Annotated in this window: 176 protein-coding genes, 4 tRNA genes and 1 pseudogene; 78 read left to right on the top strand and 103 right to left on the bottom strand. The window is 72.0% G+C overall.

Annotated features, from left to right (window positions below; translation table 11 throughout):
• Window positions 1–11 precede the first annotated feature (11 nt).
• Complete coding sequence (locus ACIQJT_RS06185; RefSeq protein WP_365450561.1) at window positions 12–1,457, bottom strand: MFS transporter; 1,446 nt, start codon at window positions 1,455–1,457, stop codon at window positions 12–14.
• Window positions 1,458–1,553: 96 nt separating this feature from the next.
• Here ACIQJT_RS06185 and dusB point away from each other — a divergent pair, with 96 nt between their 5' ends.
• Complete coding sequence (dusB, locus tag ACIQJT_RS06180; protein WP_402640315.1) at window positions 1,554–2,708, top strand: tRNA dihydrouridine synthase DusB; 1,155 nt, start codon at window positions 1,554–1,556, stop codon at window positions 2,706–2,708.
• 473 nt (window positions 2,709–3,181) lie between these two features.
• Here the strand turns inward: dusB and ACIQJT_RS06175 are convergent, their stop codons facing one another.
• From ACIQJT_RS06175 to ACIQJT_RS06165, 3 genes are all read right to left on the bottom strand, one after another.
• Window positions 3,182–4,912 carry a CDP-alcohol phosphatidyltransferase gene (locus tag ACIQJT_RS06175; protein WP_402640313.1) on the bottom strand — a complete coding sequence of 577 codons (1,731 nt, stop codon included), beginning with the start codon at window positions 4,910–4,912 and terminating at the stop codon, window positions 3,182–3,184.
• A 149-nt stretch (window positions 4,913–5,061) separates the two neighbouring features.
• Entirely contained in the window at window positions 5,062–6,999 is a 1,938-nt protein-coding gene (locus ACIQJT_RS06170) for a glycogen debranching N-terminal domain-containing protein (RefSeq protein WP_402640311.1), read from the bottom strand.
• Complete coding sequence (locus ACIQJT_RS06165; protein ID WP_402640309.1) at window positions 6,996–8,492, bottom strand: MGH1-like glycoside hydrolase domain-containing protein; 1,497 nt, start codon at window positions 8,490–8,492, stop codon at window positions 6,996–6,998. The genes ACIQJT_RS06170 and ACIQJT_RS06165 overlap by 4 nt, the downstream gene beginning before the upstream one ends.
• A gap of 120 nt (window positions 8,493–8,612) precedes the next feature.
• On the opposite strand from ACIQJT_RS06165, the gene ACIQJT_RS06160 reads away from it, so the two are divergent.
• Window positions 8,613–9,812 carry an ROK family protein gene (locus tag ACIQJT_RS06160; protein WP_402640307.1) on the top strand — a complete coding sequence of 400 codons (1,200 nt, stop codon included), beginning with the start codon at window positions 8,613–8,615 and terminating at the stop codon, window positions 9,810–9,812.
• 407 nt (window positions 9,813–10,219) lie between these two features.
• Window positions 10,220–12,940, top strand: a complete 2,721-nt coding sequence (gene ppdK / locus ACIQJT_RS06155; RefSeq protein WP_365450576.1) for a pyruvate, phosphate dikinase — start codon at window positions 10,220–10,222, stop codon at window positions 12,938–12,940.
• Between the two features lie 135 nt (window positions 12,941–13,075).
• On the opposite strand, the gene ACIQJT_RS06150 is transcribed toward ppdK, so the two are convergent.
• Together ACIQJT_RS06150 and ACIQJT_RS06145 are read right to left on the bottom strand one after the other, a co-directional pair.
• Window positions 13,076–13,477, bottom strand: a complete 402-nt coding sequence (locus tag ACIQJT_RS06150; RefSeq protein ID WP_365450579.1) for an excalibur calcium-binding domain-containing protein — start codon at window positions 13,475–13,477, stop codon at window positions 13,076–13,078.
• 176 nt (window positions 13,478–13,653) lie between these two features.
• Window positions 13,654–14,139, bottom strand: a complete 486-nt coding sequence (locus tag ACIQJT_RS06145) for an excalibur calcium-binding domain-containing protein (RefSeq protein ID WP_402640305.1) — start codon at window positions 14,137–14,139, stop codon at window positions 13,654–13,656.
• 153 nt (window positions 14,140–14,292) lie between these two features.
• Here ACIQJT_RS06145 and ACIQJT_RS06140 point away from each other — a divergent pair, with 153 nt between their 5' ends.
• Window positions 14,293–15,219, top strand: a complete 927-nt coding sequence (locus ACIQJT_RS06140; RefSeq protein ID WP_402640303.1) for an oxidoreductase — start codon at window positions 14,293–14,295, stop codon at window positions 15,217–15,219.
• Window positions 15,220–15,234: 15 nt separating this feature from the next.
• Here the strand turns inward: ACIQJT_RS06140 and ACIQJT_RS06135 are convergent, their stop codons facing one another.
• The 6 genes from ACIQJT_RS06135 to ACIQJT_RS06110 form a co-directional block, all read right to left on the bottom strand.
• A complete protein-coding gene (locus ACIQJT_RS06135) occupies window positions 15,235–15,885 on the bottom strand; it encodes a LysE family translocator (RefSeq protein ID WP_365450586.1) in 651 nt (216 codons plus the stop codon).
• 54 nt (window positions 15,886–15,939) lie between these two features.
• Entirely contained in the window at window positions 15,940–16,701 is a 762-nt protein-coding gene (locus ACIQJT_RS06130) for a glucose 1-dehydrogenase (protein WP_365450589.1), read from the bottom strand.
• 72 nt (window positions 16,702–16,773) lie between these two features.
• Window positions 16,774–17,358 carry a TetR/AcrR family transcriptional regulator gene (locus ACIQJT_RS06125; protein WP_402640300.1) on the bottom strand — a complete coding sequence of 195 codons (585 nt, stop codon included), beginning with the start codon at window positions 17,356–17,358 and terminating at the stop codon, window positions 16,774–16,776.
• Between the two features lie 66 nt (window positions 17,359–17,424).
• Window positions 17,425–17,775 carry a nitrite reductase small subunit NirD gene (gene nirD / locus ACIQJT_RS06120; protein ID WP_402640298.1) on the bottom strand — a complete coding sequence of 117 codons (351 nt, stop codon included), beginning with the start codon at window positions 17,773–17,775 and terminating at the stop codon, window positions 17,425–17,427.
• Window positions 17,772–20,375 carry a nitrite reductase large subunit NirB gene (gene nirB / locus ACIQJT_RS06115; RefSeq protein ID WP_402640296.1) on the bottom strand — a complete coding sequence of 868 codons (2,604 nt, stop codon included), beginning with the start codon at window positions 20,373–20,375 and terminating at the stop codon, window positions 17,772–17,774. The genes nirD and nirB overlap by 4 nt, the downstream gene beginning before the upstream one ends.
• Window positions 20,375–21,598, bottom strand: a complete 1,224-nt coding sequence (locus ACIQJT_RS06110) for an NAD(P)/FAD-dependent oxidoreductase (RefSeq protein WP_402640294.1) — start codon at window positions 21,596–21,598, stop codon at window positions 20,375–20,377. The genes nirB and ACIQJT_RS06110 overlap by 1 nt, the downstream gene beginning before the upstream one ends.
• Before the next feature lie 172 nt (window positions 21,599–21,770).
• Here ACIQJT_RS06110 and cpt point away from each other — a divergent pair, with 172 nt between their 5' ends.
• On the top strand, window positions 21,771–22,325 hold the full coding sequence (gene cpt / locus ACIQJT_RS06105) for a chloramphenicol phosphotransferase CPT (RefSeq protein WP_402640292.1): 555 nt from the start codon (window positions 21,771–21,773) through the stop codon (window positions 22,323–22,325).
• A gap of 156 nt (window positions 22,326–22,481) precedes the next feature.
• Here the strand turns inward: cpt and ACIQJT_RS06100 are convergent, their stop codons facing one another.
• Both ACIQJT_RS06100 and ACIQJT_RS06095 read right to left on the bottom strand, forming a co-directional pair.
• Window positions 22,482–23,108 (bottom strand): class F sortase, encoded by a 627-nt coding sequence (locus tag ACIQJT_RS06100; RefSeq protein ID WP_402640290.1) that lies wholly within the window; start codon window positions 23,106–23,108, stop codon window positions 22,482–22,484.
• A 112-nt stretch (window positions 23,109–23,220) separates the two neighbouring features.
• The gene (locus ACIQJT_RS06095) at window positions 23,221–23,745 is read right to left on the bottom strand and encodes a hypothetical protein (protein ID WP_365450605.1); all 525 of its coding nucleotides are present in this window, start codon (window positions 23,743–23,745) and stop codon (window positions 23,221–23,223) included.
• A 276-nt stretch (window positions 23,746–24,021) separates the two neighbouring features.
• On the opposite strand from ACIQJT_RS06095, the gene ACIQJT_RS06090 reads away from it, so the two are divergent.
• Both ACIQJT_RS06090 and ACIQJT_RS06085 read left to right on the top strand, forming a co-directional pair.
• Window positions 24,022–24,621, top strand: a complete 600-nt coding sequence (locus tag ACIQJT_RS06090) for an NAD(P)H-dependent oxidoreductase (RefSeq protein WP_365450608.1) — start codon at window positions 24,022–24,024, stop codon at window positions 24,619–24,621.
• Between the two features lie 93 nt (window positions 24,622–24,714).
• A complete protein-coding gene (locus tag ACIQJT_RS06085) occupies window positions 24,715–25,146 on the top strand; it encodes a VOC family protein (protein WP_365450687.1) in 432 nt (143 codons plus the stop codon).
• 20 nt (window positions 25,147–25,166) lie between these two features.
• Here the strand turns inward: ACIQJT_RS06085 and ACIQJT_RS06080 are convergent, their stop codons facing one another.
• Both ACIQJT_RS06080 and ACIQJT_RS06075 read right to left on the bottom strand, forming a co-directional pair.
• The gene (locus ACIQJT_RS06080) at window positions 25,167–25,514 is read right to left on the bottom strand and encodes a hypothetical protein (protein WP_365450610.1); all 348 of its coding nucleotides are present in this window, start codon (window positions 25,512–25,514) and stop codon (window positions 25,167–25,169) included.
• 79 nt (window positions 25,515–25,593) lie between these two features.
• Complete coding sequence (locus ACIQJT_RS06075; protein WP_402640287.1) at window positions 25,594–27,249, bottom strand: M4 family metallopeptidase; 1,656 nt, start codon at window positions 27,247–27,249, stop codon at window positions 25,594–25,596.
• Window positions 27,250–27,380: 131 nt separating this feature from the next.
• On the opposite strand from ACIQJT_RS06075, the gene ACIQJT_RS06070 reads away from it, so the two are divergent.
• A complete protein-coding gene (locus tag ACIQJT_RS06070; protein WP_402640285.1) occupies window positions 27,381–27,842 on the top strand; it encodes a gamma-glutamylcyclotransferase family protein in 462 nt (153 codons plus the stop codon).
• Here the strand turns inward: ACIQJT_RS06070 and ACIQJT_RS06065 are convergent.
• Entirely contained in the window at window positions 27,802–29,904 is a 2,103-nt protein-coding gene (locus ACIQJT_RS06065) for a molybdopterin oxidoreductase family protein (RefSeq protein ID WP_402640283.1), read from the bottom strand. The genes ACIQJT_RS06070 and ACIQJT_RS06065 overlap by 41 nt on opposite strands.
• A gap of 214 nt (window positions 29,905–30,118) precedes the next feature.
• Window positions 30,119–30,805: a vancomycin high temperature exclusion protein gene (locus ACIQJT_RS06060; RefSeq protein WP_402640281.1), complete on the bottom strand. Its 687-nt coding sequence runs from the start codon at window positions 30,803–30,805 to the stop codon at window positions 30,119–30,121.
• 211 nt (window positions 30,806–31,016) lie between these two features.
• On the opposite strand from ACIQJT_RS06060, the gene ACIQJT_RS06055 reads away from it, so the two are divergent.
• The 5 genes from ACIQJT_RS06055 (at window position 31,017) to ACIQJT_RS06035 (ending at window position 37,885) form a co-directional block, all read left to right on the top strand.
• Window positions 31,017–31,793 (top strand): sirohydrochlorin chelatase, encoded by a 777-nt coding sequence (locus ACIQJT_RS06055; RefSeq protein WP_365450620.1) that lies wholly within the window; start codon window positions 31,017–31,019, stop codon window positions 31,791–31,793.
• A gap of 110 nt (window positions 31,794–31,903) precedes the next feature.
• Window positions 31,904–33,157, top strand: coding sequence for a deoxyguanosinetriphosphate triphosphohydrolase (locus ACIQJT_RS06050; protein WP_402640279.1), 1,254 nt, complete (start codon window positions 31,904–31,906; stop codon window positions 33,155–33,157).
• A 134-nt stretch (window positions 33,158–33,291) separates the two neighbouring features.
• Window positions 33,292–34,557 (top strand): FAD-dependent oxidoreductase, encoded by a 1,266-nt coding sequence (locus tag ACIQJT_RS06045; RefSeq protein ID WP_365450624.1) that lies wholly within the window; start codon window positions 33,292–33,294, stop codon window positions 34,555–34,557.
• A 29-nt stretch (window positions 34,558–34,586) separates the two neighbouring features.
• The gene (dnaG, locus tag ACIQJT_RS06040) at window positions 34,587–36,494 is read left to right on the top strand and encodes a DNA primase (protein WP_402640277.1); all 1,908 of its coding nucleotides are present in this window, start codon (window positions 34,587–34,589) and stop codon (window positions 36,492–36,494) included.
• A 101-nt stretch (window positions 36,495–36,595) separates the two neighbouring features.
• A complete protein-coding gene (locus ACIQJT_RS06035) occupies window positions 36,596–37,885 on the top strand; it encodes an RNA polymerase sigma factor (RefSeq protein ID WP_402640275.1) in 1,290 nt (429 codons plus the stop codon).
• Between the two features lie 74 nt (window positions 37,886–37,959).
• Here ACIQJT_RS06035 and ACIQJT_RS06030 read toward each other — a convergent pair whose 3' ends face one another.
• From ACIQJT_RS06030 to ACIQJT_RS06015, 4 genes are all read right to left on the bottom strand, one after another.
• A complete protein-coding gene (locus tag ACIQJT_RS06030; protein WP_402640273.1) occupies window positions 37,960–39,888 on the bottom strand; it encodes an ABC transporter ATP-binding protein in 1,929 nt (642 codons plus the stop codon).
• Window positions 39,888–41,621 (bottom strand): ABC transporter ATP-binding protein, encoded by a 1,734-nt coding sequence (locus tag ACIQJT_RS06025; protein ID WP_402640271.1) that lies wholly within the window; start codon window positions 41,619–41,621, stop codon window positions 39,888–39,890. Before ACIQJT_RS06025 ends, ACIQJT_RS06030 begins: the two co-directional genes overlap by 1 nt.
• Before the next feature lie 164 nt (window positions 41,622–41,785).
• On the bottom strand, window positions 41,786–43,222 hold the full coding sequence (locus ACIQJT_RS06020) for an FGGY family carbohydrate kinase (protein WP_402640269.1): 1,437 nt from the start codon (window positions 43,220–43,222) through the stop codon (window positions 41,786–41,788).
• A 107-nt stretch (window positions 43,223–43,329) separates the two neighbouring features.
• Entirely contained in the window at window positions 43,330–43,635 is a 306-nt protein-coding gene (locus tag ACIQJT_RS06015) for a hypothetical protein (protein ID WP_053847735.1), read from the bottom strand.
• Between the two features lie 180 nt (window positions 43,636–43,815).
• Between ACIQJT_RS06015 and ACIQJT_RS06010 the strand changes: the two genes are divergently transcribed.
• From ACIQJT_RS06010 to ACIQJT_RS06000, 3 genes are all read left to right on the top strand, one after another.
• Window positions 43,816–43,888 (top strand) — tRNA-Asn (locus ACIQJT_RS06010).
• A gap of 6 nt (window positions 43,889–43,894) precedes the next feature.
• Window positions 43,895–43,967: transfer RNA gene (locus ACIQJT_RS06005), tRNA-Asn, on the top strand.
• A 169-nt stretch (window positions 43,968–44,136) separates the two neighbouring features.
• A tRNA-Ile gene (locus ACIQJT_RS06000) sits at window positions 44,137–44,210 on the top strand.
• 259 nt (window positions 44,211–44,469) lie between these two features.
• Here ACIQJT_RS06000 and ACIQJT_RS05995 read toward each other — a convergent pair.
• The 3 genes from ACIQJT_RS05995 to ACIQJT_RS05985 form a co-directional block, all read right to left on the bottom strand.
• Entirely contained in the window at window positions 44,470–45,105 is a 636-nt protein-coding gene (locus ACIQJT_RS05995) for a DUF6461 domain-containing protein (protein ID WP_365450642.1), read from the bottom strand.
• 116 nt (window positions 45,106–45,221) lie between these two features.
• Window positions 45,222–46,610: a hypothetical protein gene (locus ACIQJT_RS05990; protein ID WP_402640266.1), complete on the bottom strand. Its 1,389-nt coding sequence runs from the start codon at window positions 46,608–46,610 to the stop codon at window positions 45,222–45,224.
• A gap of 89 nt (window positions 46,611–46,699) precedes the next feature.
• Entirely contained in the window at window positions 46,700–50,068 is a 3,369-nt protein-coding gene (locus tag ACIQJT_RS05985; RefSeq protein WP_402640264.1) for an ALF repeat-containing protein, read from the bottom strand.
• 550 nt (window positions 50,069–50,618) lie between these two features.
• Here ACIQJT_RS05985 and ACIQJT_RS05980 point away from each other — a divergent pair.
• The 4 genes from ACIQJT_RS05980 to ACIQJT_RS05965 all read left to right on the top strand — a co-directional run bounded on the left by ACIQJT_RS05980 (window position 50,619) and on the right by ACIQJT_RS05965 (window position 54,179).
• The gene (locus ACIQJT_RS05980; protein ID WP_402640262.1) at window positions 50,619–51,146 is read left to right on the top strand and encodes a hypothetical protein; all 528 of its coding nucleotides are present in this window, start codon (window positions 50,619–50,621) and stop codon (window positions 51,144–51,146) included.
• Window positions 51,147–51,226: 80 nt separating this feature from the next.
• On the top strand, window positions 51,227–52,768 hold the full coding sequence (locus ACIQJT_RS05975; RefSeq protein WP_402640260.1) for an FG-GAP-like repeat-containing protein: 1,542 nt from the start codon (window positions 51,227–51,229) through the stop codon (window positions 52,766–52,768).
• Window positions 52,769–52,947: 179 nt separating this feature from the next.
• Window positions 52,948–53,493, top strand: a complete 546-nt coding sequence (locus ACIQJT_RS05970) for a SigE family RNA polymerase sigma factor (protein WP_365450697.1) — start codon at window positions 52,948–52,950, stop codon at window positions 53,491–53,493.
• Complete coding sequence (locus ACIQJT_RS05965) at window positions 53,490–54,179, top strand: SecDF P1 head subdomain-containing protein (protein ID WP_402640258.1); 690 nt, start codon at window positions 53,490–53,492, stop codon at window positions 54,177–54,179. Before ACIQJT_RS05970 ends, ACIQJT_RS05965 begins: the two co-directional genes overlap by 4 nt.
• Window positions 54,180–54,243: 64 nt before the next feature.
• On the opposite strand, the gene ACIQJT_RS05960 is transcribed toward ACIQJT_RS05965, so the two are convergent.
• A complete protein-coding gene (locus ACIQJT_RS05960) occupies window positions 54,244–54,780 on the bottom strand; it encodes a hypothetical protein (protein WP_402640256.1) in 537 nt (178 codons plus the stop codon).
• 443 nt (window positions 54,781–55,223) lie between these two features.
• Window positions 55,224–55,895 carry an ANTAR domain-containing response regulator gene (locus ACIQJT_RS05955; protein WP_402640254.1) on the bottom strand — a complete coding sequence of 224 codons (672 nt, stop codon included), beginning with the start codon at window positions 55,893–55,895 and terminating at the stop codon, window positions 55,224–55,226.
• 320 nt (window positions 55,896–56,215) lie between these two features.
• On the opposite strand from ACIQJT_RS05955, the gene ACIQJT_RS05950 reads away from it, so the two are divergent.
• Window positions 56,216–57,157 carry an anti-sigma factor RsbA family regulatory protein gene (locus tag ACIQJT_RS05950; RefSeq protein WP_402640252.1) on the top strand — a complete coding sequence of 314 codons (942 nt, stop codon included), beginning with the start codon at window positions 56,216–56,218 and terminating at the stop codon, window positions 57,155–57,157.
• Window positions 57,158–57,343: 186 nt separating this feature from the next.
• Complete coding sequence (locus ACIQJT_RS05945; RefSeq protein WP_402640250.1) at window positions 57,344–58,222, top strand: alpha/beta fold hydrolase; 879 nt, start codon at window positions 57,344–57,346, stop codon at window positions 58,220–58,222.
• 87 nt (window positions 58,223–58,309) lie between these two features.
• Here the strand turns inward: ACIQJT_RS05945 and fxsT are convergent, their stop codons facing one another.
• The 5 genes from fxsT to ACIQJT_RS05920 form a co-directional block, all read right to left on the bottom strand.
• Window positions 58,310–62,230 (bottom strand): FxSxx-COOH system tetratricopeptide repeat protein, encoded by a 3,921-nt coding sequence (gene fxsT / locus ACIQJT_RS05940; RefSeq protein ID WP_402640248.1) that lies wholly within the window; start codon window positions 62,228–62,230, stop codon window positions 58,310–58,312.
• On the bottom strand, window positions 62,227–63,552 hold the full coding sequence (locus ACIQJT_RS05935; protein ID WP_402640246.1) for a TIR-like protein FxsC: 1,326 nt from the start codon (window positions 63,550–63,552) through the stop codon (window positions 62,227–62,229). The genes fxsT and ACIQJT_RS05935 overlap by 4 nt, the downstream gene beginning before the upstream one ends.
• An 86-nt stretch (window positions 63,553–63,638) precedes the next feature.
• The gene (locus ACIQJT_RS05930; RefSeq protein ID WP_402640244.1) at window positions 63,639–64,352 is read right to left on the bottom strand and encodes an AAC(3) family N-acetyltransferase; all 714 of its coding nucleotides are present in this window, start codon (window positions 64,350–64,352) and stop codon (window positions 63,639–63,641) included.
• Between the two features lie 299 nt (window positions 64,353–64,651).
• A complete protein-coding gene (gene fxsBH / locus ACIQJT_RS05925) occupies window positions 64,652–66,841 on the bottom strand; it encodes a radical SAM/SPASM protein FxsBH, inactivated beta-hydroxylase extension form (RefSeq protein WP_402640242.1) in 2,190 nt (729 codons plus the stop codon).
• A 153-nt stretch (window positions 66,842–66,994) separates the two neighbouring features.
• Entirely contained in the window at window positions 66,995–67,159 is a 165-nt protein-coding gene (locus ACIQJT_RS05920) for a hypothetical protein (protein ID WP_159044409.1), read from the bottom strand.
• A 203-nt stretch (window positions 67,160–67,362) separates the two neighbouring features.
• On the opposite strand from ACIQJT_RS05920, the gene ACIQJT_RS05915 reads away from it, so the two are divergent.
• Window positions 67,363–68,277 (top strand): DUF4231 domain-containing protein, encoded by a 915-nt coding sequence (locus tag ACIQJT_RS05915; RefSeq protein ID WP_402640239.1) that lies wholly within the window; start codon window positions 67,363–67,365, stop codon window positions 68,275–68,277.
• A 165-nt stretch (window positions 68,278–68,442) separates the two neighbouring features.
• Here ACIQJT_RS05915 and ACIQJT_RS05910 read toward each other — a convergent pair whose 3' ends face one another.
• On the bottom strand, window positions 68,443–68,940 hold the full coding sequence (locus tag ACIQJT_RS05910) for a hypothetical protein (RefSeq protein WP_402640237.1): 498 nt from the start codon (window positions 68,938–68,940) through the stop codon (window positions 68,443–68,445).
• 401 nt (window positions 68,941–69,341) lie between these two features.
• Between ACIQJT_RS05910 and ACIQJT_RS05905 the strand changes: the two genes are divergently transcribed.
• Window positions 69,342–69,971, top strand: a complete 630-nt coding sequence (locus ACIQJT_RS05905) for a ScbR family autoregulator-binding transcription factor (RefSeq protein ID WP_365450720.1) — start codon at window positions 69,342–69,344, stop codon at window positions 69,969–69,971.
• A gap of 43 nt (window positions 69,972–70,014) precedes the next feature.
• Here ACIQJT_RS05905 and ACIQJT_RS05900 read toward each other — a convergent pair whose 3' ends face one another.
• From ACIQJT_RS05900 to ACIQJT_RS05885, 4 genes are all read right to left on the bottom strand, one after another.
• A complete protein-coding gene (locus ACIQJT_RS05900) occupies window positions 70,015–71,052 on the bottom strand; it encodes a rod shape-determining protein (RefSeq protein WP_365450722.1) in 1,038 nt (345 codons plus the stop codon).
• Window positions 71,053–71,229: 177 nt separating this feature from the next.
• Window positions 71,230–72,612 carry a carboxyl transferase domain-containing protein gene (locus ACIQJT_RS05895; RefSeq protein WP_402640234.1) on the bottom strand — a complete coding sequence of 461 codons (1,383 nt, stop codon included), beginning with the start codon at window positions 72,610–72,612 and terminating at the stop codon, window positions 71,230–71,232.
• Window positions 72,605–74,050, bottom strand: coding sequence for an acyl-CoA synthetase (locus tag ACIQJT_RS05890; protein ID WP_402640232.1), 1,446 nt, complete (start codon window positions 74,048–74,050; stop codon window positions 72,605–72,607). Before ACIQJT_RS05890 ends, ACIQJT_RS05895 begins: the two co-directional genes overlap by 8 nt.
• A gap of 71 nt (window positions 74,051–74,121) precedes the next feature.
• Window positions 74,122–74,991: a RimK family alpha-L-glutamate ligase gene (locus ACIQJT_RS05885; protein ID WP_402640230.1), complete on the bottom strand. Its 870-nt coding sequence runs from the start codon at window positions 74,989–74,991 to the stop codon at window positions 74,122–74,124.
• 139 nt (window positions 74,992–75,130) lie between these two features.
• Here ACIQJT_RS05885 and ACIQJT_RS05880 point away from each other — a divergent pair, with 139 nt between their 5' ends.
• Window positions 75,131–76,183: a MerR family transcriptional regulator gene (locus ACIQJT_RS05880; RefSeq protein ID WP_402640228.1), complete on the top strand. Its 1,053-nt coding sequence runs from the start codon at window positions 75,131–75,133 to the stop codon at window positions 76,181–76,183.
• 37 nt (window positions 76,184–76,220) lie between these two features.
• Here the strand turns inward: ACIQJT_RS05880 and ACIQJT_RS05875 are convergent, their stop codons facing one another.
• The 10 genes from ACIQJT_RS05875 to ACIQJT_RS05830 all read right to left on the bottom strand — a co-directional run bounded on the left by ACIQJT_RS05875 (window position 76,221) and on the right by ACIQJT_RS05830 (window position 88,236).
• Window positions 76,221–76,808: a hypothetical protein gene (locus ACIQJT_RS05875; protein ID WP_402640226.1), complete on the bottom strand. Its 588-nt coding sequence runs from the start codon at window positions 76,806–76,808 to the stop codon at window positions 76,221–76,223.
• Complete coding sequence (locus ACIQJT_RS05870) at window positions 76,765–77,616, bottom strand: FkbM family methyltransferase (RefSeq protein ID WP_365450732.1); 852 nt, start codon at window positions 77,614–77,616, stop codon at window positions 76,765–76,767. Before ACIQJT_RS05870 ends, ACIQJT_RS05875 begins: the two co-directional genes overlap by 44 nt.
• Entirely contained in the window at window positions 77,613–77,852 is a 240-nt protein-coding gene (locus ACIQJT_RS05865) for a Trm112 family protein (RefSeq protein ID WP_402640223.1), read from the bottom strand. The genes ACIQJT_RS05870 and ACIQJT_RS05865 overlap by 4 nt, the downstream gene beginning before the upstream one ends.
• Window positions 77,849–78,754, bottom strand: coding sequence for a hypothetical protein (locus ACIQJT_RS05860; protein ID WP_402641311.1), 906 nt, complete (start codon window positions 78,752–78,754; stop codon window positions 77,849–77,851). Before ACIQJT_RS05860 ends, ACIQJT_RS05865 begins: the two co-directional genes overlap by 4 nt.
• A 24-nt stretch (window positions 78,755–78,778) precedes the next feature.
• A complete protein-coding gene (locus tag ACIQJT_RS05855; protein WP_365450736.1) occupies window positions 78,779–79,516 on the bottom strand; it encodes a class I SAM-dependent methyltransferase in 738 nt (245 codons plus the stop codon).
• A complete protein-coding gene (locus tag ACIQJT_RS05850) occupies window positions 79,513–80,880 on the bottom strand; it encodes a condensation protein (RefSeq protein WP_402640221.1) in 1,368 nt (455 codons plus the stop codon). Before ACIQJT_RS05850 ends, ACIQJT_RS05855 begins: the two co-directional genes overlap by 4 nt.
• Entirely contained in the window at window positions 80,877–85,070 is a 4,194-nt protein-coding gene (locus tag ACIQJT_RS05845) for an alpha-(1->3)-arabinofuranosyltransferase family protein (protein WP_402641308.1), read from the bottom strand. Before ACIQJT_RS05845 ends, ACIQJT_RS05850 begins: the two co-directional genes overlap by 4 nt.
• Complete coding sequence (locus ACIQJT_RS05840) at window positions 85,067–85,822, bottom strand: class I SAM-dependent methyltransferase (RefSeq protein WP_402641305.1); 756 nt, start codon at window positions 85,820–85,822, stop codon at window positions 85,067–85,069. Before ACIQJT_RS05840 ends, ACIQJT_RS05845 begins: the two co-directional genes overlap by 4 nt.
• Window positions 85,823–85,872: 50 nt before the next feature.
• A complete protein-coding gene (locus ACIQJT_RS05835; protein ID WP_402640219.1) occupies window positions 85,873–87,054 on the bottom strand; it encodes a glycosyltransferase family 4 protein in 1,182 nt (393 codons plus the stop codon).
• 192 nt (window positions 87,055–87,246) lie between these two features.
• On the bottom strand, window positions 87,247–88,236 hold the full coding sequence (locus ACIQJT_RS05830; RefSeq protein WP_402640217.1) for a DUF3068 domain-containing protein: 990 nt from the start codon (window positions 88,234–88,236) through the stop codon (window positions 87,247–87,249).
• A gap of 200 nt (window positions 88,237–88,436) precedes the next feature.
• Here ACIQJT_RS05830 and ACIQJT_RS05825 point away from each other — a divergent pair, with 200 nt between their 5' ends.
• The 4 genes from ACIQJT_RS05825 to ACIQJT_RS05810 all read left to right on the top strand — a co-directional run bounded on the left by ACIQJT_RS05825 (window position 88,437) and on the right by ACIQJT_RS05810 (window position 91,590).
• Window positions 88,437–88,589: a hypothetical protein gene (locus ACIQJT_RS05825; protein WP_179200301.1), complete on the top strand. Its 153-nt coding sequence runs from the start codon at window positions 88,437–88,439 to the stop codon at window positions 88,587–88,589.
• 3 nt (window positions 88,590–88,592) lie between these two features.
• Complete coding sequence (locus ACIQJT_RS05820) at window positions 88,593–89,816, top strand: helix-turn-helix domain-containing protein (protein ID WP_365450744.1); 1,224 nt, start codon at window positions 88,593–88,595, stop codon at window positions 89,814–89,816.
• A 155-nt stretch (window positions 89,817–89,971) separates the two neighbouring features.
• Complete coding sequence (locus tag ACIQJT_RS05815) at window positions 89,972–90,745, top strand: IclR family transcriptional regulator (RefSeq protein WP_053846047.1); 774 nt, start codon at window positions 89,972–89,974, stop codon at window positions 90,743–90,745.
• The gene (locus ACIQJT_RS05810) at window positions 90,742–91,590 is read left to right on the top strand and encodes an SMP-30/gluconolactonase/LRE family protein (protein WP_402640214.1); all 849 of its coding nucleotides are present in this window, start codon (window positions 90,742–90,744) and stop codon (window positions 91,588–91,590) included. The genes ACIQJT_RS05815 and ACIQJT_RS05810 overlap by 4 nt, the downstream gene beginning before the upstream one ends.
• Here the strand turns inward: ACIQJT_RS05810 and ACIQJT_RS05805 are convergent, their stop codons facing one another.
• Genes ACIQJT_RS05805 through ACIQJT_RS05795 form a run of 3 tightly spaced genes read right to left on the bottom strand, consistent with a single transcriptional unit; the run spans window position 91,591 to window position 94,809 of the window.
• Window positions 91,591–92,991, bottom strand: coding sequence for an FAD-dependent oxidoreductase (locus ACIQJT_RS05805; RefSeq protein WP_365450748.1), 1,401 nt, complete (start codon window positions 92,989–92,991; stop codon window positions 91,591–91,593).
• Window positions 92,984–94,216: an MAB_1171c family putative transporter gene (locus ACIQJT_RS05800; protein WP_402640212.1), complete on the bottom strand. Its 1,233-nt coding sequence runs from the start codon at window positions 94,214–94,216 to the stop codon at window positions 92,984–92,986. Before ACIQJT_RS05800 ends, ACIQJT_RS05805 begins: the two co-directional genes overlap by 8 nt.
• A complete protein-coding gene (locus tag ACIQJT_RS05795) occupies window positions 94,213–94,809 on the bottom strand; it encodes a toxin-antitoxin system, toxin component family protein (protein WP_402640210.1) in 597 nt (198 codons plus the stop codon). Before ACIQJT_RS05795 ends, ACIQJT_RS05800 begins: the two co-directional genes overlap by 4 nt.
• 225 nt (window positions 94,810–95,034) lie before the next feature.
• Between ACIQJT_RS05795 and ACIQJT_RS05790 the strand changes: the two genes are divergently transcribed.
• From ACIQJT_RS05790 to ACIQJT_RS05770, 5 genes are all read left to right on the top strand, one after another.
• Window positions 95,035–96,384: an extracellular solute-binding protein gene (locus tag ACIQJT_RS05790; protein ID WP_365450754.1), complete on the top strand. Its 1,350-nt coding sequence runs from the start codon at window positions 95,035–95,037 to the stop codon at window positions 96,382–96,384.
• A gap of 32 nt (window positions 96,385–96,416) precedes the next feature.
• Complete coding sequence (locus tag ACIQJT_RS05785; RefSeq protein ID WP_402641302.1) at window positions 96,417–97,349, top strand: carbohydrate ABC transporter permease; 933 nt, start codon at window positions 96,417–96,419, stop codon at window positions 97,347–97,349.
• Window positions 97,346–98,206 (top strand): carbohydrate ABC transporter permease, encoded by an 861-nt coding sequence (locus ACIQJT_RS05780; protein WP_402640207.1) that lies wholly within the window; start codon window positions 97,346–97,348, stop codon window positions 98,204–98,206. The genes ACIQJT_RS05785 and ACIQJT_RS05780 overlap by 4 nt, the downstream gene beginning before the upstream one ends.
• Window positions 98,207–98,692: 486 nt before the next feature.
• Window positions 98,693–99,667 (top strand): arabinan endo-1,5-alpha-L-arabinosidase, encoded by a 975-nt coding sequence (locus ACIQJT_RS05775; RefSeq protein ID WP_365450758.1) that lies wholly within the window; start codon window positions 98,693–98,695, stop codon window positions 99,665–99,667.
• 9 nt (window positions 99,668–99,676) lie between these two features.
• A complete protein-coding gene (locus ACIQJT_RS05770) occupies window positions 99,677–101,194 on the top strand; it encodes an alpha-N-arabinofuranosidase (protein ID WP_402640205.1) in 1,518 nt (505 codons plus the stop codon).
• A gap of 5 nt (window positions 101,195–101,199) precedes the next feature.
• On the opposite strand, the gene ACIQJT_RS05765 is transcribed toward ACIQJT_RS05770, so the two are convergent.
• Window positions 101,200–104,187, bottom strand: coding sequence for a beta-galactosidase (locus ACIQJT_RS05765; protein WP_402640203.1), 2,988 nt, complete (start codon window positions 104,185–104,187; stop codon window positions 101,200–101,202).
• Between the two features lie 108 nt (window positions 104,188–104,295).
• Between ACIQJT_RS05765 and ACIQJT_RS05760 the strand changes: the two genes are divergently transcribed.
• The gene (locus ACIQJT_RS05760) at window positions 104,296–104,754 is read left to right on the top strand and encodes an Rrf2 family transcriptional regulator (protein ID WP_356586851.1); all 459 of its coding nucleotides are present in this window, start codon (window positions 104,296–104,298) and stop codon (window positions 104,752–104,754) included.
• Between the two features lie 169 nt (window positions 104,755–104,923).
• Window positions 104,924–105,574, top strand: a complete 651-nt coding sequence (locus ACIQJT_RS05755) for a DUF4360 domain-containing protein (RefSeq protein WP_402640201.1) — start codon at window positions 104,924–104,926, stop codon at window positions 105,572–105,574.
• A 61-nt stretch (window positions 105,575–105,635) separates the two neighbouring features.
• On the opposite strand, the gene ACIQJT_RS05750 is transcribed toward ACIQJT_RS05755, so the two are convergent.
• Complete coding sequence (locus ACIQJT_RS05750; RefSeq protein WP_402640199.1) at window positions 105,636–105,980, bottom strand: hypothetical protein; 345 nt, start codon at window positions 105,978–105,980, stop codon at window positions 105,636–105,638.
• A gap of 216 nt (window positions 105,981–106,196) precedes the next feature.
• Between ACIQJT_RS05750 and ACIQJT_RS05745 the strand changes: the two genes are divergently transcribed.
• The 7 genes from ACIQJT_RS05745 (at window position 106,197) to ACIQJT_RS05715 (ending at window position 110,769) form a co-directional block, all read left to right on the top strand.
• Window positions 106,197–106,502 carry a hypothetical protein gene (locus ACIQJT_RS05745; RefSeq protein WP_365450766.1) on the top strand — a complete coding sequence of 102 codons (306 nt, stop codon included), beginning with the start codon at window positions 106,197–106,199 and terminating at the stop codon, window positions 106,500–106,502.
• Window positions 106,503–106,770: 268 nt separating this feature from the next.
• On the top strand, window positions 106,771–107,115 hold the full coding sequence (locus ACIQJT_RS05740; RefSeq protein ID WP_365450768.1) for a DUF1330 domain-containing protein: 345 nt from the start codon (window positions 106,771–106,773) through the stop codon (window positions 107,113–107,115).
• An 83-nt stretch (window positions 107,116–107,198) separates the two neighbouring features.
• On the top strand, window positions 107,199–107,672 hold the full coding sequence (locus ACIQJT_RS05735) for a hypothetical protein (RefSeq protein WP_402640196.1): 474 nt from the start codon (window positions 107,199–107,201) through the stop codon (window positions 107,670–107,672).
• A gap of 491 nt (window positions 107,673–108,163) precedes the next feature.
• The gene (locus ACIQJT_RS05730; protein WP_365450772.1) at window positions 108,164–108,856 is read left to right on the top strand and encodes a hypothetical protein; all 693 of its coding nucleotides are present in this window, start codon (window positions 108,164–108,166) and stop codon (window positions 108,854–108,856) included.
• A complete protein-coding gene (locus ACIQJT_RS05725) occupies window positions 108,853–109,662 on the top strand; it encodes a hypothetical protein (protein WP_365450774.1) in 810 nt (269 codons plus the stop codon). Before ACIQJT_RS05730 ends, ACIQJT_RS05725 begins: the two co-directional genes overlap by 4 nt.
• On the top strand, window positions 109,655–110,206 hold the full coding sequence (locus tag ACIQJT_RS05720; protein ID WP_365450776.1) for a hypothetical protein: 552 nt from the start codon (window positions 109,655–109,657) through the stop codon (window positions 110,204–110,206). Before ACIQJT_RS05725 ends, ACIQJT_RS05720 begins: the two co-directional genes overlap by 8 nt.
• 32 nt (window positions 110,207–110,238) lie before the next feature.
• Window positions 110,239–110,769: an SUKH-4 family immunity protein gene (locus ACIQJT_RS05715; protein WP_365450778.1), complete on the top strand. Its 531-nt coding sequence runs from the start codon at window positions 110,239–110,241 to the stop codon at window positions 110,767–110,769.
• A gap of 276 nt (window positions 110,770–111,045) precedes the next feature.
• Here the strand turns inward: ACIQJT_RS05715 and ACIQJT_RS05710 are convergent, their stop codons facing one another.
• Window positions 111,046–111,414, bottom strand: a complete 369-nt coding sequence (locus ACIQJT_RS05710; protein ID WP_402640192.1) for an alpha/beta fold hydrolase — start codon at window positions 111,412–111,414, stop codon at window positions 111,046–111,048.
• A 148-nt stretch (window positions 111,415–111,562) separates the two neighbouring features.
• Here ACIQJT_RS05710 and ACIQJT_RS05705 point away from each other — a divergent pair, with 148 nt between their 5' ends.
• The gene (locus ACIQJT_RS05705) at window positions 111,563–112,519 is read left to right on the top strand and encodes an arabinan endo-1,5-alpha-L-arabinosidase (RefSeq protein ID WP_402640190.1); all 957 of its coding nucleotides are present in this window, start codon (window positions 111,563–111,565) and stop codon (window positions 112,517–112,519) included.
• A gap of 39 nt (window positions 112,520–112,558) precedes the next feature.
• Here ACIQJT_RS05705 and ACIQJT_RS05700 read toward each other — a convergent pair whose 3' ends face one another.
• The 8 genes from ACIQJT_RS05700 to ACIQJT_RS05665 form a co-directional block, all read right to left on the bottom strand.
• Window positions 112,559–114,277 (bottom strand): aminotransferase class I/II-fold pyridoxal phosphate-dependent enzyme, encoded by a 1,719-nt coding sequence (locus ACIQJT_RS05700; protein WP_402640188.1) that lies wholly within the window; start codon window positions 114,275–114,277, stop codon window positions 112,559–112,561.
• 175 nt (window positions 114,278–114,452) lie between these two features.
• The gene (locus tag ACIQJT_RS05695) at window positions 114,453–115,604 is read right to left on the bottom strand and encodes an aldose epimerase family protein (protein WP_365450786.1); all 1,152 of its coding nucleotides are present in this window, start codon (window positions 115,602–115,604) and stop codon (window positions 114,453–114,455) included.
• Window positions 115,605–115,665: 61 nt separating this feature from the next.
• Window positions 115,666–116,913 carry a multiple monosaccharide ABC transporter permease gene (mmsB, locus tag ACIQJT_RS05690; RefSeq protein WP_365450787.1) on the bottom strand — a complete coding sequence of 416 codons (1,248 nt, stop codon included), beginning with the start codon at window positions 116,911–116,913 and terminating at the stop codon, window positions 115,666–115,668.
• Window positions 116,910–118,460, bottom strand: coding sequence for a multiple monosaccharide ABC transporter ATP-binding protein (gene mmsA, locus ACIQJT_RS05685; protein WP_365450789.1), 1,551 nt, complete (start codon window positions 118,458–118,460; stop codon window positions 116,910–116,912). Before mmsA ends, mmsB begins: the two co-directional genes overlap by 4 nt.
• Before the next feature lie 32 nt (window positions 118,461–118,492).
• Window positions 118,493–119,599, bottom strand: coding sequence for a multiple monosaccharide ABC transporter substrate-binding protein (gene chvE, locus ACIQJT_RS05680; protein ID WP_365450791.1), 1,107 nt, complete (start codon window positions 119,597–119,599; stop codon window positions 118,493–118,495).
• Window positions 119,600–119,746: 147 nt separating this feature from the next.
• On the bottom strand, window positions 119,747–120,718 hold the full coding sequence (locus ACIQJT_RS05675) for a hypothetical protein (protein WP_365450793.1): 972 nt from the start codon (window positions 120,716–120,718) through the stop codon (window positions 119,747–119,749).
• 108 nt (window positions 120,719–120,826) lie between these two features.
• Window positions 120,827–121,831 (bottom strand): alcohol dehydrogenase catalytic domain-containing protein, encoded by a 1,005-nt coding sequence (locus ACIQJT_RS05670; RefSeq protein ID WP_365450795.1) that lies wholly within the window; start codon window positions 121,829–121,831, stop codon window positions 120,827–120,829.
• Window positions 121,828–122,985: a mandelate racemase/muconate lactonizing enzyme family protein gene (locus ACIQJT_RS05665; RefSeq protein ID WP_402640184.1), complete on the bottom strand. Its 1,158-nt coding sequence runs from the start codon at window positions 122,983–122,985 to the stop codon at window positions 121,828–121,830. The genes ACIQJT_RS05670 and ACIQJT_RS05665 overlap by 4 nt, the downstream gene beginning before the upstream one ends.
• A 302-nt stretch (window positions 122,986–123,287) precedes the next feature.
• On the opposite strand from ACIQJT_RS05665, the gene ACIQJT_RS05660 reads away from it, so the two are divergent.
• Entirely contained in the window at window positions 123,288–124,457 is a 1,170-nt protein-coding gene (locus ACIQJT_RS05660) for a hypothetical protein (RefSeq protein WP_402640182.1), read from the top strand.
• A 57-nt stretch (window positions 124,458–124,514) separates the two neighbouring features.
• On the opposite strand, the gene ACIQJT_RS05655 is transcribed toward ACIQJT_RS05660, so the two are convergent.
• Entirely contained in the window at window positions 124,515–128,504 is a 3,990-nt protein-coding gene (locus ACIQJT_RS05655) for a CHAT domain-containing protein (protein ID WP_402640180.1), read from the bottom strand.
• Between the two features lie 43 nt (window positions 128,505–128,547).
• Between ACIQJT_RS05655 and ACIQJT_RS05650 the strand changes: the two genes are divergently transcribed.
• Together ACIQJT_RS05650 and ACIQJT_RS05645 are read left to right on the top strand one after the other, a co-directional pair.
• Window positions 128,548–128,892, top strand: a complete 345-nt coding sequence (locus ACIQJT_RS05650; RefSeq protein WP_365450801.1) for a hypothetical protein — start codon at window positions 128,548–128,550, stop codon at window positions 128,890–128,892.
• A gap of 5 nt (window positions 128,893–128,897) precedes the next feature.
• Window positions 128,898–129,803 (top strand): hypothetical protein, encoded by a 906-nt coding sequence (locus tag ACIQJT_RS05645; protein ID WP_402640178.1) that lies wholly within the window; start codon window positions 128,898–128,900, stop codon window positions 129,801–129,803.
• Window positions 129,804–129,853: 50 nt separating this feature from the next.
• Here ACIQJT_RS05645 and ACIQJT_RS05640 read toward each other — a convergent pair whose 3' ends face one another.
• Window positions 129,854–130,288: a MarR family winged helix-turn-helix transcriptional regulator gene (locus ACIQJT_RS05640; protein WP_402640176.1), complete on the bottom strand. Its 435-nt coding sequence runs from the start codon at window positions 130,286–130,288 to the stop codon at window positions 129,854–129,856.
• Between the two features lie 92 nt (window positions 130,289–130,380).
• Between ACIQJT_RS05640 and ACIQJT_RS05635 the strand changes: the two genes are divergently transcribed.
• The gene (locus tag ACIQJT_RS05635; RefSeq protein ID WP_402640174.1) at window positions 130,381–131,379 is read left to right on the top strand and encodes an NADP-dependent oxidoreductase; all 999 of its coding nucleotides are present in this window, start codon (window positions 130,381–130,383) and stop codon (window positions 131,377–131,379) included.
• A 97-nt stretch (window positions 131,380–131,476) separates the two neighbouring features.
• Window positions 131,477–131,896: an organic hydroperoxide resistance protein gene (locus ACIQJT_RS05630; RefSeq protein ID WP_402640172.1), complete on the top strand. Its 420-nt coding sequence runs from the start codon at window positions 131,477–131,479 to the stop codon at window positions 131,894–131,896.
• Between the two features lie 66 nt (window positions 131,897–131,962).
• Here the strand turns inward: ACIQJT_RS05630 and ACIQJT_RS05625 are convergent, their stop codons facing one another.
• Both ACIQJT_RS05625 and ACIQJT_RS05620 read right to left on the bottom strand, forming a co-directional pair.
• The gene (locus tag ACIQJT_RS05625; protein WP_402640170.1) at window positions 131,963–133,114 is read right to left on the bottom strand and encodes a serine hydrolase domain-containing protein; all 1,152 of its coding nucleotides are present in this window, start codon (window positions 133,112–133,114) and stop codon (window positions 131,963–131,965) included.
• 15 nt (window positions 133,115–133,129) lie between these two features.
• Window positions 133,130–133,328: pseudogene (locus tag ACIQJT_RS05620) on the bottom strand (hypothetical protein); the annotation flags it as partial.
• A gap of 266 nt (window positions 133,329–133,594) precedes the next feature.
• On the opposite strand from ACIQJT_RS05620, the gene ACIQJT_RS05615 reads away from it, so the two are divergent.
• Together ACIQJT_RS05615 and ACIQJT_RS05610 are read left to right on the top strand one after the other, a co-directional pair.
• On the top strand, window positions 133,595–134,407 hold the full coding sequence (locus ACIQJT_RS05615; protein WP_365450813.1) for an EI24 domain-containing protein: 813 nt from the start codon (window positions 133,595–133,597) through the stop codon (window positions 134,405–134,407).
• Window positions 134,391–134,873 carry a GNAT family N-acetyltransferase gene (locus tag ACIQJT_RS05610; protein ID WP_365450815.1) on the top strand — a complete coding sequence of 161 codons (483 nt, stop codon included), beginning with the start codon at window positions 134,391–134,393 and terminating at the stop codon, window positions 134,871–134,873. The genes ACIQJT_RS05615 and ACIQJT_RS05610 overlap by 17 nt, the downstream gene beginning before the upstream one ends.
• Here the strand turns inward: ACIQJT_RS05610 and ACIQJT_RS05605 are convergent.
• Both ACIQJT_RS05605 and ACIQJT_RS05600 read right to left on the bottom strand, forming a co-directional pair.
• On the bottom strand, window positions 134,821–136,041 hold the full coding sequence (locus ACIQJT_RS05605; RefSeq protein ID WP_402640167.1) for a pyroglutamyl peptidase: 1,221 nt from the start codon (window positions 136,039–136,041) through the stop codon (window positions 134,821–134,823). The two genes, ACIQJT_RS05610 and ACIQJT_RS05605, sit on opposite strands and share 53 nt — an antisense overlap.
• Window positions 136,042–136,143: 102 nt before the next feature.
• Window positions 136,144–137,100 carry a LysR substrate-binding domain-containing protein gene (locus tag ACIQJT_RS05600; RefSeq protein WP_365450819.1) on the bottom strand — a complete coding sequence of 319 codons (957 nt, stop codon included), beginning with the start codon at window positions 137,098–137,100 and terminating at the stop codon, window positions 136,144–136,146.
• A gap of 58 nt (window positions 137,101–137,158) precedes the next feature.
• Here ACIQJT_RS05600 and ACIQJT_RS05595 point away from each other — a divergent pair, with 58 nt between their 5' ends.
• Entirely contained in the window at window positions 137,159–137,548 is a 390-nt protein-coding gene (locus ACIQJT_RS05595) for a RidA family protein (protein WP_365450821.1), read from the top strand.
• Window positions 137,549–137,711: 163 nt separating this feature from the next.
• On the opposite strand, the gene ACIQJT_RS05590 is transcribed toward ACIQJT_RS05595, so the two are convergent.
• Complete coding sequence (locus tag ACIQJT_RS05590; protein WP_365450822.1) at window positions 137,712–138,293, bottom strand: TetR/AcrR family transcriptional regulator; 582 nt, start codon at window positions 138,291–138,293, stop codon at window positions 137,712–137,714.
• Between the two features lie 103 nt (window positions 138,294–138,396).
• Between ACIQJT_RS05590 and ACIQJT_RS05585 the strand changes: the two genes are divergently transcribed.
• On the top strand, window positions 138,397–140,844 hold the full coding sequence (locus tag ACIQJT_RS05585) for a glycoside hydrolase family 3 protein (RefSeq protein WP_402640164.1): 2,448 nt from the start codon (window positions 138,397–138,399) through the stop codon (window positions 140,842–140,844).
• 73 nt (window positions 140,845–140,917) lie between these two features.
• Here the strand turns inward: ACIQJT_RS05585 and ACIQJT_RS05580 are convergent, their stop codons facing one another.
• Window positions 140,918–141,889: an aldose epimerase family protein gene (locus ACIQJT_RS05580; RefSeq protein ID WP_402640162.1), complete on the bottom strand. Its 972-nt coding sequence runs from the start codon at window positions 141,887–141,889 to the stop codon at window positions 140,918–140,920.
• Between the two features lie 10 nt (window positions 141,890–141,899).
• Window positions 141,900–142,784, bottom strand: a complete 885-nt coding sequence (locus ACIQJT_RS05575; protein WP_402640160.1) for an SGNH/GDSL hydrolase family protein — start codon at window positions 142,782–142,784, stop codon at window positions 141,900–141,902.
• A gap of 251 nt (window positions 142,785–143,035) precedes the next feature.
• Here ACIQJT_RS05575 and ACIQJT_RS05570 point away from each other — a divergent pair, with 251 nt between their 5' ends.
• A complete protein-coding gene (locus ACIQJT_RS05570; RefSeq protein WP_037721013.1) occupies window positions 143,036–143,530 on the top strand; it encodes a DUF3145 domain-containing protein in 495 nt (164 codons plus the stop codon).
• Window positions 143,531–143,610: 80 nt separating this feature from the next.
• Here the strand turns inward: ACIQJT_RS05570 and fabF are convergent, their stop codons facing one another.
• The 5 genes from fabF to ACIQJT_RS05545 all read right to left on the bottom strand — a co-directional run bounded on the left by fabF (window position 143,611) and on the right by ACIQJT_RS05545 (window position 148,552).
• Complete coding sequence (gene fabF / locus ACIQJT_RS05565) at window positions 143,611–144,891, bottom strand: beta-ketoacyl-ACP synthase II (protein WP_365450830.1); 1,281 nt, start codon at window positions 144,889–144,891, stop codon at window positions 143,611–143,613.
• Window positions 144,892–144,991: 100 nt separating this feature from the next.
• A complete protein-coding gene (locus ACIQJT_RS05560) occupies window positions 144,992–145,240 on the bottom strand; it encodes an acyl carrier protein (protein ID WP_007381745.1) in 249 nt (82 codons plus the stop codon).
• 78 nt (window positions 145,241–145,318) lie between these two features.
• Entirely contained in the window at window positions 145,319–146,317 is a 999-nt protein-coding gene (locus ACIQJT_RS05555; protein WP_053850710.1) for a ketoacyl-ACP synthase III, read from the bottom strand.
• 16 nt (window positions 146,318–146,333) lie between these two features.
• Window positions 146,334–147,257, bottom strand: coding sequence for an ACP S-malonyltransferase (locus tag ACIQJT_RS05550; RefSeq protein WP_365450832.1), 924 nt, complete (start codon window positions 147,255–147,257; stop codon window positions 146,334–146,336).
• Between the two features lie 89 nt (window positions 147,258–147,346).
• The gene (locus ACIQJT_RS05545; protein ID WP_365450834.1) at window positions 147,347–148,552 is read right to left on the bottom strand and encodes a helix-turn-helix domain-containing protein; all 1,206 of its coding nucleotides are present in this window, start codon (window positions 148,550–148,552) and stop codon (window positions 147,347–147,349) included.
• Between the two features lie 93 nt (window positions 148,553–148,645).
• Between ACIQJT_RS05545 and ACIQJT_RS05540 the strand changes: the two genes are divergently transcribed.
• Window positions 148,646–149,299, top strand: coding sequence for a pirin family protein (locus tag ACIQJT_RS05540; RefSeq protein ID WP_365450836.1), 654 nt, complete (start codon window positions 148,646–148,648; stop codon window positions 149,297–149,299).
• Here the strand turns inward: ACIQJT_RS05540 and ACIQJT_RS05535 are convergent.
• Entirely contained in the window at window positions 149,296–150,111 is an 816-nt protein-coding gene (locus tag ACIQJT_RS05535; protein WP_402640157.1) for a serine hydrolase domain-containing protein, read from the bottom strand. The two genes, ACIQJT_RS05540 and ACIQJT_RS05535, sit on opposite strands and share 4 nt — an antisense overlap.
• Before the next feature lie 19 nt (window positions 150,112–150,130).
• Window positions 150,131–150,601 carry a GNAT family N-acetyltransferase gene (locus tag ACIQJT_RS05530; protein ID WP_365450840.1) on the bottom strand — a complete coding sequence of 157 codons (471 nt, stop codon included), beginning with the start codon at window positions 150,599–150,601 and terminating at the stop codon, window positions 150,131–150,133.
• 97 nt (window positions 150,602–150,698) lie between these two features.
• Between ACIQJT_RS05530 and ACIQJT_RS05525 the strand changes: the two genes are divergently transcribed.
• Window positions 150,699–151,163: a MerR family transcriptional regulator gene (locus ACIQJT_RS05525; RefSeq protein ID WP_053850716.1), complete on the top strand. Its 465-nt coding sequence runs from the start codon at window positions 150,699–150,701 to the stop codon at window positions 151,161–151,163.
• On the top strand, window positions 151,160–152,176 hold the full coding sequence (locus tag ACIQJT_RS05520) for an aldo/keto reductase (RefSeq protein WP_365450842.1): 1,017 nt from the start codon (window positions 151,160–151,162) through the stop codon (window positions 152,174–152,176). Before ACIQJT_RS05525 ends, ACIQJT_RS05520 begins: the two co-directional genes overlap by 4 nt.
• Before the next feature lies 1 nt (window position 152,177).
• On the opposite strand, the gene ACIQJT_RS05515 is transcribed toward ACIQJT_RS05520, so the two are convergent.
• From ACIQJT_RS05515 to ACIQJT_RS05505, 3 genes are read right to left on the bottom strand one after another with little or no spacing between them, the layout of a single operon-like run.
• Window positions 152,178–153,041, bottom strand: a complete 864-nt coding sequence (locus ACIQJT_RS05515) for a DUF4429 domain-containing protein (RefSeq protein ID WP_365451653.1) — start codon at window positions 153,039–153,041, stop codon at window positions 152,178–152,180.
• A 58-nt stretch (window positions 153,042–153,099) separates the two neighbouring features.
• On the bottom strand, window positions 153,100–154,317 hold the full coding sequence (locus ACIQJT_RS05510; protein ID WP_365450844.1) for an alpha/beta hydrolase: 1,218 nt from the start codon (window positions 154,315–154,317) through the stop codon (window positions 153,100–153,102).
• A 54-nt stretch (window positions 154,318–154,371) separates the two neighbouring features.
• Window positions 154,372–155,007, bottom strand: a complete 636-nt coding sequence (locus ACIQJT_RS05505) for a TetR family transcriptional regulator (protein ID WP_402640153.1) — start codon at window positions 155,005–155,007, stop codon at window positions 154,372–154,374.
• Window positions 155,008–155,073: 66 nt separating this feature from the next.
• Here ACIQJT_RS05505 and ACIQJT_RS05500 point away from each other — a divergent pair, with 66 nt between their 5' ends.
• On the top strand, window positions 155,074–156,693 hold the full coding sequence (locus ACIQJT_RS05500) for an MFS transporter (protein WP_402640151.1): 1,620 nt from the start codon (window positions 155,074–155,076) through the stop codon (window positions 156,691–156,693).
• 259 nt (window positions 156,694–156,952) lie between these two features.
• Complete coding sequence (locus tag ACIQJT_RS05495) at window positions 156,953–157,267, top strand: small hydrophobic protein (protein ID WP_365450850.1); 315 nt, start codon at window positions 156,953–156,955, stop codon at window positions 157,265–157,267.
• Window positions 157,268–157,344: 77 nt separating this feature from the next.
• Here the strand turns inward: ACIQJT_RS05495 and ACIQJT_RS05490 are convergent, their stop codons facing one another.
• Together ACIQJT_RS05490 and aceE are read right to left on the bottom strand one after the other, a co-directional pair.
• On the bottom strand, window positions 157,345–158,082 hold the full coding sequence (locus ACIQJT_RS05490; RefSeq protein WP_365450852.1) for an ion channel: 738 nt from the start codon (window positions 158,080–158,082) through the stop codon (window positions 157,345–157,347).
• An 85-nt stretch (window positions 158,083–158,167) separates the two neighbouring features.
• Window positions 158,168–160,915 (bottom strand): pyruvate dehydrogenase (acetyl-transferring), homodimeric type, encoded by a 2,748-nt coding sequence (aceE, locus tag ACIQJT_RS05485; RefSeq protein WP_402640148.1) that lies wholly within the window; start codon window positions 160,913–160,915, stop codon window positions 158,168–158,170.
• Window positions 160,916–161,285: 370 nt separating this feature from the next.
• On the opposite strand from aceE, the gene ACIQJT_RS05480 reads away from it, so the two are divergent.
• From ACIQJT_RS05480 to ACIQJT_RS05455, 6 genes are all read left to right on the top strand, one after another.
• Complete coding sequence (locus tag ACIQJT_RS05480) at window positions 161,286–161,717, top strand: DUF3052 domain-containing protein (RefSeq protein WP_020116104.1); 432 nt, start codon at window positions 161,286–161,288, stop codon at window positions 161,715–161,717.
• A gap of 109 nt (window positions 161,718–161,826) precedes the next feature.
• A complete protein-coding gene (locus ACIQJT_RS05475) occupies window positions 161,827–162,285 on the top strand; it encodes a peroxiredoxin (protein ID WP_402640146.1) in 459 nt (152 codons plus the stop codon).
• 121 nt (window positions 162,286–162,406) lie between these two features.
• The gene (locus ACIQJT_RS05470) at window positions 162,407–162,982 is read left to right on the top strand and encodes a TerD family protein (RefSeq protein ID WP_053850726.1); all 576 of its coding nucleotides are present in this window, start codon (window positions 162,407–162,409) and stop codon (window positions 162,980–162,982) included.
• A gap of 98 nt (window positions 162,983–163,080) precedes the next feature.
• Window positions 163,081–163,656 carry a TerD family protein gene (locus ACIQJT_RS05465; protein WP_007381725.1) on the top strand — a complete coding sequence of 192 codons (576 nt, stop codon included), beginning with the start codon at window positions 163,081–163,083 and terminating at the stop codon, window positions 163,654–163,656.
• A 125-nt stretch (window positions 163,657–163,781) separates the two neighbouring features.
• The gene (locus tag ACIQJT_RS05460; RefSeq protein ID WP_365450858.1) at window positions 163,782–164,930 is read left to right on the top strand and encodes a DUF475 domain-containing protein; all 1,149 of its coding nucleotides are present in this window, start codon (window positions 163,782–163,784) and stop codon (window positions 164,928–164,930) included.
• 88 nt (window positions 164,931–165,018) lie between these two features.
• Window positions 165,019–165,756: a Tellurium resistance gene (locus ACIQJT_RS05455; RefSeq protein WP_280851750.1), complete on the top strand. Its 738-nt coding sequence runs from the start codon at window positions 165,019–165,021 to the stop codon at window positions 165,754–165,756.
• 6 nt (window positions 165,757–165,762) lie between these two features.
• Here the strand turns inward: ACIQJT_RS05455 and ACIQJT_RS05450 are convergent, their stop codons facing one another.
• Window positions 165,763–166,566: a TerD family protein gene (locus ACIQJT_RS05450; RefSeq protein ID WP_402640143.1), complete on the bottom strand. Its 804-nt coding sequence runs from the start codon at window positions 166,564–166,566 to the stop codon at window positions 165,763–165,765.
• A 206-nt stretch (window positions 166,567–166,772) separates the two neighbouring features.
• Between ACIQJT_RS05450 and ACIQJT_RS05445 the strand changes: the two genes are divergently transcribed.
• Genes ACIQJT_RS05445 through ACIQJT_RS05435 form a run of 3 tightly spaced genes read left to right on the top strand, consistent with a single transcriptional unit; the run spans window position 166,773 to window position 171,241 of the window.
• The gene (locus tag ACIQJT_RS05445; RefSeq protein WP_402640141.1) at window positions 166,773–167,936 is read left to right on the top strand and encodes an HpcH/HpaI aldolase/citrate lyase family protein; all 1,164 of its coding nucleotides are present in this window, start codon (window positions 166,773–166,775) and stop codon (window positions 167,934–167,936) included.
• A gap of 24 nt (window positions 167,937–167,960) precedes the next feature.
• The gene (locus tag ACIQJT_RS05440) at window positions 167,961–170,417 is read left to right on the top strand and encodes a phosphoribosyltransferase domain-containing protein (protein WP_402640139.1); all 2,457 of its coding nucleotides are present in this window, start codon (window positions 167,961–167,963) and stop codon (window positions 170,415–170,417) included.
• The gene (locus ACIQJT_RS05435) at window positions 170,417–171,241 is read left to right on the top strand and encodes an HAD family hydrolase (protein WP_365450866.1); all 825 of its coding nucleotides are present in this window, start codon (window positions 170,417–170,419) and stop codon (window positions 171,239–171,241) included. The genes ACIQJT_RS05440 and ACIQJT_RS05435 overlap by 1 nt, the downstream gene beginning before the upstream one ends.
• On the opposite strand, the gene ACIQJT_RS05430 is transcribed toward ACIQJT_RS05435, so the two are convergent.
• Together ACIQJT_RS05430 and ACIQJT_RS05425 are read right to left on the bottom strand one after the other, a co-directional pair.
• Window positions 171,216–171,842 carry a DedA family protein gene (locus tag ACIQJT_RS05430; RefSeq protein ID WP_402640137.1) on the bottom strand — a complete coding sequence of 209 codons (627 nt, stop codon included), beginning with the start codon at window positions 171,840–171,842 and terminating at the stop codon, window positions 171,216–171,218. The genes ACIQJT_RS05435 and ACIQJT_RS05430 overlap by 26 nt on opposite strands.
• Window positions 171,843–171,900: 58 nt before the next feature.
• The gene (locus tag ACIQJT_RS05425) at window positions 171,901–172,125 is read right to left on the bottom strand and encodes a zinc ribbon domain-containing protein (RefSeq protein ID WP_053850450.1); all 225 of its coding nucleotides are present in this window, start codon (window positions 172,123–172,125) and stop codon (window positions 171,901–171,903) included.
• A gap of 105 nt (window positions 172,126–172,230) precedes the next feature.
• Between ACIQJT_RS05425 and ACIQJT_RS05420 the strand changes: the two genes are divergently transcribed.
• A complete protein-coding gene (locus ACIQJT_RS05420; RefSeq protein ID WP_402640135.1) occupies window positions 172,231–173,856 on the top strand; it encodes an alkaline phosphatase D family protein in 1,626 nt (541 codons plus the stop codon).
• Window positions 173,857–174,025: 169 nt separating this feature from the next.
• Complete coding sequence (locus ACIQJT_RS05415) at window positions 174,026–175,387, top strand: carbohydrate-binding protein (RefSeq protein WP_402640133.1); 1,362 nt, start codon at window positions 174,026–174,028, stop codon at window positions 175,385–175,387.
• Window positions 175,388–175,454: 67 nt separating this feature from the next.
• On the opposite strand, the gene ACIQJT_RS05410 is transcribed toward ACIQJT_RS05415, so the two are convergent.
• The 7 genes from ACIQJT_RS05410 to ACIQJT_RS05380 form a co-directional block, all read right to left on the bottom strand.
• On the bottom strand, window positions 175,455–176,555 hold the full coding sequence (locus ACIQJT_RS05410; RefSeq protein ID WP_402640131.1) for a serine hydrolase domain-containing protein: 1,101 nt from the start codon (window positions 176,553–176,555) through the stop codon (window positions 175,455–175,457).
• Window positions 176,552–177,472 carry a DUF6895 family protein gene (locus tag ACIQJT_RS05405; protein ID WP_365450876.1) on the bottom strand — a complete coding sequence of 307 codons (921 nt, stop codon included), beginning with the start codon at window positions 177,470–177,472 and terminating at the stop codon, window positions 176,552–176,554. The genes ACIQJT_RS05410 and ACIQJT_RS05405 overlap by 4 nt, the downstream gene beginning before the upstream one ends.
• A complete protein-coding gene (locus ACIQJT_RS05400; protein WP_402641297.1) occupies window positions 177,469–178,428 on the bottom strand; it encodes a DUF6895 family protein in 960 nt (319 codons plus the stop codon). Before ACIQJT_RS05400 ends, ACIQJT_RS05405 begins: the two co-directional genes overlap by 4 nt.
• A 47-nt stretch (window positions 178,429–178,475) precedes the next feature.
• Window positions 178,476–179,189, bottom strand: a complete 714-nt coding sequence (locus ACIQJT_RS05395) for a hypothetical protein (RefSeq protein ID WP_402640129.1) — start codon at window positions 179,187–179,189, stop codon at window positions 178,476–178,478.
• 13 nt (window positions 179,190–179,202) lie between these two features.
• Window positions 179,203–179,391, bottom strand: coding sequence for a hypothetical protein (locus ACIQJT_RS05390; RefSeq protein ID WP_007381710.1), 189 nt, complete (start codon window positions 179,389–179,391; stop codon window positions 179,203–179,205).
• A 146-nt stretch (window positions 179,392–179,537) separates the two neighbouring features.
• A complete protein-coding gene (locus ACIQJT_RS05385) occupies window positions 179,538–180,914 on the bottom strand; it encodes a hypothetical protein (RefSeq protein WP_365450880.1) in 1,377 nt (458 codons plus the stop codon).
• Window positions 180,915–180,994: 80 nt separating this feature from the next.
• Window positions 180,995–181,765, bottom strand: a complete 771-nt coding sequence (locus ACIQJT_RS05380; protein WP_402640126.1) for a DUF4097 family beta strand repeat-containing protein — start codon at window positions 181,763–181,765, stop codon at window positions 180,995–180,997.
• A 211-nt stretch (window positions 181,766–181,976) separates the two neighbouring features.
• On the opposite strand from ACIQJT_RS05380, the gene ACIQJT_RS05375 reads away from it, so the two are divergent.
• Window positions 181,977–182,048 (top strand) — tRNA-Val (locus tag ACIQJT_RS05375).
• 45 nt (window positions 182,049–182,093) lie between these two features.
• On the opposite strand, the gene ACIQJT_RS05370 is transcribed toward ACIQJT_RS05375, so the two are convergent.
• On the bottom strand, window positions 182,094–182,432 hold the full coding sequence (locus ACIQJT_RS05370; RefSeq protein ID WP_365450884.1) for a hypothetical protein: 339 nt from the start codon (window positions 182,430–182,432) through the stop codon (window positions 182,094–182,096).
• 264 nt (window positions 182,433–182,696) lie between these two features.
• A complete protein-coding gene (locus ACIQJT_RS05365; protein WP_402641294.1) occupies window positions 182,697–183,932 on the bottom strand; it encodes an MFS transporter in 1,236 nt (411 codons plus the stop codon).
• A gap of 258 nt (window positions 183,933–184,190) precedes the next feature.
• On the opposite strand from ACIQJT_RS05365, the gene ACIQJT_RS05360 reads away from it, so the two are divergent.
• On the top strand, window positions 184,191–184,616 hold the full coding sequence (locus ACIQJT_RS05360; RefSeq protein WP_365450886.1) for a DUF6003 family protein: 426 nt from the start codon (window positions 184,191–184,193) through the stop codon (window positions 184,614–184,616).
• Between the two features lie 21 nt (window positions 184,617–184,637).
• Here ACIQJT_RS05360 and ACIQJT_RS05355 read toward each other — a convergent pair whose 3' ends face one another.
• A complete protein-coding gene (locus ACIQJT_RS05355) occupies window positions 184,638–185,603 on the bottom strand; it encodes a YihY/virulence factor BrkB family protein (RefSeq protein ID WP_053852775.1) in 966 nt (321 codons plus the stop codon).
• 61 nt (window positions 185,604–185,664) lie between these two features.
• The gene (locus ACIQJT_RS05350) at window positions 185,665–186,213 is read right to left on the bottom strand and encodes a YciI family protein (protein ID WP_402641291.1); all 549 of its coding nucleotides are present in this window, start codon (window positions 186,211–186,213) and stop codon (window positions 185,665–185,667) included.
• 184 nt (window positions 186,214–186,397) lie between these two features.
• Between ACIQJT_RS05350 and ACIQJT_RS05345 the strand changes: the two genes are divergently transcribed.
• A complete protein-coding gene (locus ACIQJT_RS05345) occupies window positions 186,398–187,003 on the top strand; it encodes a dihydrofolate reductase family protein (RefSeq protein ID WP_402640123.1) in 606 nt (201 codons plus the stop codon).
• Here ACIQJT_RS05345 and ACIQJT_RS05340 read toward each other — a convergent pair.
• Window positions 186,961–187,947: an alpha/beta fold hydrolase gene (locus tag ACIQJT_RS05340; RefSeq protein WP_402640121.1), complete on the bottom strand. Its 987-nt coding sequence runs from the start codon at window positions 187,945–187,947 to the stop codon at window positions 186,961–186,963. The genes ACIQJT_RS05345 and ACIQJT_RS05340 overlap by 43 nt on opposite strands.
• Window positions 187,948–188,082: 135 nt before the next feature.
• Between ACIQJT_RS05340 and ACIQJT_RS05335 the strand changes: the two genes are divergently transcribed.
• Window positions 188,083–188,613: a GNAT family N-acetyltransferase gene (locus ACIQJT_RS05335; protein ID WP_365450892.1), complete on the top strand. Its 531-nt coding sequence runs from the start codon at window positions 188,083–188,085 to the stop codon at window positions 188,611–188,613.
• A 55-nt stretch (window positions 188,614–188,668) separates the two neighbouring features.
• Here ACIQJT_RS05335 and ACIQJT_RS05330 read toward each other — a convergent pair whose 3' ends face one another.
• Complete coding sequence (locus tag ACIQJT_RS05330) at window positions 188,669–189,583, bottom strand: ketopantoate reductase family protein (RefSeq protein ID WP_402640118.1); 915 nt, start codon at window positions 189,581–189,583, stop codon at window positions 188,669–188,671.
• A gap of 117 nt (window positions 189,584–189,700) precedes the next feature.
• On the opposite strand from ACIQJT_RS05330, the gene ACIQJT_RS05325 reads away from it, so the two are divergent.
• Window positions 189,701–189,931, top strand: coding sequence for a DUF2277 domain-containing protein (locus tag ACIQJT_RS05325; RefSeq protein ID WP_365450896.1), 231 nt, complete (start codon window positions 189,701–189,703; stop codon window positions 189,929–189,931).
• Between the two features lie 855 nt (window positions 189,932–190,786).
• Here ACIQJT_RS05325 and ACIQJT_RS05320 read toward each other — a convergent pair.
• The 4 genes from ACIQJT_RS05320 to ACIQJT_RS05305 form a co-directional block, all read right to left on the bottom strand.
• Window positions 190,787–191,350, bottom strand: coding sequence for a DedA family protein (locus tag ACIQJT_RS05320; RefSeq protein ID WP_402641288.1), 564 nt, complete (start codon window positions 191,348–191,350; stop codon window positions 190,787–190,789).
• Window positions 191,351–191,561: 211 nt separating this feature from the next.
• Window positions 191,562–192,011 carry a DoxX family protein gene (locus ACIQJT_RS05315; protein ID WP_402640116.1) on the bottom strand — a complete coding sequence of 150 codons (450 nt, stop codon included), beginning with the start codon at window positions 192,009–192,011 and terminating at the stop codon, window positions 191,562–191,564.
• Window positions 192,012–192,297: 286 nt separating this feature from the next.
• Window positions 192,298–193,977 carry an alkaline phosphatase D family protein gene (locus tag ACIQJT_RS05310; protein WP_365450902.1) on the bottom strand — a complete coding sequence of 560 codons (1,680 nt, stop codon included), beginning with the start codon at window positions 193,975–193,977 and terminating at the stop codon, window positions 192,298–192,300.
• Between the two features lie 71 nt (window positions 193,978–194,048).
• On the bottom strand, window positions 194,049–194,693 hold the full coding sequence (locus ACIQJT_RS05305; RefSeq protein WP_402640114.1) for an HNH endonuclease family protein: 645 nt from the start codon (window positions 194,691–194,693) through the stop codon (window positions 194,049–194,051).
• 345 nt (window positions 194,694–195,038) lie between these two features.
• Here ACIQJT_RS05305 and ACIQJT_RS05300 point away from each other — a divergent pair, with 345 nt between their 5' ends.
• Together ACIQJT_RS05300 and ACIQJT_RS05295 are read left to right on the top strand one after the other, a co-directional pair.
• Complete coding sequence (locus tag ACIQJT_RS05300; RefSeq protein WP_365450906.1) at window positions 195,039–195,620, top strand: TMEM165/GDT1 family protein; 582 nt, start codon at window positions 195,039–195,041, stop codon at window positions 195,618–195,620.
• 192 nt (window positions 195,621–195,812) lie between these two features.
• Window positions 195,813–196,481 (top strand): HAD-IA family hydrolase, encoded by a 669-nt coding sequence (locus tag ACIQJT_RS05295; RefSeq protein WP_365450908.1) that lies wholly within the window; start codon window positions 195,813–195,815, stop codon window positions 196,479–196,481.
• Between the two features lie 268 nt (window positions 196,482–196,749).
• Here ACIQJT_RS05295 and ACIQJT_RS05290 read toward each other — a convergent pair whose 3' ends face one another.
• Window positions 196,750–197,721 (bottom strand): peptidoglycan-binding domain-containing protein, encoded by a 972-nt coding sequence (locus ACIQJT_RS05290; RefSeq protein ID WP_365450910.1) that lies wholly within the window; start codon window positions 197,719–197,721, stop codon window positions 196,750–196,752.
• 160 nt (window positions 197,722–197,881) lie between these two features.
• Between ACIQJT_RS05290 and ACIQJT_RS05285 the strand changes: the two genes are divergently transcribed.
• On the top strand, window positions 197,882–199,927 hold the full coding sequence (locus tag ACIQJT_RS05285; RefSeq protein ID WP_402640111.1) for a DHA2 family efflux MFS transporter permease subunit: 2,046 nt from the start codon (window positions 197,882–197,884) through the stop codon (window positions 199,925–199,927).
• Window positions 199,928–200,167 lie beyond the last annotated feature (240 nt).

The following is a 200,167-nucleotide window of genomic DNA, read 5'->3' as shown; positions in this document are numbered from 1 at the left end:
CGGCCGGTGGACTACGCGATGACCCCCGCCGCCTCGCGGACCTCCGCCGACTCCAACCGCTCAGCCGTACGCTCCGCGGTCCGCCGGGCCCACGACCCACTGGTCACCGCCCCGAGCACCAGCACCACGAACCCGCACCCGGCCACGATCCACCACCCCGGCACCGCGGCGGACACGAACTCCTCCCGGTACGACGACGAACCCACCCCCGAGGCCAGCACCGCCCCGATCACCGCGACCCCGAGCGTCTGCCCGAGCTGACGGCTGGTGGAGGCGACGGCCGCCGCCACCCCGGCCTGGGCGCGCGGCATCCCCGACACCGCCGTGTTCGTGATCGGCGCGTTCACCAGCCCGAACCCGATCCCGAACAGCACGTATCCGAGGAACAGGGTCACGTTCGAGGTCTCCGCGTCGAACGCGGCGAACAGCACCCCGCTCGCCGTCGTCATCACTCCCGCGATCACCAGCGGCAGCCGCGGCCCCCGGCTCCCGACCAGCCGCCCGGCGAGCGGCGCGAACAGGAACATCGGCACCGCCATCGGCAGCATCCACAGCCCGGCGTGCAGCGCGTCCAGCCCTCGGACGTTCTGGAGGTACAGCGTCGACAGGAACAGGAACCCGCCCAGCCCCGCGAACGCGCTGATCGCGATCACCGTGGCGCCGCTGAACGGCGCGGACCGGAAGAAACGCAGGTCGATGAGGGGTTCGTCGCGCCGGGGCTCGTACCACAGGAGCCCCGCCAGCGCGACGACGGCCACGGCGGCGAAGGGCAGGACGTACGAGAAGCCCGACTCCGGCGCCTCGATGATCGCGTACGTCAGCGAACCGAACAGCGCGATCACCAGGAGCTGTCCGACCGGGTCGGGGCGGCGGGCCCTGGGCGCCCGGGACTCCGGGACGTACCGCAGGGTGAGCAGCAGCGCCGCGAGTCCGACCGGCAGGTTGACCCAGAAGATCGAGCGCCAGCCGACCGAGTCCACGAGCACCCCGCCGACCAGCGGCCCGGCGGCCATGGAGATGCCGACGACCGCGCCCCACACGCCGATCGCCCGCGCCCGCTCGCGCGGGTCCGTGAAGGTGTTGGTGATGATCGACATCGCGACCGGGTTGAGCATCGAACCGCCGACCGCCTGCACCATGCGGAAGACGATCAGCGCCTCCAGGTTCGGCGCGGCGGAGCACAGCGCGGAGCCGATCGTGAAGACGATCAGGCCCGCCATGAAGACGCGCTTGCGGCCGATCCGGTCGGCCGTGGAGCCGGCCAGCATCAGCAGGGACGCGAGGACCAGCGTGTACGCGTCGATCGTCCACTGGAGGCCCGCCGTGCCGGCGTCCAGGCCCCGCTGCATGGAGGGCAGGGCGACGTTGAGGGCGGTGGTGTCGAGACTCACGATCAGGAGGCTCATGCAGCAGATCGCGAGGACCAGCATGCGTCGACGGTGACTGAGCTCGGGCATGCGTTTCATCGTACGCCGATTTCAATAGTGCGTCTAACTAATGGTCGGTACATGATCGATGCACGGGTACCCCGGGGCGTGCGTGACAATGGGGGAATGTCCACGATCGCGCTCACCGACACCACGCCCCTGCGGATCGGCCCGCACACCGTCCAACCGCCCGTGGTCCTCGCCCCCATGGCCGGGATCACCAACGCGCCCTTCCGCACCCTGTGCCGGGAGTTCAGCGGGGGCAAGGGGCTGTTCGTCAGCGAGATGATCACCACCCGGGCGCTGGTCGAGCGCAACGAGAAGACCATGCAGCTCATCCACTTCGACGAGAGCGAGAAGCCTCGTTCGATCCAGCTCTACGGCGTCGACCCCGCCACCGTCGGCAAGGCCGTCCGCATGATCGCGGAGGAGGGCCTCGCCGACCACATCGACCTCAACTTCGGGTGCCCGGTGCCCAAGGTGACCCGGAAGGGCGGCGGGTCCGCACTGCCGTACAAGCGTCCGCTGCTCCGGGCGATCCTGCGGGAGGCCGTGAGCGGGGCGGGGGACCTGCCGGTCACGATGAAGATGCGCAAGGGGATCGACGACGACCACCTCACGTATCTGGACGCGGGCCGGATCGCGGTCGAGGAGGGCGTGACGGCGATCGCCCTGCACGGACGGACCGCCTCGCAGCACTACGGCGGTACGGCCGACTGGGAGGCGATCGCCCGACTCAAGGAACACGTGCCGGAGATTCCCGTGCTCGGCAACGGCGACATCTGGTCGGCGGCGGACGCGCTGCGGATGGTGCGGGAGACCGGGTGCGACGGGGTGGTCGTCGGCCGGGGGTGCCTGGGCCGGCCGTGGCTGTTCGCGGATCTGGTGGCGGCGTTCGAGGGCCGTACCGAGGATGTCGCGCGCCCGAAGCTCCGTGAGGTGGCCGACGTGATGGTCCGTCACGCCACCCTCCTCGGCGAGTGGATCGGCGACGAGTCCCGCGGCGTCATCGACTTCCGCAAGCACGTGGCCTGGTACCTCAAGGGCTTCTCGGTCGGCTCCGAGATGCGCAAGCGCCTCGCGATCACGTCGTCGCTGGCGGAGCTGCGGGCGGGCCTCGACGAGCTGGACCTCGACCAGGCCTGGCCGACCGGCGCGGACGGGCCCCGCGGTCGTACGTCCGGCAACAACCGGGTGGTTCTGCCGGACGGTTGGCTGAAGGACCCGTACGACTGTGCGGGCGTCGGGGAGGACGCGGAGCTGGACACGTCTGGGGGGTGATTGCGGGTGCGGGTTCGGTGGGGGCGGGCGTTTTTGCGCAGTTCCCCGCGCCCCTGATGCCTGCGGCGGCCCGTCGCTGCCCGGTGGGGGTTCGTGTAGCGCGTGCGGTGTGGTGGGTGGGTCGGTGCCGGGGTGGGGGGTATCCGTCCTCGGTCCGGCGGCTCGGTCCATCGAGCAGTTCCCTGTAACGGACGCCGGCCGCTGCGGGCGGACACCCCCCACCCCGTCCCCTCACCGCCGTACGCGGCCAACGGCCCGCTGGGGCGCGCGGTGCGGCGAACGGTCCGTCGTGGCGCGGGTGACTGCAACTCCCCAGGGGCGCGGGGAACTGCGCGACCGGCCACGACGGGCCCGCACTCGTCAGACAACCCACGCCGACACCCCCCTAGGCGCCCGGCCTAAGCCCAGCGCAGCGGCCCCGCGGGGAACTGCGCGACCGGCCACGGCGGGCCCGCAACCCCCTGAGGCGACCGTTATCCCTCGGACGGATGTGGGGTCGAGCCGTAGGCCGTGAGGAAGCGGTCTCGGAAGGAGCTCATCTTCCAGACCGGGGCGTCGTGGGCGGGCTTGAGGCCGTCCGTCCAGTTCCAGGAGGCGATCTTGGCCAGGACTTTCGGGTCCTTGGCGACGATCGAGATCGGGACGTCACGGCTGGCGTTCTCCCCGCTGACCCGGGCGATCGGCTGGTGGTCGCCGAGGAAGACGAGGACCGTGTCGTCGGTGCCGTAGCGCTCCAGCCACTGGGTGAGTGCGGTGACCGAGTAGGAGATGGACTTGCCGTACTCCTGCTTGGAGCGGGTGGGGTCGGCGATGATGTCGGAGGCCTTGTTGCCGGCCTTCTGGATGGGCTTGAAGACCGAGCCGTCGCCCAGGTCGTCCCAGTCGACCATCTTGGGGATGGGGGCCCAGGGCTGGTGGCTGGAGGTCAGGATGATCTCGGACATCAGCGGCTTGTCGCGCTTCCTGCCGTGGACCTGGCGCTGGTAGGCCTCCAGGGCGTACTGGTCGGGCATCGTCGACCAGCTGAACTTGGGTCCCCGGTAGCCGAGTTGGAAGGCGTTGTAGACCTTGTCGAGGCCGTAGTACTCCTGTTCCGGCCAGCCCTTCTGGACGCCCGGCATCACCCCGACCGTGTCCCAGTCGCCGGTCTTCCTGAACGCCTTGGTGAGGCTGAGGTGGTCGCTGGCCATGACCGTGCGGTAGCGCTGCTGGTTGTCGATCCACAGGCCGGAGAGGGTCGTCGAGTGGCCGAGCCAGCTGCTGCCGCCGTACGTCGCCGAGGTCAGCCAGCCGCTCTTCGCGTGGAAGCCGGCCTTCGCGAGGGCCGCGGTGCTCGTGTCGAGGGTCCTGTCGACGCCGGGCGCGATGCCCGGGTCCTCGACGGCGCTGCGGCCGTAGCTCTCGATGAAGGTGAAGATCATGTCCTTGCCGCGCAGGTCGGGCACCAGCTGGGAGCCCGGCGTGTTCCCGAAGGCGTCGACCCTGGCCACCTTCTGGAACTCGGCCTCGTCCCGCACGGTGTACAGCACCCGCTTGGCCTGGAGCGCGGTGAGCCCGGCGGTGTGCTCGGAGGCCAGCGGGGTGCCGAGGACCTGGAGGCCGAGTGCGGAACAGGTGACCCAGACGGTGGCGGCGAGGAGCGTGCCGCGCGTGGCGGTCCGCCGGTGCAGGACCAGCAGGCCGCTCAGCCTGACCGTCGCCAGCGTCATGAGCGCCAGCAGCACGAGCACGAGGACGATCACGCCGATCACGGCTCCGACCGCCACGGCCCGGCCCATCGAGTCCGCGACGTAGGACTGCGCGTCGTCGAGCAGCTCCCAGTCCAGGACGAGGTTGAAGGGCCGCCCGAGGTAGTCGTTGAAGCCCATGTCGAGCAGGTTCAGGACCGTCATCACCCCGAGCCCCACGCCGGCCGCCACGGCCACCGCCAGCCGCGGCCGACGCGGCAGCGCGAGCGTCACGGCCGCCCCGAGGATCGCCTCGGCCGGTATCCGCACGAACTCCCGCGGATGCAGGTAGGTGACCTTGTTGGGCAGGAGCAGGGCCCCGAGGACGAGCAGGGCGGCGAGGACGTTCAGCGCCCACCGCGTGTTGCGTACGGCGGTGGGATGCGCGTCCCGCCAGGGCGGCTTCCGGGCCGGCGGACTGTCCCCGCCCGTCGCCTCGGCCTCGGGGGGCGTGCTCTCTGCAAGGGTCTCGGACACCCGAGGGTCCTTCCATACGGTCCTGGTGGAAGGCGGACCCGCCCTGGGGTCCCGGATCCGCCACCGTCCCGTACGGCCCGCCCCCGGCCACAGTTCACGTCCTGGGGCAAACACCGCCCCAACGCTTGGTCAACGGCGAGATTGTGCGGTCAGGCGCCCCCGACCGCCGTCAGCAGGGCAAGAGGCGCCGCCGCCGACCGGGACTCCCGCACACACGCGTGCGGATACGGCACCGGCTCGCCGTGGGACTCCCGTCCGTACCCCGCCAGCACCTCCGGCAGCCGGTGCCCGGTCGCCGTCGCCGCGTCCACCAGCCCGTGCGCCACCTCCCGCGCCTCGTCGTGCAGCCCGTAGCGGGCGAGCCCCAGCGCGATCAGCGCGTTGTCGTGCGGCCAGACCGAGCCCCGGTGGTAGGAGAGCGGGTGGTAGGCCGGCTGGCCGGACGCCAGCGTGCGCACGCCCCAGCCCGAGAAGAAGTCCGGTTCCAGGAGGCGTCGGCCCACCAGCTCGCCGTACTCCTTGTCGAGCAGCCCCGACCAGAGCAGATGCCCGGCGTCCGAGGCCAGCGCGTCGACCTGCCGGCCCTCGCCGTCCAGCGCGAGGGCCGGGAAGGAGCGGTCCGGCATCCAGAAGTCCCGCTGGAAGCGGTCCCGCAGGTCCGCCGCGGCCTGTTCGAGGAGCGCCGCGTACGTCCCGTCCTGCCACACCGTGCGCGAGAGCCACGCGGTCCTGCGCAACGCGTCGTACGCGTAGCCCTGGGCGCCCGCCGCCGTCACCGGGCCGCTCGGGCGACTCCCGTCGGCGCCGCAGATCGACCCCGGGGAGTCCTTCCAGTTCTGGTTGGCGAGGCCGCCCTGGTCGGCGCGGTAGACGAGGTAGCCGCGCGAGGTGAGGCCGCCGTGGTCGAGCATCCAGCCGACCGCGGCCCTGGCGTGGGACTCCAGGCGCCGGGCGAGGGCGGCGTCCCCGGTCTGCTCCACGTACGCGCCGAGCAGCACGAGGAACAGCGGGGTCGCGTCGACCGAGCCGTAGTAGCGGCCGTACGGCACCTGCCCGAAGTGCGCGAGCTCCCCGTGCCGTACCTCGTGCACGATCTTGCCGGGCTGGGCCACGGAGGCCGCGCCGGTCTCGGTGGCCTGGGTGGCGGCGAGCGCGGGAAGGGTCGCGGCGGCCAGCCGGGGCCGGTAGGGGAGGGCGAAGAGCGAGGTGAGGAGGGCGTCGCGGCCGAGCAGGGTCAGGAACCAGGGGGCGCCCGCCGCCGGGACGCGCAGATCCTCGCCGTCCGGGCCGATGGCCGGTACCTGGAGCGAGGCCAGGTCGGCCAGACCGCGGGCGCAGGCCGCCGCCAGCTCCGGCCAGCCGGTCGGGAAGGCCACGCCCTCCACGAACTCGCCCTCCAGCTCCAGGAGGTGACGGTTCACGGCGGCGGGGGAGCTCGGTACCCGCCGGGCCCGCTTGTCGCCGTGCGGGCGGGCCATCACGCGCAGGACCAGCTCGGCCGTGCCGTGCGGCTCCAGGTCGAGCGTCCAGACCAGGCGCCTGGCCCCGGTGCCGGTCTCCTCCACGCCGTCCGGGGCGGGATCGGCCGTCACCGTCGTACAGGACCGCCACTCGTGGCGCTGGTAGCCGAACTCCACGCCGTCGTCGCGGACTTCACGGGTGCGGGTGGCGCCCGTCTTCGTGTAGGTGCGGTGGTCGGAGCGGAGTTCGAACTGGTCGGTGAAGTCGGCGTCCGCGGTGATCGCGAGCCGTACCGTCGTCGGTACCGGGCGGTTGCTGGTGACCCGGAGCGATTCGACGAACGAGCCGTCCCCCACCGCCTGTTCGCGGAAGAGGGTGTGCGCCGGGGGTTCCTGGCGGCCACCCCGCGGCACCAGGACACAGCGCGCGGTGTCACCGTCGGCGACCGGCGACAGGGCCTCCGGGACCGCGCCGTCGACCGTGAGCTGCCAGCGGCTCAGATGCCGGGCGTCCCGGACGAACAGGCCGTCCGGCGACGTGCCGTTCCGGACGCCGCTGATGTCCCCGCTGTCGCCCACGGCAGCGAACGTCCCGCCGTGCACGAGCAGATGATGCCGGTCCGTCATGGCCGGTCCCCTCCCTTGAGTCCCATGTCCGCCGTGACTGTGGTGTCGCTGTGCAGCAGGTCGAGCGCGAGCGCGGCGGTCCAGCCGAAGCCGGTCGCCCCGCAGGGCTCGCCGGTGTACGGGTCGACGTACTCCGCGAAGTCGCCGGCCGCGGCCAGTTCGAGGACCGACTCCCGCAGCGCGTCGGCCCGTCGGTGCTCGGCGTGGACGCGCAGGCCCCGCTCCAGCAGCCACGCCGTGTTGAACCAGGCCGGGCCGCGCCAGTAGCGGTGCGGGTCGAAGGCCTCGCCGAGCAGGTCGTAGCTGGGCGGGAGGCGGGTGCTGGTGCCCAGCCCGAAGTGGGGGCCCGTGGCGGTGCGCACGAGCGTGGGGGCGAGGTCCCGCGGGAGGCCGGGCAGCAGCAGGGGGACCAGGCCGGAGACGCTCCGCTCGGGGATCAGGGCACCGCGCCCGTCCGGGGACGGGGCCCCGAGATCCCGGCACAGGAACATGCCGCTCGCCGGGTCCCACAGCCTCTCCACCAGTGCGGCCGTCAGCCGCTCCGCGCGCGCGTGCCGGGCGGTGCCGGGCGCGCCCAGCTCGGCGGCGATCCGGGCGAGGGCGTGCTCGGAGGCGATGAGCAGGGCGTTGAAGGCGGGGTCCTCGACGGCGAACCCGGCGGTACCGACACCCCGGCTCCCACCCGTCCCGTCCCCCCGGCTCCCACCCGTCCCGTCCCCCCGGCTCCCACCCGTCCCGTCCCTGTACCCGCCGTCCCGGTAGTCGGCCGCCAGTCGTACGTACCGGCCGTAGTCCAGGTCCGTCGGCCGGTCCTCGGCCGCCCCGTGGTCGAGGTCGGCGCGGCGGAAGGAGCGGGCCGGGGCCGGTGTGACACGGGACAGCGGGAGGTCCCAGGCCGGGCTGTTGTCCATACCCTGTTCCCAGGGGTGCACGACGGACGCGAGACCGCCGCCGCCCAGGTCCCGGCGGTGCAGCAGATAGCGGTGCCAGGCGGCCAGGCGCGGGTACACCCGGGCGAGGAAGCCACGCGCCCGGGACAGGCCGGGGTCGGCGCGGTGCACCAGCCACGCGGCCAGGGCGTGGACCGGTGGCTGCACGATGCCGGACGTCTGTACGGTGCGCGGGGCGCCCGCGGCCCGCCCCGCGGTGGCGGAGCGCCAGAAGTCGGGGCTCGGGAAGTACGCGTCGAGCGGTACGGAGGGGTTGAACACGATGTGCGGGACACGCCCGTCGCCCCACTGGGCCGCCAGCAGGGTCTCCAGCTCGGTCTGGGCCCGCAGCGGCGACAGGTGGCGCAGGCCGATTGCGATGAACGCGGAGTCCCAGGACCACTGGTGCGGGTACAGGTGGCGCGAGGGCACCGTGGAGGTGCCGGTCCAGTTGGCCTCCAGCACCCGCGCGGCCGCGGTGTGCAGGGAATGTGACGAACCCGGCGGATCGTATGCGATCGAGTGCGGTGCGGCAGGGGTGACGAGCTGGGCGGTGCGATCCACTCGGGGCTCCCCGAAAGACGTGTGGCTGACCGGTTCGGTCAGGGCTACCGTAGGGTTACGTCTATTTAACACGCAAAACCCAATATGTAATGCAGAGTTGGGAAACACAAGGGGGTGAGCATGGCTGGACGTCAGACCGGTGCCGGAGACCTGCTCGAACTGGTCCGCAGCGGACGGGCCGTCACGCGCGGCGCGCTCCAGCAGGCGACCGGGTTGTCCCGGGCGACCGTCGGCCAGCGCCTCGACCGCCTCTTCCGCGCGGGCTGGCTCCGCGAGGGCGCCGGGGGCCCCGTGGACTCCCCGCTGGGCGGCCGCCCCTCCATCACCCTGGAGTTCGACGACGCCCACGCCGTCGTCCTCGCCGCCGACCTGGACACCCGGCACGCGCGCGCGGCCGTGCTCTCCCTGACCGGCGAGATCCTCGCCGAACACAGCGGCACCCTGGTCGTCGAGGACGGCCCGGACGCCGTGCTCGGCGAGCTGGGCCGCTGGTTCGCCGAGCTGCTGGAGAAGGCCGGGCACCGGGCGTCCGAGGTGTGCGGCATCGGGCTGGCCGTGCCGGGGCCGGTCGACCTGGAGAGCGGCCGGGTCGTCCAGCCGCCGATCATGCCCGGCTGGGACGGCTACGACATAAGGGGCCGCCTCTCCGGATCGTTCACCGAGCACACCGGTGCCGGTCCGGTGCCCGTGCTCGTCGACAACGACGCCAACCTCATGGCGTACGGCGAACAGCGCACGGCCTATCCCGACTGCGCGGCGTTCGTGCTGGTCAAGGTCTCCACCGGCATCGGCGCCGGAGTCGTGGTGCACGGCTCGGTCTACCGGGGCATCGACGGCGGCGCCGGCGACCTGGGGCACATCCGGGTGCCGGCGGGCGCGGAGGCGCTGTGCCGGTGCGGGTCCTACGGCTGTCTCGCCGCCGTCGCCAGTGGCGGTGCCGTGGCCCGCCGGCTGGCGGCGACCGGCGTGCCCGCGGCCTCGGGGGCGGACGTGCGGGACCTGCTCGCGTCCGGGCACCCCGGGGCGGCGGCCCTCGCGCGCGAGGCGGGGCGGCACGTCGGGGACGTCCTGGCGACGGTCGTGACCCTGCTGAACCCGGGGGTTCTGATGATCGCCGGAGATCTGGCCGGAACCCCCTTCCTCACGGGGGTGCGGGAGCTGCTGTACCAGCGGGCGCTGCCGCGTTCCACCGCCCGCCTGGAGGTCGTGACCTCACGGCTGGGGGAGCGGGCCGGGCTGGTCGGCGCGGGCGCGCTGGTGGTGGAGCACCTGTACGCGCCCGAGCGGGTCGAGGAGCGGTTGCTGGCGATGGGCGTGTGACGTCCGTGTTTCGGCCCGGATGCCCGTCCGCATGGTGAAATCCGGCGCGCTGTGGCAGCGTGATTCTCGCCACGCTTGATAAGGGCAGGGCTCAGATGAGCGGATCTTGGGCGACTGCACTTCTCCAAGGGGTGGCACTCAGTGCCACCCCTTGATCGTTCATCGATCGAAATCAGATGTGGGCATAGGGTGCTCATGTGAGCGGTCGAAGGGGTGTGGGAGCCCTCCTGTGTTCAAGAAGTGAAAACATCCGGCGGCTGTCGCTTGCCAAGCTTTGACTTTCGATCCGCTGGCAGACGGCTGGTTACGGGCGTATGACGCCCGAGCAGACGTACCCAGAAGCCTTCGATCTGGGTATGTTCCTCGCCGTCAGGGCAGCCACCGCGTCCTCGAGGGAGTCGAGACCCGTGTCGGAAAACAAAGAACCCCACGTAGCGAAGTTCGTCTACGACTTCACCGAGGGAAACAAGGACCTCAAGGACCTCCTGGGTGGCAAGGGCGCGAACCTCGCCGAGATGACCAACCTGGGGCTCCCCGTTCCCCCCGGCTTCACCATCACGACCGAGGCGTGCAAGGTCTACCTCGACAGCGGCGAGGAGCCGGCGGCACTGCGTGACGAGGTGAGTGCGCACCTCGACGCGCTGGAGCAGCGCATGGGCAAGAAGCTCGGCCAGGCCGACGACCCGCTGCTCGTCTCGGTCCGCTCCGGCGCGAAGTTCTCCATGCCCGGCATGATGGACACCGTCCTGAACATCGGTCTCTCCGACAAGTCGGTCCAGGGTCTCGCCCAGCAGGCCGGCGACGACCGCTTCGCCTGGGACTCCTACCGGCGCCTCATCCAGATGTTCGGCAAGACCGTCCTCGGCGTCGACGGCGACCTCTTCGAGGAGGCCCTCGACAAGGCCAAGGAGGCCAAGAAGGTCACGGTCGACACCGACCTGGAGGCCGCCGACCTCAAGAAGCTGGTCACCGCCTTCAAGAAGATCGTCAAGAAGGAGGCCGGCCGGGACTTCCCGCAGGACCCGCGCGAGCAGATGGACCTCGCCATCCACGCGGTCTTCGACTCCTGGAACACCGACCGTGCCAAGCTCTACCGCCGCCAGGAGCGCATCCCGCACGACCTGGGCACGGCCGTCAACGTCTGTTCGATGGTCTTCGGCAACCTCGGCCCCGACTCCGGGACCGGTGTCGCCTTCACCCGCGACCCCGCCTCCGGCCACCAGGGCGTCTACGGCGACTACCTCCAGAACGCGCAGGGCGAGGACGTCGTCGCGGGCATCCGCAACACCGTCCCGCTCGCGGAGCTGGAGCAGATCGACAAGAAGTCGTACGACCAGCTCATGCAGATCATGGAGACGCTGGAGAACCACTACAAGGACCTCTGCGACATCGAGTTCACCATCGAGCGCGGCCAGTTGTGGATGCTCCAGACCCGGGTCGGCAAGCGCACGGCGGGCGCGGCCTTCCGGATCGCCACCCAGCTCGTCGACCAGGGCCTGATCGACGAGGCCGAGGCGCTCCAGCGCGTCACCGGCGCCCAGCTCGCCCAGCTGATGTTCCCGCGCTTCGACGAGAACACCAAGGTCGCGCAGGTCGGCCGGGGCATCGCGGCCTCGCCGGGCGCGGCCGTAGGCAAGGCCGTCTTCGACTCGTACACCGCCGTCAAGTGGTCGCGTTCCGGCGAGAAGGTCATCCTGGTCCGCCGGGAGACCAACCCCGACGACCTCGACGGCATGATCGCCGCCGAGGGCATCCTGACCTCCCGCGGCGGCAAGACCTCCCACGCGGCCGTCGTCGCGCGCGGCATGGGCAAGACCTGTGTCTGCGGCGCCGAGGAGCTGGAGGTCGACACCAAGCGGCGCCGGATGACGGTTCCGGGCGGGCATGTCGTGGAGGAGGGCGACCTGATCTCCATCGACGGGTCGTCCGGCAAGGTGTACCTCGGTGAGGTCCCGGTCGTGCCGTCCCCCGTCGTCGAGTACTTCGAGGGCCGGATGCACGCGGGCGCCGCCGACGCCGACGAGCTGGTCGAGGCCGTGCACCGGATCATGGCGTTCGCCGACCGCAAGCGGAGCCTGCGGGTGCGCGCCAACGCGGACAACGCCGAGGACGCGCTGCGCGCCCGCCGGTTCGGCGCCCAGGGCATCGGGCTGTGCCGTACCGAGCACATGTTCCTCGGGGACCGCCGTGAGCTGGTCGAGCGGCTCATCCTGGCCGACACGGAGGCCGAGCGCGAGGAGTCCCTGAAGGAGCTGCTCCCGCTCCAGAGGCAGGACTTCGTCGAGCTGTTCTCGGCGATGGACGGGCTGCCGGTGACGATCCGGCTCCTGGACCCGCCGCTGCACGAGTTCCTCCCCGACATCACCGAGCTGTCGGTCCGCGTGGCGCTCGCGGAGTCCCGCCAGGAGCCGCACGAGAACGAACTGCGCCTGCTCCAGGCCGTGCACCGGCTGCACGAGCAGAACCCGATGCTGGGCCTGCGGGGCGTGCGCCTGGGCCTGGTGATCCCGGGCCTGTTCACCATGCAGGTGCGGGCGATCGCCGAGGCGGCGGCCGAGCGCAAGAACGCCAAGGGCGACCCGCGCGCCGAGATCATGATCCCGCTCGTCGGCACGGTCCAGGAGCTGGAGATCGTCCGCGAGGAGGCGGACCAGGTCGTCGCGGACGTCGAGGCGGCGACCGGTGTGGAGCTGAAGCTGTCGATCGGCACGATGATCGAGCTCCCGCGGGCCGCGCTGACCGCCGGTCAGATCGCGGAGGCGGCGGAGTTCTTCTCCTTCGGCACGAACGACCTCACCCAGACGGTGTGGGGCTTCAGCCGGGACGACGTGGAGGCCTCCTTCTTCACGGCCTACCTGGAGAAGGGCATCTTCGGGGTCTCCCCGTTCGAGACCATCGACAAGGACGGCGTCGGCTCGCTGGTGAAGCTGGCGGCGGAGGCGGGCCGCAGGACCCGGCCCGACCTGAAGCTCGGCGTCTGCGGTGAGCACGGCGGTGACCCGGAGTCGGTGCACTTCTTCCACGAGGTGGGGCTGGACTACGTCTCCTGCTCCCCGTTCCGCATCCCGGTGGCCCGCCTGGAGGCGGGACGCGCGGCGATCACGGCGAACGGGAGCGACCACCGGTAGGCCCCGAGGGCCACTGGAGCCCCGGAACCGCCGTCCGTCCCCGACCCTCATCCGATGGGCGGCGGTTCCGGATCACGAGGAGAGGGGGCGGCACCCTTGTGCGGGGGTGCCGCCCCCTCTCCGCGTGTCCGGGGGTCAGCGCTCGGCGCGACGCCTGCGGGTCGACGCCACGAGCGCGCCGCCGGTGAGCAGGACGGCCGAGCCCGCGGCGGCGAGGTACACGGTGGTGTCGCCCCCGCCGCCGGTCTCGGCGAGGTCCGGGCCCTTCTCGCCGCCGCCCTCGGCCGGTGCCGCCGCCTCGTCGTCGTGTGCCACGAAGTCCGCGGGCGGCCGGTCGCAGCCGATGCCGTCGCCGTCCCGGTCGAGGTGGCTGCCGTAGTGCTCGTCGCCCTCGGGGATGTTCGCGTAACCGGCGGCGTACGCCTCGGTGCAGTTCTCGAACGGGTGGTCACCGTCGTGTGCCGAGGCGGCGCCCGGCAGCACGGCCAGCGCCAGCGCGGCGACGACGACGGCGCCGGGCTTGCGGAGCAGGTTCACAGCAGGTCCTTCCAGGTTCATGGTGATATCCGCGCACATGATCGAGAAGAGCCGATCGGCCGGATATGAGGTGACGAACCTAGTGAGACGCGGAACCCCTGTCGGCGACATGGGAAACCCGTGATACGAACGTGACGTGACCGGAGGGTAGCTCTCCGCCACCGAGCGCCGCCGGATCAACTGTCGCAGGCCACCCCGTCGTTGTCCCGGTCCAGGTGGGAGGCGTACCCCGGCTCGCCGCGATGGATCGGCGCGGCGCCGGCGGCGCGGGCCTCGGAGCAGTTGCCGTAGTAGACGCTGTCGGCGCCCGAGTCGGACCCGGAGCCGGTGTCCGCCTCGGCCTGTGCCGTGACCGTCCTCGTGACCTTGACCGTCTTCGTGGCGGTCACCGTGGCCGCGGGTTCCGGCTCCGGGCTCGCGGTGGCCGTCGCTGTAGCGGTGGCCGTCACGGTGACGGTGGGCTGCGGTTTCGCGGCGGCCGGCTTCGCGTCGTCCGTCGACTTGTCCTGGTCGCCGGCGCCTATGCCGACGCCGAGGAAGAGCGCGAGCGCGAGGGGGGGCAGGACATAGCGCTTCCGTGCCCACTTGGGGGCGGGCCGGGAAGCGGCCGGAGGCGCCGGCTGCCACTGCGGCGCGGGCTGGTTGTTGTACGGGTTGGCCATGTCGTCCCCCTGAAGGTATTACGTGAGGGGATGACCGTATTGCCGATGATGCGGTCGTGAAGGTGAAGTGTTCATTCCGTGACCATTACATGTCATGCGCGTCGCCGCTTAGTGTGGACCCCACCCCACCCCATCCCTGGAGGGAGCCCGGTCATGTCAGGCTGGAGTGCCCAGGACGTCCCCGGTCAGAGCGGGCGCGTGGCCGTGGTCACCGGGGCCAACAGCGGCATCGGGTACGCCACCGCGCGGGAACTCGCCCGCCGGGGCGCCCGCGTGCTGCTCGCCTGCCGCAGCGAGGCGCGGGGGGTCGCGGCCCGGGACCAGCTGGTCGGCGAAGTGCCGGGCGCGGACGCGGAGTTCGCCCACCTGGACCTCGGGGACCTGGCCTCCGTACGGGAGTTCGCGACCGCCTACCCCCACGACCGCCTCGACCTGCTGGTCAACAACGCGGGCGTGATGGCGCTGCCGTACGGCACGACCGCCGACGGCTTCGAGACCCAGTTCGGCACCAACCACCTCGGCCACTTCGCGCTGACCGGCCTGCTGCTGCCGGCGCTCCTCGTGACACCCGGCGCCCGCGTCGTGACGGTCTCCAGCCCGATGCACGCCCTGGCCAACATCGACATCACCGACCTCAACAGCGAGCGCCGCTACCGGCGTTGGATCGCCTACGCCCGCTCCAAGACCGCCAACCTGCTCTTCGTCCACGAACTGGCCCGCAGACTGGCCGGCCACGGTTCGGACGTGATCGCCGCGGCGGCCCACCCCGGGTACGCGGCCACCAACCTCCAGGCCGCGGGACCGAGGATGGCCGGCCGCAGGACGGCGGAACGCCTCATGGGCGTCGGCAACCGCTTCTTCGCCCAGTCCGCCGACGCCGGAGCCCTGCCCACCCTCTACGCCGCCACCGCCCCCGACGTACCGCCCGACTCCTTCACCGGACCCTCCCTGGCCGGGTGGCGCGGCTCCCCGGCCCCCACCTGGCGGGCCCCCTGGACCCGCGACGACCGGGTGTCGCAACGCCTGTGGACCGCGTCGGAGGAGCTCACGGGGGTGACGTACGACGCCCTGAAGGGCTGATCCCCCTCGGTCCCGTCAGTCCTTGCGGCCGGTCACCGCCACCGTGACACCGAGCCCGATCATGGTCAGTCCTCCCACCCCGCCCACCAGGGAGAGGCGGCGCGGCGAGCGGGCGAACCAGCCTCGCGCGGTCGCCGCGACCAGACCCCACACGGCGTCGGAGACCAGCGCGATGACGTTGAACACCAGCCCGAGCAGCAGCATCTGCGCGGCCACATGACCCTGGCCGCGGTCCACGAACTGCGGCAGCACGGCGGCGAAGAACACGATCGTCTTGGGGTTGGTCACACCGACCGCGAACCCCTCCCAGAACGTGCGCAGACCGCCGTGCCCCGCCGCGGCCGCCGCCACGTCCTCGGCGAACGCCGCGCGCAGCGAGCCGCGTCCGCGCCACGCCTTGACGCCCAGGTACACCAGGTAGGCGGCGCCGGCGAGCTTGAGCGCGGTGAACACCAGCACCGAGCGCTCCACGACCGAGCCGACCCCGAACGCCACGGCGAGGACCAGGACGTAGGCACCGGCCGTGTTCCCGGCCACCGTGGTCAGGGCGGCACGCCTGCCCTGCGCGAGCGCCCGCCCGATCACGAAGAGCACGCTGGGGCCGGGGACCACGATCAGCAGGAACGACATGGCCGCGAAGGCGAGGAGACGGTCGGTGGGCACCATGCACCCATGCAAGCACGGGGCACTTTCGCTCTCCAGCGGATATTTCCGAGCGGGTCAGGCCGTCGCCCCGCTGTCCACCACCAGGTCCGTGCCCACCACCGACGAGGCGTCGTCCGAGGCCAGGTACAGCACGGCGGCGGCGATCTCGGACGTGGACGAGACCCGGCCCAGCGGAAGGGTCGCCCGCGCGCGCTCGGCGCGGTCCGCCTCCGTCTCGCCGGCGCGCAGGGACATCGGGGTGTCCACCGCGCCCGGGCTGACCGCGTTGATGCGGACCCCTTCGCGGATGTGGTCCAGGGCCGCACCCCGGGTGAGGGCGGAGACGGCCGCCTTGGTGGCGGCGTACGCGGCGGCGCCGGGGGAGCGGGTGTGGGCGCCGAAGGTGGAGGCGATGTTCACGATCGCGCCGCCGGAGGGCTGGAGGCGCATCCGGCGGATCTCGGCCCGGAGCGCCAGGAACACCCCGGTCAGGTTGACGTCGAGCTGCTCCCGCCAGTCCGCGGACGACAGCTCGGCCAAGGGCCGCCCGCCCCGGAACACCCCGGCGTTGTTGACGGCCACGTCGAGCGAGCCGAAGCGGTCCACGGCCGCCTCGACGACGGCCTCGACCTCGGCGGCCCGCGTGACGTCCCCGGTCACCGGGAGTGCCTTGCCGCCCGCCTCCTCGATCAGCCGGACCGTCTCCGCCAGCGGCTCCCGCCTGCGTCCGGCCACGACCACCTGCGCGCCCTCCGCGGCGAACGCGACGGCGACGGCCCGGCCGATGCCGGAGCCCGCGCCGGTGACGAGAGCGGTCCTGCCGGTGAAGCGCGTCATGATCTCCCCTTGTTCTTGACCGATCGGTTCAGTATGGCGGCGGCAAAAGGGCGCCGCCCGCCCTCGAAGGGTTCAGTCGAGCAGCGCCAGCGCCTGTTCCGCCGCGTCCCGCACCCGGGCCGGGTCCGTCGAGGCCTTGCCGACGACCCGCAGCCCCTGGAGCAGTACCAGCAGCATCCTGGCGAGGGTCAACGGATCGCGCTCCGCGGGCAGTTCGCCCTGCGCCTGCGCGCGGACCAGTGCCGAGTGCAGCACGGTCTCCAGCTGGTCCCAGTTGCGCTCGACGTGCCGCGCGGCCGCCGGGTCGTGCGGGGCCAGCTCGGCCGCCGCGTTGGTGACCATGCAGCCGTTGCGGCGCAGTCGCTCGTCGGCGGCCTCCGTCGCGTACCGCCGTACGACCGACCGCACGGCCGGCAGCGCGGGCCCCGGCTGGGACAGCTCCCGCACGATCGGCGGGAGCCCGGCCCGGTCGTAGCGCTCCAGTGCCCGCAGGTACAGCTCGTGCTTGCTGCCGAAGGTCGCGTAGAGGCTGGCCCGCCCGATGCCGAGGTGCGCCACCAGGTCGGACATCGACGTCGCCTCGTAGCCGCGCCGCCAGAACAGCTCCAGGGCTGCCTGCAGCGCGGCCTCGGGGTCGAACTCCTTGGTCCTGGCCATGGGGAGGAGCCTAGGACCGTCTGGAACGGTCGGTCAAGAAACCCTGTTACGCCCGTCCGCCCGAGGTCACCGCGCCCGCACCTCGTACGTCGTGATCCGCACCGACTCGTCGTCCAGGCACTGCCCGGTCTCCAGGTCGAACCGCTGCTTGAGCAGGGGCGAGGCCACGAACGGCCGGCCCTGGGCGCTGCCGGTCAGACCGCGGGAGAGGACCGCCGCGCCGCTGAAGGGGTCGCGGTTGTCGACGGCGTACAGGTTGCCCGCGCGGTCGCGGAACAGGGCCGCCTGCCGGCCGTCGGGCAGCAGGGCCGCCACGCCCCGGCCGGGGAACAGCCGGGTCAGCTCGCAGACCGCGAACCAGTCGCCGTCCAGGTGGAGTTCGACCTTCAGGTCGGTGGTCTCGGGTGCCAGGGTCATCGCTGGGCGCTTCCTTCCAGGGGACGGTGGCCGATGGTCAGCAGCGGCAGGTCGGGCTTGATCTGCTCGCGCTCGGGGACGAAGCCGACGACCGGGTCGGGGGTGTCGGGGGCGTTCACGAAGGACACGAACCGGGCGAGCTTCTCGGGGTCGTTGATGGTGGTCGCCCACTCGTCGGCGTAGTGCGCCACGTGGGCCGCCATCAGGGACTCCAGCTCCTCGCAGATGCCGAGGGAGTCCTCCACGACCACGTCACGGACGTGGTCCAGGCCGCCGGGGATGCGCTCCAGCCAGGTCGAGGTGCGCTCCAGGCGGTCCGCGGTGCGGATGTAGAACATCAGGAACCGGTCGATGAGCCGGATCAGTTCGGCGTCGGTGAGGTCCTGGGCGAGCAGGTCCGCGTGGCGCGGCGTGGCGCCGCCGTTGCCGCCGACGTAGAGGTTCCAGCCGTTGGAGGTGGCGATCACACCGAAGTCCTTCGACTGGGCCTCCGCGCACTCGCGGGCGCAGCCCGACACCGCCGACTTCAGCTTGTGCGGGGAGCGCAGGCCCCGGTAGCGCAGCTCCAGGTCGATCGCCATGCGGACCGAGTCCTGGACGCCGTAGCGGCACCAGGTCTGGCCGACACAGGACTTCACCGTGCGCAGGGACTTGCCGTAGGCGTGGCCCGACTCGAAGCCGGCGTCCACCAACCGGGTCCAGATCAGCGGGAGTTGCTCCACCCGGGCGCCGAACATGTCGATCCGCTGGCCGCCGGTGATCTTCGTGTAGAGGCCGAAGTCGCGGGCGATCTCGCCGATCGTGATGAGGCCCTCGGGGGTGATCTCACCGCCGGGGATGCGCGGGACGACCGAGTAGGAGCCGTTCTTCTGGATGTTGGCGAGGAAATGGTCGTTGGAGTCCTGGAGGGCCGCCTGCTCGCCGTCCAGGACGTAGCCGCTCGCGCCGATCGTGGGGGCGAGGGAGGCGATGATGGAGCCGACGGCCGGCTTGCAGATCTCGCAGCCGTCGCCGCCCCGGGCGCCGTCGCGGCCGTAGCGGTCGAGGAGGTCCTGGTAGCTGTTGATGCGCAGGGCGAGGACGATCTCGTAGAGCTCCTCGCGGGTCTGCGCGAAGCAGCCGCACAGGCCCTTGTCGACCTCGACGCCGGACGCCTCCAGTTCCGCGGTGACCAGCTGGCCGAGCACCTTGACGCAACTGCCGCACGTGGTACCGGCCTTGGTGCACTTCTTCACCTCGGGCACGGTGGTGCACCTGTGCTCCGTGACGGCCTCGCGGATGGTGCCCTTGCGGACGTTGTTGCAGGAGCAGATGATCGCGTCGTCCGGCAGCGCGGTCGGGCCGAGCTGCACCGACTCGCCCGCGCCGGCCGGCAGCACCAGCGACTCGGGGGAGACCGGCGGGACGGAACCGGTGAACGCCTTCAGCGTGCCGTACGCCTCCGCGTCACCGACCAGGATGCCGCCGAGCAGCGTGCCGTCCCGGCCGATGACCAGCTTCTTGTACAGGCCCGCGCGGGAGTCGGAGTAGACGACGTCCAGGCAGTCCTCGGTCGCCCCGTGCGCGTCGCCGAAGGAGGCGACGTCCACGCCGAGCAGCTTCAGCTTGGTGGAGAGGTCGGCGCCCAGGAAGGCGGCCTCGTCGGAGGCGATGGTCGCCGCCGCCGTCTCGGCCTGCTCGTAGCCGGGGGCGACCAGGCCGTACACCCGGCCGTCGGCGGCCAGCGCGCACTCGCCGATCGCGAAGACGTGCGGGTCGGAGACAGTGCGGCACTGCTCGTCGACGGTGATGCCGCCGCGCTCGCCGACGGTCAGGCCGCAGTCGCGGGCCAGCTGGTCGCGGGGGCGGACACCGGCGCTGAACACCACCAGGTCGGTGGCGAGTTCGGAGCCGTCGGACAGCTTCATGCCGGTGACGGCACCCTCGGCGTCGACCACGATCTCCTGCGTGCCCACCCCGGTGTGGACGGTCAGGCCCATCTCCTCGATGGTCCGCAGCAGCGCCGCGCCACCGCCCTCGTCGACCTGCACCGGCATCAGCCGCGGTGCGAACTCCACGATGTGGGAGGTGAGTCCGAGCCCCTTCAGGGCACCGGCCGCCTCGAGTCCGAGCAGACCGCCGCCGACCACGGCACCCGTGGTACGGGTCTTCGCGTACTCCTCGATGGCGAGGAGGTCCTCGATCGTGCGGTAGACGAAGCAGCCCTCAGCGTCCTTGTTCGGGACCGGCGGCACGAAGGGGTAGGAGCCGGTGGCGAGGACGAGGGTCTCGTACGCGAAGACCTGACCGGACTTGGCGGTGACCTTCCTCGCCTCGCGGTCGACGGCGACGGCCGGGTCGCCGACGTACAGCTCGATGCCGTGCGTCTCGATGAACTCCATGTCCGTCATGGACAGTTCCTCGGGCGTCTTCCCCGAGAAGTACGAGGTGAGCGCGACCCGGTCGTACGCGGGACGCGGCTCCTCGCAGAGCACGACCACGCGGTGGGTGGCGGTCAGGCCCCGCGCGGCGAGCGCCTCCAGGAAGCGCTGGCCGACCATGCCGTGGCCGACGAGGACGATCGTGGGGGTGGCCTCCGTGGCCTCCGGGGTGGCGGTCATCAGGAGCCTCCATCGTTGGTGAGCAGGTGGAGCAGCGGTCCGCCGTCGGAGGGGAGCGGCTCTGCTCCCTCCCAGGCGCGGGCGAGCGCGCCGACGGTGCCGAGTTCGCCGACGAGGACCCCGCCGACCAGGCGGTCGTCGCGGACGACGACCTTGCGGTAGGTCCCGCGGGTGGCGTCCGTGAGCTGGACGACGTCGTCGCCCGGCAGCGCCTCGGTCTCGCCGAACGCGGCCAGGTCGAAGGCGGTCTGCCCGGGCAGCGTGAGCCGGGTCAGCGAACGGGTGCCGGTGTAGCGGGTGCCTCGGTCTCCGGAGCCGGCCGCCAGCAACTCGGCCAGCGCGTCGGCCTGTTCGAGGGCCGGGGTGGCGAGGCCGTAGACCGTGCCGTCGTGCTGGGCGCAGTCGCCGATGGCGTGGATGTGCGGGTCGGAGGTGCGCAGTTCGTCGTCCACGACGATGCCCTTGCGCACGTCCAGTCCCGCGGTCTGCGCCAGACCGACGCGGGGGTGGACCCCGCAGGCCAGGACCACGATCTCGGCGTCCAGCGCGTATCCGTCGGCCATCTCGACCGAGCGGACCGCCCCGCCGACACAGCGCACGTCCCGCACGCGCAGGTCGGTGTGGACCTCGACGCCGAGGTCCACGAGGTGGCGGCGGACGAGCTTGGACGCGCTCGGGTCGAGCTGGCGTTCCATCAGCCGCTCGGACTGCTGGGCGAGGATCACCTGGGCGCCGCGCTGGGCGAGCGCGCGGGCCGCGGACACCCCGAGGAGCCCGCCGCCGATGACGACGGCCTTCACGCCCGGCCGCACGGCCTTGGACAGTCCCAGGCAGTCGTCCATTGTCCGGAACGCGTGCACGCCCTCGGGCAGCACGTGGTCGGGGGTGAACAGGCCGCGCAGCGGCGGGAGCACGGGGTTGGAGCCGGTGGCCAGGACCAGCGTGTCGTACGCGATCCGCGCACCGTCGGCGCACTCGACGGTCCGTGCCTCGCGGTCGATACCGGTGACCCGGGCACGGGTCAGCGCGGCCGGCGCCGGGAGCGCGATCACGTCGGGGGTGTACCGCCCGGCCAGCACCTCGGCGAGGAGCACCCGGTTGTACGGGCGGTGCTCCTCCTCGCCGATCAGTGTCACGGGCGTGCCGAGCTCTCCGAGCCGCCGGGCGAGCCGGACGCCCGCGAGCCCGGCGCCGATCACCACCACACGCGTATTCGAGGTCATGTCCAGGAGCGTGCGCGGTGGGTGTTACCCGACCGCATCACCTCTGTTTCCCGTGAGGAACGCTGCCCTCAGCAGGGACCGGGGGCGGGTGTGAGGGTTCGGGACGGGCGGCGCGGGAGCACTGTGAGGACACCCGTACGACCAGTGGCCGGCCTGACGCTACCGTGACGCCGTGACGACTCAGGTGATCGTGCTCAACGGCGGGTCCAGTTCCGGCAAGACGGCGCTCGCGCGTGCCCTCCAGACCGTGCTGCCCGAGCCGTGGCTGGCGTTCGGCATCGACGACTTCGTCGACTCGATGCCCCCGGCGCTCCAGGAGTCGGACGCGGGCCTGGAGGTCACGGCGGACGGCACGGTGAGTGTGGGAGCGGACTTCACACGGCTGGAGGCGGCCTGGAGGGCGGGCCTCGCCGCGACCGTCCGCGCGGGCGCCCGGGTCGTCGTGGACGACGTCTTCCTCGGCGGCCCGCACTCCCAGGAACGCTGGCGGGACGCCCTGGCCGGCCTCGACGTCCTGTGGGTCGGCGTGCGCTGCGTGGCCGCCGTCGCCGCGGCCCGCGAGTCCGCCCGGGGCGACCGGGTCCACGGGATGGCGGAGAAGCAGGCCGAGCTCGTCCACCGGGGCGTGGTCTACGACATCGAGGTCGACACCACCCGCACCGGCTCGCTGGACTGCGCGCGCACCATCGCCGCGGCGGTGTGCACCGGCTCCGGGCGAGGTGTGTGAACCCGCCGATGCCGGTGTGGGGGACGGTCCGTCGGTGGTGGGGTCGTCCGGGCGGGGGTCGCGGTGGTCGGTGTGCGCTGCGGGGGGGGCGTCGGCGGTGGGTTCGGGCGTGGGGGCATGGCGGCCGACACCAGCCGCGCGATCACCGCGGCCTTGTCAGCGGCTCCCCGTGAGGTGCGCGAACACCACCACGTTGCCCCGGTAACCGGTCGAGCGCGAGTAGCCCCCGCCGCAGGTGATCACCCGCAGCTCCGGCCGCCGGGCGGCGCCGTACACCTTCTCGTCGGGGAAGTCCTTCGCGTCGTACACCTCGACCGCGTCCACCGTGAACACCGCGACGCTTCCGTCGCGCCGGTCCACCTCGATCGTGCCGCCCCGGGGGAGGGCGCCGAGGTCGTAGAAGACGGCGGGTCCCTCGGCGTTGTCGACGTGCCCGGCGAGGACCGCGGTGCCCGTCTCGCCGGGGGTGGTGCCGGCCTCGTACCAGCCGGCGAGGTTCTTCCTGGAGGCCGGCGGCACATCGAGGCTGCCGCTCGCCGTGAGGGCCAGACCCGTCAGCGGCGCGTCCACGTGGATCGCGGGGATCCGCACGCGGTCGGGCGGTGACGGCGGCAGGGCGGGCGCCGCGGCCCGTCCGCTGTCCCCGCCGGCGTGCGCCTGGGCGGCGGACGGCTGCGGCGGGGCGTGCGTCTCGGCGCCGCTGCGCAGCAGCCACGCGCCGCTGCACAGGGCCACCACGGTGACCCCCGCTATGGCGGTGTTGCCGATCCTGCGGTTGCGCACAGGAGCCTCCTCTACGGCTGGCCTGCCCGTCCCCCTCCGGGCCGCGAGGGGCGTCGGACCCGGAGGGGGAGGGGACATGCGGTACCGGCGGACGGACAGCGGAGGGTGTCCGTCAGATCCCGTCGCCTCTCGCCCGGCGATGCAGGAGCCAGGTACCGCCCGCGGCGGCGACGGCGAGAGCCGCCACACCGGCCGCGGTCTGCACGGGGTCGGGGCCCAGAGCGCCACCGACCCCCGTCTTCACACTTCCTCTGGGGTGCACCGGCTGACGCTGGGAGGTCAGCGTGACCACCAGGTCACCGGTCACTCGCCGGCCGCCCTCCGCACAGGTCGCGGCGATCTCGTACGTCCCCGGCTGCGCGCTCGGCGGCACCCGGAACCGCCCGGTCGCGTCGCCCTCGTGCGTGCCGGGCGCCAGCGTGAAGGCGCCCGCGCCCACCGCGCTGGCGTCCCCGGCGGCGGCCGTACCGCCGTCCCCGCACGCCGCCGTGGTCACGGTGACCCGTCCGCCCGGCACCACGGACGACGGGAACACCTCGAGCCCGTCCGTGCCGCCGGCGGACGCGGGCGCACAGACGAGACCCGCGGCGGCGACGGCGAGCGCGCTGCCGGTCAGCAGGCGGGTGGTGGGGCGCATGGTGCTCCTTCGAGCTCTCGGGTGGGTCCCTGTGCCTTCGAGGTAAGTGGCACCGGGCCGGGACCGCTTCCTGAGAGTGCGTCAGAAATGCGCTGAACGGGTGTCAGATCACCGTGCACCGGGCCGCGTCGGCCGAGATTTCAGCAGGTCAACGGCGTGCGCCGGCCGGGTCGCCGAAGAGAACCCGAAGGGCGCGGACGCGCGTGTGAACGGGTGACCCCCCGCTCACGATCCGCGCTTGACCTCAACTTTGGTCGAGGTATCAGGCTGTCCTCCATGCAGACAGACACCTTCGTGCAGACAGACACCGCACCCCTCAACGTCACGCTGGTCATCGGCAGCAACCGCCACGGCCGCTTCGGCCCCGTGGTCGCCGACTGGCTCCTCGACCGGCTGCGCGACCGCGACGACCTGGTCCCGGACGTCGTGGACGTGGCCGAGGCCGATCTGCCCATGTCCATGGCCCCGACCCCCGAGACGACCGCCGCTCTCGCCTCGGTCACCCCCAAGCTCGCCTCGGCGGACGCCTTCGTCGTCCTCACCCCCGAGTACAACCACTCCTACCCGGCCGGCCTGAAGAACCTGGTCGACTGGCACTTCACGGAGTGGCAGGCCAAGCCGGTGGCCCTCGTCTCCTACGGCGGCATCTCGGGCGGCCTGCGCGCCGTGGAGCACCTGCGCCAGGTCTTCGCCGAGCTCCACGCGGTGACGGTCCGGGACACCGTGAGCTTCCACAACGCGGGCGGCTCCTTCGCCGACGGCCGCCTGAAGGACCCCTCGGGCCCGGACGCGGCGGCGAAGACGATGCTGGACCAGCTGGTGTGGTGGGGGAGGGTGCTCAGGGAGGGCAGGGCCGCCCGGCCGTACGGCGGGTGATCCGGCGGGTGGACCGTCCGCGGCCGCGCATCCCGCAGATGCGCCAGTGCGGGGGGCGAGCGTCCCTGCCGGCGCTACGGTGAGGCGATGGGCATGGAACAGCGCATCACCCTGATCACGCTGGGCGTCACGGACCTCGCCCGCTCCAAGGCCTTCTACGAGGCCCTGGGCTGGCGCGGCCAGGAGGTCGAGGAGACCGTCTTCTTCCAGGCGGGCGGTCTCGGCCTGGTCCTGTGGAGCCGGGACAGACTGGCGGTGGACTGCGGTCTGGAACCGGGTCCCGCGAGCGGCTTCGGCGGCATCGCACTGGCCCACAACGTCCGCTCGGAGGCCGAGGTCGACGCCCTCCTCGCCCAGGTCGTGGAGGCGGGCGGCACGCTCACCAAGCCGGCCGCGGTGAACGAGATCGGCTTCTACTCCAGCGCCTTCACCGACCCGGACGGCCACCCCTGGGAGGTCGCGTACAACCCGGGCTTCCCGCTGGCGGCGGACGGCACGCTCACCCTCCCGGACTTCGGTGGGTAGCCGGGGGCTTCCGTTCCTCCTCAGCTCCGGGTGCCGCCCGAGAACCGCTCCGCGAGCGCGCGATGCCGCTCGGCGACCCGCCGGGCGTCGGCCGGGGTGACGGGCGACCCGGGCAGCCCGCCCATGCGTTCGATCTCGTCGGCGAACCGCAGGTGTTCGGCGTGTGCGTGCTCCCGGCAGGCCAGGCACGTCACCCGGTCCGGCCGCGGCGAGGTCATGGCGTACGGCACCCGCAGCCCGCACCCGGTGGCCACGGTGCCCGGCAGGTCGCCCGCCAGGTTGAACGTGGCCGCGAGCAGGGTGCGCACGGCGGCCTCGCCGCGGACCACCTTCACCTCGACATGGATGTGCGGGTCGCCCTCACCCATCTCACCCCTCCTGCCGTCACGGGTACGGCCGCCCCTGAATCCGGGGCGGCCGTGTCACACGTCGGAGGACCGGTGCACGTCAGTTCACGTTCACCGCGCTCCAGGCCGCCGCCACCGCGTTGTACTCCGCGCTGCCCGCGCCGTACAGGTCCTTCGCCGCGTTCAGGGTGGCCGCGCGCGCCCCGGCGTAGTTGGTCGAGGACGTCATGTAGACCGTCAGCGCCCGGTACCAGATGGCGCCCAGCTTGGCCCGGCCGATGCCGGTGACCGTGGAGCCGTTGGAGGTGGGGGAGTTGTAGCTGACACCGTTGACGGTCTTGGCGCCGCTGCCCTCCGCCAGCAGGTACGCGAAGTGGTTCGCGACCCCGGAGGAGTAGTGGACGTCGAGGTTGCCGACCGAGCTGCTCCAGGAGTCGGCCGACTTGCCGTCCTTGGAGGGCTTGTCCATGTAGCGCAGGGCGTCCCGTCCGAAGCCCGAGCGGACGATCTTCTCACCGATCAGATAGTCGCCGGTGTCCGAGGAGTTGCCCGCGTAGAACTCCACCAGCGTGCCGAAGATGTCGGAGGTCGCCTCGTTGAGCCCGCCCGACTCGCCCGAGTACGTCAGCGCCGCCGTCTTGGACGTCACACCGTGCGACATCTCGTGCCCGGCCACGTCCAGCGACACCAGCGGGCCCATCTGCGTCCCGTCACCGTCGCCGTACGTCATGCAGAAGCAACTGTCGTCCCAGAAGGCGTTGTTGTAGTTGCTGCCGTAGTGGACGCGGTTGTAGGAGCCCTTGCCGTCCCCGCCGATCCCGTTCCGCCCGTGGACGTTCTTGTAGTAGTCCCAGGTGACGTCGGTCCCGTACTGCGCGTCCACCGCCGCCGTGGCCCGGTCCGAAGTCGCCCCCGTGCCCCAGTGGTTGTCGGCGTCGGTGAACAGGGTGGCGGGCGCCCGGCTCAAGCAGATGGTCAGGAAGCACAGGTCGGTCTTGTTCGCCGCGTCACCGGTGTAGGTGTTGCCGCGCGTCGCGTCCTTGAGCTGGTACGCCGACCCAGACTGGGTGGTCTCCAGCGAAACCGTGCCGCTGTACAGCGACTTGCCGTCGCCGGACGCCTGCTCGATGCTGTCCCAGGCGTCGATCTGCGCCCCCGTGCGGGCGTCCGTGAGGACCGTGCGGGCGACCGGGTTGCCGAGGGAGTCCTGCGCGGCGGCGTCGGTCTGCCAGGCCAGCCTGGGCGCCCCGTGCAGGGCGTCGACGACCAGCCGCGGCTTGGCGGTCAGCTTCTTCAGCGTCTCGCCCAGGTTGGCCGCCTTGAGTGCGTTGGCCGCGAGGTCGGCGGCCTTCGGGGCGGACAGGGCCGGGGTGACGCTCGACAGGGAGATCGCGCTCCGGGTGGCGCGCGAGGAGCTCTTGTAGGCCCCGTCCGGCTTCAGGTGGACCACGAAGTCACCTCCCAGCACGGGCAGTTGGCGGTAGGTGCGGTCGTAGCGGACGTGCTGGGTGCCGTCGGGGTCGACGATCACGTCCCGGACCTCGGTGCGCTGCGCGGAGCCGAGCCCCAGCGCGGAGGCGTGGTCGGCCAGGGCGGCGGCGGCGTTCTCGACCGCGGTGGCCCGGGTCGGTCTGTCCGCCGCACCGGCGGCGGGGGAGAGTGCGGCGGCGAGCAGGGTGGCGGCGGTGGCGGCCACTCCGGCGGTGGCGAGACGACGGGAACGGGCACCTCGGACGTACGGCCGTATCCGACTCATCGGTCTCCTCAGAAAGGCGCCAATGGGGCGCGTGGGGGGTGGCGCGGACGTTGACGAAGATTTAAGAGGCCATGACAAGCCATGTCCAGAGCGCGGCACGTGCAGGTGTGTGAGGGGAGAGAATCGTTCCTGTGACCTCTGTGCGACTCCCGTTCTTCGTCTACGGCACCCTCCGCCCCGGCGAGGTCAACCACGACCTCTTCCTGCGCGGCCGCGTCCGCTGCGAGGAGCCGGGCCGACTGGCGGGCGCGCTGCTGTACGACGGCCCCGGCTACCCGTACGCCGTCGAGGAGGCACGGGGAACGGTCGCGGGGGAGCTCGTCACCCCGCGGGCCGATGCCTACGCCGAACTGCTCGCTCTGCTCGACGAGTTGGAGGAGTACACGCCGGGGGACCCGCACAACCTGTACGAACGGGTCGCCCGCGAGGTGACCCGCACGGCCGACGGCACCCCCGTGCGCGCCTGGGTCTATGTGGCGGCCCCACCCGTCGCCGCCCGCCTGCGTGCCCGCGGCAAGCTCATCGAGAGCGGCGACTGGCGGCTCGGGCGGACTACCCCCGCACCGTCTCCACCCGCACCGCGCACGCCTTGAACTCCGGCATCCGCGAGGTCGGGTCGAGCGCCGGGTTGGTGAGGGTGTTGGCGCGGCCCTCGCCGTACCAGTGGAAGGGCATGAAGATCGTGTCGGGGCGGATGCCGGGCGTGATACGGGCCGGGGCCACGGCCCGCCCCCGCCGCGAGACCACGGCCACCGGGTCGCCCTCGGCCGCCCCGAGCCGCTCCGCGAGCCGCGGGTGCAGCTCCACGAACGGGCCCGGCGCCGCGGCGTTCAGTTCGTCCACGCGCCGGGTCTGCGCACCGGACTGGTACTGCGCCACGACCCGCCCGGTCGTCAGCAGCACCGGGTACTCCTCGTCGGGCTCCTCCGCGATGCCCCGATGCGAGACGGCGACGAAACGGGCCCGCCCGTCGGGGTGGGCGAAGCGGTCCAGGAAGAGGCGCGGGGTGCCGGGGTGCACGTCGTCGTCGCCGGCGGGTGCGTCCCCGGCGGGCGTCGGGCACGGCCAGAACACCCCGTTCTCCTCGGCCAGTCGGCGGTACGTGATCCCGGAGTAGTCGGCCGGGCCGCCCGCGCTCGCCCGGCGCAGCTCCTCGAAGACCTCCTCGGGGTCGGTCGGGAAGCCCTTCTCCACGCCGAGCCGGTCGGCGAGTTCGTGCATGACCTCCAGGTCGCTGCGGATGCCGTCCGGCGGGGTGACCGCCTGCCGGCGCAGCAGCACCCGCCCCTCCAGGTTGGTCGTCGTGCCGTTCTCCTCGGCCCACTGGGTGACCGGCAGGACCACGTCCGCGAGGGCGGCCGTCTCCGACAGGACGACATCGCACACGGCAAGGAAGTCCAGGGACCTGATGCGCTCCTCGATGTGCGCGGCACGCGGCGCCGACACCACCGGGTTGGACCCCATCAGCAGCAGCGATTTGATGTCCGTGCCGAGGGCGTCCAGCAACTCGTAGGCGCTGCGCCCCGGTCCGGGCAGCGAGTCGGGGTCCACGCCCCACACCTCGGCGACATGCGCCCGCGCCGCCGGGTCGTCCAGCTTGCGGTAGCCGGGCAACTGGTCGGCCTTCTGGCCGTGTTCGCGCCCGCCCTGTCCGTTGCCCTGCCCGGTCAGACAGCCGTATCCGCTGTACGGCCGCCCCGCGCGCCCGGTCGCCAGGCACAGGTTGATCCACGCGCTCACCGTGTCGGTGCCCTTGGACTGCTGCTCGGGCCCGCGCGCGGTGAGCACCATCGCGGACTCCGGCTCGCAGAACAGCCGTACGGTCTCCCGGAGTTGCGGCACCGGCACACCGGTGATCCGCTCCACGTACTCCGGCCAGTGGGCCATCGCGGCGGCCCGCGCGTCCTCCCAGCCGACCGTGCGCTCACGGACGTACTCCTCGTCGACCCGGCCCTCGGCCACCACCAGGTGCAGCAGTCCGAGCGCGAGGGCGAGGTCGGTGCCGGGCCGGGGCATGAGGTGCAGGTCGGCCTGCTCGGCGGTCTTGGTGCGGCGCGGGTCGACGACGATCAGCGTGCCGCCGTTCTCCTTGAGCTCGGTGAAGAAGCGCAGGGAGGGCGGCATGGTCTCGGCGAGGTTGGAGCCGACGAGGATCACACAGCCCGACTTCGGGATGTCCTCCAACGGGAACGGCAGCCCGCGGTCCAGGCCGAAGGCCTTCATGCCGCCGGCCGCGGCGGACGACATGCAGAAGCGCCCGTTGTAGTCGATCTGCGAGGTGCCGAGGACGACCCGGGCGAACTTGCCGAGCGTGTACGCCTTCTCGTTGGTCAGACCGCCCCCGCCGAAGACCCCGCACGCGTCCGGGCCATGCTCCGTACGCGTGCGGGACAGCCCCTCGGCGATCCGGTCCAGCGCCTCGTCCCAGGTCGCGGGCACCAGCGTGCCTCCGGAGCGCACCAACGGGGAGGTCAGACGCACCCGGGACGAGAGCACCGCGGGCGCGGTACGGCCCTTGCCGCACAGCGCCCCCCGGTTCACCGGGAAGTCCGCGCGCTCACTCACCTCGACGGTCCCGTCCGGCGCGGGGGTCAGGTTCATGCCGCATTGCAGGGCGCAGTACGGGCAGTGCGTGGGTGTCGCGGAGTTCTGCATGCTCCTCAGCGTGCGTCGGCCGTGTTACGCCGGTGGCGGCTCCGTGTTACGCCACCGAGACGGCGACCTCCCGCGTGACACCCCGGAGCGGTGAGAAAGAGCGTGTGTTCCCCCGGTCGGCAGTCGGACCCGTGGCCCGTCATGCGCGGCCCTCGCCCGCTGCCGTGGACCGTGCACCACAGCACCCCGTGCGGACGCCGGGCACCGGCTTGGCTCAGCGAGCCGCGGCCAGCGCGTCCGGCACGCCGGTCTCCTTCGGGCCGAGGAACCGCGGGTCGGGCCGGAACACCACGTCCAGGGCCGCCTTTCCCGCCGCGAGGATCTCCCGGGTGCCGCCGTAGTACCACGTGGCGTCGTGCCTGGCGTCGACGCCGATCCCGTACGAGGTGACCCCGGCCGCCTGGCACAGGGCGACCGCGCGCCGGATGTGGAACCCCTGACTGATCAGCACCGCCCTGTCCACACCGAAGATCTTCCGGGCGCGCACGCAGGAGTCCCAGGTGTCGAAGCCGGCGTAGTCGCTGACGATCCGCCTGTCCGGGACGCCGTGCCGGGTCAGGTAGGCGCGCATGGCGTCGGGCTCGTCGTAGTCCTGGCGGCTGTTGTCGCCGGTGACGAGGACGACCTCGATCCGGTTCTCCCGGTACAGCTTCGCCGCCGCGTCGAGCCGGTGGGCGAGATACGGCGACGGCTCGCCGTCCCACAGTCCGGCGCCGAAGACGACGGCCACCTCGGCGCGCGGCACGTCGGCCGTCGTGCGCAGCCGGTCGCCCGTCACCAGGTACATCCAGGTCGACGGCAGCAGCGCCAGCACACAGCCCGCCATCACCGCCTGCACGAACCTGCGCCGCCCGGCACGCGTGCGTGGCAGGCGCAGTCTGCGTGGCCTCGGCAGTCGCATCGGACGGTCCCTCCCCGGTCGCCTTCCGACCGGGAAAGACGTGCCGCCGGGGCGATCGGTTCGGCCGCCGGCGCGTGAGCAGGCTCACCCTCCGGCACGAAACCGCAGGTCACGCCTCCTCACAGCCCGCCGCACCGCACGGTGATCCGCCGGAAAGCACACGTCACTGCGGTGAAACGGGAAGGCAACCTCCGGCGGACACCATCGACGCATGAACCGGATCAGCAGCCGACCCCGCCTCGTCTCCCTCGACGACCGGCGCCGCCCCGAGCCGCCCGCGCTCGTCCTGGTGGCCCACGGCAGCCGCGACCCGCGCACCCTCGCCACGGTCCACGAGCTCCTGGACCAGGTCCGCGCCCAGCGCCCCGACCTGCCGGTGCACCTGGGTCACATCGAACTCAACGAGCCCCTGCTGCCGGACACCCTGGCCGCCCTGGGCCCGGCCGAAGCGGTCCTGGTCCCCCTGCTGCTGTCCCGCGGCTACCACGTCAAGCGGGACATCCCCGAGATGGCGGCGGCCTCCCCGGTACGCGCGCGCGTGGCCGCCCCGCTCGGCCCGCACCCCCTCCTGGTGGACACCCTCCACGCCCGCCTCGTGGAGGCGGGCTGGCCCCCCGTGACGGACGAGGCGAGCCGCCGCGAGAGCGCGGTGGTCCTGGCCGCCGCGGGTTCCCGTGACCCGGACTCCGCGGTGGACACCCGCCGTACCGCGCAGCTGCTGTCGGACCGCCTGGGGGTCCCGGTGGTCCCCGCCTACGCCTCGGCGGCGACTCCCACCGTCGAGACGGCGGTCCGGGCGCTGGCGGCACGGGGGCGGCACCGGGTGGCGGTGGCGTCGTACTTCACGGCACCGGGCCTGTTCGCGACCCAGTGCGCGCAGAAGGCACCGTGGATCGCGTCAGCGCCCCTGGGCACCCACCCGGCGATGGCAGACCTGATCGTCCACCGCTACGACCAGGCACGGGCAGCGCAGGCCACGGCGGCCTAGTCAGCGGCGCGGGGAACCGCGCGACAAGCCCCGACAGCTCCGCACCGGCCATGAGACGGATCCCCCGGGCGCACCGGTGAATTGTCAGTCCCTGCCCGTACTGTCAAGACATGCCGTACGACCCGCAGTCAACCGAACGCTGGGCCCCAGAACCCGACAAGCGCCCCGGCCGCACCGCCTTCCAGCGCGACCGCGCCCGCATCCTCCACTCCGCCGCGCTCAGAAGGCTCGCCGGCAAAACGCAGGTCGTCACACCGGGCACCAGGAACCAGATGTGGGACGCCAGCCCCCGCACCCGCCTGACCCACTCCCTGGAGTGCGCCCAGGTGGGCCGGGAGCTCGGCGCGGCCCTCGGCTGCGACCCCGACCTCGTGGAAGCCGCCTGTCTCTCCCACGACCTCGGCCACCCCCCGTTCGGGCACAACGGCGAACACGCCCTGAACGAATTCGCGCAGGACTGCGGCGGCTTCGAGGGCAACGCCCAGTCCCTGCGGCTGCTCACCCGCATCGAACCCAAGCGGTTCACCGAGGAGGGCTCGGTGGGCCTCAACCTCACCAGGGCCACCCTGGACGCCGCCACCAAGTACCCCTGGCCCCGCGGAGCGCACCCCACCGACCCCGGCTCCCGGAAGTTCGGCGTCTACGACGACGACCGTCCAGTCTTCGACTGGATCCGCAAGGGCGCCCCCGGCACCCGCACCACCTTCGAGGCCCAGGTCATGGACTGGGCCGACGACGTGGCGTACTCGGTCCACGACGTCGAGGACGGCCTGCACGCGGGCCACATCGACCCCAACTGCCTGCACGCCGAACCGGAACGCCGGGCGGTCTTCGAGGTCGCCCTCGGCAGGTACGTCCCCGCGGACACCGACCCCGCCGAACTCGCCGCCGCCCTCGACCGGCTCCAGGACCAGGAATGGTGGCCGCACGGCTACGACGGCTCGGCCGTGGCGCAGGCCCGCCTCAAGGACGCCACCAGTCAGCTCATCGGCCGCTTCTGCCTGTCCGCCGAGGCCGCCACCCGCGGGCGGTACGGCACCGGCAGGCTCACGAGGTACGACGCCGAACTCGTCGTACCGCACGGGACCCGCCTGGAGTGCGCGGTGCTCAAGGCGGTCGCCGACCGGTACGTCATGCAGCGCGCCGAGCAGGAGCGGCTGCGGGCCGACCAGCGGATCGTCGTCGCCGAACTCGCCGAGGCGCTCACCGCCCGCGCGCCCGACGGCCTCGACCCGCAGTTCCGCGCGCTGTTCGACCGGGCGCCCGACGACCGCGCGCGCAAGCGGGTGATCGTGGACCAGATCGCCTCGCTCACCGACGCGTCCGCCCGTTCGCTTCACGCCCGTCTCATGGGGCACGTGTAGAACACATATGCAGGAGTGACGGGAAAGGTGCCCGAATGTGACCCTCCGTGGCCTGATCGGGCCACTCCCCCTTCCCCCATCACGCTCCGTGCGGGACGCTCCCTTGTGGCGGCACCCTTACGAGGAGGAACCAAGTGGTCGACGCGGATCAGACTTTTGTCATCGTGGGAGGAGGTCTCGCCGGCGCCAAGGCGGCCGAGACGCTCCGGACGGAGGGCTTCACCGGCCGCGTGATACTGATCTGCGACGAACGCGACCACCCCTACGAGCGCCCGCCGCTCTCCAAGGGCTACCTCCTCGGCAAGGAGGAGCGCGACAGCGTCTTCGTGCACGAGCCTGCCTGGTACGCGCGCAACGACATCGAGCTGCACCTCGGCGAGACCGTGGACGCCATCGACCGCGCGGCCAAGACGGTCCGCTTCGGCGAGGACGGCACCGCCGTCCGCTACGACAAGCTGCTGCTGGCCACGGGCGCCGAGCCGCGCCGGCTGGACATCCCCGGGACCGACCTCGCGGGCGTCCACCACCTGCGCCGCCTCGCCCACGCCGAACGCCTCAAGGGCGTCCTGGCCGCCCTGGGCAGGGACAACGGCCACCTCGTGATCGCCGGCGCCGGCTGGATCGGTCTGGAGGTCGCGGCGGCGGCCCGGGAGTACGGCGCCGAGGTCACCGTCGTCGAGCCCGCGCAGACCCCGCTGCACGGTGTCCTCGGCCCCGAGCTCGGCAACCTCTTCGCCGAGCTGCACCGCGAGCACGGCGTCCGCTTCCACTTCGGGGCCCGGCTGACGGAGATCGTCGGACAGGACGGCATGGTCCTCGCGGCCCGCACCGACGACGGCGAGGAACACCCCGCGCACGACGTCCTCGCGGCGGTCGGCGCGGCGCCCCGCGTGGCCCTCGCGGAGGCGGCCGGGCTCGAACTGGCGGACCGGGCGCACGGCGGCGGGATCGCCGTGGACGGACAACTGCGCACCTCCGACCCGGACATCCACGCGGCGGGCGACGTGGCCTCCTTCCACCACGCCCTCTTCGGCAACAGGCTGCGCGTCGAGCACTGGGCCAACGCGCTCAACGGCGGCCCGGCGGCGGCGCGCGCGATGCTGGGCCGCCAGGTGACGTACGACCGTGTGCCCTACTTCTTCTCCGACCAGTACGACCTGGGGATGGAGTACAGCGGCTGGGCGCCCCCCGGCTCCTACGACGAAGTGGTGATCCGGGGAGACGCCGGCAAGCGCGAGTTCATCGCCTTCTGGGTGAAGCAGGGCCGTGTGCTGGCCGGGATGAACGTCAACGTGTGGGACGTCACGGAGCCGATCCAGGCACTGGTCCGGTCCGGGGCTCAGGTGGACACGGAGGCGCTGGCGGACCCGCACGTTCCACTCGTCAGCCTCGTCCCGTAGGTGTCAGTACCTCCCCGTAGACTTCACGCGTGGCAGGACGGATCAACGACGAGGACGTGAAGGCGGTACGGGACGCGGTCCCGATCGACGCCGTGGTGTCCGAGTACCTCCAGCTGCGCAACGCGGGCGGGGGCAACCTCAAGGGCCTGTGTCCCTTCCACGACGAGAAGTCGCCGTCCTTCCAGGTCAGCCCGAGCAAGGGGCTCTTCCACTGCTTCGGCTGCCAGGAGGGCGGCGACACCATCACGTTCGTGATGAAGGTCGACCACCTCTCCTTCTCCGAGGCGGTCGAGCGCCTCGCCGCCCAGGCCGGCATCACCCTGCGCTACGAGGAGGGCGGCTACAACCCCTCCCACCAGCGCGGCGAGCGCATCCGCCTGGTCGAGGCCCACAAGATCGCCGCCGACTGGTACATGGAGCAGCTCGCCACCAGCCCGGAGGCCGACACCGGCCGCCAGTTCCTCGCCGAGCGCGGCTTCGACCAGGCCGCGGCCGCGCACTTCTCCGTCGGCTACAGCCCCCAGGGCTGGGACCACCTCACCCGCTTCCTGCGCGGCAAGGGCTTCAGCGACAAGGAGATCCTGCTCTCCGGCCTCGCCCAGGAAGGCCGCCGCGGGCCCATCGACCGCTTCCGCGGCCGTCTGATGTGGCCCATCCGCGACATCGGCGGGGACGTCGTCGGCTTCGGCGCGAGAAAGCTCTACGAGGCGGACAACGGCCCGAAGTACCTCAACACCCCCGACACCGCGATCTACCGCAAGTCCCAGGTCCTCTACGGCATCGACCTCGCCAAGAAGGACATCGCCAAGGCGTCCCGCGCGGTCGTCGTCGAGGGCTACACCGACGTCATGGCCTGCCACCTCGCCGGCGTCACCACCGCCATCGCGACCTGCGGCACCGCCTTCGGCAGCGACCACATCAAGATCCTGCGCCGGCTGCTGATGGACAACGGCTCGGCGCGCGTGATCTTCACCTTCGACGGCGACGCGGCCGGCCAGAAGGCGGCCCTGCGCGCCTTCGAGGACGACCAGAAGTTCGCCGCCGAGACCTACATCGCCATCGCCCCCGACGGCATGGACCCCTGCGACCTGCGCCTCGCCAAGGGCGACGACGCGGTGGCCGACCTGGTCGAACCCCGCACCCCGCTCTTCGAGTTCGCGCTGCGCCAGATCGTCGTCCGCTACGACCTCGACACCCCCGCCGGCCGGGCCGCCGCCCTGGACGAGGCCGCCCCGATCGTCGCCCGCATCAAGAACAGCGGCGCCCAGCACGAGGTGGCCGTCCAGCTCGCCGGCATGCTCGGCATCCTCGACACCCAGTTCGTGGTCAAGCGGGTCGCCCAGCTGGCCCGGTGGGCCCGCGACCGCGGCGGCAAGGGCCCCGCCCCCTCCGGACGCGGTCCGCAGCCGCCGTCGTACGACGGGGCCCACCGCCCTGCCGTCTCCGGCCCCGCCCTCACCCTGCGCAACCCCGTCTACGCCACCGAGCGGGAGCTCCTCAAGCTCGCCCTCCAGCGCCCCGACCTGGTCTCCCCGGCCTTCGACGCCTACGGCATCGACGAGTTCACCGCCCCGCCCTACGCCGCCGTGCGCCAGGCCATCATGGACGCGGGCGGCGCCGAGCTCGGCGTGCAGGACTCCCAGGACTACCTCGTCCGGGTCCGCGAGGCCGCCCCCGACGACGCGGTCCGCGCGATGGTCACGGAGCTGGCCGTCGAGGCGATCATGCGGCGCACGGTCGACGAGGTGTACGCGGGCACGGTCCTGGTCCAGGTCCGCCGACGCGCCGTCGAACGCCGCATCCAGGAGATCCAGGGCACCCTCATCCGCCTCGGCACCGGCGGCGACCCGGCCCACCTGGCCGCCGTGCAGAACGAGATGTGGGTGCTCCAGCAGTACGACCAGGCACTGCGCGAGCACGGGGCCGCCGCCCTCTAGCGACGCGCACGGCGGAGTCACTGCGCGGTCACGGCCCGATTGCAAAAAGTCACCGCACGCCCCTCGTGGCGGCGATGTGTCGTACTCCACACTGGGTTCCGGTGCCTGAGTCCTCGGAGCGCGGCCGATCCGTCCCCGACGGGTCCCAGACCCCCGCGGTTCCGCTCATCGCGTACGGGACGGACAGCGGCGAGGCCGCCGACTCCGCCCCCAAAGTACCGCTGCCGCCCTCCTTGGCAGCGATCATCCTGGAGGTCGCCCCCGTGCAGACCCAGACCCTCACCCAGACCGAGAACAGTACGGACGACACGACCGAGCAGGACGCCGATCCCGACGTCCTCGTCGCGGTGCCCCCGCAGAACCGTGTCGCGCACCACCCCGAGGCGGAGCAGGACGCCCCGCCCGCGGAAGTGATCGAGAACGTGGAGACCGAGCCGGTCGAACCGCCCGAGCCGCCCCGCGGCCGCGTCGACACCGGCGGCCCGTCCTCGGACCTGTTCCGCCAGTACCTGCGGGAGATCGGCCGCATCCCGCTGCTCACCGCGGCCGAGGAGGTCGAACTCGCCCGCCGGGTCGAGGCCGGCCTGTTCGCCGAGGAGAAACTGAGCAACACCCCCGACCTGGACAGCCAGTTGGCGCTCGACCTGGACCGTCTGGTCGTGCTCGGCCGGATGGCCAAGCGCCGCCTCATCGAGGCGAACCTGCGGCTCGTCGTGTCCGTCGCGAAACGCTACGTCGGCCGCGGTCTGACCATGCTGGACCTCGTCCAGGAAGGCAACCTGGGCCTCATCCGGGCGGTCGAGAAGTTCGACTACGCCCGTGGCTACAAGTTCTCCACCTACGCCACCTGGTGGATCCGCCAGGCCATGTCCCGGGCCCTCGCCGACCAGGCCCGCACGATCCGGGTCCCGGTCCACGTCGTCGAGCTGATCAACCGGGTCGTCCGCGTCCAGCGCCGGATGCTCCAGGAACGCGGGTACGAGCCGACTCCGGAGGAAGTGGCCGCGCATTTGGATCTCGCCCCGGAAAGGGTCAGTGAGGTCCTCCGACTCGCCCAGGAACCGGTGTCGTTGCACGCTCCGGTCGGCGAGGAGGACGACGTGGCCCTCGGTGACCTGATCGAGGACGGCGACGCGGCGAGCCCCGTGGAGTCGGCGGCGTTCCTGCTGCTCAGGGAGCACCTGGAGGCCGTGCTGTCGACGCTGGGGGAGCGGGAGCGGAAGGTCGTACAGCTTCGGTACGGGTTGGCTGACGGCCGTCCTCGTACGTTGGAGGAGATCGGGCGGATCTTCGGAGTGACGCGGGAGCGGATACGGCAGATCGAGTCCAAGACGCTCAACAAGCTGCGGGATCACGCTTTCGCGGATCAGTTGCGGGGTTATCTGGACTGATGCCGTCTGCGGGCCGGTGGGGGCTGGTCGCGCAGTTCCCCGCGCCCCTGCGTGGGTCCAGCCCCCCGCGCTGTTTAGTCCACCTCCGCCACCGCCTGTGCGAACTGCGCCTTGTACAGGCGGGCGTAGGCGCCCCCCGCCTCCAACAGGTCGGTGTGCGTGCCCTGTTCGACGATCGAGCCGTTCTCCATCACCAGGATGGTGTCGGCGTCGCGGATCGTCGACAGGCGGTGCGCGATCACGAACGACGTGCGGCCGTGGGCCAGTTTGGCCATCGCCTTCTGGATCAGGACCTCGGTGCGGGTGTCCACCGAACTCGTCGCCTCGTCCAGGACCAGGATCACCGGGTCCGACAGGAACGCCCGCGCGATGGTGATGAGCTGCTTCTCGCCCGCGCTCACCCCGCTGCCCTCGTCGTCGATGACGGTGTCGTAGCCCTCGGGGAGCGTGCGGATGAAACGGTCCGCGTGCGCCGCCCGCGCCGCCTCCTCGATCTCGCCCCGGGTGACCTCGCGCGCGGCGCCGTACGCGATGTTCTCCGCGATCGTGCCGCCGAACAGCCAGGTGTCCTGGAGGACCATGCCGATCCCGGCGCGCAGGTCGTCCCGGGACATCGTGGCGATGTCCACCCCGTCGAGGGTGATCCGGCCGCCCGAGACGTCGTAGAACCGCATCAGGAGGTTGACCAGGGTCGTCTTGCCGGCGCCGGTCGGGCCGACGATCGCGACCGTGTGCCCGGGTTCGACCTTCAGCGAGAGGTCCTCGATGAGCGGCTTCTCGGGGTCGTAGCGGAAGGAGACGTGCTCCAGGGCGACCCGCCCGCGCAGTTCCTCCGGCTTCGCGCTCGGGACCGGGTCCGCCTGCTGCTCCTCCGCGTCCAGGAGTTCGAAGACCCGTTCCGCGGAGGCCACGCCCGACTGCACCAGGTTCGCCATCGACGCGACCTGCGTCAACGGCATCGAGAACTGCCGGGAGTACTGGATGAAGGCCTGCACGTCACCGATGGAGAGGGAACCGGACGCGACCCGCAGGCCGCCGACGACCGCCACCAGGACGTAGTTCAGGTTCGAGACGAACATCATCAGCGGCTGCATGACCCCGCTGTTGAACTGCGCCTTGAACCCGGCCTCGTACAGCGCCTCGTTCTGCTCGGCGAACTGCGCGGCCGACTCGTCCTGGCGGCCGAACACCTTCACCAGGGTGTGCCCGGTGTACATCTCCTCGATGTGGGCGTTGAGCTTGCCGGTGGAGCGCCACTGCTGCACGAAGTGCGGCTGCGAGCGCTTGCCGACGCGCGTGGCGACGACGAACGACAGCGGCACGGTGACCAGCGCGACCAGGGCCAGCAGCCAGGACACCCAGAACATCATCGCGAGCACGCCGATGATGGTGAGCAGAGAGTTGATGAGCTGTCCCATCGACTGCTGGAGGGTCTGGCCGATGTTGTCGATGTCGTTCGTGGCCCGGGACAGGACCTCGCCGCGCTGGCGCTTGTCGAAGTACGACAGCGGCAGCCGCGACAGCTTCGTCTGCACGTCCTCGCGCATCCGGAACATCGTGCGGTTGACGGTCCGGTTGACCAGCCGGGTCGCCACCGCCATCAGCAGCCCGGCGATCAGGAACACCCCGACCGCGAACAGCAGGACATGCCCGACCGCGGTGAAGTCGATGCCCTCGCCGGGCGTGAAGTCGGTGCTGCGGAGCATGTCGGCGACCTGACCGTCGCCGCGCTCCCGCATCCGCGCGAGGACCTCCTCCTTGCTCGCGCCGGCCGGCATCTGCCGTCCGATGATGCCCGCGAAGACCAGGTCGGTGGCCTCGCCGAGGATCTTCGGTCCGACCACGTTCAGGCCCACGCTCACCACCACGCAGGCCAGCATCGCGTAGAGGGTGAACCGCTCCGGCTTGAACTGGGCGAGCAGCCGCCTGCCGGACACCTTGAAGTCCAGCGAGCGGGTCTCGGGACCGCCGCCTGCCATCATGCGCCCCATGGGCCCGGCCATCAGGCAGCCTCCGCTTCCGTGAGCTGGGAGAGCACGATCTCCCGGTAGGTCTCGTTGTCCGCCATCAGCTCGCGGTGGGTGCCGGTGCCGACGACCCGTCCCTCGTCGAGGACGACGATCCGGTCGGCGTCGCGGATGGTGGCCACCCGCTGGGCGACGATCACGACGGTCGCCTCCGAGGTCTCCTCGGCGAGCGCCGCCCTGAGGGCCGCGTCGGTCGCGTAGTCGAGGGCGGAGAAGGAGTCGTCGAAGAGGTAGATCTCCGGCCGCTGCACGAGCGTGCGCGCGATGGCGAGCCGCTGCCGCTGACCGCCGGAGACGTTGGTGCCGCCCTGCGCGACGGGGGAGTCCAGCCCGTTCTCCAGCCGCTCGACGAAGTCCTTGGCCTGCGCCACCTCCAGCGCGTGCCACAGCTCCTCGTCCGTGGCGTCCGGATTGCCGTAGCGGAGGTTCGTGGCGACGGTGCCCGCGAAGAGGTACGGCTTCTGCGGGACGAGCCCCACGGTCTTCGCGAGCAGCTTCGGATCGATGGTCGACACCTCGGTGCCGTCGACGAGCACCTCGCCGTCGGTCGCGTCGAAGAGCCGGGGGACCAGGCCGAGCAGCGTGGACTTGCCGCTGCCGGTCGAGCCGATCACGGCGGTCACCTCGCCGGGCCGGGCCACCAGGTCGATCGCCTTGAGCACCGGCTCCTCAGCACCCGGGTAGCGGAAGCCCGCGCCCCGGATCTCCAGGTGCCCGTGCCGGCGCAGCTCGCGGACGGGGGCCGTGGGAGGCACCACGCTGGAGGAGGTGTCGAGGACCTCCTGGACGCGCTCGGCGCACACCTCGGCGCGCGGCACCATCATGAACATGAAGGTGGCCATCATCACGGACATGACGATCTGCATCAGATAGGCGAGGAACGCGGTCAGGTCGCCGATCTGCATCCCGCCGCTGTCGATGCGGTGGGCACCGAACCACACCACGGCGATCGACGACAGGTTCACCGTCGTCATCACGACCGGGAACATCAGCGCGAGCAGGTTGCCGGTCCTGAGGGACATCTCCGTCAGGTCGGTGTTGGCCTTCCGGAAGCGGTTCTCCTCGTACTCGTCCCGGACGAACGCCCGGATGACCCGGTTGCCGGTGATCTGCTCGCGCAGCACCCGGTTCACGGTGTCGAGCCGCACCTGCATGGACCGGAACAGCGGCCGCAGCCGCCGTACGATCAACGTCACGCAGATTCCCAGCGTCGGCACCACGGCCACCAGCACCCCGGACAGCGGCACGTCCAGGCCGAGCGCCAGCACGATGCCGCCCACGCACATGATGGGCGCCGAGACCATCAGGGTGAACGTCATCAGGGCCAGCATCTGGACCTGCTGCACGTCATTGGTCGTGCGGGTGATCAGTGAGGGCGCGCCGAACTGGCCGACCTCGCGCGCCGAGAACGACTGCACCCGGTCGAAGACCGCCGCCCGTACGTCCCGGCCGAGCGCGGCGGCGGTCCGGGCGCCGTAGAACACGGCCCCGATGTTGCACACCACCTGTGCCAGCGAGATGCCGATCATCAGGGCGCCGTAGCTGAGGATGTAGCCGGTGTCGCCGTTCACGACGCCTTCGTCGATGATGTCCGCGTTCAGCGTGGGCAGGTAGAGGGTGGCGCAGGTCTGGAGGAACTGCAGCAGCACCAGGATGGTGATGGGTTTCTTGTAGGGCCTGAGATAGGTCCGCAGAAGTCGTATGAGCACGCTACGTCTCTCGGAGTCGGCGATGGGGCGAGTGGTTGCCCCTGGCCCCTATCGTCGGACACTCCACCGGTGTTACCTCAACCGATTAAGCCGACAGCAGTGCCGCGTACGGCCCTACGGGTCACCGTGAGCGCCGACTCCTACCGGACCCTTACCTTCCGGCTCTAGCGGAACGCCCCGGGGTACGTCTGCTCCCGGACCGACACGTACTGCTGCCGCACCGCCTGTCCCACCGCCAGCTCCTCGCCCGGCTCCAGGACCTGCGCGGCCGGGCCCTGCCACATCGGCGGGGTGCGCGGGTCGAGCGTGCCCTGCGACACCCCGAGCGCCCAGGCCGCCTGGCGGGCGGCACCGATCGCCGCGTAGTCCGCCGGCTGCGGCACCACGACCTGCGCGCCGAACAGCGCGGGCGCGGCGGCCTGGACGGCGGACAGCTCGGCGGCCGCCCCCAGCAGGAAGACCCGTCGCACCTCGACACCCCGGCCGCGCAGCACGTCGAGCGCGTCGGCGAGCCCGCACAGCATGCCCTCGAACGCGGCCCGCGCCAGGTGCTCCGGCTTCATCGACTCCCGCCGGAGCCCGCTCAGCGTCCCCGCGGTGTGCGGCAGGTTCGGCGTCCGCTCACCTTCCAGATAGGGCAGCAGTACGAGGCCGTGGGCGCCCGGCGTCGACTTCACCGCCAGGTCGGACAGGCTCTCCAGGTCGCTCAGCCCGAGCATCTCGGCGGCCCCGCGCAGGGTCCGTACGGCGTTCAGGGTGGTGACGACGGGCAGGTGCATGCCGGTCGCGTCGGCCAGGGCGGTGATCATCCCGGTGTTGTCGACGAGCGCCTCGGGGTGCACGGCCATCACCGAGCCGGAGGCACCCAGGGAGACCACGGCGTCCCCCAGTCCGATCCCGAGCCCGAAGGCGGCGGCCATGGTCTCCCCGGTCCCGGCGGAGATCAGCAGCCCCTCCGGGGTCGTACCGGCCGCGTCCGCGGGGCCGATCACCTCGGGGAGCATCGCCTGGTGGCCGAGGGCCAGCTCGACCAGGTCGGAGCGGTAGGCGCCGGTGGCTGCGGACCAGTAGCCGGTACCGGAGGCGCCGCCGCGGTCGGTGGTCCTGCGCACCGGCCGGCCGAGCAGCTGCCACACCAGCCAGTCGTGCGCCTGGAGGAGGACGGCGGTGCGCAGGGCGGCGTCGGGCTCGGTCTTGCTGAGCCAGCGCAGCTTGGTGACGGGCTGCGCGGCCTGCGGGACGCACCCCACGGCCTGCGCCCAGGCCTCCCGTCCGCCGAGCGCGTCCACCAGGTCGGCCGCGGCGACCTGTGCGCGCTTGTCCCCGCCGACCATGGCGGGGCGCACGGTGTTGCCCTGCGCGTCGAGCGGCACGACGGCGTTCTGCTGGGCCGACACACCGATGGCCTGCACTCCTTCGAGGAGACCGCCGCCGGCGGCCTCACCAAGCGACAGGAGCCAGGCCTGGGGGTCGACGTCGGACGGACGGCCCTCGACCGGGTGTGGCGCGTACCCCTGTTTGAGCACGGCACCCGTGTCCGCGTCGCAGACGACGATGCGAGTGAATTCGGGTGAGCTGTCCAACCCGGCGACTATCCCCATGGCGGAAATTCTATGGGCGTAGCGTCGCCGCGGTGTGCGCGGTCACGCGGGTGCGGGACCGGCGGCGCCGGTCCCGCACCCGCGAAGTGAGCCGCGTCACCCTCGGTTCATGTGGTGCTCGTGCCCCAGTCGTCCTGGGCGGTGCCGTTCGTGTTGCGGTCCCGCAGCGAGCGCACCCGCTGCGTCACGGACTCCGGCACCCGGTCGCCCACCTTGTCGCTGACCGCGTGGTACGCCTTGCCGGCGAACTGGCGGCCCTGCTGTGCGGCGGTCTCCGCGGTGTTGCGGACGGCCGGGTTCTGGGCGACCTGACGAGCTGACTTCTTCAACTGTTCGTAGCGCTCGCGCCCGGCACGGGTGCCCAGCACGTAACCCAGAGTCAGTCCGACCACGAACGTGAGCTTGTAGCGCATGGCGGCCACCCTTCCTTGCGTAGGTCTCCGGTGCGACGTCGGTGTCGGTATCGGCGTCGGTCCCGGCGTCGGCGGAACCGATTGGCGGAGCACCCCCCTGCTTGCGCTAATGTATGTGTCGCAGCGAGCGCCCGCCCCCTGGCGAATACCCAGGGAGGTACGTTCGATGCAACGAGGCGATCCTCCGTAGCTCAATTGGCAGAGCAGCCGGCTGTTAACCGGCAGGTTACTGGTTCGAGTCCAGTCGGGGGAGCTTCGATCTTCCGTAGCTCAATTGGCAGAGCAGCCGGCTGTTAACCGGCAGGTTACTGGTTCGAGTCCAGTCGGGAGAGCAGGAAGAGGAAGGGCCCCCGATGGGGTCCTTTTTCATGTCCGGGGGAACTGCCCAGGTCACAGCGGAGTCCTGAAGGGCAGGCGAAGTCGCCCCTGCGGAGCAGGAGATCGTATGAGCGGCTATGCTGCGGCAGACGGCGCGCACGCATGTACGCGACACGCCGCTATGGGGCGGTAGCTCAGCCGGTTAGAGCAGCGGACTCATAATCCGTCGGCCGTGGGTTCGAGTCCCACCCGCCCCACCCTGCACTTCAGTGGCCCTGCGGAAACGTTCCTTGCGGGCTGTGGTGTCTTCGCGGCGATTCCCTGTGGAGGCCGGAGAACGGGGACCGAGCTCTGGCCCCCGGCCGGAGCGGGCACCGGCAAGGGCACGTCGGTCGACGTCCGGTACTGCAACGGCGGCGGCAAGCAGCGGTGGGCCAGGAGCTGACGCCGGTACCCGCTACGGCGGGCCCGGCGGCGCCCCGGTGCGGGCAGGTCCCGTCCCCGCACCGTCAGGACTCACCCGGCGAACGGCGGTTGGGGCGGGACCGGGCCCTCGCCGGCGTAGGTGTCGCCGAGCGGTGCCGACGGCGCGTCGTCCTCGGCGAGTGTCAGACTCGGCCAGGGCCCGGCCAGGGCGGCGTCGTCCAGGGTGATGCCGAGGTGGTCGAGGACCAGGGCCACCACCGGAGCCATCCCCGTGTCCTCACCCTCGTGCGCGGCGAGCGCCGCTTCCACCCGGTCCCACCAGGAGTCGGCCAGCGCGGGGCGCGTGTGCTCCATGCCCGGCTCGAAGTTCTCGACGCACTCGCCGTCGCGCCAGTACTGGAACACGTCGAGTCCCTCGGTGGTCAGCACGCTGTACGTCTCGGTGCCGCGGGACAGCTCCGTGAGTGCTTCCCTCCAGGAGCCGACGGCACCGTCCTCCTCGACGCAGAAGGCCCACTCGCCGAGCCTCCCGGACCGCAGCAGGGAGACCCCTTCGTCACCGGAGTCGGAGAGGAGGTCCGCGGCCTCGTCGGCGTCGAGCGGACGCGCCTGCCCGGGGTCGGCCCCGTACCGGACGAAGACCTCGTCAGGGCTCAGCCCCCGGGTGAAAGTGACGCACATCCAGGCCGTCGCCCAGGTGAGCGAACGCACGTCCGTGCCAGTCATGTCTGCCTCCGTCGGTCACAGCCTTCGCCGAGGCCCCGGCGTCCTTCGCGGACGCCGGGGCCGGGTTCATCATGCCGGGTCCGGGCGGCGCGCCCGGTCACGGGGGGACGCGGACCCTACGCCGTGAACTCGATGCGGAACGGGTCACCGTCCACGAGCCGCTGGTACTTGCGCAGGGAGCCGAGGACCCCGCCCGCCGAGCTGTTGGCGCGCTGGGTGATGTGGAGCCGCAGGCAGGTCTCGGTGCCCGTGGTCGGGCGGGTGGGCCAGGTCGCGGGGGCGGACCAGATGCCGTTGACCACCTGCGGGGTCAGTTCGGCGCACAGGGTGCCGTCCTGACCGCCCTCCGACGTGCTCGCGGGCGGGAACTCGTCGCAACTGTCCGCGCCGGTCACCCCCGGGTACAGGTTGGTGAAGGGCGTACAGGTCGCGGCGCGGTTGGCGTTCGCCTTGGTCTGGTTGACCGCGTGGAGGACGTCGGTGCCCCGCCGCCTCATGATCTCTTCGTAGATGGGCACGACGATGCCGTACTTCGCGTGCCCCCGTGAGTAGCTCAGCACCGGCATCTCGTCGGTCGGTATGACGCAGCCGCGCAACCGGGGCTGCTCCATGTCGCAGCGGATCTCGCCGGTCGCGGGGCTGGACCAGGAGGCGCTGGGGTCGACCGGGGTCGCGCCGGGCATCGTCACGTACATCTTGTAGCTGGTGCGGAAGGAGGAACGGGTGGTGTTCGCCGCGAAGGCGCCGCCGTTGTACTTGGTCTTCCCGGTCTTCTCCGCGCCGGGTGTCAGCTCCGAGGTGCCGTACCAGGGCTGCTTCGTCACCGTCGTGCAGCCGGCACCGCAGGCCACCTGCACCTTCACCACGAGACTCTTCACGTCGCCGGTGACCCGGACGAGTTTCGCGGTGATCGTCTCGTTGAGGTCGAGGGACTTGTAGGAGGTGGCGAGGGTGGAGTTGACCTGGATGAGGCCGGTGCCGATCGTCTTGCCGTTCGCGTCGTAGAGGGTGTACGTGACCTCGGCGCCGTTCAGGCACAGGCCGCCGGTGCGGCTCCAGGTCCACGTGCCCGGACTCGTCAGCACACACGAGGGCGGGGGCGGCTCGGGGTCGTCGGCGTCCGGCTCGAACTCCGTGCCGAGACCGTCACCGCCCGGGTCGTCGGCGGCGAGGCCGGCGGCTGCCGGGGCGGCGGCAGCGGTCTTCGTACGGGGCGCCGCGGCCGTCGCGCCGTCCACGCTCACACACGCGGTGACGGCGTCGGGGACCGTCGCGCGGGCTGCGGCGGGAAGCCGGGTGCAGGTGTCCTCGGCGGCGAACGCGGCACTCTGCAGGACCGTGGACGGAGCGGTGGAACCAGCGTCCGCGGCCGGGTCCGCCGCCGCGGTGAGGGTCGTACGGGCCGGTGCGGGCCGGTCCTCGGCGGCGCCGGCGGTACCGGTCGCGGTGAGGGCCATGGTGAGGAGCGGAGCGACCAGCACCCATCTGATGCGTGACGAGGTCATGACTTCTCTCTGCTGGGGTGGGAAAAGGAAGGCGTGGGGCGGCCGGGCTGTGGCCCGGCCGCCGGATGCGCGTGCGTCGGTGCCGCTGCTCAGAAGATGGACGACAGGACCTTGGTGGCCCCCGACACGACGTCCTCGCCGACGTCGGCGATCTTGCCGACGACGGGCTTGATGAGCTTGCCGCCGGCCGCCTTGTCCGCCGCGCCGATCCACTTGGACTGGCCGAAGGTGACCAGGCTCAGGCCGGTGCCGACGGCGGATTCGATGAACTCGCCGCTGGAGAAGCCGTGTTCGATACCGGTGAACAGGGTGCCGAGGGCGCCGGCGCCCATCGAGACCGCGGAGAAGAAGCCGGCCGCCGCGGCCGCCGGGGGGAACACGAAGGCGGCGAGGGCACAGCCCGCGGCCAGGAACCCGGCGCCGACGCTGATGGCGTTGAACGCGTCGGCGTAGAAGCCGGCGTCGTTCCACCACTCGTCGGTGTCCCCGCCGGTGCCGTTGGGGTTGATCTGGTCGTTGGTGTCCTTGTCGGCCGGGTCGGTGCCGTTCTGCCGCGCCCGGCGGGCCTCCTCGAGGGCGGCCTCGGCAGCCGCCCTGTCCTCGGCCGCGCGCTTGGCCGCGGCGATCTGCTTGGCCTGAGTGGCCGCGGCGGCGGCCGTCGCCGCGTCCTTGCCCGCAGCGATCGAGGAAGCACGGGCGGCGGCGGCCGAAGCCTGGGCGTTGTACGACGACTTGAGGGCCGCGCGGGCGGAGTCCATCGCCTTGTTCGCCGAGTAGTTCGCGGAGCGGGCGGCACGCCGGGCGGTGGACGCCGCCGCGGTCGCCCTGTTCGCGGACGCCTTGGCGTCGGCCGCGGACTTGTCGGCGGCGTCCGCGTTCCGCCGGGCCTCGTCGGCGTAACTGTCGGCCTTGGCCGCGGAGTCGAGCGCCTTGGCCGCCCACTCCTTGGCCTCGGCGGCGGCGTTGCGGGCGTCGGCGCCGGCCTTCGACGCCAGGGCGGCGTTCTCCTGCGCCTTCTGGGCGATCTTCGCCGCGGCCGCGATGGCGCCACGGACCGCGGCGACGTGGGTGGCGGTGTCGTGGTCGAGCTGGGCCGTCCGGTACTGCACCAGGGAGACGAAGTTGCGGCGCATCCAGGTGGGCCCCTCCATGGCCACCTCGGCGTACGCCCGGGTGAAGGCACCCCCGCTGATCATGAGCTGGCCGGTGAGGACGGCGTCGTCCTCCGCGATCGCCAGGGGGTAGTCGTGGTCGAAGAAGTTCTGCAGCGATTCGGTGGTGTTGATGCTGAGGGCCTTGTTCGCCGCGGCGGTGACGGCCCTGCCCGGGTTCGAGTTCAGGATCCGGCCGATCGCCACCCGGTTGTCCTCGTCGGAGGCCTTCTTCATGCCGCTGGTGAGGAAGTCGCCGACCGCCTTGGCCTCGGTGCTCCGCAGGGCGTTCAGGGCCGCCTCGGCGATCTTGGGCGCGGCGACCGTCGCCACGTGGAGCGTGGTCTCCCGGTCGTCCTGTCCCTGGGCCAGCACCCGGTCGAGGTCGATCCAGGCGTACACGTCGTCGTCCGTGCCGGAGAGGGCGAACTGGGCCGCCTGCCGGGTCCAGGCACCCCTGGAGTTGAGCAGGGCGACGGCCGCCTTGCGCCCGTGGACCGCCGCGCCCGCCATGTCGCCCGCCGCCAGCGCCTGTTCGGCCTTGGCGATCAGGTCCTTGGTGGCCTGATCGGTCTGCTGGGCCTGGGCCACCTTGTTCTGATAGGTGGTCAGTTCCTTCGACTCGATCTCGGCGAGCAGCCGGACCTCCTCGATGGCCTGGAGTTTGTCCTGTTCGAGGGTCTCCGCCTCGGCCTTCCGCGCGTTCTGCTCCACCAGGATGGCGTCCGAGACGGCCTTGGTGGCGGTGTTGGCGGCCAGTACGGCGGCCGCCGCGTGGGCGGTGGACCTGTTGGCGTAGTCGACGGCCTTGCCCGCGTTCCGTACGGCCTCCTCGGCGGCGGCCGCCGCCTTGTCGGCGTGGTCCGCCGCGGAGTTGGCCGCGTCCCGGGCGGTGCGGGCGGCCGTGGCCGCGGACGCGGCGAGGGCCTGGGCGGTGGAGGCGGCGTTGGTGGCCCGGTTCGCGGCGGCGGAGGCGATCGCGGCCTGGCGCTTGGCCTCCGCGGCCTCCGACTGGGCGGCGCCGGCGGCGGCACCGGCCTGGGCGGAGGCGTTCGCGGCGGCGGCCGCGTTGCGTGCGGCGGAGGCGGCCGCGGAACCGGCGGCGGCGGCCTTGGTTCCGGCGATGGCGGCCTGGTCGGCGGCCTTGGCCGCCGTGCGCGCCTTCGCCGCGGCGTTGCGGGCGGCGACCGCCGCGTTCTTGGCGGCCTCGGCCTTGCCGGCGTCCTTGGAGGCACCGATCGCGGCGTTGTAGGCGCGGGCCGCGGCGCTGCCGGCGTTCGCGGCGGCCTGGGCGGCACCGGTGGCGGCCCAGGAGGCGCGGCGGGACGCCTGCACCGCGGCGTTCGAGGCGTTGATGGCGTTGCGGGCGGCGTCCGCCGCGCCCCTCGCGGCGGACGCCGCCTTGCGGGCCGCCGCCCCGGACTTCTGCACGTCCTCCTTGGCGGCGGATGCCTCGGCGGCGGCCTTCTCCGCCGCCTCCTTCGCCTTCTCGGCCGCGGTCTGGGCGCGCGCGGAGGCCTCGACGGCGAGGTTCGTCTCCCGCTCGGCGCGCTTGCCCTCCCGTACGACGACGGCGACGAGCTCCTCGATCGTCGCCGACTCCTGGTCCCGGGCCCGGGCTATGTGCTGCCCGGTCTCGATGAACCACTCCACGTCGGACGCGGTGCCGCTGAGAGCGCGGTCGGCGTACTTCTGCACCTCGGGGCCGGCCTGCGTCAGCATGGCGGAGACCTGGACCCGGGCGTCCTCCAGGCGCGCGTCGTACTGCTTGTCGGTGAGGAACGTGATGAGGGTCGGCTGGGTGCCGGTGTTCAGGGCGGCGGTGGCGTCTCGCTGGACCGCCTTGTCGCCGGTGGCCGACACGATGGAGGTGGCCACCTGGAGGTCCTCGAGGATGGCGGGTTTGAAGCCGCCCGCCAGGAACTCGGCGATGGCGGCGTCACCGCTGTCGAGAGCGGCGACCGCTGCACGGCGCAGGCCCTTGCCCGCGCGGTCCAGGCTGCTGACGATGGCGACGCGGTTGTCCTGCACCGTCTGGACCGGCAGGGTCTCGGTCAGGAAGGTCTGGATCTCGCTGTCGGAGCCGGAAAGGGCGGCGGCGGCCGCGGCCTTGACGCCCTTTCCGCCCGATATCCAGGCCTTGACGACCTTCGCCCGCTCGGTGTCCGGCAGCGGGACCGGGTCGGGCGCCGTACCCTCCGCCGCGGCGGCGGCCGGGGGGAGGAGCACCGAGGGTGCGGAGGCCAGGGCGGTGGTGGCGGCGAGTGCGCCGAGCACGCGGCGCCGGCTCCAGAAAACGGTCTGCATAAGTGATGTGTCCCCGTGAGTTGTTGAACGGACATGTCGGATCTCATGGGTGAGCACATTTCCGACATGCCCGTGGGATGAATGGTCATGAGCTGTGAAGTGGCGTACAGACAGCGTTTCTTGTCGCCCCGGACCATATCAACCGGTCAGGAAAAAGGGACCAGTTGTGCGGTCCCGCTCGACAACTACGGTTGAATTCCGGACTTCTGACTGTTGATCGGAGAGCATTTACAGATCCTCCACAACCTCCCGTACAACCTTTACCTCGTGTGACGCGGATCACCGATTGCCGATGCGGAATGTCGCTTTATGTGCGGTTCTCGGCACTCGACCTGGAAGTCGCTTCATGTTGGTATGGCAAAGCGGATGACGATTACCGAGACGGGGGACCTCTCGCTTCGAGGGGTAAGGGGGCTGCTTTCCAGGGGAGTTGGGGCATACCCGGCGGAGCGATGTCGATATCGCATCCCGTGCGCCCGAATTCGACCCCGGTGACGCCCATCCGGCCGTCGGCGATGAACTTGGGGATGCAATGAAGAAAAACGGCAGAATGTCCGCGCGGTCGCAGCGCGGGCGGCTCGCGGTGCGCGCACTGGGTGCGGCCGCAGTCGGCGCCCTGGCGTGGATCACGGCGACCACGGGCATTCCCGGCGGGTCCTCGCAGGAGGCGAACCCCACCGCGCTGGTCGCGGGGGAGACCCCCGGCTACGCGGTGGAGGACTTCGGCTACCCGCTGGCGGACAAGATCCTGGCCGAGAAGAAGATCCTCCTCAAGCGCGGCGACGGGCACATCACCCTGGCCGACTGCGCGAGCGGGACCGGTCTGCTGGAGATCATGGCCCGCGACAAGGCGGACAAGATCTGCTTCAAGGTGGTGGGCAGCTCCGGCTGGCTGACCCTGGAGATCCCCGCGGTCTACGCGATCAAGGGCAACGACTACACGACCGCGGTCGACATGACCGTGGGCACCGAGGAGAAGTCGTTCGACGTCCTCAAGAACTCCTGGACGCCGGTCGGTGAGGCCGCGGACCCGGAGGGCCGCGACCACATGCTCGTCGAGATCAGGTCCACCAAGTAACCCAGGTCGATCCCGACATGCCCACCGCCCCGCGGTCCGGCGCCCACCGGGCGCGCGGCCCTCGTGACTAGGAACCCACGTTGACGTACCTCTCCAGAAGCCTCCGTCTCACCGTGTCGGCCGCCGCGCTGGTCGCGGCCCCCTTCGCGCTGGGCTCACCCACCGCCACCGCGCTCAACGGCACCGACGCCCCGGCGCAGTTGACCTACGTGGCGAAGATCAACGTCGGTGAGCAGAGCGCCTGCACCGGCACCCTCGTCGACCCGCAGTGGGTCCTGACCGCGGCCAGCTGCTTCACCACGGACGGCAGACCCGCCGAGGGTAAGCCCGCCGTCGCCACCACCGTCACCGTCGGCCGCACCGACCTGAGCCAGACCGGCGGCAGCGTCCTGCCGGCCATCCGGCTCGTGCCCCACGCCGACCGGGACCTGGTGCTCGTCAAGCTCGCCGCGAAGATCACCGACCCCGGCATCACGCCCGTCCGGCTGGCGACGACGCCCGCCGCCGCGGGCGAGGAGCTGGTGAAGGCCGGGTTCGGACGCACGAAGACCGAGTGGGTGCCCGACAAGCTGCACACCGGCACCTTCACTGTCGCCGCCACCGCGGCCACGACGGTGGACCTGAACGGCTCCGACACCGCGACCGTCTGCAAGGGCGACGCCGGCGGCCCCGCCCTGCGCACCGTCAACGGCACCACCGAACTCGTCGCCGTCAACTCCCGTTCCTGGCAGGGCGGATGCCTCGGCATCGACCCCACCGAGACCCGCACAGGCGCCGTCGACACCCGCGTCGACGACATCGGCGCCTGGGTCTCCCACGCCCTCTCCCGCGACCCCGACGACGTCACCGGCGACGGCAAGGCCGACCTCGTGGCCATCAAGGACGACGGCATCCTGTGGGTCTACCCCGGCACCGGGAACGCGACGGGCAGCACCTTCGGCACCCGCTTCCAGGCCGGTACCGGTTGGGGCAGCCAGAACGCCGTCACCGTCGGGGACCTCAACAACGACGGCCTCGGCGACCTCCTGTCCCGCCAGGCCTCGGACGGCACGCTGTGGGTCTACCCGGGCACCGGGAAGACCGGCATGGAGACCTTCGCCACCCGCTACCAGGTCGGCCGGAGCTGGCAGACCCAGGACGTCACCCGCACCGGGGACTTCAACACCGACGGGCTCACCGACGTACTGACCCGGCAGGCTTCCGACGGCACGCTGTGGGTCTACCCGGGCACCGGGAAGACCGGCATGGAGACCCTCGGCACCCGCTACCAGGTCGGCACCGGGTGGAAGAGCATGGACTTCATCACCACCGGCGACCTCGACAACGACGGGCGCCCCGACGTGCTGTCCCGTCAGGCGTCCGACGGCACGCTGTGGGTCTACCCCGGCACCGGACGGGTGAGCGGCGCCTTCGGTGCCCGCTATCAGGTCGGCCGGAGCTGGCAGACCCAGAACGCCCTGCGCACCGGGGACTACAACGGTGACGGGCGCACCGACGTGCTGTCCCGTCAGGCCTCCGACAACACGCTGTGGGTCTACCCCGGCACCGGGAAGACCGGCATGGACACCCTCGGCATCCGCTACCAGGCGGGCACCGGCTGGGGACCGTACCGCATCCTCTGAACCGGCCGCCGGCCCTCCCGAGCGGGCCCGGGGCCACGGCGCAGGCGTCCGACGCCCGCGTCGTGGCCCCGCGGCCGTGGAAGGGCCGGAGCGGCGGCCCGCCCGAGAGAAAGTCCGGCCGGCAGGGCAGTCGAACCGCCCTCCCCACCCGTCTTTACGGGGGAACGAGGGAGGGCGCATTGAACGCCGACGAGGAACGCCAGTTCCGCGAGTTCGTGGCGGCGCGGTCGAGATCGCTGCTGCACACGGCCTACCTGCTGACCGGGGACTGGGAGCAGGGCCGGGACCTGCTCCAGACCGCGCTCGCCGCCACCGCCCGGCGCTGGTCGAGGCTGCGCGACCGGGAGCAGCCGGAGATCTATGTGCGCCGGGCGCTCTACCACGCCCAGGTGGACCGCTTCCGCCTGCTCAGCTGGGGACGGGAGACGGTCACCGACACCCTGCCGGACCGGCCGTCCGCGCAGGCCGCCGACTGGGCCGACACCGTGGCCCAGCGGCAGGACATCATGGCAGCGCTGCGGCGGCTGCCCAAGCGCCAGCGGGCGGTGATCGTGCTGCGCTACTTCGAGGACCGGCCGGACGCCGAGATCGCCGCGATCCTGGGTGTCGCCCAGGGGACCGTCCGCAGCCAGACCCACAAGGCCCTCGCCTCCCTCCGCACCGCTCTGGCCGGGGCGGGACCGTCGGGCGCCTCCTCCACCGTCTCCGGAAGGGGCGTCGCATGAACGACTCGACCGCACACCCGCTGCACGACGCCCTGCACGCCCACGTCCGGGAGAGCGGCGGCGACGCCGGTGCCCGTCTGGCCGGTCTGGCCGACGACGCGTTGCGGATCGCCCGGCGGCGACAGCGGCTGGCCCGCGCCGGGATCGGCCTCGTCGCCGCGGCCGCGGTCGCCACCGCCTGGGCGGCCGTCGCGGACGGGACGTCCTCCCCCGCACAGGTGCTGCCCGGGGGCGGGGACGGCACCGGGAAGGCGGCCCTGGTCTCCCTGCTGCCGGTCACCTCCGCCGACCAGAGGCCGTGCGCCCCCGGCAGCGGCGGCTGGACCGTGCACGCGAGCGCCGACCATCCCACGTACTGCGTCCGGGTCGACCGGACCACGGGCATGACCGGCGTGGAGGTCGCCTCCGCCAAGGCCGTGAAGAGCGACACCGACGGCACCTGGCTGGTCGAGGTGAGCCTCGACGAGGCCGACCGGAAGAGCTTCGCCGCCCTCACCGGCTCGCTCGCGACGGCTCCGGTCCCGCGCAACGGGTTCGCCATCGTCGTCGACGGCAAGCTCTGGGGCACCCCCTACGTGAGCGCCGCGGTCACCGGCGGCCGCCTCGAGATCGTCGGACCCTTCTACGGCGACCTCACCCGCGACACCGCGCAGGACCTCGCCCACCGGCTCGACCCCGGCAGGTGACTCCCGGGGATCAGCCGCCGCCGGATCCCGTCGCCCGGGCCGTGCGGACGTCGGCCGACCGGGCTCACCCCTCGGGCAGCTCCGCGCGCAGGGTGTCGCGCAGCCGGCGCAGGTCGTCCGCGGGGCGGCCCAGACCGTTGAGGCCCAGCCGGGCCGCCTCGGTGCGGGCGACGGGACGGTCGGCGAAGGCCAGGTTCATCGAGGCACGCAGCATCCACAGGTCGTAGGCGAGCAGCCGGGCCGCGCGGGCCTGCGCCGCCAGCAGGTCCGGGTCGGTGGTCCCGAGGTCCTGCAACCGGGCGCGCAGCCGGTGCAGTCCGATGCTCTGCAACCCGCAGTCCCGTGCCGTCCCGCGCGGCACCGGGCCGGGCTCGCCGCACGCGGCCACCGCCTCGTCGGCCGGCCCCTGCGCGGCCACGGCCTCGTCCAGCACCGCGAGGAGCGCCCGCAGTTGGTCCGGCCGCGACGGGCGGACGGGGACCGGGCGGCGGTGACGGGGGCGGGGGCGGGGGCGCACCAGGGGGCGCAGGAAGGACGGTACGGCCGCGAGCCACCGTGCGGCTCGGGGCGCGGGCGCGTCCGGAGCTGTGCCTGTGCGCATGGCCCCTCCTGACGATGCGTGTGCCCGGCCCCCGCGAACCCGCCCACGGGAGCGCGGGGGACCGGCTTCCGGCGGCCGCGTCCCTCCAGTGTGCGCCTCGCGCGCGGGGCGGTGTTCCTGCGCGTCCTGCCGGCCAAGGCTTGATCGGGCGTTCTCGGGGGTAGTTCTCCTCCCCCGGGAGTAGCGGGAGGTGGTGCGGTCGTCCCGGGGAGGCAGGACAGGTGCCTCCATGGGCACGATGTGCGGGCGGGACTCGGGGACGAGGCTGGTCCGTGTCGGGGAACAGCAGCCAAGGCCCGAGGAGGGCGCCATGAACCGCCAGATCCGCGTTCGCGTGAGCCGCCGGCCCTCGTCCTCCCGTGACACCCGGCCGCCCGAGATCGACCGCAGGACCCCGTCGGGGCGGCTGCTGCCGTACTGACCCGGGTCCGCCCGGCCGCCGGTCAGTTCAGACAGCGGTCGATCGCCGTCCGCAGCGCCCGGCGCAGCTCGGGCGACGGCACCGGGCCACCGCCCCCGGCACCGGCCGCGACCACCGCGGCGACCGTGCGCAGCTTGGTGTTGGAGAGCTGGGAGGCCTCCCGCAGCACGTCCCACGCCTGGTCAGGGGAGCAGGCGTGGGTGGCCATCAGGACCCCGCGCGCCTGGTCGATGACCGGGCGGCTGGCGATCGCCCGCCGGAGCTGCTCGACCTCCGTGCGCAGCTTGTCGAGCTGCTGGGTGCGCTCCAGGACCACGACGGAGGGCACGGTCTCCCGGCGCGTCCCGGGGCCGTGCAGCGGATCGTCGGGATCCAGACCGGCCGTCTCCAGGACCCGGCGCGGCTGTTCGGTCCAGCCGGTCGCCGACACCCGTGCGCGACGGCGGCGGGCCCAGGTGTCGAGGACCTCCAGGAACTGCAGTCCCGCCGTGTCCATGAAGGCCACGCCGGACATGTCCAGGTCCACCCGGTGGACGCCGTCCGGCAGTCGGGCCAGACTCCTGGCCAGGGTGTCCGCACAGCCGTGCACCAGATCGCCGCGGGGCCGGAGCACGGCCCCGTCCCCGTCCACGCCGCCGTCGACGGTCAGGGTGTTCAGCCGCCCCGCGAGTGATGTGTGCGTCGCTGACCTCATGTCCGCCTCGCTGCTCCCCACAGTCGTCACGACGTTGAGTCACCGATAGCCGCCGGATCCCGCTCCGGGCATGGCTGTGCGGATCCGCCGGTGCTGGGATGCGCCTGCCCGGCCCGTGGGGGAGTACACCAGGGCCGCCGGGGCGTGACGGGCGCACTCCGGGGGTAGACGCGGTCTGGTCCAAGTGGCGACAGGAGACGTTCCAAAAAGGGAGACGTATCGGAAGGGCCTGAGTCGGGTCGGCAGTGGGGAGTCGCAGTGAGGATCCGGTACCGGGCGGCACATCGCCGCCCTCCGGCGCGCGGACAGGCGGTGACGCCGTGAACATCGCCGCCGCCGGGACCACGGATCCGTTCGTGCATCCCGCGCTCTTCTACCGCGACGAGCGGGAGTACCTCGCCGGAGTGGTGCCGTTCGTGCACAAGGCGCTCGCGGCCGGCGAACCGGTGGCCGTGGCCGTGCCCACCGAGAACCTGCGGCTGCTGAAGGCGGAGCTCGGCGCCGAGAAGGCCGTGCGCTTCCTCGACATGCGGGAGGCCGGACGCAACCCCGGCCGGATCATCCCGGGGGTGCTGCGCGCCTTCGCCGACGCCCAGCCGCCGGACACCCGGGTGCGGATCGTCGGCGAACCGGTCTGGGCCGGCCGCTCGCCCGTCGAGTACCCCGCCTGCGTCCAGCACGAGGCGCTGATCAACACCGCCTTCCGGGGCCGCGCCGTCACCGTCCTGTGCCCCTACGACACCGGACGCCTCGACCCGCAGGCCGTCGACGACGCCTACGCCACCCACCCCGTGGTCGTCGACGCCGGTTCCGGACGCGAGGAGCCAAGCCGACGGTACGACGCCGAGGGCGTGCACGCCCGCTGCAACGCCCCGCTGCCCCCGGCAGCGGACGCGGTCGCCCACGCCTTCTTCGCCGATGTGCTCGGCGACGTCCGGCACTTTGCGTCCGACGCGGCCGAGCGGTTCGGGCTCGTGCGGTCCCGGCTCGACGACCTGGCGCTGGCCGTCGCCGAGCTGACCACCAACAGCGTGGTGCACGGCGGCGGTTCGGGGCTGCTGCGGGTGTGGGCCGAGGACGGGTACGTGGTGTGCGAGGTCCGCGACCGGGGGCACCTCGCGGACCCGCTGGCCGGCCGCCGCCCGCCGGCCCGGGACCAGCTGGGCGGCCGCGGCCTGCTGATGGTCAACCTCGTCGCCGACCTCGTACGGGTGCACACCGGGCCGGACGGCACGACGGTCCGCTGCTGGTTCGCCCTCTGAGGGCCGCGCGCCCCGGCCGCCGGTTCCCGAGGCCCGGGCGGACCTCGCCGCGATGGCCGAACTGCGCCGGTCCGCCCCGCCCCGGTCCCCCTTTGACCTGCGCATTCGTTTCGCCGTACGCCCGCGTGGGCAAGGTTCGGGCAGCGTGGCCCGGTCAAGGCCTCGGGTGTGGGGGGGAGCGCGGCGGTGCCCGACCATGTGCGCACGGCGGACGGACGACGGTTACGGGTGGAGGTCTCGGGGGATCCGCACGGACGCCCCGTGTTCCTCCTGCACGGCATGCCGGGCAGCCGGGTGGGACCCAAACCCCGCTCGATGTTCCTCCACCAGCGCGGCGCCCGCCTCATCAGCTACGACCGCCCCGGGTACGGCGGTTCGGACCGGATGCCGCGCCGCCGGGTGGCGGACGTGGCCCAGGACGTCGCCGAAGTCGCCGACGCCCTCGGACTGGACCGGTTCGCGGTGGCCGGCCGGTCCGCCGGCGCCCCGCACGCCCTGGCCTGCGCCGCGCTGCTGCCCGACCGGGTCACCAGGGCGGCGGCGATGGTGGGCTGGGCGCCGCGCGACGCCGAGGGCCTGGACTGGTACGCCGGAATGGCGCCGTCCAACGTCGCCGCCCTGAGCACGGCCGCCTCCGACCCCGAGCGGTTCGCCGCCGGGATCATCCCGCGCTCCGCCGCCATCCGCAGCAACCCGGCGCGGCTGCTGGAGGAACTGCGCGAGGACCTCACCGCCGACGACCGGCTGATCGTCTCGGACAACACCATCCGCTCGATGCTGCTGCGCAACTACCGCGAGGCGCTGCGTACTTCACCGTACGGCTGGATCGACGACGCGCTCGCCCTCACCGCCTCCTGGGGTTTCGACCCGGCCCGGATCAAGGTGCCGGTGCTGCTGTGGCACGGCAAGGACGACGTGTTCTCCCCGGCCTCGCACGCCTCGTGGCTCGCCGACCGCATCCCCCGCGCCACGGCCGTCCTGGAACCCACCTCGGCCCACTTCGCCGCGCTGCGCGCCCTGCCCGCCGTACTGGACTGGCTGCTCACCGACGCCCGCGCGAACTGACGGGCGGGCGTGCGGATTCACTACGAGGCGGAGTGTCCGCGTCTGCCCGTGCGGGCACCCCGACGGGCGGCGCCGCCCAGCCCCCGCTCACACCGACAGGGGCTCCAGATCCCGGTAGATCCGCCGTTCCCGGCCGGCCAGGAGGGTGATGCCGTTGTCCTCGCCGAGCAGCAGGCGCAGTTCCGCCATCGCCTCCTCCCGCAGGGCCCGGGCCTCGCTCTCCCGGCCCAGGGCGCGCACGGTGAGCCCCAGGTTGGTGACCACGGCGAGCGTCTCGGGGTGGTGGCCGCCGAGGGTCCCGCGCAGCACCGGCAGCGCGGCCTCGTCCCGTTCCCGCGCCTCCTCGTAACGGCCCTGGTCGTAGAGGACGTTGGCGTAGTTCACGCTGCAGAACACGGCGTGCGGATGGTGCTCGCCCAGCACCTCCGCCATGCGGGGCAGCACCTTCAGGAACACCGCCTCCGCCTCGTCCAGGTCCCCGCAGCCCCAGTGGAAGATCCCCAGGTTGTTCAGGGCCGCCTGGGTGTACGGGTGGGCCTCGCCCGGCACCTTCATGTACTCGGCGAGCACGTCCCTGGCCACCTCGCGGGCCCGGTCCCGTTCGTCGGCCGCGAACAGGTCGGCCGCCAGGTTCAGTTCGCAGGCCAGCGAGTCGGGGGTCGGGGCCGCGTACTGGTCCTTGTACCGCTTGCGGGTCGCCTCGGTCAGCCGCCGGGCGTCCTCCAGCTGCCCGTTGCGGCGCAGCGACACCGCCAGGGACTTGGCGCAGCGCAGCGTGCCGGGGAACTCCACGGTCAGGATCCGTTTGTGGGCCGCGTACGTGCGCGACAGGATCGACACGGACTCCGCGTACCGGCCGACCTCCCGCAGGTCCCGGCCGAGGCGTTCGGCCGAGGCCAGCGTGTACGGGTGGTCGGGACCGAGGACGGCCATGCGCCGGTCGAGGGTGTCCTGGTCGATGCCGCGGGCCTCGCCGTAGTTGCCCACCATCCGCAGCGCGAGGGCGAGGTTGTTGGCCGCGCTGAGGGTGCGCCGGTGCGACTCGTGGAAGATCTCGCTGAAGCCGGTGTGCGCCTCCTTGGCCAGCTCGACGGCCTTGGTGTACTCGCCGAGGGCGGCCAGGTCGCTGGAGAGCGCGGACATGGTGGCGTACGTGTGCGGGTGCTGCTCGCCCAGTTCCCGGCGCTGCCGCTCCAGCAGGTCCTCCCCTATCTCCCGGGCCTCCACGTAACGCCCTTGCGAGCGCAGCACGTTGGCGAGGTGGAAGCGCAGGTAGAGGTAGTAGACGTCGTCCTCCCCGAGCACCGGCCTCCAGTGCTGGAGCAGGTCCTCCGCGAGGCGCCGCGCGGCGAGGAAGTCACCGCGCTTCCACTGGTAGCGGACCCGGTCGATGAGCAGCCGGCGGGTGTCGGCCTCACGGCAGTTGCGGGCGTCGGAGGCGGCCAGGTGCGGCCAGATGACGGCGAAGCGGGGCCAGGTGGTCGGGTCGTCGATGGGTTCGTCGCCGTCGGGCCGGGCGCCCGCCAGGACGGTGTGCACGACGTGCCGGGCCTCCCGCTGCTTCTCCTCGGGCATCTGGGAGCGGATCACGGCCTGCACCAGCCGGTGCACCTGGAGGCTGTTGGTCTTCTGGTCGACCTTGGCGAGCGCGAACCGGCCGATCTCCCGGATGACCCGGCCGAGCAGCAGACTCTCCTGGAGGGAGGGGTCGTACGGCTTGAGTGCCGTGATCATCTCCTTGCTGTACAGCAACTGCTGGGAGATCGGCTCGGGGGCGAGGAAGGCGCACAGCTGGAGCAGCCGTACCGCCGCCGGTGAGCGTTTCTCCAGCTGCTCGATGGAGACGTTCCAGGTCGCCGCGACGGTGCGCGGGTAGTCGGGCGGCTGGTTGAGGTCCAGGACCTCGGTGGTCTGCCGGGCCAGTTGCCGCAGGTAGTCCTCGATCGGGGTGGCGGTCTCGGCCAGCCAGGCCGCCGCCTGCTCGACCGCCAGCGGCAGGTCGCCGACGGCCTCCGCCACCCGGTCGGCGTCCTCGGCCGTCAGTCCGCCCTCGGTGCGCCGGGTCAGGTGCTCGATGCTCTCCTTGCGCTCGAAGACGTCGATCTGCTGGGAGGCGCCGTGCTGCGACCAGGCCTGGTTGCGGGAGGTGACGAGGATGTGGCCGCCGTCCCCGGTGGGGAAGTAGCGGGCCAGCTCCGCGGGGTCGCCGGCGTTGTCGAAGACCAGGATCCAGCGTTTGGTCGGCAGGCCCCGGGACAGCCGCTGCACGGCTTCCTGGCTGGCCTTCGTCATGTCCTCCTCGGTGCCCGTGGCGCCTATCAGCGGGGCGAGTTCGGCGAGCGAGGCGACCACGTCGTCGACGTGCTCGGCGGACATCCACCACACCAGGTCGTAGTCGGCCATGAACCGGTGCACGTACTCGATGGCCAGCTGGGTCTTGCCCACCCCGCCCAGCCCGAACAGCGCCTGCGGCTGCGGCGGCCCGGACAGCTCGCCGAGCTGGGTGCGGATCCGGTCCATGATCGGGGCCCGGCCGGTGAAGGTCGTGTTGCGCTGGGGCGCGTTCCAGATGCCCGGGGTGATGCCGGGGAAGCGGGGGGCCGTCGGGCTGCTCTCCGCCTGCTGCAACGGCAGTTCCAGGGCACGCTGGAGCGCGGCCACGCACTCCGTCTCGTCGAGCCGGTGCAGGTCGGTGCAAGGTTCCGGGAGCGGGACCTCCTCGACGCGCAGCGGCACCACCGAGCCCCGCGCGCCGTCCGCAGGCCGCTCACCGATGGCCCGCCACACGGAGTCGGCGTACCGGGACTCCTGGAAGGTCTTCGACAGCAGCACCACGGTGTGGGCGGTGCTCTCCGCCGGCTCGACCGGGCCGGTGGAGATCTCGTGCAGGGTGACCTCGCAGCCCGCCCGCTTCAGCAGGTACTCGACCCAGTCGGCCCACATCCGCTTCTCCGCCGCGTACGCGACCACGACGTCGGCCACACTGGTCAGCGGCCGGCGCCTGAGGTAGGCGTCCCGGCAGCGCAGCCGGACCGGTTCGGGGATCTGCGGCAGCGAGGTGACCTCGCGGTCGGAGATGACGGCGGTGAGCCGCTCGAACGCGGACAGCAGCGAGTTGGCGATGCCGCTCTCGTCCCCGACGGTGGCGAGCGTCTCCTCGTAAGCGTAGTAGGGGCGGTACGGGATCTCGACGTTGCCCCAGTAGGCGCTGAGCTCCTCCTGGCTCAGCGGCCGGCCGTCCGCTCCCTTGGGCAGCCCCTCGAACCGCATCCGGGCCAGCGCGCGGCCCGCGTCGACCTTCTCCTTCTCGCCCTCGTCGATGCGCATCGGCACCGGCAGCACCCGTATCCGGCGCGGCCGGTAGCCCTCCTCGACACTGCGGGCGACGACCGCGGCGCCCTCCAGCGCCTGGTCGCTCAGCGTGAAGCAGTCCACCAGGACGTCCGGCATCTCCATGGTGCAGATGTCGGCGTTGTCCGACAGGCCGGTGCGGCTGTCGATCAGGACGTAGTCGTACGTCGCCTTCATGCTGGCCCGCAGGGCCCTGAGGAAGGTGCCGCCGCCGAGGCGTTCGTAGAAGTTGTCCCACTCGAACGAGGTGACCGCCGCCGAGTAGGCCCGGTCCTGGCGGCCCGCGGACAGGAAGTCCAGGGAGCCGCCCTCGGGGAAGTGCAGGTCGAAGCGTTCGGGGCGGATGGAGACGGCGTGCTGCTCGACCTGGGCGTAGGACAGGTGCCAGTCGTCGGGGCGCTGGGTCCCGGTGGTCGCGGCCCAGGCGTAGTCCTGGATGATGTTGATGACGCCCGGGGTCGCGGACAGCGCCTTGGGGTCGAGGAACGGGTGGAAGAAGCGGTGCAGGCCCGGCGCCTCCAGGTCCCAGTCGACGGCGAGCACCCGTTTGCCGTTGGCGGCCAGGATCCAGGCGGTGTTGGCCAGCGCCATGGTGCGTCCCGTGCCGCCTTTGTACGAATAGAACGTGATCACTCGTCCGTCGCGCGGGCCCGTCATGCTTCTCCTCCGTGGTCGGGTCCGCCTTCGGGGTACGGCGGCCGGATGGGGCCCAGCAGACGGGGCCTGGGCACGTGCGGACCCGGCGGCGGATGGGCCTCCGCGTGTTTCAGGTACTGCCGGGTGGTGTGCGCCACGACGGCGGGCAGCACGTCGGTGAACGCCTTGAGGGTGGGGACCCCGTTGACCGCGGTACGGCAGTCGGTGCGCCTGCCGCGTTCCAGCAGCAGGGGCAGGGTGCGCTCGAACTCCATGGTCAGGCGCTGCCCCTCGTCGCTGTGGCACTGGAGGTCGGCGCGGTTCCAGGGGACGACCGCGCTCACCCACGGCTGGGCCTGCGCGTCGAACGCCTTGAGCCTGCGCCGTCGTTCCTCGTCCGTCAGCGTCCACCGGTCGACGAGCAGGATGCGCGGGCGGCCCGTCTTGCCGCCCTCCTCGCCGGCGGAGAGCGGGCCCTCGGTGTCCTCGTCGTCGAAGGAGGAGACCGTGGGCCGGTAGTCCAGCGAGCGGATCAGCTCCTCCGCCAGGGCGGGCAGCGGGCGGGTCGACTCGGAGTGGTACGGGTTCCAGTCCAGCGGGTCCTCGCCGTACGGGCGCGGGTCCCGGTCCTCGGGCACGCTGTCGAGGGTGGGCGCGGCCACCGTCAGGTGGATGTGCCGGGGTTCCTCGCCGCGCGGCCGGAACGCGCTCGGGGTGGACTCGTAGTCGCGCAGCCGGCCGGGTGGCAGCGGTGACTCCTCGGCGACCTGGACGATGCGCTGGGCGAGGGTGAGGACGGTCTCCTCGTACTCGTCGCGCAGCCGGCTGAGCTTGATGAGCCCGTAGAAGCCGTTGGTGGCGTAACGGTCGCCGAAGGTCGTGCGGTCCAGGTGGATGTGGCGTATGGAGTCGGGCAGTTGCTGGAAGTCGACGCGCGTCCACAGGGCCGGGACGATCGCGGACACCTCGCGTCCGCCGGCGGCCTTGGCGTGCAGGAGGCGCTCGTTGAACGCGTACAGCTCCCGGCCGCACATCTCGCTGGTGAAGTAGCGCGGTGACAGCAGCGGCACGAAGACGCGGCAGCGGGCGAGGTTCTCGCTGAGCTTGCGCGGCCAGCCGACCCCGGAGCCCATCTCCCGGTCTATGAAGCCGACTTCGGCCCCGGCGGGCAGGTCGGTCAGGGCCATGATGTGGTTGCACAGGTCGCGGTAGAGCTGGTGCACCCAGTGGTCGGGGTCGCCGCCGCCCGATCCCCACGGCGGGGTGTGGGCGTAGCTGAGGAAGAAATAGGGCTGCCCCTCGGCCGGGGCCTGCCCCCACTCCCCGTCAGGTGTGTCCAACACGCCCCCCTGCGCGTCGGTGACCCCGTAGCCGGAGCCACCTGGAACCGGAAGAACAATGTGCCCGACCGGAAGGCCTGACGGATCGCTTATTTCACGTCATTCCGGAGACGAGATCTGGACAGTTGATCGCGTACGTCGTCGACGGCGGCCCGCATTCCGAACAGCGTGACCGGTCTTCCGGACCATTTCCGCCGCGTGAGGAGTTCATCCGGAAGCCGCGCGCCGGCCTCCGCGAAGTCACCGTCGTCCAAGGTCAGATCCTCGTAGGTGACCCAGTTCCCCTTGTCGCCCAGAACGCAGCGGTACTGCCGCAGGGGCGGTCGCGGGGTCATGCGGTACTCGGCGAGGTGGAAGGCGCTGCACACCTCGAACCCCACTCGTAGCAACAGCACTTGGGCATCCGCGTCGTACAGCTTGGCGAGGGGTGAACGCTCGCCGAGGTGGCAGTGCGGGTCGTGCCCGGCGAGCAACTCGCCCGCCCTGGCGCCGAGCGCGGCCAGCGAGGTCTGCGGGTGGGCGCTGCGCACGGCTCCCGGAGTGGTCCGTACGCACTCGGCCAGCGCGCCCATCGACGGGCAGGGCGTGGCGTCCGGCTCGAAGGGGAGCATCGACGCGCGGAACTCCGCGGCCTCCGCGGCGCTCAGGTGCGCGACGAGGGCCCGGTGGGCGCGGGAGCTGTCCGAGTTCTCGGGCGTGAAGGCGGGTACGACGAGGGTGCCGCGCGGACCGAGCGCGTCGAGCAGCGCGTCCCGGACCCGGGTGGGGGAGAGGCCGGTGCCGCTCAGGGAGGCGTGGACCATGAGAGGGGCGTCGGGGCGGATCGGTAACTCGGCCAGGAGGGCGTCCAGTTGGCGGCCACTGGTCGGATCGGCGGGAGAGGAGCCCGGACGCCCGAGGTGCCGGCCGGCAGACCGTGAGCCGGGGTGCCCGGTGTCGGGTGCGGAAGGACGGGTGCCGGGGCGGCTGGTCTCCAGGCGGGGCGCTGACGGGCCTGGGTGGCCGGCGCTCGCATCGGTTGGCGATCCGCCGCAGCGGTCGGCGGGTTGGCGGGGCGGCTCGTCGGCCGAGGGGGGCGCGCCCCCCTGGGTGACCGTCTCCGTCACGGTTGCCCCGCGATCGTCGTCCACTCCGCGCGCAGTTCCGCGGCCAGCACCTCGCCGCTCTCGGTGAGATCGCGGTCGGGCAGTTCGCCCAGCGCGGCCAGGGCGCGGCCGGCCCGGGCCAGGGACCGGCGGCCCTCCGGGGTTTCCTGGCCCCAGTAGGCCACGTCACCCAGTCCCTCGACCGCCTCTGTGAGCAGTCGACCCGCCTGGTTGCCCGGCACGTGCAGATCGGTCGTCGCGCGCAGGGCGGCCAGCCGGGCCCGGCGCCCGAGCCGCGGCAACTCCCGTACGAACGCGTCTGGTTCGAAGTCGACGGCGACCCCGAGCCCGCCCAGGCCGTCGACGGCGAGCCGCACCCCGGCCCCGGCGACGAGCGGGGTGACGGCGTCCACGCGCAGGGCGTTGCGGTCGTCGTCCGCCCCGGGGTCCTGCTCCGCCCTCAGCTCGTAGGCCGTCCGCAACCGCTCGCGGAACGCGGCCAGTTCGTCCGGGTCCAGCGGGCCGGTGACGGGAGCCGGGTAGACCGCACGGCGCGGGTCCGCGTCGTCGATGAGCAGCGGCTCGGCGGCGGCCACCTTCAGCACCGTCAACGGCCTCCAGGTGTCGTTGGGTTGGTCGCCGACGGTGAGACGCGTCCCGTCCTCGGTACGGACGTCGAGACCCCGTGTGCTCACCTCGGCCGCCACCCGCCCCGGCGCGGGCAGGGTCAGGGTGCCGAGGGTCGGCAGGTGCAGCTCCCGGTCCGGCTGTTCCCAGGCGAGCCGCAGCGGGGCGTGCGCGTGGACGGCCGCCGCCACGGCGACCCGGGCGAAGCGGGCCGCGGTGACGTGGGCGGCCTCGGCGTGCCGCAGGGCGGCCCGCAGGTAGGGGTGGGACAGCACCCGGTTGAGGTGTTCCGCGCCGGTCCGGTCCGCGTCCAGCCTGAGCAGGGCCAGCCAGGTCGCGTCCCAGTCGGGGTGCCCGGCCAGCCGCTCGTTGGCGTAGGCGAGGAGGGTGCGGTCCAGCTCCTGCCGGGCGAACCGCAGGGCCTCGGGGTCGAGGACGGCGGGCGAGAGGGAGCGGTCGGTGATCCGCTCGGCGATCCCGTCGACGAGAGCGCGGAGATCGGCGCAGAACACCGACGGGTTGTCGAACTCGCGTTCGCTGCTGTAGCGGTGGGCGTAGAGGCCGCCGCCGCAGGACTCCACCACCGGGCACGCACGGCAGGTCTCCGAGAGCCCGAGCAGACCGCGCTGCCGGGCCTGGACGCCGGGATGCCGGGCCACTTGCTCGAACGTGTGGTGGTCGACGTGGTATCCCGTGGCGGGCGCGCCGTCGTAGGCCGTCTTGAGCGAGTCCACCTGCTCGAAGGAGCCGTCCGTCTCCACGACGGCCAGGTCCGAGGGGGCCAGTCCCATGGCCTCGGTCAGGCTGGGCCCGCCGCGCAGGGTGCTGAGCACCGAGTCGAAGGTCCGCACCCGTACCTTGCGCCCCTGCTCCGTCCAGCGGTCGAACACGGCGAGCAGCCAGTCGGCGTACGGCGTCGCCGACCCGGAGGTACCGCGCGGCGGCGGGGTGTCCCAGGTGGAGTGCGGCAGCAGGTAGTCGATGCGGGGCGGCGCGAGGGCCGACAGGGTGTCGTGCACGACGACGGGGTCGTTCGCCACGTCCACCGTGCAGAGCAGTCCGCCGAACAGGTGCCGGTACTCCTCGGTGCGCAGCAGGTCGATCGCGCGCAGCACGCGCTGGTAGCTGCTCCGGTACCTGCGGTCGAGCCGGTGCCGGTCGTTGGCGGCCCGGTCGCCGTCCAGCGAGACGCTCACCAGGACGCCGTACTCCCGGAAGACGTCCAGGTGGCGGCGGCTGAGCTGCATGCCGTTGGTGTGGATCTTCAGCTCCAGCTCGGCGACGCCTTCGAGAGCGGAGCTGAACTCGGCGCAGATGGAGCGGAGTCGGGCGGGACCGGCCAGCAGGGGCTCGCCGCCGTGCAGGATGACGGTCACGGAGGAGAGACCGTGGTCGCGCGCGTACGCGGCGAACCGGGCCGCCGTCCGACGGACCGTGTCCTCGCCGATCACGATCGGGCGGGTCTTCCAGCTCTTGTCCGCGTGCTCGTACACATAGCAGTGGTCGCACGCCAGATCGCACCGACTGTGGATCTTCAGGACGAGTTGCTGAAGTGGGTGGTCCCCCGTGGAAACGGTCACTTAGCACACGCTACCGCGCCGCGTCACCCCCGCACGCCAACTATCGGCCAATTGGGATACCGCACAGGTGTGTTGTGGCATCCGGGCGTGTCCGGCGCACCGACCGCGCACGTCGTCGTGGACGGCGCGCGCGGTCGCGGCCGGACGTCCGTCCTACAGCGCCGAGTCGAACGTCGTCGGACGCCTTCCCGGACCACCCGTGACCCGGTCAGCGGCCTTCGTCGTGGCGGTGGAGCCGATCGCACCCAGCGGGGTGTGCTGACCGTGGGGAGCGGAACCGGCGGCCGTCGCGCGTTCCGTGACCGTCTGAGCCTTCATCTGTCTGATGTCTCCTTCCGTGGGGACCGGCGTGTCCCCGGCCCAAAAGACCTGAGGCCCGGTGTCGGAAATCGAACCATGAGACAGAGACAACCCGGTTTTAGGCGGACGATACCCCAGCCGAAGGGCTCCGGAGCATGGCTAGGGGGCGCGTACGCGCCCATACTCGGATGTCCCAGCGAGCCTGTTGTCGGGGGTGGGCCATGAGGGTCGGTGTTCCGGGGCCGGGTGTCACATGGAACGACGACGACCTCCCCCCGCTCTTCCGCGTTAACGATCAACTCGCGATCACCCATCAGAGTGAATCCTTCCGTGCCGTCCGCGCCCAGTTGATCGTCCTGCTGGCAGCTACCACCTCGGCCATGCTGGCCGAACGCCTGGACAGTCACGTCCCCGCGTTCCTGGCCGCGCTGCTGTACGCCCTGACCATCGGCATCGGTCTGCGCACCACGCGTCGGCGGGCCCGCGCACGCTGGCAGGCCCATCGTGCCGTCGCCGAGATGCTCAAGTCCCTGGCGTGGCAGTACATGGTGCACGGCGGTGTCTTCCACTCCCGAGTGGCCAACGCGGACGCGCTGTTCGCGGAACGGGTCGAGGAGCGGCTCCGGGAGATGCGCAAGGTGGGCTGGGAGGACTCCAGGAACGGCGTCCACACCCGCGGCGAGGGCCAGATCACGCCGGTGATGCGGCAGATGCGGGCGAAGCCCTTCCCGGTGCGGCGGGACGTCTATCTGCGTGAGCGATTACTGGAGCAGCACGCCTGGTACCGGCGGCGTGCCGCGCAGGCCCACCGCGCCTCCGTGCGGTGGTCGTCGGTGACCGCCGTGCTGACCCTGCTGGCCCTGCTCGCCGCCGTGCTCCGGGCGGCCGGGATGCTCGGCGGCTGGGACCTGACCGGGGTGTTCAGCGCGTCCGCGGCGGCCGGCGTGGCCTGGCAGGAGGTGCGCAGGCACCGGCCGCTGACCTACGCCCATTCGCTGGTCGAGCAGGATCTGGAGACCCTGCGGGTGGAGATGAGCACGACGGTGACCGAGGACCGGTGGGCCCGCGCGGTGGCGGAGGCGGAACGGCTGGTGTCGCCGCAGCACTCGGACTGGCTCGGTCGGTTCGGCGGTTGACGGGAGCTCAGGCCGGCTGACGCCAGGGTGACGGTCGTTCAGACTGCCTAGCGGCCGACGTGATTGTCGCTCAGGCCGCTGTGCCACCCGGTGGCTGTCGCTCATGCCGCTGTGCCATCACGGTGACGGTGGCTCAGACCTCCGTATCGCCCCGGGTGTCGGCGCTCACGGCTCGCGGTGGACGTCCGGCTCCCACAGAACGGTGACCGGGACCTGCGTCCTGCGCGCGTAGGCCACGACGTCGGCGGTGCCCCCGAGCCCCCGGGCCGGGCGCCCGTCCCACACGGCGACCAGGCGGTCGCAGTGGTCGACGATCCAGCGGCCCGCCGCGAAGTACGCCTCCTCGTGCGTCGGTTCGGGCGGCAGCTCGACCCGGTTCGCGCAGGCGCCCAGGATCCTGCGGTACCCGGCGCGGGCCGCGTCGTCGTCGAGGTGGGCCTCGTAGTCCATGCCCGGGATCACCGCCGTCACCGGAACGCCGCTGTCCAGGGCGATGTCCGCGAAGAGCTGGTCGGCGCCGGCCGCGAGACAGGAGAGGGCCTCCAGGGCGCCGCCGAGCTGTCTGCGCATCTCCGCCCGCACGCCCGGCAGGACCGGGCCCGGGATGCTGCGGTGTCCCGTCACGCCGATCCGGGTGACGGAGGTGAGAGCCGGTGCGGTCACGGAGGAGGAGGTTCCGGCCTGTCGGGTCGTCGCGGTTCCGCTCGTCACGAGAGAGCCTCCCACAGCCGTCGGATACTCCACCGTAGCGCCCGTCGGCGGGGAGCACACAGGGGCGCACCCGCTCACACCGGTCTCGCCGGACGGTGGCCGCCCGGCCCGACCGCGCCCGACCGCGCGTGGTTCACGGCTCGCGGTGCCGGGAGTCGGAGCGTGCGACCCCCTCCCCGCCCGGCGGGCGCGCCGACGACCCTCCACCCGGTCCTGACCGCCGTCCGAACCCCCGTGGCCGGCGCGGTGTTTCCCTGAGGGGCCGGGAAAAGTACCAGTCGGTTGGTTTCTTCGTTGATCGGGAAGGCAGACTGATCGCGAGGGCTCGTCGTGACACGGTCAGGGGTGGGCGCATGGTCAGGCAGGAACGCGCGGAGGCCACCCGGTCGGCCATCCTCGACGGAGCGGCCCGCGCCTTCGAGGCCGAGGGGTACCACGGGACGTCGCTCGGGGACATCCTCAAGGAGGCCGGGGTGACGAAGGGCGCGCTCTACTTCCACTTCGGCTCCAAGGAGGAGCTGGCCCAGGCCCTCGTCGACGAGCAGCTCTCCGCCCTGGAGTCGGTCACGGACCCGGGGAGACCGGGGATGCAGACCGTCATCGACATCGTGCACGCCATGGCCCGGCGACTGGTCGAGGACGTCCGGGTGCGGGCGGGCATCCGGCTGGTCGTCGACCGGAGCTCCAAGGCGGGCCCGGTCAGCGAGCCGTACACCCGGTGGATCGAGCTCTTCCGGGAGTGCCTCGTCCGGGCCCAGCAGCGCGGGGACGTCAAGGCCGACCTCGACCCCGGACGGGTGGCCCGGCTGATCGTCGGCTCCTGGACCGGACTGCAGCTCAGCTCCCAGGTCCTCAGCGGGCGGGCCGACCTGACCGAGGAGACCACCCTCATGTGGGAGATGCTGCTGCCGAGCATCGTGCCGCCGCGGCGGCTGGAGCGGTTCCACCCCGAGGGAGGGGCCCGGGTGCCCGAGATGGTCTGACGCGGGCCTCACCGCCGCCGCCCCCGGCGAGACGAGCTGTCCCTCAGGTGGCCAGCGGGTTCAGTGACAGCGGCTCGATCTTGCCCTCCAGCATGTGCCCCAGTCCCTGTACGGCGCACACGTCGGGCCGTTCGGCGATGTGCACCGGCATCCCGGTGGCCTGCCGCAGCATCTGGTCGAGCCCGGGGAGCAGGGCGGAGCCGCCGACCATCATGATCCCGCGGTCGGCGAGGTCGGCCACGAGGTCGGGCGGGCAGTTGCGCAGCACCCGGCCAATGCCGTCGAGCACGGCGGTCAGCGGGGTCTCGATCGCGTCCCGCACGGCGGCGGTGTCGACCCGCACGGAACGGGCGAGGCCGGTGGCGACGTCCCGTCCGTGGATCTCGGTGGAGGCGGGGCCCTGCGGGGTGAGGCCGTTGCCGGAGAGGGCGAGCTGGAGCGGCCGTACGGACTGGCTGGGCAGCATCAGCTCGTGCTCGTGACGCAGGTGCTGCACGATCGCGTGGTCGACGGCCTCGCCGCCGACCGGGATGCGCTCGGCGGTCACGATCGACCCGAGGGAGAGCACGGCGACCTGGGTGGCGGCCGCCCCGCACACCATGATCATGGTGGCCTCGGCCCGCTCGACGGGCAGTCCGCAGCCCACGGCGGCGGCGATGAGGGTGTCCACGAGCTCCACGCGCCGTGCCCCGAGTCCGACGAGGGTCTCGATGGCGGCGCGGCGGGCCAGCGGGTCGGCGTCGTGCGGGGTGCAGGCGGCGGCCCGCAGCCGGGGCTTGCGGCGCAGGTTGCGGCGGATCCTGTCGCCGAGCAGATGGCGCAGCATGCGCTGGGCCATCTCGATGTCGACGACGGTGCCGCCGGAGACGGGCCGGACGACGCGGATGTAGTCGGGGGTGCGGCCCGTCATCTTCTCGGCGAACTCGCCGACCGCGATCAGCGCGCCGGTACGGGTGTTCACGGCGGCGGCCGACGGCTGGTCGACGACGAGCCCGGCCCCCTTCACGTAGACCCGCGTCCGCGCCGCGCCCAGGTCGACGGCGAAGTGGCAGCGGCGCAGCTGCTCCAGACTGGCGGTCATGGCAGGTCCTCCCGAGAACACAGACCGTGGGGCCGCGCCGGGTGGCGGGGCTTAGTGGCATCGTGCGGGGGCGGGAGAGGGGCCGCCTTTCCTGGGGGGCCGGGCGGGGCGCGGCTGAATGGGGGGTTTTGTCCCGGAGCCCCGAGTGAACTCCGCACAAGGCCGCATGAGGCCGGATCAGGGGTGCCGGGGACCGTCCCCGTCACCGGGACGTGCGACCACCCCGAGCTCCGCCAGGTCCTGCGGCCTGATCCGCAGGTCCTCCGCCGTCGCCTCCACCTCCTCCGGCGCGCGCTTCAGGATCGCCGCCGCCAGTTCCGGCGCGATCACGGAGAAGTAGCTGTCCGCAGTGGCGTACGTGCTTCCCGGCGCCGCCAGGGCCAGGGCGCCCCCGGAGCCGCCCTCGCCGATGAGCAGGGTGGTGATCGGGGTGCGGGCGGCGGCGACCGTGGTGAACAGGTCGGCGATCGCCGCGCCCGCGCCCGCGCGCTCGGCCTCCGCGTCGTTGGCCGCGCCCGGGGTGTCCACCAGCGTGAGCACCGGGATGCCGAGACGGTCCGCGAGGCGGATCAGACGGGTGGCGGTGCGGTACCCGGCGGGGCGGGTCGCCGTGCCGGTCTGGGCGGCGTAGGCGATGGTGCGGCCCCGGTGCTCGCCGAAGCCGCACAGCATGCCCGGGTCGGTGCCGCCGCAGCGGTCGCCGGACACCGCGAGGCGGTGGGTGAAGTAGGCGTCCAGGTAGGCATGCGCGCGCGGCCGTTCGGGGGAACGGGCCCGGCGGACCGCGTCCCACCCGGTGGCGGGCAGGTCGGTCGTGCCGAGCGGGGCCGGGACGGGGGCGGGTTCGGGTGTTGATTCGGCGGACGGGCCGTCGCCGGGTGCGCCCGACGGCCGGGCCAGCAGCCGCAGCCACCGCCCCAGCGTCCTCCGCAGCTCGTGCGGCCGTACGACCGCGTCCGCCGCGCCCGCCGCCACCTGCGCCTCCGCCGTGTACGCCGCCGGGTCCGCGTCCGGCGGACGGACCCGGGAGCCCGCGAAGCCGACCTGTGCCCCCGGCAGGGCGAGGACCACGTCGGCCCCCGCGCCCAGGGTGGCCCAGCCGCCGCCCGTGGTGGGGTCGCGCAGGACCGCGATCTGGGGCAGGCCCGCCGCCCGGGTCAGGGCCGACTCCCGTGCCACCCGCTGGAGTTGGGACAGGGCGAGCATGCCCTCCTGCATCCGGCTGCCGCCCGTGGCCACCAACGGCACGACGGGGAGGCGGTGTTCCCGGGCGTACCGGTACGCCGCCTCCAGCCGGTCGCCGGTGCGTTCGCCCAGCGAGCCGCCGAGGAAGCCGAACTCGAAGGCGATCAGGACGGCTCGCACGCCCTCGACGTGCGCGGTGCCGCAGACGACCGACTCCTGCTCGCCGGTGCGCTCGGCCGCCCGGGCGCGCGAGGCGTCGTAGCCCTGCCAGGCGAGCGGGCCGTCGGGCCTCGACCGCCGCTCGGGGTACGGGATCTCGGAGAAGTCGTCGGTGAGCAGCGCGACCGTCTCGCGTGCGGACAGGCGCTCAGCCATGCAGTGCCCGCTTCATGATCTTCCCCATGTCGTTGCGGGGCAGGGAGTCGAGGTGGTGGACGACCCGCGGGCGCTTGTGCGGGGCCAGGCGGCCGGCCACGTGGTCGGCCAACTCCTCCAGCGACGGAGGGGATTGGGCGTCCGCCGGGACGATCCAGGCCACGATCCGCTCGCCCAGGTCCGGGTCCGGCTCCCCGGTCACCGCCGCCTCCCGTACGCCCGGATGCTCCAGCAGCGCGTTCTCGATCTCACCCGCCCCGATCTTGTAGCCCCCGCTCTTGATGAGGTCGGTGGCCTTCCGGCCGACGATCCGGACGTACCCGTCGGGGTCCCGGACCGCCATGTCCCCCGTACGGAACCAGCCGTCCGCCGTGAACGCGGCCGCCGTCGCCTCCGGCCGGTTGAGGTACTCGGTGAACAGGTTGGGGCCGCGCACCTGGATCTCGCCCACCGTCTCGCCGTCGTACGACGTGATCGGCGACCCGTCCTCCTCCACCAGCCGCAGCTCCACGCCCGGCAGCGGTACGCCCACCGTCCCGGCGCGCGGCTCGCCGTCCGCGCGCACGCTGGTGTTCATGAGGGTCTCCGTCATGCCGTAGCGCTCGACGACCCGGCGCCCGGTCGCGGCCGCGATGCGCTCGTGGTCGTGCACGGGCAGCGCCGCCGAACCGGAGACGAGGAGCCGGGCCCCGGCCAGCGCCTTCACCAACTCCGGGTCCTCCGACAGGGTTTCGGCGATCCGGTGGTACATCGTGGGGACACCGAACAGCATGGTCGCGCCGGCGTTCAGCTCGCGGGCCACCCCGTCCGTGCTGAAGCGGCCGAGGTGACGGACCGAGCCGCCGCGGCGGAGCGGGCCGAGGACCCCCAGCACCAGACCGTGCACGTGGAAGAGGGGCAGGCCGTGCACGAGGACGTCCTGTGACGTCCACTGCCAGGCGTCGGCGAGGGCGTCCAGGGTGCCGGCCACGGCCCGGCGGGGGAGCACCGCCCCCTTCGGGGGGCCCGTGGTGCCGGAGGTGTAGACGACGAGGGCGGGGTCGCCGTCCCGTGCCGCGCTCTCGGGGGCGGGGCCGCCGGTGCCGTGCACGTCGATGTCCAGGCGCTCCACATCACCCACGGCCGAGGGGAGTTCGGCACCGGGTGCGGCGAGCAGCAGGCCCGGGGCGCTGTCGTCCAGGATGTGCCCCAGCTCCTTGCCGCCGGACTTCGGGTTGAGAGGCACCGCCGCGACTCCGGCCTCCAGCGCCGCCACCACGGCCACCGCGGTCTCCAGTTCCGGCGTCGCCCACACGGCCACCCGGTCGTACCGCGCGAGACGGGCCGCCAGGGTGCCGGTCGCGGCGGCGAGTCGCGCGTAGCTGAGTGAGCGGTCGCCGAACCGCAGGGCGGGCCGGTCCGCCGAGGCGCCCCTGAGGGCCGGGAAGAGAGAGGTCACGCTTCACCTGTTTCTCGCGAGGAGGCTCCGAGGCCCGGGACAACACCACACCAGCCGCACCGGGGACCGCGCTACCGCGCGGCCCGCAGCACCGCCTCCACCACCGGCCCCAGCGACCGCGGGTGCAGGAACAGGAAGAGGTTCGGTTCGACCAGTTCCAGTTCCATGACCCGCGGCTGCCCGTCCTCCCCGTCGACGAGGTCCACGCGCGCGTACAGCAGCTCCGGCGCGTCCGGGACGGCGGCCAGGGCGCGCTCGGCGACGGCGTGTTCGGCCGCGGTCGGGGTCCAGGGCTCCAGGCCCGGGTGGGCGACCTTCTCCGCGTCGAAGGACGTACCGGGAGCGAGCACGGCCCGCTTGCGGCTCGCGTGCAGCAGCCGGCCGCCGAAGAACTGCAACGCCCGCTCACCGCCCGCGTCGATGCCCCGCATGTACGGCTGCACCATCGCCGTCAGCCCCTCGGCGTGCATGCGCTCCAGATGCCGTACGGCACGCTCGTGCTGCTCCGGGGTGTACCGCGCCGCGTACCGGGCGCCCGCCCCGGACGTGGGCTTGACGACGTACTCGTGGTCGTCGGGCAGGTCCGCCGGGTCGCCGGGGGCGAGATAGCGGGTCGGCACGACCGGGACCCCCGCCTCCGCGAGCTCCCCGAGGTACCGCTTGTCGGTGTTCCAGCGCACGACCTCCGCCGGATTGGCGAGCCGCGTCAGCTTGGCGCAGCGCTCCGCCCACGCCACGAACTCGGCGGCCCGCCAGCTGTAGTCCCAGGTGGACCGGATGACGGCCAGGTCGTAGCCGGCCCAGTCGACGTCGGCGTCGTCCCAGAACACGGCCCGGGCGTCGGCCCCGGCCTCGCGGAGCGCGGCCGTCAGGACGGGCAGGTCGGCGTCCTTGCTGGGCTCGGGCCGGGGGTCGTAGGTGACGAGGGCGACTCGGGGCACGGCGGGTTCCTTTCCCGTACGGATCGACTCCCGTACAGCTCGACCGGAAGGCTAACCACGCCGGACGCAACCGCGGCAACCGCTTTACCTTCCCCCTCGGTGAAGCCCCACCATCGGGGCGAGGAACGGAGGAGGCCGTATGGAGTGGCTCACGATCGGGGCCTTCGCACGGGCGTGCCGGCTGACGCCGAAGGCACTGCGGCTCTACGACGAGCTGGAGCTGCTGCGCCCGGCACGCGTCGACGCGGCCACGGGCTACCGCTACTACACCCCGGACCAGCTCGAACAGGCCCAGCTGGTGGCGTGGCTGCGACGGCTGGGCATGCCGCTGGCCCGCATCCGCACGGTGTGCGCGCTCCCGCCCGCCGCTGCCGCCGGAGAGATCCGCGCGTACTGGGCGCGGGTCGAGGCGGAGACGGCCGTACGGCGGGACCTCGCCGCGTTCCTCGTCGACGAGCTGACGGCAGCACCGAGGAAGGACACCCCCGTGCTCGAACTGCGCTACTGCGCCCACTCGGACCCCGGCCGGGTCCGCCCCGCCAACCAGGACACCGCCTACGCGGGTGCCCGCCTCCTCGCGGTCGCCGACGGCTACGGCCCCGCGGGCGGCCCCGCCAGCAACGCGGCCGTGGCCGCGCTGCGGTTCCTCGACAGCGCCGAACTCCCGGCCGGGAACGTCCTCGACCTGCTGGAGGACGCCGTGCACGGCGCGAGCCGGGCGGTGCGGGACGTGACCGCGGGCGCCGACGGGAACGGCACCACCCTGACCGCCCTGCTGTGGACCGGCTCCCGGCTCGCCCTCGTCCACGTCGGCGACTCGCGCGCCTACCTCCTGCGCGGCGGTGAGCTCTTCCGCGTCACCCACGACCACACGGTGGTCCAGTCACTGGTCGACGAGGGCCGGCTGACCGCGGAGGAGGCGGTCACCCACCCCCAGCGGGCCCTGCTCCTCAAGGCCCTCACGACCGGCACCCCGGACCTGGGACTGCGGGACGCGGAGCCCGGCGACCGCTACCTGCTGTGCTCCGACGGCCTCTGCGCCGTCGTCCCCGACCCGGCCGTCCGCGACCTGCTCACCGCCGCCCCCACCCCGGACACGGCCGTGCACGCCCTGGTCGACGCCGCGAACACCGCGGGCGGCCCGGACAACGTCAGCTGCGTGGTGGCGGACGTGGTGGAGAGAGCGGCCTGACGCCCTGCATCATGGCGGGCATGTCGAGGCGCTGCCCTCAGCGGACGGTCAGCCGTTGCAGCAGGCCCCACGTGAACTCGGCGACCACCTCATGCCGTGTGCCCTTCTCGTCCGGGGCCGTGAAGGCCAGGCCCCAGCGGGTCGGGGCCGTGCCCTCCAGGGGGCGGGCCGGGGGGAAGGCGCGGGCCGCCTCGTCGACCGTGCACGACCAGGGGGTGAGGTCGGCGAGGGTGCGCAGGGCGGGGCCCTCGGCACCCGGCGCGCGGATCAGCCATTCGTTCCAGACCGCGCCGGCCGGGGAGAGGAGGACCTCGAAGCGGAGGTCGGGCCAGAGCGGGACCGGCCACAGCCAGGCCTCGCACTCCAGATCGCCCACCGCGCGGGTCAGGACGGTCTCCGGGGCGCCGAGCACCGAGCGGTACCGGGACGCGGCGGCACGGGCCCGCGGGGAGCGGACCATCGCCTGCCAGCGCCTGTTGGCCTCCCGCATCTCGGCGATCGACACGCCCAGCGCGCGCCGGGCGTCCTCCACCGGCCCGGGGTTGTGGTCGGCCATGCGGCGCAGCAGGACCAGCTGGAAGTCATGGACGGTGAAGGGGCTGGCCGGGGGCTTTCCGGAGGGCATGCTCCCCATCGTCCCCCACGGCACTGACACCGGGCCGGCGGCCGTCGGGGAGGAAGAGCACCGAGTTGACGTACCGGGGGCGGCGGAGGAGGGGCAGCACCCGGCGGAGCAGGCCCTGGCTGACGACGTACGACGCCGTCTCCTGGTGGGCCTCCAGGGGGAAGCCGGACAACGGGACCCAGGTGGTGCGGGGCAGTACCCAGCCGTCGTAGCCGAGGAGGGCGAGATAGGTGACGACCGGCGCGACCGGCTGGATCCGGGACTCCAGTTCGACGAAGAGCGCTGGTCGGTCACGCGCGAGGATCCCCGTCGCCCCGCGCAGCACCGCCAGCTCGCTGCCGTCCACGTCGATCTTGATGAAGTCGACGTCCTTCAGGTTCAGTTCGTCCAGCGTGACGCAGCGGACGTGCACCGCGCGGCCGTGGATGTCCCGCCGGACCAGGGAGGACACCCCGCGGTCGCCCTCGTCGCCGGGCGGCAGCCACAGCCGGGCGGTGCCCGGGCGGTCCGCGGCGGCGGCCTGGACGACCCGCACGTTCGGCGGGGCCGCCGAGGTCAGCAGCCGGGCCAGATGGGGGACCGGCTCGACGGTCACCACCTGCCGCGCCCGCCCGGCCAGCCGGCGCGTCCACGGTCCGTACCAGCCGCCCACGTCCACCGCCGTGCGGCAGTCCGCCGGGCACAGCTCGGCCAGCCGTGCCAGCTCCGGCTCGAAGCGCGGGTACACCGCCCGGGCGGCCGCCGCGACGAGACGGGTGGGCAGATGGGGGGCCACCCGTGCCGCCCAGGTGCGGGCCGGCCCGGTCATGGGGTCGTCCCGGGGGTCTGGGGGGAACCCCCGGTACAGCGGCGCAGGAGGTCCTCGTGCTGGTCGTCGGTGACCTGCTCGCCGGAGGCCGGCAGCAACTGCGGGATGCCGTCGACGATCGGGTAGCGCCGGTGCAGCCGGGGGTTGTAGAGGGCCTCGTCCGGCGGTACGAGGTGCAGGGGGCCCTTGTCGAGCGGGCATGCCAGGATCTGCAGCAGCGGATCGTCGGGATTCATGGTGGCGTCAACTCCTTGCTGTTGATGGGGGGTTGGGGCGCCTGGTCGTGCTTGGGCATGCTCAGCAGGACGGCGACGGCGAGCACCGTGCCCGCGAGGCGCAGCGCGAGCCGCACCGGGTCGTGGGGCAGCGACTCGCCGAACGAGAGCGTGCCCAGCACCGCGGTGTACAGACAGGTCACCGTCGTGCACACCGGCACGATCAGCGACGCCCGGCAGCGTTGCAGCGCCGCCTGCGACATCACCAGGCCGAACGGCCCGGTGAACAAAAGGAGATACGGATAAGGGGACCGCAACAGCTCAACCACCGTGCCGCCGAGGTCACTTGTCGTCAGAGAGGTCGACACGCCCTTGATCGCGAGCGAGCTGACCCCGTACAGCAGGCCGACCGCCACGCCGTACTCGACGCCCGTCGTCGGCATGCGGTGCCGGTGTCTGGTGCGCCGCTCGGCGGACCCGTACAGCCACACGCCCGCCGCGAGCGACGGCACGCACACCAGCAGGACGAGCTGGTAGGGGGCGTCCTGGCTGACCCGGTCCGAGCCCTCCTTCAGGGACAGCACGACCATGAGGAGCGCGACGAGGATGGCGCCCAGGGCGTACCGCTCCCGGCCGGTCGTCTCCTCGCCCAGCAGCCGCGCCGACAGCAGGACCAGCAGCACCAGACCGGAGACGAAGATGCCCTGCGCGGCCGCGATCGGCAGCGTCCGGTAGACCGCGAGCTGCGCCCCGAACCCGGCGGCCAGCGACAGCGAGCCGCCGATCCAGAGCGGGCTCCTGACCACCAGCCCCAGCAGCCGGGCGGGCTGCCGGATCGTCACCTCGGGCAGGGCGGTCAGCGCCCGTTTCTCCAGCACGAACCCGACGCTGTAGAGGGTGTTCGCCAACAGGGCCGCCGCCACTCCCCACCACATGGTCCACGCCCCCTAGGTCTTGCGCGCGTGCAGCAGCAGGATCGACGCGATCGACGGTCTGGCACACGCCAGCCGGTCCAGCGCCCGCAGCGGACGCGGCACCCCGTGAAAGGGCGCTCCCGCCAGCCGTACGACCTCGAAGCCGGCCGCCGTGACGAACTCCCGCAGCGCGCGGGCCGTGTACAGCCGCAGATGCCCCACGACCTCACGTCCCGGCCGCCCGTGGACGGCCCGCAGGCTCACCTCCGAGAACACCGGCTGGACACCGGCCAGCAGCAGTCCGCGGTTGTACCAGGCGGCCAGGTTCGGGGTGGACAGCATGAGATGGCCGCCGGGGCGCAGGACGCGGCGGATCTCGTCCAGCGCCGAGTCCGGGTCGACCAGGTGCTCGACGACCTCGCTGAACAGCACGGCGTCCACGGAGGCGTCCCGGAACGGCAGCCCGGAGTCGCTCAGTTCACCGCGGACCGCGTACGGCAGCCTGGCGCGGGCGCGCTTGAGGGCGTCCTGGGACCAGTCGACGCCGACGATCCGGTGGCCGGTGAGGAGCGGGGCGGCGGTGGCGGCCGCGGTGCCGTCGCCGCAGCCGATGTCCAGGACGGTACACGGGGCCGTTCCGGCGGTGCCGAGGGCGGCGGCGAGCATGCGGGCCTGGCGCAGGGAGCGCGGGGTGCCGGAGGCGACCGGGACGGCCGGGTCCTCGTAGAAGTCCCTGAGGCCGCCGCGGCGCGGGGGCGCGGTGGTGTTCACGGGGCCACCTCCGTGGTGTGCAGGTAGTGCTCGAACAGGTCCCGCAGGTGGGCGCCGTCGCCGTGCCCGAGCAGGGACCGTGACCAGCGCAGGGCCAGGTGCAGCCGGCCCGCGGTGGAGGCGGTCGTGACGGTGAGTCCGCGGGGCATCCGGGCGGGCGCCGAGAACCACACGGCGTGGGCGCGGCCCGCCTCCTCGCCGAAGTCCAGGGGGTACGGGATGCGGCCGATGTTGCTGAGGAGGGTGGTGGAGGTCCAGGGTGCGGCCGCCCTGCGCAGTCCGCGGGTGAGGGCCGCGCGCCAGGCCACCGGGGTGACGGGGGCGGTGAGGAGGCCGGCGCCGTGGCCGAGCTGGGGGCGGCTGAGGGATTTGAGGGCGCGGGTTCGTCGGGCGGTGCGGCGCAGGAGGTCGGGCATGTCCTGCGGCGCCTGCCGCAACTCGCCCGGGGAGAACGGGACTTCCACCAGCCGGGTGCCGTTTCCTATCGGCATCGTCATGTCCCTGGGGCGGTCGTCCACGGGCATCGTGATGCGCAGGGGGCGGGGGGACTGTCCGTGCTCCCTGTTCCAGTGGGCGATGGTCAGGGCGGTGGTGACCATGAGCTGGTCGTTGACCGTGTACGGGGAGCCCTTGGGGCGGTGGGGGAGGGGCAGTTCGGTGACGAGGAGGCCGTTGCCGGGGGTGTGCTCGGGTGTGCCGGGCGCTACGCGGGCTGGACGGGCCCAGTTGGAGTGGGTGCCCTCGGGGGGTGCGGGGGGTTCCTGGGGGCGGGTGGGGGGCGCGGCGGGGGAGTTGTCCCTGCCGCCGTAGATCTCGGCCGCCGTGGCGAGGATGCGCAGGCAGGCGGGGCCGTCCAGGGCTGTGTGGTTGATGGTGAGGAAGAGGACGGTCGAATCGCGGGTGCGGGCCGGTGAGGGCTGGTCACGCAGTTCCCCGCGCCCCTGAGGGGGTCGGTGCAGGCCGACGGTGTCCGATGCCTCGCTGCCCTCTGCCGGGCCCGCTCCCTCCACGACCTCCAGACGGATCGGTGGGGACAGGCTCAGGGCAGGCGCCTGTTCCAACGCCCTTGTCCTCGCGTCCCGCAAGGCGTCCCGCCCCGGACGCGGAAAGGACACCACTTCCACGTCCGGCTCCGCCGTCAGCTCCCACTCGTAGCGGCGCCGGTACCAGCCCCTCGGGGCCTCCCGCATCAGGATCCGGGGGTGGCGGTTGAGGGCCTCCAGGAACGCCTTCCGCAGCCGGGACCGGTCCAGCCGGCCCGGCAGGTGCACCTCGATGTGGACCGTCTCCGGTTCCTCCTCCTGGAGGCAGTGGCGGGAGACCTCGTCGACCACCGGGAACGGGATCCGGGCGGGAGTCGTCATGCCGGGTCGCCCCTTTCCCCCTCCACTCGGACCGGCGGCAGCTGCTGTGTCGGCGCCTCCGACTCGGCGGGCGCCTCCCGCTCACGCACACTCACCAGCGCGGCGAACAGGCCGATCAGCGCGAGCAGTTGGGCCGCGTGCCCGAAGGCGCCCTCCGACGCGCCCACCGGCTCGCCCGCGCCCACCGCCGCGGCGATGCCCGCCCCTGCCAGTGCCACGAAGGCGATCGGCACCAGGAGCCCGTGCCGTCGGGAGGCGAGCAGCGCCAGCGCCGGGACCAGCAGCGCGAACCACCCGGCGATCACCACGCCCACCAGCGTGAGCGCCACCACCCCGAGCCACACCCCCGGCGCCGGAGGCACCGGCTGCGGCTCGTCGGGGTTCGGGGAGCGCCCGCGCCACAGCACCAGGCCCACCAGCACCAGCAGGGCGACCCCGCTGCCGATCAGCGCGCCGTCGTACGCGGTCGCGGGCTCGTACGACAGTTTCACGGTGCCGCCCGCCCCTGCCGGGACCCGCCAGCCCTGCTGCCAGCCGTCGAGCCGCAGCGGGGTGAGGGACTCGCCGTTCAGGGTGGCCTTCCAGCCGTCGTTGTAGTTCTCGTACGTCGTCAGGTACGAGGCGGCGCCCGACCCCACGGTCACCTCGCGCCGGTCGCCGAGCCAGTCCCGTATCTTCAAGTCGCGGCTCAGGGAGCTCGGTTCGGTGATCGTGCCGCGGGTCAGGGTGATGTCGGTCAGGGCGAGCGGTCCGGCGTCACCGCCCTCGACGACGTGCTCACCGGCGGGCAGGGACAGTTCGGCGTCGGAGCGCCCGGACTGGCAGAGGGTCACCGTCAGCGCCCGCCGCTCGGTCAGGTCGCGGATCCGGCCCGACACGGCCGTCCGGTACAGCTTTCCGTCGATCGCCGTCACCGGGCCCTTGCCGCACGGCAGGGAGAACGTCCGATCGGGCTTCGGCTGCGGGGTCCGGTACTGGTCCAGGGCCGGAATGTACGCCTCCGTGAGTCCCACCGGGAGCTGGAGGTCCTCGTCGGCGACCGGGTTGTGCAGGACCAGCGGGGCCGTCTTGGTGATCGTGATGTCGAGACGGTCGGTCGTGATGGCAGGGAAGCGCACCGCGCCGTTCTCGTCGACCCCGGCGACCGTCGCGCCGTCGGGCGAGGTGATGTCCACCTCGGTGGGACGGGTGGAGAGGCCGCCCGCGGCCGCCAGCACCACTTCGGACACGGGCTGCTTGCCGTTCCAGCTCAGGTGGATCGTGGGGCGGTCGCCCGCGATCCAGGCGGTCGTGAGGTCGCCGTCGGTGAGGTTGCGGGCGGACAGGCCGGTGCCGAGGCCGGCCGTGGAGTCGGCGGTCGCGGTGATGCGGTTGCGCTGGTCGGGGGCGACCTCGTACAGCAGCCTGTCGAGCTCCGGCCCGGACACCGGCACCGCGTGCGCCTTCACCGCGTACGTGCCGGGGGCCGCCGTGGTGAAGCGGCGGTGCAGGCCGGCCTCCGTGCCGGTCGGGGAGATCCCGGCCGGGTCGGGGACCCGGTGCAGGGAGACGACCTCGGCGGCGGAGTCCGCGCGGTCGGCGTCGGCCGGCAGCCTCAGCAGCCGGGTCACCCGCACGTCCGGCAGGTCGATCTCGGAGAACCCGGCTCCGGCGAGACCGGTCCGCCGCGCGACCGAGTCGACGATCGTGAGCTTCATCCAACTCGTCGCTCCGGGCGGGGCCTTGACGCTCTGCGTCGAGCCGTCGGCCCGCAGGAAGCTGGTCCGCGAGCCCCGCTCGGTCTCCACCCGCACCTTGGTGGCCGCCGACCGCACGCTCTCCTGCGGCAACGGCGTGACCTTGAACGACGCGGGCATGTCGTACGCGGGGTCGGACAGGCCGATGCGCAGCCACTGCCCGTCCGGCGAGCCCGCGACGCCCTCCGCCCAGGCGGTGTCCGGGTTGCCGTCGAAGGCGTTGACCGGGTCGAACTGCGGCAGGTGGAACAGCCAGTTGCCGTACGAGGAGGCCGTCACCGAGCGGGCGCCGCGCAGTTCCGCGACCGTCTGGTGGGCCCGGCCCGTGATCGGCAGGATCTGGTGCGGCTTCTCACCGGCGTCCTGGGCGGCCCCGGAGGCATTGCGCTCGTCCCTGGTGTACGTGTAGGACGTGTTCGCGTTGACGAGCCCGAAGCGGGTGTCCGCCCGCCGCAGTCCGTCGCCGACGACCTGGAGCGGCGGGGTGCCGAGCCCGGGGTGGTTGTCACCCGTCAACACCGTGGCCCGGCCGCGCAGTTCGCCGGCCAGCGGGAGCAGGGACTCGGGGCCGCCGGACACCTGGGCGGTGTCGGCGACCGGCAGCAGGCCGGCCTGTGCGGGCCGCGGCACGTCCTCGCTCGCCGGGCGGTAGATCTCCACCGCCCGCTGCCGGGGGTACAGCCCCTCGATCTGGAGCGGGGTGTCGGGCGCGATCCTCCCGCCCGTCATGAGCGGCCCCAGACCCGTCACCCGCTCGTAGCCGGACTGCTCCAGGGCCCGTTTGACCACCGAGGACGACACCGCGCCGATCTGGTCGGGGTCCAGGTCGTTGCGGACGACGACGTAGTACACCCCGGCCCGGCTCAAGTAGTCGGCGAGACCCGGTATCTCGCCGCCGGTCAGCAGCGCCTGCTCGACCGCGTCCGTGGCCCGCCGGTTGCCGGGGGTGCCGAAGGGGACGTAGTCGCGCTGTGCCCAGCGGGACTCGGCGAGGACGTCGAGGGGCTGGTCGATGGGGGAGCCCCAGGTGTAGAGGCCGTGCGCGGTCGCGGGGACGACGAGGGCGCGGGAGTCGGGGGAGTACTTCTCCAGCCAGTCGGCCGTGGCGTGCCAGTACTTCGGCAGCTCCCGGAAGGAACCGGGGTTCAGGATCGAGCCGTTGAGGTACGGCCACAGCAGCCCGGGCAGGATCAGGACGGCCGCGACGAGCGGGGCGTACCGGCGGCCCCTGATCTCTCTCGCCCCGCGCGGCTCGGCGGCCACGCCGACCAGATGGGCGAGGCCCAGCACCAGGGCGAGCGCCAGGCCCGGCTGGAACTTGTAGATGTTGCGGAAGGGCGCGAGACCACCGTCCAGCCAGTCCCGCACCACCCCGTGGAAGGGGGCGCCGAACGCGCCGCCGTACCCGGCGAGCAGCACCAGGACGGCCGTCAGCGCGGTCAGCACCAGCCACCGGCGCTCCGGCAGGTCCCGTCGCGCCAGACCGGCGAGGCCGAGCCCGGCCGCGAACGCCGAGCACAGGATCACGATCACCGAGGAGGCCACGGTCCAGCCGGCCGGCAGCCACGCCTCCCCCAGGTGCAGATAGGCGACCCAGTTGCCGGCCCCGCGCAGGGCCTCCGTAGCCGACATCGTCTCGGTCGTGGTGCGCGCGCTCTCCACGTACGGCAGGAAGTTCTCGCCGTAGAGGCCGAGCAGCAGCAGCGGGATCACCCACCAGGCCGTCGCGAGGATCACGCCCGGCACCCACCAGGCGATCAGCTTGCGCTGCCGTGGTCCGGGCGGCCGGGACAGGAGATACAGCCCGACCGGGAGCAGACAGGCCAGCGTGGAGGCCGCGTTCACCCCGCCCATGAACGGGATGATCAGCGCGGAGCGCAGGGCGGCGATCCGGGCGTTGTACCGCTCGTTCGTCAGGGGCAGCAGCACCCACGGCAGGAAGGCGCCGGGCAGCGCGGCCGCGGAGGTCGAGCCGACGACGATGGTGAAGGTCGGCCACAGCGCGTACGCGACGGCGGCCGGCAGCCGGGACGCCCCGCTGCCGATCCGCAGCCGCTCGGCCAGCCGCAGCGCCCCCCAGAAGGCCACCGACACGACCACCGACAGCCACAGCCGCTCCACCAGCCACACCGGCAGCTGAATTGCGTGGCCCAGCCAGTAGAACGGCAGCATCGGCCAGAGATAGCCGACGTACTGGTCCTGGATGCCGCCGAAGGAGCCCTGATCGTGCCAGAGCTGCCCGAGGTCGGCGAGGAACCGGCCCGGGTCCGTGGTGACGCCCAGCTTGGTGTCGAAGGTCTGCCGGCCCGGGTGGACCGCCAGGAACAGCACGAAGACCACGGCCCAGAACCCGAGCAGCCAGCTCCGTGACCGCGGGCCCTCCGGGGGGCCCGACATGACCGCGGTGGTGGGGACGGCTGCCGGTGGAGGGGCCTGGACCGTGGACGTCGTCATGGTGGACACCGCCGGAGGATGAGGAGGAGGTTCCAGGTGGCGACCTCGCGGATGCCGGGAGCCCGTACGACGGTCTCCGCGAGGAAGGGCCAGTAGCGGGAGCGCGCCGAGACGACCGTGACGTCGTCCCGGGCGCGCACCTGCCGCAGGGTCGGGCCGATGTGCACGGCGAACAGGTTCTCGCCGAGGGTGTGCTTGGCGGCCTTTCCGGTACGGCGCCGGTAGCGGGCGCGGGCCCGCTCGGCACCCAGGTAGTGCCAGGGCGCCCACTCGTGGCCGCCCCACGGGGACAGCCAGTTGGTGAACGACACGTAGATCAGCCCGCCGGGCCGGGTCACCCGGACGAGCTCGCTGAGGAAGGTCTCCGGATCGGCCACGTGCTCGAGGACGTTGGAGGAGAAGGTGACGTCGGCGGCCGCGTCCCGCAGCGGAAGCAGGTAGCCGTCGGCGATCACGGTGGCGTCGGGCGGTTTCTCCCCCAGCTCCCGGGCGTCCGGCTCGAAGAGGAACGCGTCGGCGCCCCGTCTGCGGAACTCCTCGGTGAAGTACCCGCTGCCGCCGCCGACGTCCACGACCGTGCGGCCGGCGACCGGGCCGTCGTAGGCCTCGACCTGGTCGACGGCGTCCCGGGCGAGCAGCGAGTAGCAGGCGTCGGGATCATCCTGCTCGTGCCGAAAGGCGCGAAGGAGAGCGAGAGAACGTCGAAACGAGGGGTCCTTGAACTCCTCGGGACGCGGGGCGGTGTTGAACATGCGGCTGCCGCCGCGCAGGCGCGACCAGCCACGACGACGCCGCACCCGGCTCACGGCCCCCAGCCCCTCACCGCCTCCGAGGCGACCGCACGGAACTGTCTGACAGTCCGGTGCCAACGGAACTGCGCCGCCCGGTCCCGAGCAGCCTTGCCCATCAGCTCCCGCCGGTGCGAGGACAGCGCCAAGGCGCACCAGGCGGCGGCGAACGAGGACTCGCCGCGCGCGAGCACCCCGGTCTTCCCGTCCAAGACGGAGTCCCGCAGCCCGGGCACGTCGAAGGCGATCGTCGGTGTCTCGCGGGTCGCGGCCTCGGTGACGACCAGCCCCCACCCCTCCACGGCGGAGGGGTGGAGCAGCAGCCACGCCTCGCACAGCAGGCGGTGCTTCTCCGCCTCGGAGACATGGCCGGTGAACTCCACGCCGGGACCGGCGAGTTGCTCAAGCCGGGAGCGCTCGGGTCCGTCGCCGACGATCACCAGCCGGCCACCGGTGACCGGCCGTACCCGCTCCCACAGTCTCAGCAGCAGGTCGATCCGCTTGTACTCGACGAGCCGGCCCACGGCCACGAAGAGCGGTTCCGGCGAGCGGCGCACCAACGGCTCCGGCTCCTCGACGCCGTTGTGCACGACCCGGATGCGGTCCCGTTCGACGCCGATCGCCCGCAGGGCCTGGGCCGTCGAGGGGGACACGGCGACCAGCAGACTCCGGTGGCGGGCCGCCGCACCGGCCAGCGCCCAGTGTTCGAGTCTTCGGCCGATGCGGGCGGCCGGGGCCAGGGGGCCGCCGAACCGCATCTTCCACAGGTCGGTGTGCACGTGGTTGACCAGGCACAGGGTGGGGCCGCGGTGCCACAGGGGCGCGAGGTACGGCATGCCGTTGCAGACCTCGACCAGGAGGTCGGTCTCGCCCACCTGGCGGGCGAAGGCCGTGCGGGCGCGCAGATAGTGCCCGAACTCGCCGCCCGCCGACACGACACGGTAGTCCCGGTAGGCGGCCGGCCCACCGCACAGGAGGGTCACCTGGTGGCCGAGCCGGGTCAGTCCGTCGGCGAGCCGGTCGACGAGGAGCTCGGAGCCGCCGGCGGCCGGGTTGTCGAGGTCGCGATGGGCGAGGAAAACGATTCGGCGCGGGGGTGGGGGGAGCGCCGAGGAGTGGTGCGGGCTGTGCGATGAGGGTTGCCACTGCGACGCCTGGGGAGACGTGCGCAGCGGGTGGGGCACGTGCTGGGGCATGGGTGCTCCAACTCGTCTCAGGGTGCGGAACTCAGTGATCTCTTCCGACTGGTTGTGGGGGGACTGAGCGCTTCCTAGGAGGGGGGTGTGGATGGGTTGTGCTCGGGTGGGGTGGCACAGTTTTCGCCCACCCGTACGCCGTGGCTACTCACGTACGTGACAATTTCGGGCCTTATTAGAGCTGACGTCCAGTCACTTCGTGAGAGCCGGCTGGGGCGTACCGCTCATATCGGTGGACTCGGGACGCCTGCGTCCCCGTACCACCAAAACGCCCCCCACGGCAGCCAGCACGAATCCGGCCACAGCCGCCCCGATGGGCAACGTCTGTCCCACCGCGCGCAGTTGTCCGCTGTCCCGCTCGGCCAGCCGTACCGCGTCCTTCTGTGTCGCGGTGGTGAACGCGATCTTGCGGCTGTCCAGCAGGACCACGGCGTCCTTCTTCGCGCCGGGTGCCCGCAGGGTGCGCTTCGGACCCACCTGTGCGTAGACGACCCGGCCGGTGCGCTGGTCGACGACCAGCTCGATGCCGTGGTTGGAGTACCACTCCTCGGCCAGCACCTGCGGCCGGCCGGGTTCGTCCACGATCGTGCCCGGCACGAGCCGCGTCCCGACCTTCGCCGGGGCGACCGTGCCGGTGAACCGGTAACCCGTGTACCCCTGAACCTTCTTCGTACCCTGGTAACGCAACGTCACCGTGGAACCCAGGGAGTTGTCCCACCACTGGTAGGAGCGTCGCTGCACGTCGAAGGGGAACTTCAGATAGGCCTCGCCCTCGATGTACGGCTTCTCGCCGCAGCAGTGCACCGGCCTGGTCGTCCGGCGGTCCATGACCCAGCGGTGCGGGACGAACTCCAGGGCGTCGTGCGGGTCGGAGGCCGGCAGCGACTTGTCGGTGTCGACGGTGGTGGTCACGTCCCACACCGCGGCCCGGCCGCTGCGCTCACTGTCCTCGACGTCGCCGCGCACCCGCTGGGTGACGGTGATCCGCTGCCCGGAAACCGTCTCCAGCTCCTCGGTGTCGAAGACGCTGCCGGTCCCTCGGTAGACGGCGGTCTGGTCGATGTCGATCGGGTTCACGGCGGCGCGCGGTTCCACGTACCACGCGAGCAGAGGCGCCAGTACCAGCAGAAACGTGCCGAGTCCCAGCAGAATCAGGGAGATTGGAGAGGCTGTACGGCGCATCCGGACACTCCTGGGGCGTGAGATGACGGAGTTCGGGCCGCTCTATGGGCCGGAGACCGTAGGCGTATCGGCACGGGGTGTCAACGTCTTGACGGATTGTCAGGGCGATGTCGACACTGGGTCGACAGGCAGGGTGGGTGCCGGGCTTGGACGCTGGGTGGGACACCGGATCGAGCCGCTCGAGAGAGGCTGCCCCTGCGATGTCCAGACTGCTCGCCGCCGCACTGACCGTCGTGGCCGCCGCGCTGCTCGCCCTCGGTGCCGCCCTCGGTATCGTCGCGCTCCTGGAGGCGACGCCCGAGCAGCCCAACACACCCCTGGTCACCTACGAGCAGACGGACCAGGGGAGTTGACCCGTGGCCGCCCGACCGGCAGCCCTGAACACCCGCTCGGCCTGGCATGACGTCCCCCGCCTCCAGGTCCGCCGCTTCGCGGCCATCGCCATGTCCGAGGCGCCGGCCCTGGCGGAGGAGATCCTGCGCGAGATCCGCCGCGAGTACCCCCATCTGCCGGTGGTCCTCGACGAGTCCGGCGAACCGATGGCACTGGTCGGCATCCGCCGCGCGATCGAGGTCTTCGTCCAGCACCTGGAGACGGCGGAGGGCCGCCCGACGGTCCCCCCGGGGGTCTTCCAGGAGTTCGGCCGCGGCGAGGGCCTGAACGGCCGCAGCCTGGACTCCCTCCAGGCGATCTACCGCATGGGCGTACGCCTGGCCTGGCGCCGTTTCGCCGACATCGGCCAGCGTGTCGAGATCCCGCCGCCGGCGATGTACGAGCTGGTGGACGCGGGCTACGAGTACCTGGACGGCCTCGTCGACCAGTCGGTCCGCGGCTACGCGGAAGCGGCGGCCCGCCAGGCCGGCGAGCGCCTGCGCCTCCAGCGCCGCCTGATGGAGTTACTGCTGGCCGAACGCCACCGGGGCGACCCCGCGGACGCGCTGACGGAACGCGCGGCCCGTATCGGCTGGCCCCTCCCGCAGAAGGTGGCGGTCGGCGTCCTGCTCCGCCCGGCCCGCGAGGCGGTGCCGCCCGCGGTGGGCCAGAGCGTCCTGCTGGACATGGACTACGAACAGCCCCGCATGGTCGTCCCGGAGCCGGACGCGGCGGGCCGCCCCGAACTCCTGCACCGGGCCCTGACCGGCTGGGCCGGTGCGATCGGCCCCCCGGTCCCGCTGGCGGACGCGGCGAAGTCCCTCCGCTGGGCCGAGGCCGCCGTACGCCTGATGGAACGCGACCTGCTCCCCACCGGGGAGGTGCTGTACTGCACCGAGCACACCGAGGCCCTGGTCCTGCTCCAGCCCGAGGAATTGATCGACGACCTGGCCCTGCGCTGCCTGGCCCCCCTGCGCCACTGCGGCCCCACCCACGGCCGCCGCCTCGCGGAGACCCTGCTCGCCTGGCTGGAGACCCGCGGCGGGGCCCCCGAGGTGGCTGCCCGCCTCGGCGTCCACCCCCAGACCGTCCGCTACCGCCTGCGCCAGATCCGCGAACTGTGGGGCGACGAGATAGACGACCCGGACCGCCGCTTCGAACTCGAGCTGGTGCTGCGGGCCCGGCGGTTGCGGGGGGAGCTGGCGTGAGCGACCCCGTGTGACGTGCCGCACACGGAGTGGGTCTACGTCCCCCTTGCCCATTGCCGGAGGAAACAGCATGTCGCTAGCCTGTGTTCGTCATGCCGATCGTCTGTTGAAATTTCGAACGCAGACTTCTTAGACGCAAAGGGAGGGGGCCGGTTGTGGGACGCCTCGTACCTGCCGTGACCCGGGCTCTCGACATTCTCGAGCTCTTCCTCGACGGAGACGGGACGCTCTCCGCCCCCGACATCGTGCGCAAGCTCCAGCTGCCGCGCACCACCGTGCACGAGCTGGTCACCACTCTCGCCGCCCGGTCGTACATCGTCCAGGTCCCGGGCCAGCCGGGACGCTACCGGCTCGGGGTACGGCCCTACCAGCTCGGCAGCCGCTACGCCGAGCAGCTCGACCTCGCCGCCGAGGGACAGCAGGTGGCCCGGTCCGTCGCCGAGACCTGCGACGAGACCGTGCACGTGGCGATCCTGGAGGGCACCGACGTCATCTACATCGCCAAGGTCGACTCGACGCACGCGGTGCGGATGGTGTCGGCCGCCGGCCGGCGGCTGCCCGCGCACTGCACCTCCGTCGGCAAGATGCTCCTCGCCTCCCTTCCCGAGCCGCAGCTCGCCTCCCGCATCCCGGAGGACGGCACGCTCGCGGCCATGACGCCCAACAGCATCACCGACCCGGCCGCCCTGCGCGAGGCCCTCGACGAGATCCGGCAGCGCGGTATCGCCGTCGAGAACCGCGAGTCCAACCCGGACGTCTCCTGCGTGGCCGCCCCGGTCCGCGACCGCACCGGGCAGGTCGTCGCCGCGCTCTCCATCTCGGTGCCGATGATCCGCTGGAGCGACGACCGCCGCGGCGAGCTGGAGCAGCTCGCCGCCAAGGGCGCCGCCGAGCTGTCCGAGCGCCTCGGCCACCGGAGCGTCGGATGACCCACAGCACGCGGTACGACGTCGCCGTGCGCGCCGGGGCCACCCTCGGTGAGGGGCCCACCTGGGACGGCGAGCGGCTGCTGTGGATCGACATCCTCGGCGCCCGGCTGCACAGCTACGACCCCGTCTCCGGGCACCGCACGGTCCGCGTCCTCGACCAGCACATCGGTGCCGTCAAGCCGCGCGCGGGCGGCGGACTCGTCCTCAACCTGCGGGACGGCGTGGCCCTGACGGACCCCGACGGCACCTTGCGCTGGCTGCACCACGAGCCCGTCCCCGGCCGCCGCGCCAACGACGCCGCCGTGGCCCCCGACGGCTCCCTCTGGGCCGGCACCATGCGCTATGACGAGGCCCCCGGCGGCGGCACCCTGTCCCGGATCACCGGTGACGGCACGCACCGCACGGTCCTGGACGACGTGGCCGTGAGCAACGGCACCGGCTGGAGCCCGGACGGCCGGCTCATGTACTACGTCGACTCGCCCACCCGCCGCGTCGACGTCTTCGACCACGAGGACGGGCAGATCTCCGGCCGCCGGACCTTCGTCGCCGTCGAGGAGGGCGTCGGGTTCCCGGACGGGCTCACGGTCGACGCCGACGGGTGCGTGTGGGTCGCGCTGTGGGACGGGAGCGCGGTACGGCGGTACACACCCGACGGGAAGCTGGACCGGGTGATCACCCTCCCGACCCCGCGCGTCACGGCGTGCGCCTTCGGCGGCCCGGACCTGACCGACCTCTACATCACCACGGCCCGGGTGGGACTGAGCTCCCCCCACCCGGTCGCGGGCTCCCTGCTCGTGGTGCCGGGGGCCGGGAAGGGCGTACCGCAACAGCCCTTCGCGGGCTGACTACTCGAGCCCCGCCCTCTTCGACTCCTCTGCCGTCAGCGGCGGTCCGGTCAGCGCCGGCTTCAACGGGCCGACCGCCGCCGCCAAAAGCACCCCCGGCGCCAGCAGCACCTCCGCCCGCCGCTCCAGCGACGTGACGTCGGTGACGCGGCGGGCGATCCGCCCGTTGCCGGTCGCGGTGTACATCAACCGGTCGACGTAGGCGGCCACCAGGCGGTCCCGCAGCGTCGGTCCGTCCTCGGTGGCGCCCGGGTAGAACACGTCCTGCCCGATCGCCAGGTCCCACGCGGCCCCGACCGGCCCCGCGACCGCCTTCTGGATACGACGGGACAGACCGGGCGCGCCCCAGCCGTGCCGTCGTACCGCCGCCCGCAGGGCCACCGCGCCCTGCGCCGCCACCGACATGCCGTGCCCGTACACCGGGTTGAAGGCGGCGACGGCGTCGCCCAACACGGCGAAGTTCTCGGGCCAGGCCGGCATCCGCTCGTAGAAGTGACGGCGATTGGCCGTCGTACGGGTGAGGGCCACCTCCGTCAGTGGCTCGGCCCCCTCGACCAGGTCGGCGATCACCGGATGGCGCAGCTCGGCGCGGGCGTACCGGGCGAAGTCGGCGGTGTCGGCGGTGGGTTCGCCACCGCGGGTGCCGTACAGCGTCACCAGCCACTGGCCGTCCTCGATGGGCAGCAGCACACCGCCGCGGCCGGGCAGGCCGGAGCGCGCGTCGGGCTGGACGTTGACGACGGGGTAGCCGTCCCGGGCGGCCTCGGGGGCGCGGAAGCGGCGGCTGGCGTAGGTCAGGCCGGAGTCCACGGTCCGGCTCCGCGGGGCGGGCAGGCCGAGCCCGGTCAGCCACTGCGGGGTCCTGGAGGCCCGGCCCGTCGCGTCGATGACCAGATCGGCCCGCAGAGTGCGTTCGCCGCCGTCCGCCCGGACCCGGACGCCGGTCACCGCGTCGCGGGTGCCGTCGAGCCCGAGCACCTCGGTCTCGGCCAGCAGCTCGATCCGGTCGTCGGCCAGTGCCCGGGCACGGACCGTGGCGTCCAGCAGGTCCCTGCTGGACAGCAGCATGAAGTGCGACTCGCTCCAGCGGCGGAACCAGCCCCGCGGCGACAGCGCCACCATGTCCGTGGTCACCGGCAGCCGGTGCGCCCCCGCCGCGCGCAGCCCCTCGGTGACCCCCGGCAGCAGTTCCTCCAGGGCGAGCGCCCCGCCGGACCACAGCTGGTGGACGTGGCGGGCCTGCGGAAGTCCCTTGCGGGGCGCGGGCCCCGAGGGCAGCACGTCGCGTTCGACGACGACGACCCGGTCGGCGAGCCCGGCCAGGGCCACCGCCGCGAGCATGCCGGTGTGGGATCCCCCGAGGACGACGGCGACTCTGGCGGGGGAGGGGCGTTCAGTCATGCGCGGACATGCTCTCTGCCGGGACGGCCGCGCGCTCGCGCACCGCCGTGATCTCGTCGGGACTGCGCAGGGCCGCGGAGACGGCGTGGATCTCCTGCAACAGGTATGCGGTGTCGAGAGCCGCCGTGTCGTCGCCGTCCGAGGTGTGCCGCCCGGTCTCCACGGCGTCCAGGATCGTCACGGCGGCGGCGAGGGCCCGGGCCCGGCCTGATTCGGCGCCGAGCGCGAGGGCGGCGTCGAGGGCACGGCGCCGCAGGTCCTGGTCGAGGTGGCGGGAGAGCTGGAGCAGCGCGTCACGGATGTAGGTCTCGCGGCGGATGAGCCGGATCTCCGGGGTGGCCTGGAGCGCGAGGGGCTCGCGGCGGCCCGGTACCGCCCGCAGCAGCCGGGCCAGCGGCTTGAGGTTCCGGCGCCTGCGGCGGACCAGCCAGCGCTCCTGGAGGTACTGCCCGGCGTGCGGGACGATGACGCCCGTCGCGACCATGGTGGCGCCGATGCAGGCGGCGGACGGGGCGATGTTGGTGTTGAGCCAGTCGAGGTCGTGCCCGGTCCACCGGGCCGCGATGGCGGTGAACTTGGCCGCGCTGAACAGCAGGTTGGTGACGTAGCCGACGCTCAGGAACCGCAGGCCCCAGCGCAGCCAGCCGTCCAGCCCGTCGGCGCGGATCCAGGTCCAGATGAGCCGGGCGGTGATCAGACAGGCCGCCGTGTGCACGGTCAGGTAGAGGAGGATCTCCTCGCGCATGAAGGGCGTGGTGGCGTAGTACGTGTCGAGGTCCCGGATCTGCTCCACCGGTACGTCGGCGAGGGCGAACAGCACCCACAGCGCGACCACCACGGCCGTGTACACCGAGACCACCCACCGGGTCGCCCGCCGGGTCTGCTCGCGGCGCTCGGTGTGGCCGTTGCGCCAGTGCACGACGAGCAGCAGCCAGGACGCGGACAGCGCGGTGATCAGGGAGTACACCCAGGGAGCCGCGATGTTGGGGACACCGGTGACCCGGTTGGTCCAGGCGATGGTGGTCGGGGCCGCGAAGACGAACACCGCGCAGGCGAGCAGCAGCAGGCCGCCGACGGCGCGCAGCAGGGGGTCCCGCCACAGCTTGACGATGCTCGGCAGCTTGATCGCCAGGGCCGCGCCCAGGACCAGGCCCGGCAGCCAGAAGGAGATGTAGAGGCCGGTGAAGAAGGAGCTCGGTCCTCCGGCCAGTGGCTGAGGTGTCACAGCGCCCCGCCTCCGCGTCCCCGGTAGCCGAGCGACCGCTGGACCGGATCGGGGGAGGCGCCGGGGCCCCGGCCCTGCCCCAGGTGCCGGAAGGCGGCCGCCAGCCGGTGCCCGAAGTCGTCCGCCTCGGCCTCGTCGGCCTCCCGTGAGCCGTTGCGGGCGGCGACGGTCAGGGCGACGGAGTCCCAGCCGGGCTGGCCGGCGAGCGCGTCCGCGGCGGCCGCGTGGTGGTGGGCGTGGCCCGCGTGCAGGTGCCACAGCTCATGGCCCAGGATGACCAACTGCTGCATCTCCTCGGCTCGTTCCTCGACGATGACGAGGTCGAAGTCCTCGAACTCCACCCACAGTCCGGTCACCGCGATCTCGTCGGGGAACCGTTCGAAGCGCAGGTCCACGGGGCGGCCGCCGCGCCGCGCGCTCATCTCCTGGCACAGCATCCGGCACAGCCCGGGCACGTCGGCCGGAGGCCGGGGGGCGGCCCGCACCGCGTCGCTGAGACCGGAGACCAGTTCGCGCATGGCCGGGGTCGCACGGGTGCGCCGCAGCGCCGAGGCGATCCGGGCCGCACTCCTGCGCGCGCCCGCGATGTCCATCCCACCCCCTGAACTCTCCCGCCGCCGTAGGGCGGGCCGTTCGAGACTACGCGCCCCGAACTGTCCCCGTCACGCGATCGGGTGCCAGGTCCTCGTCCGGTGTTCGACCGGTGGACCGGACCCTCGTTTTTCCTGCGCGACCCATTGACTGGAAAGCGCTTCCTGCCTACGGTCCCGTTCGAAGTTACGAGCGCAATTCGAGATCTCGAACAGATAGGGCAGGGAATGGGACGACCTGACCTGAGCCGCAGGCGACTTCTCGCCGGCGCCGGCGGACTGACCGTCGCCGCCGGCTTCGGCTTCGCGGCCCTCGGCACCGGGGCCGACGCGCTCGCCTCCGGCGCGGACACCCGGGTGCGCTACTGGAACCTCTTCAGCGGCGGCGACGGCGCCAACATGATCACGATGCTGGACGCCTTCCGCAAGGACCACCCGGACATCGACGTGAAGGACTCCACCCTCCAGTGGGGCAACCCCTTCTACACCAAACTCGCCATGGCGGCCGCGGGCAACCGCGCCCCCGACCTGGGCGTCATGCACATGGGCCGGGTCACCGGCTTCTCCCCGGGCCGCCTCCTCGACCCGTGGGACGTCGGCCTGCTCGCCAAGTACGGCGTACGGGAGCAGGACTACAACCCCGCGCTGTGGAAGCGCGGCGTCATCGACGGCAAGCTCTACGCCCTCCCTCTCGACATCCACGTCCAGCTCTGCTTCTACCGCAAGGACGTGCTCAAGAAGGCGGGACTGCTCGGTGACGACGGCCGGATGGTCCCGGTCACCTCCACCGACGAGTGGTTCGACGTCCTCAAGAAGGCCAGGGCCGCCCAGAAGAAGGGCCTCCAGACCATCGGCCTGTGGACCAACGACCAGAACTTCCAGTGGTGGTTCTTCGTCGCCTTCTACACCCAGCTCGGCGGCCGGTGGTTCGACGCCGACAACACCGAGGTCCTCTTCGACCCCGACAAGGCCACCCAGGTCCTGGAGTTCCTCCGCCGCCACGTCACCGACGGGTACGTCGTCCCCGGCGCCCCCACCGGCGAGCAGTTCATCAACGGCGCCCCCTTCACCTGGGAGGGCAACTGGTCCGTGCCGGTCTTCTCCGGCGCCGGACTGGACTACGGCGCGACCCCGCTGCCGCCCGTGTTCGGCAGGCCGGCCACCCACGCCGAGTCGCACGCCTTCGTCCTGCCCCACCAGGCGGGCCGGGGCGGCGCCACCAACGAGGGCGCCCACGAACTCGCCGCGTACGTCGTCACCCACGCCCTCCAGTGGGCGGCCGGCGGACACATCCCCGCCTACACACCGACGCTGTCCACCGGGGCGTACAAGAAGCTCACCCCGCAGAACGAGTACGCCGGCGCCATGGACCACCAGGCCACCGAGCCGAAAGTGTGGTTCGCGGGCTCCACCGGCGTGCTCGCCCAGGACCTCGGCCCGGTCGTCGTCTCCTCGACCATGGGCTCCGCCAAGCCGGCGTCCGTCGCGCAGACCATGAAGAGACACCTCACCCGACTCCTCGCCGCCAAGAACCCGATGGACGGCAGGACCGCCGCTCAGGGAGGTGCGGTCGCATGACGACCAGCGCTCACATGTCCGCCGGCGCTCACATGACGACCGGAGCCGTCGCCGCCCCGGCCCGCGCCAGGACCGCGACCGCCGTCGCGACGGTGCGCCGCAGGCAGGGTTTCCAGCACGGCGGCTGGTTCGTCGCCCCCTTCCTCGCGCTCTTCGTGCTCTTCGTGATCTGGCCGTTGCTGCGCGGTGTCTGGCTCAGCTTCACCGACGCCAACATCTCCGGCGAGGGCGCGAGCTTCGTCGGCCTCGACAACTACCGAGAGGCCCTGCACGACCAGGCGATGTGGGACGCGCTCGGCCACAGCGCGTACTTCACGCTGCTGGTCGTCCCCTGCATCACCGTCCTCGCCTTCCTGCTGGCCATGCTCGCCCACCACATCGAACGCGGGAAGTGGCTGTGGCGGCTGTGCTTCTTCGCGCCCTTCCTCCTCCCCTCCACGGTCGCCGCCAACATGTTCCAGTGGCTGTTCACCCAGGGCATCGGCCTGGTCAACGAGACCTTCGGGCTCGACACGCCCTGGCTGACCGACAAGTCGTACGCGATGCTCGCCATCGTCATCGAGACCCTGTGGTGGACCGTCGGTTTCAGCTTCCTGCTGTACCTGGCCGCCCTCCAGGGCATCCCCGGCCACCTCTACGAGGCCGCGAAGCTGGACGGTGCCAACGCCTGGCACCGCATGGTCCACATCACGCTGCCGATGCTGCGTCACATCACCGGGCTGGTGATCGCGCTCCAGATCCTCGCCTCGCTGCAACTCTTCGACCAGGCCGTCGTGATGATGGACTTCGGCCCCGGACCGGAGCTCAGCACCCGCTCCTTCGTGCAGTACACCCTCGAACAGGGCTTCACCAGCTACCGCGTGGGCTACGCCTCCGCGATGTCCATCGTCTTCTTCGTGATCATCGCAGTCGTCGCCCTGGCCCGGATGTGGCTGCTGCGCAACCGTGAGGAGAGCGGCCGATGACCACCGCCGTACAGGTCCGCAAGAGTCCCCGCAAGCCCTGGACGCCCAGCCAGATCGTCCTCACGCTGCTGGGCGTCGCCGTCTCCGCCGTCTTCGTCGCACCGATCGCGGCGGCGCTGTTCACCTCGCTCAAGTCCGAGGCGGAGGCGGCCGAGATCCCGCCGCACTGGCTGCCGGAGGTCTGGACGGTCCAGGCCTGGAAGGCCCTGTGGGAGACCGGCAACATCACCAACTGGTTCATCAACTCGCTGGTGGTGTCGGTCTGCGTCACCTCCGTCGTGCTGGCGGTCAGCGCACTCGCCGGATACGGCTTCGCCCGCACGGAGTTCCGCGGCAAGGGGGTGCTGATGGGCATCGTGATGTCCGGCCTGATGATCTCCCCGGCCGTCCTCGGCGTACCCCTCTTCACCACGGTCCAGCAGATGGGGATGGTCGACACGTACTGGGGCATGATCCTCCCGCAGTGCGCGCCGGCCGCGATGGTCTACATCCTCTACAAGTTCTTCCAGGGCGTGCCGCGCGAGCTGGGGGAGGCCGCCTTCATCGACGGCGCGGGCCGCTGGCGGGTCTTCTTCACGATCGTGGTCCCGCTGGCCCGTCCCTCCCTGGCGGCGGTCGGCATCTTCACCTTCATCGCCTCCTGGAACAACTTCCTGTGGCCCTACATGGTGACCAACAACCCCGACCTCATGACCATGCCGAACGGCATCGCGACCGTCATGAACTCCTACGGCATCCAGTGGGCCCAGCTCATGGCCGGCGGCCTCATGGCGGGCCTCCCCCTGATCGTCGTCTTCGTCTTCTTCCAGCGCCAGATCGTGGCAGGCGTGGCCCACACGGGCCTGGCGGGCCAGTGACAAGGCGGCGACGGGGCGGCCGGCCGCTCCCCGACGACCTCCCTGGAGCGCGGAACTCCGGGCAGCGACCGGGGCCACGGTCCACCTTCGGGTCTCCCGGTCGGCCGTGGCCCGGCGGGCCGCAATGGGCGGCGGCGGTGCGGGAGTTGGTCCTCGGCGGCCGGAGTGTGCGCGGGGCAGCCACGGTTTCGTGGCGCGCCGGTGGGTCCCTGGGCCCGGAACGGCCCGGCGCGGGTTCTGCCGCCGGGCGCCGCCTGTCTGTGTCACGCCCCGGCCGCCCGCTTACCGGGGCGCGCCCAGCACGTCCTCTGGGCGCCGGCGGTGTCCGCCGCGCCGGGCACGGCTCTCCGCCGACCCGGGACGACCACCTGCCCCTGGTCGTCCCGGGCCCGCCACCGCCACGTCCCGGCCGACGGCGGCCTCGCCTCGTCGTACCGATCGCATCCGGCCCCCATGGGGCGTCACCGAGACAGGGAGTCACAGTCGATGCGTCTCAGACTCGCCGGCGTGCTGGCCGCCGCCCTCGTCGCACTGCTGCCGGGGTCGGCACGGGCGGACACCGGGTATCCCGATCCGCTTCCGCTCAGCGGGCAGCAGATCATCCATGACCCGACCGTCATCCGGATGAAGTCCGGCGGGTACGTGGCCTACTCGACCGGCGGTGTCATCGGGGCCCGGCTGTCGAAGGACCTCCGGCACTGGACCGACGCGGGCAACGCCTTCGCCGAACCGCCGGCGTGGTGGTACGAGTACAACGACACCGGGGACCCCTGGGCGCCCGACATCTCCTACCGGGCCGGCCGGTACTGGCTCTACTACGCCGTCTCGTCCTGGGGCACCAACCACTCCGCCATCGGCGTGGCCACCTCCCCTTCCGGCCTCCCCGGCACCTGGACCGACCACGGCAAGGTCCTCACCTCCGAGACCACCGACTCCTGGAACGCCATCGACCCGGCGATCGTCCGGGCGGACGGCAGACTGTGGATGTCGTTCGGCTCGTACTGGACCGGCATCCGCATGGTCGAGCTCAGCCCCGCCACCGGCAAGGCACTCCCCGGTGCCGCCGTGCACCACCTGGCCACCCGCCCGGACGCCCCGTACGCCGTCGAGGGCCCGTCCATCGTGCGGCACGGCCGCTACTACTACCTCTTCGCCTCCTACGACACCTGTTGTGCCGGAGCGGACTCCACGTACAAGATCAGGGTCGGACGATCCACCACGGTCACGGGGCCGTACGCCGACAGCACCGGCACACCGATGCTGGCGGGCGGCGGCGACCTGCTGCTGGCCGGACACGGGAGGTACATCGGCACGGGAGGCGAGTCCGTCTTCCGCACCCACGGCCAGGACTGGCTGGCCTACCACTACTACGACGCACAGGACAACGGCACACCGAAGCTGGGCCTGAACAGGCTCGGCTGGGTGCGTGACTGGCCGGTTGTCGAGCAACTCCCCTCCTGAAAGGCACCCATGAGCACGTCCACCGCCCGCTTCACCCTCGACCCCGCCTTCAAGGTCGGCCAGGTCAACCCCCGTCTCTTCGGCTCCTTCGTGGAACACCTCGGCCGCTGCGTCTACACCGGCGTGTTCGAGCCCGGCCACCCCGCCGCCGACGAGGACGGCATCCGCACCGACGTCCTGGAGCTCGTCCGCGAACTCGGCGTCACCGCCGTCCGCTACCCCGGCGGCAACTTCGTCTCCGGCTACAAGTGGGAGGACTCCGTCGGCCCCGTCGAGGACCGCCCCCGCCGCCTCGACCTCGCCTGGCGCTCCACCGAGACCAACCGCTTCGGCCTCTCCGAGTACATCGCCTTCCTGAAGAAGATCGGCCCCCAGGCCGAGCCCATGATGGCCCTCAACCTCGGCACCCGCGGCGTCGCCGAGGCCCTCGAACTCCAGGAGTACGCCAACCACCCCGCCGGCACGGCCCTGTCCGACCTGCGTGTCTCCCACGGCGACAAGGACCCCTTCGGCATCAGGCTGTGGTGCCTGGGCAACGAGATGGACGGCCCCTGGCAGACCGGCCACAAGACCGCCCAGGAGTACGGCCGGATCGCCGCCGAGACCGCCCGCGCGATGCGCCAGATCGACCCGGGCGTCGAACTCGTCGCCTGCGGCTCCTCCAGCCAGGCCATGCCGACCTTCGCCGCCTGGGAGGCGACGGTCCTGGAGGAGACGTACGACCTCGTCGACCACATCTCCCTGCACGCCTACTACCAGCCCGAGGACGGTGACATCGACTCCTTCCTCGCCTCCGCCGTCGACATGGAGTCCTTCATCGAGAACGTGGTCGCCACCGCCGACCACATCGGCGCGAAGCTGAAGTCGAAGAAGAAGATCAACCTCTCCTTCGACGAGTGGAACGTCTGGTACATGTCGAAGTGGCACGAGATCGAGAACTCCGGCACCCGGGACTGGGCGGAGGCCCCGCGCCTCCTGGAGGACAACTACAGCGTCCTGGACGCGGTCGTCTTCGGTTCCCTCCTCATCGCCCTGCTGCGGCACGCGGACCGCGTCACCGTCGCCTGTCTCGCCCAGTTGGTGAACGTGATCGCCCCGATCATGACCGAGCCCGGCGGCCCGGCCTGGCGCCAGACGACGTTCTTCCCGTTCGCCCAGGCCTCGAAGCACGGCCGCGGCGAGGTCCTCGACGTCCGGGTCGACTCGCCGACGTACGAGACGAGGAAGTTCGGCGAGACGGACCTCCTGCACGCCACCGCGGTCCGTGCCGAGGACGGCTCGGTCACCGTCTTCGCCGTCAACCGCGGCCGCACCGGGTCGCTGCCGCTCGAAGTCGCCCTGAGCGGCCTCGACCTGACGGAGGTCGTCGAGCACAGCGTCCTGGCCGACGCCGACCCGGACGCCCGCAACACCCTCGACGCCCCCGACCGGGTCGCCCCGCACGCGGCCGAGGGCACCGCGCTGAAGGACGGCGTCCTCACCGCCGTACTGGAGCCGCTGTCCTGGAACGTGATCCGGCTCGCCTGACGGGTTCAGCGGCCGGGGGAGTCCACCGGTGCCACCGGCACTCCCCCGGCCGAAGTCCCCAGCAGTCTCAGCCGTACGTCACCGGGCCCCGACTCCGTCGTCCCGTCGGACAGCACCGCCAGCGCCAGGGTGTTGGTGCCGCGGGTGCGCAGGATGCCGTTGGGCAGGACGAAGGTGTGCTGCGGGCCCACGTCGTTGACGTACTGGCCCATGTTCCAGCCGTTGAGGAAGATCTGGACGCGGTAGGCGCGCTCCGGGTCGTCGTCGAGGGTGAGACCGACGGAGGCGTCGATACCGGCGTCCACGGCGAGCCGGAACGTCGTCCGGTACCAGGTGACTCCCTGGCGCCGGTCGGCGCGCGGCAACTCCGTGTTCTCCCAGTGCTCTTCCGCGAAGCCCGGCAGGTGCCAGCCCTTGCGCTCCCCGTACAGCCCGCCGTTGTTGAGCGGCCCGCGCACCGGGTCGGCGGCCGTCCCGCCCTGGATGCGCCAACTCACCTTCGGCGCACCGCCCTTGAAGGTGACCGCGGTCAGTCCCCGGGCCGCCTTGTGGGAGTCGGCGGACCCGCCGTCCATGTCGTGCGCCATCCGCCGCACCAGCACGGACAGGACGCGGGGCGTGTGCCCCGAGGGCGGCGGCACGTCGAAGGCGGCCGTCGCCGTCCACGTGCCCCTGCCGGCCGTGCTCCGGTCCGGCACCGGCATCCGGTGCGTGCCCAGCGGCTCGCCGTCCAGCCACGCCATCAGCAGCCCCTGGGTGCCGGTGCTGTAGGACAGGGACACCGACTCCAGCTCGTCCGCGCCCGTCAGGCGCCCCCGGTACCAGACGTCGCCGTAGTGGAAGCCGTAGTCGTCGGCGAACAGCACCGGCTGGCCCTTCGGGACCGGGGTGATGCTGCAAGAGCTCGTGCGGTCGGCCCGGGTCCAGCCGGAGTCGTCGTAGTCCGGGACGGACTCGAAGTTCTCGGTACGGCGCCGCCAGCCGCCCAGCGCGGGCAGCCGCACCTCGCCCACCGCCGGGACGGGGAGCTGCCCGGGCGTGGCCGGCATGTCGGCCCGCAGGCTGTCCATGGGGGTGGGGGAGACGCGCAGCGGGCGTCCGTTCCAGGTGATCCGGGCCATCCCGCGCGGCCCCCACACCTCCATGCCCGTGCCCTCGACGGTGTCGCCGGTGAGATGGGCGGTGGCGCCGTCCAGGGTGACCCCGCGCACCAGCGACGGCCCGTACACCAGCACCGGTCCGGTCGGGGTGTCCACCGGGAACAGCCGCAGTGCGGCCGGGTCGTCGGCGAGGATCAGCAGCAGCGGGGTGTCGCTGCCGCCGCCCTCGATCCGCACCCGGGCCAGCCCGCCGACGCCCATCGGCGCGGTGACCCTGAGGACGCCGAGGTCGTAGTTCCACGCGGGTTCCGCGTCGCCCCGGGTGACCAGGGGCTCCTCCGGGCACTCCAGCAGGACCTGGGCCATCTCGCCGTGCGGGGCCGTGAAGACGGCGACGTCCGTCCGCCCGACCCTCAGGCTCATCATGGGCTGCGCGGTGGCGTACTTGAGGGTGCGTCCGCCCAACTGGAGTCCCGCGGCCAGCAGTCGGGCGTCGTGCGGGGCGACGGTGAACGCCACGTCGATCCCGGCGTCCGGGATGGTCGTCGTGATCGGCGCGTCGGTGTCGTTGCGCACGACGTACACATGGGACCCGGTGTCCGGGTTGGTCAGGTGGTACACCTTCAGCCGCTCGTCGGCGGCCCGCACCGGGTCGGCCCGGTCCAGCTTGGCGAAGTCCGGCACCGTGCGCAGGAGATGGCCGAGCTGGTGCTGGGGGGCCAGCTTGGGGGTCTGCCGGCGGGCCTCGTCGATCGCCGCCCCGTAGTCGTACGACGTGTAGACCTGCGGCGCGGGCAGCCAGCCCCAGGAGGTGCCGCCGAAGGTCATGTAGACGTTGTGCACGGTGATGCCGTTGGCGAGGTTGGTGAGCTGGAAGCGCCGCTCGTAGGCCGCGTCCCGGCTGTACCGCGCCCCGGCGTACCCCTTGCCGTCGAAGGCGGCCCCGCCCCACGGATCGGGCCGGCCCCCGCCGAACTCCGGCAGGAAGCCGGGCGTCCCGGGACTGGCCGTCGCCCCGCCCCTGAGCCCGCCCTCGCCGAAGTCGCCCCAGTCCGGCGGCACTTCGTCGGGCAGCGGGTATCCGTCGAAGCCGTAGAGCCAACCGCGCTCCTCGCCGCCGGTGTTGAAGGAGCCGGGGGTCCAGTGGCCGTTCCTGCCCTTGTCGTTGTGGAACAGCGGGACGTCGATCCCGTCCGCCCGCACCTTCTTGTACAGGTGGGACATGTAGTCCCGGCCGAGGGGCTCGTCGACGAAGGCGTCGTACCCGTTCTCGATCTGGTAGAGCAGGACCGTGCCCCTGCCCTGGGTGAACAGGTGCCGGGCGGCGATCGCGTTCACCTCGGTCAGCCACTCGTCGACGTACGACAGATAGGTGGGGTCGGAGGTGCGGGCCCGGCCCCCGGTCGCCGCGAGCCAGCCCGGGAAGCCGCCGCCGTCGACGTCGGCGTCGATGTAGGGGCCCGGGCGCAGGATGACGTACAGGCCGGTCTCGGTGGCCGTGCGCAGGAACAGGTCGAGGTCGCGGACGCCGGTGAAGTCGTACTGGCCGGGGCCGGGGGAGTGGTAGTTCCAGGCCACGTGGACGCTCACCGCGTTGAAGCCGTGCGCGCGCATCTTCTGCAGGACGTCCCGCCACAGCGACGGGCTCGGCAGCCGGAAGGGGTGCATCTCGCCGGACCACAGCACCAGGCGCCGGCCGTCGATGAGCAGCGAGTGCTTGTCGTAGCCGACCTTGTGGCGCGCCCGGTCGGCGGCGGGCGCGCCGGGCGCCGGTCCGGTGGGCACGCTGCGGGAGGCGTAGGCCCGGGTGGTCTCCCCACCACTGCCGCTCAGCGCGAAGCCGAGCGCCGTGGTGCCGGCGAGGGCGCTGAATGTACGTCTGCTCAGCTCCAAGGGAGCGCCTCCTGGTCGTGCCGCGCTAGCGCCAGTCCGTCCGTGGTGTGGGTGGTGTGCCTATTGTGGCGTGCCATTGTCTCCGCCCTGACGCCGCACAATTGTCGTATGAGGATCTCTGCACGGGCGGACTACGCGGTACGGGCGGTGCTGGAGCTTGCCGTGCGGCAGGACACGGAGCCGGTGAAGGCGGAGGCCATCGCGGCGGTCCAGGACATTCCGCACAAGTTCCTGGAGGGGATCCTCGGCGATCTCCGGCGTGGCGGGATCGTCGACAGCAGGCGGGGCGGGGGCGGCGGTTACCGGCTCGCGCGCGAGGCGTCGGCCATCACGGTCGCGGACGTCATCCGCGCGGTCGACGGGCCGATCGTGTCGGTGCGCGGCGAGCGGCCCACCGGTCTGGAGTACACGGGTTCCGCACAGCCCCTGCTCCCGCTGTGGATCGCCCTGCGGGCCAACGTCCGCAAGATCCTGGAGGGCGTGACCATCGCCGACATCGCGGGCGACGCGCTCCCCGAGCCGGTGCGGCGGCTCGCGGCCGAACCGGCCGCGTGGGAGAACCCCTGAGCCGCCCAACTCCGCTTGCTGACACGTGAGTTCGGCCATTGCCGGAATGGCCGGAGTTCGCTCTGGCGGCGCCCCAGGGGGCTCCCTACGATTCGAGCGCCGCGGTGCTTCACAAAAAACACACAGGTTCTCCACGCTTCAACATGTCAGCGCAGAGGAGAGACCCCCCATGGCAAGCGGACTTCTTCTGGGCGGCGCCGTCGCCGCCCTCGTCACCGCGGTGGTGCCCGCGCACAACCCCTCCGGCGGGTTCGTCGACCCGCCCCCGGACAAGATCGTCATCAACGTCGCCACGGTGAACGGCTCCGGCTGTCCCGCGGGCACGGCGGCCGTCGCGGTCTCCGAGGACAACACCGCGTTCACGGTGACCTACAGCGACTACCTCGCCCAGGTCGGCGGCAACTCCGACCCCACGGCGTTCCGCAAGAACTGCCAGCTCAACCTGATCGTCCACGTCCCGCAGGGCTTCACGTACGCCATCGCCAGCGCGGACTACCGGGGCTTCGCCTCGCTCCAGGCCGGCGCGAGCGGCGTCCAGCGGGCCTCGTACTACTTCCAGGGCTCCTCGCAGACCGCCTTCAAGACCCACACCTTCCCCGGCGCCTACAACGACAACTGGCAGGCGACCGACACCACCGACTGGGCCCAACTGGTCTGGGCGCCCTGCGGGGTGCAGCGCAACTTCAACATCAACACCGAGGTCCGCGTGAACGCGGGCACCTCCTCGCCCTCCAAGGTCAGCTTCATGACGATGGACTCGACCGACGGCGACATCAGCACCGTGTACCACATGGCGTGGAAGGAGTGCCCGGGCAAGTGAGGTCCTGAGAGCGAGAGTTGCCCGCCGCCTTCCGGGCGGCGGGCAACTTCTGTCCGGTGCGTCAGCGTTCGACACCGAGGGTGAGGGCGAGGGCGCCGGTGTGGCCGGCCGAGGGGCTGCCGCCCCGGGCGGTCAGGGTCAGGAGGCCGGACGCGGCGCCGCCGTCGTCGTAGATCCCGCCCTGGACGAGGGCGGTGCGGGTGACCGTGTCGGCCGAGTACGGCGGCAGCGCGTCGACCCCGGCGGTGACCGTCTCGTCGAAGAAGAGCCGGCCGGTGTGGAGTGCGGTGCCGCCGGTGAACGAGCCGTCGGCGGTGAGAGCGAGTTCGAGCGGGAAGCCGGCCTTGCCCTCGGTGATGTCGGAGCGGACGTACTGGCCGTCGGGGTAGCAGGGGCCTTCGGTCATCTCCTTGGGGAGGGTGCAGACCGCCGGGGCGGCGACGGGGACCGTGTCGGTGGGGCCGGCGACGGGGAGGTACGGGTCCCGGATACCGCGGCGCCGGTGGCGAACAGGAGGGATTCGGCAAAGTGAGGGGTCGGCAGGTTTCTTGCGAGACAGCTTGCGGTGTCGAACGGGTCGGGCGCGGTAGCGTATCGGGGCGTATGCCGACAAGGAGGTTAAATGGGGCTTACCGTGCGGGTCGAACGGCGCATCGCGGAGGACTTCCCCGGCCGGGAGGGCGAGGTGGTGGGCGATCTCCTCACCGAGCTGGTCAACCACCTGACCGACCGGGGCGACCAGGAGGACAAGGAACGGATCGCCGCCGCGACGCTGCTGTGCGGACAGGGCCGGGTGGACCGGCTCCTGGACGCCGTCCAGCTGGCCAAGGAGGACTGGCGGGACGTGCTCGTGGGGGCGGGGCTGGCGGACGCGGGGTGGAGGGAGCGGCTGGAGGCGGACTTCGGCCCAGCGACCGCCTCCGGCTGACGCGGGGCCCCGCGGGGCCGCCGGACCATGGGTTCGGACGGCTCTGCGGGGTTGCGCGTTTCGTGGTGGGGCGGCGGGGTTGTTCGGTCGGGCTGCTGGACGGGGCGGTGGCCTGGCCCGGGGCCTCCGGCGGCTGGGCGCGGTGGGGCTTGTGTCGCCGAGGGGGTCTCTGAGTTCGCCGGGCGCTTACCCCTCGGGTAATCGACCCCCGTTCGCCGCGCGTGCCAGGCTCATCCGTGTACGGAGCCCCACCGAACAGGAGGACACCATGACCGCCTACGGCATCGCCCACCTGCGGGAAGCCGCGCCGCATCCGGAGATCGCCGAGTACATCGAGCGCATCACCGCCACCTTCGAGCCGTACGGCGGACGCTTCCTCGTGCACGGCGCGCAGCACGAGGTGAAGGAGGGCAGCTGGCCGGGTCACGTCGTGGTGATCGGGTTCCCCGGGATCGCGGAGGCGCGGGCCTGGTGGGACTCCGACGCGTACCAGGAGATCGCGCCGCTGAGGTCACGGCACATCGAGGGCGACATCATCCTGGTCGAGGGCGTTCCCGACGGCTACGACCCCGCGGTCACCGCGAAGGCGCTGCGGGACTCCCTCACGTCGTGAGGGGCGGTCGCGTTCCCCGACTCCCGTGACCCACGGGGCTGTTGGATACTGGGGCGGCCAGCGCAGGGAAGGGGGAGGTTCACGTGCCGGACGGACGCGAGGTGGATCAGTCGGAGTTGCTGGGCGTCGCGAAGGACGAGGAACGGGCCCGTAGCCTGCTCCGCGCGCTGCGCACCCTGAGCACCGGACCCGATCCGAAGCTGCGGGAGATGGCCCGCGGGGTGCTGCGCGGCGACCTCACCGCCGAACAGGCCTTCACCGACCCGGAGTACACCGCCGCGCTCTTCTCCGGCGCCGACAAGATCCGCCGCGCGGGGGAGCAGCGCACCGACGCCGAGGCCCGCGAGGCGAGCGAACGGTTCGGTGCGTGGCAGGAGGCGCGGCGTACCGAGGACGAACACGAGGGCCAGGGCCCGGGTGAGGGTCAGGGCCAGGGCGTGTCACGGTCCGACGCGGGGACCCGTAGCGCCCCTCACCAGCCCTCGGGACCTTGGCGACACTCCGGCCCAGGCGGACTGGGCGGACCGGGCGGCTTGGGTTCCTCGGGCCGACGCTGAAGTGGTGGAGCGGCCAGGGCCGGTCTTCTGGTGTCGAGCGCTGTCGCCGCTCCGGCCCTTTCCGGTCGCCGGTGAAGTCTGCTCCGGTTTGAGCACCGGCCCCGCACTCCTGTCGTCGGCATTGTGCGCAGGGTGACGCCAAGGCAGGTCGGCCACCCCCGAGCACTGGCGTCGGCGCCGAGTTCGACGAGCGCCGCTGAGCCTGGACCCCGGCCTGGCACGGGCCCACTCAGGGGGAGAGCACGGCCAGGACCGCTCCGGCCGCCGCCGCACACCGCAGACGCCTGCGAGAGCCGCTGACATCGGGTCCCAGCTCCAGCGGCGGCCCGATTCCGGCGTCCTCTCGATGACCTCCGGACATCGTCCGTTCCCGGTCCCGTCCCCCACCCCATCCCCTCCCGACCCTCCAGCAATTCCGGCCCCCCGTAGTAAAGTTCGGCCGTCGTACGCGTGACCTGAAATGGTCCTGCCAAGACAAAGGGGGAACGAGCATGGGGGTCGTGCTGCCCGACGAGGCCGCCTGGGTGCTGGACCTCATCGGCGTCGAGTGGCCGAACGTCGACGAGGACGACTACCGGGACATGGCCGACGGCCTGCGCTCCTTCGCCGCCCAGATGCGGGAGGGCAAGGACGCCACGGCGAGCGTCGTCCGGGAGTTCCTGGAGGGCAACGAGGGCATCGCGACCGCGGCCTTCCAGCAGCACTGGGGCAAGGTCAGCGACGTACACCTGGAACGGCTCGGGGAAGCCGCCGACCTCGGGGCGATGGCCCTGGACGGTGCCGCGATCGCCGTGGCCGGAGCCAAGGTGGCCGCCATCGTCCAACTCGGCATCCTGGCCGCCGAGATCATCGCCGCCCAGGCCGCCGCACCCTTCACGCTCGGGCTCTCCGAGGTCGGCGCGCTCGGCGCCACCCAGGCCACCCGCCTCATCGTGCGGCGGCTGCTGAAGGAGGCCGAGCAACTCCTCGTCGAGGAGCTCATGTCCGTCGCCATGGGCCCGGTCTACTCCGCGCTCGGCAACATGGCCACCGACCTCGTCCTCCAGCTCGGCGCCAACGCCGTGGGCCTCCAGGACGGTTACAGCCCCGGCAAGACCCTGCGGGCGGGCAGCGAGGGCTTCTCCGAAGGGCTGGACGCGGCCACCGGAACCACGGGCACCTTCAGCAAGGGGGGTGCCGCGTGAGCGACACCGTACGCAGCGACAAGGACCTCCACGACCGGCTCGCCGACCGCATCACCTCGCAGGCCGACGAGCACGAGTCCGGCGCCCGCCCCCATCTGCGCCGCAGCCGCGCCGGCCTGGACCGCACCCGGGGCAAGGGCGCCCTCGCGGCGGCCGTGGAGACCGGGGCCGAGAAGATCCTCAGGGCCATCGAGGAGGCCGAGGACCAGCTCCACAAGCACCTCCAGGACGTGTCCAAGGGCGTGCGGGCGATGGGCGACAACCACGCGCGCAACGACAAGAACATCGAGACGATGCTCCAGAGCATCGTCAAGCGCTCCCGCGACCAGGACGCGGTCCGCGACGGCGGCGGGATCGGCAAGGACCGGCCGGACACCACGAAGGACCCGCACACCGTCACCCTGGAGTGGAAGCCCGGGATGCCCAAGCCGGCTTTCGAGCGGAAGGCGCGGGCCCTCCAGCGGCTCGGCGAGGAGGGCAAGCTCTTCAAGTTCAAGGGCAGGACGGAGGACTACCGGGACAAGGAGATCACCAAGCAGTACAAGGGCGCGCTGGAGGCGCTGATCCGCAGGAACCACAAGGACGACCCCGAGTTCGCCGAGGAGGCCGCGGTGGCGGCCCGTGCGATGCAGCCCGACCACGTCAACGAACTCCAGACCGGTGGTCCGGACGCGTGGCGTAACCTGCGGATGCTGGACCGGACGACCAACTTCGACATCGGTACGCAGCAGATACGTCCGCAGATCAAGGATCTTCCGGACGGCAATCCGATCAACATCGACATCAAGTGGTGGCCAGATGACTAGCGCGAGCCCGGGACCGTCCCGCCTGACCGACACGGTGGACGCCCTGCGGACGGCACTGGCGGAGAGCCCGGACGTGCTGAGCTTCACGCTCGGCGGGACGATCGACGAGGAGACCGCGGCCGCCGCGGAGGCCGACGGGGTGCCGCGGGAGTTCCTGGACTTCTGCCGGATCCTGGACGGTGCGAGCTGCGGGCCGAACGTGCAGCTCTTCGGCCTTGCGGAGGCCGAGGAGCACCAGTTCTACTGCGGTCCGGTGGTCGACTCCCCGCTGCCGCTGTCCCCGGAGAAGCTGTACTGCATCGGGATGGTCAACGAGGCACCGGTCTTCCTCGACCGCGCCGGAGGCGGTGTCCTCGGCAACCCGGAAGCGGGCGGCGACTGGGTCGACGCGGAGCGCTTCGAGCAGCTCGCGCCCGGCGTGGAGGCGTTCTTCCTGGACCGGCTGGCCACCGCGGACTACGCGCGGCTTGCGGAGATCGACGACGAGCTGCTGGAGTACGACGACTGGCTGAAACTGCTGCGGCGGGCCGGTCTCACCGGCTGACACGGACAGAGCACGAGGGGAAGCAGGGACGCATGGCCACCCATGACGAGATGACGGAGCTGTTCGGCGCGGACCGCGTGGTCACGCTGGACCGTGCCGTCGCCGAGGAGCGCGGACTGTCCGAGGCCGACGCCGAGGTGCTGTGCGAGGTCGGCGTCCCGGTCTTCGTCGACGTGCTGTTCACCCTCGACACCGCCGACGAGGGACCCGATCCCTTCACCGTGGTGCCGGTGGCCGCGGGCGGCGAGGAGACCCACATCCTCGTCCTGGGCGGCCCCACCGACGATCCGGCGATGCGGTACTGCCTGGACATGGACCGCGGCTACGTCATCCTCATGTCCTTCGACGCGGAGCCGCGCGCCGAGATCGTGAACCGCACCCTCGCCGACCTCGTCGAGTTCCTGTACCGGTTCGCGCTGCGCACCCGGCACCTGGAGCAGGCCGCGCCGCAGGACCGCGCCCCCTACACCGACAAGCTCGTCGAGTACCTCAAGGCCCGCGACCCGTACGCCTTCGCCCAGCCGGACAGTTGGTGGTCGATGGTGTTCGAGCAGGTCGGCTGAGACCTACGACCTTTATCCACCCGTACGAGACGCGCCCCGAGCGACTCCGTGAGGGACTCGGCGACAGCCATCAGCGGGCGGCCCACGTGCTCGCGGTACGCCGCCGGCGCGTCCTCCCAGGTCCCGCAGACCACCAGAACCGGCACGGCGGCGGTCCGGACGGCCGGCAGCGGGATCTCGGCCTCCCGGATCGGCCGCTCCCGCATCGACGTGGCGGCGGCCCGCAGCCGGCCCGGCGTGGGTTCCGGCATCGCCGGCCCGATGCCCTCCGTGGAGTCACGCAGGAACCGCTCCGGCGTCACGCCGTCCGGGGCGCCCGGGGCGCTTCCGCGCACGGAGGTCCGCGACGACACCGCCGTTGCCGTGTCCCACGAGGTGGCCGCCGCCGTCCCCCGCATGCTCGTCGAGCACCTCGACCACGTCCTCGGCGTCGGCCTGGAAGTCGCTGCGCACGGTGTCCGGGCTGTGGCCGTAACCCCGCCGGTCCATCAGCAGCAGCCGCCGGCCGGCCGCGAGGGGCCGCTGCCCGGCGAACCCGTACGTCGGATCGCTGCACCAGCTCAGCAGGTTGTGGACGAAGAGAGCCGGTGCGCCCGCTCCACCGCCCTCCCGGTCGTCCCACACGATCACGTGCACGGCAGCCACGGAGCCCCCTGAGGACCACTGACGACAGGTGAGGTTGCGCGGACCATTGACGCGCAAGGGGTTCGATTCTACGGTCCCGTCCGAAGCTCTGATCGGTGATCGGCATATCGAACATCCCCCCACTCGCATCCTGCGAAGGAGCGTCACCGTGCGCCGCACCTCACTCCTGGCCGTCCCCGTGGCCTTCCTGCTGGCCCTGATCCCGGGCACGGCCTCCGCCTACCCCAACCCCGGGACCGTCACCGGTGCCACCACCGTCCACGACCCCACGATGATCCGTACCTCGGCGGGCCGTTACCTGCTGTACGGCACCGGCGGCGGCCTCGGTCACCGCACCTCCACCGACCGGATCGCGTTCACGGCCGGCGGCGACGCCTTCTCCGCCAAGCCGGGCTGGTGGTCGTCGTACGCCACCGAGGCCTGGGCGCCGGACATCTCCTACCAGGGCGGCAAGTACCTGATGTACTACGCCGTCTCGACCTTCGGGTCCAACAAGTCAGCGATAGGGCTGGCGACTTCGAGCACCGGCCTGCCCGGCTCCTGGAGCGACCAGGGCACCGTGTACACCTCCACCACCGCCAGCGACTACAACGCCATCGACCCGAACCTGTTCGTCGACGGCGACGGCAAGTGGTGGCTGTCCTTCGGCAGTTGGTGGACCGGTCTGAAGATGATCCAGATCAACCCGGCCACCGGCAAGCAGCTCTCCACCAACACCACCCGCTACTCGATCGCCTCCCGCCCGACGGGGACCAAGGCCGTCGAGGCGCCGTACATCGTGAAGCGGAACGGCTACTACTACCTCTTCGCGTCCTACGACACCTGCTGTGCCGGTACCAGCTCGACCTACAAGGTCAAGGTCGGCCGCGCCACCAGCGTCACCGGGCCGTACGTCGACAGGAACGGCGTCCCGATGACGAACAACGGCGGCACGCCGGTCCTGGAGTCGCACGGCCGGTACATCGGCCCCGGCGGCCAGTCGATCATGAACGACTCCGACGGCGACCTGATCGTCTACCACTACTACGACGGCAACGACAACGGCACGCCCAAGCTCGGCATCAACCTCCTGAACTGGAGCAGCGGCTGGCCGGTCGCCTACTGATCCGGCCGGCCGCGCTGCTGCTCTCCAGGCGGAGCGGCCTCAGCCGACCTGTCCCATCCCCGCCGCGTTCGGCCAGCTCTGGGCGTTGGGCCAGCCGGTGGCCGGGGCCTGGGAGAGTTCCTGCGGAGCTCCCGGGGCCGGGGCGGTCATGCCACGGACCTGCGCGGCCGTGAGCCCGCCACGGGCCGGTACTCCCGGCGGGGTCGGGCCGCCGGGCGGCGGGAAGGAGGCCGGGGCCGGTGGGGCGGGGGGCATGGGCACGGGGGCCGGCATCGGGGCGGGCGTGGGCATCTGGGCCGGAGCGGGCATCTGCGCCGGCATCGGCATCCCCGCCCCCATGGAGCCTGCCGTGCCCATGGAGCCGGCCGTGCCCATGGACCCTGCGGTGCCTATGGAGCCGGCCGTGCCCGTCGAGGCGACCGCTCCCATCGAGGCGGCCGTCCCCATGGGCGGCGCCGCGGCCACCGCCACCGGCTGGGGGGTCGGCATCGGCGTGCCTGCGCTCATCCCTCCGCCGCCGACGGCCACCGCCGCGAGGTCCTGGAGTCCGGCCCCGTTGGTCTGGCCGACCAGCCGGTCCACTGCCGCCGTACCCGAGCTGTAGCCGGTCCCTTGAGCGAGCTCGGGCACGGCGGCTCCCCTCCTGGTCCCGTAGAGCACCTGTTCCAGGCCGGACACCAGGCGACGCACGTCCACCTGGGGGCGCACCACGAGCCGCAGGAAGCGGCTGGAGGAGCCGATCTTGTTGCCGCACTCGCGGACGAGGATGCGGTGCTCGGTGAGCATCCGGTCCCGGACCACGGTGCCCTCGGCGCCGACCGGCAGGCGCACGAAGAGGAAGTTCCCCTGCGAGGGGTAGACGGTCAGGCCGGGCAGCGCGGCGAGCTGGCTCGCCATGTCGAGGCGGTCCCGGCGCACCTGGTGCAGGCTCTGCGCGTACTCGGCGCCGTGCTCCTTGAGCATGAACACCACGTACTCGGCGAAGGCGTTGAGGTTCCACTTCGGCAGCATCGAGCGAACCTTGCCCGCGAGGGAGGGGTTGGCGACCATGTAGCCGAAGCGGATGCCGTGCAGACCGAAGTTCTTGCCGAGGCTGCGCAGCACGATGACGTTCGGCCGGACCATCGCCTCCTGGACGACGCTCGGCTCCTGCTCGGCGTCCGCGAACTCCAGGAACGACTCGTCGATGACGATGAGGTCAAGGTCGGCCATGGCGTCCATGAACTGCACGAGCGCGTGCTTGTGGAGGAAGCCGCCGTCGGGGTTGTTCGGGTTGCAGATGACCGCGACCCGCGTGCCCCGGGTGCGTATGAACTCGGCGTACTGCGCGAGGTCCAGGGCGAACCCGCTGGACTCCTGGAGCGGGAACATGTCGACCCGCTTGCCGGTCTCCATCGGCTGGTCGGTCCAGCGGCCGAACGTGGGGACCGGGACGGCGAGGGACTCGCGGACCAGCAGGTGGTCGATCCAGGTGATCAGTTCGGTCGAGCCGTTGCCCATCGCCACGGCCTGCGGCGGCAGTTGGAGCAGGTTGCACAGCTCGGCGGTGATCGTGTCGGCGCTGCTGGGGTAGTAGGTGATGATGTCCTTCAGCCGTGCGGCCATGGTGTCCATCATCGCCGGGGTGGGGAAGTAGGGATTGCAGGGGATACAGAAGTCCACCGGGCCGGTCCCGTCTCCGCCTTCACGCGCCAGCGCCGCCATGGACGGGCTGTGCGCAGTCGTGCTGCGGAACAACGAGGTGACGTTGTCGGCCATCGAACCTCCGTATGGGGCGGACCCGGCGGGGACGACCGGGTCCGTCGTCATGGGGTGGCCCGCGCGGGGGAGCACGGGCCGCCCTTACATACGGACTGCTGCGTGGCGCTGTTCAACGGGTGTGAAAGAAGTGTGAGTTCGGGAACCCCCGTCCCGTTCTCCGCATCAGTGCAGGTCAGGCGCCGAACGAGTGGATCGTCGTGGTCCGGTACGTCTGTCCCGGGCGCAGCACCGTCGAGGGGAACGACGGGTGGTTCGGCGAGTCCGGGAAGTGCTGCGTCTCCAGGCACAGGGCGTCGCCCTGGCGGTAGGTGTGACCGGAGGGCCCGACCAGGGTGCCGTCGAGGAAGTTGCCCGAGTAGAACTGCAGACCCGGCTCGACGGTGGAGATCCGCAGGGTGCGGCCGGACGCCCGGTCGCGCAGGGTCGCCACGTGCTCGGGCTTGGCCGTGATGCCCTTGTCCAGGACCCAGTTGTGGTCGAAGCCCTTGGCGGTGACCAGCTGCGGATGCCCGACGCGGATGTCCCGGCCGATCTGCTTGCCCTTGCGGAAGTCGAAGGGGGTGCCCGCGACCCTCGCCAGCTCACCGGTCGGGATGAGGCCCGAGTCGGTGGGCGTGTAGCGGGAGGCGGCGATGCGCAGCTCGTGGTCCTCGATGGTGCCGGTGCCCTCGCCGCCGAGGTTCCAGTACACGTGGCTGGTCAGGTTGACCACGGTGGCCTTGTCGGTGGTGGCCTCGTAGTCGATCCGCCAGTCGCCGTGCCGGGTGAGGGTGTACGTCACCTTCACCTTGAGGGTGCCCGGGTAGCCCATCTCGCCGTCGACCGACGTGTAGTACAGGTGCAGGCCGACGTCCGAGCCCTTGGTGAACGGCTCGACGTCCCAGACCCGCTTGTCGAAGCCCTGGGTGCCGCCGTGCAGGCTGTTGTCGCCGTCGTTCACGGAGAGCTGGTAGCTCTTGCCGTCCAGGGTGAACTGCCCCTTGGCGATGCGGTTGCCGTACCGCCCGATCAGCGCGCCGAAGTACGGGGTCTTGGCGACGTAGTCATCGAGGTTGTCGAAGCCCGCCGAGACGTTGGCGTAGTGGCCCTTGCGGTCCGGGATCTCCAGGGACTGGACGACACCGCCCCAGGACAGGACCTTCATGCGCGTGCCGCCGTTGGCCAGCGACCAGATGTGGACCTTCGTGCCGTCGGCGAGGGTGCCGAAGACCTTCTTGGTCGGCTTCCTGCTGCCGGCTGCTGCCTCAGCGGTGCCCCCGAGCGTCGTCGCGGCGATTCCCGCGGCCGCGGCACCGGCGATGACCGTTCGTCTGTTCAGTTCCATCTAGCGGCTCCTGTGAAGGAAGCGGGCCCCGCCGGGTTGCTCCGACGGGGCCCGAGATGACTTACGAACCGGACTTGCGCTTGTTCCACACGTCGAACCCGACCGCGGCCAGCAGGGCGAGGCCCTTGATGACCTGCTGCCAGTCGGTGCCGACACTGAGGAGGTTCATGCCGTTGTTCAGCACACCGAGGACGAGACCACCGATGATCGCGCCGAGGACGGTTCCCACACCGCCGCTCATGGACGCGCCACCGATGAACGACGAGGCGATGGCCTCGAGTTCGAAGTTCAGGCCCGCCTTCGGGGAGGCCGCGTTCAGACGGGCTGCGACCACCAGACCCGCCAGGGCCGCGAGCACGCCCATGTTCAGGAAGACAAGGAAGGTGACCTTCTTGTCCTTGACGCCGGACAGCTTCGCGGCCGGCAGGTTGCCGCCGATCGCGTAGATGTGCCGGCCGAAGACCGCGTTGCGCATGACGTAGCCGTAGCCGACCACGAGCACACCGAGGACGAGCAGGATGATCGGCGCGCCCTTGTAGCTGGCGAGCATCATCGTCAGGGCGATGATCGCCGCGCTGATGGCGACCAGCTTGAGCAGGAAGAGGTTGCGCGGCGCCACCTCCAGGGAGAACTCCTGCGAGCGCCTGCGCTCACGAAGCTCCTGGAGGATCACGAAGGCCAGCAGGACGAAGCCCAGCAGCAGCGTGATGTTGTGGTAGTTGGTCTCCGGGCCGACCTCGGGCAGGAAGCCGTTGCCGAGCTTCTGGAGTCCGTCCGGGAAGGGGCCGAGGGTCTGGCCCTCCAGGAAGATCTCCGTCAGACCGCGGAAGAGCAGCATGCCGGCCAGCGTGACGATGAACGACGGTATGCCGAGATACGCGATCAGATAGCCCTGGACCGAGCCCGCGACGGCACCCACCACCAGGCACAGCACCAGGGCGATGGGCCATGCCACGTCGTGCTGCACGGTCAGGACGGCCGCGAAGGCGCCCACGAACGCGGTCAGCGAACCGACCGACAGGTCGATGTGCCCCGCGATGATCACCAGCATCATGCCGATCGCGAGGATCAGGATGTAGCTGTTCTGGAGCACCAGGTTGGACACGTTGCGCGGCAGCAGCAGGTCGCCGTCGGTCCACACGGCGAACAGCGCGACGATCAGGCCGAGCGCGATCAGCATGCCGTACTGCCGCATGTTGCGGCGCAGCCCGTTCAGCATCAGCTGGAGCAGGCCCTCGCCGGAGGACGACGACCCCCCGCCCTTGCCCGGCGGCGCCGCGGCCGGGACCTTCGTCACATCGGTGCTCATCGCGTTACCTCTTTGTCCTTCGTCATCTGGCGCATCAGCACTTCCTGCGTGGCCTCGGCCCGCGGAACCTCACCCGTGAGGCGTCCGGCGGCCATGGTGTAGATGCGGTCGCACATGCCGAGCAGCTCCGGCAGCTCGGAGGAGATGAAGATGACCGCCTTGCCCTCGGCGGCCAGCTGGTCGATGACCGTGTAGATCTCGTACTTGGCGCCCACGTCGATGCCGCGCGTGGGCTCGTCCAGGATCAGCACCTCGGGACCCGCGAAGATCCACTTGCTGAGGACGACCTTCTGCTGGTTGCCGCCGGAGAGCTTGCCCACCGGCTCGAACACGGTCGGCGCCTTGATGTTCATGGACTTGCGGAACCGCTCGGCCACCTGCCGTTCCTCGTGCTCGTCCACCACACCGCGCTTGGCCACCTTGTTCAGGGCCGTCAGCGAGATGTTGCGGTTGATGGTGTCGATGAGGTTGAGGCCGTAGTGCTTGCGGTCCTCGGTGACGTAGGCGATGCCGTGCTTGACCGCCTCGGCGACGGTCCTGGTACGGATCTCCTTGCCGTCCTTGAAGACCTGACCGCCCGCGTGCCGGCCGTAGGTGCGCCCGAACACGCTCATCGCGAGCTCGGTACGCCCCGCGCCCATCAGGCCCGCGATGCCGACGATCTCCCCGCGCCGCACGTTGATCGACACGTTGTCGACCACCTTGCGCGTCTGGTCGATCGGGTGGTGGACCGTCCAGTCGCGGATCTCCAGCGCCGGGGCCGCGTCCACCTCGCCCTCGTAGGGCGTGCGGTCGGGGAAGCGGTGGTCGAGGTCGCGGCCGACCATGCCCGTGATGATCCGGTCCTCGGTGGTCTCCGGGGCCTTCACGTCGAGGGTCTCGATGGACCTCCCGTCGCGGATGATCGTGACCGAGTCGGCGACCCGGCGGATCTCGTTGAGCTTGTGGGAGATGATGATCGAGGTGATGCCCTGCTTCTTCAACTCCAGGATCAGGTCCAGGAGTTTGCCGCTGTCCTCGTCGTTCAGAGCCGCGGTCGGCTCGTCCAGGATGAGGAGCTTCACCTTCTTGGAGAGTGCCTTGGCGATCTCCACGAGCTGCTGCTTGCCCACGCCGATGTCGGCGATCCGGGTCTCCGGGTGGTCGGTCAGGCCCACCCGGCGCAGCAGTTCGGTGGCGTGCTTCAGCGTCTCGTTCCAGTTGATGAACCCGCCCGCGGCGTGCTCGTTGCCGAGGAAGATGTTCTCCGCGATCGACAGGAACGGCACGAGTGCCAGCTCCTGGTGGATGATGACAATGCCGTGCTGCTCGCTCGCCCGGATGTCCTTGAAGGAGCAGAGCTCCCCCTCGAAGAGGATCTCCCCCTCGTAGGTGCCGTGCGGATGGACGCCGGAGAGCACCTTCATCAAGGTGGACTTGCCGGCGCCGTTCTCACCGCAGATGGCGTGGACCTCGCCCTGGCGGACGGTCAGTGTGACGTCCGACAGCGCCTTGACGCCGGGAAAGGTCTTGACGATCGAGCGCATTTCCAGGACGGGTCCCGCCATGGTCGTGCCTTCCAATCCGTAAGGTTCGACGCTTACTTGAGCTGGTCCGCCGTGTAGTAGCCGTCGTCCACGAGCTCCTTGACGTAGTTGCTCTTGTCGACGCTCACCGGCTGGAGCAGGTAGGCCGGGACGACCTTGGTGCCGTTGTCGTACGACTTGGTGTCGTTGATCTCCGGCTTCTTGCCGTTGAGGGAGGCGTCCACCATGTCGGTGGCGACCTGGGCGAGCTTGCGCAGGTCCTTGTAGATCGTCATCGACTGCTGGCCGGCGATGATCGACTTCACCGAGGCCAGCTCGGCGTCCTGACCGGTGACCACGGGGAGCTTCTTGCTGCCCGAGCCGTAACCGTCCGACTTCAGCGCCGCGATGATGCCGATGGAGATGCCGTCGTACGGCGACAGGACCGCGTCGACCTTGGCGTTGCCGTACGTGGAGGTGAGGATGTCCTCCATGCGCTTCTGGGCGGTGGCGCCGTCCCAGCGCAGCGTGGTGACCTGGGTGAGCTTGGTCTGGCCGGACTTGACCACGAGCTTCTTGCTGTCGATGTACGGCTGGAGCACGCTCATCGCGCCGTTGAAGAAGTACTTGGTGTTGTTGTCGTCGTTGGAGCCGGCGAACAGCTCGATGTTGAAGGGGCCCTTGCCGCTCTCGAGGCCGAGCTTGTCGACGATGTACTGGGCCTGGAGCTTGCCGACCTTCTCGTTGTCGAAGGACGCGTAGTAGTCGACGTTCTTCGTGCCGAGGATCAGGCGGTCGTAGGAGATGACCGGGATCTTGGCGTCGGCGGCCTGCTGGAGGACGTTGTTCAGGGACTTGTTGTCGATGGCGGCGATGACGAGTGCCTTGACGCCCTGGGTGATCAGGTTCTCGATCTGGGAGACCTGCTGGTCGGGGTCGTCCTCGCCGAAGACCAGCTTGGTCTTGTAGCCCTTGGCCTTGAGGTCCTTCTCGACGTTGGCGCCGTCGGTGATCCACCGCTCGGAGGACTTGGTCGGCATCGCGATGCCGATGGTCGCGCCCTTGGTGCTGCCGCCCTTCTCCTCGCTGCCGCCCTCGCTGTTCTGGCCGCAGGCGGTGAGGGTGAGGGCGAGCGAGGCGGCGCCGGCTATGGCGGTGAGTGCGGCTCGACGAGTACGCATGATCATCATCCTTGATGTCGGGACGGGCTCGGTCTGGGTGGTGCGGTGACGCTCCGGCAACGAGGTGCGGCTCGGACCGAGGACAAGAGGGTGTGTGGGATTGTGTGTGACTGCGTCTGCTTTTGTGAAGGGACTCGGCCCGAAACGTTATGAGGGTGTTTCGAAACGTCGCAGTGCCCCGGGCAGTCGCGAACCGAGCGGCGCCATGTCGCCGTCCGCTCCGTGGCGTGCCAGCAGGTCCAGGGCGAGCCGCCCCCGACGCACCCGTTCCCGGGCCGTGTTCAGGGTCAGATCACGCAGGTGGTGGCCGTACGGGTAGATCCCCGGGGCCTTCGACAGGCCGAACTTCAGGTAGAGCGGCGCACCGCGCCGGATGAGTTCGGCGACCTCGTACATCCGTACATAACCGCCGAGATCGTCGGGCGCCTCGATGTACATGTCCATCGGGGCGGCCGACACCCGCCGGATCTCGGTGAGGTGATCGAGCGTCAGATCGCTGGGCACGTTGATCGAGTCGGCGCCCAGGTTCTCGTAGACCGCGAAGGCGGCCGGGTTGACCGGTCCGACGAGCGCGCTCAACTTCAGGGTGGTGTCGGCCGGGATGATGCCGGCGGCCCGCGCCCGGTGCAGTGTCCACAGCACGCCCTCGTCGGCGACGAGGAGGCACTGGACGCCCAACTCGGTTGCCCGGACGGCGTCTTCGACGCAGCCGGCCACCGCGTCGTGGCCGCGGGCCCGCAGGCCCCCGCCGCGCGAGTCGGTCCGGACGGAGCCGCCGATGTCCCAGGTGCCGCGCGGGCCGGTGAACAGGCAGAGCTCGATGTCCCGCTCGTTCGTGGCGTCGACCATCTCGGTGATCTCGGCGTCGGTCAGCATCCACACCCCGCTGCCCTGACTGATCCGGTGGATCGGCACGTCGAGCCGCGAGGCTTCCTTCAGGACGACGGCCAGCGCCTCCGGCCCCTCGCACGAGGGGATCTCGGTGCGCCAGCGGCCGCCGCCGGGGAAGGCGTGCGGTGAGGCGTCGGCGGGATCGAGGGCGGGCGCGCCCAGGCCGAGCGCGGTGAGCGCCTGCTCACCGGGTCGGCGGGCCGCCGGGGCGGAAGCGTCGGTCGTCACAAGCTGTCCTTTGTGTTCGAAATGTCGGACAAGGTTCGCGGCTCAAGTCGTGCGGGGCTGGGTGTACGCCGGTACGGAGTGGTCAGGTCACCCCGTACCGGCGTACGTCTAGGGGCGGAGCAGCACCTTCCCGACCTTCGGGTCACCGGACCCGACCAGCTCGATCGCCTCCGGGAACCCGTCGAGCGGCAGCTCGTGCGTGACCAGCGGCAGCGGATCGAGCAGGCCGGCCCCGAAGACCCGCACCGTGTGCGCCCAGGCGTCCGGCGGGGCACCGAAGACGGTGTGCACCTCCAGTTGCCGTACGACCAGGTCCGTCGGGTCGAGGCCCTCGGCGCCCGGCGCCGGGATGCCCGTCAGGACCAGACGTCCGCCCCGCCTGAGCAGGGCGGCGGCGGTGCGCGCGGCGGACGCGGACCCCGCGGTCTCGATCACGACGTCGAAGTCGTCCGGGAGCTCCTGCGCCCTGGTGCGGAAGTCGGTGGCACCGAAAGCTTTCGAAAGCTCCGCCCGGTCGGGCCGGGTCCCTACCACGAGCAGCTCGGCGGGGGAGTTCGCCTTCAGGAACTGAACGGCGAACATCCCGAGCGTCCCGGTCCCCACCACGGCCACCCGCTCACCGGGCAGGGCGTTCGCCTTGATCGCGGCGGCCGCGATGCAGGCGGCCGGCTCCAGCAGGGCCGCGGCCGTCAGGTCGGCGTCGTCCGGCAGGACGTGCAGCAGACGGGCGGGCAGGGTCAGCGTGGTGGCCATCGCACCCGGCTGGGTGAACCCGGTCTCCTCGTACCCGGCCGTGCACAGGGTCGTCTCGCCCGCGTGACAGCGGTCGCAGACCTGGCAGTTGCGGAAGCCCTCGCCGACGACCTTGCGGCCGACAAGAGTTGAAGGCACATCCGCCCCGACCGCCTCCACCGTCCCGGACCACTCATGGCCCGGCGTGAGGGGGTAACGCACGTATCCCTCGGGCCGGTTGCCCTGGTACACCTCGCGGTCGCTGCCGCAGATGCCGACCGCGTGGACGCGCACCAGCGCCTCACCGGCCCCGGGCTCACGAGGGGCGTGCTCGTCGAGCCGGTGCTCGCCGGGCCCCTCGATGACGACCTGGGTGCTCACTTGGTGCCCTTGGGCTTGCGCTGCTCCCAGCCCTCGGCCCACAGGTCGAACCGGGCCTGCTGCTGCGGGAACTCGGCGGCCGCGTCCACGTCCAGCTCGACACCGAGACCCGGCGCGTCGGAGAGGTGGAAGTAGCCGTCCACGACCTGCGGGGCGCCCTTGACGACCTTCTTGATCTCCGCGTCGGCGAAGTCGTTGAAGTGCTCCAGGATCTTGAAGTTCGGGGAGGTGAACCCGACCTGGAGGGAGGCGGCGGTCAGCACCGGACCACCCACGTTGTGCGGGGCGACCAGCATGTAGTGGGTCTCGGCGGTCGCGGCCAGCTTGCGGGTCTCCCAGATGCCGCCGATGTGGCCGACGTCGGGCTGGATGATGTCCACGGCCTGGTTCTCGAAGAGCTCGCGGAACTCGATGCGGTCGTGGATGCGCTCACCGGTGGCGACCGGGATGTCGACCTTGGCGGCGACCTTCTCCAGCGCCTTCAGGTTCTCCGGCGGCACCGGCTCCTCCAGCCACGCGGGCTTGAAGGGCGCGAGGTCCTTGGCCAGCCGGACGGCGGTCGACGGCGAGAAGCGGCCGTGCATCTCCAGCATCAGCTCGGCGTCGGGGCCGATGGCGTCCCGGACGGCCTCGATGAGGGAGACGGCGTACAGGCTCTGCTCGTGGTCCAGCTCGAAGTGGCCGGTGCCGAAGGGGTCGATCTTCAGCGCCTTGTAACCGCGCTCCATGACGCCACGGGCGGCCTTGTGGTAGGCCTCCGGCGTCCGCTCGGTGGTGTACCAGCCGTTGGCGTACGCCTTGACCTTGTCGGTGACCTTGCCGCCCAGGAGCTGCCAGACCGGCACGCCGAGGGCCTTGCCCTTGATGTCCCAGCAGGCCATCTCGATCACGGCGATGCCGGACATGACGATCTCGCCGGCCCGACCGTAGTCGCCGTACTTCATCCTCTTGACGAGGTCCTCGACAGCGAACGGGTCGGAGCCGAGAATGTGATTGGCCTCGGCCTCCCGCAGGTAGCCGATCAGCGCGTCGGTGTGTCCCAGCATCCGGGTCTCGCCGACTCCGGTGATGCCTTCGTCGGTGTGCACCTGGACGTACGTCAGGTTGCGCCACGGCGTCCCGACCACGTGTGTGCTGATTCCGGTGATGCGCACGGCGGTTGCCCCTCGTTGCTTCGTCGGCTCAGTGACGTCTGTTCGAAATTTCGTCACACGTTCGAAATGCTGACGTGACAGTAGGGAGGGGGTGGCGGGAGTGTCAATGGGTCGAACGCATAACGGTTTCGACACCGCTTTCGACACGGCTTTCGAAGTCGGTTTCGACGAGATCGGGAAGGATGCCCGAACGGTCCCCGGCACACCCCTCAACTCGCCGCGCCGAAGCGGGTAGTTCGACACACAACCTTCACAGGCGTGACTATGAAAGGCGGGTGAGAGGAACTTAGTCTTCCCGCGTCATGGACTACTGCGACCCGTGCCGAAGGCACCTCAACGGCGCCCTCGCCTGCCCGGGGTGCGGCACCTCGATCGAAGAGCTGCGCGCGAACACCCCGCGCGTGCCCGCCCAGGCCCGGCCGCAGGAGCACGCGGTCCCGGCGTACGCGGCCTACGGGGTCGCCGAGTCGCAGTACGGCACCGCGGACGGCCCCGGGACGACGCCGTACGGGGGAGGGGGCCAGGGCGCCCGGGATTCCTCCCCGCACGGCACGGACGGCGCGGTGTACGGCGCGCACGGCACGGCCGGCCAGGCGGACATGGCGTACGGCGCCGACGGCCTGGGCGGCGGGACGTACGGCACGGCCGGTCCGGCCGACATGGCATACGGAGGCGGTCAGGGCGGCGCGGGGTACGGCGAGGACGGACCCGGGAGCGCCTCGCGCGCGGGTGATCCGGTGGGCGGTGGGCCGGCGGAGTACGGCTCGACCGGAGCCGGCACCGGCTCGGGCGCCGATCCCGACATCGATGCCAACCCGGCCGAGGGCGCCGACGGCGCGGCCGAGGGGGTCGTGGAATCCACCGGCGGCAGAGCGGCACGCCGACGCGCACGCGGCCGGGGCCCCGCGGAACCCGAGGACGCCCACGACGGGTACGGCGAGCGCGACGAGGACGAGTCCGACGACCCGGACGACTCCTCCGACGGCGCCAGTCGTCGCGACCGCAAAGCAGCGGCGCACCGCCGTCGCCAGCGCCGGACCCTGCTGATCGCCGCGGGCTTCGTGCTCGCGGCCGGCGGTCTCAGCCTCGCGGAGCTGGGCATGGACGCCCCGGGCTCCCCCTCCAAGCCGGCCGCGGCCTCCGAGGAGTCGGCCGAGGGCGGCGCCTCCCCGGAGGCGAGCGCGTCGGCGTCCGGGGCGGCCGACTCCGCGGGGACCGTTCCCTCCGACTCGCCTTCACCGTCGACCTCCGAGTCCCCGTCGCCGTCCGCGTCCGAGAGCGGTGACCCCGACGCGAGCAAGAGCCCCGAGGCCGGGTCGGCGAGCACCCGGCCCTCCGGTGCGTCGACCCCCACCGCCACGCCCACGTCCACGAGCGGCGGCTCGGCACCCACGGCCACCCCCACCACCACGGCACCGAGCCCCACCCCGACCCCGACGGAGTGCGACCGCTTCCTGTGGTGGTGCACGTAGGACTTCGCCTGTGCGAAGGCGGGGCGGGGGTCCACGGACCGCCCCGGGGTGTCCCCGCTACGGCCCGCTGTGGATCAGCGAGGCCCACAAGTGCGGTCGCCCGGGATGCTCGGCACGCAGGTGCCGGATGACGCGATGGAGCACGGCCGCCGCGTCGTCGGCCGACGGCGTGTCCGGCATCAGCCGGTAGAAGTGCTCGGCCGCCCCGGCCGCGACGCGGTCGTCCAGCGGCCACAGACTCGCGACGACATGCCGGAACCCGGCCAGCTGGAACGCGGAGGCGAGGTGGATGGACTCGTCCGCGTGCCGACGGCCGACATGTCCGGTGGAACACGCGGACAGGTAGGCCAGCTCGGCCTCGTGGAGGTCGCGACGGCCGATCTCCGCGATGGACAGCACACCGTCGTGCAGATGGAGCCCGCCCTCCGAGGGCGCGTCGGGGTCGGTGCCCGCGTGGCAGGCGAAGTGCGCCCAGTTGGCCTCGGGGAGCGCGCCGGTCACCCGGGCGGCGGTGGCCTGCTCGTTGACCAGCAACGGCATGTCCGGATGGGCCGCGTGCAGGCTCGCGGCCTCGGCGGTGGTGGCCGGCAGGTCCGGCAGCCCCGGGGTCCGGTCGAGGGCGACGGTGAGCCGGCGCAGGGCGGTCGCGGCCGGCCGCCCCTGGGCGCGGGCCAGGGCCCGCAGCGTGGGCGTGTACGACGAGACCACCCGGTCGAGCGCCCCGGTCCGGTCCGGGTGCCCGGCCGCGTGCAGCGGCAGCAGCCCGAGCGGTCCGGTCGGCATCCACCACACGCGGGGGAGGACTCCGTCGTCCGGACGGAGCCGTTGTCCGACCGCGTCGAGCACCGGCCCGACCGCCGTGTCCCACAGCCGGCCGAGCACCTCCGTGAGCACCCGCTGCCGGCGCAACTCGCCCGTGAACGAACCGGAGTCGTGCGTCGCCTCCGTCAACTCGGCGGCCCACGCCTCGGCGTCGGCCAGTCGCAGGTCGGGCAGCGGTACCAGCAGCGGGGGCCCGTCGGCGGTGACGACGATGCCGTCGCACCTCTGCAGTCCGGCGTTGAGCAGCACGACCGCCCCGCCGGCGGCCGCCGGCCGCAGCTCGTTCCACGTCGGTGGGAGCAGGAACCGGTCAAGGCCCGGCAGGCGCCGGATCTCCGTCAGGACGGCGTCGTGCTCGGCCCACAGCCTTCTGCGCCGGTCGACGTGGTCGATGTCCTGGCCGTCGTCGGGCGTGGCCATGGCCGGGGGGTCCGGCGCGTTGAGGGCCGTGCGGACGCGGCTCAGACGGCGGGCCAGGACGGGGTGCTCGGCCTCCAGCTCCGCCAGGGGGGTGCGCAGCGCCAGCCGGGACGCCAGCAGGACCGACCGGCCCAGCTCGCCGGCCTGGACCGCGCCCCCCGGATCGTCGAGGGCGCAGTGCACGGCGATCGTCTCGCCGACGAGTCCGCGGTTCGCTCCGAGGCGGAACTCGTGGTCCGCCGAGGAGGTCTCCCGCGCCGCGACCGACGGCAGCAGCTCCACCGCCGTGTCGAACAGCAGCCGGGCGGTGTGCGGTTCGTCCAGGACGTAGGCGAGCCGGCCCGTCGCCCAGCAGGCGCGCAGCCGGTCCAGCGGGGGCGCCGTGGTGGCCGCGAGCGCTTCCCGCGCGAGCCCGGCGATCCTCGGCCGGTCCAGGGCGCCGCCGGTGTCCCACCGCCTCCGGTAACAGGTCGCCAGGAAGTAGATGCGCGCGGCCCGGCCGGGATGGTCGCCGGGTGTGGCCCTGACCGCCTGTTCCGCGGCCTCCACGGCGCGGTCGAGGTCGGAGGCGGCGCCGGTCCGCTGGAACCGCAGCCGGTGGGCGTTGCCGAGACTGAACAGGTACCGGGCGCGCTCCGGATGGCCGGCGGGGACCGCGGCGGCCGTCTCCAGCGCCAGCTCGACGGAGCGGTCCAGGTCGGCCGGGTCGCCCGAGTGCTCGTACCGGCTCTGATGGGCCCGCGTGAGATTGAACAGGCGCAGCGCACGGTCGGGATGGTCCGCAGGGGTGGCGGCCACCGCCTGGAGCGCGAGGTCGACGGCGCGGTCGAGGTCGGCCGTGGCGCGGGTGCGCTGGAACCGGTCCTGGTGCACGATCCCGAGGCTGGTCAGGTACAGGGCCCGGGCCGGGTGGCCGGCCGGTGTCGCGGCCAGGGCCCGTTCGTGATGGGCGAGAGCCCGGTCCAGGTCGTGCAGGCTGCCGTTGTGCCCGAAGCGCTGGCTGAAGGCGCTGCCGAGGTTGCTCAGGTGCCTCGCACGGTTCGGGTGGTCGTCGGGGGTGGCGGCCACCGCGCGCCGGCCGGCGTCGATGGCCGCGTCCAGGTCGGACGGCTCCCCGACCCGGGCGAACCTGGACCAGTGGACGAGGCTCAGGTTCGACAGGCGGTGGGCGACATCCGGGTGGTCGGGGGGCGTGGCGGCCACGGCCTGTTGCTGATGGGCGACGGCCCGGTCCAGATCGGCCACGTCCCCCAGCTGTTCGAACCGCCCGCGCAGGGCCAGCGCGAGGTTGTTCAGGGCGGTCGCGCGGAACGGGTGGTCTGCGGGCGCCGCGGCGACCGACCTCTCCAGATTCTCGACGGCCCGGTGCATGTCGACGGGATTGCCGGTCCGGTCGAATCGCGTGTCGTACGCGGCACCGAGGTTGGACATGAGGAGCGCACGGTTCGGGTGGTCGGCGGGTGTGGCGGCGACGGCCCGTTCGTAGTGCGCGACGACACGGTCCAGATCGCCCGCCTCACCCAGCCGTTCGAACCGCGCGTGGTACACGACCCCGAGGTTGGACAGGAACGTCGCGAACTGGTGGTGCCCCTGGGGCGCCGTGGCGACGGCACGCCCCAGGTGGTCGACGGCCCGGTCCACATCGGCCGGTTCTCCCAGCCGTTCGAACCGCGCGTGGTACGCCATGCCGAGGTTGGACAGGTAGGTCGCACGGTCCGGCGCGTCGTCCGGGGCCGCGGCCACCGCGTCCTCGTGGTGGCCGATGGCCCGGTCCAGGTCCGCCAGGCTCCCGGTCCGCTCGAAGCGGGCCTGGTAGGCGACGGCGAGATTGGACAGGGTGGTCAGTCGGTACGGGCTGCCGGTGTGGGTGGCGGCCCGCTCCCCGAACCCGATGGCGCGGTCCAGGTCCGCCGGCCCGCCCGCACGCTCGAAGCGTGCCCAGTAGGCGGTGCCGAGGTTGGTCAGGATGGTCGCCAGGTGCGGGGAGCCGGCGGGGTTGGCGGCCAGGGCGCGCTCGCCGGTGTCGATGGCGCGGTCCAGGTCCGCGAGGTGCCCGCTTGCTTCGAAGCGCCGCAGATGACACGTGGTGAGGTTGGTCAGGGCCGTCGCCCGGTTCAGGGGGTCGGCGGGGTTGGCGGCCAGGGCGCGCTCGCCGGTGTCGACGGCCCGGTCGAGGTCCGCGAAGTACCGCGTCCTCTCGAAGCGGAACAGGTAGCCCGAGGCGAGGTCGGTCAGGATGGTCGCGAGACGCGGGGAGGCGGCGGGGGCCACGGCCAGCGCGCGTTCGTCCATGTCGATGGCACGGTCCAGGTTCGCGTGGTGCCCGGTCCGCTGGAACCGCATCAAGTGTCCCGTGGCGAGGGTGGCCAGGTAGAACGCCATGTTCGGCTCGGCGCCGGTCGCGACGACGGCCCGTTCCCCGAACTCGATCACTCCGTCGAGGTCGTTCGGGTCCCCCGCCCGCTGGAACCGCAGGAGGTGGGTGACGCTGAGGTTGCCCAGGATCAGCGCGGAGTTGGGGTCGCCGGCCCGGAGGGCGGCCACGGACTGCCGCCCGACGGCGATCGACCGGTCGGCCTCGTCCTCCCGCCCCGTCAGCGCGTACAGCGCCCGGTGGGTCTCGGCGAGGTTGTACAGGCGGGTGGCGCGGTACGGATGCTCCGGCGGTGTCAGGGCGACGATGCTCCGGAACATTGGGACGCAGCGGCTCAGCAGGACCGTGTCCCCGGCCTGGGTCGCGCGGTTCAGAAGGTCGACCGCCCGGTCGTTCAGCTGACCCGGATCAAGCCGGTGGTCGGAGGACATCGCCCATGAGACTATCGGCCGACTGACGGAAGGGGGAGCCGTGGTGGACGCCGAACGATCGGCCCTGACCACGCTGTGCAAGGAGTTCGACGCGCTGATCGGCGAGACCAGGCTCCACACCGCGGCACGGCAGCAACTGCTGGAACGGATCGTGGCCGAGGCACGGGCCCGGCGCCCGGTGCTCGCCCTGCTGGGCCAGTTGCTCAACACCGACCGCGAGACCACCCTGCGCACCCTCGCCACGGGACTGCCGGGAGCCGGGCCGGGCACCGCCCGTCAGGAGAGCTTCCGCTGCCCGGACGGCGCCTGCGACCGGACGGCGGTGCCGCCGCCGGCGGGTGCCGTCCCGCGCTGCGCGGTCCTGGGCCGTGTCATGGAGCGGGGGTAGCGCAAGTGGGCGGATTCCTCCAGCAGTTGGCCAAGACCCTGGCCGACCGGTGGATCAGCCTGCTGGTGCTGCCCGGGGCGTTCTTCCTCGGCGCGGTCTGGCTCGCCGTCCAGCTCGGCCATGCCGACGCGTGGAACGTCGCGCTGCTGACCCGGCGGGCCGAGGACACCATGGCCGAGATCGCGGACCTGTCGAGCGGGGCGCAGGCACTGCTCGTCGTGGCCGTCCTGGCGGCCGCCTCCGGTGTGGGCTTCGTCGTGCAGACGCTGGCCGCGGTCACCCGACGGGTCTGGCTGGGACCGTGGCCCCGCCCCCTCGCCCGGGTCGCGGCGGTGCGTACGGCACGCCGGCGCGCTCGGTGGTACCGGCTCGTGCAGGAACGCCGGGCGCTGGAAGCCGTGAGCCCGGCCACCCGCACCCGCGAGCGGCAGGACCGGATCGACGACGTGGCCCGGCGCATCACCCGGCTGGCCATGGCCGAGCCGGGCAGGCCGACCTGGATGGGGGACCGGATCCACGCCGTGGAGTCCATCGCACACCACCGCTACGGACTCGACCTGACCTACGGCTGGTCCCGCCTCTGGCTGGTGCTCCCCGACTCCGCCCGGACCGATCTCACCGCCGCGCACTCGGCGTTCGCCGCCGCGGTCGCCACCGGTACGTGGGCCGTGCCCTACCTGCTGCTCACCGCGGTGTGGTGGCCGGCCGTGCTGATCGCCGCGGGCATCGGCCTGACCGGATGGGCCCGCGCCCGCGCGGCCGTGGCCGAGCTCACCACGCTGACCGAGGCCACCCTCGACGTCCACGGCCGCACCCTGGCGGCCGCGCTGGGATTCGGCAACGAGACCACCGGCCCCCTCACGATCAGCGAGGGCGAACACATCACCGACATCATCCGCAAGGGCCGCTAGCCCCAGCGGCCGAGCCGACCCCGACACCGCCCGCGCCGCAGCGGCCCCCGTCACGCGTCCCGCATCCGGCGCAGCAGATCCCGCAGCGACTCCCGCTCCCCCTGGGACAGCCCCGCCAGCGGCTCGCGGGCGAACCGCAGGCCCTCCCGCAGTTCCCGGGCCACCTGGAGCCCCGCCTCCGTCGCCGCCGCCACCTTGACCCGGCGGTCCGCGGGATCGGGGCGCCGTTCCACCAGTCCGCGCGTCTCCAGCCGGTCCACTATCCCGGTGACGTTCGACGGCTCGCACTTCAGTTTCTGGGCCAGTTTGCGCATGGGCAGCGGCTCCAGGGACAGCAGACTCAGCAGCCGCGCCTGCGCCCCGGTGAGGGCGTGCTCCGCGGCCGCGTCCTCGTAGTCCGAGTAGAAGCGGGCCACCACGTCCCCGATGAGCTCCACCACTTCCATGGTGAGCGCGTCGGGCCGGGTCTTGTGAGGAGTGGGCATGGGCTCCAGGATACCCCTTTACTTGACAACATGAAATATTCAGGAGCATGGTTGTTTAAGGCACTGAAGTAAATGGAAAGGTCGCAGGCATCATGATCAACCGCGAATGGCACCTCGTCTCCCGCCCGGTCGGCTGGCCGAAGCCCGAGGACTTCGCCCTGGTCGAGGCAGAGGTGCCGACCCCCGGCGAGGGCCAGGTGCTGGTCCGCAACAAGTACCTCTCGGTCGACCCGTACATGCGCGGCCGGATGAGCGCCGCGAAGTCCTACACCGCGCCCTTCGAGCTCGGCAAGGTCATGCAGGGCGGGGCGGTCGGCGAGGTCGTCGAGTCCCACGCCGAGGGCATCGCCGTCGGCGACCACGTCCTGCACTTCTTCGGCTGGCGCGAGCACGCGGTCATGGACGCCAGGCACGCCGTCAAGGTGGACGCCGACGCGGCCCCCCTGTCGACGTACCTCGGTGTCCTCGGCATGACCGGTCTCACCGCCTACGCCGGTCTCCTGCGCACCGCCTCCTTCAAGGAGGGCGACGCGGTCTTCGTCTCCGGCGCCGCCGGTGCCGTCGGCAGCCAGGTCGGGCAGATCGCCAAACTCAAGGGCGCCTCCCGGGTCATCGGCTCGGCCGGCTCGGACGAGAAGGTCAAGCTGCTGGTCGAGGAGTACGGCTTCGACGCGGCCTTCAACTACAAGAACGGCAAGGTCAGCGACCAGCTCCGCGAGGCCGCCCCGGACGGTGTCGACGTCTACTTCGACAACGTCGGCGGCGACCACCTGGAGGCCGCCATCGGCTCCCTCAACCAGGGCGGCCGGATCGCGGTCTGCGGCATGATCTCCGTCTACAACAACACCGAGGCGGCCCCCGGCCCGCGCAACCTCGCCCGTCTGATCCAGACCCGCGGCCGCATCGAGGGCTTCCTGGTCGGCGACCACTACGACCTCCAGCCGGAGTTCGTCGCCGAGGTCGGCCCGTGGGTGGCGTCCGGGCAGCTCAAGTACCGCGAGACGGTCGTCGAGGGCATCGAGAACAACCTGGAGGCGTTCCTCGGGGTCCTGCGTGGCGACAACACCGGAAAGATGATCGTCAAGCTCTGACCCCTGTGCTGGATTTCCGGCATGCGGTAACTTCTTTCCGAATCCCGCCGTCGATCGTGGGCGCGAGTCGCGGTGGACCGAGGAGGAAGACAACCGCATGTCCATCCAGCAGACCGATGTCCTCTACACGGCCGTCGCCACCGCCGAGAACGGCCGCGACGGCCGTGTCGCCACCGACGACGGCAGGCTCGACCTGGTCGTCAACCCGCCCGAGGAGATGGGCGGCAGCGGCAAGGGCACCAACCCCGAGCAGCTCTTCGCGGCCGGTTACAGCGCCTGCTTCCAGGGCGCTCTGGGCGTCGTCGCCCGCCAGGAGAAGGCCGACATCTCCGGCTCGACGGTCACCGCGAAGGTCGGCCTGGGCAAGAACGCCGACGGCTTCGGCCTGATCGTCGAGATCTCGGCGGCCCTCCCGAACGTCGACACGGGAACCGCCCGGGCCCTCCTCGAGAAGGCCCACCAGGTCTGCCCGTACTCGAAGGCGACCCGCGGGAACATCTCCGTGACGCTCGTCTGACGGAGCCCGTCGGCCGCACGAGACGGAGGCGGCACCCCTGGACGTGGGGTGCCGCCTCCGTTCCCGTCACACCGCCAGGGCGGCCCGGTGCACGGCCCGCACGAACCGCTCGTTCTCCGGCGCCGCCCCTCCCGGGAACGCCATCCGGCGCCGGGTGTAGCCGTAGGCCAGTCCGCTGCGCGGGTCGGCGAAGGCCTGGGAGCCGCCGGCGCCGCTGTGGCCGAAGGAACCGGCGCCGAGGTAGGGGTGCCACATGTCGGCCGTCGCCTGGAAGCCCAGGCCGTACGACCTGTGGGCACGGGCCACCAGGTCGTAGCCGGCCGAGTGGATCTGCCCCACCTCCGCGACCGTGTCCGGCTTCAGCAGGGGCGGCCGGTCGGCCACTTCGCTGATCGCCGCCGCGTACATCCCGGCCAGCCCGCGTGCGGCGGCCACTCCGCCCGCCGACGCCGGCCCCTTCGCGCGCACGGCACGGGAGTTGGCGTAGTCGGCCAGGTCACCCGGGTCCGGCGCCTGCTGGTTGAAGGCGATCGCGGCCAGGGTGTGCGGACCCGTCGGCAGGGCGTCCAGCAGCGCCTGCTGCGTGGCCGTCGGCGCCATCGGCTGCACGGAGCGGTAGCGGGGTTCCAGCGCCTCGGGCAGCCCCAGGTGGAAGTCCAGCCCGTACGGCGCCCGGATCCGCTCCTCGTACACCTCCTGGAGCGTGCGGCCCGTGGCCCGCCGTACGATCTCGCCGGTCAGCGCGCCGATCACGAGCGCGTGGTAGCCGAAGGCCGTGCCGGGCCGCCAGAACGGCTTCTGATCCGCCAGCCGTTCCGCCATGGCCCGGTCGTCCGCCAGCTCCTGCGCGCTGAACCCGGCGTCCAGCCCCACCACCCCGGCCCGGTGCGCCAGCAGGTCCCGCAGGGTGAGCTGACCCTTGCCCTCCGCGCCGAACTCCGGCCAGTAGTAGGTGACTTTGCGGTCGAGTTCCAGCGTGCCCTCCTGGACGAGGAGCGCGACCACCAGATGGGCGGCCCCCTTGGTCGACGAGAACACGCCGTACAGGGAGTCCGGCCCGGCCCCCTCGCCGGCCCACAGGTCGACGACCCGCCTGCCGTGCACGTACGCGCTCAACTGTCCCTCGTAGTCGGGTCGTTCGCCCCTCACGAAAGCGGCGAACTCCTCGCGTACCGCCTCGAAGCCGTCGGCGACGGTGCCGTGGATCTCCTGCGTCATCCGCTCTCCTCAACCTCAGCCGCTGCTCGCGTGCGCCATGGTGAACAACGCCCGTCCGACCTGGGCGAACTCCCCCTTGGGGTGATCCCGGAAGAGTGGCTCGGTGCCGAACAGGACGGCTTGCGGGCCACTGACGACCGAGGCCCCCCCCGGCCGCGGCGGCGGAACCGCCCGAGCCGTCCGCCAGCGGCCGCCAGTGCCCGGAGACCAGCGGGGGTCGGCGCTCGCGCTGGTCGGGGTGAGCAGCAGCGAGCCGGCGAGGGCGATGAGCAGGACGGGTCTCGCAGGAACGGTTCTCGTGGTGGGCACGCGTACCTCCTCCGGGCTTCCTGAGATCGGTACGGCGAGATGTACCTGTTCGACTCAACCGCAACAAGAGGGAGTTGATGGCGCGGATGCCCCGGACGGCGCAACCCGGGCGCCCGGACCGGACCCGCGGCCGTCTCCGCGGCTCGGGAGTCACCCGATAGGGTGCGGGACATGCGTGATCTCGGGGCGGGTTTCCACTATCTCCTGAAGGGCCAGCGGTGGGTGGCCCGGCACGGCAAGCAGTACGGCTTCGGACTGGTCCCTGGCCTGATCACCCTGGTGCTGTACGTGGCGGCCCTGGTGGCGCTGGCGGCCTGGGGCGAGGACGCGGTGTCCTGGGCGACCCCCTTCGCCGACGACTGGTCGAGCCCCTGGCAGGGCCTGTTCCGCGGCTTCCTCACGGCGGTCCTGTTCGCGCTGGCCCTGCTCCTCGCGGTCCTGACCTTCACCGCGGTCACCCTTCTCATCGGCCAGCCCTTCTACGAGAACCTCTCCGAGAAGGTGGACCGGGACGTCTCCCCGGACGGCACGGCCCCCGAGTCGGGTCTGCCGCTCTGGCGCGAACTGTGGATCTCGGCCAGGGACAGCCTGCGCATCGTGGTGCGGGCGGCCCTGTGGGCGGTCCTGCTCTTCGCCCTCGGCTTCGTGCCCGTCGTCGGTCAGACCGCGATCCCGGTGATCGGCTTCTTCGTGACCGGTTTCTTCCTCACCGAGGAGCTCACCGCGGTGGCCCTCCAGCGCCGGGGCGTGGAACTCCGCGCCCGCCTGGCCCTGCTGCGCTCCCGCAAGACCCTCGTCTGGGGCTTCGGCACCCCGCTCGGCCTGTCCTTCCTGGTCCCCTTCGTCGCGGTGTTCCTGATGCCGGGAGCGGTGGCGGGAGCCACGCTGATGGCCCGGGATCTGCTGGGGGAGGAGACGCGGGACGGGGACGAGGAGCGCGACGAGCCGGACGGGGAAGCCGTGTCCGGTGAACTCGGCGCCTGAGCCCACGATCCGCCCGGCGACGCGCACGGACGCGGACGCGGTCTTCCGGCTCCTGTGCGATTTCGCCACCACCTACCGTCCCGACCGCACCCGCTACGAGACCGTCACCTTCCCCCAGGTCCTGCGGGCGGCCGCCGAGAACCGGGCCGAGTTCCTGGTCGCCGAGCACGGCACGCGGGTCGTCGGCTACGCCTGCGCGGCCCGGCTGCCGACCCTGTTCGCCGGCGGCACCGTCCTGCAACTCCTGGAACTCGCCGTGGACGCACCCCTGCGCGGCCACGGCACGGGCTCCCGGCTCGTCCGGGAAATGCAGGCCCGCGCGCGGCACGCTCAGGACGTGGAGATCACCGTGCCGACGCGCAGGGCCGCCGGCTTCTACCGTCGGCTGGGCTTCACCGAGACGGCGGTCTTCCTCAAGTGGCCTGCTCCACCGCCACCACCACGATCGCCCGCACCTGCGCGATGATGTCCAGCCGGTTGCGCACGAACTCCGGATCGGTCACCGTCCCCGTCGCAGGATCCGTGTTCCCCGTCCCGAACTGCAGCACCGGCGTGTGCACATGGCCGCCCGGCAGGACGTCGTGCAGCCCGAGCCGGTCCCGCAGCAGCGTGGCGCGGTACGCGATCTCGTTGGACAGGTAGTCCCCGCCACCGCCCGCCCTCGCCGTGGACCCCGGGGTCGGCCCGTCCGGACGGACGACCGGCTGCGTCCCTCCCGCCGGGATCTCGGTCACGCTCGTGTTGTCGTAGACGGGGAAGCGCCCGGTCCCCGCGTCCACGATCGCCTTGTACGGCAGCGTGGTCGTCGTCCACTGCGGCTGCGAGGCCGGGTCGTCGACCGGGACCGTCCCCGTCACCCCGATGTTGTCGTTGTCCGGGAACCCGCCGCGCCACGCCCCGTTGGTCCGCTCGACGTCGAACCGGCCCACCCGCCCCTGGCTCACGGTCGTGAAGAGGTCCACCTTCTTCAGATACGGCCGCAGCGCCCGCTCCACCGTCCGGTCGGTGAAGTCCTGCCACCGCACCGGGAACACGACGGTCTCCACGCGCGCCGGCCCGTCCGCCGTCTCGATCACCGTCCCGTCGAGGGCCAGCGCGGTGGCCCCGGACGGATTCGAGATCCGTATGTCCCGGTCCAGCGTGAACGGGTCGAACCCGGTGACGAGCACCCGCTTCAGCCGCTCACCGCCCGGATACCGCACCGCGGTCTGCCCCCGTGACGTCCGCTCCAACTCGTCCAGCAGGGCCGCCCGTTGCACCTCCGACAGCCCGAACGACGGTTCCCAGGTCCGTACCGCGCGGGTCATGCCCAGCCGGGCCCAGTACAGGGGCCGGTCGTCGTCCCGGCTCAGGTCCCCGGCGGCCGGTCCCCGCCCCTGCGCGCGGTCCACGGCCCGCTTCCACAGCGCGGACCCCTGCTGCGCGACGACGTGCCGCGCCTGCGCGTAGGAACGCGCCGACCCGAGCGCCCGCGTGAAACAGACTGGCACGGCGTCGAATCCGGACCGTTCGAGAATCTCCCGCGGCACGGCCTGGTCGAGCCGCCGCTCCTCCACCGTGGGCGAGGGCGCGGTCGCGGCCGCCGCCGGACTGATGGCGACCGACGGCGCCGCCAGCAGGGCAAGTCCGAGCATTCCGATCCGAACACGTAGGCGTATCAAGGGGGTTCAGGTCCTTCCGTCGCTGTGGGGCGCGAGTGGTGCCGGACCCCGGCAGTATCGCGTGACGGAAGTGGTCTACGCCATGGGGAGTGACGTACGGGGGATCCGGCCCGCCGCCTCCCGCAGTGCCCCGACGAACGCCTCCACGGCCGGCGAGGACGACCGCCCGCGCGGTGTCGCCGCGTACACCGCCCGCGCCGGAGCCCCCTCGTCGAGCACCGGGAGCAGGACGACGTCCGGCCGCACGGACCCCGCGGCGAGCGCCGGGACCAGCGTCACCCCGAGCCCGGCGGCGACGTACCCCTGCTTGGCGGTCCACTCGCCGACGACGTGTGCGATCCGCGGCCGGAAGCCCTGCCGCAGGGCCGCGTCGAGGAGCGTCCCCTCGGCGCGCGGGCTGCCGGAGATCCAGTCGGCGTCCGCGAGCCGTCCGAGCCGCACCGGCCCGCCGCCCGCACCGGCCAGCGGATGCCCGGCCGGGACGGCGACGTACAGCGACTCGTCGAGCAGATGGCTCAGTTCGTACGCCGACAGCGGCGCCCCGCCGGTCGTGGAGACCACCGCGAGGTCCAGCCGCCCCTCGGTCAGCCGGTCCAGCAACGCCGGGGTGAGGCCCTCCTCGCGCGAGACCCGCACGCCCGGATGCCGGGCGCGGAAGACACCGAGGGCGTGCGGGACCAGGGCCGCGTCGGCGGTCGGGAACGCCCCGAACCGCAGGTGCCCGCCGGTCAGTTCACGCAGCGCCGCCAACTCGCGCGCGGCCCCCTGAAGCGCCCCGGTGACGGTCTGCGCGTACGGCACGAGCACCCGTCCCGCCTCCGTCAGCCGGACACCCCTGGGCAGCCGGTCGAACAGCGGCGCCCCGCCCAACGCCCCCTCCAGCGAGGAGATCTGCCGGGACACCGCCGACTGCGTCCAGCCCAGTGTGCGCGCGGCCACGGTGAACGACTCGTGCCGGGCGACCTCCAGGAAGACCCGCAGCCAGACGGTGGCGAGGTCGGGAGGCAGATCCTTGTGATGCGGGTTCGGCATGGCAGCCATGCTGGACATTCGCTTGTCGCATCGCAAGGGCGGTCCTAGCGTCGACGGCATGCAGATCACCCTGGACAACCCCGCCGGCGCGCCCCAGCCCCTGAGCCCTTACTACTCCCAGGTCGCCCGCGTCGAACAGGCCGACGGCAGCGCCCTGTTGTTCGTCTCCGGCCAGATCGCCGAGGGCGCCACACTCGCCGAGCAGTCCCGGGGCGTCTTCGAGACCCTCGCCGCGCTGCTGGAGGCCCACGGGGCGGGCCTGGCTGACGTCATCAACATCCGCACCTACCTCACGGACATCTCGGAGCTGGACCAGTACGGCGCCGTACGCCGCGAGTTCCTCACCGGCACCCCGCCCACCAGCATGACCTTCGAGGTTCCGCGGCTGTTCAGGCCGGAGGCACTGATCGAGGTCGAAGTCGTGGCGGCGGTGCCCGCGGGCGGGTGACACCGCGACCCGTGAAGGCGGCCGACCGGGGCGTTCTCCTCCTGGTGGTCGGGCTTCCTGGTCGAGCTCGGCGCCCTGGCCGCCCCGGCCCCGCCGCACCGTCGTACTCGCCGCCGTCCGTGCGCTCAGCAAGGCTCTCGCCGTCGTCCGGTGCCAGGGAGCCTCAGTCCGCCGGCTCGCCCAACAGCCGCAGGAAGTCCCGGAACGCGCCCGGCATGTCCACCGACTCCGGGTCCAGCAGCCACTGGTACTGGAGGCCGTCCATGACGGCGACCAGCAGCGGCGCGGTGCGTTCCGGGCTCAGTCCGCTGGGGAGCCGGTCGCCGTACTCCGCGCGCAGGGCCACCGCCATCGATTCCCGCACCCGGGTGTAGCGGCCGGTGAAGTACTCCCGTGCCGGATGCCCCTCCGTCACGCTCTCGCCGAGCAGCGCCGAGAAGGTCTGGATGATGCCGGGCCGCATCGCGTTGTACTCGACGAGCGCGGCGAGCAGGTCGACCCGCCAGGTGCCGTGCGGCACGGCGTCCCACTTGTCCCGCTCCTCCAGCACCGCGACCAGCAGCGCGTCCTTGGTCGGGAAGTGGTGCAGCAGTCCCTGCTGGGTCAGCCCGACCCGCTCGGCCACCGCGGCCAGGCTCGCACCCCGGTAACCGCGCTCGGCGATGACCTCCAGGGCCGCCCGGACGATCTCGGCCCGGCGCTCCTCGCTTCTGGTCCTGGCGTTCATGGCGTCACCGTACGACATGCCGTCCTGATGAATATAACGGCAGGGTAACGAAACCTACCGCTCGCCAGGTGACCGATGCACGATGAGAGGTCCGCACGGACTTCAACGAGGAGGCACCGCCATGGCGGCACCCGAGGGACCCGAGGGCATCACCCCCGCCGACCAGGCCCGCGAGGCGGTCGTCGAAGCGGCACTGGCCCGGCTGGACCTGGACGCCAAGGCCCGGCTCCTGGCCGGCCAGGACATGTGGAGCCTGCCCGCCCTCCCCGGGATCGGCCTGGCCTCCCTCGTCATGTCCGACGGCCCGATCGGCGTCCGAGGCGTGCGCTGGAGCGCCGACGACCCCTCGATCGCCCTGCCCTCCCCGACCGCGCTCGCCGCCGCCTGGGACCCCGGACTCGCGCGCCGGGCAGGCCGTCTCCTCGCCCAAGAGGCCCGCCGCAAGGGCGTCCACGTCCTGCTCGCCCCCACCGTCAACCTCCACCGCTCCCCGCTCGGCGGCCGCCACTTCGAGGCGTACAGCGAGGACCCCTACCTGACCGGACGGATCGGCGCCGGGTACGTCACCGGCGTGCAGGAGGGCGGTGTCGGCACCACCGTCAAGCACTTCGTCGCCAACGACGCCGAGACCGACCGCTTCACCGTGAACAACCTGGTCTCCGAACGCGCCCTGCGCGAGCTGTACCTGGCGCCCTTCGAGCACATCGTGGAGAACGCCCACCCGTGGGGCGTCATGACCGCCTACAACAGTGTCAACGGCACGACGATGACCGAGCACCACCACCTGGTCAATGAGGTCCTGCGCGGCGAATGGGGCTTCGACGGCTTCAACGTCTCCGACTGGACGGCCGCCCGCTCCACCAAGGCCGCCATCGAGGGCGGCCTCGACGTCGCCATGCCCGGCCCGCGAACCGTCTACGGCGAACCCCTCGCCCGAGCGGTCCGGGACGGCGAGGTGGAGGAGAGCGCGGTCGACGCGGCCGTGCGCAACGTACTGCGGCTCGCCGCCCGCGTCGGCGTCCTGGACGGCGCCGAACCCGTCGTCACCGACCTGCCGGACCCCGTCGACGGCGTCGAACTGGCCCGTGAGATCGCCCGCCGCACCTTCGTCCTGGTCCGCAACCAGGGGGCGCTGCCGCTGAAGCCGGGCACGGTCGCCCTCATCGGCGCCGCCGCCCGAGACGCCCGGGTCCTCGGCGGCGGGTCCGCCACCGTCTTCCCGGACCATGTGGTCTCCCCGCTCGACGGCCTCACCGCCGCCCTGCCCGAGGGCACCCTGACCTACGCCGTCGGCGCCGACCCCAACACCGAACTCGCCGTCGCCGACCGGGGTTTCACCCTGCGCGCAGTGTGCCGGGACGCGGCCGGGGACGTCATCGGCACGGGGTCCGCCCCCAACGGCCACATCCAGTGGATGGGTTCGGACCTCCCTGAGGGCGTCACCCACGACCGGCTGCACACCGTCGAGCTGACCGGCACCTTCACCCCGCGCGAGAGCGGCACGCACACCTTCGGCATCAAGGGACTCGGCGCCTTCAGACTGGCCGTCGACGGCACGACGTACTACGACGACGTCCAGCGCGCCGACAAGGACGACCCGTTCCTCACCTTCTTCGGTGCCCCCGAGCCCCGCGCCCGGGTCGAACTGACGGCGGGCGAGCCGGTCGAGGTCTCCCTGACCCACGTGGTCGCCCTGCCCGAAGACGTGCCGATGAAGGCCGTCACGTTCTCGCTGGCCCACCAGGACCCCCGGCGCGCGCCCGACGAGCTGATCGCCGAGGCCGTGGAGGCGGCCCGGAACGCCGACACGGCCGTCGTCGTGGTCGCCACCACCGAGCGCGTCGAGTCCGAGGGCTACGACCGCAGGGACCTGACCCTCCCGGGCGGTCAGGACGAGCTGGTCCGCGCGGTCGCCGCCGCCAACCCGAACACCGTCGTGATCGTCAACTCCGGCTCCCCGGTGGAACTGCCCTGGCGTGAGGACGTCGCCGCGATCCTGCTCGGCTGGTTCCCCGGCCAGGAGGGCGGAGCCGCCCTCGCCGACGTGCTGACCGGCGCCCACGAGCCCGGCGGCCGGCTCCCCACCACCTGGGGCGCCCTGGCCGACGCCCCGGTCACCCGGGTCGAACCGCACGACGGCGAACTCCCCTACACCGAGGGCGTGTTCATCGGGTACGCGGCCTGGGAGAAGGAGGGCCGCACCCCCGCCTACCCCTTCGGCCACGGCCTCGGCTACACCGACTGGACCTACGAGTCCGTCGAGGTGCGGGGCACCACCGTCCGGGTCCGGCTGCGCAACTCCGGTGCCCGTCCGGGCCGCGAGGTCGTCCAGGTCTACCTGGCGCCCGGCGAGCCCGACGCCGAGCGCCCGACCCGCCGGCTCGCCGGATTCGCCGGCGTCGAGGCCGGGCCCGGGGAGAGTGTCGAGGCCACCGTGGAGATCCCGCGCCGGGCCTTCGAGATCTGGGACGAGAAGACCTCATCGTGGTCGTATGTGAAGGGTTCGTACGAAATCCAGGTGGGGCGCTCGATCGGGGACCGCCGGGTGACCGTGACGATTAACGTCTGATCACAGGGGGCACGGCCCTCGCACAAGCAGCCCCGGCCCGGGACCTGACCCCTGGGCCGGGGCTCGTGCGTGCTCAGCGCGTACCGAAGCCGTACACCGTCTCCGAGCGGTAGACCTCACCCGGCCGCAGCACCGTGCTCGGGAACTCCGGGCGGTTCGGGGAGTCGGGGAAGTGCTGGGTCTCCAGCGCGATGCCGTCGCCGGGCGCGAAGGGCTCGGGCAGATGGTCCCCGGTGTAGAGCTGGATGCCCGGCTCGGTGGTCGCCACCGTCAGCACCCGTCCGGACGCGGGGTCGTACAACGCGGCGACCTCGACGGCCTCTTCGGTGATCCCCTTGTCGAGCACGAAGTTGTGGTCGTAACCGGAGCCCACCTTGCGCGCCTGACGGAAGTCGAACCGGGTGTCCGCGACCTCCGCCACCCCGGTCGGGATCAGGTCCGCGTCGACCGGCGTGAACCGCGAGGCGTCGATCCGCAGCTCGTGCCCGCCCGCGTTCCCGGACCCGGCCAGGTTGAAGTAGCTGTGGTTGGTCAGGTTCACCAGGGTCGGCGCGTCGGTCACCGCCTCGTAGGAGATCCGCAGCGCGCCCGACTCGTCCAGGCTGTACGTCCCCGAGACCTCGAGGCGCCCCGGGAAGCCCTCCTCGCCGTGCGGGCTGACCCGGCTCAGCCGTACCCCGTGCGCACCCGCCGGCTCCATGTCCCACACCCGCTTGTCGAAGCCGTTCTCACCGCCGTGCAGGGAGTTGGGCGCGTTGTTGGGCGCCAGCGCGTACGTCACCCCGTCCAGCACGAAGCGACCGCCCCCGATCCGGTTCGCGTACCGCCCGACGAAGGCCCCCAGATACGGCTCCGGGTGCTCCAGGTACCCCTCCAGCCCGGCGAAGCCCAGCACCACGTCCGCCGCGCGCCCGTCCCGGTCCGGGACCTCGACCGACTGCACGATCCCGCCGTACGACAGGATCCGCACCCGCACGCCCGCGCGCTCCAGGGTCCAGCGGTGCACCGGCGTGCCGTCGGGAAGTGTGGCGAAGAGTTCGTTCATGTGCGGAACTTTAGGACACGGACCTGACCTTGCGATATGCGATCTCCGCCAGCCGTGCCTGTCCGTTCACACTCGGATGGAACCAGTCCCAGTGGCTGAGCTGCTCGGTGCCGAACCGGTAGTCGTACACCGCGCCCCCGTCGTACCGGCACCGCCTGTCCTCGGCGCACACCTCCTTCAGCACGGCGTTGTACGCCTCCACCCGCTCCTGCACGGTGGCCCGCCGCTCGGTCGCCGCCGCGTCCACGGCGTCCGCGTCGGCCAGCATCGACGGGCACACGCCCAGCTTCCACACCTGCTTGCCCAGCGGATTGGTGCGGCCCTCGGACCACAGCCGCTTGAGGTTCGGCACGCTCGCCACGTACACCTGCGCCTTGGGCGCCGACTTCCGCAGCACGCCGAGCGCGTCCTCGAAACCGGCGCGGAAGTCGGCCACCGACGTCATCGCCGCCGTGGAGTCCCGGCAGGCGTCGTTGGCGCCCACCATCACGGTGACCAGCGCCGGTGTGCGCGCGGCCGCCTGGGCCATCTGCGCCGGCAGATCGGCCATCCGCGACCCGGAGACCGCGAAGTTCCAGCTCCGCTCGGCCGCCCCCGCCCTCCCCAGCAGCCGTACGGCCAGGGAGTCGACCTGGGTGCTGCCCCCGGTGGCCCAGGACACGTCGGGGCAGTCCTTCAGCACCCCGCACGCGTCGAAGCCCCGGGTGATGGAGTCGCCGACGGCGGCGATCGAGGCCGGGCTGCTGTCCCATGCCGGGGTCGGCTTCGGCGAGGCCTTGGCCTTCGGGGTCGGCCCCGCCGAGTCGCCGCCCACGGCGTCACAGCCGGCGACACCCAGCAGAGCCGCCGTCAGGACGGCGACGACGGCCCGCGAGCGGTGGCCCTGCTTCCGCATCCGTGGTGTTCCCCTCGTGAGAATGGTGGTCCTCTCATGACAACGCGCGGGAGTTCCCGGTGGCCCCGAGGGAACGATCGGCACCCGTACCAGCGTCCTGCCGGGTGAATGGCGGGCGTTTCGGGGCATCGGGACCGACGGTACGTCACACTCCTTGCGCCGCCGCACGGTAGCCTCGCCATCAACGTGGCTGCCCGCCATCGCCGCCATGCCAGCCAGCAAGACTTGTCCCGCTCTGCCCGGAGGTCCCGGTGACGACACGTGGAGTTCTGTACGTGCACTCCGCGCCGCGCGCGCTGTGCCCGCACGTCGAGTGGGCCGTCGCCGGGGTGCTCGGCACGCGCGTCAACCTCGACTGGATCCGGCAGCCGGCCGCGCCGGGCACCTGGCGCTCGGAGTTCTCCTGGAAGGGCGAGGCGGGCACGGCGTCCAAGCTCGCCTCCGCCCTCAGAGGCTGGCACCTGCTGCGCTTCGAGGTCACGGCCGAGCCCTGCCCCACCGCGGAGGGCGAGCGCTACAGCTGCACGCCGGAGCTCGGCATCTTCCACGCCGTCACCGGCATCCACGGCGACATCCTGATCCCGGAGGACCGCCTGCGCGCGGCCCTGACGCGCTCGCAACGGGGTGAGACCGACCTGGAGGCCGAGCTCGCCAAGCTCCTCGGCAAGCCCTGGGACGACGAGCTGGAGCCGTTCCGGTACGCCGGCGAGGGCGCCCCGGTCCGCTGGCTTCACCAGGTGGTGTGAGCCGGCGTCCACGCCGCCCCGTACACGGGAAGGGCCCCCACCGACCGGTGGGGGCCCTTCCGTTTGCGTACGGACGGTTCTCAGACCGTGCGGAACGCCAGTACGACGTTGTGCCCGCCGAACCCGAACGAGTCGTTCAGGGCGGCGATACGGCCCTCCACGGGCAGCTTGCGCGCCTCGCCGCGGACGACGTCGGCGTTGGCCTCCGCCTCCGGGTCGAGGTTCTCGACGTTGATGGTCGGCGGAGCCACCCGGTGGTAGAGGGCGAGGACGGTCGCGACCGTCTCCACGCCGCCCGCGCCGCCGAGCAGGTGACCGGTCATCGACTTGGTGGCGGACACGGCGATGTGGTCGGCCTCGTCGCCGAAGACCTTGCGCAGCGCCTTGAGCTCGGCGATGTCACCGGCCGGCGTCGACGTGGCGTGCGCGTTGACGTGCACGACCTCCGCCGGGTCAAGGCCGGTGCTGTCCAGCAGGTTCTGCAGGGCGTGCGAGATGCCGCGGCCCTCCGGCTCCGGCTGCACGATGTCGTGGGCGTCGGCGGAGATGCCCTGGCCGACCGCCTCGGCGTACACCCGCGCACCGCGCTTGGCGGCGTGCTCGGCGGACTCCAGGACGACGACACCGGCGCCCTCGCCGAGGACGAAGCCGTCCCGGGCGACGTCGTAGGGACGCGAGGCGCCCTCGGGGTTCTCGTTGTTCTTGGACATCGCCATCATGTTGCCGAACGCGGCGATGGGCAGCGGGTGGATCGCGGCCTCCGTGCCACCGGCGACGACGACGTCGGCCCGGCCGGTACGGATCATCTCGATGGCGTAGCCGATGGCCTCGGCGCCCGACGCGCAGGCGGAGACCGGGGTGTGCACACCCGCGCGGGCCCCGACGAGCAGACCCACGTTGGCGGACGGGCTGTTGGGCATCAGCATCGGCACGGTGTGCGGGGAGACGCGGCGGACGCCCTTCTCCTTGAGCACGTCGTACTGGTCGAGCAGGGTCGTGACACCACCGATGCCGGAGGCGATGACGGCGCCGAGACGGTCGGGGTCGACGTCGCCGACCGAACCGTCCTCACCGGCCTTGCCCTCGAAACCGGCGTCGGCCCACGCCTCCTTGGCCGCGATCAGCGCGAACTGCGCCGAGCGGTCCAGCCGGCGGGCCTGCGGCCGGGGGATGACCTCGGTCGGCTCCACCGCGATCTGCGCGGCGATGCGGACCGCCTGCTCGGCGGCCCACTCCTGCTCCAGGGGCTTGACGCCGGACTTGCCGGCGACCAGACCCTCCCAGGTAGAGGCTGCGTCGCCACCCAGCGGTGTGGTTGCGCCGATACCGGTGACGACCACGGTGCGATTGGTCGGGCTCACGGGAAATCTTTCTCCAACGTTACGAGGATTAAGCGGCGCCACCGCCGGGTGGCGGGGCCGGCACGTCCGGCCTGGAGGGCTCCGCGGGAGCCCGGGGGACTCAGGCCTGGTGCTTGAGGATGTAGTCGGTGGCGTCGCCGACCGTCTTGAGGTTCTTGACGTCGTCGTCCGGGATCTTGACGTCGAAGCGCTCTTCGGCGGCGACGACGACCTCGACCATGGACAGCGAGTCGACGTCCAGGTCGTCGGTGAAGGACTTGTCCAGCTGGACGTCCTCAACCGGGATGCCGGCGATCTCGTTCACGATGTCGGCGAGACCGGCGACGATCTCTTCCTGAGTGGCGGCCATGGTGGCGCTCCTTCGTTTTCTTATCCAGAGGGTTGGCAGTGCTTCCCGTCCCGGACCGAGTGATCCGGCACGGAGTGCCTAGGGGAGGGTAACGACAGTGGCGGCGTAGACGAGACCCGCCCCGAATCCGATGACGAGCGCGGTGTCGCCGCTCTTCGCCTCACCGGTCGCCAGGAGCCGCTCCATCGCGAGCGGGATCGAGGCGGCCGAGGTGTTGCCGGTGGTGCGGACGTCGCGCGCGACCGTGACGTGCTCCGGCAGCTTCAGCGTCTTCACCATCGAGTCGATGATCCGCTCGTTGGCCTGGTGGGGAATGAAGACGTCCAGGTCGCTCGGGGTGATCCCGGCCGCGTCCAGCGCCTGCTGGGCGACCTTCGCCATCTCGAACACGGCCCAGCGGAAGACCGCCTGGCCCTCCTGCGTGATCGCGGGGAACTTGTCCGTGGAACTGTCGTACTCGTTCCACGCGACGGTCTGCTTGATCGTCTCGGACTTGTCGCCCTCGGAGCCCCAGACCGTGGGGCCGATCGCGGGCTCCTTGGAGGGTCCGACGACGACCGCGCCGGCGCCGTCGCCGAACAGGAAGGCCGTGGCCCGGTCCTCCAGGTCGGTGAGGTCGGAGAGCCGCTCCACGCCGATGACGAGGACGTACTCCGCCGAACCCTCGACGATCATGCCCTTGGCGAGGGTGAGGCCGTAGCCGAAGCCCGCGCAGCCCGCCGAGATGTCGAACGCGGCGGCCTTGTCCGTGCCCAGCTTGTCGGCGATCTCCGTCGCCACCGCCGGGGTCTGCTTGAAGTGCGAGACGGTCGAGACGATCACGCCACCGATCTGCTCGGCGGAGATCCCGGCGTCGGCGATCGCCTTGCCGGACGCCTCGATCGACATCGCGGCGACGGTCTCCTCGGCGTTCGCCCAGTGCCGGGTCTGGATGCCGGAGCGCGAGCGGATCCACTCGTCGGACGAGTCGATCGTCTCGAGGATCACCTCGTTCGGCACGACCCGGGTCGGGCGGTAGCCGCCGACACCGAGGATGCGCGCGTACGGGGCGCCCTTGCTGGGCTTGATCTTCGACATGCTCTCGTGCTCCTTCTCAGGCACTGTGCTCGGCGATGAGCTCGCGAGCAGCGTCGAGGTCGTCGGGGGTCTTGAGCGCGAGCGTCTTGACGCCGGGCAGCGCGCGCTTGGCGAGGCCGACCAGGGTGCCGCCGGGGCAGACCTCGATGAACGCGGTGGCGCCGAGCTCCTTGAAGGTCTCCATGCACAGGTCCCAGCGGACCGGGTTGGCGACCTGGCCGACCAGCCGCTCCAGCACCTCGGCGCCGGTGGCGACGGCCTGCCCGTCCTTGTTCGAGACGTACGTGACCTTCGGGTCGGCCGGCGTCAGATCGGCGGCGGCCTTGGCCAGCGCGTCGACCGCGGGGGCCATGTGATGGGTGTGGAAGGCGCCGGCGACCTGGAGCGCGACGATCTTGCGGACGCCCTCGGGCTTGTCGTCGTTCAGGGCGGCGAGCTGCTCCAGCGTGCCCGCGGCGACGATCTGGCCGGCGCCGTTGACGTTCGCCGGGGTCAGGCCCAGCTTCTCCAGGTGCGCCACGGAGACCTCGGGGTCGCCGCCGAGCAGCGCCGACATGCCCGTCTCGGTGATCGCGGCGGCGTCGGCCATGGCCAGACCCCGCTTGCGTACGAGGGTGAGGGCGGCGGTGTCCTCCAGGACGCCCGCGAAGGCCGCGGCGGTGATCTCACCGACGCTGTGCCCGGCGACCGCGCCGGGGGCGATGTCACCGAGGGCACCGAGTGCCGAGGCGGACAGGATTCCGGCCGCGACCAGCAGCGGCTGGGCCACGGAGGTGTCGCGGATGGCGTCCGCGTCGGCCTGTGTGCCGTAGTGGGCGAGGTCCAGTCCGATGGCGTCGGACCACGCGGCGACGCGGTCCGCGGCACCGGGGAGTTCGAGCCAGGGAGTCAGGAAGCCGGGCGTCTGGGCGCCTTGGCCGGGAGCGACGAGTACGAGCACTCTCACACTCTCTCTTGAGGGCGGCCCAAGCCGCCCGTGGTGACAGGGACGAAGAACAGGAGGGGGTTTTGTGGGCCCCCGACAAAAGCCTAGGGCTGGGCATCTCCGTCGGCCAGACGCCCCAGGATGAGCGCGATCCGCAAGGTGAACGCCGAACGTACATCGGAGGGCGACCAGCCGGTGACGTCAGTCACACGTCGAAGCCGGTAGCGCACGGTGTTGGGATGCACGAAGAGCATCCGGGCCGCGCCCTCCAGACTGGACGCCTGTTCGAGATAGACGGAGAGCGTCTCCAGGAGCGCGGAACCGGCCTCCTCCAGCGGTCTGTAGATCTCCTCCACCAACTGCTCTCGCGCGCTGGGATCGCCGGCCATCGCGCGTTCCGGAAGCAGGTCGTCCGCCAGGACCGGGCGCGGGGCGTCCTGCCAGGCGGAACACGCCTTGAGCCCGGCGGCGGCCGCCTGCGCGGACCGGGTCGCGGCCAGCAGATCGGGGACGACGGGCCCGGCGACCACGGGTCCGGCCGCGTAGGGCCCGATCAGCGACTTGGCCACGGCGAGCGGGTTGTCGCTGCCCCCCGCGATCACCACGAGCCGGGCCCCGAGCACCCCGGTCAGCACCTGGAGCTTGGCGTGCCGGGCGGCCCGCCGGATGGCCTCGACGGTCAGCTCCGAGTCACCGTCGGGGGCGGTGCCGAGGACCACGCACACGTGCTCGGGAGCGTTCCACCCCAGTGCGGCGGCCCGGCTCACGGCCCCCTCGTCGGCCTCCCCGCTGAGCACGGCGTTCACGACGAGCGACTCCAGCCGCGCGTCCCAGGCACCGCGTGCCTCGGCGGCCTGGGCGTAGACCTGCGCGGTCGCGAAGGCGATCTCGCGGGCGTACACGAGCAGGGCCTCACGCAGCACGGACTCGTCGCCCGGGGCGGCGACCTCGTCGATGGCCGACTCCATCACCTCGATGGTGGTGCGCACCATCTCGACGGTCTGGCGCAGGGTGATCGCCCGGGTCAGCTCACGCGGGGCGGTGCCGAACACATCGGTGGAGATGGCCTGCGGGGCGTCCGGATGCCGGAACCACTCGGTGAAGGCCGCGATGCCGGCCTGGGCGACCAGCCCGATCCAGGAACGGTTCTCCGGGGGCATCGCCCGGTACCACGGCAGCGTCTCGTCCATGCGCGTGATGGCCTGCTGCGCGAGAGACCCGGACGACTTCTCCAGCCGCTTCAGGGTCGCGGCATGTGCGTGGGCGCGGGGCGCTGCGGGGTCGGACTTGCTGTGTTCGGGTTCGGGCACGGGGACAAGACTGCCTTATCCGGACGTCAGTGCGCGCCGCCGGGTACCGACTGACGCCCCACCCACGGCCCGCCCTGGCACTACCGTGGTCCCGTGACGGACGTACGGCGCGCCGCGGAGCGCTACCCAGGCGGGGACCCCGGGACCGGAATCGAGTCGTGGCACGCCTTCTCGTTCGGGCCGCACTACGACCCCGACAACCTCCGGTTCGGCGCGCTGATCGCCTGCAACGAGGAGCGGCTCGTGCCCGGCGCCGGGTTCGACGAGCATCCGCACAGCCACACCGAGATCGTGACGTGGGTGGTCGAGGGCGAGCTGACGCACCGCGACTCCACCGGGCACGAGACGGTCGTGCGGCCCGGTGACGTGCAGCGGCTGAGCGCCGCCGCAGGCGTCCGGCACGTCGAGCGCAACGACGCCGAGACCCCGCTGACCTTCGTGCAGACCTGGCTCGCGCCCCTGGAACCCGGCGGCGAGCCGTCGTACGAGATCGTCCGAGGCATCGCCGACTCGACGCCGTACGCGGTCCCGGAGGCGGGCGCGCTGCTCCATGTACGGCGGCTGGCCGCGGGGGAGTGGACGGCGGTGCCGGACGGCCGGTTCGTCTACGTCCACGTCGTGCGCGGCGACGTACGGCTGGACGGCGAGGAGCTGGGCCCCGGGGACGCGGCCCGGGTCACCGGCGCGAAGGAACTGGACGCGGTGGCGGTGACCCCGGCCGAGCTGCTGCTGTGGGAGATGTCCTAGAGGCCGGCGAGCACCGCGTCGGTGAACGCGGGCCAGGCCTCGACGGCCCACGGCCCGAACGCGCGGTCCGTCAGCGCCACGCAGGCCGCCCCCGCGTCCGGGTCGATCCACAGGAACGTGCCGGACTGGCCGAAGTGCCCGAAGGTGCGGGGCGAGGACGCGGAGCCCGTCCAGTGCGGGGACTTGGAGTCGCGGATCTCGAAGCCGAGGCCCCAGTCGTTGGGGTTCTGGTGACCGTAGCCCGGCAGCACGCCCTTCGTGCCCGGGTACTGGACGGTCATCGCCGCCGCGACCGTCCGCGGGTCCAGCAGCCGCGGTGCCTGCACCTCCGCCGCGAACCGGAGGAGGTCCTCGACCGTCGACACGCCGTCCTTCGCGGGCGAGCCCTCCAGGGACGTCGACGTCATGCCCAGCGGCTCCAGCACCGCCTGCCGCAGGTACTCCGCGAACGGGATGTCCGTCGCCTTGGCGACGTGGTCGCCGAGCTGCTCGAAGCCGGCGTTCGAGTACAGCCGCCGCTCCCCGGGCGGGGCGGTGACCCGGTGCTCGTCGAAGGCGAGCCCGGAGGTGTGCGCGAGCAGATGACGCACGGTCGATCCGCTCGGCCCGGCCGGCTCGTCGAGCTCGACGGCCCCCTCCTCGTACGCGACGAGGACGGCGTACGCGGCGAGCGGCTTGGTGACCGAGGCCAGCGGGAAGCGGTGCGCCGTCGGACCGTGGGTGCCGAGGACGGTGCCGTCGGCCCGCGCCACCCCCGCCGCAGCGGTGGGAACCGGCCAGTTCTCGATCAACGCGAGGCTCTGCAAGGACATGCCGTCGAGACTAAGCGGCTCACAGCTTCAGAATCATCGTGGGGTCCGGCTTGTGGACGAAGCCGAGGGAGACGTAGAGCGGCTCTGCCTCCGGGGACGCGGTCAGCATGACCTGTCCGGCGCCCCGCTCGCGGAACCACGCCAGCAGTTCGTCCATGCACGCGCGCGCGTACCCGCGCCGCCGGGCCGTCGGGTCGGTGGCGACGCTGAAGACGTAGCCGGCCAGCCCGTGCGGATTGCCCGCCTTCCCGATCCGGTAGTCGACCGTCCCCGCCACCAGCGCGCCCAGCGCCCCCGGCCGCTCAGGGTGGTCGACGACGAAGGCCGCGAAATCCCCGTCGGCCTCCGCCAGCTTCCGCCGCAGCGACGGCAGCGCCTCGGTGTGCCACGCTGTGGAGGCGTCCCCGCCGGGCAGGGCGTCGATCATCACCTGGCGCAGCCGCAGCACTTCCGCGGCGTCCTCGGTCGTGGCACGGCGTACGAGACTCATGAGCCGCACGCTAGCGAGCGCACCCGGGGCGCGTCCTGCCGATTTCTTGCCGGTACCGCTTGCTTGGAGTGCACTCCAAGGTCCTAGCGTGGGAGGCATGACGGTGATGGAGACCACGAGCACCAGGACCGACAGCTGTGCCGCCCCGCCGCATCCGCATCGGCGCCCCAACGGCCAGGACAGCTACACGATCAGCGAGGTCGTCGCCTTCACCGGCCTGACCGCGCACACCCTGCGCTGGTACGAGCGCATCGGTCTGATGCCGCACATCGACCGCTCGCACACCGGCCAGCGCCGCTACAGCAACCGCGACCTCGACTGGCTCGACCTCGTCGGCAAGCTCCGGCTCACCGGCATGCCGGTCGCCGACATGGTGCGGTACGCGGAACTGGTGCGCGAGGGCGACCACACGTTCACCGAACGGTTCGAGCTCCTGGAGACGACCCGCCGGGACGTCCTGTCCCGGATCGCGGAGCTCCAGGACACGCTCGCCGTACTCGACCGGAAGATCAGCTTCTACGCCGAAGCCGGTCGCGCCTACGAAACGGAGAAGGCCGGATGACGGACCGCACCATCCCGACCGCACGGCTCGGCGACACCGGCCCCGCGGTCGGCGTCCAGGGCCTGGGCTGCATGGGCATGAGCTTCGCCTACGGCCCCGCGGACGCGAAGGAGTCCCGGGCCACCCTGGAGCGGGCCCTGGAGCTCGGCATCACGCTCTACGACACGGCGGACGCCTACGGCGCCGGGGAGAACGAGAAGTTCCTGTCGCCGTTCTTCAAGGCCCACCGCGACGAGGTCGTGATCGCCACCAAGTTCGCCCTGGCGATACCCCCGGACGACCCCACCCGGCGGATCATCCGCAACGACCCGCCGTACATCCGCGAGGCGGTCGAGGCGAGCCTGAAGCGCCTGGACGTCGACGTGATCGACCTCTACTACATGCACCGGCGGGACGTGAACGTGCCGATCGAGGAGACCGTCGCCGTCATGGCCGAGCTGGTGCGCGAGGGCAAGGTCAAGCACCTGGGCCTGAGCGAGGTCACCGCCGGTGAGCTGCGCGCGGCACAGGCCGTCCACCCGATCGCCGCCGTGCAGTCGGAGTGGTCCCTGTTCAGCCGGGACATCGAGGCCCAGGTGGTGCCGGCCGCCCGCGAACTGGGCGTCGCCCTCGTCCCGTACTCCCCGCTCGGCCGCGGCTTCCTCACCGGGTCCTTCACCGACGCCGACAAGGACCTCACCGCCGACGACTTCCGCCGTCAGCAGCCCCGCTTCACGGGCGACAACGCGGCGGCGAACGCGGCCCTGCTGGAGCCGGTCCGCCAGGTCGCCGAGGCCCACGGCGCCTCCCTGGGCCAGATCGCCCTGGCCTGGGTCCAGCAGCAGTCCGAGATCCACGGCCTCCCGGTCGTCCCGATCCCTGGCACCCGCAAGCCTGCCCGGGTCGAGGAGAACGCGGCGGCGACGGGCCTCCACCTCACCAAGGAGGAGCTGGAGCTCCTGGAGCCGATCGCGGGCCAGGTGGCGGGCGACCGTTACGCGGACATGCGGTTCTCGTCGGCGGGCCGGGAGTAGGTCAGAGCTCCGCCAGCAGCTCCGCCTTCTTCACGGAGAACTCCTCGTCGGTGACCAACCCGGCCTGGTGCAGTTCTCCGAGATGGCGGATGCGCTCGGCGATGTCCGCGGGGTCCCGGCGTGGCGCGACCACGGCCGGGACCACCGCCGTGGCGCCCCGCTGCTTCACCGCGGCCAGCACCGCGGCAGCGAAGGGCAACGACTCGTGCACGGGTCCGTACCCGAGCCCGAAGACCACGGCCGCCGGGTCCTGGTCCGCCTGTACCGGCTGAGACGGCGGAGCCTCCCGCAGCAGCCGCAGATGGCCCTCGAAGACCTCGGGTGACCGCCACTCGACACCGGTCAGCTCGGACACCGGGAAGCTCTGGTCGCCGGCCTTCCACTTCGCCGAGGACGCCCCGGTCCAGAACCAGCGGAAGTTCACGGTACGGCCGTCGAAGGACGCCTTCCCGTCGTACGCCTTGAACTGCAACGGCACCTCGGGCGCCGGCACCAGGAAGCGTTCCGCCGGTTCGTCGTCCCGCTTCAGCAGCGCGCGCAGCTCGTCCGCGTAGTACTCGGCGAGCGTCTCCTTGTCGGCCGGCAGCACCAGCCGGTACGGGTCGCACCCCTCCTTGAGCTGCCCCGCCGCCGCCTCCATGAGCGGGTCCGCCCCGGGCCGCGGTTCGGCGTGCAGCACCACCGTGCCCCGCTTGCCCGGGGTCAGCGTCACCCCGGAGATCGCCTCCAGGGGAATCCGTCGTTCCCCCAGTGCCTGGAAGAGCTTCGGTGTGCGAATCCCCCGTTCGTAGCGGATGAGCACGGAGTCGGACTCGAACTCCCAGGCGGCATGAAATCCGGCCAGTACGTCACCCATGCGGGTCATCGTATTCGGCACGAGCTCCTTCGTCCCCTCCTCGCGCAGACCGCGGTTCTTGCAGTCTCTACGCGCGTCCGGCCTCGGCCGTGCCGGACAAACCGGCGCGGCAGGCTTCGTCCTCGTGGGCGCAGTGCACCGAGCGGTATGCGCCAATGCCGATCTCGGCGAAGTTGAGCAGACTCTCCGTTCCGGGTTGGAAGTAACCGGCGTGCCCGTCCGCACCCCGCGCGGACAGCACGCGCGCGCCGAATGCGGAGGACACCGGGTCGGCGCCGTGGCCGAGCCCGCCCACCTCCAGGTAGGGCACGTCCTGGATCCAGTCGTCGGCGTCCCGCATCGCCCACACATGGGCGGTGGTGCGCAGGTGGGAGGCGTTGGCGACCCGCATCCCGGGGCTGCCGGCCACCGCGATGTCGGCCACCCGGCCGGGCAGCGTGCGCGCGGCCACCCCGCACACCACGGAGCCGTAGCTGTGGCAGAACAGGGAGACCGGTGAGGTGCCGGGCAGGGCGCGCACCAGCGCGTTCAGCCGGACGGCGCCGGTCTCGGCGCGCATCGCGGTGGCCGAGTCGATGCCGAGTCCGGCGGGCGCGGTGTAGTCGGCCCAGGCGATCACCGCGGTACGCGTGGTGGGGCTCGCCTCCCGCTCGGCCCGGTAGAGGGCCTTCGCCATGCCGACCGGCGCGGACCAGCTGCGCCTGGTGCGCTGGAAGGTGAGCACGTCGGTGTCGACACCGGGCACGACGACGGAGACCCGCTGCGCCGCGCCGAGGTCGCCGAAGACCTCGGCGACCCGGCCGGAGCCGTCCGGGTCGAAAGCGAGGATGTGGCGCTCCGGGGCGGTCAGTGCCTCGAAGCGGTGCATACGGCGGCCCGCCTCCTGCTGGCCGGCCGGCGTGAGCCGGGTGTCGTGCATGCGGGCGCGCTCGACGGCCCGGGCCTGGAGCAGTGCGAGGCGGTTGGCCTGGTAGCGCAGGGTGACGGGGGCGCCGTTCATGTTGCCGACCGCGAGCGGGTAGCGCTGGGCGAGGCGGACGCGCTCCTGGGAGGTGAGGGAGGCGAAGAACCGGGTGAGCCGGGCGGGGGCGGTGTCCGGGTCGGGCAGCCGGTGTCCGTGGAGGCGGCCGTGCGCCCAGGACTCGAGCGAGGCCTGGAGCGGGGTGGCCTCCCGGTGGTTGCGCAGAGCGGTCCAGCCGGTGGTCGCCAGCATCACGAACACCACGGCCAGCGCGAGCAGTGCGCGCCAGACGTTGAGTTGCGGGGAGGTGTCGAAGGAAGTCACTGAAAGGACACACTAGGAGAACGGGACGGTCTCGGGTTAATCGAGTGACGGGTATCACGTTTTGATGTAAGGGGGCCACTTGCCGGTCAGCGCGGGCCCCAGCAGCTCCAGGTGGGAGACCGTCAACGCGCGCATCGCCTCCAGGCTGAACTCCCCGTCGGTGAGCCACTGGCGCTCCGTCACCCGCATCACCGCACTGAAGACGGCCACCAGCAGCCGGGGCCGCGGGTCGGTCGCCGCGTCGAGGCCCTCGCGTTCGGCGAGCAGGCGCGTGAGCACCTCCTCGACCTCCGCGGAGCGCCGCAGATGGGCGGCGAGCAGGACGGGGGTCGATTCGATCACCCGGTACATGGCCAGGAACCGGGCCACCGGCACGACCGACTCCACGACCTCGTGCAGGGTGTCCCACCCCTCCAGGACGGCCTGCCGCAGCGCCTCCAGCGGCGGCTCGTGCGCGGGGCGCGCGCGTACGGCGTCGACGAAGTGCGCCACCGTCATCTCGTCGAGCGCGAGGGCCGCGTCCTCCTTGCCGGCGAAGTAGCGGAAGAAGGTGCGCTGCGAGACCCCGACGGTGTCGGCGATCTCGTCCACGGTCGTCCGGTCGTAGCCCTGGGTGGTGAAGAGCTCGATCGCGACCCTCAGCAGCGCCTCTCGGGTGCGCTGCTTCTTGCGTTCGCGCAGTGTTTCCATTGGTGTCAGTTACCGACTTGTGAATTGGTTTGTCAATTGTCAGCGACTGTCACTAGCCTCGAACGCATGACTAGTCAGACCACCCTCGACAAGACGGGGCCGGGGGACGGGGGATCCTCGTCGTCGTCGGACCAGGCGCCTGCCTCCGGGCTGCGCGGCCACCCGTGGCTCACCCTCCTGACCGTGGCCGTCGGCGTCATGATGGTGGCCCTCGACGGCACCATCGTGGCCATCGCCAACCCGGCCATCCAGGCCGACCTCAAGGCGAGCTTCGCGGACGTCCAGTGGATCACCAACGGCTACTTCCTCGCGCTGGCCGTCGCCCTGATCACCGCGGGCAAGCTCGGTGACCGCTTCGGCCACCGGCAGACCTTCCTGGTCGGTGTCGTCGGCTTCGCCGCCGCCTCGGGCGCGATCGGGCTGTCCAGCTCCATCGCCGCGGTCGTCAGCTTCCGTGTCCTGCAAGGCCTGTTCGGTGCCCTGCTGATGCCGGCCGCGCTCGGGCTGCTGCGGGCCACCTTCCCGGCCGAGAAGCTCAACATGGCCATCGGCATCTGGGGCATGGTCATCGGCGCCTCCACCGCCGGCGGTCCGATCCTCGGCGGTGTGCTCGTCGAGCACGTCAACTGGCAGTCGGTGTTCTTCATCAACGTCCCGGTCGGCGTCCTCGCCCTCGTCCTGGGCGTGCTGATCCTGCTCGACCACCGCGCCGAGAACGCCCCGCGCTCCTTCGACCTGCTGGGCATAGCCCTGCTGTCCGCCGCCATGTTCTGCCTGGTGTGGGCCCTCATCAAGGCCCCGACCTGGGGCTGGGGCGACGGACTGACCTGGACCTTCATCGCCGCCTCCGTGGTGGGCTTCGCGCTGTTCGCCTTCTGGGAGACGAAGGTCAAGGAGCCGCTGATCCCGCTCGGGCTGTTCCGGTCGGTCGCGCTGTCCGCGGGTGTGGTCCTCATGGTCCTCATGGCGTTCGCGTTCCTGGGCGGCCTGTTCTTCGTGACCTTCTACCTCCAGAACGTGCACGGCATGAGCCCGATCGACGCGGGCCTCCACCTGCTCCCGCTCACCGGCATGATGATCGTCGGCTCCCCGCTCGCGGGCGCGTTGATCACCAAGCTCGGCCCGCGCATTCCGCTGGCCGGCGGTATGGCGTCGGTGGCGATCGCCATGTTCGGGATGTCCACGCTGGAGACGGACACCGGCAGCGCGGTCATGTCCCTGTGGTTCGCGCTGCTCGGACTCGGCCTCGCACCCGTGATGGTCGGCGCCACCGAGGTCATCGTGGGCAACGCGCCCATGGAGCTCTCCGGTGTGGCCGGCGGTCTCCAGCAGGCCGCGATGCAGATCGGCGGCAGCCTGGGTACGGCCGTCCTCGGCGCCGTGATGGCCTCCAAGGTGGACGGCGACCTCCCGGGCAACTGGAAGGACGCGGGTCTGCCGGCGCTGCCGCCGGCCCAGCTCGACCAGGCGTCGGAGGCGGTCCAGGTGGGTGTCGCCCCGGTCACCAAGGGGACCCCGGCGGAGATCGCGACGAAGATCACCGACGTCGCGCACGACACCTTCATCTCCGGGATGAGCCTCGCGTCGCTGGTCGCCGCGGGTGTCGCCGCCTTCGCCATCCTCGTCGCCCTGCTCACCAAGCGCGGCGAGAACGCGGAGGCGGGTGCGGGCGTCGGCCATGTCTGACGCCTGACGGGACGTCAGCGCACTTCGCCTATCAGGGTGAAGAGGCTAAAGATTTCTCGCCCTCGGTACGCGCCGCAGGTCACAGTAAGTCAAGCCCTCCGCACGGCAGGTTCGTGAGCCGCGGAGGGCGGACGGCGCTGCGGCGCGCTGCCGGAGGGGGGCGGCGCGCCGCAAGGCCGGAGGATTAACCCCGGGGACCGGGGTACTCGCATCGTTGAACCCGAGACGAACCCAACCAACCTAGGGTGTCAGGGAGTTGATGATGGCGGGCTTCGGACACGGAACGCGCAGGTACCCCCGATCACGTGGCCGGACGTGGTCACGGAGCGGGCCGGATCGCGCGACGCTCGGAATCATCGGAGTCATCTGCGCAATCGCCGGTTTCTTCGTACTGGGCATCATCCTGGGCCCCGTCGCGATCGTCTGCGGTTGGCTTGCCATGGGCCGCACCTGGTCGGGCGGCGGCAACCGTGCCTGGCCCGCTCTGGTCGCCTTCGTACTGGGCGCCATCGACACGCTCCTGGCGATCATCTGGCTCGTCGGAGCGGCCACCCCGGGCAGCGGGACGTTCTGACCCGGGGCGCGTGAGGGAAGGGCCCCCGGTGGGACGACCGGGGGCCCGCTCGCGTTCTCGGACCGGTGGGGTGTCCCTCAGCCGCCGACGGATGTCTTGCGCAGGGCCGCGACCTCGGCTCGCAGGGCCCGTACTTCCTCTGTCAGGGCCCTGATCGCCTCCGTCTGCTCTCGTTCCTCCACGTCGTCCTTCTCGAAGCGCTCGATGAACCAGGCCGCGATGTTCGCGGTGACGACACCGAGGAGGGCGATGCCGGACAGCATCAGGCCCACCGCGATCATGCGGCCCAGCCCGGTCGTCGGGGCGTGGTCGCCGTAGCCGACGGTCGTCATGGTGGTGAAGGACCACCAGACCGCGTCACCCAGCGTCCGGATGTTCCCGTTCGGGGAGTCCCGCTCCACCGAGAGGACCGCCAGCGAACCGAACATCAGCAGCCCCACCACCGCCCCGGCGACATACGTCGTCACCCGGATCTGGGAGGCCATCCGCGCCCGCCGCCCCACCAGCAGCAGCGTGGAGACCAGGCGCAGCAGACGCAGGGGCTGTATCAGCGGCAGCACGACCGCGCACAGGTCCAGCCAGTGCTGCCGTACGAACCCCCGGCGGTCCTGCGAGAGGGACAACCGCATCAGGTAGTCGACGGCGAAGACCCCCCACACCACCCATTCGACCACCGTGCACAACGCCGTGAGCGACCGTCCCGCCGAGGTGTCCACGATCGGCACGGCATAGGCGACGGCGAACAGCACCGCGAGCGCCAGAAGGGGCCGCTGGGTGTGCTGTTCCCACCGGACCTGCGCCGACTGTTCCTTCATGCCCGCATCGTAGAGAAACGGTGAAGGGCGGTGGGCCCCGAGCCCACCGCCCTTCGGCTCACCGGGAGCCCGCAGAGCCGGCCGACTACGCGTCGCCCCCCGCCGCACCCGGGTCCGCGGCCGAGACGTCGAGCAACTGGTACCGGTCGATCGCCTGCTTCAGCACCGAACGGTCCACCTTGCCCTCCCGCGCCAGCTCCGTCAGCACGCCCACCACGATCGACTGCGCGTCGATGTGGAAGAACCGCCGCGCCGCGCCCCGGGTGTCCGCGAAGCCGAACCCGTCGGCGCCCAGCGACTGGTACGTGCCCGGCACCCACCGCGCGATCTGGTCGGGAACCGCCCGCATCCAGTCGGACACGGCCACGAACGGACCCTCCGCGCCGGCCAGCTTCCGCGTCACGTACGGCACCCGCTGCTCCTCCTCCGGGTGCAGCAGGTTGTACTCCTCGCAGGCCACGGCCTCGCGCCGCAGTTCGTTCCAGGAGGTCGCCGACCAGACGTCCGCCTTGACGTTCCACTCCTCGGCGAGGATCTTCTGCGCCTCGACCGCCCACGGCACGGCCACGCCGGACGCCATGATCTGCGCAGGGATCGACCCCGAGGTGCCCTCGGAGAAGCGGTAGACGCCCTTGAGGATGCCCTCGACGTCGACGTTCTCCGGCTCGGCCGGGTGCTGGATGGGCTCGTTGTAGACAGTGAGGTAGTAGAAGACGTCCTCGCCCACCTTGCCGTCGGCGGTCGGCCCGTACATCCGGCGCAGACCGTCCTGCACGATGTGCGCGATCTCGAACCCGAACGCCGGGTCGTACGCCACACACCCCGGGTTGGTCGAGGCGAGCAGCTGCGAGTGGCCGTCCGCGTGCTGGAGCCCCTCACCGGTCAGAGTCGTACGGCCCGCGGTCGCGCCCAGAACGAAACCGCGCGCGAGCTGGTCCGACATCTGCCAGAACTGGTCGCCGGTGCGCTGGAAACCGAACATGGAGTAGAAGACGTAGACCGGGATCAGCGGTTCGCCGTGCGTGGCGTACGCCGAACCCGCGGCGATGAGGGAGGCCGTGCAGCCCGCCTCCGAGATGCCGTCGTGCAGCATCTGGCCCGTCGGGGACTCCTTGTACGCGAGCAGCAGCTCCCGGTCGACCGACTCGTACTGCTGGCCCAGCGGGTTGTAGATCTTCGCACTCGGGAAGAACGAGTCCATGCCGAAGGTGCGGTACTCGTCCGGCGCGATCAGCACGAACCGCTTGCCGAGCTCCTTGTCCCGCATGAGGTCCTTGAGCAGTCGCACGAAGGCCATGGTGGTGGCGATCGACTGCTGGCCGGAGCCCTTCTTCACGGTCGCGTACGTCTTGTCGTCCGGCAGCGCCAGGGGCTTGGCGCGCACCACGCGCGTCGGGACGTAACCGCCGAGGCCCAGCCGGCGGTCGTGCATGTACTGGATCTCCTCCGAGTCCCGGCCCGGGTGGTAGTAGGGCGGCGCGCCCGACTCCAGCTCCTTGTCGGAGATCGGCAGGTGCAGCCGGTCGCGGAAGCCCTTGAGGTCGTCGACCGTCAGCTTCTTCATCTGGTGCGTGGCGTTGCGGCCCTCGAAGTTGGGGCCCAGCGTCCAGCCCTTCACCGTCTTGGCGAGGATCACCGTCGGCTGGCCGGTGTGCTCCACGGCCGCCTTGAACGCCGCGTAGATCTTCCGGTGGTCGTGACCGCCGCGGCCCAGGTGCAGGATCTGGTCGTCGGTCATGTTCTCGACCATGGCGCGCAGCCGGTGGTCGTCGCCGAAGAAGTGGTCGCGGATGTACGCGCCGGACTCGGTGGCGTAGGTCTGGAACTGGCCGTCCGGGGTGGTGTTCATCCGGTTGACGAGGATGCCGTCGCGGTCCTGCGCGAGCAGCGGGTCCCAGGAGCGGTCCCAGATCAGCTTGATGACGTTCCAGCCGGCGCCGCGGAACACCGACTCCAGCTCCTGGATGACCTTGCCGTTGCCGCGCACCGGGCCGTCGAGGCGCTGGAGGTTGCAGTTGACGACGAAGGTCAGGTTGTCCAGGCCCTCGCGGGCGGCGATGGTCAGCTGGCCGAGCGACTCGGGCTCGTCCATCTCGCCGTCGCCGAGGAACGCCCACACATGGGACCTGCTGGTGTCGGCGATCCCGCGCGCGTGCATGTAGCGGTTCATCCGCGCCTGGTAGATCGCGCCGATCGGGCCGAGACCCATCGACACGGTCGGGAACTCCCAGAAGTCCGGCATGAGGCGCGGGTGCGGGTACGAGGACAGCCCGTGCGGCGCCTTCGACCTCTCCTGGCGGAACGCGTCGAGGTTGTCCTCGCTGAGGCGGTCGAGCAGGAACGCGCGCGCGTAGATGCCCGGGGAGGCGTGGCCCTGGAAGAAGACCTGGTCGCCGCCGTCGCCCTCGTCCTTGCCGCGGAAGAAGTGGTTGAAGCCGACGTCGTACAGGGACGCCGAGGAGGCGAAGGTGGCGATGTGGCCGCCGACGCCGATCCCGGGACGCTGGGCGCGCGAGACCATCACGGCCGCGTTCCACCGGGTGGCGTTCAGGATCTTGCGCTCGATCTCCTCGTTGCCCGGGAAGAACGGCTCGGCACCGGTCGGGATGGTGTTCACGTAGTCCGTGCTGCGCATCTCGGGCACGGCCACGCGCTTCTCGCGGGCCCGCTCGATGAGCCGCAGCATCAGATAGCGGGCCCGCTGCCGGCCGCGCTCGTCCACCGCGGCGTCGAGGGAGTCGAGCCACTCCTGGGTTTCCTCGGGATCGAAGTCAGGAACCTGACTCGGAAGGCCGCCAATGATGATCGGGTTGCGATCGGATCCGGAAGCCACGCTGTTCCTTACCTGTCAGAGGGCCGTATTTCTGTATGTCTGCACCGCTCCCCATCGTGTACCTCGGGGGGCCAAACGTCATCTCTACTCCGGGGTAACCCGAGGCCCTCTACCCGGGTATGGTTCCAAACACGCAAAGAGGGCAGAAAGGTGTGGCATGCGTCACGACGTGACCGCGATGATGTGCCTGGAGTTGGGGTGACACGTTCCGGAACGTCACCGTTTCGGCGGTCTGAAACGCCGGGTACTTGCGCGATCCGCCCCGCCCGTGTGGACTACGGCCAATGCTTCGCGCACGCGCGTGGCTGAGACCCCCCAGAGCCTGAGAGCCTGGGGGGACCCATTCGAAGACAAGATCAGGAGGCACCCCGTGAGCGCGACCGCGGACCACGCGGAGACGAGCCCTGCCGTGAGGCTGGGGTTCCAGCCCGAGCAGGTGGTCCAGGAGATCGGCTACGACGACGACGTAGACCAGGAACTCCGCGAGGCCATCGAGCAGGTCATCGGCAGCGACCTTGTGGACGAGGACTACGACGACGTCGCCGATGCCGTGGTGCTCTGGTTCCGTGACGAGGACGGCGACCTGACCGATGTGCTGGTGGACGCCACCACGTACATCGAGGAGGGCGGCTCGATCCTGTTGCTGACGCCGAAGACCGGCCGGGACGGCTACGTGGAGCCGAGCGACATCTCCGAAGCCGCGACGACGGCAGGCCTGTCCGCCTCCAAGAGCGTCAGCGTGGGCAAGGACTGGAGTGGCAGCCGGCTGGTGACGCCCAAGGCGGCCAAGTCCAAGAAGTAGCCCGGTGGGACCGGACGGGCCGGCGAGACCGGCCCGTCCGCTTCCCCGCGGTGGTCGCTGCGTAGGGTGGACGCGTCACTCGAACAGCCCCCGAAGGGACACCCACGCGATGGCGATCCAGGTCGGCGCAAAGGCCCCCGACTTCGAGCTCAGGGACAACCACGGCCGGACCGTGCGGCTGTCCGACTTCCGCGGCGACAAGAACGTCGTGCTGCTCTTCTACCCCTTCGCCTTCACCGGCGTGTGCACCGGTGAGCTGTGCGAGCTGCGGGACAACCTGCCGAAGTTCACCGACCGCGACACCCAGCTCCTCGCCGTCTCCAACGACTCCATCCACACCCTGCGCGTCTTCGCCGAGCAGGAGAGCCTGGAGTACCCGCTGCTCAGCGACTTCTGGCCGCACGGCGAGGTCTCCCGCGCCTACGGCGTCTTCGCCGAGGACAAGGGCTGCGCGGTGCGCGGCACCTTCGTCATCGACAAGGAGGGCGTGGTCCGCTGGACCGTCGTCAACGCCCTCCCGGACGCCCGCGACCTCAATGAGTACGTGAAGGCGCTCGACACCCTGTGATTGTTCGCCTCCAGGGACTGCGTGCGCCGGGAACCCGTCACTAGGATCGAATCGTTGATCCGGCATCCGACATCGCACGCACGGCGGGGCTCCCGGCCCCCGGACACCAAATGGAGGACTCGTGGGAGTCAGCCTCAGCAAGGGCGGCAACGTATCGCTGACCAAGGAGGCCCCGGGCCTGACCGCGGTCATCGTCGGTCTGGGGTGGGACGTCCGCACCACGACCGGCACGGACTTCGACCTGGACGCGAGCGCGCTGCTGCTGAACGCGGCCGGCAAGGTCGCCAGTGACGCGAACTTCGTCTTCTTCAACAACCTCAAGAGCGCCGACGGCTCGGTCGAGCACACCGGCGACAACCTCACCGGTGAGGGTGAGGGCGACGACGAGCAGATCAAGGTCGACCTGGCCAACGTCCCGGCGGACGTCGACAAGATCGTCTTCCCGGTCTCGATCTACGACGCCGAGAACCGCCAGCAGTCCTTCGGCCAGGTGCGCAACGCGTTCATCCGCGTCGTGAACCAGGCCGGCGGCGCCGAGATCGCCCGCTACGACCTCTCCGAGGACGCGTCCACCGAGACCGCCATGGTCTTCGGCGAGCTCTACCGCAACGGCGCGGAGTGGAAGTTCCGCGCCATCGGCCAGGGCTACGCCTCGGGCCTGCGCGGTATCGCCCAGGACTTCGGCGTCAACGTCTAGGGCCACTCCTGGTCCCCCGTCCGGCGCCGCACGGTTTGCGTGCGGCGCCGGACGCGCAGGTACAGCACGGAAGCACACTCTCGGGGAGGGAACAGCACATGGGCGTCACGCTCGCCAAGGGAGGCAACGTCTCCCTGTCCAAGGCCGCCCCCAACCTCACCCAGGTGATGGTCGGACTCGGCTGGGACGCGCGCTCCACCACCGGAGCCGACTTCGACCTCGACGCCAGCGCCCTGATGTGCAGCAGCGGGCGGGTCCTGGGTGACGAGTACTTCGTCTTCTACAACCAGCTCAAGAGCCCGGACGGCTCGGTCGAGCACACCGGCGACAACCTCACCGGTGAGGGCGAGGGCGACGACGAGTCGATCCTGGTCGACCTCTCCCGGGTGCCGGACCGGTGCGACAAGATCGTCTTCCCGGTGTCGATCCACGACGCCGACAACCGCGGCCAGACCTTCGGCCAGGTCAGCAACGCCTTCATCCGCGTGGTCAACCAGGCCGACGGCCAGGAGCTGGCCCGCTACGACCTCTCCGAGGACGCCTCCACCGAGACCGCCATGATCTTCGGCGAGCTCTACCGCTACCAGGGCGAGTGGAAGTTCAGGGCGGTGGGACAGGGGTACGCGTCGGGACTGCGGGGCATCGCCCTCGACTTCGGGGTCAACGTCTCGTAACGCGATATGAGCAAAAGCCGGGGCCGGGTGGGGCTTCGAGGGTGCCCGACTACACTTCGCTTCAAAGTTTCGTAAAGCCGAGTGCGGCACGGGGGAATCCCGTACACGTACGGATTGGGTAGCCAGTGGTTCTCAAAACCTTCGGCTGGTCGTTCGCGGTCACCGCGCTCGGCCTGGTCGCTGCGGTCTTCTACGGGGGGTGGGAGGCCTTCGGAATCGTGGCGATCCTCTCCATCCTCGAGATCTCCCTGTCGTTCGACAACGCGGTGGTCAACGCCGGAATCCTGAAGAAGATGAACGCCTTCTGGCAGAAGATCTTCCTCACGATCGGCGTCCTGATCGCCGTGTTCGGCATGCGGCTGGTCTTCCCCGTCGTCATCGTGGCGATCAGCGCCAAGATGGGGCCGATCGAGGCGGTCGACCTCGCCCTCAACAACAAGGACCATTACCAGGAGCTGGTCACCGACGCGCATCCGGCGATCGCCGCGTTCGGTGGCATGTTCCTGCTGATGATCTTCCTGGACTTCATCTTCGAGGACCGGGACATCAAGTGGCTGGCCTGGCTGGAGCGGCCGCTGGCCAAGCTCGGCAAGGTCGACATGCTGTCGGTCTGCATCGCCCTGGTCGTCCTGCTGATCACCGCGTTCACCTTCGCCACCCACGCCCACCAGCACGGCGGCGCGCACGTGGACAAGGCGCAGACCGTGCTGATCTCGGGTATCGCGGGCTTGATCACCTACATGGTGGTCGGCGGCCTCTCCGGCTACTTCGAGGACAAGCTCGAAGAGGGGGAGGAACGCGAGCACGAGGAAGAGGAGCGCGCCGAGCGCGAGGGCAAGCCCAAGTCGGCCGTCCTGATGGCCGGCAAGGCGGCGTTCTTCATGTTCCTGTACCTGGAGGTCCTGGACGCCTCGTTCTCCTTCGACGGCGTGATCGGCGCGTTCGCCATCACCAACGACATCGTGCTGATGGCGCTCGGTCTGGGCATCGGCGCGATGTACGTCCGCTCGCTCACCGTGTACCTGGTCCGCCAGGGCACCCTCGACGACTACGTCTACCTGGAGCACGGCGCCCACTACGCGATCGGCGCCCTCGCCGTGATCCTCATGGTCACCATCCAGTACGAGATCAACGAGATCATCACCGGCCTGGTCGGCGTGATCCTGATCGGCTGGTCCTTCTGGTCGTCCGTGCGCCGCAACAAGGCGCTGGCGGCAGCCGAGGGAAAAGCCGCGGGCTCGGACGAGAAGACTGAGGTCTCGTCCGGGGTGTGACACCCTTCCGGGTGAGGAACGCTCTGAGCGGGGCGGCCGGGCCTCCGGCCGCCCCGCCGGTTTCTCCACAGTGCACAGGGGGGCGGGAATGGGCTTCTTGGACGGACTCCGGGGCGGCCGCGAGGTCGACTTCGACTCGGGCAGCGCGGCCAGCAACGCGATCGAACTGACCAAGCGGCACAACCGGGTCTCGCTCACCAAACAGGGCGCGGCGACCGGCAACCTCCGCATCAACCTGACCTGGCGGATGCGCACCTCCGACATCGGGGGCTCCCAGCGGGAGTCGCTGCTGCGGCACCCCTTCAAGGCGCTCAAGCCGCCGGAGGTCCTCGGGCACAGCCAGAGCATGGTCAACGTCGACCTCGACCTCGGGTGCCTGTACGAGCTGGCCGACGGCACCAAGGGTGTCGTACAGCCCCTGGGCGGGCTGCTCGGGGATGTCAACGCCCCGCCGTACGTGAAGCTCAGCGGGGACGACCGGTTCGGCTCGGCGTCCGGCGAGACGATGTACGTCAACCTCGACCACCGGGACCAGATCAAGCGGCTGCTGGTCTTCGTGTACATCTACGACCAGACCCCGGCGTTCGACCGTACGCACGCCATCGTGACGCTGTACCCGAGCAACGGCCCGCGGATCGAGATAGGCCTCGACGAACGGCACCCCCAGGCCCGGTCCTGCGCGGTGGTGATGATCGAGAACGTCAAGGGCGAGCTCGTCGTACGCCGCGAGGTGCAGTTCGTGTACGGCTTCCAGGGCGAGCTGGACCGGTTGTACGGGTGGGGGTTGCAGTGGGGGCGGGGCTACAAGGCCAAGGCGGACCGGTGAGCGCCGCTACCGCCCGATGAACTGGGGACCCTGCGGAGGCATCCGGAACTCCTGCGCGGCCGGGACCGTGGGCACCGGGGGCGGGTAGCCGTAGCCCGAGGCCGCCGGGACGGGTGCCGTGGCCGGTGTCGCGGGCTGCGGGTAGCCGTAGGCCGCCTGGGTGGGGACCGAGGTGGCCGACTGGGCCGGCGGCTGCTCCGGGGGCAGCGGGAAGGACGCGGGCTCGGGCTGCGGCGGCGCCTCTCCGGAGTCGGACTCGTCCACCACGATGCCGTAGTCCGTGGCCAGGCCCTGGAGGCCCTCCGCGTAGCCCTCGCCCAGGGCGCGGAACTTCCAGCCCTCGCCGCGGCGGTACAGCTCGCCGCAGATCAGGGCCGTCTCCTGGCCCGTCTCCGGCTTGATGTCGAAGGAGACCAGCGGCTCGCCGTCGGCGACCGAGGCGTCGTACAGCAGGATGCACAGGCCCTGCACGCGGCCGAACGTGGCGTCCTCCACCGACGTGTCGTCCACCGACGCGACCAGGAGAATCTGGCTGACCTCGGGCTCGACACCGGCGAGATCTGTCTGGATCGTGTCGGTGGGACCTTCGGCGAGCCGCTTCTTGCCGAGGAGCCAGACTTTCCCGGAGGGGTGCCGGGGCTGGTTGTAGAAGACGAAGTCCTCGTCGGATCGCACACGACCGTCGGGGCCGAGGAGGAGCGCCGAGGCGTCGACGACCGGGACCCCCTGCCCGGGGGACCAGCGCAGCACGGCGCGTACCGTGGTGGCTTCCAGCGGGACGTTCGACCCCTTCAGCATGGCGTGCGTCATGCGGTCATCCTGCCCTCTCGGTCCTGGTCACGACAACGCGGGGGTGCGGGACACCGGTTCATGTCGTACCGGTGTCGACATGGCCGTGTTTGTCTGCGTTACCTGAAATTCATGCCCGGTGGGAACCTCGGACATGGGTACCTACGTACTATTACCGGCCACCTGTGAACCCTTCACGGGTGTCACAGCTACCACGGGGGAGTCATATGCGTCATTTCGGGCACATCGCCCCTGAGGTGCGTCAGCGCCTCTTCCATCAGGAGCCCTGCGAGTTCACCCCGGACTCCCCGGCCCGGCTGCTCTCCGCGGCGCTGGGCGCCACGCTCTACAGTCCGGCCACGCGGCCGCGGCTCGCTGACGACATCGTCAAGCAGACCGGACGCGGCGTGGTCTCGATGGTGCTGTGCCTGGAAGACTCGATCGGTGACGACGACGTCGCCGAGGGCGAGGAGAACCTCGTCCGGCAGTTCGCCGACCTCGCGCAACGGCTGACGGACCCCCCGCTGCTGTTCATCCGGGTCCGCGCCCCGCAGCAGATCCCCGACCTCGTACGACGGCTCGGTCCCGCGGTCCGGCTGCTGGCCGGATTCGTGCTGCCGAAGTTCACCGAGGAGCGCGGCATACCCTTCCTGGAGGCCCTCTCCGGCGCCGAGGCCACGAGCGGGCACCGGCTGTTCGCCATGCCGGTGCTGGAGTCGCCCGAGCTGCTCTACCGGGAGACGCGCGTAGAGACCCTGGAGGGCATCGCCCGCGCGGTCGACAAATACCGCGACCGGGTCCTCGCCCTCCGCCTCGGCGTCACCGACTTCTGCTCCTCCTACGGCCTGCGCCGCGCCCCCGACATGACCGCCTGGGACGTTCAGATCGTCGCCTCCGTGATCGCCGACGTGGTGAACATGCTGGGCCGCGCCGACGGCACAGGGTTCACCGTGACCGGGCCGGTCTGGGAGTACTTCCGGGTCCAGGAGCGCATGTTCAAACCGCAGCTGCGCCGCAGCCCCTTCCTGGAGGGCCAGGCCGAGGAGCTGCGCGAGGCTCTCATCGAGCACGCCATGGACGGTCTGCTGCGCGAGATCACCCTCGACCAGGCCAACGGTCTGCTCGGCAAGACCTGCATCCACCCCTCCCACGTGCTGCCCGTGCACGCGCTGTCCGTGGTCAGCCACGAGGAGTTCAGCGACGCGCAGGACATCCTGCGGCCCGAGCGGGGCGGCGGCGGGGTGCTGAGGTCGCAGTACACGAACAAGATGAACGAAGTGAAGCCGCATCGCGCCTGGGCGGAGCGCACCCTGCTGCGCGCCGAGGTCTTCGGGGTGGCCAACGAGGACATCGGCTTCGTGGAGCTGCTCGCCGCCGGGATCTCCGGCTGATCATCCGTGGACACCAAGGGACGCATGAACAAGGCAGTGAACGACCGGGTCTGGTCGGGGACATGGGTCGCCGACCGGCTCGGCGTCGAACTCGTGGGCGACGACCGGCTGACCGACCTGCTGGGGCTGGCCCTGCGCCGCAACCCCAAGCGGGCCCACCTGCTGGTCTCCAACGTGCTGGGCAAGCACGTCCCGCAGTCACCGTCGGTGGTCTACGGCCACGGCCTCGCCCTGGGCCGCCGGGTCCGTGAGCTGCTGGGCGACGAGGAGGCGGCCCGCGCGGTCGTCCTCGGCTACGCGGAGACGGCGACGGGCCTCGGTCACTCCGTCGCCGACGGCATCGCCCTCGCCCCGTACCTGCACTCCACCCGCCGCCCGGTCCCCGGCGTGGCCTCCGCGGGCGGCTTCGAGGAGTCCCACTCCCACGCCACGAGCCATCTCCTGCTGCCGGAGGACCCCGCCCTGCTGGCCGGCGCCGGCCCCCTGGTCCTCGTCGACGACGAGTTCTCGACGGGCAACACGGTCCTGAACACCATCAGGGACCTGCACGCGCGGTATCCGCGACACCGGTACGTGGTGGTCGCCCTGGTGGACATGCGGTCGGAGGCGGACGCGGGGCGTCTGGAGGCTTTCGCGCGGGAGATAGGCGCGCGGGTGGACCTGGTGGCGGCGGCGTCGGGCACGGTGAAGCTGCCCGAAGGGGTCCTGGAGAAGGGGCAGGACCTTGTGACGAGGTTCGAGGATTCCCACTCAGGGGCGCGGGGAACTGCGCGCCAAGCCCCCACCGCCCCGCAGTCGGCATACAACCGTGTGGACCTCTTCTGGCCCCGGGACCTCCCCGACGGCGGCCGTCACGGTTTTACCCCGGCGCACCGAATACGCCTGGAGTCCGCCCTCCCCGCGATGGCCGCCCGCCTGGCCGAAGCCTTCCCGCCTCATGCGCACCGCGTGCACGTCCTCGGCTTCGAAGAGCTGATGTACGCCCCCCTGCGACTCGCCCGCGAGCTGGAACAGGTCGCCGAGGGCGTCGAGGTGACCTTCTCCACCACCACCCGCTCCCCGGTGCTGGCCGTGGACGACCCGGGCTACGCCATCCGCACCCGCCTGACCTTCCCGGCCCACGACAACCCGGCCGACGGCCCCGGCGACCGCTACGCCTACAACGTCGCCGGCGCCGGGTTCGACGCGGTGGTCGTGGTCGTCGACTCCACCGCCGACACCCCCGAACTGCACGCACCGGACGGCCTCCTGGCCCAGTTGGCCGCACACACCCGGCAGACGGTCCTCGCGGTGATCCCGAGCCACACCCCCGAAAGGCCCTCCATGCTTCCCGAGCCCCTCCGCGGCCCCGCCTTCTCCTCGTACGCCCCCGAGGAGGTCGGCTGGCTGCTCCAGGACCTCTCGGACGTCACGCTGGAGGCGCCGACCGAGGAGCGCGAGGAGGCCATCCAGAGCGGCGGCGCGCACTACGCGGAGTCGCTGCCGGTGGAGTACCAGCCGAGCGACCAGTACCAGGAGTTGTTCCGGACGGCTCTCGCGGAGTCGTCCGCGCGGCTCGCCCAGGCCGTCGGCGCGGTCACGGAGATCGTGCTCCAGGAGCGCTCGCCCCGGCCCGTCCTCGTCTCCCTCGCCCGCGCCGGCACGCCCGTCGGCGTCCTGATGCGCCGCTGGGCGCAGTTCCGCCACGGCCTCGAACTGCCGCACTACGCCGTCTCGATCGTCCGCGGCCGCGGTATCGACGCCAACGCCCTGCGCTGGCTGGCCGCCCACCACGACCCGGCCGACGTCGTCTTCGTCGACGGCTGGACCGGCAAGGGCGCGATCACCCGCGAACTGACGGAAGCGGTACGGAAGTTCGAGGCCGAGGGCGGCCCGGCGGGCTTCGACCCGGAGATCGCCGTCCTCGCCGACCCGGGCTCGTGCGTGCGGACGTACGGCACCCGCGAGGACTTCCTGATCCCCTCCGCCTGCCTCAACTCCACGGTGTCGGGCCTGATCTCGCGGACGGTCCTGCGCGCGGACCTGGTCGGGCCGAACGACTTCCACGGCGCGAAGTTCTACCGCGAACTCGCCGGCGCCGACGTGTCGGTGGACTTCCTGGACGCCGTCGCCGCCCGCTTCCCCGAGGTGGTGGACGCCGTCGACGCCACCGCGAAGGAACTGCTCGCCGGGGACCGCGAGCCCACCTGGGAGGGCTGGGCCGCCGTCGAACGCATCAGCGAGGAGTACGGCATCCACGACGTCAACCTCGTCAAGCCGGGTGTCGGCGAGACCACCCGGGTGCTGCTGCGCCGGGTGCCCTGGAAGATCCTGGCCCGGGCGGGCGCCGGCGCGGACCTCGACCATGTCCGCCTGCTGGCCGGGCAGAGAGGTGTCCCGGTGGAAGAGGTCGCCGAACTCCCATACACCTGCGTGGGATTGATCCACCCCAGGTACACCCGGGGCGCGACGGGTGCCGACGGCCGGGCGGTGTCGGTCTGATGCCCGCCCAGGCTCCGGTGCTGGTCGCGAGCGACCTCGACCGCACCCTCATCTACTCCGCCGCCGCCCTCGCGCTGACCATGCCGGACGCGCGGGCGCCCCGGCTGCTCTGCGTCGAGGTGCACGAGAGCAGGCCGCTGTCGTACATGACGGAGACCGCGGCCGGGCTGCTCGGCGAGCTCGGGGACGCGGCGGTGTTCGTGCCGACGACGACCCGCACCCGCAAGCAGTACCAGCGCATCAACCTGCCGGGTCCGCCGCCCGCCTACGCGATCTGCGCGAACGGCGGCCACCTCCTGGTCGACGGCGTCACCGACCTCGACTGGCACACGCGGGTCATGGCCCGTCTGGCCGACGAGTGCGCCCCGCTGGCCGAGATCACCGCACACCTCCAGACGACGGCCGACCCCCTGTGGGTGCGCAAGCACCGGATCGCCGAGGACCTCTTCGCCTACCTCGTCGTCGAGCGCGAACTGCTGCCCGAGGACTGGGTCAAGGAGCTCGCGGTGTGGGCCGAGGGCCGCGGCTGGACGGTGTCCCTCCAGGGCCGCAAGATCTACGCCGTCCCCAAGCCGCTCACCAAGAGCGCCGCCGTGCGCGAGGTGGCCCGGCGCACCGGGGCCGCCCTGACGCTGGCCGCGGGCGACTCCCTGCTCGACGCCGACCTGCTCCTCGCGGCCGACCGGGGCTGGCGGCCGGGGCACGGGGAGCTGGCGGACGAGAACTGGACCGCGCCGGCGATCAGCGCGCTGCCGGAGCGGGGGGTGCTGGCGGGGGAGCGGATCCTGCGGGAGCTGCTCAGGACGGCTCGGACGCCTCAGTAGAGGAGGGCCGCCGCAGCAGTCGTACGGCGACGAACGCCACGACCGCGAGCGCGGCGGCCCCGAGGACGACCTTCGAGTACGCGGACACCACGTCGGTGACCTGGGTCCAGTTGGCGCCCAGGGCGTGGCCCGCGAGGACGAACGCGGTGTTCCACAGGGCGCTGCCGAGAGTGGTCAGAGCCAGGAACACGGGCAGCGGCATGCGCTCGACGCCGGCCGGGACCGAGACGAGGCTGCGGAAGACGGGGATCATGCGGCCGAAGAACACCGCCTTGGTGCCGTGCCGCAGGAACCAGGCCTCGGTCCGCTCGATGTCCGAGACCTTGAGGAGCGGGAGCCGGGCCGCGAGGGCCACCGTGCGGTCCCGGCCGAGGAGCGCGCCGACGCCGTAGAGCGCGAGGGCGCCGATCACCGAGCCCGCCGTCGTCCACAGCAGCACGGCGACCAGGCTCAGCCTGCCGGTGCTCGCCGCGAAACCCGCGAGCGGCAGGATCGCCTCGCTCGGGATGGGCGGGAAGAGGTTCTCCAGGGCGATGGCCACCCCGGCGCCGGGGGCGCCCAGGGTGTCCATGAGGCCGTTGACCCACGCGATGGCTGACATGGGTCCACGCTAGGGAAGCGGACCTGAAGGCAGCCTGAAAGCAGCTCCGGTACGGCGGTCAGCCGCAGCAACCGCCGCCGCAGCAGCCGCCGCCACCGCCGCCGCCCGCCTGGGGCGCGGGGGCCGACGCGGACGCCGAGCCGCCCACCGCGACCGTCGACAGCAGCTTCACCGTGTCGTCGTGGCCGGCCGGGCAGTCGGCGGGGGCGGAGGACTCGGCCATGGGGCGGCTGAGTTCGAAGGTGTCTCCGCAGGTGCGGCAGCGGTATTCGTAGCGAGGCATGAGCACAGGTTAACCGGCACTCCGACAGGCATGTCCGAAATCTGATCATTGTCTGGTTAGCATGCGGGGGTTCTCTGCCGGCGATCAACCGCGGGAGGAGCCCCCTTGGCTTCGCGACACACCCCCGAACTGCGCGCCGCCGCACGGCACTTGGGCCGGCGGCGGTTTCTCACGGTCACCGCGGCCGCCGCCGCCCTCGCGTTCGGCACCCACCTGCCGGCCCGGGGTGCGGCCGGCTCCCGCGAACTCGACGCGGCGCGGATCGACAGCGATCCGTTCACGCTCGGCGTGGCCTCCGGGGACCCGCTGCCCGGCTCCGTGCTGCTGTGGACCCGGCTCGCCCCCGCCCCCTTCGAGCCCGACGGCGGTCTGCCCCAGCAGTACGTCGTCGTCCAGTGGGAGCTGGCCTCCGACGAGAGCTTCGGCACGACCGTCCGCAGCGGTGCCGCCGTCGCGTACCCCGAGTACCACCACACCCTGCACGTCGACGTCGACGGCCTCGACCCCGACCGCATCTACTACTACCGGTTCAAGGCCGGGACCTGGATCAGCGCGACCGGCCGCACCCGCACCGCCCCGCTCACCGGTGCCGCGGCCGCCTCGCTCTCCTACGCCGCCGTCTCCTGCCAGGCGTACTTCGACGGCTACTACACGGCACACCGCCACCTCGCCCAGGACGACGTCGACGTGGTCCTCCACCTCGGCGACTACCTGTACGAGTACGCCGTCGACTCCGCTGGCGGCCACCGCGCCTACACCGACCGCAAGCTGCCCGCCCTCTTCAACCGCGAGGCCACGACCCTGGAGGACTACCGGCTGCGGTACGCCCTCTACAAGAGCGACCCGGACCTCAGGGCGGCCCACGCGGCCCACCCCTTCGTGGTCACCTGGGACGACCACGAGACCGAGAACAACTACGCGGGCGCCGTCAGCGAGAACGACGACCCGCCGGAGGAGTTCCTGCTGCGCCGCGCCGCCGCCTACCGGGCCTACTGGGAGAACCAGCCGCTGCGCGCCGCGCAGATGCCGAACGGGCCCGACGCCCGGCTCTACCGCCGGCTCCAGTGGGGCACGCTCGCCCAGTTCGACGTCCTCGACACCCGGCAGTACCGCTCCGACCAGGTGTACGCGGACACCAAGCACACCGGCGGCCCCCTCCAGGACGACCCGGCGCGCACCATGACCGGGGCCGAGCAGGAGAGCTGGCTGATCGACGGCTGGCGTGCCTCGCAGGCCCTGTGGAACGTGATGGGGCAACAGGTCTGCTTCTCGCAGCGCAAACTGGACCTGACCGCGGAGCCCCAGATGTCCATGGACGCCTGGGACGGCTACCGGGCCTCGCGCCGCAGGGTCCTCGACGGCGCCAAGGCCGCCGGTGTCGAGAACCTGGTGGTGATGACCGGGGACCTGCACGCGGGGTACGCCTTCGACATCAAGGACGACTTCGACGACCCGGCCTCCACGACCCTGGGCACGGAGCTCACGGCCACCTCGGTCGCCAGCGGCCGGGACGGCGCCGAGAAGCCCCCCACCTGGGACACGTACCTCAAGGCCAACCCGCATCTGAAGTTCTACGACGGGCGCCGCGGCTATGTGCGGGTCACCCTCGACCGCCAGAAGGCGCGCGCCGACTTCAGGACCGTGTCCGCCGTGACGACACCCGGCGCGCCGGTCTCCACGGCCGCGTCCTTCGTGACGGAGGCCGGCAAGCCCGGTCTCGCACCCGCCTGACCGGCCGCCGGTACCCGGTGGGCCGGTCCGCGGGCATCCCGTGCTCGGCCGGGCGGCCCCTTCTTGTCGTCCGATGCGCGGAACACGCGGGAAACCGACATCGGCCGGGGCGTTCTCGGCAATACCTGGGGATTCGAGACCTTTCGCATCCCACCCGAGGAGACGCCCGATGGCCCACAGACAGGTTTCAGCCGGCTGTGCCGCGTTGACGGTACTCGGCGCACTCGTGCTCGCGGGGCTGCCCGCGGCCGCGGCCGTCGAGCCCCCGGCACCGGCCCCGGCACCGTCCGCCGCCGAGACGCTCGGCGCGAACAGCCCCTCCGCCGTGGTCCTGCGGGCCCTCCAGCGCGACCTGGGCCTGACCGAGGCGCAGGCCAGGACGCGCCTGGTGAACGAGGCCGAGGCGGGCACGCGCGCCGGCAGGCTGCAGAACGCGCTGGGCAAGCGGTTCGCGGGAGCCTGGGTGAGCGGCGCCACCTCCGCCGACCTGACGGTCGCGAGCACCGACGCGGCGGACGGCGCGGCCATCGAGGCCGGCGGAGCACGGGCCGTGGTCGTCAAGACCCCGCTGGCCGACCTGCGGACGGCCAAGACGAAGCTGGACCGTGCCGTGACCGGCAAGGCCCTCGACACCCCGGTCCGGTACGTCGACGTACGGACCAACCGGGTGACAGTGCAGGCGACCAGCCGCGCCGCCGCGGACAAGCTGATCGAGGCCGCCGGCGTCGACAGCGCGCTCGTGGACGTCAAGGTGTCCGCCGACCAGCCGCGAGCCCTGTACGACATCCGGGGCGGCGACGCCTTCTACATCGACGACACGGCCCGCTGTTCCGTGGGGTTCGGCGTCACCAAGGGCGACCAGCAGGGCTTCGCCACGGCCGGGCACTGCGGGAAGGCCGGGGCCAAGACCACCGGGTTCAACCAGGTCGCGCAGGGGACGTTCCAGGCGTCCGTGTTCCCCGGGCAGGACATGTCGTGGGTGGGCGTCAACAGCGACTGGACCGCGACGCCCGCGGTGAAGGGCGACGGCGAGGACGTGCAGACCGCCGGCTCGGTGCAGGCCCTGACGGGTGCCGCGGTGTGCCGGTCCGGTTCCACCACGGGCTGGCACTGCGGCACGATCGAGCAGCACGACACCAGCGTCAACTACGCCGAGGGCACCGTCGACGGCGTGACCCGGACGACCGTGTGCGCGGAGCCGGGTGACTCGGGCGGCTCCTACATCTCGGGGGTCCAGGCCCAGGGCGTCACGTCCGGAGGCTCCGGCGACTGCACGAGCGGCGGCACGACCTTCTACCAGCCGATCAACCCCGTGCTCAGCACCTACGGACTCACCCTGCGCACCAGCGCCGCCGAGAGCGGCACCCCCGCCCCCGAGGACGGCCCCGAGGGCGCCTGGGCCGCGGGCCGGGTGTACGAGGTCGGGGCGCGCGTGACGCACGACGGCGTGTCGTACGAGTGCCTCCAGCCGCACCAGGCGCAGGCCGCGTGGCAGCCCGCCCTCGCTCCGGGGCTGTGGCAGCGCGTCTGAGGACGCGATGACACCACGGCGAGGGGCGGGGTCCGCGGACCCCGCCCCTCGCCGTCGCCCGCTCGCCCTACAACTCGGCCAGCAGCGCGTACGCGGTCGGGATGAAGGCGTCGCGGGCGCGGAAGCGGCGGGTGCACACGGCGGCCAACGCCGTGCCGATGTCGGGCCGGAAGCCCAGGAAGGCCTGCTGACCGAGGGTCGCCCCGCCGTGGAAGTACATCGGGCCGCACTCCGTGGGGTGCTGGAACCAGGCCACCGTGTGCACGTGCCGGTGCCCGACACCGCGCCGCAGCACCGGGCGGCGGACCGCGCGCAGCGCCCCGGCCAGGGGCCGCCCCGACGGTTCCAGGTGTGCCTCCAGGAACGTGAGCAGGTCGTGCGGGGTGGCCCGGACGGCGCCGGCCGCCTGGAAGCCGCCGACGGCCAGCGGGGGTACGGGCGTCGAGCCGTCCTTGCGGTGCCCGGTGGCGTCGGTGTCCGGGCCGCCCGGGCCGAGGCGGGCGTCGCTCAGTCCGAGCGGCTCCAGCACATGAGCGGTGAGCAGGTCGTCCCACGAGGTGGCGGTGGCCGCCGTCAGGGCGTGACCGAGGACGGCGACACCGAAGTTGGAGTAGTGCCAGCGGGTGCCGGGACGGCGGTGCCGCCGGTGGCGCAGGAAGGCGTCGACCACGCGCTCGGCCGGGTAGCGGGCGTAGGGGTTGGTGTGCCACGCCGGCAGCGCCCGGACGAAGAAGTCGGCGGGCAGGGCGGGCAGTCCCGAGGTGTGGGTGATCAGGTGGGCCAGGGTGACGGGGTGCTCTCCGGCCGGCCGCCCCGGGTCCAGGAGGGCGGCGGCGGGTTCGCCGGCGGACAGCACGCCCGTGTCGGTCAGACGGGCCAGCAGGAGTCCGGTGAACGTCTTGGAGGCCGACCCCATTTCGTAGCGGGCCCGCTCGCGGGGCACGGGCGGGGAGGGCGCGGTGCCTCCGGCGCGCACGGTGCGGCGGCCGTGCCGGGACAGGGCGAAGACGACGTCGGGCGCGTCCACGGCGGTGACGGCCGCGTCGAGCCGCCGCCGCACCTGCTCCTCGTCGTGGTTGTCGGGTGCCTCCCGCGACCTCGCACCGGTGAGGTCGAGCGGCTCGCCCGGCCAGGGAGCGGGACGCGCGGGGCGTGCGCCGGCCGTCACGACGGGGTCCGCGCCAACTGCGTCAGGGCGCGGGACATGGCGAGAACCGAGGCGAAGGCGGCGACGAGCGTGGGGTGGTAGACGATGTCGAAGACCTCGTCGGGCGTGCCCTCCGGCATGGTGCGCACGGCGGGCATCGCCCCGTCGGGCTGCTGGGCGGCGGCGAAGCCCTCCCAGGCCCGCTCGTCGAAGGTGGGGCGGGGCAGGCAGGCGTCGACGACGAGCAGTTCACCGAGCAGGTCCCAGCGTTGCAGGTCCAGCCAGTCGTCCAGCCAGACCGGCAGCCAGGTCGCGAGGTAGTCGGCGACATCGGCCGGCAGACCCCCGGGGTTCTCGCCCCAGTCGGTGAGATGGAAGACGGTGTGGGTGATGTCGTAGGCGATGTGCCCCTCCACCGTCCAGGGTTCGGGGGCGCGCCCCAGCCAGGTCGTGCCCACGAGGTCGGCCTCCGGGGTGCGGGGCGGCAGGCCGAAGCGGCGCTGGAAGGCGGACAGGCCGAGGCGGCGGACCGGTGACATCTCCAGGGCGGCGAAGCTGTCCAGCCGCTGGTTGAGCCGGAAGGCCCGCTCCGCCTCCGGGTTGCTGTAGCCCAGCTCCTGGAACGGCAGGTACACCTCGAAGGGGATGGGCGAGATGGGCTCGGTGTGCTGCCCGCGCACCAGCATCCGGCCGCCGTCCAGCGTGTGACACCAGGCGTGGTCGATCAACTGCCGTGCCAGCGTGGACTGCCGGGACCCGGCCACGCCTTCGCGGAACAACACCTTGCAGATGAGGGCCAGTTCGCCGACCGGCTTGAAGCGCTCCAGGAAGCCGACCTCCGGGTCGACGTCCAACTCCAGCCGGAACCCGTCCCGGTGGGCGTGCAGCCACTCCAGGGCGCCGACCCCGACCTGGTGGAAGAGACGTGTGTCGGTCATCCCGGGGCTCCTTGTCCGCCGGCCACGTCCACGGCCGCCTCCACGCCGTCCTCGCGCAGCCGGTCGAGGGTCAGCACGGTGGCGAAGACGGTCATCAGCGTCGAGTGGTAGCAGTCGAGGAAGGCCGGCTCGGCCGTGCGGCCGCCGCGCCCGCCGACCTCAGGGACGGCCCCGGAGTCGCCCTGGGCCGGGGACAGCCGCGTCCACGCCTCCTGGAGCAGGGCGCGGTCCGGCGGGCCGGGCAGGCTGCTCGCCACGGCCAGCAGTTCACAGCTCAGGTCCCACTGCTCGTCCTCCAGACAGGTGTCGAGCCAGGGCGCGAGCCAGTGCCGCAGGTAGGCCGCGACCGGCGGGGGCACGGCCTGCGGGGTCAGGCCCCAGTCGGTGAGGTGGAAGATCACATGGGTCAGGGTGTAGCCGGCGGCCAGTTCGAACGTCCACGGCTCCGGCAGGCCGGCGAGCCAGGTGCGGTCCAGCGCCGGCCCCATCTGCCCGTGCTGCGGGATGCCGCTGCGCCGCTCGGAGTTGAGCACGCTCATGCGCCGGTTCGGTTCCTGCTCCGTCACGTGCCAGCCGCGGGTGCGGGCCACGGTCGCCGTGGCGCGCTCGTAGCCGGCGTGGCGCAGGCCCGCCGACGCGAAGGCCGCGTAGACCTCCAGCGGATACGTGGCGAAGGGTTCCAGGCGCTGCAACTCCACGAACAGGGCGCCCCGACCGGTCTGTTGCCACGCGAACGACAGCAGATCGGACGCCGTCACGTGGAGCGGGTCGGCCGGATCGGTGTGCCGTCGTGCACAGACGCACACCTGGGCCAGCTCGCCGAGGGGCTTCCAGGTGGTGTTCACGTTGCCGTGCTCGGCGAGCGCGTCGTCGCCGAGCGCGAATCCGTCGCGGTGGGTGCTCACCCACGTCAGCGCGGCCTCGGCCAGGCGCCGTACCTCGTGCGCCGTCTGCATGTCCGGCGCCGCCGGGTCCTCGTGCGCCGTCCGTGCGTCGGGCGCCGTCACACCAGGACTCCGGTCCGCATCAGTTGCGCCGCCTCGACCTGCAACGCCACGCGGGCGTCCGTGCCGCCCATCTGGGCCACGAACTCCAGCCCGGTGTCCAGGCCCAGTGTCGGCGGCACCTCGTCGAGGAGGACCAGCCAGCGTCCCGCTCCGGCCGCCTGGAGCCAGTCGCGGCGGCGGACGGCCCGGACGAATCCCCGGGCGACGTCGACCGGGCGGCTGCGGGCCACCCGGGCCACCGCACAGTCGTCGCCGGGCAGCGCGAGCGGGGCGAGCACGGCGAGTTGGTGGGTCAGGAACTGCCACGGTGCCTCGTCGAGCCAGGCCGTCCCGGGCTCGGCGTCGTCGTCCGACGCACCGTCGAAGGACGCGTCCAGCCGCTGGAGCGCCCGCCTCATGGCCCAGTGGCTCCACGCCACGGCGGGAGACGCTTCGGCGGGGGGCGGGTAGGCGTGGACGGCTCTGCCGAACACCGAGAGATCGTCCGGATCGGGGGGCGGACAGCGCAACAGGACGCTCGGCAGCACGACATCGGCTCCCACCACCCGGACGGCGGCGAGGGACGGGTCGGCGGTCGTCCCGGGGCCGTGCCCCGTGGCGACCGCGCCTGCCAGCCGGAAGCGGTCTCCGCTCCGAAGAGCGGAGACCAGTTCCGAGGTGAGGCCCTGCACCGCGCCCGCGAGGCGGGTCGAAGTGCCTGACTGCTCCATTCGGATTCTCCCGTCAGCCCTTCTTCGGCCGTGGCGTCGGAGGCGACAGCAGGAGGTTGCTCGACGAGGACGTCAGAGCAAGCGCCGCGCACTGGCGGCTGTCGCGGTAGTAACCGTCGGCCTCGACGGGGTCGAGAGCCGCTTCGACGTCGGTGCCGGGGACCTCGGTCAGGTCCTCGAGCTGGAACTCGGTGGAGGACATACCACCATCTCCTTTGCGAGAGATATGCGGGTCTTCATCCATGTCACCGTATTGGGGCGATGTATGCAAAAAAGGTCGAAATGTCTAGTTCGTGCGAGATTCAATCTCCTGCTCGCGAGCAGGCCTCCGCCCCGGCGCGTGGCGCCTCAGTGCGCGCCGCCGCGCTCCTCGCGGATCTGCGAGACCACCCGGGCCACCGACTGCCGTACCGCTTCCGTCTCGGTGAGGAAGTGCCAGTAGTCGGGGTGGCGGCCCTCCAGGGTCGCGATCGCCCGGTCCAGGCGGGCCACCGAGTCGTCCAGGGGCCGCGCGTGCCGCGGATCGGGCGTGGTGCGGCCGGTCATGGCGAGGCGCTGGGCGTCGCGGATGGCGAAGCGGGTGCGGTCGATCTCCTGCTGGGGGTCCTTCTGCACGGCGTTCAGCCGGCGCAGCCGGTCACCGGCGGCGGAGACGGACTCGTCGGTGGTGTTGAGCAGGGCGCGGACCGTGGAGAGCAGGGCGGTCGCGTCCGGCCAGCGCTGTTCGTCGCGCGCGGCGCGGGCCTCGCGGAGCTTCTGCTCGGCCTGCCGGACGTTCTCCGCGGCCTGGTCCGGGACGTGCTGGAGGTCCTGCCAGCAGGCGACGGTGAACCGGCGGCGCAGTTCGCTCAGGACCGGGTCGACCTGGCCCGCGCGGGTGGTGAGGGCCTCGGCGCGGGTGCGCAGGGAGACCAGCCGGTGGTCGATCTCGGCGGCCCGCTCCGGCAGCCGCTCGGCCTCGACCCGGATCGACTCCGCCTCCCGGGCGACCCGCTCGGCCCGCTCCAGGGTCTGCGGGACGCCGTGCTGCCCGGCGCCCTGGTTCAGCTTGGTCAGCTCGGGTCCGAGGGCGGCGAGCCGGGCGGCGAGGTCGTCCGCCTTCAGCCCCGACTCCCGTACGGCGTCCAGGGCGTTGGAGGCGGCCAGCAGCCCCTGCCGCGCCCGCTCCACGGCCGGGGCGAGGCGGGCGAGCTGGGTCTCGGCCTTGCCCAGCAGCGGGCCGAGGCTGTCGCCGAAACGGTCCAGCTCCTTCTTGACATTGCCGAGCTCGTCCTTGGCCCGGGTGAGCTCGGTGCGCGCCTGGGCGGCGACCGCGGCCTCCAGGTCGTCCCGGTCGAGGTCGTGGGCGTCGACGGCCTCGATGTAGTGCTGGCTGGCCGTGTCGATCCGCCCGCTGATCGCCTGGAAGTCGGCGACCGCCCGCCGGGCCGCGGGGGAGTCGTCGACGGCCGTGATCGTCTCTATCGAGATCCTCAGATCCCGCTGCGCGGTGTCCAGTTCGTAGAACGCGGCCGCGGCGGCGTCCTTCGCGGCCTGCGCCTCGGCCCGCTGGCTGTCCGCGCGCCCGCCGAACCAGCGCCGGGTGCCGCCGCCGGCGAACGCGGCCGGCAGCGCGAGGGCGGCCAGCAGGGGCAGGCCCAGAAGAGCGAGGGTGTCCCCGAGTGCCTGACGGTGTGCGCGCGGCACCGACGCCGACGAGTACGGCCGCGATGGTGTCGCCGTCACATCCCTCTCCCGTGCTGTGGTCCGTCCTGGCGGTGCCCGGTGTCATTCTCCCACCGGTGAAGGACGAACACACGGGCCGGTCAGTTCGCGGTTCGCACCGTGACCTTCCCGTCTCCGCTCTGGGCGGACACGAAGTGGTCGCTGGAGTCGGACCGGGGCACGGACACGTCGACCCCTCCGTCGCCGGTCTTCGTGTCCACGCGGTAGGTGGCCCTCGGCAGCTCGACGGTCACCGAGCCGTCGCCGCTGCGGGTCTCCACCCGGTCCGGTACGACGCCGAGTTCGAGGTGGAGCGAGCCGTCCCCGGTGCGGGCGGTGACCCGGCGGGAGGTGACCTCCGCGCGCATCGACCCGTCACCGGTGTGCAGCTCCAGCGGCCCACTGGAGTCGGTGACCCGCACGGAACCGTCGCCGGTGCTGATGCTGAGCGGCCGGGTGAAGCCCCGGGCCCGCACGCTGCCGTCGCGGTCCTCGACCTTCACGCTGATGTCCCGCGGCACCTCGATGCGGTGCTTGGCCGCGCAGTCGGCGACGACGCCGCTGCACTTCATCCGCAGCACCAGCCGGTCGTCCTTCATCGACCAGGTCACCTCGGGGTCCTTGCCGACGGCCACGGTCCCCTGGAACCAGCGGGTGACCTCGACCGTGCCGGCCTTGTTCGAATCGGCGGCGACGATCTCCAGCGCCGAGTCGTCGGAGTCGACGGTCAGGGTGCGGCCCTGGAGGGCGAAGGACCTGTGGTCGGGGGTCTTGTCGTCCCCGGCGGAGGCACCGCAGGCGGTGGCCCCCGCGACGACGAGCGCGACGACCCCGGCCGCGGCGGCGGCACGTGCGGGAACGGAACGGACCATGATGATCTCCCCCTGATCTAGCCCTGGGCGGGCGGCCGCGGGCACTCCGCGACCCTGCTTCGACCCTAGGGACCGGGGACCTGACGGGGGATCCGGGCCGCTCCCGGATCGGGGGTGGGGTTTTCCCCCGTACCGACCCCGACGTCCGCGGGGCCCCGGGTAAGGGTTTGCGGGACAGGGTCCGGGGCAAGGTAGGCTGTCGACTCGTCTCGGGTGCGTAGCTCAGGGGTAGAGCGCCTGCCTTACAAGCAGGATGTCGGCGGTTCGAAACCGTCCGCGCCCACACCGTGAAGGACCCCGGCCGATCCCGGCCGGGGTCCTTCGTCGTTCAGCCCGCTTCCTGCCTGCGGGACGCGTGCTTCAGCTCGGTCCGGGCGTCCACGCGGTCCGATGTCTCCACCTCGGTCCAGAAGCGGTGGGTGGTGACGAAGACCGCGAGTTCGTGCTCGCGCCGGCGGAGCTTCTCCACCTCGGCCTGTTCGTCGGGCGTCCAGCCCGGGGAGGCGGGGCGCTCCACCTTCCGCCAGCCCGTGTCGTCGCTGAAGCCGTCCAGGGGTGCGACCGACCAAGGGAGCCGCTTGAGCAGGGCCGACAGCTCGGCCCGGACCTGATGCAGCTCCTCCTGACCGGCGAGGAGGTCACTCGGAAAGTCATAGGTCTTAGCCACGGAGCAATGCTACGCCTGTTCGATTTTGAGTGGCGAGTCGCTTCGTGAGGTTCATGCGAACGGGCGCCGCCGGGTCGTTCGGGCGCGGTCAGTCGGTGGTGGGGGCGGGGTGCTCGGACGGGTGTCGATGTGGCGTGGGTGGCGTGGGTGTCGGAAGGGCCTGTCCCGGGCGGGGGAGCGGGGGGCACCATGGGCGCGAGGCGCACGCTTCCGCCGTCGCCGGGAGGCAGACGTTCCGCGCAAAAGGGGAGGCTCGCGATCTGGTCAGTCGGTGGTGGGGGCCGGGAGGGTTCGTCCCAGGCGGGCGAGCGGGGACAGGGCCATCACCGCGGGCGACAGCAGCATGCCCGCCGCCGTCACCAGGAGACTGGTGCGCAGCCCCCACTCCTGCGCGAGGTGTCCGCCGAGCAGGGAGCCGAGCGGGGTCAGGCCCATGCCGACGAACGTGATCGTGGCGGCCGCCCGCCCCTGCATCCCGTACGGGGTGACCGCCTGCCGGACGGTCATGACCGTGACGTTCACCAACTGGCCGCCCGCCCCGAACACGAAGCCGACCGCGAGGAGCGCGGCGACCGTCACCGCGGACGAGCCGTGCAGCGCGGGCACCCACAGGAACGCGCCGTCGCCGATCGCCGCCGCCGACACCAGTACCGCGCCATGACCGAACCGGCCCGGAAGCCGGGCCGCGAGCAGCGAGCCCAGGAGCGCGCCCGGCCCGACCGCCGCGAGCGACAGTCCGACGACCGTGCCCGACAGATGCAGTTCGCGCGGCAGGAACAGCAGATAGACGGTCATCAGCGCGGCGAAGGAGAACTGGAAGGCCGCCGAGGCGAGACACACGGTCCGCAGCGAGGTCTCGCGCCCGACGAAACGCAGGCCCTCCCGGATGCGCAGCCCCGTGCCAGAGGGCCGTTCCGTGTGCTCCGGGACCGGCTCGCGGCGGCGGATCCGGCGGATCGACAGGAACGACAGCGCGAAGAACAGTGCGCCCGCCGCCGCGGCGACCGGCGCCGACAGCCAGGACACCAGCGCACCGCCGAGGGCGGGACCGCCGATCTGCGCCGCCGACCGGCTGCCCTCGAGCGCGCTGTTGCCGCGCACCAGCTGATCGCGTCGCACCAGCCGTACGAGGGACGACTGGTAGGCGACGTCGAAGAACACGGAGAGGACCCCGACGGCGAGGACGACCACGAACAGCGCGGGCAGCCCGAGCCCGCCCAGGAGCGCGGCCAGGGCGGCGGCGCCCAGGGCCAGGGCCCGGCCGGCGTCCGACACGATCATCACCGTGCGGGTGCGCCGTCCGTCCACCCACGCGCCGGCGAGGAGCGACAGCAGCAGGATCGGCGCCTGCCCCACCGCACGCAGGGCACCCAACTCGCCGGGACCGGCGTCGAGGGTCAGGACGGCGAAGAGCGGCAACACCAACAGGCTCGTGTGCTCGCCGAGTTGGGAGGCAGTCTGGCCCACCCAGAGGCTGCGGAAGTCACGGTCCCGCCACAGGCTCGGCGGGCGAGAACGGCTGGAATCGGAGGGAAGGGAGGAAAAGGGCAGCACGACGATCCCCGGACCGAAGACGGGCTGTGCCGCACCATCGAGCGCAGCACGCGATGACAGGCCGCTCACGGCCTACGACGTCAGCGCGCGCTCGGAAGACCGACCATGTCCTCGCTCCTCCCCGGTCACCCGCCGGACTGAACATTAGCCGGGCGAGGCGGGGTAAGGGGAGGTCGATCGACCGCTGGTGAGAAGGAGCCGAGGATGACCGACGACGCCTACCTGTTCCTGCTCGACGACGCGTCCGCGCGACTCGGCGTGGCCCCCGCCGCCGTCGGCGAGCTCGCGTGCATGGAGACCCCCGCGGTCCGCGCGTGGCTGGACGCCCAGGGGACCACGGCGACCTCCCCGCACCTGCGCCTGCTGCCGCCCGAGGAGACCGCCGCCGTGCCCGAGGGCGCCGAACGGCTGCCCGTGCCGCTGAGCGACGAGGAACTGAGCCGGGTCCGCCACCACCTGGCACCGGAGTCGCTCGCCGGGGTCGAGGAGGAACTCCTCGCCTACCGCGACTGCGCGGACGGCCGGGACGGACTGATCGGGCGCGCGCTGGCCGCCGGTGTGCCACCGCACCGCATCGTCGAACTGACCGGCGTCGACCCGGCCACGGTCACCGCCGCGGCGCAGGGCTGACGGCGGGAACACCGCGCGGCCTCAGTCGCCCGGGCCGGGATCCGGGTGCACGGCCGACTCGATGCCCGCGCGGGCGGCTTCGAGCTGGGCGGCGAACGCGATGCCGAGGAACAGGGCGACAGCGGTGAGGTTCGCCCACAGCAGCAGGGCGATGAAGGCCGTGAGCGGGCCGTAGACCGCGCCGAAGGCCCCGCTCTCCTCGACGTACAGCGCGAGCAGCCAGGTGGCCGACACCCACAGCAGCAGATGCACGGCCGAGCCGAACGCCAGCCAGGTGTAACCGGGCTGCACCCGCCGCGGCGACCACCGGAAGATCACGGCGGAGGCCACCCAGGCCAGCGCGAGCCCCACCGGCAGGTCCAGCACGCCCCACCAGCGCGGCCCGCCGCCCTCCCGGCCCGCGGACTCGGCGACCGCGTCGCCCACGGCCTCTCCGGCCACCAGGACGACGAAGCCCAGCACCAGGGGCAGCCCGGCGGCGACCGCGAGCACGATCCCGCGCGCGTACTTGCGCGGGAAGGGACGGTCGCGCTCGATGCCGTAGATCCGGTTCGCGCCGCGCTCGATCTGGCCCATGGCCGAGGCGAGGTTCAGCAGGGCGAAGCCCAGTCCCAGCCACAGGGCGAGCGTGCTCCAGACACTGCCGTGCGCGGTGCGGCGCGTCCCGTCGAAGGCGTCCTTCACGATGTCGGCGCTCGCGCCCGGCACGATCCGGCCGAGCGTGAGCTCGATGATCCGGCCCACGCCCTCCGTGTGCACCGACGTGGCCAGGCCGACCAGGGCGACGGTGCAGGGCACCAGCCCGAGCACCACCTGGAAGGCGAGGGCCCGCGCGTTGGTGAAGCCGTCGGCGTACCGGAACCGCGCGAAGGAGTCGGTCAGCAGCCGCAGGCCGCCGTAGTGGCGCAGGGCGGTGAACGCCTCGTCTCCGGAGAGCTCGTCCCCGATCATGTCCCGGGTCTGCGGGACGTGGACGGCGGTACCCATCTCGTGGACGCTCCTCGGTCGTACGGCTGGTCCCTGTGCGGTTGCCCCGAGAACGGGGTTGTCAGCGCCGCCCGCCGAACTCCCATTCGTGGACCTCCACCACGGCGTACCGGTCCGCGGTCAGCACGGCCCGCGCCCGCTCCGGGGCCGGGGCGCGGACCAGGGCGGCGGTGCCCAGCCAGGCGGTGGCGTCGTCCGAGAGCAGCGGTCCGTAGGCGATCAGGTCGTCCTTTCCCGGCGGTACGGCGAGGTCGGCGGGCTCTCCCGCGCCGAGCCCCAGCACCAGGTACCGGTCGCCGCCGGTCCGGCCCCCGGGGAAGTCCCACATGGTGCGGCCCAGCAGGTTGCGCCAGCGGCGCAGCAGCACGTCCCGGTAGGCGCCTGCCTGGTAGGTGGGCTCGTCGAACGCGAACGCGCGCGCCGCGGCCGGATCGGGCAGATCCACGATGTGCACGCTCCCGCTCGGCGTCTCCCCGTCGGCGGCGAACGTCGGCCCGCGGGCGATCAGTTCGGCCTCGTACCGGTCCATGTACGACCAGTGCGCTTCCGTCAGCTCCGCCCGCAGGGGCAGGGAGCCGGGCCGGTCACGGTGGTAGCAGAAGAACTCCATGCCGAGAGCCTGGTCCACGCGGGACGCCGTCTCAACGGCATTCGCCCGGTGGCGCGACCGCACCCGCCGTCGTCCGAGCGTGCGTCCATGATCTCGGGGACCGTCGTGCGCAGCCCGGCGATGACTTTCGGGGATGCAGCCGGTCTTCAGGGAGGACAGGAGCGCTGCCGGAGAGGAACAAGTCATGGACGATCCCCACACCGCGTCGGCGGTGGACATGGCGCCGCAGACCGCCGCAGGCAAGGTGCTCTGGCACTTCACCATGTCGCTGGACGGGTTCGTGGCGGGCCCCGGGCACACGATGGACTGGATGACGGGGTTCTCGTTCCGGCCCGGCCTCGTCGAGGAGTACGCCGCGACGACCGGGGCCGTGCTGGGCGGCCGGGACGGCTGGGACGCCTTCCCCGACGCCGGAGCCGTCTACGGCGGCGCGTGGCAGGGGCCGCTGTTCGTCCTCACCCACCACCCCGAGGACGCACCGCCCGCCCCCGGTGTGACCTTCCTGAACTGCGACGCCGCCGACGCGGTCCGGATCGCCCTGGAGGCCGCCGGCGGCAAGAACGTGGAGGTCTTCTCGCCCACGATCGGCCGGCAGCTCCTCGACCGCGGACTGATCGACGAGATCGACCTCCACATCGCGCCCGTCCTGCTCGGCGACGGGATTCGGCTCTACGACCACCCCGGCGGCGCACCCGTACGCCTCGAACGCCTCGACGGCATCGGCCGCACGGCCGCCGTGGACGTGCGCTACCGCCCGCTCGCCACCGATCCCAGCCAGCCGGTCAGGTGACGGCCGACCTCCTCGGGACGTTCCTGTTGGATCCAGTGGCCGCAGCCGTCCAGGAGGTGGGCGGCGTGCAGGCCGGGGAGGGTCGTGGGGAAGGCGTCGACGGCGTCGGACAGCCAGGTGGTGGAGGCGTCCAGGGTGCCGCCCAGGAAGAGGGAGGGTTGTCGGACCGGAGCTCCCGCGTGGGCGGCCAGTTCCTTCCAGTCCAGGTCCATCGCGCGGTAGCGGTTCAGGGCACCGGTCAGTCCCGTGCGCTCGAACTCCCCGGCGTAGACGTCGAGATCGTCCTCGCTGAGCCAGGCAGGGAGGCGGCCGGCGGGGAAGCGGTCGCGCATCCTGCCGCCCGGTGCGACGAAGTGCGGGTCGGCGGGCAGGCCGTGGGCGCCGGGCTTCGGCATGGTGTCGGCCGAGAGCGCGGCGTAGAAGCCGGCCAGCCAGCCGCGTACGTCCGGCTCTATCTCCCGTTCGGCCCGGCCGGGCTCCTGGAAGTAGGAGACGTAGAACTCCTCCTCCCCGCCGATCCCCGCGAAGACCTCGCTGGGGCGGGGACCGCCGGGCGGTGTGTACGGCACGCTCAGCAGGGCGACCGCGTGGAAGACGTCCGGCCTGAGCAGCGCCGAGTGCGCGGCGATCGTCGCGCCCCAGTCGTGCCCGACGACCACCGCGGAACGCTCGCCGAGCGCCTCCACCACGGCCACGTTGTCCGCCACCAGCTCGGTCAGCCGGTACGCCGCCACCGCCTCCGGCTTCGAGGAGCGGCCGTATCCGCGCACGTCCACGGCGACCGCGCGGTATCCGGCCGCGGCCAGCACCGGCAACTGGTGGCGCCACGAGTACCAGGACTCCGGGAAGCCGTGCAGCAGCAGGACGAGCGGCCCGGTGCCCTGTTCCACGAGGTGGATCCGGCCGGCGGGAGCGGGGACCAGACGGTGGGTGAGGTGCGGCACGTGTCCTCCGTACGTACGGATCACTGGCTACGACGATCCTGCGGTGCGGGGGCGGGGCGGCGCGAGGTCTGTTGCCGGTTCGGCAAATCCGCAGGCCGGGAGGCGTTGTCAGACCCCGCGCCTAGGGTGGCCGGCATGGATGTGGAGCAGGTGGAGCAGGTGGAGCAGGTGCGGTTGGTGCCCTGGGCGGAGGGCGACTTCTGGCTGCTGGAGCGGACCAACAGCCCGGAGATGACCGACCACTTGGGTGGCCCGGAGAGCGAGGAGAAGCTCCTCGACCGGCACCGGCGGTACGTCGAGCTGTCGTCCGGGCGGATGTACCGGGTCACGCTCGCGGACGGCGGGGAGACCGTCGGCTCGGTGGGGTTCTGGGAGCGGGAGTGGAGGGACTCCCCGGTGTGGGAGACCGGGTGGGGGATCCTGCCGGAGTTCCAGGGCCGCGGACTGGCCGCGCAGGCGGCCCGTGCCGTCGTGGAGGAGGCACGGGCCGCCGGCCGGCACCGGTATCTGCACGCCTTCCCGAGCGTGGAGCACGCCGCGTCGAACGGCGTCTGCCGCCGGGCCGGCTTCATCCTGCTCGGAGAGGCCGAGTTCGAGTACCCGAAGGGCCACTGGATCAAGTCGAACGACTGGCGGTACGACCTGACGGGCGGGGACGGCCGCTGAGAGCGCGGGCCGGGCACCGGTGGTGGCAGTGAGGGTGCGGACGGGCCGGGGGCTCTCAGCTTCCGGCGTCCGCCAGCTCCCGCACCACCCGGGTCGCGACGGACACCTTCACCCCGTGCCGGTCCGCCGCGCGGAGCAACGCCCCGCCGATCGCGTCCAGTTCGAGCGGGCGGCCCGCCTCCGCGTCACGCTGCATCGAGGACTTCGTCCCGGGCGGGAAGGCGTCGTAGCGGGCGAGGGCCTGGGCGGGGTCGGCAGGACCGCCGCAGGCCGCGCTGACCGCGGCGGTCTCCTCGACCAGGGCGGTCAGCTCCTCGCGGTGGCGGGTGCGCACCTCGCCGAGGGGGAGGGCGTGCAGCGTGGTGAGCAGCGCGAAGGGAGCGAGGAAGGACATCTTGGCCCACAGGGCGGCCGTCTCGTCGTCCAGCACACGGGTCGTGGGGCCGGCCGCGGCCAGGGCGGAGGCCAGTGCGTCGAGCCGCTCGCGGGGGACGCCCTCGCCGGTCAGGTCGAGCTCGGCGAAGGGGCTGCCGTGCTCGATGACGCCGGGCGCGACCCTCGTGGACTCGACGCGGATCACCGCGGGGGCGACCCGGTCCGGACGGTAGCGGGCGCGCAGGACCGCCGGGTGCTCGACGCCGTTGAGGAGGGGGACGACCAGGCCGTCGCCGAGCGCGGTGGGCGGGACGCGGTCGAGTGCGGAGTGCAGGGAGGTGTGCTTGACGGCGATCACGCATGCGTCGACCGGTTCGCGCAGCTCGGTGTCGGCCTCGACGGGGGTCGTGAAGTCGCCGAAGGTGCCGCTGCGGACCTGGATGCCGGCCGTGCGCAGGGTGTTCGCGGTGTCGTCGCCGGCCAGGCAGATCACCCGGTGTCCGGCGCGGGCCAGCAGGGCGGCGAGGAGGCCGCCGGTGCCGCCCGGGCCCAGGACGGCCACGGTGAGTTCACGGTGCGCGGAGTCGTGCGCCATGTCGGGTTGTTCCTCTCGTCGGTCGGCCCCGGAATCGGTGGCCGCCTCGGCGAGGATCATGACATTCGGAACGGGCGGACGGAAGCGCCGGTCCGCCCGGGGAGGGAGACTGTCGGTATGTGCCGCAGTATCAAGACGCTTCGTCCGCCCGTGTTGCCCGAGGAGGCGACGGAGGAGGAGATCCGGGCCGCCGCGCTCCAGTACGTGCGCAAGGTCTCGGGTTTCCGGGCCCCCGCCGCCCACAACCGGGAGGTCTTCGAACGAGCCGTGGAGGCGATCACGGAGGCGACCGCGGAGCTCCTGGCAGGCCTGGAAGTCCGAGGGGCGGCCCGCCGCGAGGCGAGCTGACCGGCCCCGCCCCCGGACGCGCGTCCAGCACGGGCCGCCCGCCGATGCGACCCGCCCGGGCCGCGGAGGCGCGCCGCTGAGAGGCCTCCGCCGATCCGCAGGCGCCGTGCGCCCTGCGGGCCTGCCGGGGCTTGGGCTGCCTGGGGCGTGGGGTTTTCGGCGCATGGTTCCGTGGGCTGATCGGCGATGTGCTCCCGCTGTCGCTTGGCCGGTCCCGGCGCGGCTTGGGCTGTCTGGGGGCGGGGGCTCGTCGGCGCACGGTTCTCTCGGCTGCGAGCCGATGAGGCATGTCCTGCTGGCGCCGGGCGGGTCTGCCGGGGCTTGGGCTGCCTGGCGTGTGGGTTTTTCGGCGCGTGGTTCCGTGGGTTGACCGGCGATGTGCTCGCGCTGTCGCTTGGCCGGTCCCGGCGCGGCTTGGGCTGTCTGGGGTTGGGGGCCCGTCGGCGCACGGTTCTCCTGGCTGCGAGCCGATGAGGCATGTCCTGCTGGCGCCGGGCGGGTCTGCCGCGGTTTGAGGTGCCTGGGGGTGTGGGAGCCCTTCGACGCGCTCCGAGTTGTGGGGCCTCGTGGCGCTCCGCTCCCCCCCGGCCCCGCGCCGGTGAGGTGCGTTTGCCGTCGTTGGGTCTCGTGGCCCGGCTGGGCGCCGGGGTGTGCTGCGCGGCTTCGGCTGGTCGCCGGCGGTGATCGTTCCACCGTCGCCCGGCGGTTCCCGCCGCAGTTCGACCCGACGGGGCCCTCGCACTGCCCCACGGGCACGGGGCGCAGCCACGCACACCCGGCCCTCACCCGGCGCGCGGATCAACCACGGGGAACTGGCGGTCACAGTCGCCCCACGCTCCGCTCGCGGCGAAGCGCTCAGCGGGCCTCGGCTTGCTCCGGGCGGGGGCGCATCACGTAGGCCGCCGCCGCTCCCGCTCCGAAGAGGGCCGCAACCGACACCCCCGTCGCCAGCCAGGTCGCCCCGAGCCAGTGGGCGCCGAAGTAGCCGAGGGCCACGCTGTACGCGGCCCAGGACAGGCCCGCGAGGGCGGACCAGGGGAGGAAGTCGCGGGCCCGGCGTTGGGCGGTGCCGGCCAGGAGAGAGACCACCGAGCGGCCGGCGGGGGCGAAGCGGGCGAGGACCACCAGGGCCCCGCCGCCCGCGGCGAGCGCGTCGCCGAGACGTTCCTGCGCGGTGGTGAGCCGGCGCGAGCGGGCGATCGCGCGGTCGAGGCGTTCGCCGCCGCGGAAGGCGAGGCGGTACGCCGCCAGGTCGCCCAGCACGGATGCGGTCGTCGCGCAGAGGATCAGGGCCATCACATCGGGGACCCGGCCGGTCGCCGCACTGCCCGCGGCCGCGGCCGTCGCGGCCGTGATCACCAGGACCCCGCTGGGCAGCACCGGCACGAACACGTCAAGGAGCACCGACAGCGCGACCATGGCATAGATCCATGGACTGCCGGTCAGTGACCCCAGGCTCTCCAACACCGCGACTCCCCGTGATTCCCCCGTAGACAGCCATACAGCGTACGCCCGGGCAGTGACAGGAGATTCACGGGGGGCTCATGAGATGAACGCGGCATGTTCACCCGGCTGCCTCGCACGGTGCCCTCCCCCACGGACGCCAGGGAGGGCACCGTACGGGCTCGTCTCAGACGGCCACCGGCTCCGGCGCCGGCTTGCGTTCCTGCGCCGAGCGCTTCGCGAGCAGCCGGTCCAGGCCGAAGGCGCCGGACCCGGTGAAGACGAGCAGCAGGAAGGCCCAACTGAACATCGCGGCGGCCTCACCGCCGTTCTCCATGGGCCACAGCGCCATCGGCTGGTGCACCTTGAAGTACGCGTACGCCATGGACCCCGCGGCGAGGAACGCGGCGGCGCGCGTGCCCAGACCGAGCAGGACGAGGCTGCCGCAGACGAGCTGGATCACGGCCGCGTACCAGCCCGGCCAGGTGCCCGCTTCGAGGGTGCCGCCGTCGGTGCCCGCGGCACCGCCGAGCACGCCGAAGAGGGAGGCGGCGCCATGACAGAGGAAGAGCAGGCCGACGACGATGCGATACAGGCCGAGGGCATATGGCTGGGCGCTGTTCAGGCGTCCGGTCATGTGGGGGACTCCTTCGGTCGGGTCGGTCCCACAGGGGGGTCGCCCCAGGGGGATGGGAGCCGAATCAGCCCTTAACGCTAGGTGTCCCCGATCTCTGCTTGCAAGTTCAACATTTAGCCATGAGTTTGCCTCTGCCGCCCCTTCCGTCTCACCCGAAGTCGCACGTGGGAGCGCTCCCACCCTCCCGTCGGGTGACCGAAAGTGTGTCCGAATGCTCACCGGCCTGAAGGTAAGTCGATGACGAACCGCCCTGCTGCGGAACGTTTTTGACGGCGTGTCCGGTGCGTCAGGCGCTGGGACGGGTGACGCGGGACACCTCGTGTCCGCTCTCGCCGGTGAGTTCGGACTCCGAGATCGTCACCAGCCGGGTCCGGCCCTTGCCCGACTCCCGGGCGTGGTCCAGCCGCAGCCGCGCCGAACGCCCGTTCAGCGTCAGCGTCATGAGCTGGTTGCCGAACCACGGCCCGCCGGTGTGCCGCCAGGAGACCGGCGGTCGCGCGCAGCGTCCGTGCCGGGCGAGGCCCCGCCCGAGCGCCCGCGCCACCGCGCTCCAGCCGAAGCGGAAGCCGTACCGGATGGAGGAGGGCACGGAGTTGTGGACGGGGGAGCAGGTCAGCTGGAGGACCCGGGCGTCCGGCCCGCCGCTGCGCCACTTCGGCTCGGCCACGTACGCGTGGTGCACGTCCCCCGACAGCACCAGCACCGTCGCCGGCGCCTCGGGGCCCGAACCCACCTCGGCGATCAGGTCCGCCAGCGCCGCGAAGGAGTCCGGGAACGCCGCCCAGTGCTCCAGATCCGCCTTGCGCCGCAGGTCCTCGCCGAACCGGGCCCAGCGCGCCCCGCGCTCCCCCCGGCACAGCGCGGCGTCCCACGCCTCGGCGTCGTGCACCAGGTGCGGCAGCAGCCAGGGCAGCGAGGTGCCGATCAGGAGGTGGTCGTAGGAGGAGCGGTCCTCCAGCACCTGTCCGCGCAGCCACTCGGCCTCGCCGGGGTCCAGCATCGACCGGTTGTCCTCGTCGAGGACCCGGGCGGCGCGGGAATCGACCATGACCAGCCGCACCCGGCCGAAGTCGCGCCGGTAGCTCCAGCGCACGGAGGCCGCGTCGGCCTCGGCGCGGCAGGCGAAGGCGCGCAACTCGTCGGTGCCGTCGGGGGACCGGCGGACGGCCTCGTAGAGGGGGTCGGCGGCCAGTTCGGACGGGGGGAGGTTGCCCAGGTGCTGGTAGACCCAGTACGACATCAGTCCGCTCAGCAGCCGCTCCCGCCACCAGGTGAGGGCGCGCATGTCCTCGACCCAGGAGGCGGAGGTGTTCCAGTCGTCGATGACGTCGTGGTCGTCGAAGATCATGCAGCTGGGCACGGTGGACAGCAGCCAGCGCACCTCGGGGTCGAGCCAGGACTCGTAGTAGAGGTGGGTGTACTCCTCGTAGTCCGCCACCTGGTCGCCCGGCGGGTCGCTCAGGTCGCGGCGGGCAGCCAGCCAGCGCTGCGTGGCCGGGGAGGTCTCGTCGGCGTATACCTGGTCGCCCAGCAGGAGGAGGACGTCCGGGCGCTCGCCCTCCGGGTCGGCGGCGATACGGGCCGCGAGGGTGTCCAGGGCGTCGGGGCCCACGGGGTCCTTCTCGCCCTCCGGGGGCGCGGCCCAGCGGCAGGATCCGAAGGCGACGCGCACGGGCGCCTCCTCGGTGGGCGTGTGGATCACCGAGGGCGGGAAGGGCGAGTCGGCCAGCGGCCACACGCGTGTGCCGTCCAGGAGCACCTCGTACGACCGCTGTGTGCCGGGGGCGAGGCCGTCGACCGGGACGAGGGCGTAGTAGTGGCCCGCGACCTGGAAGGTGGGGGACTCGCCACCGGTGCCGTCCGAGCAGCGCACCTCGACGGTGCACGGACGGCTCGTCTCGACCCATACGGTCGCGGACGAGCCGTCGACGTACCTGAGCAGTGGTCCTACCCGCAGATCCGTCACGTGATCCTCCTCCGTCGCCCCGTACGGTACGGAACGACGGAGCTCCGCGGGGAGATTCCGGCACGGAATCGTCAGCAGTTGGCGAGGTAGCCGCTGAGCGCGCTCTTCTCCGCGGAGTCGACGGAGAGGCCGTAGTAGTACTTCACCTGGACCCAGGCGCGGACGTAGGTGCAGCGGTACGAGGTGAGCGACGGCATCCAGGTGGCCGGGTCCTGGTCGCCCTTGGACTGGTTCACGTTGTCGGTCACCGCGAGGAGCTGCGGGCGGGTGACGTCGTTGGCGAAGGACTGGCGCCGGGACGTGGTCCAGGCGCTCGCGCCGGAGTCCCACGCCTCGGCGAGCGGGACCAGGTGGTCGATGTCGACGTCGGAGGCGGCGGTCCAGGTGGCGCCGTCGTACGGGGAGTACCAACTGCCGCTGGTGGCGGCGCAGGCGGAGTCGGTGACGACGTTCGAGCCGTCCCGCTTGAGGATGTACTCGCGGGTGTTGCAAGTGCCGCTGATGGTGATCCAGGTCGGGAACAGGTCCCGGCTGTAGCCGGTGCGGTTCTCGGTCGCCACGGTGAGCGAGGCGAGGTAGGTGCGCGCGGTGGCCGCGCTGACCGGGGTGGGGAGGGCGGCGGAGGCGGTCGGGCCGTTGAGAACCGCGACGGAGGCTATGAGCGCGGTGAGCGCGCCGAGTATGCTCAGCCGTCGACGCGCGTAGAACTTCGACATGCGAACTCCCTTGGGAGGCAGGGGTGTTGGAGCGCGGGCGGTGGAATGCTCGCGGCTCCGTGTTGCCGGGGGATGTGCGTACGGTGAGAAGTTAGTGACGCGTACATGACACGACAAGGTCTACGGCGGAACGATCACGTACGATGGACGGTGTTGAAGGGGAGTAGCTCTTCGCCGGACCGTCGACATACTGCTCAGCTCGTCTGAGCCGGCGCCCGGAGGCAGGTCTTCAGGGACCGGCCAGCGAGACCTTCGGCCAGTAGTGCACTGACTGTGTGCTGCCGTGCCGAGGCGTCGTTTCGCAGGAACACTCTCGGTGGGGCAGCCCCGACCGATTGAGGACCCTTGATCAGCTTCACCGTGACGGCCGTCGTCTTCGGCGTCGTCTTCCTCGCCGAACTGCCCGACAAGACCGCGCTCGCCGGTCTCGTCCTCGGCACCCGCTACCGCGCCTCCTATGTCTTCGCGGGCGTCGCCGCCGCATTCGCGCTGCACGTCGCGCTCGCCGTCGCGGCCGGCAGTGTGCTCACCCTGCTGCCGCAGCAGATCGTGCAGGCGCTGACGGGCGTGCTCTTCCTCGGCGGCGCGGCCGTTCTGCTGCTGAAGAAGGACGACGGCGAGGAGGAGATCCGCAAGCCCGAGGACCAGTCCTTCTGGAAGGTGGCCGGGGCCGGGTTCATGCTGATCCTCGTCGCCGAGTTCGGGGACCTGACCCAGATCATGACGGCCAACCTCGCGGCCCGCTACGACGACCCGCTCTCCGTCGGCCTCGGCGCGGTGCTCGCGCTGTGGGCGGTGGCCGGTCTCGGCATCGTCGGCGGAAAGGCCCTGATGAAGCGGGTCCCGCTGAAGCTGATCACCAAGGTCGCGGCGCTGCTGATGCTGGCGCTCGGGCTGTGGAGCCTGTGGGAGGCCGTGGCCGGCTGAGCTGAACGGCGGGTGAACTGTTCCGGGCGGTCCCCGAGGGGTGGTGGCGGGAACCGGCTCGATTTTGTACCGTGGAGAAACAAAGTGGCCTCCGCCCGTTTTCCCTGACCGGCGGGCGGGGCCGCCTTGTCCCTCCGGGAGGTGCGGGGGAGACACCTCCGAAGCCCCCCGTCCCGCGTCCTGGAGCTGCCGATGACGGCCACCGCCGCCCCCACCGTGCTCACCGCCCGCGCCCTCCTGCTCGACATGGACGGCACCCTCGTCAACTCCGACGCCGTGGTCGAACGCATCTGGCGCCGCTGGGCCGACCAGCACGGGCTGGACGGCGACGAGGTCATGAAGGTGGTCCACGGCCGCCAGGGCCACGCGTCGATGGCGCTCCTGCTGCCCGACCGTCCCGTGGAACGCAACCTCGCGGACAACGCGCGCATGCTCGCGGAGGAGACCGCGGACATGGACGGGGTGGTGGCGATACCGGGCGCGCCGGAGTTCCTCGCGTCCCTGCGCGGACTGCCCCACGCGCTGGTGACCTCGGCCGACGTCCCCCTCTCCACGGCCCGGATGGCGGCCGCGGGCCTGGACCTGCCCGACGTCCGCGTCACCGCGGAGTCGGTCGGCGCCAGCAAGCCCGACCCCGAGGGCTTCCTCAAGGGGGCCGCGGAGCTGGGTGTGGCGCCCGCGGACTGCGTGGTCTTCGAGGACTCGGGCGCGGGCATCGCGGCCGGCAAGGCGGCGGGCATGCAGGTCGTGGGAATCGGCCCGAGGGCCGGCCTGCACGACCCGGACGTGGTCGTACGGGACCTGACGCAGGTGCGGGTGGAGGCACGCGGAGACGGCACGATCCGGCTGCACGTGGGCTAAGAGCCTTGCGGGGTGCGGGGCCGGGGGGAAGGCGCGGCTCCTGGTGGAGGGTTCCGGCTGCGCCGAGGGTGTCCCTTCCGGCCGTGCCGTGCTCGCTGTCGGGTCCGTGCGGCCGGTCGCTCGCGATGGTCCGGGCTCGGTCCTGACGGCAGGCTTCGGCTCCGGGTCGGGTGAGAGCCACCCGGGGGTACGGGGCGCGTGCTTTCTGCTCCGACGCACCGCCCCGCTCTCCGAGACCTGCTGCGACCGGTCCCGTGGCGCGCGGCGCCTACGGCTCTCTGGTCTCCGACTCCAGTCGCTCTCGGGTCGCCAGGTCGTACACCCCGCGTTCCGCGCTCTGGAGTCCCCGCTGCCACTGGTACACGGCGACCGCGTCCTCGACGCCCTCGTTGTAGTGGCCGGAGGGCTTGCGTCCGTACAGGCCGAGCTGGGTGAGGCGCAGTTCGAGCTCGACGACCTCCGGGCCCTCGGAACCCCGTCGCAGAACCGGCGGAGCCGCTTCTTCCGCCGAGTCCGCACCGGCCGCCGGCTTCGTCGCGGTGGAGGCCGTCGGGCTCGCCGAGGGCGCTGCCGAGCGGGAAGGGCCGGGGGAGGCGCTGGACTCCGACGCGGACGGGGAGGCCGAGGGGCTCGCGCTCGCCGTGGCGGACGGGGACGCGGAGGACGGCCGTACGGAGGGCGTGGGCGCGGTCGGGGACGCCGACGGCGCGGTCGTCGTCACGTCCGGGACGGCCGGCCGCACGTCCCGCGGTGCCGCCTCGTCCCGTGACGGCGGGTCGTACGTGAACAGCCCGCCGGCGACGGCCGCTGCGACCACGGCCACCACCGCCCCGGCCGAGGCGAGGAGGACGGTACGGCGGCGGGCGCGGCGCGGCCGCGGGTCCGGGGCAGGGCCGGGTGCGGAGAGTTCCTCATCCGGCTCGAACAGGCTCAGATCCGTGGGATTAGGGGCGCTCGGCGACGGTGGCGGTGTCGACGTCGGTGGTGACGGCGGCGCCGGCACGTGCAGCGGCACCGTGGCCTCCGGTGCGGGCACCCGCGGCACCGGTGCCGTCTCCTCGTCCAGCTCGACGTACGGCCGTATGCGCAGCGGATCGAAGTCCTCCGCCGCGGCCGCCTCCGCCGTACGCGCGTCCCGCAGCGCGTCCGACGCGCGCCGGGTGCACCCGCACGACGGGGTGTTGTCCGCCCCTCTCGGCGTCCCGCACTCCGGGCACAGATGGCCGTTCGACTCCGCCATGTGTTCGTCCCTCCCCTCACAAACTCCAGAGATTATGCAGAACCCCTCCACAGACGACTTTCGGAAGCCCCCGGAATATCCGCTTCCAACAGGACTCAACAGGCCGTAAACGGTCACACCGACCACGATGGAGAGGTAACGAGAGCCTCGGGAGGTCTTCATGGCCGCGGATGCGCACGGTATGACGGAGGATGTGCGAGACACGCGAGAACACCCCGTGTCCGGCAACGTCCTCGTCTCGATCGGGGCCCTGCTGCTGGGCATGCTGCTCGCCGCGCTGGACCAGACGATCGTCTCCACCGCGCTGCCCACGATCGTCAGCGACCTCGGGGGCATGGAGCATCTGTCCTGGGTCGTGACCGCGTATCTGCTCGCCTCCACGGCGGCGACACCGCTGTGGGGCAAGCTCGGTGACCAGTACGGGCGCAAGCGGCTGTTCCAGACCGCGATCGTGATCTTCCTGATCGGCTCGGCGCTGTGCGGGATGTCCCAGGACATGACCCAGCTCATCGCCTTCCGGGCGCTCCAGGGGCTGGGCGGCGGCGGGCTCATGGTGCTGTCGATGGCGATCGTCGGCGACCTCGTCCCGCCCCGCGAACGCGGCCGCTACCAGGGGCTGTTCGGGGCGGTGTTCGGCGCGACGAGCGTGCTCGGGCCGTTGCTGGGCGGGCTGTTCACCGAGCACCTGAGCTGGCGGTGGGTGTTCTACGTCAACCTGCCCGTCGGTGTGGTCGCGCTGGCCGTGATCGCCGTGGTGCTGCGGATCCCGCGCAAGTCGACCAAGCACGTCATCGACTACCTGGGGACCTTCCTCATCGCCGCCGTCGCCACCTGTCTGGTGCTGGTGGCCTCGCTGGGCGGGAACACCTGGGGATGGGGTTCGCCCCGGATCGTCGGGCTCGCGGTGCTGGGAGTGCTGCTCGCGATCGCGTTCGTGGCGGTCGAACGGCGGGCCGCCGAGCCCGTGCTGCCGCTGAAGCTGTTCCGGGTGCGGACCTTCACCCTGTCCGCCGTCATCAGCTTCATCGTCGGGTTCGCGATGTTCGGGGCCATGACCTATCTGCCCACCTTCCTCCAGGTGGTGCAGGGCGTCTCGCCGACCATGTCCGGGGTGCACATGCTGCCCATGGTGTTCGGGCTGCTGCTGTCCTCGACCGTGTCCGGGCAGATCGTCAGCCGTACCGGGCGGTGGAAGGTGTTCCCGGTGGCCGGGACCGCGGTCACCACGCTGGGACTGCTGCTCCTGCACCGGCTCGACGAGAGCAGTTCCACCTGGGTGATGAGCGCCTACTTCTGTGTGTTCGGGCTGGGGCTCGGCCTGGTCATGCAGGTGCTGGTGCTGATCGTGCAGAACGCCGTCTCGTACGAGGACCTCGGCGTCGCCACGTCCGGTGCGACCTTCTTCCGGTCCATCGGGGCGTCCTTCGGCGTCGCCATCTTCGGTACGGTCTTCGCGAACCGGCTCGGCGACAAGCTGGCCGAGGCGCTGCGCGGGGCCCAACTGCCGCCCGGGGTCTCGGTGTCGGAGCTCGAGGCCGACTCCCGGGGGCTGGCCGAACTGCCGGGCGCGCTCAGGCCCGAGGCGCTGCACGCGTACGCCTCGTCGATCACCGACGTCTTCCTCTACGCCGCGCCCGTCGCGTTCCTCGGCTTCGTGCTCGCGTGGTTCCTCAAGGAGGACCGGCTGCGGGGGTCGGTCACCGCGCCCGACGTCACGGAGACGCTCGCCAGCAATCCGGTGGAACGGTCGTCGTACGACGAGGTGTGCCGGGCCCTGTCGGTGCTCGGCACCCGGGAGGGGCGGCGGGAGATCTACCGCGAGATCACCGCGCGGGCGGGGTACGACCTGCTGCCCGCGTCGAGCTGGCTGGTGCTTCGGATCCGCAAGTACGGGTGGGTGGAGCCGGCGCTGCTCGCCGAGCGGACCTCCGTGCCCCTCGGGGCGATCATCGAGGCGGCACGGCAGGTGGAGGAGCGCGGGCTGGCCTCCCGCCAGGGCCTCGACCTGCTGCTCACCGAACAGGGCCGGGAGGTCGCCACGCGGCTCGCGTCGGCGCGGGAGGAGTCCCTGGGGGAGCTCCTGGGGGACTGGTGGGGTCCGGACCGGCCCACCGATCTCACCCAGCTCGTGAAGGATCTGAACGACGAGATGTGCGGGTCTGCGCGGGAACAGCCGCATGACGGGGGTGCGGGGGCTCGTCTGTGACGGTGCGGCCTTCGGTCGAGCGGGTTCGTGTGCGGGTTCGGTGGGGGCGGGCGTTCTGCGCAGTTCCCCGCGCCCCTGGTGCCTGGGGCGCAGCCGCATGTTCGGTGGGGGCTTGTGTAGCGCGTGCGGTGCGGTTGGGGGGCGGGGCCGGGGTGGGGGGGGGGGGGGCCCCCGGCGGGCCCCCCGGGGGGGGGGGCGGGGGGGGGGGGGGCACCCCCCCCCCCCCGGGGGGCCCCCCCC

The organism is Streptomyces sp. NPDC091972 (assembly GCF_044756385.1).
Classification (GTDB): domain Bacteria; phylum Actinomycetota; class Actinomycetes; order Streptomycetales; family Streptomycetaceae; genus Streptomyces.
The sequence above is the reverse complement of the archived record's forward strand: the minus strand, read 5'-3'. Positions and strand labels throughout refer to the sequence as shown.

Bases quoted from the DNA above. Each gene is read 5' to 3' on its own strand.
- ACIQJT_RS05400 (WP_402641297.1), bottom strand. From the start codon at position 178,428: ATGCAGACGGCGCACGAGGTACGGCGCCTGGCCGAGGCCGCGCTGACG.
- ACIQJT_RS06185 (WP_365450561.1), bottom strand. From the start codon at position 1,457: ATGCCCGAGCTCAGTCACCGTCGACGCATGCTGGTCCTCGCGATCTGC.
- ACIQJT_RS05335 (WP_365450892.1), top strand. From the start codon at position 188,083: ATGGATGTGGAGCAGGTGGAGCAGGTGGAGCAGGTGCGGTTGGTGCCC.
- ACIQJT_RS06015 (WP_053847735.1), bottom strand. From the start codon at position 43,635: ATGCGCTACAAGCTCACGTTCGTGGTCGGACTGACTCTGGGTTACGTG.
- ACIQJT_RS05405 (WP_365450876.1), bottom strand. From the start codon at position 177,472: ATGACCGACACACGTCTCTTCCACCAGGTCGGGGTCGGCGCCCTGGAG.
- ACIQJT_RS05825 (WP_179200301.1), top strand. From the start codon at position 88,437: ATGTCCAGACTGCTCGCCGCCGCACTGACCGTCGTGGCCGCCGCGCTG.
- mmsA (WP_365450789.1), bottom strand. From the start codon at position 118,460: ATGGCGGGACCCGTCCTGGAAATGCGCTCGATCGTCAAGACCTTTCCC.
- ACIQJT_RS05440 (WP_402640139.1), top strand. From the start codon at position 167,961: ATGAACAAGGCAGTGAACGACCGGGTCTGGTCGGGGACATGGGTCGCC.
- ACIQJT_RS05955 (WP_402640254.1), bottom strand. From the start codon at position 55,895: ATGAGGTCAGCGACGCACACATCACTCGCGGGGCGGCTGAACACCCTG.
- ACIQJT_RS05345 (WP_402640123.1), top strand. From the start codon at position 186,398: ATGGACGATCCCCACACCGCGTCGGCGGTGGACATGGCGCCGCAGACC.
- ACIQJT_RS05380 (WP_402640126.1), bottom strand. From the start codon at position 181,765: ATGGTCCGTTCCGTTCCCGCACGTGCCGCCGCCGCGGCCGGGGTCGTC.
- ACIQJT_RS05500 (WP_402640151.1), top strand. From the start codon at position 155,074: ATGACTAGTCAGACCACCCTCGACAAGACGGGGCCGGGGGACGGGGGA.
- ACIQJT_RS06030 (WP_402640273.1), bottom strand. From the start codon at position 39,888: ATGGCCGGGCCCATGGGGCGCATGATGGCAGGCGGCGGTCCCGAGACC.
- ACIQJT_RS05695 (WP_365450786.1), bottom strand. From the start codon at position 115,604: ATGGAACTGAACAGACGAACGGTCATCGCCGGTGCCGCGGCCGCGGGA.
- ACIQJT_RS05325 (WP_365450896.1), top strand. From the start codon at position 189,701: ATGTGCCGCAGTATCAAGACGCTTCGTCCGCCCGTGTTGCCCGAGGAG.
- ACIQJT_RS05785 (WP_402641302.1), top strand. From the start codon at position 96,417: ATGACGACCGGAGCCGTCGCCGCCCCGGCCCGCGCCAGGACCGCGACC.
- ACIQJT_RS05965 (WP_402640258.1), top strand. From the start codon at position 53,490: ATGAACGACTCGACCGCACACCCGCTGCACGACGCCCTGCACGCCCAC.
- ACIQJT_RS06130 (WP_365450589.1), bottom strand. From the start codon at position 16,701: ATGACGCGCTTCACCGGCAGGACCGCTCTCGTCACCGGCGCGGGCTCC.
- ACIQJT_RS06110 (WP_402640294.1), bottom strand. From the start codon at position 21,598: ATGACCTCGAATACGCGTGTGGTGGTGATCGGCGCCGGGCTCGCGGGC.
- nirB (WP_402640296.1), bottom strand. From the start codon at position 20,375: ATGACCGCCACCCCGGAGGCCACGGAGGCCACCCCCACGATCGTCCTC.
- ACIQJT_RS05530 (WP_365450840.1), bottom strand. From the start codon at position 150,601: ATGAGTCTCGTACGCCGTGCCACGACCGAGGACGCCGCGGAAGTGCTG.
- ACIQJT_RS06080 (WP_365450610.1), bottom strand. From the start codon at position 25,514: ATGGGTGAGGGCGACCCGCACATCCATGTCGAGGTGAAGGTGGTCCGC.
- ACIQJT_RS05640 (WP_402640176.1), bottom strand. From the start codon at position 130,288: ATGCCCACTCCTCACAAGACCCGGCCCGACGCGCTCACCATGGAAGTG.
- ACIQJT_RS05555 (WP_053850710.1), bottom strand. From the start codon at position 146,317: ATGTCGAAGATCAAGCCCAGCAAGGGCGCCCCGTACGCGCGCATCCTC.
- ACIQJT_RS05635 (WP_402640174.1), top strand. From the start codon at position 130,381: ATGATCAACCGCGAATGGCACCTCGTCTCCCGCCCGGTCGGCTGGCCG.
- ACIQJT_RS05905 (WP_365450720.1), top strand. From the start codon at position 69,342: ATGGTCAGGCAGGAACGCGCGGAGGCCACCCGGTCGGCCATCCTCGAC.
- ACIQJT_RS05465 (WP_007381725.1), top strand. From the start codon at position 163,081: ATGGGCGTCACGCTCGCCAAGGGAGGCAACGTCTCCCTGTCCAAGGCC.
- ACIQJT_RS05600 (WP_365450819.1), bottom strand. From the start codon at position 137,100: ATGCCGAACCCGCATCACAAGGATCTGCCTCCCGACCTCGCCACCGTC.
- ACIQJT_RS05830 (WP_402640217.1), bottom strand. From the start codon at position 88,236: ATGCGCCGTACAGCCTCTCCAATCTCCCTGATTCTGCTGGGACTCGGC.
- ACIQJT_RS05450 (WP_402640143.1), bottom strand. From the start codon at position 166,566: ATGACGCACGCCATGCTGAAGGGGTCGAACGTCCCGCTGGAAGCCACC.
- ACIQJT_RS05875 (WP_402640226.1), bottom strand. From the start codon at position 76,808: ATGCCCTCCGGAAAGCCCCCGGCCAGCCCCTTCACCGTCCATGACTTC.
- ACIQJT_RS05590 (WP_365450822.1), bottom strand. From the start codon at position 138,293: ATGTCGTACGGTGACGCCATGAACGCCAGGACCAGAAGCGAGGAGCGC.
- ACIQJT_RS05615 (WP_365450813.1), top strand. From the start codon at position 133,595: ATGCGTGATCTCGGGGCGGGTTTCCACTATCTCCTGAAGGGCCAGCGG.
- ACIQJT_RS05880 (WP_402640228.1), top strand. From the start codon at position 75,131: ATGGAGTGGCTCACGATCGGGGCCTTCGCACGGGCGTGCCGGCTGACG.
- ACIQJT_RS05660 (WP_402640182.1), top strand. From the start codon at position 123,288: ATGGACTACTGCGACCCGTGCCGAAGGCACCTCAACGGCGCCCTCGCC.
- ACIQJT_RS05595 (WP_365450821.1), top strand. From the start codon at position 137,159: ATGCAGATCACCCTGGACAACCCCGCCGGCGCGCCCCAGCCCCTGAGC.
- ACIQJT_RS05290 (WP_365450910.1), bottom strand. From the start codon at position 197,721: ATGGCGGAGTCGAACGGCCATCTGTGCCCGGAGTGCGGGACGCCGAGA.
- ACIQJT_RS06065 (WP_402640283.1), bottom strand. From the start codon at position 29,904: ATGCAGAACTCCGCGACACCCACGCACTGCCCGTACTGCGCCCTGCAA.
- ACIQJT_RS06125 (WP_402640300.1), bottom strand. From the start codon at position 17,358: ATGGCCAGGACCAAGGAGTTCGACCCCGAGGCCGCGCTGCAGGCAGCC.
- ACIQJT_RS05720 (WP_365450776.1), top strand. From the start codon at position 109,655: ATGACTAGCGCGAGCCCGGGACCGTCCCGCCTGACCGACACGGTGGAC.
- ACIQJT_RS06050 (WP_402640279.1), top strand. From the start codon at position 31,904: ATGCCGTACGACCCGCAGTCAACCGAACGCTGGGCCCCAGAACCCGAC.
- ACIQJT_RS05605 (WP_402640167.1), bottom strand. From the start codon at position 136,041: ATGCTCGGACTTGCCCTGCTGGCGGCGCCGTCGGTCGCCATCAGTCCG.
- ACIQJT_RS05920 (WP_159044409.1), bottom strand. From the start codon at position 67,159: ATGAAGGCTCAGACGGTCACGGAACGCGCGACGGCCGCCGGTTCCGCT.
- ACIQJT_RS05520 (WP_365450842.1), top strand. From the start codon at position 151,160: ATGACGGACCGCACCATCCCGACCGCACGGCTCGGCGACACCGGCCCC.
- ACIQJT_RS05445 (WP_402640141.1), top strand. From the start codon at position 166,773: ATGCGTCATTTCGGGCACATCGCCCCTGAGGTGCGTCAGCGCCTCTTC.
- ACIQJT_RS05575 (WP_402640160.1), bottom strand. From the start codon at position 142,784: ATGCGGAAGCAGGGCCACCGCTCGCGGGCCGTCGTCGCCGTCCTGACG.
- ACIQJT_RS05870 (WP_365450732.1), bottom strand. From the start codon at position 77,616: ATGACCGGGCCGGCCCGCACCTGGGCGGCACGGGTGGCCCCCCATCTG.
- ACIQJT_RS05750 (WP_402640199.1), bottom strand. From the start codon at position 105,980: ATGACCGAAGGCCCCTGCTACCCCGACGGCCAGTACGTCCGCTCCGAC.
- ACIQJT_RS05355 (WP_053852775.1), bottom strand. From the start codon at position 185,603: ATGGGTACCGCCGTCCACGTCCCGCAGACCCGGGACATGATCGGGGAC.
- ACIQJT_RS05990 (WP_402640266.1), bottom strand. From the start codon at position 46,610: ATGACCTCGTCACGCATCAGATGGGTGCTGGTCGCTCCGCTCCTCACC.
- ACIQJT_RS05630 (WP_402640172.1), top strand. From the start codon at position 131,477: ATGTCCATCCAGCAGACCGATGTCCTCTACACGGCCGTCGCCACCGCC.
- ACIQJT_RS05505 (WP_402640153.1), bottom strand. From the start codon at position 155,007: ATGGAAACACTGCGCGAACGCAAGAAGCAGCGCACCCGAGAGGCGCTG.
- ACIQJT_RS05305 (WP_402640114.1), bottom strand. From the start codon at position 194,693: ATGTCGAAGTTCTACGCGCGTCGACGGCTGAGCATACTCGGCGCGCTC.
- ACIQJT_RS05895 (WP_402640234.1), bottom strand. From the start codon at position 72,612: ATGGCTGAGCGCCTGTCCGCACGCGAGACGGTCGCGCTGCTCACCGAC.
- ACIQJT_RS05715 (WP_365450778.1), top strand. From the start codon at position 110,239: ATGGCCACCCATGACGAGATGACGGAGCTGTTCGGCGCGGACCGCGTG.
- ACIQJT_RS05395 (WP_402640129.1), bottom strand. From the start codon at position 179,189: ATGGAGCAGTCAGGCACTTCGACCCGCCTCGCGGGCGCGGTGCAGGGC.
- ACIQJT_RS05770 (WP_402640205.1), top strand. From the start codon at position 99,677: ATGAGCACGTCCACCGCCCGCTTCACCCTCGACCCCGCCTTCAAGGTC.
- ACIQJT_RS05730 (WP_365450772.1), top strand. From the start codon at position 108,164: ATGGGGGTCGTGCTGCCCGACGAGGCCGCCTGGGTGCTGGACCTCATC.
- ACIQJT_RS05900 (WP_365450722.1), bottom strand. From the start codon at position 71,052: ATGACCGCCAGTCTGGAGCAGCTGCGCCGCTGCCACTTCGCCGTCGAC.
- ACIQJT_RS05805 (WP_365450748.1), bottom strand. From the start codon at position 92,991: ATGACTGAACGCCCCTCCCCCGCCAGAGTCGCCGTCGTCCTCGGGGGA.
- ACIQJT_RS05790 (WP_365450754.1), top strand. From the start codon at position 95,035: ATGGGACGACCTGACCTGAGCCGCAGGCGACTTCTCGCCGGCGCCGGC.
- ACIQJT_RS05840 (WP_402641305.1), bottom strand. From the start codon at position 85,822: ATGTTCAACACCGCCCCGCGTCCCGAGGAGTTCAAGGACCCCTCGTTT.
- ACIQJT_RS05810 (WP_402640214.1), top strand. From the start codon at position 90,742: ATGACCCACAGCACGCGGTACGACGTCGCCGTGCGCGCCGGGGCCACC.
- ACIQJT_RS05425 (WP_053850450.1), bottom strand. From the start codon at position 172,125: ATGCCTCGCTACGAATACCGCTGCCGCACCTGCGGAGACACCTTCGAA.
- ACIQJT_RS05330 (WP_402640118.1), bottom strand. From the start codon at position 189,583: ATGGCGCACGACTCCGCGCACCGTGAACTCACCGTGGCCGTCCTGGGC.
- chvE (WP_365450791.1), bottom strand. From the start codon at position 119,599: ATGCGTACTCGTCGAGCCGCACTCACCGCCATAGCCGGCGCCGCCTCG.
- ACIQJT_RS05755 (WP_402640201.1), top strand. From the start codon at position 104,924: ATGGCAAGCGGACTTCTTCTGGGCGGCGCCGTCGCCGCCCTCGTCACC.
- ACIQJT_RS05580 (WP_402640162.1), bottom strand. From the start codon at position 141,889: ATGAACGAACTCTTCGCCACACTTCCCGACGGCACGCCGGTGCACCGC.
- ACIQJT_RS05295 (WP_365450908.1), top strand. From the start codon at position 195,813: ATGACGGCCACCGCCGCCCCCACCGTGCTCACCGCCCGCGCCCTCCTG.
- ACIQJT_RS06060 (WP_402640281.1), bottom strand. From the start codon at position 30,805: ATGCGACTGCCGAGGCCACGCAGACTGCGCCTGCCACGCACGCGTGCC.
- ACIQJT_RS06075 (WP_402640287.1), bottom strand. From the start codon at position 27,249: ATGAGTCGGATACGGCCGTACGTCCGAGGTGCCCGTTCCCGTCGTCTC.
- ACIQJT_RS05980 (WP_402640262.1), top strand. From the start codon at position 50,619: ATGTCCGCGCGGTCGCAGCGCGGGCGGCTCGCGGTGCGCGCACTGGGT.
- ACIQJT_RS05535 (WP_402640157.1), bottom strand. From the start codon at position 150,111: ATGTCCTTGCAGAGCCTCGCGTTGATCGAGAACTGGCCGGTTCCCACC.
- ACIQJT_RS05285 (WP_402640111.1), top strand. From the start codon at position 197,882: ATGGCCGCGGATGCGCACGGTATGACGGAGGATGTGCGAGACACGCGA.
- fxsT (WP_402640248.1), bottom strand. From the start codon at position 62,230: ATGACGGGCCCGCGCGACGGACGAGTGATCACGTTCTATTCGTACAAA.
- ACIQJT_RS05315 (WP_402640116.1), bottom strand. From the start codon at position 192,011: ATGACCGGACGCCTGAACAGCGCCCAGCCATATGCCCTCGGCCTGTAT.
- ACIQJT_RS05490 (WP_365450852.1), bottom strand. From the start codon at position 158,082: ATGAAGGAACAGTCGGCGCAGGTCCGGTGGGAACAGCACACCCAGCGG.
- ACIQJT_RS05845 (WP_402641308.1), bottom strand. From the start codon at position 85,070: ATGACGACGTCCACGGTCCAGGCCCCTCCACCGGCAGCCGTCCCCACC.
- ACIQJT_RS05525 (WP_053850716.1), top strand. From the start codon at position 150,699: ATGACGGTGATGGAGACCACGAGCACCAGGACCGACAGCTGTGCCGCC.
- ACIQJT_RS05625 (WP_402640170.1), bottom strand. From the start codon at position 133,114: ATGACGCAGGAGATCCACGGCACCGTCGCCGACGGCTTCGAGGCGGTA.
- ACIQJT_RS05585 (WP_402640164.1), top strand. From the start codon at position 138,397: ATGGCGGCACCCGAGGGACCCGAGGGCATCACCCCCGCCGACCAGGCC.
- ACIQJT_RS05430 (WP_402640137.1), bottom strand. From the start codon at position 171,842: ATGTCAGCCATCGCGTGGGTCAACGGCCTCATGGACACCCTGGGCGCC.
- mmsB (WP_365450787.1), bottom strand. From the start codon at position 116,913: ATGAGCACCGATGTGACGAAGGTCCCGGCCGCGGCGCCGCCGGGCAAG.
- ACIQJT_RS05995 (WP_365450642.1), bottom strand. From the start codon at position 45,105: ATGACTGGCACGGACGTGCGTTCGCTCACCTGGGCGACGGCCTGGATG.
- ACIQJT_RS05415 (WP_402640133.1), top strand. From the start codon at position 174,026: ATGGCCCACAGACAGGTTTCAGCCGGCTGTGCCGCGTTGACGGTACTC.
- ACIQJT_RS05865 (WP_402640223.1), bottom strand. From the start codon at position 77,852: ATGAATCCCGACGATCCGCTGCTGCAGATCCTGGCATGCCCGCTCGAC.
- ACIQJT_RS06135 (WP_365450586.1), bottom strand. From the start codon at position 15,885: ATGGTGCCCACCGACCGTCTCCTCGCCTTCGCGGCCATGTCGTTCCTG.
- ACIQJT_RS06140 (WP_402640303.1), top strand. From the start codon at position 14,293: ATGTCAGGCTGGAGTGCCCAGGACGTCCCCGGTCAGAGCGGGCGCGTG.
- ACIQJT_RS06095 (WP_365450605.1), bottom strand. From the start codon at position 23,745: ATGCGCCCCACCACCCGCCTGCTGACCGGCAGCGCGCTCGCCGTCGCC.
- ACIQJT_RS06085 (WP_365450687.1), top strand. From the start codon at position 24,715: ATGGAACAGCGCATCACCCTGATCACGCTGGGCGTCACGGACCTCGCC.
- ACIQJT_RS05835 (WP_402640219.1), bottom strand. From the start codon at position 87,054: ATGCCCCAGCACGTGCCCCACCCGCTGCGCACGTCTCCCCAGGCGTCG.
- ACIQJT_RS06170 (WP_402640311.1), bottom strand. From the start codon at position 6,999: ATGACGGACCGGCATCATCTGCTCGTGCACGGCGGGACGTTCGCTGCC.
- ACIQJT_RS05795 (WP_402640210.1), bottom strand. From the start codon at position 94,809: ATGGACATCGCGGGCGCGCGCAGGAGTGCGGCCCGGATCGCCTCGGCG.
- ACIQJT_RS05960 (WP_402640256.1), bottom strand. From the start codon at position 54,780: ATGCGCACAGGCACAGCTCCGGACGCGCCCGCGCCCCGAGCCGCACGG.
- ACIQJT_RS06055 (WP_365450620.1), top strand. From the start codon at position 31,017: ATGAACCGGATCAGCAGCCGACCCCGCCTCGTCTCCCTCGACGACCGG.
- ACIQJT_RS05930 (WP_402640244.1), bottom strand. From the start codon at position 64,352: ATGGTCCACGCCTCCCTGAGCGGCACCGGCCTCTCCCCCACCCGGGTC.
- ACIQJT_RS05475 (WP_402640146.1), top strand. From the start codon at position 161,827: ATGGCGATCCAGGTCGGCGCAAAGGCCCCCGACTTCGAGCTCAGGGAC.
- ACIQJT_RS05850 (WP_402640221.1), bottom strand. From the start codon at position 80,880: ATGACGACTCCCGCCCGGATCCCGTTCCCGGTGGTCGACGAGGTCTCC.
- ACIQJT_RS05320 (WP_402641288.1), bottom strand. From the start codon at position 191,350: ATGGTCGCGCTGTCGGTGCTCCTTGACGTGTTCGTGCCGGTGCTGCCC.
- ACIQJT_RS05515 (WP_365451653.1), bottom strand. From the start codon at position 153,041: ATGACCCGCATGGGTGACGTACTGGCCGGATTTCATGCCGCCTGGGAG.
- ACIQJT_RS05560 (WP_007381745.1), bottom strand. From the start codon at position 145,240: ATGGCCGCCACTCAGGAAGAGATCGTCGCCGGTCTCGCCGACATCGTG.
- ACIQJT_RS06160 (WP_402640307.1), top strand. From the start codon at position 8,613: ATGGCTGGACGTCAGACCGGTGCCGGAGACCTGCTCGAACTGGTCCGC.
- ACIQJT_RS05655 (WP_402640180.1), bottom strand. From the start codon at position 128,504: ATGTCCTCCGACCACCGGCTTGATCCGGGTCAGCTGAACGACCGGGCG.
- ACIQJT_RS06145 (WP_402640305.1), bottom strand. From the start codon at position 14,139: ATGGCCAACCCGTACAACAACCAGCCCGCGCCGCAGTGGCAGCCGGCG.
- nirD (WP_402640298.1), bottom strand. From the start codon at position 17,775: ATGACCCTGGCACCCGAGACCACCGACCTGAAGGTCGAACTCCACCTG.
- ACIQJT_RS05780 (WP_402640207.1), top strand. From the start codon at position 97,346: ATGACCACCGCCGTACAGGTCCGCAAGAGTCCCCGCAAGCCCTGGACG.
- ACIQJT_RS05985 (WP_402640264.1), bottom strand. From the start codon at position 50,068: ATGCAGACCGTTTTCTGGAGCCGGCGCCGCGTGCTCGGCGCACTCGCC.
- ACIQJT_RS05740 (WP_365450768.1), top strand. From the start codon at position 106,771: ATGACCGCCTACGGCATCGCCCACCTGCGGGAAGCCGCGCCGCATCCG.
- ACIQJT_RS05350 (WP_402641291.1), bottom strand. From the start codon at position 186,213: ATGGAGTTCTTCTGCTACCACCGTGACCGGCCCGGCTCCCTGCCCCTG.
- ACIQJT_RS05915 (WP_402640239.1), top strand. From the start codon at position 67,363: ATGAGGGTCGGTGTTCCGGGGCCGGGTGTCACATGGAACGACGACGAC.
- ACIQJT_RS05760 (WP_356586851.1), top strand. From the start codon at position 104,296: ATGAGGATCTCTGCACGGGCGGACTACGCGGTACGGGCGGTGCTGGAG.
- ACIQJT_RS05435 (WP_365450866.1), top strand. From the start codon at position 170,417: ATGCCCGCCCAGGCTCCGGTGCTGGTCGCGAGCGACCTCGACCGCACC.
- ACIQJT_RS05495 (WP_365450850.1), top strand. From the start codon at position 156,953: ATGATGGCGGGCTTCGGACACGGAACGCGCAGGTACCCCCGATCACGT.
- ACIQJT_RS05455 (WP_280851750.1), top strand. From the start codon at position 165,019: ATGGGCTTCTTGGACGGACTCCGGGGCGGCCGCGAGGTCGACTTCGAC.
- ACIQJT_RS06020 (WP_402640269.1), bottom strand. From the start codon at position 43,222: ATGGGGATAGTCGCCGGGTTGGACAGCTCACCCGAATTCACTCGCATC.
- ACIQJT_RS05360 (WP_365450886.1), top strand. From the start codon at position 184,191: ATGACCGACGACGCCTACCTGTTCCTGCTCGACGACGCGTCCGCGCGA.
- ACIQJT_RS06090 (WP_365450608.1), top strand. From the start codon at position 24,022: ATGCAGACAGACACCTTCGTGCAGACAGACACCGCACCCCTCAACGTC.
- ACIQJT_RS05745 (WP_365450766.1), top strand. From the start codon at position 106,197: ATGGGGCTTACCGTGCGGGTCGAACGGCGCATCGCGGAGGACTTCCCC.
- ACIQJT_RS05700 (WP_402640188.1), bottom strand. From the start codon at position 114,277: ATGGCCGACAACGTCACCTCGTTGTTCCGCAGCACGACTGCGCACAGC.
- ACIQJT_RS05390 (WP_007381710.1), bottom strand. From the start codon at position 179,391: ATGTCCTCCACCGAGTTCCAGCTCGAGGACCTGACCGAGGTCCCCGGC.
- dusB (WP_402640315.1), top strand. From the start codon at position 1,554: ATGTCCACGATCGCGCTCACCGACACCACGCCCCTGCGGATCGGCCCG.
- ACIQJT_RS05775 (WP_365450758.1), top strand. From the start codon at position 98,693: ATGCGTCTCAGACTCGCCGGCGTGCTGGCCGCCGCCCTCGTCGCACTG.